The organism is Pseudomonas lundensis (genome assembly GCF_015377145.2).
Taxonomy (GTDB): domain Bacteria; phylum Pseudomonadota; class Gammaproteobacteria; order Pseudomonadales; family Pseudomonadaceae; genus Aquipseudomonas; species Aquipseudomonas lundensis.
Genome location: NZ_CP062158.2, coordinates 738404 through 969089, shown reverse-complemented (window position 1 = coordinate 969089; position 230686 = coordinate 738404). Strand labels below are relative to the sequence as shown.

The following is a 230686-nucleotide window of genomic DNA, read 5'->3' as shown; positions in this document are numbered from 1 at the left end:
AACGCATCCACGCCGGCGCTTTGCAGCGCATTCAAGACCGCATTGCCAGACTTGAGCGACACTTCACGCTCAGCGCTTTTACCGCCGAACAGCACCGCTACGCGGCCGAAGTCTGCGGGGGCAATGGTCGAAAACAGGTTGGCGTAGGCTGCAGTCATTTCAACTTCCCTTCGCTGGCTGCCACGGTAGCACCGGCAAACAACGGACTTTTAATGAGTTGCGGCGCCAGACGACCGATATCACCAGCCCCCTGACACAGCAGGATGTCGCCCGCGCGCAACAGCGGCTTGACGATCGGCGCCAGCTCAACGCCGCGCTCAATGTAGATCGGGTCCAACTGGCCGCGTTGGCGGATGCTGTGGCACAACTGGCGGCTGTCAGCACCCGGGATCGGTTCTTCGCCCGCCGGGTAGACTTCCATCAGCAACAGCACGTTGGCATCGGCCAGCACCTGCACAAAGTCGTCATACAGATCGCGGGTGCGACTGAAACGGTGCGGCTGGTAGACCATCACCAGACGACGCTCAGGCCAGCCACCCCGTACGGCTTTGATCACGGCGGCGACTTCCGTCGGGTGGTGGCCATAGTCGTCGACCAGCATCACGCTGCCGCCGTCGACTGGCAGCTCGCCATACACTTGAAAGCGACGGCCCACACCCTGGAAGCCCGACAGCCCCTGAACGATGGCGTCATCGCTGATGCCTTCATCGCTGGCAATGCAGATGGTCGCCAACGCATTGAGCACGTTGTGGTTGCCCGGCATGTTGACCGACACATCCAGCGGCTCACGGTCAGGGCGCAGCACGGTGAAGAATGTTTGCATGCCTTGCTGGCGTACATTGATTGCACGCACGTCAGCGTTTTCGCTGAAGCCATAGGTCACGGTCGGGCGCTTGACCAGCGGCAGGATTTCACGCACCACCGGATCGTCCAGGCACAGCACGGCCAGGCCATAGAACGGCAAGTTGTGCAGGAATTCGACGAAGGTTTTCTTCAGTTTGTTGAAGTCGCCTTCATAGGTCGCCATGTGGTCAGCGTCGATGTTAGTGACCACAGCTACCAGCGGCTGCAGATGCAGGAAGCTGGCATCGCTCTCGTCGGCTTCGGCAATCAGGTAACGGCTGGTGCCCAGTTGTGCATTGGTGCCTGCTGCATTCAGCCGACCACCAATCACAAATGTCGGGTCCAATCCACCGGCGGCAAACACAGAGGCCAACAGGCTGGTGGTGGTGGTTTTGCCGTGCGTACCGGCCACGGCAATCCCGTGACGATAGCGCATCAGTTCAGCCAGCATCTCGGCACGCGGCACGACCGGAATGCGACGCTCAAGCGCGCTGGCCACTTCCGGGTTCGAGGTATTGACGGCACTCGACACCACCAACACATCGGCGTTGGCGGCGTTTTCGGCGCGGTGGCCGATATAAATGTGCGCACCGAACGACTCAAGGCGTTCGGTCACAGGCGATGCATTCAGGTCAGAGCCCGACACCTGATAACCCAGGTTCAGCAACACTTCAGCGATACCGCACATGCCCACGCCGCCGATACCGACAAAGTGGATGCGACGGATACGGCGCATTTCCGGTTGTGGCATGGCTTTTTGATTCTCAACCATTGGCCACCTCCAGGCAGATATCGACAACGTTGCGGGTCGCATCAGGTTTTGCCAGGCGGCGAGCATTGGTCGCCATGCTGTTCAGTCGTTCCGGTTGCATCAAAACCTCTGTCAGGCGTGCAGCCAGATCGGCTGCGCCAGTCGTCGCTTGTGGCATCAGGAAAGCCGCGCCTTCCCGGGCCAAAAAGTCGGCATTACGGCTCTGATGGTCGTCAATCGCGTGGGGCAACGGCACCAACAGCGAAGGCAGACCGGCCGCAGCCAGTTCACTGACGGTCAGCGCGCCTGCGCGACAAACCACCAGGTCGGCCCAGCCATAAGCGTGGGCCATGTCTTTAATGAAAGGCTGTACTTGAGCCTCCACACCAACCGCTGTGTAGCGCTCGGCGGTAATCTGGTCGTGTTGCTTGCCGGCCTGATGAAACACTTCAGGACGCACCTCGGCCGGCACGTGGGCCAGCGCTTCAGGCAGCAACTTGTTCAGCGGCTCGGCCCCAAGGCTGCCGCCCAACACCAGCAAACGTGCCTTGCGACCGTGCAAAGGCGTGCGTGGCGCCAGGGAAAACAGTTCGGCGCGCACCGGGTTGCCGGTGGTGCGGCGTTTGTCTGAGGGCTCAAAGGTCTCCGGGAAAGCTTCGAGCACGCGCTGCGTCATCGGCAATAGCAGGCGGTTAGCGGTGCCGGCCACGGCGTTTTGCTCATGGATGATCACCGGAACGCCACAGGTTTTGGCGGCTAAACCGCCGGGGCCAGTCACGTACCCGCCAAAACCCAGCACGCACACGGGCTTGAGCTGACGAATGATTGCACGCGCCTGCATCAACGCCTTGAGCAATACGAAGGGCGCCTTGAGCAACGACAGTTTGCTCTTGCCCCGCAGGCCGGTGACGTTGATCCGGTGCAAGGTGAAACCGGCAGGTTCAACCAGTTCGTTTTCGATACCGCGCGGTGTACCGAGCCAGTGCACGGTGTAACCACGGGCTTCAAATTCGCGCGCACAGGCCAAAGCCGGGAACACGTGTCCGCCGGTGCCGCCTGCCATGATCAGCACATTAGCGCCCATGGTTCGGCTCCTCTGCGAAGTCGCTTTCTTTAAACTCGGTGTCTTCACTGCCCAAGTGGGTACGACTCTCCCATTCAATGCGCAGCAACAACCCCATGCACACACAGCAAATCACCAACGAACTGCCGCCATAACTGAGGAACGGTAGAGTCAGCCCTTTGGTAGGCAGCAAGCCCACGTTCACCCCGATGTTGATCAGGAATTGGCCGATCCACAGGAAGGACAAGCCGTACGCCATGTAGGCCGCGAAATATTGCTTGGCGCGCTCGGCCCACATTCCGATGTACATCCCGCGCACACAGACAAACACGAACAGGGCCACGGTGAGGAGCGAACCCACCACGCCCAGCTCTTCGGCCAGCACGGAGAACACGAAGTCGGTATGGGCTTCGGGCAGGTAGAACTGCTTCTGTACGCTGTTGCCCAGACCGACGCCGAACCACTCGCCACGACCAAACGCGATCAGCGCCTGAGTCAACTGATAGCCCGAACCAAACTGGTCAGACCATGGGTCGGTAAAGGTGATCAAACGTGCCATCCGGTAGGGTTGCGCCTGAACCAGCACGAACACCGCACCTACCGCGAGCGCCACCATCAGGGCAAAGCGGAAAAGCCCAACCCCGCCCAGAAACAGCATGGCAGCCGCCGCCCCCATCATCACGACAGTGGCGCCGAAGTCGGGCTCCATCAGCAACAGGCCCGCCATGGGCAGCAACACGATGAACGGTTTGAAAAAGCCCATCCAGCTTTCGCGGACTTCTTTCTGGCGGCGCACCAGGTAACCAGCCAGGTAAATCACCACGAAGACCTTGGCAATTTCAGACGGCTGAACGTTGAAAAAACTGAACCCGATCCAGCGCATCGAGCCGTTGACCTCACGCCCAATGCCGGGCAACAGCACCATGACCAACAGGCCAAATGCTCCGACCAACAACATCCAGCCCCAACGCTGCCAAGTCGCAATCGGGACCATCATCGTCAGGATGCAGGCACCGAGACCGAGCACGATGTAAAACAGGTGGCGAATCATGTGATACAGCGTGTTGCCCGATTGCAACGCCGCCACTTCGGACGATGCCGAGGTGATCATCACCAGACCCAGGCCCAGCAAGGCCAGGCAACCGGCGAGCAGCGGGAAGTCGAGGTCAATGCCACGGCCCGTGATCAGCGGTGAAGGATAGGGTTTGAGGACGCCGAAGATCATGCCAGGGCCCCCACTGCACGGGCGAACAACTGGCCGCGCTCTTCATAGTTTTTGAACATGTCGAAACTGGCGCAGGCGGGCGATAGCAAGACAGCATCACCGGGCTGGGCCAGCGCGCGGCATTGGGCAATGGCCTCATCCAGCGAAGCAGCGCGTACTTGAGGCACAGCATCGCCCAGTGCGTCGGCAATCAGGTCGGCATCCCGGCCGATCAGTACCACGGCACGGCAGTAACGAGTCACGGAATCACGCAGACCGCTAAAATCGGCGCCTTTGCCGTCCCCCCCGGCGATCAGGACGAGCTTGCCGTCCATGTCCATGCCCAGACCGTCGATGGCGGCCAATGCCGCGCCTACGTTGGTCGCTTTGGAATCGTTGTAGTAACTCACGCCGTCCAGCTCGCGAACCCACTGGCAGCGATGCTCAAGGCCGGTGAAAGTGCGCAAGCTCGACAGCATCGCGTCGAACGGCAACCCCACCGCATGGCCCAGCGCCAGAGCAGCCAGGGCGTTGGCCTGATTGTGGGCACCGCGCACTTTCAGCTCACGCACGGGCATGAGGTTTTGAAATTCAAAGGCGAGGTATTTTTCGCCGTTTTCTTCACGCAAGCCGAACGCTTTGAAATCCGGTGCGCCAAGACCGAATGTCCAGCACGGCAGGCCGTCACTCATCAGCGGGCGGGTCAGCGCGTCCTGACGGTTGACCACCACTTGGCGAGCCCCCCGGAAGATCCGGTGCTTGGCCAAGTGATACGCGGGCAAGCCACTGTAACGGTCCATGTGGTCTTCGCTGACGTTGAGCACGGTGGCCACTTCAGCGCCCAACTGATGGGTGGTTTCAAGCTGGAAGCTCGACAGTTCCATCACGTACAACTCAACGTCGTCGCTGAGCAGGTCGAGTGCGGGCATGCCGAGGTTGCCCCCGACCGCCACACGCTTGCCTGCCGCCACTGCCATCTCGCCAACCAGTGTCGTTACGGTGCTCTTGGCGTTGGAACCGCTGATTGCAACGATGGGCGCTTTCGCGTTACGCGCGAACAGGTCAATGTCACCCGACAGCTTCACGCCGCGGGCAGCCGCTGCTTGCAAAGCCGGGGTAGCCAGCGCCAGGCCCGGGCTCACATACAGCTCGTCGGCACGGCACAGAAACTCGACATCCAGCTCGCCACAACGCACTTCCACTTGCGGGTAGTCACGGCGCAGCGTGGCCAGCTCCGGTGGGTTTTCCCGCGTGTCGGCGACGGCAAACGACACGCCCTGACGCGCCAGAAAGCGCACCAGGGACATGCCGCTCTTGCCGAGGCCGACAACGATGCGGAAGTGGTCAGAAGCGATCAGAGACACAGGTTCTACCTCAGCTTCAATGTGGCAAGGCCGATCAACACAAGAATCACGGTGATGATCCAGAAACGGACGATCACACGCGGCTCGGGCCAGCCCTTGAGTTCAAAGTGGTGGTGAATGGGCGCCATACGGAACACACGCTTGCCGGTCAGCTTGAAAGACGCGACCTGGATCACCACGGAAAGGGTCTCCATCACGAACACGCCCCCCATGATGAACAGCACGATTTCCTGACGCACGATGACCGCGATGGTGCCCAACGCGGCGCCCAGCGCCAGCGCGCCGACGTCGCCCATGAAGACTTGGGCCGGGTATGTGTTGAACCACAGAAACCCAAGACCGGCGCCGATCAACGCGCCGCAGAAGACGATCAATTCGCCGGCACCCGGCACGTAAGGGATCAGCAGGTAGTCGGCAAACTTCACGTTGCCCGACAGGTAGCAGAAGATGCCCAGCGCCCCACCCACCATCACGGTCGGCATGATTGCCAGGCCATCGAGGCCGTCAGTCAGGTTGACTGCGTTGCTTGAGCCCACAATCACGAAGTAGGTCAGCACCACGAAGCCAATGCCCAACGGAATGCTGGCATCTTTGAGGATCGGCAGGATCAGGGTGGTTTCGACCGCGCTCGGTGCTGTCATGTACAGGAAGATCGCGGCGCCCAGGCCGAACACCGATTGCCAGAAATACTTCCAGCGGCTCGGAAGGCCGCGGGAGTTTTTCTCGATCACTTTGCGGTAGTCATCGACCCAGCCGATGGCACCGAACAGCAGGGTGACCAGCATCACCACCCACACATAACGGTTGCTCAGGTCTGCCCACAGCAGGGTGCTGATGGTAATGGCGGACAGAATCAACGCGCCGCCCATGGTGGGGGTGCCGGATTTTGACAAGTGCGATTGCGGACCGTCGTTACGTACAGATTGGCCGATTTGACGGTTTTGCAGGGTGCGGATCATCCACGGCCCGAGGCACAGTGACAAAGACAGCGCGGTCAGTACCCCGAGAATTCCCCGCAGGGACAAGTACTGGAAGACCGCGAAGCCCTTGTAGAACTGTTGCAGATACTCCGCTAGCAGCAGCAGCATTAATGTTTCTCCCCGCTGGAACCGCACAGCGCCGCAACGACGTTTTCCATCGCAGCGCTACGCGAGCCCTTGATCAAAATAGTGGTGTTTGTTTCGTGCTCAGCGCGAAGCGCCTTGATCAGGTCAGCCTGATTGGCGAAGTGACGAGCCTGGTGTCCAAATGCAGCGACGGCATGAGCCATCATCGGCCCCACCGCATAGAGCGCTGAAACCTTGTCGGCGGCATAAGCGCCTACTTCACGATGTCCTTGCTCCGCCCACTCACCCAGCTCGCCAATATCTCCGAGCACCAGGACGGTGCGGCCGGAAAAGGCGGCGAGTATATCAACGGCAGCGCACATTGAGGTGGGGTTTGCGTTGTAAGTGTCATCAATAATTCGTAGTCCGGACGGGGTCAGTTGAGCCACAGCCCGCCCCTTGACCGGTTGCACCGCGTTCAAGCCAGAAACGATGCCAAACAGCGAGACGCCCAGCGCATGAGCTGCCGCCGCTGCGGCCAGAGCATTGGCCACGTTATGACTGCCCAACAGGTTGAGCTGAACGTGTTCCACGCCCGCCGGGCTGTGCAACATAAACGCCGGGCAACCCCGTGCATCACGGGTCAATTGGCTGGCATGAAAATCCGCTTGAACATTGCTCAGGGCGAATGTCAGGACCTTGCGCTCACCGGCACGGGCCTTCCAGATACCAAATGCCTTGTCATCCAGATTGAGCACAGCAACGCCGTCAGCCGCCAGCCCTTCGATGATTTCCCCTTTGGCTTCGACGATTTTTTCCGGGCCGCCAAATTCACCGACATGCGCAGTGCCTGCGTTGTTCAGCACCGCCACGTGCGGGCGCGTGAGACCGACGGTGTACGCGATTTCACCCAGACGCGACGCGCCCAGCTCAATCACGGCGGCTGTATGCTCGGGCGCCAGCTCCATGAGGGTCAATGGCACGCCGAGGTCGTTATTCAAATTACCCTTGGTTGCCAACACGGGACCGCGCGTGCGCAGGATGCATGCGAGCATTTCCTTGACCGTGGTTTTGCCACTGGAACCTGTAATCGCAGCCACCGGCTTGTCATAGCTAGCACGATTCAGCGCCCCCAGTTGGCCCAACGCAACGCGGGTGTCTTTGACGATCAATTGGGGCAAGGCCGACTCAGGCACTTCCCGCTCGACCAGCGCGGCAACAGCGCCCTTGGCCGCCACTTCGTTCAAGTAGTCATGCCCGTCAAAACGCGGGCCTGTCAGGGCAATGAACAATTGCCCCTTGGTAATCGCACGGCTGTCGATGCTGACACCCTTAAAGGTTGCATCCGCGTTAAGCAGATGCCCCGCGAGGGCTGTGCTGACTTCGCTCAACAACAAAGGCTTAAGCATGGTCGGCCTCCCAGGCGAGCAAGGCATTTTCGGCTTCGACCAGATCGGAGAAAGCATGGCGTTCGCCGTTGATTTCCTGATAGTCCTCGTGCCCTTTACCCGCCAGCACGATTACGTCATCTGCATTGGCGCGGGCAATGATCTGCGCAATGGCTTTGCCACGCCCGGCAACGAAGGTGACGTTGGAGTCGTCGGCAAAACCGGTGCGGATATCAGCGAAAATCTGCGCAGGGTCTTCCGTACGCGGGTTGTCGTCGGTGACCAGAACGGTGTCAGCCAAACGCTCTACCACCTCAGCCATCAGCGGGCGCTTACCGCGATCGCGATCACCGCCGCAGCCAAACAGGCACTGCAATTGGCCTTTGGCATGAGGACGCAGGGCCAGCAGAACTTTTTCCAGCGCGTCAGGGGTATGCGCGTAATCAACCACTACCAACGGCTTGGAACCGCCGCCCAAACGCTGCATGCGACCGACCGGACCTTCTAGCTTTGGCAGCACGTTTAAAATTTCATCCAGCGGGTAATCCAGCCCCATCAAGGCACCAATGGCGGCCAATACGTTGCTCAAGTTAAAACGACCGAGCAAGGCACTGCGCAGCAGGTGCTCACCTTGAGCCGTTCTCACGGTGGCACGCACACCGTCATCGTCAAACGTTGCGTCGAAACAATACAAAGAGGCGCTGCTGTCTTCGAGGCTATAGCTGATCAGGCGGGAGTCGGGCTGTTCAGCGGCAAGCTCGCGACCAAACGCATCATCCAGATTCAGTACCCGGCAGCGCAGGGTCGGCCATGCAAACAGCCGGGCCTTGGCCTGCGCATACGCCTGCATCGTGCCGTGGTAGTCCAGATGATCGCGCGACAGGTTAGTGAGGACTGCCACATCAAATGCCAATGCACTGACCCGCCCCTGATCCAGACCATGGGAGGAGACTTCCATTGCCACCGCTTTCGCGCCGGCTTTTTTCAGGTCCGCCAGCATGGCCTGCACGGCAATCGGATCGGGCGTGGTGTGGCGTCCGCTCTGCAGCGCGCCATAAAAGCCGGTGCCTAACGTACCGACGATGCCGCAGTGCTGGCCTAACAAATCAAGCGCTTGCGCCACCAGTTGTGTAACGCTGGTTTTACCATTGGTGCCAGTGACACCCACCAGATTGAGGTGATGGCTCGGCTCGCCATAAAAGCGCCCGGCGATGTCCGACAACTGCGCAGCAAGGCCTTTGACCGGAATTAAAGGCACGGAGGTGATGGGCAGTACGGAAGCGCCATCCACTTCATAAGCAACAGCGGCCGCGCCTCGGGTCAAGGCATCAGCGATGTGTTCGCGACCATCGAGCTTGCCGCCCGGCACGGCAAGGAACAGGTCGCCCGCACGCACGTTACGGCTATCAAGGGTCAACTCGCGGATCAACAAATCGTGACCGGCGTGAGGAAATATTTTGTTCAGGCTCAAGGACATTAGCCGCGCCCTCCTTTGGCTGCCGCAGCGGCCGCCGCTGCTTGTTGCTCTGCCGCAGTCGGCAGGTTATCGGGCGTGACGTTCATCAGGCGCAGGGTGCCGGACATTACCTTGCTGAATACCGGCGCCGATACCAGACCACCGAAGTAACCGGCTTTGCTCGGCTCGTCGATCACCACCACGATGGCGTAACGCGGGTCATTCATTGGGCCGAAGCCTGCAAACAACGAGCGATAGGAGTTCACGGCGTAGCCTTTGACGCCGCCAGACGAAGTCTTGCGCGCCGTCCCTGATTTGCCGCCCACATGGTAAGCCGGCACTTTGGCACGCCACACACCACGGGGGTTTTCGATCACTTCCTGCAGCATGCCCTGCACTGTTTTTGCAACTTGTTCAGGCATCACTTGGGTGGACTGAACCGGTTTGTCGGTTTTAAGCAGTGTCAGGGGCGCCAGTTTGCCGTTGTTGGCCAGTGCCGAGAACGCATGCACCAGCTGAATCGCTGTCACCGACACACCGTAGCCATAAGACAGCGTGGCGGTTTCGGCTTTGCGCCATTCGCGGTAGTTCGGCAGGTTGCCTACACGCTCGCCGGGAAAGCCGAGCCCGGTGTCTTGCCCCAGGCCCATTTTCGCCATCTGACGGAAAATCGCCTCACCGCCGATATCGAACGCAACTTTACTCATGCCCACGTTACTGGAGTTGATCAGGATGCCCGTCAGGTCGAGAATCGGCCCTTCGGTACGCGATACGTCACGAATGGTGTATTTGCCGAGCTGCAACGTACCGGGATAAACCTCAACCTTGTCGGTCGGTTTCCAGCGACCGGTTTCCAGCGCAGCACTCATGGAAATCGGCTTCACCGTCGAACCCGGCTCGAACACGTCGATCATGGCGCGGTTACGCATCATTGCCGGTTGCAGGTTGCGGCGATTGTTCGGGTTGTACGTAGGCTGATTGACCATGGCCAGAATCTCGCCGGTTTTTACGTCCATGATCACAAGGCTGCCTGCCTTGGCACCGTTTTCGACCAGCGCGTTGCGCAGCTCCCGGTTAGCCAGGTATTGGAGGCGCAGGTCAATCGACAACGCCAAGGTCTTCCCTGCCTTGGCGTTTTTGGTCACTTGCACGTCTTTGATCAGTCGCCCGCGTCGGTCCTTGATGACCTGACGCTTGCCCGCCACGCCCGCCAGCCACTCGTCGTAAGCCAGTTCAACGCCTTCCCGGCCTTTATCGTCGATATCTGTAAAGCCGACCATGTGGGCTGTCACTTCACCCGCCGGGTAGAAGCGACGGAACTCTTCAATGCCATAAACACCTGGCACCTTCAGATCGAGAACGGCCTGGCCCTGCTCCGGGGTCAAGCCGCGCACCAGGTAGATAAATTCTTTGTTGGCTTGCTGCTCAAGACGCGCCGTCAGGACCTTTGGGTCCTGGCCCAACGCATGGGCCAGAGCCGGCCAGCGATCTTTGGCAACCTGCATTTCCTTGGCGTTGGCCCACAAGGTGGTTACAGGTGTACTGACCGCCAACGGCTCGCCATTGCGGTCGGTAATCAGGCCACGGTGAGCAGGAATCGGAATATGGCGAACGCTGCGCGCATCGCCCTGACCTTTAAGGAAGTCATGGTCGATCACTTGCAGATAGACGATCTGGCAAGCGATCGCGCCTACCAGCAGTGCCAGCAAAGCCAGCACCAAGCGAAAACGCCACGGGAAGAGTGCGCCTTCGAGTTTGATCATGGCGCCACCATCCGAACTTCTGCTGCGCCAGGAATGCGCATCTTCAGCTGTTCGCTGGCCAGGGTTTCAATACGGCTGTGGGCCGTCCACGTGCTTTGCTCAAGGATCAGACGACCCCATTCGGCCTGCGCTTTATCACGCACACTCAATTCGCCGTACAGGGTGTTGAGCAGTTGACGGTTCCAGTGCGCACTGTATGAAACGCCGACAGCCGAAACCAGCACGCCAATAAACAACAGCAGCATGAAGAAGCTTCCGCCGGGAAGTGGCTTGGCAAAGAGCTTGTTCAACGAAGCTTCTCCGCAACGCGCATGACAGCACTGCGTGAGCGCGGGTTGGCTTTTAGCTCTGCATCGGAGGCCGTCAGGGCCTTGCCATGAATTTTGATTTTAGGAATAAAAGCAACGTGCTGAATGGGCAGGTCGCGAGGCAGGTTGTCTGACTCGCCCTTGACCAGCTTGCGCATGAACTGCTTGACGATGCGGTCTTCCAGGGAGTGGAAACTGATGACGACCAGACGGCCGCCGATTTCCAGTGATTCCAGAGCGGCCTCAAGGCCCGCTTCCAGATCACCCAGTTCGTTATTGACGTGAATGCGCAAGCCCTGGAACGTGCGGGTTGCCGGGTTCTTGCCCTTTTCCCACGCGGGGTTAGCCACTTTCAGGACTTCAGCAAGATCAGCCGTGCGCTCGAACGGCTTGCTTTCACGCCGATCGACCACTGCACCCGCCATACGCCAGGCGTGACGCTCTTCGCCATATTCTTTGAAAACGCGGGCTATTTCTTCACGGGTCGCCGTGTTCACGAATTCGGCAGCGCTTACACCTTGCGAAGGGTCCATACGCATATCCAGCGGACCGTCGTTCATGAAGCTGAAACCGCGCTGCGGGTCATCGAGTTGAGGCGAGGACACACCCAAATCCAGCAAAACGCCGCTGACTTTGCCAGCCAGCCCACGCTCAGCCACCTCAGCGCCCATCTCGGCAAAGCTGCGCTGCACAATGACAAAGCGGCCGTCTTCGGCCGCCAGCGCTTGCCCTGTGGCAATCGCTTGTGGATCTTTATCAAACCCGAGCAGGCGCCCCTGCGGACCGAGCTTCTGGAGTATCAAACGGCTATGTCCGCCGCGACCGAAGGTGCCATCCAGATAGCATCCATCAGGACGTACGGCGAGAGCCTCTACGGCTTCGTCGAGCAGTACGGTGATGTGGTTGAAGCCGCTATCTATAGTCACAGAATTAAATCACGCAGTTCGTCAGGCATCGCGCCCGGTTGTTGAATAGCTGCAAGGTCAGCGGCAGAAACAGCTTCCCAGGCATCCTCGTCCCACAGTTGAAACTTGTTCAGCTGGCCCACCAACATCGCGCGCTTTTCCAACTTGGCATATTCACGCAAGCGCGGCGGCACCAGAAAACGACCACTGCCATCGAGCTCAAGGTCGACGGCATTACCAATCAGCAAGCGTTGCAGTCGGCGGTTCTCTTCACGCAACGAAGGCAATGCCCGCAGCTTGGTTTCAATCAATTCCCACTCATCGAGCGGGTACACACATAAGCAGGGATCTACCGCATCAATGGTCACAATCAGTTGCCCGGAGCTACGCGAAATCAACTCGTCACGGTACCGGCTCGGCATTGCGAGACGGCCCTTTGCATCGAGACTGATTGCATTGGCTCCACGAAACACGGCTGCGTTTCTCCAAATATTAGCGTTTTACGTCTAGAAAACCCACTTTATGCCACTTTTCGCCACTTGCGCACACTATAGGAATGCGCCCACCACACCGTCAAGGCGCGACCCGAAGGAAAACCCTTACAGAACTGAGATTTAGGTGGGTAAATAGACGTACAGCAGCAAGGCGAAGGAATATTTGACGAGTGATAGCCAATGAACTCAAAGCTCTGGACTTCAAACTTAAAGTAGTTTGTTAAGACTAAGAACTTTTTGTCATTACTTCGTGAAATTTTCGTGTGTTTGAAGCGAGGGGGTTAGAGCGGGTCTTCAATATTGCCAACTGCTCGCAGTGCAAGCAGGAAAAAAAGGTGGAGAGTCGATCTGTAAGCCGGGTTCTGTCGTGAACAGTCATTCGTCTACGATGGCCATCACTGGACATCTTTAGCAACCTACCCGGTTCCAGCGCGGGCCACGCCTTGGAACCCTATTTGGTCTTGCTCCAAGTGGGGTTTACCTAGCCACGAACTGTTGCCAGACGTGCGGTGCGCTCTTACCGCACCTTTTCACCCTTACCGGCGCCGAAGCGCTTAGGCGGTTATTTTCTGTGGCACTTTCCGTAGGCTCACGCCTCCCAGGCATTACCTGGCACTTCGCCCTATGGAGCCCGGACTTTCCTCCCCCCCCTAATTTTCATAGAAGGCAGCGACTGTCCAATCGACTCTCCGCCGCGAAGATTAACGGCACAAAGCGTATAGGACAAGCTTTAAAAGCCGTAAAAGGCGCACAACCACCGATCAGAAAACGGCCCGCGCGCCGGCAAAACATCAAAAACACGCTATGGCCGACCTAACACACCGGGCTTTCAATTCACTTTTTGTTTCTCAAGTGCCACTTGATACAGCACGTTCTTGCGCTCACCGGTAATTTCAGCGGCCAACGCTGCCGCACGTTTGAGGGGCATTTCCTTGAGTAAGAGATCAAGAATACGCATGGCTTCGCTGCTGATTGCCTCTTCGCTTTCAGGGGCGGTCCAACCAGCCACCAACACGACACACTCTCCGCGCTGTTGATTGCTGTCACTTTCGACGAACTCACGCAGCTCAGCCAATGGCAAACCCTTGAGCGTCTCGAAGGTCTTGGTCAGTTCCCGGGCCAACAACGCCGGACGATCCGGACCAAACACCAGTTCCATATCTTGCAGACACTCAAGAATGCGATGTGGCGCTTCATAAAAGATCAAGGTCCGCGGTTCTTCTTTAAGCCGTTCAAGTCGCGTCCGACGGCCAACCGCCTTGGCTGGCAGGAAGCCTTCGAAGATGAAGCGATCAGAAGGCAGCCCGGCAGCCGATAAAGCCGCAATCAGGGCGCAGGCTCCTGGCACGGGGACGACAGGAATGCCTGCAGCACGCGCCTGGCGAACGAGGTGATAGCCCGGATCAGAAATCAACGGCGTTCCGGCATCCGAGATCAGCGCGACGTCTTCGCCTGCCAGCAACCGCTGAATGAAGCGACTGCCTTCATCGCGCTCGTTGTGTTCGTGACACGCACCCAGCGGCGTCGAAATACCGAAATGCTGCATCAGCCGTAGCGAATGGCGCGTGTCTTCCGCTGCAATTAGCGAGACATCACGCAATACTTTGAGCGCCCGCGCACTGATATCGTCCAGGTTACCGATGGGCGTGGCCACCACATAAAGTGAGCCAACAACGGAATTCACAACACCTGGAGCAGTCAAAACGCACACCTCAAAAGAGTTAAAGGCGCCATTGTAGCGCGTAGAGCCGTGCCCGCAGCACCTTTGAGGCGTGACAGAAAAGACATATACGGAAAAGATTGTCCGCCACAGACGCCTGAAGTCATCTAAATTTAGGCTTTATGGTCTGTAACATCGCACCCCGGCCAGCGCTTGGGTACACTTCGCCCCCTTATTTGATCGAGTATCAGGAACACTACATGATCGCTTGCCTGCGGCTGTTCACTGCCCTCTGCCTCGCTGCCTTGTTGGCGGCTTGTTCCAGCTCGCCCTCCTCTAGCCTTGGCGAACTTCCCCGTACGCCTGATGCCAGCCTTGAGCAGTTGCTCCAGCAGGCAGCAGAGAGCCAAAACCCGGAACAGGCTGCGTTGCTGAGACTGTCTGCCGCCGACCTGGCTTATAAACAGCATAATTTTGATCGAGCCCAGCAGATCCTGGCGCAGGTTACGCTGGAGCAACTCAAACCTGCCCAGCAAGTATTTGCCAGCACACTGTCTGCCGAGCTGGCCATGAGCCGCAATCAAACCAAAGAAGCGCTGGTCGCCCTGAGCCATCCAAGCGTCGCGCGACTCAATGAAATGCCTGCCGATTTGCAGGTACGCAGCCACACCGTCCACGCCCGCGCACTGGAAGCGGACGGCCAGACACTGGCAGCAGCTCGCGAACGCGCGGCAATGAGCCAACTGCTGACCGGTGATGCCGCCAACAGCAACAACGATGCAATTTGGTCACTGGTGGCAGCACTGCCGGTCGATCAACTGCAAACCCAAAGCAACGACGTGCTGGGTGGCTGGATGTCACTTGCCCGCGCCGTTAAAAGCGCAGGCACACTGGCAGACCAGCAAAACGCAATCGATCAATGGCGCGCTCAAAACCCGGCGCACCCTGCAGCCATCCAACTTCCGACCCCGCTGGTCAAGCTCAAAGAACTGGCCAACCAACCCTTGAGCAAAATCGCCCTGCTGCTGCCTCAGGAAGGGCAACTGGCTTCGGTAAGCAAGGCATTGCGCGACGGTTTCGTGGCGGCCCACTACCAGGCCCAGCAAGCCGGTCAGAACCCGCCCGAGATTCTGTTCTATGACAGCTCGCGCATTGGCTCACTCGACAGTTTCTACAGCAAAGCCCAGGCTGACGGCGTTCAACTGGTCGTCGGCCCGCTGGAGAAGCCACTGGTCAAACAACTGAGTGCGCGTTCACAACTTCCTATTACCACCCTCGCACTCAATTACAGCGAGGCGTCGCAAACACCACCGCAACTCTTCCAATTTGGCCTGGCCGCTGAAGATGAGGCCCGTGAGGTTGCACGTCGCGCCCGGGCAGACGGCCTGACACGCGCAGGCGCCATGGTGCCGCAAGGTGAGTGGGGCAACCGCGTACTCAAAGCTTTCCGTCAAGAATGGGAAGCCAATGGCGGCACCATCGTTGGAGTCGAGCACATCGACAAGCCTGTCGCACTGGCCCAGCAAGTGGCTGACCTGGTGCAACTGCGCAAAAGTGGCAACTCAAGCGATCCTTCCCGCCGTCAGGACATGGAATTCATTTTCCTGGCCGCCACCCCGCAACAGGCACAGCAGATCAAACCTACGCTCAACTACCAATATGCAGGCGACCTGCCTGTGTACGCCACGTCTCACGTCTTCAGCGCCAGTGGCGATCAGAACCAATACAACGACATGAATGGCATCCGCTTTTGCGAAACACCCTGGCTGCTGAACCCGTCCAACCCTTTGCGTCAGCAAGTAGCTGCCCAATGGCCGCAAGCAGGCGGCAGTTTGGGCCGGCTGTATGCAATGGGCGTTGACGCCTATCGCCTGACACCCAGCCTGGGTCAGTTGAAAGCATTACCAGACAGCCGCATTGACGGCCTGTCAGGCAGTCTGAGCATGAGCCAGAGCCAACGAATCGAGCGCCAACTGCCTTGGGCTGAATTCGTCAATGGCCAGGTTCAAAATCTGCCAGACACTCAACACTGATGCCCCAGCGCTCACGCCAACAAACAGGCAAAGATGCCGAGCGCCTGGCGCAACGGCATCTTGAGCAGCACGGATTACGCTTGCTGGCCCACAATTGGCTATGCAAGCGCGGGGAGCTGGATCTGGTCATGCTCGACGGCGATACAGTAGTATTCGTCGAAGTTCGTTACCGGCAACATGCGCAGTGGGGCGGAGCCTTGGCCAGCATCGATGCGCGCAAGCGACAAAAGTTGATACTGGCCGCTCAAACCTTTTTGCAGCAAGAATCCCGGTGGGCCAATAACCCTTGCAGGTTTGACGTTATTGCCATCGACAGCTCGACACCCGACATGAACTGGCTACGCAACGCCTTCGACAGCTGAAGGGCTGGCGGGCCGATTCAAAAACCCTTTATTCAACGATTTTGCTTTGCTTGGCAGGCTGTACATTTTTTGTACCGGGAAGTCACTCAGGAATACCTGGATTACGCCCGAACTGCCGCCCTACTTAAGGTCACATAGATGGACATGCAATCCCGGATTCGCCTGCTTTTTCAGGCCAGTATCGATACCAAGCAGCAGGCAATGGAAGTGCTTGCACCGCACATCGAACAAGCCAGCCAGGTGATGGTTAATGCCCTGCTAAACGAAGGCAAAATGCTGTCATGCGGCAATGGTGGTTCGGCGGGCGATGCTCAGCACTTCTCATCCGAACTGCTCAACCGTTTCGAGCGCGAACGTCCGAGCCTGCCCGCTATCGCATTGACAACTGACAGCTCGACCCTCACCTCAATCGCCAATGACTACAGCTTCAACGAGATTTTCTCCAAGCAGATACGCGCCTTGGGCCAACCGGGCGACGTACTGCTGGCAATCTCCACAAGCGGCAACTCGGCCAACATCATTCAGGCCATTCAGGCCGCGCACGACCGTGAAATGACGGTCGTGGCCCTGACCGGTCGTGATGGCGGCGGCATGGCCTCGCTGTTGCTGCCCGAAGACGTTGAGATCCGCGTGCCCTCTCTGGTCACCGCACGCATCCAAGAAGTCCACCTGCTGGCGATCCACTGCTTGTGCGATCTGATCGACAGCCAACTGTTCGGGAGTGAAGAATGACTTTTAATCGCCTTGGCTTAGTAGCCCTGACCTTATGCCTGGGTTTGACTGCCAGCTGCAGCTCGGTGCTGACGGCGACCCGCGACAAACCTATTGAAGATGATCGCGGCACGCGCACCTTCGGCAGCAAGATCGACGATTCATTGATCGAAACCAAAGTGGCGGTGAATATCGCGAAAGCCAATCCTGACCTGGATAACGGCTCACACATCGTTGTCACCAGCTACAACGGCATCGTTCTGCTGGCCGGGCAAACCCCACGCGCCGATCTCAAGGCGCAAGCCGAACAGGCAGCCGCCGCTGTTCAGCGCGTTAAAAAGGTCAACAACGAACTGCAGGTCATGGCCCCCTCTTCGATCCTGGCCCGCAATAACGACGCCTGGCTAACGACCAAGATCAAATCGCAAATGCTGACTGATGGCGCGATCCCCGGCTCCAGAATCAAAGTCGTCACCGAAAATGGCATTGTTTATCTGCTGGGCCTGGTAACCAAACAGGAGGCCACCCGCGCCACAAACCTGGTTCAAGGCGTATCCGGCGTGCAAAAAATCGTCAAACTGTTTGAATACATCGACTGATCCAACCCGAACGCTGGTGCCGAGCCACAAAGCAGATGACGGATCGGCACACGTTCGACAGGCAAGACCCTGAAAATCAACACGCACAAAAAAGGCGACCTCGTGAGGTCGCCTTTTTTATTACTTCACCACTTTCAGACTTGGCCGACCGCTAGGACGCGGAGGCTCGCTGCCCGGAGGCGGCAAATCGTCATCCGGTTCGATCTCGTCATCAGCCTCAAGAGCTTCTTCCAGATCAAACACCATGCCTTGGCCATTCTCACGGGCGTAGATCCCCAGAATGGCTGAAATTGGCACGTACAGCGTGTGAGGCACACCCCCGAACCGCGCTTCGAAACTGACCGCTTCGTTATCCATGTGCAGATTACGCACAGCGGCAGGCGCAACGTTCAACACGATTTGCCCTTCACTGGCAAAACCCTGAGGGACTTGCACCTTCGGGTATTCGGAATTTACCAACATGTGCGGCGTGCAGTCGTTATCAACAATCCACTCATAGAGCGCACGCACCAGATAAGGTCGACTTGAATTCATCAAGGGCTCCTAAAGCCTTAGCGCATGTCGCGTTCGACACCAGACAAGCTTGCCTGGAAAGCCTCACGCGCAAACTGGCGCTCCATATAATCAAGCAGCGGCTTGGCAGGCCGCGGCAGTTCAATACCCAAAACAGGCAAACGCCAGAGTATCGGCAATAGACAGCAGTCGACCAGACTTTGCTCGTCACTGAGGAAAAAAGGTTTGTCAGCAAATAACGCAGACACGCCCGTCAAGCTCTCGCGCAGCTCTTTACGCGCCTGTACACGCGCAGGCTCTTTGGTGCGCGAATCCAGAATCAGGTCCACCAAGGCGCACCAGTCACGCTGGATACGATGGATCAGCAGACGGCTGTTGGCACGTGCGACCGGATAGACCGGCAGCAAAGGCGGATGCGGATAACGCTCATCCAGGTATTCCATCACTACAGTCGATTCCCACAACGCAAGGTCACGATCGACCAAGGTTGGCAAACTGCCGTATGGGTTCACTTCGATCAGTTTTGGCGGTTGACGACCCGCCTCCACACTAATGATCTCGGCGCTGACACCTTTCTCGGCGAGCACAATGCGCACTCGATGGGAATAGTGGTCGGCGGGGTCGGAGTAACAGGCCAACCGATTGGTCACGCCCATGGCGGTCCTCCTCGCTTGTTGAAATGATCAGAAGCAGAAAAACGAAAGCGCCCGAGGTGCGTCTCCAGTAACTGCATGATGATGGCACACACGATCAAACGACCTTGTGTACCACAACCAGCCCAGCTACCTGTTCAGAGACACCCTCGGGCGCACACGTTAAACAGCAATGCGTGTAACGATATCAGTGCACGTCTTTCCAGTACTCACGCTTGAGCAAATAAGCGAATACAAAGAAGAACGCCAGATAGAGCAGAACGTACGTGCCGATGCGCTGATGCTCCAGCTTCACCGGGTTGGCCGAATAGGCCAGGAAGGTCACGAGGTTCTTGATCTTCTCGTCGAACTGCTCTTCAGTCAGCGTGCCGGTTTTTGGCAGTACTGTCAGCTGGTCGCACGCTTCGTGTGTCAAAGGCGTGCCGGTGAGCGGATCATACTGCTTCTTGCCGTCTTCGACGATCTGAACTTGCTTGCAGCCAATCACCTGACGCCCTTGAAGCGGCGCCAGAACGTTTGGCATGCCCACGTTCGGGAAGACCTTGTTGTTCACACCCCAAGGGCGCGACGGGTCTTCATAGAACGAGCGCAAGTAGCTGTAGAGCCAGTCAGTACCACGTACACGCGCCACCAGGGTCAGATCGGGTGGTGCCGCGCCGAACCAGGCCTTGGCATCTTCAGGCTTCATGCCGATGTCCATGTGATCACCGATCTTGGCACCGGTCATCACCAGGTTTTCGAGCATGACGTCGTGAGGAATGCCCAGGTCGTCAGCAACCCGCTCATAGCGCTGGAACTTGGCACTGTGACAGCCCATGCAGTAGTTGGCGAACGTACGTGCGCCGTCCTGCATGGCAGCCTTGTCAGACACATCAATGTCGACTTTGTCGAGCTGAACACCCTGCTCCGCAGCGAAAGACAGTGCAGGCATAACAGCAAGCATCAATACAGCAAATAGCTTTTTCATCAGCCAGTCACCCTTTCCGGAACCGGTTTGGTCTTCTCAAGCCTGGTGTAGAACGGCATCAAAATGAAGTAGGCGAAGTACAGGAAGGTACACACCTGCGACAGCAACGTGCGGCCCGGGGTCGGCGCCAATACGCCCAACACACCCAGAATCACGAAAGAGATGCAGAATACCCACAGCCAAATTTTGCTCATCCAGCCTTTGTAGCGCATGGATTTGACAGGGCTACGGTCCAGCCATGGCAACACGAACAGCACCGCGATCGCTGCACCCATGGCAATAACGCCCATGAGCTTGTCAGGGATGGCACGCAAAATCGCGTAGAACGGAGTGAAGTACCAGACAGGTGCAATATGTTCCGGTGTTTTAAAGGCGTTCGCTTGTTCGAAGTTCGGCTTTTCGAGGAAATAACCACCCATTTCCGGGAAGAAGAACACGATCGAGCAGAAGACAAACAGGAACACCACTACACCGACAATGTCTTTGACCGTGTAGTACGGATGGAAAGGAATGCCGTCCAGCGGGATGCCGTTTTCATCTTTGTGCTTCTTGATATCCACGCCATCCGGGTTGTTTGACCCGACTTCGTGCAAGGCAAGAATGTGCAGCACCACCAGCCCCAGAATCACGATAGGCAGAGCCACTACGTGCAAGGCAAAGAAACGGTTCAGGGTAATACCGGAGATCAGGTAGTCACCACGAATCCACTGAGTCAGGTCGTTACCGATGACCGGAATTGCACCAAACAGCGAGATGATCACCTGGGCGCCCCAGTAGGACATTTGTCCCCAAGGCAGCAGGTAACCCATGAAGGCTTCAGCCATCAGGGCCAGATAGATCATCATGCCGAACAGCCAGACCAGCTCACGCGGCTTCTGGTACGAACCGTAGAGCAGGCCACGGAACATGTGCAGATACACCACGATAAAGAACGCAGATGCCCCCGTAGAGTGCAGCAGGCGCAAGATCGAGCCATATTCAACGTCACGCATGATGTATTCGACAGAAGCGAATGCTTCTTCTGCCGACGGCGTGTAGCTCATGGTCAACCACACACCGGTTACGATCTGGTTAACCAGAACCAGTAACGCGAGCGAGCCGAAAAAGTAGAAGAAGTTGAAGTTCTTCGGTGCGTAATACTTGCTGAGATGGTCTTCCCACATCTTAGTGGCCGGGAAGCGTGCATCTACCCAATCCATGAACTTGCTCATTACGCGTTCTCCCCTTCGAGACCAACGACAATGATGTTGTCACTGCCCTCTACGTAGTAGTAAGGCGGCACTGGCAGGTTCAGTGGAGCAGGCTGTGCCTTGTAGACGCGACCGGCCAGGTCATAGTGCGAACCATGGCAAGGACAGAAATAACCACCCACCCAATCTTTACCCAGGTCGACAGGTGCGACTTCAGGACGGAACGTCGGCGAGCAACCCAAGTGCGTGCAAATACCGATCAACACCAGAATTTCCGGCTTGATGGAACGGTATTCATTTGTTGAGTTTGCAGGTTGGTCGGATTGTTTGGATTCCGGGTCAGCAAGCTGGCCGTCAATCTTTTTGAGATTCGCCAGAATCTCTTCAGTGCGGCGGACAATGAATACCGGCTGACCACGCCACTCAGCAATCATCTGCTGACCTGGCTCAACCTTAGCAATATTGACCTTCACCGGTGCGCCAGCGGCTTTCGCCTTGGCACTAGGGAACCACGACCCCACAAACGGGACTGCCGCCCCCACCGCTCCTGCAGCACCCACCACGGATGTGGCTGCTACGAGGAAGCGACGCCGGCCGACATTTACGCCGTCATTGCTCATTCAGTCCTCTCCCATCAGCTTTGTGGCCTGTTAAATCAGGCATCTACTAAGTAAAAATCTGAACTTATAAAAATTTTGCAGAATGGTAATGAAAAGCCCCTACTCTGACAAGGTAATTACCGATCTAGGTCGGCTACAAGCCTTGTAGTATAGGCATTTGCTGGATGTGGCAAGTTGTCACACGCATAAATCATCACCCATAAAAAACGCCCAGCTCCGAAGGAGACTGGGCGCTTTTGAACGAAGCTGCGAATTAACGCTTCGAGTACTGCGGACGCTTACGCGCTTTACGCAGACCGACTTTCTTACGTTCAACTTCACGAGCATCGCGAGTTACGAAGCCTGCTTTGCGCAGAGCGCCACGCAGAGTTTCGTCGTATTGCATCAGTGCGCGAGTGATACCGTGGCGGATTGCGCCAGCTTGACCACTTACACCACCGCCGATCACGGTAACGAAGATGTCGAATTTCTCAACAGTCTCAGTCAATTCCAGCGGCTGACGAACTACCATGCGGGCAGTTTCGCGACCGAAGAAATTATCCAGGGAGCGGTTGTTGATGGAGATGTTACCAGTACCCGGACGCAGGAAAACGCGTGCGGTTGCAGTCTTACGACGGCCAGTGCCGTAGTTTTGAGTCGCCGACATAATGAACTATTCCGTTAAAACTTCAGTTCTTGGGGCTGCTGAGCAGTATGAGGGTGAGCAGCGCCCGCATAGACTTTCAGCTTACGGTACATGTCGCGACCCAGCGGGTTTTTAGGCAGCATGCCTTTAACCGCGGTCTCGATCACGCGCTCAGGAGCTTTGGCGATCAGCTTTTCGAAGTTGATCGACTTAATCCCGCCCGGGAAACCGGAGTGAGAGTAGTACATTTTGTCAGAGGTTTTGGCACCAGTGACACGGATCTGCTCAGCATTGATAACAACGATGTAGTCACCGGTGTCAACGTGCGGAGTGTATTCCGGCTTGTGCTTGCCACGCAGACGGCTCGCGATCTCGGTGGCCAGACGACCCAGGGTCTGACCAGCAGCGTCGACGACAAACCAGTCGCGCTTTACTGTTTCTGGTTTAGCAGTAAAAGTTTTCATTCTTTATAGCCTCAGGGGCCGCCCTGTAAATTAGACGGCGGATCTTACTGAATAGTGCGTACTTTGACAAGTCAAAGGCAGCCGGGTACAGACGCTATCGGGGGCTCGGGTCAGCGCGTCCGTTCAACGGCAAGATTCTTCGGCAGGCGGCGCATCACTTCCACTGCAGAAAGAGGTCGGCAATTATCCAGATTGCGGAAAAAATTACAACCTGCTTTTATGATTCTTTCCCCCAAGGAGCTCCCTATGGACTACCGCCAGCTAGGCCGAACCGACCTGAATGTCAGCGCAATTGCCCTCGGAACCATGACCTGGGGCGAGCAGAACACCCAGGATGAAGCCTTCGCGCAGATTGAGTACGCAAAAAACGCAGGGATCAACTTCATCGACACCGCCGAAATGTACCCGGTGCCACCCAAGGCCGAGACCTACGCCACCACCGAGCGTTACATAGGCAACTGGTTCAAGGCCCGCGGCGATCGTGCCGACTGGATACTGGCCAGTAAAATCGCCGGCCCCGGCAATGGCATCGACTACATCCGCGATGGCCAGCTCAAACACAACCGCACCCATATCGTCCAGGCGCTGGATGCGAGCCTCAAACGCTTGCAAACCGACTGGATCGACCTCTACCAGCTGCATTGGCCCGAGCGCAGTACCAATTTCTTTGGCCAACTGGGCTATACGCACCATGCTGACGAGCAGTTCACTCCGCTTGAAGACACCCTCGAAGCCCTCGACGAGCAAGTAAAAGCGGGCAAAATCCGACACATCGGCCTGTCCAACGAAACCCCGTGGGCCACGATGAAATTCCTGCAACTGGCCGAAAGCCGGGGCTGGCCGCGAGCCGTTTCAATCCAGAACCCTTACAACCTGCTCAATCGCAGCTTTGAAGTCGGCCTGGCTGAAATCGCCATTCGCGAACAGTGCGGCCTGCTCGCCTACTCCCCGCTGGCGTTCGGGATGCTCTCCGGCAAGTACAACGCAGGCGCCCGCCCTCCAAAGGGGCGCCTGAGCCTCTACAGCCGCTTCTCGCGCTATTCCAACCCGCAAGCCGTGGCTGCCAGCGAGCGCTATGTGGCGCTGGCTCGTCAACACGGCCTGGATCCGGCGCAAATGGCCCTGGCTTATGTGACGCAACAGCCGTTCGTCACCAGCAATATCATTGGCGCAACCACGATGGCGCAACTTGAGAGCAATATCGACAGCATCAAAATAAAACTCTCGGACGAAGTACTGGCAGGTATCGAGGCCATTCACAAAGCGCAGCCAAACCCCGCGCCTTGACACCCGCCCCGTAGCGGCGGCTGGCGATGGCTTGCGCCGCCACCGGCAGCTGCTGCGTCGCTGGCCAGGTGACACGCGACTTGAACGGACGAAAGTCCACGTGGCGCAGGGCGGCTGCCATGAAACGGGAACAGACCCTAGACACACAGGATAAAAAATAAGACGATCCAGCCGTAAGTTGACCAATTTCACCTATAAGAATAATCAAATCATGTCTACTCATCTCACCGCGCCCTTGCGGCGCGTCAGCATATTGGCCATCGATCGGGTTTTTGCCTCGACACTGATGCAAGCCAAGGATTTCTTTCACCTCGCCAGCCTGCGTCACGGCAAACAGCTTGGCCAAGGCCTCAACGCCACCTTCGAAACACGGCTCGTCAGCCCGGACGGCCTGCCTGTCAGCAGTTTCAGTAATGTGATGCTTCCAGTGGACGGCAGCCTCGAAGACACAGACATCATCATCCTCCCCGCCTTTTGGGACGATTTCGACACACTGTGTGAGCGCTATCCGCAAATTTTGCCCTGGTTACGCGCACAACACGCACGCGGCGCCGTGCTCTGCGCAGAAGCCACCGGCGTGTTCTGGCTGGCAGAAGCCGGTTTGCTGGAGGGCAAGGAAGCGACAACCTACTGGCGATTTTTCAACAGCTTCGCCGAGCGCTTCCCGGGCGTTCATCTGAATCAAGACAAACACCTGACAGATGCTGACAATTTGTATTGCGCGGGAGGGCCGACCTCAGCCTGCGACCTTTACATTTACCTGATCGAACGCTTCTGTGGCGCCAATATTGCCCAGGCCGTCGCACGCGACATTCTGTATGAAGTGCAACGCAACTACGCCCCCGGCCGCATTGGGTTTGGCGGGCAGAAGCTGCATCAGGACGTGATCATTCTGCAAATCCAGCACTGGCTCGAAGAACACTTTGCCGACAAGTTCCGCTTCGAGGACGTGGCTCGCGAGCATGGCATGAGCATTCGCAATTTTATGCGGCGCTTCCAGCTGGCGACAGGCGACAAACCCTTGCATTACCTGCAACGCCTGCGCATAGAGACTGCCAAAGGGCTGCTTTCGGCCACCCGCAAAAGCATCAAGACCATCAGCTACGACGTGGGGTACGACGACGCCAGCTTCTTTGCGCGCTTGTTCCGGCAACACACCGAGCTGTCACCCAACCAATACCGCCAGCAATTTCAACAAGCCGCGTAGCCGGCCGCAACGCACATCGCCAAACAAAAAAAAGGCCTGCATCAGCAGGCCTTTCTCATGAAGTGCTCGACTAAGGCTTGTGCGCCCGCGTCAGGTATTCGTGGGATTGCATCTCCAGCAGACGACTCAGGGTGCGCTGGAATTCAAAATTCAGACGCCCGCCCTTGTACAAGTCCTTGAGCTCGACTTCAGCCGAAATGATCAGCTTGACGTTGCGGTCGTAAAACTCGTCGACCATGTTGATGAAACGGCGCGCAATGTCATCCGTTTTCACGTCCATCTGCTCAACGCCGCTGAGGATCACCGCATTGAAGATCTTGCCCAGTTCAATGTAATCGTTCTGGCTACGAGGGCCATCACACAGCTCGCGGAACTCAAACCAGGCCACGTCATCGCACGTACGCAAGGCGCGAATGGTGCGGTTCTCGATGATCAAGTCATCGTTTTCCACAGCACGGGTCGAGTTATGTGTGAGCGCTTTAAAGCTCTCGCGCAGAGACTTTTCCGACGCTTCATTGAGCGGAAAGTGAAACAGCTCAGCTTGTTCCAGATGGCGCAGGCGGTAGTCCACACCACTGTCAATGTTGACGATCTCGGTGTTCTGCTTGATCAGTGCAATGGCAGGCAAGAAGCGCGCGCGCTGCAAGCCGTCTTTGTACAACCCATCAGGCACGATGTTAGAAGTCGCAACCAGAGTGACACCGTTTTTGAACAGCTCTTCCATCAGCGTCCCGAGAATCATGGCGTCGGTAATGTCCGACACAAAGAACTCATCGAAACAAATCACCCGCGCCTCGTCGGCAAAACGCTTGGCAATGATGGTCAGCGGGTTTTTTTCGCCATTCAGGGTGCGCATTTCTTCATGCACACGCTTCATGAACCGGTGGAAGTGCGTACGAACCTTCTGCTTAAACGGCAGGGCATCAAAGAACGTATCAACCAGATAAGTCTTGCCCCGCCCTACGCCACCCCAGAAGTACAGGCCTTTGACCGGCGTCTGGTCCTTTTTGCCGAACAGCTTGCCGAACAGGCCCGGCTTGCTCTGCGAAGAGGCAACCAGATCGTCGTACAGACGCTGCAAATGGCGTACAGCGTTTTCCTGCGCGGCATCGTGGAAGAAGTCCGGGCGTTTCAGATCAGCTTGATATCGTTCTAGAGGCGTCATAATTCGTTAGCAAGGCAACAAAAACGGGCCGTCACTGTAGCGACGGCCCTGGGGAATGGCAATCGGACCTGAGGCGAATCGCCGCACTTTCTTAATCCTGTGCAGGCACCAGCGCCGCACGCAGGGTCTCGATGGCGGCATCACGGGCGACGCTGTCGGCGAATTCCGGGCTGTCCGCCACGCATTCTCCTGCCAGCCACACACTGAAACTCGAGTCCTGGGTGCGCACGTCCAGCGGCTCGCCGGATTGCAGTTGCTTGGTCACTTGCCCTGCCGCTTTACCATCGGCAAAGCGGCGCGACAGCAACAATTGCTCACCGTCGGTGGCCAGCAAGCGGAAGCGGAAGCTGCCGTCTTCGTCACGGAAGCTGACAAAGCGCGGGCCTTTGCTGGCTTTCTTCTTGGTCGCTGTCGTGGCCTGCGCCGCACTGACAAACGAACGCAGGCCGACGGCTTCGCGTAACTGCGCCAGGAAAGGCGTTGCAATGGAACGAGCCTTGCGAGCTCCGGCCAGCAGGATGTCTTCCATGTCGGATGGGCGCGACATCAATTCGTGATACCGCTCGCGAGCCTCGCCCAATTCGGCGTCCAACAGTTTGAACAGGCGCTCTTTGGCTTCACCCCAACCCAACCCCTGCAACAGCTCGCTGCGGAACTCTGCCGTCTGCGCGGGTGTGGAGAACGCCTGATACAGCGTGAACAAATGCGAGTTGTCCGGATCCTTGGCTTCGCCCGGCGCACGGGAGTCGGTCACGATGCGCGAGATGGCGTTTTTCATGTCTTTGGCGCTGGTGAACAACGGGATCGTGTTGTCGTAGCTTTTTGACATCTTGCGCCCATCAAGGCCGGGCAAGGTGGCAACGCTTTCTTCAATCAGCGCTTCAGGCATGGCGAAAAAATCGTTGCCGTTGCCAAACAGGTGATTGAAACGCTGGCCGATGTCACGGGCCATTTCAACGTGCTGGATCTGGTCGCGACCGACCGGCACCTTGTTGGCATTGAACATCAAAATATCGGCAGCCATCAGCACCGGATAGCTGTACAAGCCCATGCTGATACCGGCGTCCGGGTCTTCGCCGTTTTCCAGGTTTTTATCCACCGACGCCTTGTAGGCGTGGGCGCGGTTGAGCAGGCCTTTAGCCGCTACGCAGGTCAGCAGCCAGGTCAGCTCAGGAATCTCGGGGATGTCTGATTGACGGTAAAACGTCACGCGCTCGACATCCAGACCGGACGCCAGCCAGGTCGCCGCGATTTCCTGACGCGAGCGCTGGATGCGCTGCGGGTCATCGCATTTGATCAGCGCGTGATAGTCCGCCAAGAAGTAAAACGAGTCGGCGTTGCTGTCACGGCTGGCCACGATGGCCGGGCGAATTGCACCGGCATAGTTGCCCAGGTGCGGCGTACCGGTGGTGGTAATACCGGTGAGGATTCGAGTACGAGTGGTCATAGGTAATCGCTTATCAGACTGCAATCAATTCGAAAGGCGTGGCAGCACCAACTCTTTGAGTTCAGGCAGCTTGCCGTGAAAAAAGTGTCCGCATTCTGCCACTTTCAGCAGCTCATGGGGGCGCGAGAGGTCTTCGGACCAGTCGTAAACCAGTTGCGGATCGATCACTTCATCGGTTTGTGGCTGGATCACGGTCAATGCGCATTCGTGGGGCAACGCATCTTCGTCACGCAGACGCATCACCGCCGGTGCAATCATGAACACGTGTTCAAGGGCTTCGCCTTCGGCTTCAAGCCGGCCGCCCAAACTTGCAGCCACAAATCCGCCAAACGAAAAACCCAGCAACGTGATCGGCAGATCCGGGTGTTTGGCACGCAGCCAATGAGCCGCCGCCAACGCATCATCGACTTCGCCGGTGCCCATGTCATGGCAGCCTTCACTGGCGCCGGTGCCACGATAATTAAACCGCAAGGTAGTCAGACCAGCATCGCGGGCCGTGCGTTGAAGGGTTGAAACCACTTTATTCATCATCGTCCCACCCTGTACTGGGTTGGGATGGCACAGCAGCGCAAGGCCTTTTGCTTGGGGCTGATCGAGGTATAACGCTTCCAGATGGCCCACCGGGCCATCAATCAAAAGGGGGGTTTCGCGGGTAAGCAAGAAGGAACTCCGTGACCTCAAATTGGGTCGACTCGTCTAGCTGATAGATTCTGTCTGACATATTTGCGAGTGCATCGCGGTATACAGCGCAGGTCCGAGCCGTTAACGTAAAGCAAAGCCGTTTATAGAGGAAGGACTCGTGGAACACTCGCTCTTGATTTGGTTGTTGCCGACTCTAGCCTTGGTTGCAGGTGTCGCCATTGGTTTTCTGGTCGCTCGTCTGCTGCCCAATGCCGCGCCTAACCGCACGCAGCGCCAGCTAGATGACATCCAGGAACGTTTTGACAGTTATCAGAATGAAGTGGTCACCCACTTCAACAGCACCGCCAATCTGGTGAAGAAACTCACTCAGAGCTATCAGGATGTGCAAGACCATCTCGCCGAGGGCGCCAACCGTTTGGCTCTCGACGAGCAGACTCGCCAACGCCTGCTGGCCGCACTGCATTCCGAAGCGCCTCAGCCGCACCGCGAGCGCCTTACCCCGCCGCACAGCTCAGAGCCGCCATTGGACTACGCGCCGAAAACCCCGAACGCCCCCGGCATGCTCGACGAGCATTACGGCCTGAAGAAGTAATTCATCCGGTAAAGCGTTCACCAAAAAGCCCCGCGACCTGATAAAGATCGCGGGGCTTTTTGTTGTGCATCGGGCTGTGACTGCTGAAGGCTTGCATGGCAAACCGTCTCACAAAACCTGCACGCCCTCCGTCAAAAACGGCTAAAAGCGAGGCTTACGGGTATTGCTGAACCTGACCTTGTTGCTGGTAGTTCATGCCTGGAATCGGCGCCAAGGTGATCTGAACACGTCGGTTTTGAGCCCGGCCATCAGGGGTCGCATTGCTGGCAATCGGGTCCGCAGGACCTTTACCTGTGACAGACAAGTACTGGCCACTGACACCCTGAGACGTCAGATAAGTGGCAACGCTCTGCGCACGCTGCTGAGACAGCTGCATGTTGTAGTTGTAGTTACCGGTGCTGTCGGTGTAACCGACAATTTGAATCTGTTGCTGGTTATTGAGTTGCTTCAGCGAGTTGGCCAGGCTATTGAGCGGCTGGTAGAAGCTGGGCGAAATGTTCGCTGAGCTGGTCGCGAACGTAATATTGCCCGGCATGACCAAAGTGATGTTGTCACCCTGACGCTGAACTTCTACACCGGTGTTGGCCATACTGGCGCGCAGTGCAGCTTCTTGCTTGTCAGCGTAGTAGCCATAACCCGCGGCCCCCAGACCCGCAACGGCAGCGCCGATCAGTGCGCCCTTGCCACGGTTGTTGTGGTCAATGGCAGCCCCCGCCACTGCACCGGCCAACGCGCCCAGCCCGCCATACTTGGCCGTCTTGCTCATGCCCGTCGATGCCTGACCCTGATTGTCATACGGGTTGGGCGAGGCACAGCCCGCCAGCAAAGCAATGGCACTGGCGGCCACGATCAAACGACTTGAAATAAACATGGTGAAGCTCCTACTCAATACTTTCTGGGGGCAAAGGTCGTTGGCAATGGACCTCTGTGGGCGTTGGAACACAGCCAACGTTAAAAATTCCATGGGCTGATCAAGCACGTACAAACGGGTTTTCGCGCATCTCATCGCCCAGACGGGTGTCAGGGCCGTGACCCGTAATCACGGTGGCATCTTCATCCAGCGTATACAGACGCTGCTTGATGGAACGTACGATAGTTGCCTGATCGCCACCCCACAAATCCGTACGGCCAACACCACGACGGAACAGCGTGTCCCCGGCAATCAACAGTTTTGCATCAGCAAACCAGAAGCTCATGGAGCCAGGCGTATGCCCCGGCGTGTGAATCGCCACGCCACACCCGCACGCCAGTTCTTCATCGTCGTCAAGCCAGCGATCCGGTGACGGCACCGGTGTATAGGGGACACGAAACAACGTGCACTGCATTTCAAGGTTGTCCCACAGGAACTGATCCTCTTTGTGCAGATGCAAGGTCGCCCCGGTTTTCTCCTTGAGCTGACCCGATGCCAGGAAATGGTCCAGGTGCGCATGGGTGTGGATGATGCTCACTACCTTCAAACCATGCTTCTCGAGGCGCGCCAGAATCAATTCATGATCGCCACCCGGGTCGACCACAATGGCCTTTTTCGTCACCGGATCGCCGATGATCGTGCAGTTGCACTGCAACGGGCCGAGGGGGAAGGTTTCCCGGATAAGCAAGGTCTTTGCGGCTTCCATGGGTGTTCCTGTAAAGTTAATGGCACATTTTTGGCACAGTACGAAAAACGATGGCGACGTTTAGGAAGAAAGGCCCCCACCAATGGCATGCTCAAATCAGACGTAAAGGGTGGCCCCAACAGACACGCACATTCAATACCCAGCTGGAAGCAAAAACCTGGGCGACCATGATAGAGCGGGAAATGGATGCTGGCGTATTCGTCAGCCGCAGCGAAGCGGAGGCGACTTCCTTCGCCAGCGCCCTGGAGTTGTACGCCAAAGAGGTGACCAGCAAAAAACGCAGCAGCGCCTCCGAATTGTCACGTATCCAGGCCATGCAACGTCATCCACTGGCCCTTCGCTCGCTTGCCAGCATTCGCGGTTCGGATATGGCGACCTACCGCGACGTACGGCTAAAAGAAGGCCTAGCTCCCTCCACAGTACGCCGCGAGCTAGCTCTGATATCTCACGTTTTTACTATCGCCCGCAAAGAGTGGCGAATGGAGTCTCTGACCAACCCAGTTGAACTGATACGCCAGCCAAGTGTGGACGATGCTCGCGAGCGACGAATCCTGAGTGCAGATGTATGGAAGTTGGAAAATGGGAAGCTGGTCTGCGAACACCTAGACGAGCTGGCGATGATCAACCAATACTCACGCTCGGTCGAACTGCCAAAGATTGTGACCTTCGCAGTAGAAACGGCGATGCGCCGCAGCGAGATAACCGGACTGCAGCGTACCAATGTTGACCTAAACAAAAGAGTTGCCCTGCTACCCCTGACCAAAAATGGCTCTGCCCGTGGCATCCCCTTATCCAGCACCGCTGTGGAAGTACTTAAATCCTTGGCGGATCAAGAGAGTGGCCGATGTTTCAAAAGTCGGCCCGATACGATCACAAAGGCATTCGCGGACGCCGTTTCGGGCGCTCGTCTTGCCTACTTGGAAGGGCTTCGCCTCCACTTAAAGCAGAAAGAACTCTCACAAGAGAAGATTGATTTGCGCATCCATAAAGATTTGTTTCTGTTCGATCTACGCTTTCATGACCTACGCCACGAGGCCACCTCACGCCTGGCAGAAATTTTCCCATTACATGAGTTAACCAAGATCACCGGACATCAAGACACTCGAATGCTTATGCGGTACTACCACCCACGGACGGAAGACTTAGCCAAAAAGTTGACCTGATTTTCGCGCATCTACAGGAGTAACGCCTTGGAAAAGTTAACGATAGTAGCAACCGCTGCACGCCTATTCTCCGCAGTATTTCGCCGCAGAAAAGAACCTTACAAATACTTGGAAGTTTCCGTACTCGGCCGAGGCATAGTTGCAGAAATCCCCGAATGCTTACCTTTCAAATTAGTAGACCTTCAGGGACAGCCCATTACTGATGGTGTTTACATCGCAGTAATTCGACTATGGAACCGAGGAACACTTCCTATACTGCCGTCTGACATCCCTGCATCTGCGCCTCTACTCGTGACTTTGGGAGATGAAGGATACTTACTAGGAGCCAACGGATTCTCAACAGTCGACGGGCTCAGCATAGAGCTTCAGCAAAATAAAAATGGAACGCTAGAAATCACCATAGAAGGCTTAAATCCAGGAGACGACATTCATATCCCTATGTACTACACAAGCAAGAATCCTTACCTACCAATTACTGCTTCCGGCCGCATACTCGGGCAGCAGCTACCAATCGACTTAACTGGACGGGAAGGCCTAGCAAGTACAACAGAACGACTCGCGGCGGGAACTATAATATTGCTTACTGCGGGAACTTTTCCCGCAGTAATCCTGCCTAGCTACTTAATATGGAAAGAGCATGGATTGAACGGCTTTTTTGAAATACAAGAAATTTCCCACTGGCTAACTGCGCCCCTCAGCCTTGGACTCACAATGCTGAGCATATTTCTCGCGGGTTGGATCGCAACGAAATTAGAGCGCCGAAAACATCCTGAAAGTTTTCCTCTTCGCTCCGACTTAGAGCCTACATTAAGAGAGTCACTGAAGGGACTTTGGCTGATGCTAATAACCGGTCGTCGCTATCGGGTATCATCTTCGATCTTTACGCTAGGGGAGCCAGTAATAATGGCCGGACGCAAGATTAAAAAGCGTTCAATTTCGGACTGGGTCCAGTAACCCTCCCTTTAAGAATAAACTTTAACGCAAAATACGGGAGAGCTAAAATCCACTCAAACGCCGAAAATGCACGTTGCTCTCCACCGGTGGCACGACAGCTCCCAGCACCAAGCATACCCCCGACTCAAACGAAGATAGGGATTATGAGTTAGCTTGTGACGCTGCAAGCCTAACGGGATCGTACAGAGGTTAGCGAAGGTATAACAAGCTGAAAGTAGCGTGGTTATGGGGTTAAGCGTAGTTTAGCGTAAGGGGTCAAAGCTGAGCACTGTACCGCTGATGTACTTTTCTAAATGGTGGTTCGGTTCTATGTGGTTTATATTTGTATGGCTGCTGATTTGTGTTATTTGCCATAAGCTTTATGTGAGATGTAGGAGGGGGTGGGGAATTTGGATTCAGATGAGTCGCAGCCTGCTCACGTGCTAGGTAAGCAGGACTGTAGGGCCTTACCTAGTAGCTTCCCCGCTGTCTTCAAAGCCCTTGACTGCTACCTTACTCTCCACGTCTATATAGGAGTCCAGATACTCATGAGAAATTAACGAAGCATCCTTCCCTACGATGCGTACTGCCTGGCCGGAGCTGTCTTTACGTCGATGACTGAATGCGAATAAAGTGGTGTAGCGTGTAGGAGATACACCTTGAAAATTCTCAAATAATACTTTTCCGCTGGATGCCTGATCTATTGAAATTGCATCTGAGTGCAGTTTCATAGCCAGACTCTTCTCGTATGGTTCGATATAAACTACACGTGAAATCCCTGCGGCAATAATGTGTCTGGCGCAATTGTGGCACGGATAGGTAGTGGTATACATCACTGCTCCGAGCGTTGAACTTTTCCCACTTCGCGCAATGTTCAAGATGGCTTCCATTTCAGCATGGATAGCACGAGAATATTCAATAATAGAACCCAGTGCAGTGATTTCCAGAATTTGGCGAGCTAACTGGGATGCATCTGCAGAGGTCAATAGAGGTTTGTTTTCACTAGCCTCATCCAACCCAATAACTTTTGCTGATATTACTGTAGTAGAAGCCTCATCTTTATCAGGCTCGCTGCGTTTTACGCTGGTGTCGCTATTTTTGACTTTTGAAAGAATAGATACAATATCTTTTGCCAAGCGTTGTTTAGTATCATCGTTATAGCATTTCTTGCCATGGACGACACAGCGCTGGTCATTTTCGGAGTCTTCACTATACAGACCGCCACCGCCAGAGGGCACATCATTCCAGCCGACAGAGATTACATCACCGGAATCGTTGGCAATTGCAGCACCTACTTGACGACTGAGGCATGCAGATTTCAATGAAGCCGCGTAGGCAGCGTACATACCTGCTTCGTCACGAGTAGGAGTAATACCGTTCTCGCCATGAACCAGTCCTACAAACCTCTTACAGGGCTTGGTGATGTTGCCAGAACTTTTCAAACTATGCTTGACGAAAAAGTCAGCCCTATGGACTGTCTTCTCTAGTTGTTGTCCGTGAGTAACGTTCTCTTTTCGATCACGCTCGACTAAGTTTTGTGCATCGACAGGGCTTAGCCCTTCCGTTTGCAAATACTCAAGGCGAGCACTCTGTGGGCTCATCACACCTACGAGGAAAAAAGCATTTCTATAAGTCAATCTGAACAGCTCTACCTCTTTGGGATGTTTGAGCTGGTCGACAATGTAAACAGTGCGCGGTGGAGTTGCATCGCCACTGGCATTCATTTTTACTTGGCGGTTGGTGGATATGTACTTTATAGCCTGAATAGCTAATGCGTCATCGGTAAATTTATCTCGGATGGCATTGCCAAGATCTTGAAGTGCAGTGTATCGCGCAAAAAAATCTAGTGTTTCGATTGTTTCAAGTTCAGTAGTTGCTAAATCGCTATGTTTTGCTGCAAGCTCTTTGATAAGGCTGCTGACTTTGACTATGTTTACTTCGTAAGAAAATGCACCAAATTGATCTTTAAGCTCAGAAACAACATCTTGCAGGTTGCAACCAACGGCACCACATACACCAATAACAAGTTCATTGGTGCGTCGAGACTTGATCTTTTCCTGTAAATCCTGACCGGGTTCAGTACGAACACTCTCCGCTGTTCCTTTTTGAGGAAAGCTCTTAACAGTCCCTGTTGCCATTTTTAAAAACTACCATTCGAGTTTTTTGGCGCGTTCAGCAATTTGCGAAACCGCGTGTTGGTATTCTTTTTGTTTTCTGCGTTCAGCGAATGCATCCGAAAAGATCACGGAGCCGCGAGGCTCATCACCGCGGACGACCTTAGCCACCGACGTTTCAACGTGTTCTTCAGTTCTCATCTGCTTGTTATCCTTTGTAAAAAATGCCTACCTGCTAGCTACTGGGGCGACGTTAACGCAAGGTTAGACCATATAGAAGGAATCTGAGGCTAATTTTGTGTTACAGCTTGGCATATCCCAGTACCCTGACGCCCTATGGGCGTCAGGGTACTGGGATATGCCAAGCTCTGCCAGCTGCTGCAGTGGGCGCGAACGGTATCACATCTGGCTTACTGGCTTCATCAGGCTGACGGATGGTCATTTCTGTTTGGGGGTGCGAGCCGTGAATCACTTTGGCTTATCAGGTACGTAAAGTACCAATTTGAGCTCCTACTGAAGGGTGACTGGTGAGAGAAGCTAGGTGGCGCTCCCTCGGCGGTCGATTTCTGCTCGATAATCATGGCTCTTGTCTAGTCGAGGACTCTAGGATCCCCAGCAAGGTGCGCCTTAAAAATTGCAGAATCTGGCGGCGTGTCTGGATTTATTTTTGGGCTATTGCGACATTCGACTGTCTGGATGTTAGTCATGGGCTATCGCTTCCAGGGAGACCCTGTTGGTTAAGGGCAAGCGAATAAAACAGAATTTGCTCACAAAACGTATTAAATTTTTGCCCCGTAGATGGGTTGCCTAAGCAGTGAGCTTTGGATGATGATGGCATTACGACACTACTGGTCGGCCTCACTTCAAGGAAAGATCTGTATGAGATTACATAAGCTGGGAATCGCTGGCTTCAAACGAATACACTCTGCAACTGTTGAATTCGGCGAGGCAACTTTTTTAATAGGAGCAAATAACGCAGGGAAAAGTTCGGTGCTGAAAGCGATAGAATCGCTACTTTCAGCTAAAGTCAGAATGGAGCCTTCTTTTTACTGTTCAGAAATTGATGCTGATACAGGAGAGAATAAAATATCCTGTAAAACTATAATATTAGAAGCAGAATTTCGCAATGTGCCGAATAAATCTTCTGATTGGAGAGGCTTTAAGGGACGTATTTTTAATTATGATCCCTTGGATTCAGGGGAGACAGGGAAAAGTATTTTTTATCGTAAAACCTACGTTTTAGGTGAGGATGTAGTTGTTGAGCTGAAATCTTTTGCGCGTACTTTAAAGCCAGAGTACGCTAAAATTTCAAAGGCTTCAGAATTGCTAGAGATAGGTATTGATGAAGCTGTGGTAACAGAGCTCTTCAAAGATTTGGATAAGAAAATAGGAGTGGCTGATCGCGCAAAGCTTGAGCTTATTGATGAGATTTGGGACGTTTCTGAAGATGAAGTTTGGGATAGAAATCCTGGTGGGATCAGCGGTGTCGTATTATCAAAGCTACCTAATTTCCTGCTTATTCCTGCTGAAGCTGCAGCACATGAATTTGATAAAGCTGGTGTCTTGCATAAAACGCTAAATGAACTATTTAAAGATGTTAGAGAGAACTCGCAACATTTTAAAGTAGCTCAAGATAGTTTGAATTTACTGGCCAAAGAGCTCGATCCTTCGGATTCAAACTCAGAGTTTGGAAAGATGATGATTGAGTTGAATCAGGTTCTGTGCGGAGTATTTCCAGAGTCTAGGATTTTCGCATCTGCAGATCTATCGGGTCCAGAAGCGTTGAATCCAATTTTCGCCATAGAAATGTCAAGTAATATCCGCACTAGTATTGCCAATCAGGGTACTGGAATGGTGCGTGCAGCAGTATTTGGACTTCTTCGCTTTCGTCAGCAGTGGATAAAAAAGAGAGTGGGAAATGATGATCGCGGATTGATAATAGGATTTGAAGAGCCTGAAATATTTCTTCATCCTAGCGCAGCAAATCAGATGCGTGATCTGATTTATGAGCTTTCCGGTGGGACCTCACAAATAGTAGCAACTACTCACTCACCATACTTAATTGATTTGGCGCGAAAGCCTAGACAGGTTCTGAACAGATTTCATTATGAGTACGGCCACTCTACGATACACCCCTTCTCAGTCTCCGAAAAATTCCGTGAGCTACAAGAAAGCGATAAAGATCAAGTGAAAATGCTTATTAAACTTGATGATCATGTGTCTCGTATTTTTTTTACGAGGAAAGTTGTTGTGGTGGAAGGGGATACAGAAGAAGTATTGATAAAAGAGGCTATTCGCCGTATGAGTCCAGAGGCACGAGCTAAAGTTCTATCGGGCAGCGAAATAGTAAAGGCTCGAGGTAAAGCTTCGATTATTGGTTTGGTTAAGTATTTAAAAGCTTTGGATGTTAATTTCTTTGTTATTCATGATAGAGATCAAGGAACAGTTGGTGCTGAAGTTTTCAATCAGCCAATAGCAGATGCTGTAGGAGAGCCAGATCAGGTTATCATGCTCCATGAATGTGTAGAGGATTTGCTAGGTTACGCTGCTCCAAACTCCGAAAAACCATTCAAAGCCTACAAGAAAACGTTAGAGTGGGCTGAAAGTTGGGAGGGTGTTCCTTTAGCTTTAAGGGAGGTAATGACGCGGGCCTTTAGCCCTCTGATTTAAGAAGTTGGTTATTCCTGGGGCTTGGTATATTTGGCAGGGTTTACGCTCTGCCAAATTACCTAGAAAACGCTACGGCTTTCTAGGTTGTGTGTGTGAATTTATGAGTTTAAGTCATGAGCTGGGTCGAGTTATACAGAGCGTGGTGGCTTTTATTTTTCTCTGTAGAATGCTTTGCCATAATATCTATGGGCACTGTTATTAGCCTGTTTAGTCTCACTCGTGGGATCGCGGTGAGATTTATGCAAGTGGATGATCATCATGCAGCGAGTGGCTGCTTAGAAGAGGCTTTAATATTATGGTCCCTTCAATTACTTCTACGCTCAACACGTCTCCAATCCCCCAACCAACTCTCGCAAGCAGTTCTGGTGGCAAGTCAACGATGCCCCCCCCACTCTCATCTGTAGTGTTCACGCATTTGACGATCCAAACTCCACTGTCGCCCATGATCTAAGTTCTCGACGTGTTTAATACAGCCAATTAACATGCTTCTGTTTTGGCTCTAACCGTTGCTTTGCTCTTTAGGTTTGGCGCGGTATCAACCTGCTCGAGCATTTCTAGAGAAAGTCCTACAGAGCGAAGCGTGTAACGGGTAACCATGAGTGGCAGCTCTGCCAGAATGTCATGATTGTCATGATTGTCATCGAGAAAAATCGGTGTATCCGGGCTGTCATCAATATTCATTTCTAAGGTTTCCTTAGCAGCTTAAAATCGTGCTACGGCCCTATTGGGCCCGACCCGCGCCCGTAATATCCGGATGTTTAATCTTGAGGAGGCTTCTTGTTCACGAAGGCCTGTACCTCGTCATCATTACCGACTCCGACGCTATCACCATCAAACATAGGTAAATGGCTTGGATGTTCAGCTTTTGCTACCGAGCTGAGCTGAGTATGCGCACCATCCGGGGCGTTGGTAAATCCGCCTCCGGTTCCCATAGCCTCTGAGAAGCTTGAGGAACCACCTCCAGCGGTATTTTTTGATTCTTGAGCTGCTCCAAAGTCGAACCCTCCGCTATTAGTCTCCGTGTAAGCCATGCCCATCTGTGCGGATTTGAACGCCGCTGATAGCGCAGACATGCCTCCAATCGCCTGTGTGGCACCAGCCAAGGCTGAGGCCCCTGCAGAGGCGGCAGCGGATGCTGCCATCGTTGCAGCACCTATGGCCGCCCCAGCCCCAAAGCTGCCGATGCCGGAAGATTGCACTCCTGAGCCCACTATCCCAGCAAGCATAGGTGGCAACTTGTTAACCAAGGTGAGTAGAACAACAGATGCTACGAGCAGAACGCACAAACTGTTCAGGTCGGGCGTTCCGGCCTTAAACGCTTTGTAGTACTGGTCTATGAAAGATTTCCCGATGCCTATTAGCAGGATCATTGTGAAAAGCTGAATACCAATACCGAGTACTGCTTTGTAAAAGCTGATCGCAATATCTGATGTCCAACGGCTTCCCCCGAATCCTAATAAAAAAACACCGGCATATGCCAGAAGCCATGCAGATACGAGCAGCAGCAACATATTGACTGCAATGAGGGCTAGGACTACTAACACCACGATTGCAGCCACGAGCATAACCGCAGAAACAACCGGAGACAGTAGAGATGCTGATTCACTGACTTTCGACAAGATGCTGAAACCGATGTCGACGATCCCAGATGGGGAAAGGCCATTTCCGAGACCTGAAGCTTCGGCACTAATGGTGCGCATGGTGTTGACTATGGATAAAGATATGGCCGGACCATTTATCAGTAGCCACCAGAAAAAACCAAGTGTTCCGAAAAACTTTATGGTTTCGGCGAAAAACTCCTGAATATCCGCTCGTCGCAGAGCCATGAACCCATACGTCCAAACCATGCTCACGAGCGCCAAACTCCAGAATAGCCAAGTGGCCGCACTAAGGATTTTGGATTGCCAGGTAATGGCCACTGCAGAGAAGCTATCTAGTATTTGGTTCAGCATATTCCCACTGTCCAAGTCTGCAGCATGAGCAGCTTGTGCGCTGATGAGTGCTGCGAGCAGTAGGTGAGTCGAAATGAGCTTTTTCATGCGTTCACCATTGTCTGTCGTTGCTTAGGGTGTTTTTGTGGCTCAGCGCGCAAGCATCCCTAACCGTTTGCTGATCTGTTTTCGTAAGCCCTGTGGGGTCGTCGTTACACTTCAGCCTCTTCGAGCTGTACTGCTCGTTGCAGCCGCTTAGGAGGGTAATCAGAAGGACAATGCAGGTTAAGATTCGACAGTGCATATGTGCTCCTTACCAAGACCTTTCAGCGCTATGGCTGTTATTGCCCGAGAGAGCATGTTGGTCGGCAGCCTGTTGCTGGGATTCTCGATCACCTGCTATCTGAGCTTCAGTAGCTACGGAGCTTTGCTGAGCGACGAGCAAGCTTCGGATTTGTATAAGCTGATTGGCTTGGGCACTAGCCAGTTGGTTAGCCGATTGGATTGCTTGCATTTGCCCCTCAGCGTTGACGGCCTGGCGCTGCATGTTTGCCAAGTTATTGGCATCCCGTTGTAGAGTGTTTTGTTGGCGATCAACGCTCATCAGAAGGGCGTCGGTGCTTAGTTTTCGGGCAGTGCTGGCCTCTGCACGGGCAGTGACGATGGCCCGTTTATCCTGATCTAAGCAAGTCTGAGAGCCAAAACAAGGAGACGCTGAGTAGTGCGAGATGTCCTGAAACTTGGATAAGTAGTTTTCGAGGCTGCCTGCTTGGTTCCTGTAGTAACTGAGGGTGTTCTGAGCTTCCAGCAGCTTCGTTATCGTTTGGTCAGCCTGATCCCAAATATAGGATGAAGGCGCAGCAGTGTTCTGCAGCATATTTTCGTACTGCATTAGCTGAGTTCGGTACTGCTCAATCTGCTTTACGACAGCGGCGACACTCTGCATAGCACTGATTGTGGTTTGCCCCAAATTCAATCCGTCGGCAACGGGTATGCCTGCAAGTGCTGGTTGGAGGTGTGTTGTTGCGATTGCCAGTAAACACCCACCGATAAAACCTTTGGTCTTGTTCATGGGAACTCCAAGGAAGAACACGGAATAATTGCGTGTTTTTTAGCGGCTAAAATTTTAAGGACTGCACCAAGTGCAACATTTCGATCTGGTTATCCTCGATTCGCTTTAACAGCGCCCTCACTACGCCGGGTGTCCAAGCACCGCCCGTGATGGCTAGTTTGGTGTCATTGGTCAGCCAGAGTTTTAAAAGCCCCCCTAAGCGTCCTTGGTCAGCATTAACCTTTGCGAGCTGATGCACGCACTGCGAGTCGATTGTTCCTTTAATTACGTACCCAAGGCTAAGGCGGCGGAGATACTCGGCCACTGTTAGGCTTGCTCGGGCTGCATTTTCTTTAATCACTATTTCTTCGCTGGCCAAGACGGGAACTCTCAAGTGTTTGCCATATTTCCTTGAGTCCGCACGGGATCTATTCGATGGCATTTGATACTTCTCCTGTCGTCACGACGATGTTCATCTCGCGGTAGCGAGACGCCTCGCAGAGCAAGAAAGCGTTGAGCGCCGCCAGGCGCGAATAAGTGATAGTGAAATTAGCTAGCCGGCTTGCCGGTTGGCTAACTTCACCTATCTTGCCCTACACTTCGATATTCCTTTAGCGTTCAATCGTGTGTTCCTCTAGTGAGCAGTGCGGTGTTTTATCGCGGACAATTAATATTGTTCGCGATAAAAACGCACCTGAACGGGGTTTAACCGCGCTAAGAACGGTTGACCGGCTTAAGAACGGTAGAGGAACGGTAGAGGAACGCTTCATTAGCCATTGCGACACTCACTCATCTGTTTCGGAGCAAAGCTGGTGGGCGTAACGCCGAAATGCCTGATAGCCAAAATTGATTGAATTATCATCTCGTAGTACCTCCCATATTTTAAAAATCGAGCATTTGTCATCAATAGCGCTTTGGATCTCGGTTCTCAGCATGATGAATGTGGCGCGATTCTTATCCCCTATTGACGCGTCTGTCGAAGCTGCTACACGCTCTGCTATTCTCAGTGACAATGATTTCATGATCGCTCCTAGGGAACTAGATTCTTAATCTGCATCTTGTCTAATTTTTTATGGTCACTGGTAGGCGCTGACGTTCTATACAGCCAATTCCCTTTAACTGTTCTTTCCAGGCAAATCGAATTAATCATGAACAAGCTTCTTGGTGACCGAAGTCGCCGTTAAGCAATGCGGCTACAGCATCCGTAGGGAAGTAAATACGCCGACCGATACGCCGCTTGACCCGATTCAATTCAAACATCCAGGGCTCCGTTGGCTTCTGCAGTACGCCACGAAGCCCAGATGGCTTTCGGCTTAGGGCGTGCGCCAACTGCTCAACGGTCATAAGTGAGCCGTATTTATCCTGCAGATAATCAATTATGGATTTCATAAAATTCCGGTATATCGAACGGATAAATTTCGACATATCGGCAGCAACCTCCAGACAATATAGAAAGCGAATCAGAGAGATGCAGATTGCTTCAGATTGGTATAGAGTTGCAGGTATAAATTTTTCTGGATATTCACCTTGATGGCCGCTAAAACATCATCTTCCGAGAAAGATACACGACTTTTCAGAAATCGCCTTAGAACAAAGGTTCTCTTACATGAGCTATCGTTGCGCGTAGCTTTGCCGTTCGCTGACACTTTTGCACAGTGGTTTGACCAAGAGATGATCACAAAAGGACTATACAACCGAGCTAATACAGCCGAAAGCAACAGATGGACCGGTAGCTTTAAAGGACGTACAGCACTACAGAATGAGCAGCTTGACCTATTACACGAACTATTCAGTGACGCACAAGACCTCTATCACAAAGGCCCATCAAATCTTTGGGATGCACTTTGGGGAGAACCCGACCAGCTTTGGAAATTTTGTAAGACAAGGATAAGTACTAACGCCCATTTCATGGACGACAAACTATGGAGGGAAGTACTTTCCAAACAAAACAACAAATACGACATTTGCGAAGCATTAAGAATATTTGAAGGCGAAATAATGCTCGCAACGGAAACAAACTTTCACGAACTCCCATTCGGATACTTGATAGAAGCCATAGCCCTTTACAGATTACACACCCATGCAATCAGATTATTTAGAATAAACTCCGATGGAATAGGAGCTTATAGAAGCTTATTTCAATGCGTATCCAACGCGGACATTAAAATCACATTAAGCATGCTTGGAATACTTGACGACATAAAAGACGAACTAATACGCTTAGAAACCATAAAACTGCAATCGTATCCCGATTACTGTGAGAAGGCTGGATTGAGGTATCCACCATCTAACGACGCTGCCAGAAAATATGCTAGCGACCCTTTAGCAATGCATGCCAACTCCGAACGATGGGATGACCTGAAGTTCGACTGGGTCAGTGAAGATGCGTGATGGGTCGCAAAAATAACTCATGTCTCAGCATCCCGGCCGTTCTGATGACAAAGCACACGGTCGACTCAGTTGCAGACAGCGACATCAAGGCTTCTTTGATTAAATAAGGATTAAAAAGGGATTAGGGCATACTTTTCATTCTGCGCCATCCCTTTCTGCGCAAGCCTTCAAGCCGTTTTAACCCTGTGGATAGCGTGCGCCGTATCCCATATTTCCCTGCATCGTATCCCACAACTCGATGCACCGTATCCCATGTCGAGTGCATCGCATCCCATAGCCCAGTGCATCGTATCCCACGTCAGAAAATGCATTTATCCACAGGCTCACATACCCAGTTTTTTGTAAGCGTCTGCCCAACACACCTTGAATAGATCAATGGACGGGCACTTAGATGACTTTGCCGGACGGATGTAGCGTTGGTCATCGATTGAAAGATGCTTTGAAACCTCATACCAACCGACGCCAAATCGCTCAACAAGTATCTTCATCACGAGCCACTCTGCAAGCGCTACGCGCTTTTTGATGGCAAAGAAAAAGGGCTACTGGCGACAGTAGCCCTCGAATTTGAAGCTTGATATTCATATACACACCCTCAAGCAGGAGCGTGGAGGTCTCACCCTACGCCGATGCTCAGCCATCGCCGGGGTTCCTACGCCAGTCATTGCCGCTGAAGGCCACTGGTTTCGCGCTCGATTGCATCGTATACAAGGTGAAACTTGTGTCAACCAAATTGATCGCATCGTTAGCCCTGGCGCGGCGGTTGGCGAACAGATGTACAGTGTGGCTTCACCGCTCCGAACACCGCAACTACCCTTGCCAGCGCCGCCTCAGTGCCTACATGCATGTCCATCGACTCCGCATAGATAGATTTACGCGGACACAATCGTTCTTATTGGCTGGGGTCGGTAGGTATGTTTACAGACCCCCCTTACGTTTTTTCTTAATCAAATGACGTTGCTGGCTTGGTGTTGGTATGCGAATCACACACACCCGGTGACTACTCAACCTCCATGAGACGAGAGCTCCAATCAAAACAAGTTCATCAAGCGCTTTACTCAGCTGACGTTTAAAACTGCCGGGATGCGAGTTCACGCTCCCACTCAGCCGTTGAATCGTTTCTATGCAGAGAGGGAAAGGTTCGGCATGGCTACAAAACCAACCATGGAGCCACAGAGCAAGTGGTTTGCGTCTCAGGAGTACGCGCTCACCCCATTCGATTTGAGTCCAGCCTGCCATGTATAACGCCTCAAGCCGTGACTCAAGCTCTATCACGTACACGCCGGTCATCTCATCTCCAGCCCCTTTGAGCAATGCTCCAAAAAACGTGAGATTGCCATATTTCATTTCAATTGTTGCCCCTGCGAGACGGACCAGTGCTGATCTCAACCACAATCGATCGCTCGTTCCTGTAGAGCGCTTCAATGTCTTTAACACTTGAACTTCGCTGAACTGAACTCGGTTGCCGATCCTATGATGGCGTGCCAAATGAATGACCGTCTCCCAGACGTCTAAATCTGATTGGTCAAGCTGCCACCCAGAAAAGCGAATCTCGACTCCATCGACAGTAGCAAGCAGTTCGCGCTTCAAGGCCTGTCGCCCCTTGCCTTGAATACCTGCAAACAATGCGCACCGCAGCCAAACATTCGGAACTCCTCGCGTAGAATCCGGCCAAGGCGGGAGCTGCTCCGAGGATCTTTCCCTTGGCGGCCGTCTGGCCTGAGCCTTTTGCAAACGCGCTTCGTTAGCGTTTTGAGGCGTCGGGAAGCTATGACTCATGATCAGACACCAACAAATGCGGTGCTGCTCTGGCTTCCTGACGAAGACGAACGAATCTTCTGCTTTTGGATTTGTTGCGCCTTTGTAGGCCGACCCGGCTTGGCTTTAACAGCCTCATAGGTGGCTGTCCCTGTCGTCAGAGCAAAACCTGATACGTGATTTGCCAACCAGCGCTCTACGTCTTCTGTACGCCATAGAAGCCTCTTGGTGCCAGGTAGCCGACAGATCGGCGGCAAGGACAGCGGGTTGCGTGTTACGTCGCTGCGAATGCTGGTGACCGATTTATGAATGCAATCAGAGAGATCATCAACGGTAAGTAGCGCTTTCATCCTCAAGACTCCTAGCCGGGCCATTCGGCCTCGACACGCATTGGTTGGTTCGAATGCGCACAGGTTCTCGGGTTACCGACTTCGCTCGTAGGTGAATACTTGGAAAGACTTTTACCTTGATTACCGCATCGCACAGACACACACCGCAGGGCATTGCTACAGAGTGCTAGAAGGTGCCCGAGTAGGGTCACCCTGCCAGTGACTGGTTTTGAGGGTTCACATCAGAAGGGTTTTTGAAGAGGATTCAGAGAGGCCTAGGGCTCTGACACAACATTTATGCGGGCACAATTTTGGCACACTGCGAGAGCAAAACACTGCAAAAGTACGCTTAGAAACGCACATCACTGCAAGAACACAAGCATTTGAAATAAAAGATGTTTTTATACAAACACCTTATAAATCAACGTGATCGTCAGTCACGTGACATTGCAGTTGCACTGCAAAGGGCCGACGGGGAATGTTTCACGGATCAGCGCAGGCGGGTTATTCATGGTTCCGGGTTCCAAAGCGGATAAAACGGTTTAAAACTTGACCCCGACGCTTAACGCCATGAAGTCGCGATCACTCAAGGTGTTGTAGCGGCCGCCAAAAAAATTGGTATACGACACGCTGCTGGTGTAGGTGTTCTGGTATTCGGCATCCAGGCCGATACTGACCGCTTTACGGCCTTCTTCGAACGTGGCCGCGGGGCCGGGTGCGTAACCGCTGACGTCGTGGGACCACGCCACAGCGGGCTTGAGATTGATGCCCGGCAGCACGCTGTTGTATTCCCACACGGCCCGCGCCCGATAGCCCCACGAATTGGCCGTGGTAAAGCCATCGTTACCCTCCTGACCGAACACCGGGTCGCGGCCATAGCGCTTATCGGATCGGCTTTCCAACCCGGCAACGTGAGTAATGCCAACTTCCCCGGTCAGAATCAGCCGATTGGCGCCCATGGCGTTGTCCAGAATGTGCGTCAGCGAGGTCTGAAACTGAGTGATCTCTTTACGCCGATAGCCTGCGGCATCGGCCCCCGGCGTCACGCTCAACGGGGACGCATCCGCCAACCCCGGCAGCAAGGTGACAGTGGCGTACAGCAAATCATCGGTATTGAGTTGCACCGGCGCATTTGGACGATAGCTCAACTCCCCTTTCCACGCCGTGCCTGTGGATAACGTGGTTGCGAAACTCATGCCGTACAAACGAATGTCTTCGGGGTATTCGACGTAGTAACTGGCATTGCCCGCGATCTGCATCGACCCCAGGCTGCCAGCGGCAGACGCCGCGTTGTACACCGCCTGCGAAGCCGCACGGCCGCTGATGATCGGATCACGGCTGTGGTAGTTCATGAAGAACGCGCCGAACTCGGTGTCCAGCGGGTCGAAGCGATAGTGCATGGCCAGTCCGAACTGCCCGCTGTTGCGCGCGTTACGATCCGCATCCCGACGCACCAATACACCTTCGTTGTTGATGTCGACCCCGGCCGAGGTCAGCGCCGCCAGGTCGGCCACCGCCAGGGCTGAACGCGCGCTCATCACCCGGTAGTTGCCGCTACAGCCGTCCGCAATCACATCCGATTGCGAGAAAAATGTCCCGCAGTTGTCGGCCTCGGACTGCTCCCAGTCCAACTGATAAAAACCTTCCACCGATAACCGGTCAGTGAGATTTTGCGACAGGTAGAACAGGTTGACCGGCACCAGGCCGTCCTTGTACTCGGTGCCAGGACGGCGATAAGCCGACGCATCAGTCGGATTGATGGCATTGATCCCGCCGCCGATGAAAGCACTTTCCCCCCAACTGACCACTTGCTTGCCCAAACGTACGGCGCCGGGTTGATCGGCAATCACATAGTTGTGGTACACGAACGCATCCAGCCACTGCGCGCCAGCGGATTGCGCCGAGGCACGACGGCCTTTGTCGCTGATGTCCTTGAACGGGCGGCTGTCATCTTGCAGTTCGAAGTCGTACCAATACTTGCCACGCACATAGAGGCCGCTGTCGCCATACTTCAGCTCCAGCCCGTGAACCCCCATGAATAATTTGGAAAATGTTTCGCCGCGCTTGAAGTTCAATCGGCCATCGTCAGAAATTTGCGAGTGGCCAGTGCCACCGTTATTGGCACCGATCAATGACTGATCGGCCTTGGCGGTCGACCAACTGGCGCCAATCGATAACTCGGAATCGAGCTGAGCTTCGACGTCCCCGACGTTAAAGCTCAGCCCCCAGGCGGGCCCGGCGAGCGTCGCGGCAAAGCTGACTGCCAGCGGCAGTTGGGCGCGACGCCAGAACCGGTTGACTGAGGGCATTGATACTTCTCCGAGGGCACGTCGCAATAGGCCCGCAAGGATGAAGGAAAACCAGATTTTGACAAGATCCTCGACGCATATGCCCCTCACCCGCGGTCGTTGCATGCTTCAGCGGCTACAGGGTTTGTGAAACCTGATGGCGAATCCTTTTTTTATCGAGCTTGCCGACACTGGTCTTGGGGATTTCAGTCACCAGCACGACCTGAGCGGGCACTGCCCAAGGGCGCAGAGAACCCGCATCGACAAAAGGCTGAAGGTGGTCTTTGAGCGCCTCAGCATCCAGACGGGCATCTTCTGCCAGCACCAGCATTGCCACTGGCCTCTCGCCCCACTGCGCATCGGGCACACCCACCACGGCCACCTCCCGCACCTGCGCGTGACGACCGATCAAGTCCTCCAGTTCCAGCGACGACACCCACTCGCCACCGCTCTTGATGACGTCCTTGATCCGGTCACGAATGTCGATCGCCCCGCGACGGTCTAGGGTTGCCACGTCGCCGGTGTGCAGCCAGCCGCCCGCCCACAACTCGGCGCCCTTTTCGGGCTCATGTAAATAACTGCCGGTCAGCCACGGCGCACGCAATACCAGCTCCCCTTGGGTTTCGCCGTCATGGGCGAGGAACTGCCCTTGCTCATCCACAAGGGCCACTTCCACCAGCGGCCCCGGCACCCCTGCGCGAATTCTGTGACTGATGCGCTCGTCCTCCGACCCCGCCCATGCATGGTCGTCCAGGTGCGCGCAAGCCACCAGCGGACCGGTTTCAGACATGCCGTAAGCCCCCATCAACTCAATGCCGCGGGCCTTGGCAGCGGCGAATAGCGTACGGCTCAATGCGCTGCCGCCGACAATGATTTTCCACCCCTTGAAATCAGTGCCCTGGGCGTTTGATGCGTTAAGCAGCATTTGCAAAATGGTCGGCACGCAATGAGAAAACGTCACCTGTTCGCGTTCCCAGAGCGCGACTAACCGTTCCGGCTCATATCGCCCCGGATACACCTGCTTAAGCCCCAGCAGGGTGGCCAGATACGGCATGCCCCACGCATGCACGTGAAACATCGGTGTGATCGGCATGTACACGTCGCTGCCGCCGAGCAACCGTTCAGCCGGCACGCTGCCGAGAATGGTCGAGATCCCGAGGGTGTGCAGCACCAGTTGCCGGTGGGTGAAGTACACCCCTTTGGGATTACCGGTGGTGCCTGTGGTGTAAAACGTGGTGGCCACCGAGTTCTCATCGAACTCTTCAAACCTGTAGTCAGGGCTCGCGGCCGCCAGCAGTTGCTCGTACTCCCCGACGCAATTGGGCAACTGCCCTGCGGGCTCAAACGTGTCCGTCAGCAACAGGGTTTTCTCGACCGTGGTCAATTGCGCGGCGATGCTTTGATACAGCGGCACGAAATCACTATTGACCAATACAAACCGGTCTTGCGCGTGGTTCATCGTGTAAAGGATTTGTTCGGCAGATAAACGCACGTTGAGGGTGTGCACCACCGCACCGAGCATCGGAATGGCGAACATGCATTCCAGGTAACGATGGCTGTCCCAATCCATCACCGCCACGGTGTCACCTGCTTTAACACCGGCAGTTGTCAGCACATTGGCCAACCGGGCAATCCGCTCGTTGAGGGTGTCGTAGGAATAACGCCGCAGGTCGCGATAGACGATTTCCCGCGACGCTTCATAGCGCCGCCCGGACAACAGCAATTGCTTGATCAGCAGCGGGGCTGCATGCGCCGCTTGGGTGGGCGCAATAATGCGAGTCTGCAACATGAGAAACCCCCCAATGAGAAAACGATCAACGTCGCCTTGGGGGTAACTCTAGTCGGCAGTGACAAAAACCCATTAATTCACAGCGGTTATCGGGGCTTAAAGCCTCAGTTCATTTCGGTAAAGGCCAGTTTCACACCCAGCGCGACCAAAACAGCGCCCATGGTGCGATCAAACCAGTGGCCCATGCGCGCAAACCCTGTGCGTACACGTTGATGACTGAACAGCATGGCCACCATGCAGAACCACAGCCCGGTCGCAACAGCCAGGTACACGCCATACCCGGCCTGAATCGACAGCGGCGTATGCGGGTTAATCACCACCGTAAACAGCGACAGGAAAAACAGCGTGGCCTTCGGGTTCAAGCCATTGGTCACAAACCCCGACGTGAACGCGCCGCGCGCCGTGCGTTCACCCACCGGCAGCGAAGTGGCCACGGCGGCAGGATCAGCGGGTTTGGCACGCAGCGCCTTGATCCCGATGTACAGCAAGTAAGCTGCCGCCAGCCATTTGAGTGCGTTAAACAACACAATCGATTGCGACACGATGATGCCGATGCCAAGCAGCGAATAACCGACATGAACAAAAATCGCCGTGCCAACCCCGAACGCCGTGAACATGCCTGCGCGGCGACCGTGGGTCACGCTTTCACGCACCACCACGGCAAAATCCGGCCCCGGGCTGGCCACCGCCAACAGATGAATCAGGGCGACGGTCAAGAATTCTGTCCAATACATGCACGGCTCCATTACAAATTGTTTCTTCTGATAGGCTCGCCACATTACGCCTTCATTTCACCGCACAAAAGGTACAGTTGATGACTAACACTCGCCGCGCCGTGTTCCTGGATCACACCTCACTGGATCTGGGCGATCTGAACCTCAGCCCGTTGCGTGAATGCCTGGGCGATCTACACCTGTACGCCGACACCACCCCTGAAAACGTCATCGAACGCTTGCAAGGCACCACCGTGGCCATCAGCAATAAAATCCTGCTGGACGCTGACACCCTCGCGGCGTGCCCGCAGTTAAAACTGATCCTGGTCGCCGCCACAGGCACCAATAACATTGACCTGGAAGCCGCACGCACCCACGGCATCGTTGTGGCAAATTGCCAGGGTTACGGCACGCCCTCGGTGGCGCAACACACCTTGATGTTGCTGCTCGCACTGGCCACACGCCTGCCCGACTATCAAAAAGCGGTGTCTGCCGGGCAATGGCAAACGGCCAAACAATTCTGCCTGCTGGACTTCCCGATTGTGGAGCTGGAAGGAAAAACCCTTGGCCTGCTGGGTCATGGCGAGCTGGGCAGCGCCGTCGCAAAACTGGCCGAAGCCTTTGGCATGCGCGTGCTGCTCGGGCAAATCCCCGGGCGACCGGCACGCGCTGATCGCCTGCCACTGGATGAACTCTTGCCGCAGGTCGATGCGTTGACGTTTCACTGCCCGCTCAACGAACACACGCGGAATTTGATCGGCGCCCGAGAGTTGGCACTGCTCAAGCCCGGCGCGTTCGTGGTCAACACTGCTCGCGGCGGCATGATCGACGAACAGGCCCTGGTAGACGCCCTGCGTAGCGGCCATTTGGGTGGAGCCGCCACCGACGTGCTGAGCGTAGAACCGCCCCGCGACGGCAACCCGCTGCTGGCGGCAGACATCCCGCGCCTGATCATTACGCCCCACAGCGCCTGGGGCAGCCGTGAGGCGCGGCAGCGAATCGTGGGCCAATTGACTGAAAACGCTCACGCGTTCTTCAACGGTACAGCGCTGCGGGTCGTCAGTTGATAAACTGCGCCCCTTTTTGAGGAGCAGATTATGGATCCGCGCAGTGAAGTACTGCTTCGTCAGCCTGATTACTTTCAGGGCGAGGTGCTCTTGGTGGGCCTGCCACCTGACGACGTACTCGGCCGCTTACCGAACGCCCACGGCTGGTGCTGGCACGCTGGCGATCAGGCCGCGCTAGAGGCTCGCTTTGCCGGGCGCGTGCATTTTGGGGTCGATGTTCCGGCGCGCGCGTTCGACACTGCCGTGGTGTATTTGCCCAAGTCCAAAGAGCTGAGCGACTACGTACTCAAGGCCGTGGCCGCACGCCTGCCCAATGCCGATGTGTTTCTGGTGGGCGAGAAGAAAGGCGGCATCGAAGGCGCCTCCAAACAACTGATCCCGTTCGGCAAGCCGCGCAAGCTCGACAGCGCCCGGCATTGCCAGTTGTGGCAAGTCACCGTGGTCAATGCGCCGCAAGCACCGGTCCTGGCAGACCTTGCGCAGCATTACGAGCTGGCACTGGAAGAAGGCCCGCTGAACGTGGTCAGCCTGCCCGGCGTGTTCAGCCACGGCCGTCTGGATCGCGGCAGCGCCCTGCTGCTGGAGCACCTCGACAAACTGCCCAGCGGTCACGTACTGGATTTTGGCTGTGGCGCAGGGGTATTGGGTGCAGCGGTCAAGCGTCGCTACCCGCACAACAGCGTCACCCTGCTCGATGTGGACGCGTTTGCTACCGCCAGCAGCCGCCTGACGCTGGCGGCCAACGGCCTGGACGCTGAGGTGATTTGCGCAGACGGTATCGATGCCGCGCCGATGGAACTCAACACCATTTTGAGTAACCCACCGTTTCATGTGGGCGTCCATACCGATTACCACGCCACTGAAAACTTGCTGCAAAAATCGGTCAAACATCTGAAAAAAGGTGGCGAACTTCGGATTGTGGCCAATAGCTTCCTGCGCTATCAGCCACTCATTGAAGAGCAATTCGGGGCCTGCACCGTCAAGGCTGAAGGCCAGGGATTTCGGATTTACAGCGCCAAGCGTCGATAAAACAAATTAATAAACAAGGCTTGCCGGATCGGATTTGCATAGGCAGAATCCGCTCCGTCCTAGGGGAGTAGTCTCCCACGAGCGCCATGCTCGTCCGGCATACGTCAACATACTTGGTCAACAGACCATGGCGTATGCGACCCAGGAGTCCGCACAGACGGACCGGGGTTTGACAAGACCTATGACACGAACACCTTACCCGGGGCGGGAAGGCTGTACGTGTCATAGCCGTGTCGACCCGCCCCTGGAAACCACCTGATGATGCTCGACTCCTTACTCGTTCCGACTGCAATCGTTGCCTTGGCCGAAATCGGCGACAAGACGCAGCTGCTCGCCCTCATTCTCGCCGCCCGCTTTCGCAAGCCTTGGCCAATCATTGCCGGCATCGTGGCCGCGACCCTGGCCAACCACGCCGCCGCAGGTGCGGTAGGTGCCTGGTTCGGCAGTTTCTTCTCGGATGTGACCTTGCACTGGATCCTCGCAGCCAGCTTTGCGGCCACCGCACTGTGGACGCTGGTGCCAGACAAAATGGACGATGACGAAGCGAGCACGGCCCGCAAATTTGGCCCGTTCCTGACCACACTGATTGCGTTTTTCATCGCTGAAATCGGCGATAAGACCCAAGTGGCGACCGTAATGCTGGCCGCTCAATACCCGGATCTGTGGCTGGTGATTATCGGCACAACCCTGGGCATGTTGATTGCCAACGTGCCGGTGGTGCTGGCAGGTAACTTTGCGGCCGACAAGTTGCCGCTGACCCTGATTCGCCGGTTGGCGGCGACCGCCTTCTTCGTACTGGCCGCGGTGGCAGTGTACAAGGCGATGGCGATCAGCGGCTGGGTGTAGCCCCCATCACCGGCCCTCTTCTTCGGGAAAGGGCCGGCAACGTCAAGGGTTACTGGGTTTTTGGCGCTTGCTGATACAGCGGCAACACCTTGGGAATCGCCGCTTCTAACGCGGCAATCCGGCTACTCGACGCCGGGTGGGTGCTCATGAATTCAGGCGGCGCACTTTGCGACGCTTGCGCCATTTTCTGCCACAAGGTGATGGCGGCATTCGGGTTGTAACCCGCACGCGCCGCCAGCTCCAGACCAATCAGGTCTGCTTCGTTTTCGTTACTGCGGCTGTTAGGCAGCGTCAGGCTGTAATTGACCACGGTATCGGCCAGTTGCAGGCTGTCCTGCCCCAGCCCCAGCAATGCACCCGCACCCTGCTTGGCCATTTCGATGCCGTACGCTTTGGACATCGACTCGCGGCCATGTTCGCGCAATGCATGGGCAATCTCATGGCCCATGACCGCAGCGATTTCATCGTCGTTGAGTTTGAGCTGATCAATGATCCCGTTATAGAAAATGATCTTGCCGCCCGGCCCGCAGCTGGCATTGAGCTCATCACTTTTGATCAGGTTCACCTCCCAATTCCATTGCGCCGCATCCGGGCGAAAGGCCGGGACCTGGGCAATCAGCCGGTTGGCGATCGCTTGCAAGCGCTTGGCATTGGTACTGGTTTTGTCCAGAACACCTTTGGTGTTGGCTTCGCTGACGGTTTGTTGGTACGACTGGGCGTACATTTGATCCACTTGCTGACTCGACAGCATGCTGAACATGTACTGCTTGCGCTCAATGCCGACCGCACCGGCATTGGTGGTATTGACCGACTGACAACCGCCGAGCAACAGCCCTGCGCCAACCACGCACACTACCGCTAATTTACCCATCACGACTCTCCATAAAGATGGCGCGCATCGTAGCAGACACGCGCCTCAACCCGGCGTCAGACACTCGGGGGCATTAAGCTTGGGATCATTTACCAGATTGGCCAGCGGGCGCTCCCGCAACGGTGATTGCTGGCTGGCGAGCAGCGCCTGTAACACATGCAAAGGGGTTTGAGGATCCAGCCAGGCTTGCTGACCCGCCTCATCCAGAATCAACGGGCGACGCTGACTGGCCGCTGCCTGAGTAATAACAGCCGTGCTCAACCATTCGTGCCCTTGCACCGGATAGGCCTCCCAAATCGCCGCAAAAAACAGTGATGCACCTTCACCGGGCGTCAGCCAGTACGGCCGTTTGCGCGTGGTGCCGCGCCACTCATAAAACCCATTGGCCGGCAGCAGGCAGCGACGCAAGCGAAAGGCGTCACGGAACATGGGTTGTTCCGCAACGGTTTCAGCTCGGGCATGGGCCGGTGTGCGAGACAGGTCCGTCAGCCAGGCCGGGGTCAGGCCCCAACGCGCCCGGGCCAGGGTTCGCTGGCCCGGCGCTTCGCCTGCGCGCAAGATCAACACCGCATCATTGGGCGAGATATTCCATTGCGCCTGCTGATCCGCCGGAAAACCGGGCAAGGCTGCAAATGCAGGGTTCCAGCGAAACAGGGCAAAACGTCCACACATGGGGCTGTACAACTCTTTTCTATATAGCAGTGAACAAAAGGCCGTTAACACTCCAGCACATCGGGGTAGCTATCAGGCTCGTCGCCCTCAAAGGGCGAGGCGGCATTGTACGCATCGATCAGCTCGCGCGCGTAACGGGCGTGATCATCGGCCACGGCCAGTCCCAACAAACCCAGTGCCGGTAATTCGCCCGTGCCGCCGATCAGGTCACGCCCCTGAAGGGTCGCCGTAACCCCTTCGCTGGCGAGCATGCCCAGCAACAGCTCGGCTTCCATCAGGTTTTCAGGCTCGTAGATGCGCTGCATGACGGCTACTCGTTTTCGCTACGGACATCGAGCATCCACTCATGACCGTCGGTCTGGAGAGTGAAGACAATCGGCCGGCAGCACACCGGGCAGTCTTCAATGTAGGTCTGGTCACCGCCCGAAAGATCCAGCACCGCTTCTGCCAGCTCACCACAATAAGGGCAATCGTACTGTTCGGTTTCAAGCATCGCGGTCTCCAGAGTGACTTGTGCGTATAATCGCCGGTCTATTTGCAGGGCTATTATTTTTGGCCTGCCTTGTTTACTTACCCTAGCCGTTTCCAACAAGAGAGCATGATGGGCGAATTCGATACCATCCGACCTTACGACGACGCCGAAGTCCCAGCCGTGCTGGCCCGGCTGCTCAGCGACAAGGCGTTTCTAGATATCCTGACCCACTTTCGCTTCCCGCGCCTGGCTGGCGCTTTCGGCTGGCTGTTAAAACCTCTTATAGCGCATCGCCTGCGTAAAGAGTTCGCTGGCGTGACCTCTGTCGCCACCTTGCAAGACAAAGTCGAAGTGTACGTCGACCGCACCATTGAACACGCGACCGATGGGGTGACCTACTCCGGCGTCGAGAATTTGAAGTCCGGCACTGCCTACCTGTTCCTGGCCAACCACCGCGACATCGTGATGGACCCGGCCTTCGTCAATTACGCGGTTTACCACGCAGGCCTGCCGACGCCACGTATTGCCATCGGCGACAACTTGCTGCAAAAGCCGTTTGTCAGCGACCTGATGCGCCTCAACAAAAGTTTCATCGTGCACCGTTCGATCACCGGACGCCGGGAAAAGCTCGCGGCCTATCAATTGCTGTCGGCGTACATCAATCACTCGATCCGCAACGATGGCGTCTCGATCTGGATTGCGCAGGCTGAAGGCCGCGCCAAAGATGGCGACGACCGCACGGATTCGGCCATCCTGAAAATGTTCCACATGAGCCGCAAGAACGAGCCGTTTGGCGAGGTGGTTCAGTCACTGAACATGACCCCCGTGTCGATCAGCTACGAATACGACCCGTGCGATCAGGCCAAGGCACGCGAGCTGTATATCCGAGCCACCACCGGCGCTTACACCAAGGCGCCCGGCGAAGACGACACCAGCATCGCCAACGGCATCACCGGTTACAAAGGCCGCGTGCACGTGAACTTTGCTGCCCCCGTGACTGAGTTTTTCGAAGACAGCAAGCTGTTGGCCGCCGAAATGGATCGCCAGATCCTCGGCGGCTATCGCCTGTTCCCGGCGCACTACCTGGCGTATGCGCAGTGGGAGGACGCAGACCCGCAACTGCAGGTGCCTGACGCCGCACAGGTGTTCCCGGCAGATGAATTGGCCAAGGCCCGACAAGAGTGGCAGCGCCGTCTGGACGCTTGCCCGGCCGAGCACCGTCCTTACCTGGTGCTGCAATATGCAATGCCGGTGCGCAACCAGTACCGCATCAAGGCAGGCCTGCCCTTGTAAAGCCCGCGTCTGTGGTCGCTGCCTCGTGTTGTACGGCGGCGACTACAGACCCAACGCCTAAATTCTGCTGTCACCGTATCGTCATGTTAAGCGGTCACTCTGTGGCCCCTCGACACCGACACGGAGCTTGTCATGCTGCACGCAGAAAACCAGGACCGCCTCTATCTGATCGCCCCCAGCGACGAACAGCAGGCGTTGATCGAAGGGTTAGCCTTTAACGTTCAGGATCAGCATTGGCTGGTTTATTGCGCCCTCAGCGGTCACACCCATGTCGACTTGCCCGAACTGGACTTGCTCACGGGCGTCAGCCGTCTGGAGCTGTACGCCGAAGCAGCTTGAACCCTTCGCGCACAAAAAAGCCCGAACTCACCGAGTTCGGGCTTTTTGCTTTCTACCGTTACTCGCCCAGCAAACGACCCACTGAAGGGTCTTTGAATACGCGGGTCAAGGCATCGCTCAACACGTCGCTGACCAGCTTGGTGTTGGTTTCCTGATTCGGCGCCATGCCGAAACGCTGATCCAGCGACGCACCGTACCGACCGCTGTAAGTACGGCCGCCGTTCTTCACATCAGAACGGAACGTGGCGCCAATGGTCGCTTCAGTCACGTACATGGAGTCTTTGGGGGACTGGTACTTCAGTTCCGCCAGGGTCACCGTCAATTGCGGGGCATTCATCGCATTGGTGGTGGGGGTGTAACCCAGCAGGCGGACGGCGGCTTCAGCCTGGGCTTGCAGTTTGGGGATCAGGTCCGCACTGCTGACACTGATCGCGCTGGTTTCCGGGTACATGCCACCGCGGGTGCCCAGCGTCGGCGACGGACGGCCATCGACCACGCGGACAACCACTGGCTGGCCGCGGCCGACTGGCGCGAGCTGAGTGGTCAGCTTGGGTTGCGGGCTAAGTTGTTGCGGGCTGTGGGCGCAGCCGACCAGCGTCAAACTGGTCACAGTGATCAAACCGAACAACAGGCGTTGCAACATGCTCATCTCTCCAGGGCAAGGTCAAACTGGTCGCCAGTATAGCGGGGCCACCGGCCTGCAAACCAGCCGCTTGCTGTCACCCGGCTGTCATGCGCAGTACATCAGTGCGTCACGTCAACGTGGCAACCTGGGGGCACTACTGAAAGAGGGGTTTGCCATGAACTGGTTAAAGTCGTTGTTGAGCACCACCCGCCCCCACCGCCACTTTGCACGCCTGGACAGCAGTGGCCGCTGCCGCGCGTTCAAGCACTGCACGCAACCGCCGGTCGGCGATGGCTGGGTCGAAATCTCAGAAGTTCGGCTGAACTGGTTGCACCAGGTTTTACCGCCTGACGCCCGTGTGACCTCGCCTGCAACGCGTTCAAGGGTGCAACCGATGTGGGGTGTTTGACTCAATCACCAATAAAAGTCATTTAACAGGATCAATTGCCGACGTTTCTTCGCTACAATCTCCCCCCGATTATAAGGACGTCTCCTGATCGGGCCCCGCAACAACGTTGATACGCAGGTATCAGCACCCCAAAATCGCCCACAGAGAGCCGCCCACACAGACTGTGTAGCGCTGGCGCTTGCTTTTTTTCATGCAAACCACCACCTGTTAACAGTCTGCAGAGCTGCCATGTTGCTCGGCCACTGCGTTGTTCGCCCGCTATGCCACACCTGCCTTGCAGGTCGTACACGGGTTTGGTGCCAGGCATGCGGCAGCCCTTTTTTGAGGTTCACGTCTTCAAAAGAGCGTGAAAAAAAACGGGTTTTCACAACTTCACAAGAGTGTGGCGAGCAAATGAAAAGTTTTGCGTCTGAACATGCACCATTAGCGTCTGTTACAGCCCCATCCAGCAGGTCTGAAGTCAGCTTTACCGCACACGACTAAAGCCTGTCCGCTTACGGATTTGGTTGCCCAAACGGACGCTCTTGACCTTAAGTCGAATTGCCTCCCGCCCTGTGAAGTGCGTTCATATGAACCTTCAAGGCCCGGTTGGTGGCGTCCGCTGAAGCAGCAAGCAATTGCGATGAATCGGACATGGCGATCCTGGCCACGCGTGACCCGAGGCTCCACCTGATCCACGCCTCGGACCACCTGGCAGCTATGCCGTCAATTTGGTGCCGTAGATTTTGGAGACGCGTTAATGGCGCATAACGAAGCAGTCGACGTAGTACTGGTTGGAGCGGGCATCATGAGTGCCACCCTCGCCGTACTGCTCAAAGAGCTCGACCCCGGCATTTCGCTGGAAGTAGTAGAGCAAATGGACTCAGGTGCTGCGGAGAGTTCCAACCCGTGGAACAACGCAGGCACCGGCCATGCCGGGCTGTGTGAGTTGAACTACACGCCCCAGGCGGCCGACGGTTCGATCGACATCAAAAAAGCTGTGCACATCAATGCGCAGTTCGAAGTCTCGAAACAGTTTTGGGCCCACCTGGCGCAACAGGGGACCTTCGGTTCCTGCAAGTCCTTCATTAGCCCGGTGCCTCACCTGAGCTTTGTGCAAGGCGAAAAAGGCGTGTCCTTCCTGAAAAAACGTTTTGACGTGCTGAGCCAGCACCATGCGTTTGCAGACATGGAATACACCGAAGACAAAGCCAAAATGGCCGAGTGGATGCCGCTGATGATGCCGGGCCGCCCGGCAGATGAAGTCATTTCGGCAACCCGTGTGATGCACGGTACAGACGTCAACTTCGGCGCCTTGACCAAGCAGTTGCTCAAGCATCTGGCCAGCGCTGCGGACACGCAAATCAAGTACAGCCAAAAAGTCACTGGCCTCAAACGCAATGGCAGCGGCTGGACGGTGAGCGTCAAGGACATCAATAGCGGCAACACGCGCCATATCGATGCCAAGTTCGTGTTCCTGGGCGCAGGCGGTGCCGCCTTGCCATTGCTGCAAGCCTCGGGCATCGAAGAAAGCAAAGGGTACGGCGGCTTCCCGGTGAGCGGCCAATGGCTGCGTTGCGACAACCCGGAAGTGGTCAAGCACCACCAGGCCAAGGTGTATAGCCAGGCCGCAGTGGGCTCGCCGCCGATGTCGGTTCCACACCTGGACACCCGTGTCGTGGACGGCAAAAAATCCCTGCTGTTCGGGCCTTATGCCGGCTTCACCACCAAGTTCCTCAAGCATGGCTCGTTCCTCGACCTGCCGATGTCGATTCGCCTGGGCAACATCGGGCCAATGCTCGCCGTTGCGCGCGACAACATGGACCTGACCAAGTACCTGGTCAGCGAAGTGCGGCAATCGATGGAACAGCGCCTGGAATCCCTGCGCCGTTTCTATCCACAGGCCAAAGCTGAAGACTGGCGCCTTGAGATTGCGGGCCAGCGGGTTCAGATCATCAAGAAAGACCCGAAAAAAGGCGGTGTGCTGCAATTCGGTACCGAACTGGTCGCGGCCAAAGACGGTTCCCTGGCGGCACTGCTGGGTGCGTCACCGGGGGCATCGGTGACGGTATCGATCATGCTGGACCTGATCGAACGTTGCTTCGCGCAAAAAGCCACGGGCGAATGGGCTGCCAAGCTCAAGGAAATTTTCCCGGCGCGGGAAAAGGTGCTGGAAACAGACGCCGAGCTGTACCGTGAAATCAGCACCCGTAACTCCGAGTTGCTGGAGCTGGTGGCGCCGAACACCAGTATCGCGTAACGCGACCTTCGGGTTTCAGCGTCACGCTTAAACCCTCACCCTTTTTTGGGGTGAGGGTTTTTTATTGTTCGCGCACCGGTGCCGGATCACGGCCCCATGGTGAACAGGACGTGCGTTCCGCCGTTCCTCACAAAGTCATCGTCGTCAGTCACGGGGATCAACTCCGCGCTACAGAGGCTCAATACCTGCCCCGCCGAACGGGCATTGACCTGGCGGCTGCCTCGCGGATGGTCCGGGGGGAGATGGCTAAAACTGAACACACACGCGCGCTCACCCTGGCGATAACTGAACGACTCATTGCCACGCGATTGCGGCAAATAGTAGGTCAACTCCTGACTGCCACCCGGCTCAATGACAAAGTCATGCCCAGCATTGGCCGGGCTTTCCAACCACGAAAAATCCTTTCCGGGTGCAATCGCCGCAGAGGTCGCATTATGAATCTCGACCTCAAGCACCTCATCCAGGGCCATTGCCGGCGAGGCCATCACCCCCAGGCCCAACCCCATCAACAGCCGAGTAATAAACCGTTTTATCGCTTTCAACGTTGAAATCCTTTCACTGTTTTTTGCACCGCCCATCCTCCTGATGAGCAGCGAACAGACTGCCTGTCGACTTGAGTATTGATCGCCCACAAAAAAACACCCGGCGATCAAGGCTGCCAGGGGTGTCAGACAAATCGGTAATAAGCGAAGAGTTTGGCGTCGCAGCCTTAAAGGCTGCGACAACCGGCATACGTCAGGCGCGGGCGTTAGCGATCAGTTCGATGTACTCGGCAGCGTTGCGCTGATCCTTGATCACATCCACGAAGGTCTGGCCGTGTTCGTCCTTGCCATCGAGGTCAAAACCGGCTTCTTTAAAGAACGTCAGAAAACGCTCGAAATCGTCGATGCGCAATCCGCGATAGGCCTTGATCAATTTGTGCAGCGAAGGGGACGTCGCGTCCACGGGCTCGAAGTCCAGGAACAACTTGATCTGCTCATCGCCGATCTCATCGCCAATCAACTGTTTCTTGTCTTTACGCATGTCCGACTCCAGCTTGCTGATACTTCACGGGGCCCGCAGTTTACCCAAGCCTCAACGAGCGCGCACGCTGCCGGTGTGCAAGTCAGCCCAGATATGGCCGTTGGCATAGGTCAAAAACTGGCAATACACCGTGTCATTGCGCAGCAGGTCCATCACCACGCGATACTGCGTCATAGGGTACGACAGCGTCAGGGTTCTGGTTGTGCTGTCAAACGCGGGTTTTTTCAGGCTTTTGCTTTCTCCGTCAAACGAGATCAACACCTCGCGCACCGTCGCGCCCTGGCTCATCGGTTTACCTTTCAAGCGGACAAACAATGGCGAGGTCACGGGAATCGGCTGTTGATTGGACTGGCGTTGACTGCCCACAACCACCGAATAGGACGTCACCAGCATCAACTGCTGCTGTTCAGGTTTTTCGGTGCGCAACTGCTGGTCATCAGTAGGCAAAAACTGCGAGTGCAAGAGTTGAGTTGTCGCAGGCGCAGCAGTCAAAGGCAGGCTGGCCATCAACACAATAGGTGCAACGTAACGCGATAAACGGCTCATGACGTGCTCCGCAAGTCGAAGCCAGCACTCTAGCACGCTGGCTGCCACTGTTTAGTGCGCAGAACCGCACGTCGCCACTGTCATTTCTGACAGGGTGACTGACCCAGGTGGATGTGGATTACTGAGAAGGCTTCATTTGCACATGATTTTTTTGCTGTTCATATCATTCACAAGGAAGATTTATGAAAAGTGAAAAGGGTACAAACGTTGGCAAAAAAGATTTGAAAGAAAAAGCCCATTACACGCCGCCCTCAACCACCACCCTACCCGCTCCCCAAGTACCGGAGTCAGACGCCAGTGTGCTGCACTACTCAGGGGGTGTAGGTTACTACGCCGTTCATATCGGCACTTCGGCACTCGTCGCAAATGCAACCCTGGAGCTGATCGTCCAGCTCTACAGACAACAGAACAACGGCGGCAACACGTGGTTTTACGAACACACGGTGACAGCAGAGGAAGCCAGTGCACAAAAAGCGGTGATTAATATCCACCGCGCCATCTTAAATCCGAACAATTACGAAACCGTCACCCTAAGTTATGAAGTGAGCGGTCAGACTTCCAGCGGCGTCACATTTACCTTGGCTGAATAATCGTCATAGGTCTGCAGGTTTCCCGTTTGCAGGAGCATTTGAGCTGCAAACGGGAACGCACGGCCTCTGTTCAAAAGCCGGCAGCCAGTCAGCGTCGTACTGGCCGCTTCTGCAATTTGCGCTGCAAGGTGCGGCGGTGCATGCCCAGGGCACGGGCGGTGGCCGAAATATTGCCTTCATGCTCGCCCAATACGCGCTGGATGTGCTCCCACTGCAGGCGGTCAACCGACATGGGGTTGTCCGGCACCAGAGCATCCAGATCAGCATGCTGGGTCAACAGGGCGGCCAGTACGTCGTCGGCATCCGCAGGTTTGCACAAGTAGTTGCACGCGCCCCGCTTGATCGCTTCAACGGCAGTGGCAATGCTCGAATACCCCGTCAGGATCACCACCCGCATTTCCGGGTCAAGCTCCAGCAACTTGGGCAGCAACACCAGCCCCGAATCACCGTCCATTTTCAAATCCAGCGCAGCAAAATCAGGCAGATCCTGCTTGGCCAGCTCTAACCCTTCCTCCGCAGAACCCGCCGTGCTGACGCGAAAACCGCGCCGGCTCATGGCGCGTGCCATCACACGGGTGAACGTTGCGTCATCATCCACCAACAACAGATGCGGCAGTTCTTCGCCTTCGACCTGGATTTCTTCACTCATTTTCGTTTCCTCGGGCGACACGAGGCAGGCGCAGCTCGGTGAGCGTACCGCCATCCTCATGACTGTAGAGTTTTACCGAGCCGCCGGCGCGTGTCACGCTGGCTTTGCTCAAAAATAGGCCAAGGCCGAAACCTTTGCCCTTGGTGGTAAAAAAGGGTTTGCCAATTTGCTCGGCGATAGCCAACGGTACACCTGCACCGTGGTCGCGGATACTGATGGTCAAGTCCACCGCATCCCAGTCCACCGTGACTTCAAGGCCTTCCGGACAGGCGTCTGCTGCATTGTTGAGCAGGTTAAGCAAGGCCTGAGTCAAATCCGGCGGTGGCGCCAGGCGCGGAACCGGGGCATGCCCCAGGCACTTGAAGCGATAGGTCGCTTCAGGGCGCATCAAATGCCAGCGGTTCAAGGCTTCGTCCAGCCACTGGGTAACGTCCTGAACTTCAACCGCCAAGCGACGATTTGCTTCTGCCGCGCGCACCAGCTGTTGCAGGGTTTCCTTGCACAATTTGACCTGATCTTGCAACACGCTCAGGTCGTCCTGTAACTCTGGGTCCGGGTGTTCGCGGCGCATTTCCTTGAGCAATACGCTCATGGTCGACAGCGGCGTACCCAGCTCGTGGGCCGCGCCTGCTGCCTGGGTCGCCACGGCCAACAATTGCTTGTCACGTAGCCCCTCCTCACGGCGCAGCGCCCGCAGCTCCTCCTGACGCCGCAGCTCTTCGGCCATACGCGCAGCGAAGAAGGTGATGACGGCTGCCGAGAGGGCAAAACTCAACCACATTCCGTAGATCTGCAATTTTTCGCGGAAGAAAGCGCCCGTATCCAGCGGATAAGACTGCACCAGCAGCAACGTGTAGAGCGCCAGCGCGATCCCGGACAATGCCACGGAAAACCGCCACGGCAGCGTCACGGCAGCAATGGTCAACGGCACCAGATAATAAGAGACGAACGGGTTGGTCGAGCCGCCCGAGAAATACAACAGTGCACTGTGGATAAACAGGTCACACGTCAGTTGCAGCGCGTATTCCAGCTCGGTGACAGGCCAGGTGGTGCGCAAGCGGATGGCGGTAAACGCGCACAACAGCATCGAGCACCCGAGGGTGATACATAGCTGAAACCAGGGCAGGGGCAACCAGTCAAACAGGTAGGCGATCCCCACCGAACCCGCTTGGGCAGCGAGGACCAAGGTGCGGATAATCGTAAGGCGCCAGAGGTTCTGACGGGCAGCAGACATTAACTGTACGGGGGCGAGCATGAGCTCTCCTGATGAGCGCTCCAGGCGGATCGCCGGGAGTATAACCAAGCTGATGGCCCCGCAGGCAAAAGTGCGGCAATGGGCCACAGTGTTTTTTCACAAATACGGGCTACTCACCCCGCGCTTGCACACGGTATGCCGTCTGAAACCCGACAGGTCGCATATGTATTGAAAATGTAAACAGGCGAACTGAATCCGGCGTTCTACAGTCTGATGCTTCAGATGCAGGCCAGCACGCCTACGCCTGCCGATCTCATTCAAGGAGCCTTCATGTCCACTTTCCCTCGCACTGCCGCCCTTCTGACCCTGAGCCTCGGCGCACTGGCCAGCCTGCCCGCACTGGCTGCCGATGATTTGCATTACAACCAGGTGTCTTTGCGCGCCGAAGCCAGTCAGGAGGTTGCGCGCGACTTGATGATCGTTACGCTCTATACCGAGGCGCAAAACGCCGACGCCGCCAAACTGGCCGCTGAAATCACCACGGCCATGAACAAGGCAATTGGCCAGGCCAAGCAGGTCAAGGACGTGACGCTGCGCCAGGGCAGTCGCAACAGTTACCCGGTCTACGACAACAAATCGCAAAAGATCACCGGTTGGCGTGAACGCGCCGAACTGCGTCTGGAAAGCTCCGATTTCGCAGCCCTGTCCAAACTCACTGGCGAGCTGATGCAAACCCTGAAAATGGGCAACATGCAGTTCGCCGTCGGTAATGCTGCGCGCAAAACCAGCGAAGATGCGCTGCTCAAAGAGGCGGTCAATGCATTCAAGGCTCGCGCCCAATTGGCCACAGACGCGTTGGGCGGCAAGGGCTACAAAATTGTCAGCCTGAACCTCAACAGCAACGGCTATCCGCAGCCGTTCATGCGCGGCCCGATGATGATGAAAGCGGCCGCCGCCGACATGGAATCCGCACCGACCCCGGACATCGAAGCGGGCACCAGTGAAGTCAGCATGAGTGCCGACGGTGTGATTGAGGTGCAAATGCAGTAACCGCTCGATTCACAACCTGTAAGCCCCTGAGACGGCCACGCCTCAGGGGCTTTTTTGCGTGCGCGAAAAACCCTACAGACCCTTCATGCGCAGAAACCAGTGAAGACTTACGCAACAAATCATCTCTGACTGACAGCTTTTTAACGAGAGAGTCTAGATAAGTAACAGCCACGCCCCAAAACCGTGCAACGACGGTTTCAGCGCTGCCTACAAACATTACAAAATGCGTCAAAAAGCCGGACGCAAACGATCAAATGCGTCATAAATTACATAAAGGCGACATTCTTGTACGATCGTTCCACGAATTACCGGTTCAAGGCAGAAGGCATCTTGCAATGGGTATGGGCCGTGCATAAGTATCGCCGGGTCGACTCACAAGGTCGCCCTCAAACCAAAAATGACAAAAATCATGAGGCCACCATGTTCAAACACGCGGTCATTCCGTTTTTAGTGGGCGCCAGCCTGCTGGCAAGCGCACCTTTCGCTCACGCGGCGTCCAATCTGGTGTTTTGCTCTGAAGGCAGTCCAGCCGGTTTTGACCCGGGCCAATACACCACCGGGACCGATTTCGATGCAGCGGCCGAGACCATTTACAACCGTCTGAGCCAGTTCGAACGCGGCGGCACCAAGGTTGAACCCGGCCTCGCCACGAGCTGGGACATTTCCCCCGACAACCTGACCTACACCTTCCATCTGCGTGACGGGGTCAAGTTCCACACCACCCCGTACTTCAAGCCCACCCGCGAGTTCAATGCCGACGACGTGGTTTTCACGTTCACCCGCATGCTCGACAAGAACATGCCGTTCCGTAAGGCATACCCAACCGAATTCCCTTACTTCACCGACATGGGCATGGATAAAAATATCGCCAAGGTGGAGAAAATCGACGACAAGACCGTCAAGTTCACGCTGAACGGTGTCGATGCCGCGTTCATTCAAAACCTGGCCATGAGCTTTGCCTCTGTGCAATCTGCCGAGTACGCCGAAAAACTGTTGAAAGAAGGCAAACCGTCGGACATCAACCAGAAACCGATAGGAACAGGCCCGTTCGTATTCAAGAGCTACCAAAAAGACTCGAACATCCGCTACACCGGCAACAAGGACTACTGGAAGCCAGAAGACGTCAAAATCGACAACCTGATTTTTGCCATTACCACTGACCCTTCGGTGCGTATCCAGAAGCTCAAAAAGAACGAATGCCAGGTCACCCTCTTCCCGCGTCCAGCCGACCTCAAGGCACTCAAAGAAGACCCGAACCTGAAAATGCCTGACCAGGCAGGCTTCAACCTTGGCTATGTCGCCTACAACGTGATGGACAAAATCAAGGGCAGTAACGAGCCTAACCCGATGGCTCAACTCAAGGTCCGCCAGGCGCTGGACATGTCGGTCAACAAACAGCAAATCATTGACTCGGTGTATCAGGGCGCAGGTCAGTTAGCCGTTAACGGCATGCCACCGACCCAGTGGTCGTACGACGACACCATCAAGGACGTCCCGTACAACCCCGAAAAAGCCAAAGAACTGCTCAAGGAAGCGGGCATCAAGGAAGGCACCGAAATCGTCCTGTGGGCCATGCCGGTGCAACGACCGTACAACCCCAATGCCAAGCTGATGGCTGAAATGCTGCAGTCCGACTGGGACAAAATTGGCATCAAGGCCAAGATCGTCAGTTATGAATGGGGCGAGTACATCAAGCGTTCCAAAGGCGGCGAAAACGGCGCCATGATCATCGGCTGGAGCGGCGACAACGGTGACCCGGACAACTGGCTTGGCGTACTGTTTGGCTGCGATTCACTGAGTGGCAATAACTTCTCCAAGTGGTGCAACCTTGATTACGACAAGCTGATCAAGGCGGCCAAAGGCACGACAGATGTTGAAGAGCGCACAAAACTGTACAAACAGGCGCAGCAACTGCTCAAGGCACAAGTGCCGATGACACCTATCGCGCACTCGACGGTGTATCAACCCATGCGCAGCAACGTGCAGGACTTCAAGATCAGCCCGTTTGGCTTGAACTCGTTCTACGGGGTCAGCGTTACCAAGTAAGCAAGGACCTGGCAGTGCGGTTCAGCACCGCACTGCTATCTCTGCCAGGACGGCGGAAATCCCCTTCATCCTGAAGCCACTCTGTACTACAGCAGAGGCTATAGGACGCCGAGACATTTCCTACGCTCCTGTCAGGCCCGACGCATTTACGCATGTCCATCGACCGCTTATGGTTTTTGAACACATGTTGTATTGCGCCGAGGTGAACGCCGTAGCTGATGATGTCGACGCCCTGAGAACAACGACCGTGCAAGGCGTTTGCTCAGGACTCAATAACAAGAAAAAGGATTGGGATCGCAATGCGTAACCATTTGGTTTTATCGGCTTTGCTCAGCGCAGGCGTCATAGCAGGCAGCCCTCTGGCACACGCTGCAAACAGCCTGGTGTTCTGCTCTGAAGGCAGCCCGGCCGGATTTGACACCGCGCAGTACACCACCGCCACGGACAACGATGCCTCCAACCCGATTTACAACCGCCTGGCCGAATTTGAAAAAGGCGGCACCGCCGCCGAGCCAGCGCTGGCGACCCGCTGGGACATTTCCGAAGATGGCCTGACGTACACCTTCCATCTGCGCCCGAACGTAAAGTTTCACACCACCAAATGGTTTACCCCGACGCGCGACTTTAACGCGGACGACGTGCTGTTCACGTTCAACCGCATGCTTGATCCCGAACACCCGTTTCGCAAGGCGTATCCCACCGAGTTCCCTTACTTCAGCAGCATGAGCCTGGACAAGAACATCGCCAGCGTTAAAAAGACCGACCCGATGACCGTCGTCATGACACTCAACTCGGTCGACGCAGCATTCATCCAGAACATCGCCATGAACTTTGCCGCGATTCTGTCTGCCGAATACGCCGATCAACTGCTCAAGAAGGGCAAGCCGAGCGAGATCAATCAAAAACCGGTCGGCACCGGCCCTTATGCGTTTCAGCGTTATCAGAAAGACTCGAACATTCGCTACGTCGCCAACAAGGACTATTGGGACCCGAGTCAGGTCAAGCTCGACAACCTGATTTTCTCAATCAACACCGACGCCTCGGCGCGCATGCAAAAGCTGCGTAAAAACGAATGCCAGGTCTCGCTCAATCCCCGCCCGGCCGACGTGGCCAGCCTCAAAAGCGACCCCACACTGCAGGTCATCGAAAAGCCCGGTTTCAACCTTGGCTACATCGCCTACAACGTGCAGCACAAACCGTTCGATCAACTTGAAGTACGTCAGGCGCTGGACATGGCCGTGAACAAGGACAGCATCCTGCAGGCCGTGTATCAAGGCGCTGGCCAGAAAGCCGTGAACGCCATGCCGCCGACGCAGTGGTCCTACGACGACACCATCAAGGACGCGCCTTATAACCCTGAAAAAGCCCGCGAAATGCTCCGCGCCGCCGGGGTCAAGGAAGGCACTGAAATCACCCTGTGGGCCATGCCGGTGCAACGCCCGTATAACCCCAATGCCAAGCTGATGGCTGAAATGCTGCAATCGGACTGGGGCAACGTCGGGCTCAAGGTCAAGATCGTCAGCTACGAATGGGGCGAGTACATCAAACGCACCAAAAATGGCGAGCACGACATCAGCCTGATTGGCTGGACCGGCGATAACGGTGACCCGGATAACTGGCTGGGCACCCTGTACAACTGCGACGCCATTGGTGGCAACAACTACTCCATGTGGTGCAACAAGGAGTACGACGCATTGGTCAAGAACGCCAAGATCATCACCGACCGCGATCAGCGCACAGTCTTGTACAAACAGGCCCAACAGTTACTTAAACAGCAAGTCCCGATTACCCCCATTGCCCACTCGACGGTTAATCAGCCGCTGAGCGCCAAAGTGCAAGGGTTCGCCGTGAGCCCGTTTGGCCGTAACGCTTTCTCCGGCGTGAGCATCGCCGACTAACCCCTACCCGACTCTTGTCAGTGTCTTCAGGCCGCTTGGGGCGGCCAGGAGAACACTGTAGCCAAGTGACCCTTGGCAAACGTTTGCAATGTGCTAACTCGTTCCACAACAGCCAGCTCAATTCATAAAGAGCGGCAATAAAAAAAGAAGCAGAGGAGCCTCAACCATGAGAGTCACAAGCAGCGCGTTACTGGCCTTATCCATCAGCAGCCTTGCGGCGATGGCGAATGCCGAAGAGGTAAGTCAGACATTTGTGCCCACGCAATTGAAAACCGGTGCCAGCAGCCAAAGCGAAGCCAACGGCTTTATCGAAGGGCAAAGCCTGAGCGGCACGACCCGCAACTGGTACGCCAATGAACTCAAGCGCAATAACGGCCGCTTCACCTACAACGATCACGGCGTCGAAAAAACCACACCGCGCCGTATCAACTGGGTGCAAGGCACCATTCTTGATTACAGCTCGGGGTTCACCCAGGGCACCGTTGGCTTCAGCACCGAGGTCGCGGCCTACAACGCAATCGCCCTTGACCGGGATGTGAATGACATCGCCGGCAAGAACAACCGCACCCTGACCCACAGTGACGGCGATGCCGTTGGCCAGTGGAGCAAGCTCGGGCTGGCGAACGTCAAGGCCCGTATCTCCAACACCACGCTGGTGGTGGGCCGACAGAACTTCAGCAGCCCGACCATCGATGTGATCGGCAACCGTGCCCTGCCGTCCAGCTTCCAGGGGGTAGCCCTGCATAGCGAAGAGTTCAACAACCTGTCCTTCGACGCGGGCTCTTTTGACCGCGTCTCGCCGCGTACCGAACAAGGCTTGAAGAAGTTTCGCAGCGAATACGGCGCTACCGGGGTCGAGACCGATCGCGCCAGCGTCGCCGGCCTCAACTATCAACCGTTCCAAAGCCTGAAGACCTCGCTGTACGCCACGCATGTTGAAGACTTCTGGAACCAGTACTACTTCGGTGCCGTGCATGACCTGGGCGACAACGCCGTGCTGGGGTTGAACACCAACTTCAACTACTACAAGACCCTGGACACGGGCAGCAAGGCCATGGGGGAGATCAACAATGACACCTTCAGCCTGGCATTCGGTCTGACCCATCAGGCGCATACCGTGACCCTGTCCTACCAGCAAGTGATCGGCGACGAGTACTTCGACTACCTGCATGAAACCAACGGCATCTACCTGGCCAACTCCCTGCTGTCGGACTTCAACGGCCCGAACGAGAAGTCGGTGCAACTGGCTTACAGCATCAACATGGCGCAGTACGGCATCCCGGGCCTGAAGTTCAACGCCTACCACGCGCGCGGCTTTGACATCGACGGCACCAAATACAAAGGCACCGCCTACGACGTCAAGAACATGAACGGCGAAGACCACTCCGAATACAGCATTGGCACGTCATATGCTATTCAAAGCGGACCACTGAAAGCCACGGCGATTCGTGCGACCTACACCACGCACCGCGCCAGCCGGTTCCAGGCCGATGGAAACATCAACGAGTTCCGTTTGGTTACCACCATTCCGTTCAACATTCTTTAACCATCTGGCGGCTGTGCCTGGCGCGACACGTCAGGCACAGCCGCTACGCTGGCCCAACCGATTGAAGAGGGTTGCCATGAAACGACTTCCACTACGCTCGGCCCTTGCCGTGGCAGTGTTCAGCACCGCGCTCAGCGTTTCAGCCAAACCGTTGGTGGTCTGCACTGAAGCCAGCCCCGAAGGTTTCGACATCGTTCAGTACACCACTGCCGTGACCGCCGATGCTTCGGCCGAAACCATCCTCAATCGTCTGGCAGACTTCAAACCCGGCACCACCGACGTAGAACCCGCCCTCGCGGAACGTTGGGAGATCAGCCCTGACGGGTTGGAGTACACCTTTTACCTACGCCCCGGTGTGAAATTTCACACCACCAGTTACTTCAAACCGACCCGCACCCTGAACGCCGATGATGTGGTCTGGAGCTTTCAGCGCCAGCTGGACCCGAATCACCCGTGGCACGACAAATCGCTGGTCGGCTACCCCTACTTTGAAAGCATGGGGTTTAAAAACCTGCTCAAGAGCGTCGAAAAAGTCGACGACATGACGGTCAAAATCACGCTCAACCATGCCGAATCGCCCTTCTTGCGCGACATCGCCATGCCGTTCAACTCGATCTATTCGGCCGAATACGCCGATCAACTGCTCAAAGCCGGCAAAACCAGCGAGCTGAACAGCAAACCCATCGGCACCGGCCCGTTTATTTTTGTGCGCTATAACAAGGACGCGCAGGTCCGCTTCAAAGCCAACCCTGAGTACTTTCGCGGCAAACCACCGAGTGATGTGCTGATTTTCGCTGTCACCACCGACAGCAACGTGCGCCAGCAAAAGCTCAAAGCCAACGAATGCCAGATCGCGCTGTACCCAAAGCCGGATGAAGTCGGCAACATCAAGAAAGATCCGAACCTGAAAGTCGACGAAATGGCAGCGCTGATGACCAGCTACATCGCCATGAATACCCGCCACAAATACCTGGACGATGTGCGCGTGCGCAAAGCCATCGACATGGCATTCGACAAAGAGACGTACCTGACTTCCGTTCACGGCAAAGGCAACGCGATACCGGCCATCAACCCCTACCCGCCCACAATGCTGGGGTTCAACACCGCCATTGAACACCCGCCCCGCGACCTGGACAAAGCCCGTGCCCTGCTCAAGGAAGCCGGGGTGCCTGAGGGGCAGGTCTTTACCCTCTTTACCCGCAACGGCGGCGGCCCGACCAACCCTAATCCGATGCTCGGGGCCCAGCTATTGCAGTCAGACCTTGCCAAGATCGGCATCAAACTGGACATTCGCGTCATGGAATGGGGCGAGATGCTCAAGCGCGCCAAAAATGGCGAACATGATCTGGTGTCCACCGGCTGGGGCGGCGACAACGGCGATCCGGACAACTTCCTGACCCCGCTGCTCAGCTGCGAAGCCGCCAAAAATGGCGAAAACTACGCCCGCTGGTGCAACAAGGACTTTGAAGCCCTGATCACCAAAGCCCGTAACATCACTGAACCCGCCGAACGGGCGGCACTCTATGAACAGGCCCAGGTGCTCTTTAATCAGGACCAGCCCTGGATCAACGTCGTACACCCCATGCTCTTTACCGCCCGACGCAACAACGTCGAGGGCTATGTACTTAGCCCACTGACGAACAACAACTTCGCCACCACCCGGGCGAAGTAGAACAATAAAACACCCGCCAGCGTTCATCCGGGCCCTGGCGGTCCTGCCTAACCGGCTGATGAGGTACACCACACGATGTTTAGTTTTATTGCCCGCCGAATAGGGCTCCTGATCCCTACGTTCTTCGGCATCACCCTGCTGACGTTCGCCCTGATTCGCATGATCCCCGGCGATCCGGTCGAAGTCATGATGGGGGAACGTCGGGTCGATCCAGAGATGCATGCTCAGGCCATGGAACGACTGGGCCTGAACAAACCGCTCTACGAACAGTATTTCGACTACGTGACCAAGCTCGCCCACGGCGATCTGGGCGAATCGTTGAGAACCCGCGAAAGCGTGTGGACCGAATTTACCGCGCTGTTCCCCGCCACCCTTGAACTGTCGATGGCCGCGCTGTTGTTCGCCGGTGTACTCGGGCTGCTGGCCGGGGTCATCGCAGCGCTCAAGCGAGGCTCGCTATTTGACCATGGGGTGATGGGCATCTCCCTCGCGGGGTATTCGATGCCGATCTTCTGGTGGGGCCTGATCCTCATCATGTTCTTCTCCGTGAGCCTGGGCTGGACCCCGGTGTCCGGGCGTATCGACCTGCTCTACGACATCGAGCCCAAAACCGGCTTCATGCTGATTGACACCTTGCTCAGCGATGAACCCGAAGCCTTCTGGGACGCGTTGCACCACATGATTCTGCCCGCCATCGTGCTGGGCACCATCCCGCTGGCCGTGATCGCGCGCATGACCCGTTCCTCCATGCTCGAGGTGCTGCGCGAAGATTACATCCGTACCGCCCGCGCTAAAGGCCTGTCACCCGCACGCGTGGTTTTCGTACACGGTTTGCGCAATGCGCTGATCCCGGTATTGACCGTGGTCGGCCTGCAAGTCGGCACCCTGCTGGCGGGCGCTGTACTGACTGAAACCATCTTCTCGTGGCCGGGCATCGGCAAATGGCTGATCGAAGCCATTGGCGCCCGGGACTATCCCGTGGTGCAAAACGGCATCCTGTTAATCGCCTGCCTGGTGATTCTGGTCAACTTCGTGGTGGACATCCTCTACGGCTTTGCCAACCCTCGCATCCGTCATCAGCGCTGAGATCATGACCATGAGCACACCTACCCCTGCTACCGCCGTGGATCAAAGCCTGCTTTATCCATCGCCTTACAAAGAATTCTGGCACGCGTTTTCCCGCAACAAGGGCGCCGTGGCCGGCCTGATCTTCATGAGCATCATCGTGTTCTGCGCGATTTTTGCGCCATGGGTCGCCCCGCATAACCCGAGCGAGCAATACCGCGATTTCCTGCTGACGCCACCGGCGTGGCTTGAAGGCGGGCAAATGCAATTTCTGCTGGGCACCGATGAACTGGGCCGTGACTTGCTGTCGCGACTGATCGAAGGCTCGCGCCTGTCCCTGCTGATCGGTCTGTCGTCAGTGGTCATCTCGTTGATTCCGGGTGTGATCCTCGGCCTGTTCGCCGGGTTTTTCCCGCGCTTTCTCGGCCCCGGCATCATGCGCTTGATGGACATCATGCTGGCCCTGCCTTCATTGCTGCTGGCGGTGGCGATTGTCGCCATCCTCGGCCCTGGCCTGATTAACACCGTGATCGCCATTGCCGTGGTGTCGTTGCCTTCTTACGTGCGCCTGACCCGCGCAGCGGTCATGGGTGAACTGAACCGCGACTACGTGACCGCCGCCCGTCTGGCGGGTGCCAGCCTGCCGCGCTTGATGTTCGTCACGGTACTGCCCAACTGCATGGCGCCGCTGATCGTTCAGGCCACCCTGAGTTTCTCTTCGGCCATCCTCGACGCAGCGGCACTGGGCTTTCTGGGCCTGGGCGTACAGCCGCCAACCCCCGAGTGGGGCACCATGCTGGCCTCGGCCCGCGATTACATCGAACGCGCTTGGTGGGTCGTCAGCCTGCCCGGCCTGACCATTTTGCTCAGCGTGCTGGCAATCAACCTGATGGGCGACGGCCTGCGCGATGCGCTGGACCCGAAACTCAAGAACGCCGCCTGAGGAGATTCCCATGTCACTGTTAGAAATCAAGAATCTCAACGTCCGTTTTGGCGACGCCAAGGCGGTGCCAGTGGTCGACGGGTTGAGCCTGTCTGTGGATAAAGGCGAAGTACTGGCCATCGTCGGCGAATCGGGTTCGGGCAAATCCGTGACCATGATGGCGCTGATGGGGTTGATCGAGCACCCTGGCATCGTCACCGCCGACGCACTGAACTTCGACGGCAAGAACATGCTGACCCTGAACCCACGTCAACGGCGGCAAATTGTCGGCAAGGACATGGCCATGGTCTTTCAAGACCCCATGACCGCACTCAACCCCAGCTACACCGTGGGCTTTCAAATCGAAGAAGTGCTGCGCCTGCACCTGAAAATGTCCGGCAGGGCCGCACGCAAACGCGCCATCGAGCTGCTGGAAAAGGTTGAAATCCCCGGCGCGGCCAGCCGCATGGACGCCTACCCGCACCAATTGTCCGGCGGCATGAGCCAGCGCGTGGCAATCGCCATGGCCATTGCGGGCGAACCCAAACTGTTGATTGCCGACGAGCCCACAACGGCACTCGACGTGACCATTCAGGCGCAAATCATGGACCTGCTGCTCAACCTGCAACGCGAGCAGAACATGGGCCTGGTGCTCATCACCCACGACTTGGCGGTCGTGGCTGAAACCGCCCAGCGCGTGTGCGTGATGTACGCCGGCCAAGCGGTGGAAATCGGTCAGGTGCCTGGGTTGTTTGACGTGCCCGCGCACCCTTATAGCGAGGCGTTGCTGGCCGCCATTCCGGAACACAGCATGGGCGCTTCACGTCTGTCTACCCTGCCCGGCATCGTGCCGGGCCGCTATGACCGCCCGCAAGGCTGCCTGCTGTCGCCGCGCTGCCCGTACGTTCAGGACACCTGCCGTCAACAGCGTCCGGCGCTGGAACCCAAAGCCAACAGCCAGGTGCGCTGCTTCTTCCCCTTGAATCAGGAGGTGGCGTAATGACTGTCGTTCTTACCGCCCGCGACCTAACCCGTCACTACGAAGTGTCCCGTGGCCTGTTCAAGGGCCATGCACTGGTGCGCGCCCTCAATGGCGTGTCGTTTGAACTGGAAGCAGGCAAAACCCTGGCCGTGGTGGGAGAGTCCGGATGCGGAAAGTCCACCCTTGCCCGCGCGCTGACGCTGATTGAAGAGCCGTCGTCCGGCTCGCTGAAAATCGCCGGGCACGAGGTCGCCGGGGCTAACAAGGCCGAGCGCAAACAGCTGCGTAAAGACGTGCAGATGGTGTTCCAAAGCCCCTATGCGTCACTTAACCCCCGTCAGAAAATCGGTGATCAACTGGCCGAACCCCTGCTGATCAATACCTCGCTGAGCGCTGCCGAACGGCGCGAAAAAGTGCAGGCAATGATGAAGCAAGTCGGCTTGCGGCCTGAGCATTATCAGCGCTATCCGCACATGTTCTCCGGCGGTCAACGCCAGCGAATCGCCTTGGCCCGCGCCATGATGCTGCAACCCAAAGTGCTGGTGGCCGACGAACCGACATCCGCCCTCGACGTATCGATCCAGGCACAAGTGCTCAACTTGTTCATGGACCTGCAGCAAGAGTTCAATACAGCCTATGTGTTCATCTCGCACAACCTGGCAGTGGTGCGGCACGTAGCCGATCAAGTGTTGGTGATGTACCTCGGCCGCCCAGTGGAAATGGGGCCCAAAGAGGAGATCTACACTCGGCCGCTACACCCCTATACCCAAGCGCTGCTGTCAGCCACCCCGACCATTCATCCCGATCCGCTGAAGCCGAAAATCAAGATCGTCGGGGAGCTGCCTAACCCGCTTAACCCGCCTTCAGGTTGCGCATTTCACAAGCGCTGCCCCTATGCGACAGCGCTGTGCAGCACGGATGAACCCGCATTGCGCTTGCTCGATAACCGCCAGGTGGCCTGCCACTACGCCGAGCAATTCCTCACTTAATACGGGCTAAAGAATACGAGCTAAAGAAAAACGCGCCTGTTCAGAGGCGCGTTTTTTATTCAGCTGTTGGAGGAACCTCAAGGACTAGTACTGACCATCGCTGGACTTGCCGTGATCAACACTGTCATCGTCCTTGCGATCGGTCTTGCCATCCTCGCTATGGGTGGTGCTGTCAACAGCGTCTTCATCGCCATCGACCTGATCATCATCCCCCGCGCTTCCTCCCTGCCCTTGATCACCCGGTTCGGATTCCGATTTGTAAATCGCATTGACCGTTGGCCCCGGCACACCGGTTGCAGAAAACCCGGCGGCCTGACCTTGCAGCGGATTGCTCGCCCACGCCGTTGAGGCGCTCACTGTCAGCAACATCATGACTTTTAACAACATGACAAAACGTTGATAAATCCTCATGTAGAACTCTCCCTGAATGCTCAACCGCACGCGTGAATAGCTGAGACGTCACCGCTGTTACGCCTCGTGGAGGTTTTAAAAATAGTCGCTGAAAGACGTCTTCGCCAACTTTCAAGGCGAGCATTCCAAAACGTGACCGTTAGATCAGCTCGTACTAGAGGTTATCGCTGATCTTTATATAGCCACGTTTATGCACGAAAACGGGCGCTGCTTTTAATCGATTTTATTTAACTTCAGGAAACCCCCAAGCACCGTCATCGCCTTTAACGCCTTGAGTCGTGCTGCCATCTTTGAACGTAAACAGACCGGTATTGTCATTAAAGCTATCGCCATTCTCATAGGTCGTAACGCCATCGGCTGTAGTGATACTTCCGTCACTATTTTTTTGCGCACCTTCAGGCAGTGTGTCTGAGCCTCCTGAACCCTTCTCATCACCTTGCGCGCCTTTCCCGTCCGGAAACGTCCACTCACCACTGCTATTTTTTACACCTTGCACGGACTCGCCCGTAGAAAAGGTGTAGATGCCCGTTTTGTTGTCCAATGTATCGCCCGTTTTCGAGACCCAAACACCATCCGCTCGGGTGGTACTGCCATCAGGATGCTTGACCGAACCATCAGGCATAACGGTAGTGCCGTCGGGATGAGTAACAGAACCGTCTGCATTTTGCTGACTGCCTTCGGGGTGTTTAACGGTTCGCTTGCCGGTAATCTGATCAACAACGATCTCAACAGCAGCAGGCGCAACGAAATTCGCCAGAATGAACTGCAGGGCCTCGCTGATCTGGCCTCGACCACCACCCGTGGTTGCCGGATTGGTTACGGGAGGCTTAACCGGGGGCTTAACGGGAGGCTTGACTGGAGGTTTTACAGGGGGTTTCACCGGTGGCTTTATCGGAGGTTTTGCCGGGGGGGAAACAGGAGGTTTAAACGGCGGCTTCGTGCCGGCTGGATGCCCCGTTAGCTTCGGAGGCTTCAAAGGTTTAAGACTTAACTTCAAGCTCGCCATCTTCGCGTCTGAAACGTCGCTTTCTTCTGTTTGCGCGTCATTGTGCGCCGAACCAACAGTCAAGCCATCCTGCTCATTGAGCAACTCACATTCCTCTTCATCGACACGTTTAGCCGTGTCGTTTTCCTTTATTTGAAAGCCTGGTTTATCGTCGAATCCATTCATGTCTTTATCGTCCTTAAAGCCATCATCTTGACAGCTACCTTCTTATTCAACTTACCTACATTGGCAGTTGAAGTTGTTATGCATCTATTAAGAAACACTAAAACGAAACTGCCTAAAAGCGAGTGCTCACACAACAAAGAGCATTAATACAAGACTCATCTCTGCTTGTACGACAACACCCCTCAGACTTTTCTGTAGGATTGCGCAAACAACATGCTCCTTTCGTGTGGCTACCCCACCCGTCCCACTCAACGCTGCTGTGTTGAGCGTTATCAAGCGTCCGTTTTTCGATAGGCCTAAAAAGCATTCAGAACCGAACTCAAAAAAACAGACCCAAAAAAAATGCCAGTCAGCAGAACTGACTGGCATTCAACGCAGACATCGCCTGCGTTATCGAGGGGTCACACCTTAGTGATGCTCACGTGTCGCACGGAACTTCACATCAGGCCAACGCTCTTCCATCAATGCGAGGTTAACGCGCGTCGGTGCGAGGTAGGTCAAGTGACCGCCGCCGTCGAGCGCAAGGTTTTCCACCGCTTTGACGCTGAATTCTTCCAGCTTCTTCTTATCGCTGCATTCGATCCAGCGCGCCGACCACACCGTGATCGGCTCGTAGGAGCATTCCACTTTGTATTCTTCCTTCAGACGGCTCGCTACCACGTCGAACTGCAGCACACCCACCGCACCCAGAATGATGTCGTTGCTGCGCTCGGGGAAGAACACCTGAGTGGCGCCCTCTTCGGCCAGTTGCTGCAAACCCTGGCGCAATTGCTTGGACTTGAGCGGGTCGCGTAGACGTACGCGACGGAACAGTTCCGGGGCAAAGTGCGGGATACCGGTAAAGCTCAGGCTCTCGCCTTCGCTGAACGTGTCGCCGATCTGGATGGTGCCGTGGTTATGCAGGCCGATGATGTCACCGGCGTAGGCTTCTTCGAGCTGTTCACGCTCGGAGGAGAAGAACGTCAAAGCGTCGCCGATGCGCACATCTTTGCCGGTGCGCACGTGGCGCATCTTCATGCCTTTTTCGTACTTGCCCGAGCAAATACGCATGAAGGCGATCCGGTCGCGGTGTTTTGGGTCCATGTTCGCCTGAATCTTGAACACGAAGCCGGTGAATTTATCTTCTTCCGGCTCAACCGTACGCTCGTTGGCCACACGGGCCAGAGGCATTGGCGCCCAGTCCACCACCGCATCCAGGACATGGTCGACACCGAAGTTGCCCAAGGCTGTACCGAAGAAGACAGGAGTCAGTTGACCGTCGAGGAATTCTTGCTGGTTGAATTCATGGCAGGCGCCCTGGACCAGTTCCAGTTGATCGACAAAACGGTCGTACTCGTCACCCAGGTGCGCACGCGCCTCGTCGGAGTCGAGCTTCTCGATGATTTTGACGTCGGTTCGTTCGTGGCCATGACCGGCGGTGTACACAATGATGTAGTCGCCCGCCAGGTGATAAACACCCTTGAAGTCGCGGTAGCAACCAATCGGCCAGGTGATCGGCGCCGCCTTGATTTTGAGTACGGCTTCGATTTCGTCCAGCAGCTCGATCGGGTCGCGGATGTCCCGGTCGAGTTTGTTGATGAAGCTGACGATCGGTGTATCACGCAGACGGCAAACGTCCATCAGGGCGATGGTGCGCGGTTCGACACCTTTACCGCCATCGAGCACCATCAAAGCAGAGTCGACGGCTGTCAGCGTACGGTAGGTGTCTTCCGAGAAGTCTTCGTGGCCCGGGGTGTCGAGCAGGTTGATCATGTGGTCGCGATACGGGAACTGCATGACCGACGTGGTAATCGAGATACCCCGTTGTTTCTCCATTTCCATCCAGTCGGAGGTGGCATGGCGGTCGGACTTTCGCGATTTCACCGTACCGGCAACGGCAATGGCCTTGCCCATCAGCAAGAGTTTCTCGGTGATGGTGGTTTTACCCGCATCGGGGTGGGAAATGATGGCGAAAGTGCGGCGTTTCGCGACTTCGGCGGCCTGATGGGTCATGGGAAATCGCCTGACGATTGATTCAAAAAAGGGCGCGGATTATAGCCCAAATCCGGCATCCGCAGCCACCGTTGGTGCCTTGGTCTGAATCACAAGGGTGGCAATGTGCCGTAAAAAATGTGAACCTTTTGAGCGGTGGAGGCGTCCACTCTCCTGATAAGACATACCGTCAGGGGCTGAAATATCAGCAAGTTAGCCTGACGAGGCTGCGCTAATGACAGGCGATGCCGGCGTTTACTCTGCCCCCGCCTGTTGCTCTTCGCGAACACATTGTCGGCAGCCAGGAATGGCGTTGCCACACGAGAATGTGTCCGCCGACTAAAAAAAAGGAGTCCGCCTGTGGCTAATCGCTATGGAAAAGGGCTTATAGGTTGCGTGGCAGTTGTCGCCCTCCTGGCCCTGTTGGTCCATTGGATCGGCATCAGCACTATCGAACACTATCAAGATGATCTGTTGTTCTACCTGCAAGCCCATCTGTACCTCGTACTCGTTTCAATGCTCGCCGCCCTCCTCGTAGGGATACCCGCCGGCATTTTCCTCAGCCGACCTTCAATGGCCGGACGTGCGGAACGCTTCATGCAAGTCTTCAACATCGGCAACACCGTCCCGCCGCTGGCTGTACTGGCCATTGCACTGGGCTTTCTGGGGATCGGTAGCGGCCCCGCCATCTTCGCCCTGTTTCTCGCCTCGTTGCTGCCCATTGTGCGCAACACCTACGAAGGCTTGAAGAACGTCCAGGGTTCACTCAAAGAAGCCGCCGTCGGCATTGGCATGACCCCGCGCCAAGTGCTTTGGCGCGTCGAGTTACCCAACGCCGTGCCCATCATCATGGGCGGTGTGCGGGTTGCACTGGCGATCAACGTCGGGACTGCGCCACTGGCGTTCCTGATCGGCGCCAACAGCCTGGGCAGCCTGATTTTCCCCGGCATCGCCCTCAACAATCAGCCGCAATTGATCCTCGGTGCCGCGTGTACTGCGCTGCTGGCATTGCTGCTCGACGGCTTGGTGATACTCATCAGCCGCCAATGGTTGGAACGCGGTCTGCGACCTGTTTAGGTCGGGCTGAGCATAGGAAAACCCATGAAAAAAATAAGCTTGTTTTTAGGCTGCATCCTGCTGTGCGCAGGAATTGTGCAGGCCGCTGAAAAACCTTTGATCCGCATCGGGGCACGGGTATTCACCGAGCAAACACTGCTCGCTGAAATCACCTCGCAATACCTCAACGCCAAGGGCTATAACGCGCAAGTCACGGGCGGGCTGGGCAGCAGCCTGGCACGGTCGGCCCAGGAATCGGGACAGCTGGACATGGTGTGGGAATACACCGGGGTCTCGCTGGTGGCGTACAACCACATCACTGACAAACTCGACAGCCAGCAATCCTACGACCGCGTTAAAGAAGTCGACGCCAAGCAAGGCTTGATCTGGCTGCACCCGTCCAAGTTCAGCAACACCTTTGCATTGGCGCTACCGCAAAAAGTGGCTGAGCAATACCCGCAGATCAACAGCATCAGCGACCTGAACAAAGCCCTGCGCGACCCCGAGCACGAAACGGCCTTGGTGGCGCTGGACACCGAATTTGCCAACCGTTCTGACGGACTGGGCGGGCTGGTCAAGCTCTACGACATGGACTTGACCCGTCGCAACATTCGCCAAATGGACGCCGGTCTCGTCTACACCGCGCTGAAAAACAGCCAAGTGTTTGCCGGTCTGGTCTACACAACCGACGGCCGTTTGAGTGCGTTCAACCTCAAGCTGCTGAACGATGACCTGCATTACTTCCCGGACTACACCGCCGCTCCCGTCGTGCGTAAAGCCTATCTGGATCAGCACCCGGATCTCGAAAGCCTGCTCAAGCCGCTGGCCGACCTGTTTGACGATGAAACCATGCGTCAGCTTAACGCCCGGGTCGACGTGGACCACGAAAGCCCGTCCAAAGTGGCCGCCGACTTCCTGCGCCAACACCCGCTCAACTGAGGAGAAGACATGGAATTTCTAAACGCCTTTTCCCACATGGACTGGACGCTTGTACTGCACCTCACATGGCAGCACATCACCCTGGTCGGCATCGCCGTCACCTTGGCCATTGTGGTCGGCGTGCCGTTGGGCGTGCTGATGACGCGCTTCCCGTCGTTAGCCGGGCCGATGCAGGCCAGCGCCACGGTGCTGCTGACCATCCCGTCCATCGCCCTGTTCGGCCTGCTCCTGCCGTTCTACTCCAAGTTCGGTCAGGGCCTGGGGCCGATGCCGGCCATCACGGCCGTGTTCCTTTATTCACTGCTGCCCATCATGCGCAATACCTTTCTTGCGCTCACCGGTGTTGAACCGGGCATTCGTGAAGCCGCCCGCGGTATCGGCATGACCTTCGGCCAGCGCCTGCGCATGGTCGAATTGCCCATCGCGGTGCCGGTGATTCTGGCCGGTGTACGCACCGCTGTCGTGATGAACATCGGGGTAATGACCATCGCCGCCACCATCGGCGCCGGCGGTCTGGGTGTACTTATTCTGGCTGCCATCAGCCGCAGCGATATGTCGATGCTGATCGTCGGCGCCGTGCTGGTCAGTGTACTGGCCATCATCGCTGACCTGCTTTTGCAATGGCTGCAACGCTCGCTGACTCCAAAAGGACTGCTCAAATGATCGAACTTCAAAACCTCAGCAAAACCTTCCAAAGCAACGGCAAAGATGTCAAAGCCGTCGACTCGGTAAACCTGACCGTCAACGAAGGCGAAATCTGCGTATTCCTCGGGCCATCGGGTTGCGGCAAAAGCACCACGTTGAAAATGATCAACCGCCTGATCAAGCCCACCTCCGGCAAGATTCTGATCAACGGCGAAGACACCACTGACCTCGACCCGGTGACCCTGCGTCGCAACATCGGTTACGTGATTCAGCAGATCGGTTTGTTTCCGAACATGACCATCGAAGAAAACATCACGGTCGTGCCCAGGCTGCTGGGCTGGGACAAACAGAAGTGCCATGAGCGGGCACGTGAATTGATGAGCATGATCAAGCTTGAACCCAAGCAGTATCTGCACCGCTACCCGCGCGAGCTGTCGGGCGGCCAGCAACAGCGCATCGGCGTGATTCGCGCCCTCGCCGCTGATGCCCCGCTGCTGTTGATGGATGAACCGTTCGGCGCCGTTGACCCAATCAACCGTGAAATGATCCAGAACGAATTCTTCGAGATGCAACGGGCGCTGAACAAGACCGTAATCATGGTCAGCCACGACATTGACGAAGCCATCAAACTGGGCGACAAGATTGCGATTTTCCGGGGCGGCAAGCTGTTGCAGATGGATCACCCCGACACCCTGCTCGCCCACCCTGCCGACGAGTTTGTCAGCAACTTTGTCGGTCAGGACAGCACCCTCAAGCGTCTGCTGCTGGTCAAGGCTGAAGACGCAGCCGACAACGCCCCTTCAGTCAGCCCTGAAACCCCGGTGGGTGAAGCGCTGGAACTGATGGACGAACTTGACCGTCGCTATGTGGTGGTCACCTGCGCCGACAACAAGGCGCTGGGTTATGTACGGCGTCGCGACCTGCATCGCCAGACCGGCACATGCGGGCAGTTCCTGCGCGAATTCACCGCCACGGCGGCGTCCGAGGAACACTTGCGCATCCTGTTGTCGCGCATGTACGAATTTAACCGTTCGTGGTTGCCGGTAATGGACACCGAGCGTGTGTTCCAGGGTGAAGTCACCCAGGAATCGATCGCGGCTTATTTAAGCTCCGGTCGTTCACGTGGCGCCAAGACCAGCATCGTGTCCCCAGCCGAGACCGCACTGGCTTAAATCGCATCCCGCAGGCGCAATCCGCTCCAGGCTCTGCCTCCCGTTTCATTGCAAACCGCTATGAAACGGGAGCAGAGCCTTGCGCCTGCGGCCTCTGGGCACCTCTAAAAACGCCTTATTGAACATCCCCTCCCTGCCACGGTCGGTTACTTAAACCGCCGGTAAACAGCCTGCGACGAACTCGTGCAAAAACGCGACATTTTTTGTTGATCAATGGGCAATCACCCCCTACAGTTCGCGCCGAACATCCATGCTGGAAACGATCCATCCGGCTCAAGTACTGACGACGAGACAGCAAGGTTCATTTACCTTTTTTGCTTTCGGCGGACATGCCTTGGGAAGTAGGCGAACCAAAGTGGGGATACGGAGGATGTTCAGTTGCGCCCATTTATTGATGACGTTTGCTACCAGGAGTCCCTCAGCATGTCGATTAAGGTCGAAGACTATTACGCGCGCGATACCTTTCAGAAAATGAAAGCGTTCGCTGACACCCAAGAAACCCCGTTCGTGGTAATCGACACCGCGATGATCAGCCAGGCCTACGATGACCTGCGCGCAGGTTTCGAATTTGCCAAGGTGTACTACGCCGTCAAGGCCAACCCGGCGGTTGAAATCATCAACTTGCTGCGCGACAAAGGCTCGAACTTCGACATCGCTTCGATCTATGAGCTGGATAAAGTGATGGCACAGGGCGTGAGCCCGGATCGTATCAGCTACGGCAATACCATCAAAAAATCCAAAGACATCCGCTACTTCTACGAGAAAGGCGTGCGCCTGTTCTCCACGGACTCCGAAGCCGACCTGCGCAACATCGCCAAAGCCGCGCCTGGCGCCAAGGTGTATGTGCGCATCCTCACCGAAGGCTCGACCACCGCTGACTGGCCGCTGTCACGCAAGTTTGGCTGCCAGACCGACATGGCCATGGACTTGCTGATTTTGGCCCGCGATCTTGGCCTGGTGCCTTACGGTATTTCGTTCCATGTCGGCTCCCAGCAACGCGACATCAGCGTCTGGGATGCCGCCATTGCCAAGGTCAAAGTGATTTTCGAACGCCTGAAAGAAGAAGACGGCATTCACCTGAAGCTGATCAACATGGGCGGTGGCTTCCCGGCCAACTACATCACTCGCACCAACAGCCTCGAAACCTACGCTGAAGAAATCATTCGTTTCCTGAAAGAAGATTTTGGCGACGACCTGCCGGAAATCATTCTGGAACCGGGCCGCTCCCTGATTGCCAACGCGGGGATTCTGGTCAGCGAAGTGGTGCTGGTGGCCCGTAAATCGCGCACCGCTGTGGAGCGCTGGGTGTACACCGATGTCGGCAAATTCTCGGGTTTGATTGAAACCATGGACGAAGCGATCAAGTTTCCGATCTGGACCGAAAAGAAAGGTGAAATGGAAGAGGTGGTCATCGCGGGGCCCACCTGCGACAGCGCCGATATCATGTATGAAAACTACAAGTATGGTCTGCCACTTAATCTGGCTATCGGCGACCGTCTGTACTGGTTGTCGACCGGTGCTTACACCACAAGCTACAGCGCCGTTGAATTCAATGGTTTCCCTCCGTTGAAGTCTTTTTACTTATAATCCCACACGCCCATGCAGCCATGCTGCATGGGCGTTTTGCTCTGACGCTTAAATCAAACACGCACCTGACGCAACACTGAAATAAACGTGGTCAGGTGAGTTTGCAATGAAACAATGTCGCACTCGTCAGCTGTTTGAAAAAGACGACACTCTCTTAGAAACACCACCAGACTTTCCACGACCAGCCCCACTTGTTCTACCCATTGCGTTCTTGCCGTCAAGACGGCGTCATAGGACTCAAGTTTTTCCTTGCGCGCCTGCAACGCCTTGATTTTCTCTTGAACCTCGTGGCGCTCAAGGTTGTTGGCGGATATATTTTTCGACAACCGCACGAGGGCTTCGCCCAAGGACACCAGCTTTGCCGCTGCACCAAACATATCCAGGTACTTCTCTAATCGCTGCAGTCCTAATTTGATAATTTCAACATCAAGCTTGGGAACCAGTGCCTGCGACACTAACATCTGCAGCTCTTCGGCAGTGGGGAGTGCTTTTTTAATATGCTCCTTCCAAAAATCAGTCTCGAGTAATTCTTTAGCAGCTTTGATGGCATCCCAATCTGCCTGCAGTTGTTCACCCGTGGCTTTCAATGCGGCTTCACGTGTCACCAGTGCCGTGAGGCGAGCCTCATCATAGTCAATCATATCGCCTGCGAAGTGATCCAGCGTCAATGCGCCTATTTCTGCCCGGTTGGCCTCAATCAAGCCTTGGGCGGCCTCGACTTTTTGCACAACGTGGCGCAATCGTTCCTGGCAGAACGCGTTCAAGTCTTCAAGGCCCTTGGCCTTCAATTTGGGGTCCAACGATGAAGCTTCAGCAATCCCTTTATATTGCTTGGCAATATCGCTGATACCTGCACTGGACAGTGACGCTTCGAGTGCGATGGCCTGATCGACTAAAGAGCGACTATGGCTATTAATCAGTAGTTGCGCCCGCATCACACGCTCCTGCAAACCAGGAAGTGTAGCAAAAGTATTACTTGCAACCGCACTGTTAAACACACTTACAGCCCCTTTGACGGCGACCATATTTAAAGCGGGATAGAGATTCAGGTTTGTGATTCCGTTCACGTTTATATTCCTTATAAATCAGGGTTGTAGCAGTTCATTGAACGCTGTGGAAATTTGCGCAGAGTAGCCCTTGATACTGGTCCAAGGATTAATAACCATAGAAAAATGCATTGCAAACTTATGGAGCTCCAACAGGGTATCTACTTTTTTCAAGGATTCGCTGGCGTCATCTAGGTAAGCAGCTATGTACGTCCATATTTGCGACAGCTGCTTGGCACCCACTTCAGCCCCTAACATTTGTCCTTGCAGATCAACAAAGTGCAGTTGAAGATCATCAAGCAACTCAGCTAACTTATCGGCAGATTTAAGCTTCTCTAACAACTTGCGTCTATCAGCAATAAGTTGATTTTTTTCCTTCCGGATTTTTTCAGCCTTACTGCCAAAAACTCCCCCCGTTACCACAAGCCCGAATGGCCCCAAAACCAAGCCTGAGAAAGAAGCCCCTACCGCGTTTTTGTAAGCACTGGCAAGCGCATCGATTTGCTCATTGAGCTGTAGAACTTCTTCAAGTAATGCCTGACGCTCATGCTCTTTGCCCGAGTTTTTATAGGCCATCATTTTGGCTTTGACCAAAGGGATCAAATCATCGGACAAACCTTTCTCAAAGCCCTTGGCCAATGCCCCAACCTGCTCGACAGACTTGATAAAACCGGTTGTACTCTTCTTGGCGTCTGCTAAATATCCCACCATCTTTTCAATGGCGAGCTTCTCTGTACGGTCTAGCCAGATAGTGTGAAACTTTTGTTGTTCTTCCTCGGTCAGATCTTTTAAAGTCCCTTCCAGCTGTCGCCCTAATTCAACAGTCCTTATAAGCGATACAACACTTTCGCCCGTGGTTATAAAATTAGCTGCGAATTTCTCCAGTTCTCTCGCGACTTCTTTACTGCCCGACTCTACGGCTGGCCACGTATTAGCATGCGCCACGGTGCGCTCATTCAGCTTTAAAATATCTTCTGGCGACAAGCCCTCAATTTCAATACGATCATAATTCAAACGCTTTCTTACCACGTCCAGCGAGAGCGGTAGCATTTTGGCAAAAGCGACATACTTACGCGTATTATGAATATCCTCTCGCCGTATTATAAAACCTATATCTTTTGGATCAACAGCAGACCGCGTTTCCCCCGCCACTAATTTGATGTATTCCCCCGGCAAACGAATGGCAGCCACATCAACACTTAAATCACTGATACTTTCCAAGTCAATATCCAACGCCAAACTATCCATTTTTTAGCACCTTTAAATTTATGAGCCTGCTCTTAACAGCCTAGAGCCAAACCCAACTTACTCAACACGACTAAAGCATCAAAGATTGTAGGAGGATGACACATCTGGATATGAGAAGTGGCGAAAGACAACAGGGTTACACTTGGAAATAAAAGCACCTTTGAAATAATTAAAATAGTAAGCACCCCCTCTAATTCAGCCCACTCCGCATGTGCAAGAGGCGTCGGCGCGCTAAGTTTTACTGTGCCCATGATATGAAAGGAATAGTCATACACTACCCCGCGGTCCAGTCATCGCGCTCCAATATGGTTGTAAATGAATTGTAGACTTGCTCAGTCAGTGATTTAACCCGCAACCAGGTTTTCATCAGCCTCACGAGATTTATTTTCAGTTGGGTGAGGTCTGACAGGTGTCTCACCTGCTTCAAATACTCATTCACGCCCAACACATACCACTTGAGGGGGTCCCACGCCTGCTCCATCTCGCGGCAGGTCACGGCGGCAGCCATAAAGCGTCCGCGTAGCTCAAAAAATCGTTGTTGGGACACGTATAGAAGCGTGCCCAAAGCGTCCTGCGGCAAATGGGCGAAGACTAAACGCCCGCGCTCGACAACCAACCGATGAATCTCCCCTCTCACTATTCCGGCCTGGCGGCTGAATACACCTGAACTGGCATCCAGACTGAACCGTGGCATCATGCCGGGTGCTGTTTCCGTAATCAGCCGTTCATAATCAGTGACCCGCGTATTTAGCTGCTCATCTATCGCGCGCAAATCAGTCTCAAAGGAGGCACTGACTGGCAGATTATTTACGTGCGAATAGGCCTCTAAAAGCGCAGCAACTTTTGGCATCAACACGTTCACCAGGGTGTTATTGAATGCACGGCATTGGGTGAAGATGGTGGTATTGAAGAAGCCTCGTATATCCGGCTGCTCGTGAACCCGATTTAAACGTATACCTTCAAGCGCAGAACGCTGTTGATCAGTCAACGCAACAAGTTGCAGATCCCCTTCGTTACGTTGAAGGTCTGCGGATTGCCCTTCCGCGATCCCATCGATATCTTCAACCAGTTGAAGAAAACGCTCCGGGATGTCTCCTGCCAATTGGTTCATGCTGTCGCATGCAACTTTGACGGCATGTTCAAGGTTGGTCCAGGCCTTGGTGTGCGTCAGTACCTGTTGATGAAAACTCACTATTTGTTCCGGCTCAAGTCCTTCCAAACCTACAGCCTGTGGGGGATACAGCCGCTTTACGCTCTCAAGAGTCGTGGGCAGGAGGCGTGCATGGTCAACATATAATCGAATATTTTCAATATCCGTGCGCCTAAATAAAAACCCTCTGTCGGCACGAGGAATTCCACTTATGCGTACACCCGCCAAATACTGCATAAAGCGCAACGGTACGACAATCGATTGCTCGAACACGCCCGATTGTTCATAAAATTCAGACCCGACAATAGATTCCAGCTCATCGACATAATGCTCAGACATCGTGCAACTCCTGTTCAATTAATATAGATGAACAAGACTAAGCCTAACCACGACGCCCGCAATACAGGCCAAGCGCTAAATCCTGTAAGAGAGTGCGCTGCGTGACAGCTCTATTGACCATTGCACTAACTATTACTATTGCGCCTGTAGTGCAATAACTATTTAACGCAGATCTTCTTTAAACTTGCGCCTGCCAGAACGGCATCTGATCACGCGAGTTGAAGTTGTGCCACGCGCTGTGCAAAGTCTGAGGCCATTGAACGAATGCGCGGATCCGTCGCCTCCATGAGGGATCGCTGAGCAACGCGCAAAAAATTCAGATTCCCGCCAGCGAGCGCCTTGCGCAACCATTCAAGGGCTTCGTCGACTTGCCCACGTTGAGCCAGGACAGCGGCATGGCTGAACTGCCCACGAAAATCTCCGCCCTCAGCCGAACGTTGGTACCACTGCCAGGCGGCTTTAAGATCCTGTGCACAGTACTGACCGTCCTCCAGATAACGGCCCAGCAAATTCATCGACTTGGCGTGCCCCAGCTCAGCCGCCTGCCGGTACAACGCCATGGCGGCAAACTGATCCTCTGCTACGCCGCGCCCCGTGGCCAGCAAGTTGGCGTAGTTGTACATGGCCCAGTCCAGTCCGGCTTCGGCTGCCTGACGGTATTCCAGACTGGCCAGAGTCAGATCCGAAGGCCCGCCCCAGCCATGCTCCCAACAGCGACCGAGCATGTTGCGCGCCATCAGGTGACCCGCGTTGGCTGCGATCTGGAACCAGCGCCTGGCCAACACCGGGTCACGTTCGATGCCTTGCCCGTCGAGCAAAATCTGCCCCAGCAACGCCTGGCCATCGACGATGCCTTGCTTGGCTGCCAGCAGGATCGCCTGAGCCGCCCGCGCAGGATTTTCAGCCAACATGGCGCTGAGCTGTTGGCCATCGAGCAATTCCTGGCGGCGTAGTTGAAAACTCATGGGTTATACCTCAACCCAGCGGCGCAGCAGGTTGTGGTAGGTGCCGGTGAGCTGAATGAGCGAAGGGTGATCAGGCACGTCACGGGTCAGTTGCTGGATCGCGCCGTCCATTTCGTACAACAGCGTGCGTTGGCTGTCTTCACGCACCAGGCTTTGGGTCCAGAAGAAGGAGGCGTACCGGGTGCCACGCGTGACGGCGTTGACCTTGTGCAGGCTGGTGCCGGGGTACAAGACCATGTCGCCAGCGGGCAATTTGACGTGCTGTACGCCATATGTGTCCTGAATCACCAGTTCGCCGCCGTCGTAATCATCGGGGTCGCTGAAGAACAGGGTCGACGACAAATCCGTGCGCACCCGCTCAGGATTGCCCTTGGGCTGACGCACCGCATTATCGATGTGGAAGTCGAAGCTGCCGCCTGCCGTGTAACAGTTGAGCAACGGCGGGAACACTTTATGCGGCAAGGCGGCTGACATGAACTGCGGGTTCTGCCACAGCCGATCAATCATGGCCGCGCCAATTTCTTTGGCGAGCGGATGGCCTTCCGGCAATTGCAGATTGTGCTTGGCCTTGGCGGACTGATAGCCGGCCGTGATTTTGCCGTCAGCCCAGTCCGCCTGCTCCAGTGCCTGGCGAATACGCAGGACTTCTTCACGGGTAAACAAGCCGGGAATATGCAGGAGCATGACGCAGTACCTGATAGCAAAGAGATGGCAATGGTATTGATTCTTATTGATCGTGTAAAACGCTGATCGAGGCAGGAGACGAACGAGTGTGAAAAAACCGTAAAGCAAAATTGTAAAGAATGTAAATTTCGCGCTAATAGTAATTGATCTCAATTGATAGGCAGAATTGTTTGCACTATATTTCTCTGCTCAAATTCTGGGGGAAGGGATCTAACGATGTTGCGCCAACCAATAAAAATACCTGTCAGCTCGCCGCGTTTGCTGGCTTCGGCCATCGGTGTAGCAATCACTGCAACCTCTGCCGCGCACATGGCTCAGGCGGCTGAAAGCACCGAAAGCAAGGCACAGGGCAACAGTATTTCCCTTGGCGCAACCACCGTGACGGGGGAGCAGCAGGAACAGTCGTATCAGACTGAAAAAGCGAGCTCTCAGAAATACACGGCTCCGCTGGTTGATACCCCACGCTCGGTTACTGTGATCCCCCAGCAAGTGTTGCAAGACACCGCTGCCACTTCGCTTCAAGACGCCTTGCGCACTGTTCCGGGCGTAACCTTTGGTGCAGGAGAAGGCGGCAACCCGCAAGGCGATCGACCTTTCATTCGTGGTTTTGATGCTCAAGGCGACATGTACCTGGATGGCGTACGTGACGCGGGCGGCCAGACGCGCGAAATTTTTGATGTCGAATCGATTGAAGTCAGTAAAGGTCCGAACTCATCTTTTGGGGGCCGCGGCTCAGCGGGCGGAAGCCTGAACATGGTCAGCAAGACGCCAAAAATGGGTGACTTCCTCAACGGTGGTTTCACGTACGGTTCCGATCAAACCCGTCGTTACACCGTCGATGTAAACCGTCAATTTCTGGATACCGCAGCCTTTCGCCTGAATCTGATGAGTCACGAGCAAAACGTGGCTGGCCGTGATTCCGTGAACTATGACCGTTGGGGCGTTGCGCCCTCCGTCACCTTTGGCCTGGGTACAGACAACCGCCTCAACCTCAGCTACTACCATCTGGAAAGCAACGACTTGCCGGACTCGGGCATTCCGTATGGTTACAGCAACAGCTCAAAAACCGCCGTGCACGGCCACGACAAGCCAGACGATGGCGGTAACAGCAATAATTTCTACGGGTTGAAAGACCGCGATTTCCGCAAGACCCGCGTCGATATCAGCACCATTTCGTTCGAACATGACTTCAACGATTCGATGACCCTGAAAAACACTTTCCGCCATGGCAATACCGGCCAGGACTACATCCTGACGCAGCCCGATGACAGCCAGCACAACGTTAATCAATACGGAACCGTTTGGCGTCGCGCCAATAGCCGTGTATCGACGACTGAAACCACGACTAACCAGACAGACCTGTTTGGTAACTTCCAGCTCATGGGCTTCAAGAACACCTATTCCACGGGGGTTGAATTCACCCGTGAAGAAACCCGTGCCAGCAGCTATACCGTTTCGCCAAATAAAAACCCCGATTGCACACCCAACAAGGTCGGCAATAGCGGTGGTGAATGCACCTCGCTGTCCAACCCAAATCCAAATGACGTTTGGACAGGTACTGAAGCCCGCAATTACTACGGCACAAATACCGTAGGCGTAACTAAAGCGGCGTATATCTTCGACACCATCGAACTTGATCCTAAATGGCTGTTGAATGCGGGGCTGCGTTATGACGCGTTCAGCACGACGGCTAACACCAATGCCGCAACAGGTAGAACGAAAGCCGAGAATGACAGCCACTTTTTCAACTGGCAGGCCGGTCTTGTCTGGAAACCAGTGGATAACGGTAGCGTGTACATTTCTTACGCCACATCTGCCACCCCCCCCGGCGGCATGGTCGGAGAGGGGGTTGATGGTAACCCGCCGGTAACACCGGGCAGCAACATCACCAGCGACTTGAAGCCAGAAGAAACCGTCAACTACGAACTGGGCACCAAGTGGGATGTTCTCCAGGATCGCCTGTCGCTGACGGCCGCTGTGTTCCGTACCGAAAAGAAAAATACACGTGTCCTGGCGGATTCGTTCACGTACGAGAACGCCGGTAAATCCCGCGTTGACGGCATAGAACTGTCGGCCAGCGGAAAAATCACTGACAAATGGCAAGTTTTTGCAGGTTATAGCTACCTGAAAAGCGAACTGGTTGATCCGGGCCTAAAAGCTAACCGTAACGGGACCATCAATACCGCAGCGCTCTCGGATAAAGGCAATGAAATGCCAAACACCCCGAAAAACAGTTTCAGCCTTTGGACTACGTATGACGTCACGCCCAAGCTGACGATTGGTGGCGGTGCATTCTATGTAGACGAAGTGTACGGCGACACGGCCAACACGGTGTATGTGCCCTCTTACACCCGCTACGACGCCATGGCGAGCTATAAGCTGACCAAAAATATTGACCTGCAATTGAACGTGCAGAACCTGACCGACAAAACGTATTACGACAAAGCCTACGCTGCGCACTTTGCCAGTCAGGCACCGGGCCGTACTGCCTTGTTGACCACCAGCTTCCACTTCTAAACAGATGTCACGTTAAACCAAGCCCCGTCCATCCCATGGCCGGGGCTTTTGTGTGCAAGCCGGATCACTTTCGGTCTCGACGTATAACAAGCATTCAATTGAGCAAGCAAGGCGGTCGTTGTGTTCAAGAAAACACTGTTTCAACTGCACTGGTTTTTCGGGATAACCGCCGGTCTGGTGCTGGCCCTGATGGGCATTACCGGTGCAGTGGTGTCGTTTCAGGACGAACTGCTGAACGCGCTCAACCCGTCTGTACTCAAGGTCGAAAAACTCGACAGCGGCGTGCTGCCACCTGCCGAGCTGGTGCGCAAGGTCGAGGCCACGGAGGGCAAGCAGGTCGCTATGTTGTGGGTCGGTATCGACAGTGACAGCGCCGCCCGCGTGTTCTTCACCCCGCCGCCGGGCGAGCGACGTGGGCAGATGCGCTATGTCGATCCCTACACCGGGACTTATCAGGGCGACGCCGTGGGTCAGGATTTCTTCGGCCTGATGCTGCAATTGCACCGTTTTTTGGCCATGGGCCAAACCGGGCGGCAAATCACCGGCGCTTGCACCTTGATGCTGATTTTCTTTTGCCTCTCCGGACTGTACCTGCGCTGGCCGCGTAAAGCGCTGAACTGGCGCGCATGGCTGACGCTCGATTGGGCGAAAAAAGGCCGTAGCTTCAACTGGGATTTGCACGCAGTGGCGGGCACCTGGTGCCTGGTCTTCTATCTGCTGGCTGCGTTGACCGGGTTGTCATGGTCCTACGAGTGGTACAACAAAGGCTTACAAACACTGTTTGGTGATTCGCATCAGGGCGAGCAACGCAAAGGCGGCCGTGGCCAGCGCGGCCCGGCCGGGCCGGCTCCCGTGGCCGATTACGAGGCAATCTGGGCAAGCATTCAAAAAGCCGCAGGCCCTGAGCTGAGCCTGTACAACGTGCGCATGCCACCGGCGGCCGGTCAGCCTGCGACCGTGTTCTACCTGAGAACCGACTCGCCCCATGAGCGTGCTTTCAACCAGATCGTGCTTGACCCGGCCACCGGCGCGATCAAAAAGCACGAGCGCTACGACGATAAAAGCTACAAGGCGCAACTGCTTACCAGCCTCTACGCGTTGCACGTCGGCAGTTACTGGGGCCTGACCGGGCGCATCCTGGTCACCGTCGCCAGCTTGACCATGCCGCTGTTTTTCATCACCGGCTGGTTGTTGTATCTGGATCGACGCCGCAAAAAGCGTCAGGTCAAAGAGGCCCGTAAAGGGTTGGCTGGCAACAGCAGCGATGCGTCTTCCTGGTTGATCGGCTTTGCCAGTCAAAGCGGATTTGCCGAACAACTGGCCTGGCAAACGGCAGGCCAGTTGCAGTCGGCAGGGCTACCGGTACGGGTGCAGCCGTTGGCGGCACTCAGTGAAAAAGACTTGCAGCACGCGGGCAACGCCCTGTTTGTGGTCAGTACCTTTGGCGACGGTGAAGCGCCGGACAGCGCCCGGGGCTTTGAACGCAACGTGCTGGGCCAACCTTTAAGCCTGCGCACGCTCAAGTATTCAGTGCTCGCCTTGGGTGATCGCCAATACCCGCACTTCTGCGGGTTTGCGACACGCATTCAGCAGTGGCTCAGCGAGCGCGGCGCGCAGGCATTGTTCAGCCCGGTGCAGGTCGACAGCGGCGACCCCGATGCGCTGCATCAGTGGCAACAACACCTCAGCCAACTGACGGGAGGCGCACCCAGTGTCCCGTGGCAAGCGCCCAGCTACAACAACTGGACCCTTGAACAGCGCGACCTGATCAACCCCGGCAGCCGCGGCTCCAGCGTGTATCTGCTGGGGTTGCGTGCGCCTGACGCCCATTACCGCTGGCAAGCCGGCGATCTGGTCGAGGTCATGCCGCGCCAGTGTGCGTGGGCAGTTGAACACTTCCTTGAAGGCCTTGGCCTGAGCGCCGACAGCCCGGTACAACTGGCAGGCCTGCAAGAAACACTGGCTCAAGCTCTTGCTAGCCGCCAACTGCCGGAAAACCGCGGGCATCTGGTGGGCATGCATGCACAAGCGTTGGTCGATGCCTTGATCCCGTTGAACATGCGCGAATACTCCATCGCCTCGATCCCGGAGGATGGCGTGCTGCAACTCATCGTGCGTCAGGAACGGCATGCCGATGGGAGTCTGGGGATTGGTTCAGGCTGGCTGACAGAACACGCGCCTGTGGGGTCGAGCATCAACCTGCGCGTGCGCCGCAACAGTGGTTTCCACCTGCCTGCCGAACCTTGCCCGCTGATATTGATCGGCAACGGCACTGGTCTGGCCGGTTTGCGCAGCCTGCTCAAGGCCCGGATCGCTGCGGGCGAACAGCGTAACTGGCTGTTCTTCGGAGAGCGCAATGCCGCCCATGACTTTTACTGCCGCGAAGAGCTGCATGGCTGGCTGGCCAACGGGGATCTGGAGCACCTGAGTCTGGCGTTCTCCCGGGATCAGGCGCAGAAAGTGTATGTGCAGGACCGCGTTCGCGAAGCGGCTGACGAGATCCGGCAGTGGCTCGCTGAAGGGGCTGCCCTTTACATCTGCGGCAGTTTGCAAGGCATGGCGGCGGGGGTTGATCAGGCATTGATCGACATCGTGGGAGCAGAAGCATTGGAACGCCTGATAGAACAGGGTCGTTATAAGAGAGACGTTTACTGATCAATACCCCTCAGCCTTTAACAGCGGCTGAGGGGCATTCAGAACATCGCGTCACGTCATGCCGTCTACTCTGTTTTCTTTATAGGCAATCGGGCTTCTTTTCGGGCATCCATAATAGAGTCCGTGTTCATGCAGTGTTTAAGTTCGCAATTATTGGTGTAGTTGCACGCGTCAACACAGGGAAAACTGCGCTGGCTATTATTGGCATCCAAAAGCGTGCACACATCGGCCGAGTTACCTTCAATCGTGCCATTCGCATTAATATCTTTGCCGAAAAACAAACAGGTCACGCTTCCCCCGCCAATGGGCAACATATCGCAGGGTACGCCACCCACCAACACCCATTTACCCTCACACAAAGCGGCGGCAGAAGCCGTCGCGCTGAACATCATGAACGTAGAAAACAAAACACCCAGCGATGCTGAAATAATACGTTTGAACAGTTTTTTAGAATTGTTATAGCTCTTCATAATTATCAACTCAGGTTGGGTTAATAAAATAAACCGTAAAGACCGGTTCATTTATAAAACTACACCCGCGTTAACCCACGCATCAAGCACCTCCTTTGCGCCCTCGAACAGGCACAATAAAAAGCCCCTGCTTATTAAATAAGGCAGGGGCTTTTTATGCTCAGCGTAATGATGAGTCAGGTAGAAGCCGTTTCCAACGCCATTTCCACTGGCTCCGGCCGTTTAATCACGGCATAGACCACCGCTGTCAGCACACTGCCCGCCACAATGGCCAGCAAGTACAGCAGCGCGTGGTTGATGGCATTGGGGATCAACATCACAAACAGCCCGCCATGCGGGGCCATCAACTTGCAGCCGAAGTACATCGACAACGCTCCGGTCAACGCGCCACCCAGCACGCTCGCCGGGATCACGCGCAACGGGTCTTTGGCCGCAAACGGGATCGCGCCTTCCGAGATGAAACACATCCCCAGTACCATCGCTGCCTTGCCGGCTTCACGCTCGGTCTGGGCAAATTTGCGACGCGCGATCAGGGTCGCGATACCCAGGCCTATCGGCGGCACCATGCCCGCCGCCATGGTGGCCGCCATCGGTGCATAACTTTGCGAAGCCAGCAACCCGACAGAAAACGCGTACGCCGCTTTGTTGATCGGGCCACCCAGGTCGACGCACATCATGCCGCCCAACAACACGCCCAGCAGGATCGCGTTGGTGGTGCCCATGCTGTCGAGGAAGTGGGTCAGCCCTTCGAGCATGCCCGCCACCGGTTTGCCCACCACGTAGATCATCACCAGCCCGGTAAACAGGCTGGCGAATAACGGGATGATGAGAATTGGCTTTAACGCTTCCAGACTTTGCGGCAGGCGCGCGTAGCGGTTGATCGCTTTGGCGCAATACCCGGCAATGAAACCGGCAATGATGCCGCCAATGAAACCTGCACCCAACGTGCTGGCCAGCAAGCCGCCAATCATCCCCGGCGCCAGACCCGGACGGTCGGCAATCGAGTAAGCGATGTAGCCCGCCAGCAGCGGCACCATCAATTTGAAGGCGGCATCGCCGCCAATCTGCATCAAGGCGGCGGCCAATGTGCCGGGCTCTTTATACGCGGTAATGCCGAAGACGAATGACAGGGCGATCAGCAAACCGCCCGCCACGACCATCGGCAACATGAACGACACACCCGTCAGCAGGTGCTTATAGACCCCGGTCTTCTCCGATTTGACAGGCGCCTCGGCGCCGGACGCCGCGCTCTCTACACGCCCCTCGCTCAAGGCTTTTTTCAGTGTGGCTTGCGATTGTTTAAGGGCAATGCCCGTCCCGCAGCGGTAGATTTTTTTGCCGGCGAAACGCTCGGTGGGCACTTCAATGTCAGCGGCCAGCAACACCACATCGGCTTCACGGATGGCTTGGGCGCTCAGCGGGTTTCTGGCACCCACCGATCCCTGGGTTTCGATCTGCACCTCATAGCCCAGTTGCTTGGCCGCTTGCTGCAAGGCTTCGGCGGCCATGAACGTGTGGGCCACGCCGGTCGGGCACGCCGTCACGGCGACGATTTTGGGGGCATGGGAATGGACAGGCGCTGCGTCTTGCCCAACGGGATCGACCGCCGTGTAGACCTGCGCTTCTTCAACGCCCCGACGCAGTATCCCTTCCACATCCTGCAAGGCTTGAGCCGGGGTGCTCTGGAATACCCGTTTGCCAATAAAGCGCTGCATGTCCAGCGGTGTGCTGCTGACCACCAGAATCCACTCAGCCTCGTCGATGGTGGCTGCCGACAATTGGCGTTCCGGGTGCTTGGGGTCATGCACTTCGACACTGGTGCTCCACCCCTGACGCTGCGCCGCGGCGTCCAGCAATCGGGCACACAACACGCTGGTCACCATGCCGTTGGGGCAACCCGTCACAATGGCTAATTTCATGAGCTTGCCTCTTGTTCTTCTGTCAGGGGATGCACGCGCACGCCACGTTCGAGTGTCGCCAGTTGCGCCCTATCGCTGATACCAAAACCGATCTGGGTAACCGCCATCGCGGCAATCGCCGTGGCAGTGCGCAGTGTCTGTTCAGGGGAGTGGCCGCTGAGCAGGCCGTGCAGCATGCCCGCGAGCAGTGAATCACCAGCACCCACGGTACTGGCGACACTCACTTTGGGCGGCAGTGCCTGCCAGGTCGGGCCATGGCTGAACCAGTTCACACCCTCGGCCCCTTGTGAAATCACCACATGCTCGACGCCCTGGGCGTGCAGGCGGGTTGCCGCTGCGACCTGTGACGCCAAACTGCTGATATCCGCGCCCAGCGCGTCGCTCAGTTCTTCGGTGTTGGGTTTGATCAGCCACGGTCCCGCGTTCAAACCGTGTTTCAAGGCTTCCCCGCTGGTGTCCAGAATCACTTTCAAGCCCATGGTCTTTAGCCGCAGCAGCAGTTCATACAGCCACTGCGGGCTGACCCCTCGCGGCAAACTGCCCGCGACCACGACAGCGTCATGGCTGGCGGCAATCAGGTCGAGCGTGTCGAGCAGGGCTTGCTGCGCGGCCTCGCTGACCTGCGGGCCCGGCCCGTTGATGTCGGTGACACGGCCATCGTCTTCGGCCAGTTTGATGTTGCTGCGGGTCTCACCGGGCACGCGGATAAACGCGTCGACAAAACCGCGATGGGCAAACAGCGCATTGAAGGCGTGTTGATTGTCTTCACCGAGAAAGCCGCTCACGGTGAGTGTGTGGCCCAGATCCGCCAGCACTTGCGCCACGTTGACGCCCTTGCCGGCCGCATGGGTCAGCATCGCCTGGCTGCGATTGACGTCGCCCGGCTGCAAGTGCGCCACGCGCACCGTCAGGTCCAGCGCCGGGTTGAGGGTGAGGGTCAGAATCTTGGCCATCAGAGCGCTTCCACCAATTGACGTACTTCGTCCGGGCTGCCCACGCCTAATGCGTCGGCGGCCAGGGTTTTGAGACGGTCCATGCTCAGCTCGCGTACCCGCGCCTTGACCTCGGGAATGCTGCGCGCCGACACACTCAGTTCATCGACCCCCAGCCCGACCAGCACGGGAACGGCCAGCGGATCAGCCGCCAGTTCGCCGCACACTCCCACCCACTTGCCATGGGCATGGGCGGCGCGCACGGTGATGTCGATCAGTTGCAAGACAGCCGGGTGCAAGCCGTCGGCCTGAGCCGACAAGGTCGGATGGCCACGGTCGATGGCCAGCGTGTACTGCGTCAGGTCGTTGGTGCCGACACTGAAGAAATCCACCTCTTTGGCCAGCACCGGCGCCAGCAAGGCGGCAGACGGCACTTCGATCATGATCCCCAGTTGCAGGTCAGCGACCGGGATTTCCTGACGCAAGCGCTCGGTCATGTCGCGGGCAGCGCGCCATTCGGCCACGCTGCCGACCATTGGGAACATGATGCGCAGCGGGCGGTTGTCGGCCGAACGCAACAAGGCGCGCAACTGGCTTTCCATGACCTGCGGGCGCTGCAACGTAAGACGAATGCCGCGCACGCCCAAAAACGGGTTTTCTTCCTTATCAATCGGCCAGTACGGCAGCGGCTTGTCGCCCCCCACGTCCAGCGTACGCACCACCAGCGGGCGGCCGTTGAGGCCATCCAGAACCCGGCGATATTCGGCTTCTTGAGTGGCTTCATCCGGGGCTTGGGAATGGGCCATGAAAATCAGCTCGGTGCGCAGCAGACCGATGCCTTCAGCTCCTTGCTCGACGGCACTGGCCACGCCTTTGCTTTCACCGATGTTGGCAAACACTTCCACCGCGTGCCCGTCTCTGGTCACGGCAGGCTCATGGCGCAATGCACTGGCGGCCTGCAAACGCTGTTCACGACTGTCACGCTCTAGCGTTGCGCGTTGCAGGGCCTCGGCGTCCGGCGCCACATGCAGGCGTCCGCGCTGACCGTCGATCAACAGGGGCGTGCCCGGTGCCAGCAACAATACGGCGTCGCCCGCACCGACCAGCGCCGGAATGCCCAGCGCACGGGCGACGATGGCACTGTGGGCCGTCGCACCACCGCGCGCAGTCAGAATGCCCGCCACCCGCGCCGGGTCGAGCCGCGCCACGTCTGAAGGTCCCACTTCATCCATCACCAGCACGTAAGGCTGATCGGGTTCGGGCGGGGTTTCGATGCCGCACAACTGCGCCAGCACGCGGCGGCCAATGTCGCGCAAATCGGCGGCACGCTCGGCCAACAGCGCATCCTGCAACGCCTCTTGCTGACGCGCCGCCGCTTCAATCACCGACATCCACGCCGCTTCAGCGCTTTCGCCTTGCTTGAGGCGGTTATCGACGTCATCGGTCAGCTCGGGATCATCGAGCATTTCCTGATGGGTGATGAAAATTTCGCGAATGGCCTTGGACTGGCTGCGCTGAATCAGCGTTTCGATGTCCTGACGTACTTCGGTCAACGCGTGTTGCAAACGCTCGCGCTCCACCACGGACGATTCACCGCGCACCGGGTAATCCAGCACTTGCAGCACGTGAACATGCGCCGGGCCAATCGCGATGCCCGGGGCGGCCGGGATGGCGTTGATCACACTGCCGGGCGCCGGGGCGGTCAGCACGTGAGCCACGTCCGCTACGGGGACGGGCGCTTCGCTGAGGGCTGGCAACGGCTCGACGTCTTCGCCCAATCCTTCTTCGATGGCCGCCAGCAGGGCGGGTAGCGCGTCGCTGGCAATGCCCGGCTCGGCCACAAACTCCAGCACCTGGCCGCGACGGGCCCCCAGACTCAGCAACTTGCTCAAACTTTTGGCCGACACGGGCGACTCATGGCCCCCCACGATGCTGACGCGAATCTCGCCCTCAAAACTTTTGGCCAACTGCGCGAGCACTTTAGCCGGGCGCGCATGCAGCCCGTGCGCGTTGGCGAGGGTAATACGCGCACTCGGCCAGTCGGCCGGCAATTCGCCCCCCAAGACTTCAAGCACGGCGCGGCGGCTGGTGGCATTGCCCAATTCGTGACCGCGGCCTTCGATCAATAAGGCACACAGCCGCTCCAGCAAGGCCTGGTGAGCCTCCCCCAGGCTGGCGAGGCAGAACAGACCGCTGAGCGGCTGGCCCAAGTAGCGGATCGGTTTGTCGGGCGTGACGAAAGCCAGCCCCGGCCGCCTGACCATTTGCTCGCTGTGCAGCCACCACAGGCCATCCCCCAGCGGCAGCGCTTCAACCTGCTGCAACACCGCAGCGAAGCCGTTATCGACGCATTCAGCCTGACGCAGCAAACGTGCCCCGCGCCAGACCAACTCTTCAAAGTCGTCTGCCGAGACGCCCAAGCCAATCATTTGCGCGTCGAGCGCCAGTTCCTGAGGCGCGCCTTGCAGCAGTTTGAGCAGGGCCTGGGCCGAACTCGCGCGTCGTAAGGCTTCGCCCAGATCGGTTTCGCCCAAGGCACGGGTCAACAGTTGCAACAAACGCAAGTGCTCGTCGGACTTGGCAGCAATGCCGATGGCCAGGTACACGATTTGCCCGTCGCCCCAGTCCACGCCTTCGGGGAACTGCAACAGGCGCACGCCGGTAGTGAACACCAGGTCGCGGGTTTCAGGGGTGCCATGGGGAATCGCGATCCCCTGCCCCAGAAAGGTCGAGCCCTGAGCTTCACGCGCTCGCAAACCGTCCAGATAGCCTTCGGCCACTAAGCCATCAGCGACCAGCTTCTCGGCGAGTAATTGCAACGCAGCAGACTTATCCACAGCCGTCTGGCCCATGGATATCTGCTCTATGGTGAGCTCGAGCATGCGTTCTCCTTTCCTGGCGCTCCGTGGCGCCCGGTATTGTTTTGAATTAAGTCAGCTTAGGCCGCTCGTCCCCAAGTGTGTCACCGGATGTGTGGCAAGCACATCAACCTGAGGCTTACGTCGATTAAACAGGCTTGCTGAAACGTTTAATCATGAATGTGCGGCACGTTACTGCATAATCGTCCGCGCTTGAAGCCCAACCTGTCGCATTGACTCGCGTCAGGTAGACGATGCAGTAAAAAAATACAGTAGCGATAAGGCAGACGTTGGTCGGCTGCCTTTATCGGGTAGGATTGGCCAGAATGTCGGCATGTACTACAAAAAATAAGGAATTATCGGCGTGAAGCTCAGCGATATCGCTCAACTGGCAGGTGTTTCCGTGACCACCGCCAGCTATGTCATCAATGGCAAGGCTGAACAGCAACGCATCAGCAGCACGACGGTGGAACGGGTGCGCGCTGTGGTTGAAGAACATGGTTTTACGCCCAACCCGCAAGCGGCGGGTTTGCGTAGCCGCCACAGCCGCACCCTGGGTTTCATCCTTCCCGACCTCGAAAACCCGAGTTACGCGCGCATTGCCAAGCAATTGGAACAAGGCGCCCGGGCCCGTGGCTATCAACTGCTGATCGCCAGTTCAGACGACGCGCCCGAGAGTGAGCGCCAATTGCTCAAACTGTTCCGTGCGCGCCGCTGCGATGCCCTGTTTGTGGCCAGTTGCTTGCCTGAAGAAGACGACAGCTACCGTCAATTGCAAGATCTGGGGATGCCGATCATCGCGATTGACCGCACGTTGCCAGCAGACCGCTTTTGCTCAGTCATCAGCGATGACCGCGAAGCCAGCATGGCCTTGACCCGCAGCCTTTTGCAGCCGATGCCGCGTCAAATTGCGTTGATCGGCGCACGCCCAGAGCTGAGCGTCAGCCAGGCCCGCGCGGCAGGGTTCAAACAAGCCCTGGAAGGTTTTGACGGTGAAGTGCTGATCGAGCACGGGACTGCGTTCAGCCGCGAATGCGGTCGACGCATCATTGATGAGTTACTGGCACGTCTGGGGCATTTCCCTGACGCGTTGGTCACGACGTCGTACGTGTTGCTGCAAGGCATGTTTGACGCCTTGCTCGATCACCCGGAACACAAAGCACCTACGCGCCTGGCGACCTTTGGTGACACGCAGTTGCTGGACTTCCTGCCGTTGCCGGTCAACGCCATGGGCCAACAGCACCCCTTGATCGCCCAAACAGCGCTCAACCTCGCCCTGGCTGCCATTGAAGAACACCACTACGCGCCCGGCATTCACGCCATTGCCCGTACCTTCAAGCAGCGTATTCATCAGGCCTGAGCATGCAACTGATCGACACCCACACCCACCTCGATTTCCCGGTGTTCGATGCCGACCGCGCGCCGCTGCTGGCACGCAGTCGGGCGTTGGGTGTCGAGCGCATGGTGGTGCTGGGCGTTTATCAGAGCAACTGGCAACGGGTGTGGGATTTGGTCCAAACCGACAGTCAGTTGTATGCCGCGTTTGGGTTGCACCCGGTGTATCTGGACACGCATCGCCCCGAGCATGTCATCGAACTCGGGCAATGGCTCAGTCGGCTGGCCGGGCAACGTCAAGTGTGCGCCGTGGGCGAAATCGGCCTCGATTACTTTCTGCCGGCGCTCGACCGCGAACGCCAGCAATCACTGTTTGAAGCCCAGTTGCAGCTGGCGGCTGACTTGCAGCTTCCGGCGCTGCTGCACGTGCGCCGGAGCCATGCGCAAGTCATTGCCACCCTCAAACGCTTCAAGCTGCAACGTGGCGGGATTATTCATGCCTTCGCGGGCAGCCGCGAGGAAGCTCGCGAATACATCAAGCTGGGGTTCAAGCTGGGCTTGGGCGGCGCCGCGACCTGGCCGCAGGCCCTGCGTTTGCGCAGGGTGCTGGCTGACTTGCCGCTGGACACGGTCGTGCTGGAAACCGACTCGCCCGACATGGCGCCGGTCATGTTCGCCAACCAGCGCAACAGCCCGGAGCACCTGCCCGCTATTTGCGAAGCCCTGGCTGAAGTGATGAACCTAAGCCCCGAGCGGCTGGCCGAGGCCAGTACGGCCAATGCCTGTGCTGTGTTTGGCTGGTAAACGCACACCCGTAGCCGTGTGTGTCGGGGCGGAGTCATTCAGAGCAACAGCGTCCACACGGCAAAACCGGCGTACCAGAGCAACGCAGAGCGCAGCAATAACTCCCACAACGCATCCAGGCTGGATACCCCTTCCGGCCCGGTCTGCGGGGGCGGGATTTCAGCCGCAGCGCACCCGGCCTTGTCGATCAGTTGGGCGGCGCTGATGTCCCAGCTCAGCAACTCATGCAGCATGACGCGGCTGACGGCGGCAAAGTTACCCACCAGTGCAAAGCTCGCCGCCAGCAGGCGCACCGGCAGCCAGTCAAAGGCATGGCGCAGTTGCTGGGCACGTTCAACCAGCTCCGGATTTTTGCCATGCTCGACCGCCAGCGCCAGCAAGCGATAGCTCAACGCAGCCACCGGGCCCAGCAGGAAGTACCAGAAGATCACGGCAAAAAAACTTTGATAGGCCTGCCACAGCAGGTGCCCCTGCACGTTCTCCAGCAATTGCTCGCCAGTGTCGGCGCACACGTCAATGTCGCGTTGGGCCACATGGGCGGCCGCTTGCAAATCACCCCGACGCCACGCGTCGCGAAATGGCCCCAGCCCTGCCAACACATCCCCGCGGCCCAGGCTGAACACCAGCACCAGCACATGCACCGGCAAGGCCAGCAAGCCATACGCCACGGGGTCCAGCACCACCAGCAGCAGGCCCAGCAGCATCACCGGCAACAGGACAAGAATGGCCAATACCCACCACGGCCTGTTTGCCAGACGGGTCGACGCCTCCAGCTTGTGCAGCTCTCGCACCCAGCCGCTGTCGCGCTGAAGACGTTGACGCAAGGCCGAAAATTTTTCGATCAGGATCGCCAGCAGTAACACCACAAAACTCATTGTTTCTCTCCTGTGTGCGGCAGCTCACGGCGAAAACGCGCCCAATCAAAGCAAGGGCCCGGATCCGTCTTGCGCCCCGGCGCCACGTCACTGTGGCCACATATTCGCTGGGGGGTAATTTGCGGATAGTGCTGTTGCAGTTGTCGGGTCAGGGCAATCAATGCCTGATATTGCGCGTCGGTGAACGGTTGGTCGTCCGTGCCTTCCAGTTCGATACCCAGCGAAAAGTCATTGCACGCCTCACGCCCTTCAAAGCTGGAAATACCCGCATGCCAGGCGCGGTCCAGGCACGACACAAACTGCGTGATCTGGCCGTCGCGTTCAATCAGAAAATGCGCGCTGACGCGTAGCGCCTTGATGCCTTCAAAGTACGGATGTTCGGTGACGTCCAGTCGGTTCTGGAAAAAAGCCTGGACCTTGCCCGTCGCAAACTGCCCGGGCGGCAAGCTGATGTTATGGATCACCAACAGGGAGATTTCGCCGTCAGGGCGCTCATTGAAGTTGGGCGACGGGCACCGGTGCACGCCTTCGCACCAACCGCTCGCGGGGTCCAGCTGCATAACCGCTCCTTGTTCGTTGAAAAACCAAAGGCGCAGTATGCCGCGATGCGCGCTTCAATTGGCAGCTATCTGTGGCGCCGATGTCGCAGGGTTTATTGCGCCTGGCGCTGGTGCAAGCTGCCAATGACCGATTCCAGCGCACGATCGAAGAGTAAACGGTCATCCAGCAGCAAGACCTTGCCGCTGCGCAACTGGGCAATCAAGTCGGTGCGGCTTTGTTCCAGTACTTTCAGGCCGGTGCGGTTGACGAAAATATGTTTGCCACCCGGCTCCAGAATGGCAATCAGCTTGCAGCGTAGTCGGAATTCTTCGTTTTCCTGCAATTCGATCCACGTCCCCAGCCGTAACTGGCTGACCAGCAGCAGGCCCAGATGGTCTTGCTCATCGAGGGCCTGTGAGGCAGCGAGCGCTTTTTCAGGCGCTTTCAGACGCGCATGCTCAGCCTCGCGCGTGCGCTGTTCCGACAGCTCGATTCGGCCACGTTCAGCCTGGGTGAAGACCAAGAACTCATGCAACAACGAATCCAGCAGCGCGGGGTTATCGCCCGAATAAGACGCGAGCTGTTGCACGACGCGCTCAATCTGGCGAAACAGGGGGTCGCTGCGCTCATCGGTGCGCACGTCCCAGCCGATGGCCGCGGCAGCGATCACATTCAATAAGCGCCGGGCCGCATGGGTGTCGCAGCTGAAAAAATTTTGATCCCGTTGCGCAATCTTGCGCAAGGGTTCCTGCAACAAAGCAATCTGGCTTTTCAGCGCCGGCGAGAGATTTCGATCCTGAGCAATGTACTCAAACAGAAGCCCAACCAGATTCTGCGCTTCTTGCACGTGGGCTGGCGGCGGCGCGGCCTGGGCCTTGGCCCCGCAACAGGCGTCGTTGTCAGCCAGTGAAGGCAGTACGCCCGTGGCAATCAGCAGCTGATTGGCGTCGGCATACAGCTGGCCGGTGTGGCTGAGCAGGTAGGTTTCGAACAGTTGCAGCATGATCAGCTTGACCTTGAGGTCCATGCCCTGCTCACGTTCGGCCTGCAAAAAGTACTCACACAACATGGCCGGCCCCAACGGATTGTTGTGCTCATCCAGCGGCAGGTTACAGAGGGTTGCAAGGCGCTGGGTCAGTTGGCAAAGCGCCATTTGGTCACGCGTCATGACCTGCGCCACCATCGCGTTAACGACTTGCGTGCGCTCCAGATCATTGGATAACAGAGAGAACGTGCCCTCGGCGGGCGCGGCGCCATGCAGGGTGCGCTCACTGACATCAGGCTGGGTCAGGCGGGTAAACGCGTCAAAAAAACGGTCCAGGAATCCGCGTTCGATGTGTTTGCGCTTGAGCCTGACATCGCGCATGGCCTCAAAAAACAGGCTTTGCTCGGCGTCGCTGCGGGCGTTGTCAGCCATGGCAAACAGGGTTTCGTCGGCGTTGTCGAACAGCACTTGCAGGCCGCTCTTGAGTTGCTGCGCGGCCTTGTCATGGACCTGCAACAAAATGACAGGCAGGCGTGCGAGCGGCGAATGCGTCGCCAGCTCCGCTATCGCCTTGTGGGCAGCTCCCACTTTCCCGTCATTGTGCATCCAAGCCTCCTGGAACGATGTGTCGCTTGCGGTGGGCGTGCACGGGACAAAGCCGCTTTTGACGCTCGCAAACAGAAACCGGCCAGCCCAAGATGCGCTCGCCGGAAGATCTGAAATTAGGACTTGATGGCATGTCAAAGCTATGACGCCAATTACAAGGCGCGGATTATCTTGCAAAAGACGCGCCTTGTGCTACCCGACTGGCTGAATCATTTGCCAATCGGTGAAAAAAACGTTTCTGAACCTTAAAAAACAGCACAGTTGCCGCCGTTTACCCACCGTGCAGCGCGCCACCTTGGGTTCGTTCGCGGCATGGCCCTATAATCGACGCACTTTGTTTGTGGAGTTCGTTATGCCGAATTTACATCTGGCCGATCTCACCGCCGAGATCGAAGCCAACGTACGCCGTGCGCTTGCCGAAGACATTGGGAGCGGCGACATCACTGCGCGGTTGATTCCGGCAGAACGCCTGGCCAAAGCCACGATCATCACCCGCGATGCCGCCGTGATCAGTGGCACCGCATGGGTGGACGCGGTGTTCCGCCAATTGGACCCTCGCGTTGCCGTGCATTGGCAGGTTGTCGATGGCGAACGCGTCAGCCCCAATCAAGTGCTGTTTCACCTCGAAGGCCCGGCCCGCTCCCTGCTCAGCGGCGAGCGCAGTGCGTTGAACTTCCTGCAAATGCTATCGGGCGTCGCGACCCACGCCCGCCAGTTGGCTGACCATGTGGCCGACACCCAGGTCAAATTGCTCGACACCCGCAAAACCCTGCCGGGTTTGCGTCTGGCGCAAAAGTACGCCGTGACCTGCGGTGGCTGTCATAACCATCGCATTGGCCTGTACGACGCGTTTCTGATCAAGGAAAACCACATCGCCGCCTGCGGCGGCATCGCTCAGGCCATCGACGCGGCGCATAAAATCGCGCCCGGCAAACCGGTGGAGATCGAGGTCGAGAGCCTGGATGAACTCAGAGAAGCGCTGGCCGCAGGGGCTGACATCATCATGCTCGACGAGTTGAGCCTGGACGACATGCGCGAAGCCGTGCGCCTGAACGCGGGCAAAGCCAAGCTGGAAGCCAGCGGCGGCATCAATGAAAGCACGTTGCTGCCCATTGCCCAAACGGGCGTGGACTACATTTCGATTGGCGCCATGACCAAGGATGTCAAAGCGGTCGACCTGTCGATGCGGTTGAGTTTGTAAGGCGCCAGCGGCTGCGGCGCATTACGTCAGATCGAAGGGCTGATGCGCCCGCTCATGCTCCAGCAGCCACTGCTTGGCCGCGAGCCCGCCGGCAAAGCCCGTCAGTTTGCCGTTGCTGCCGATCACCCGGTGGCACGGGATGATGATCGGAATCGGGTTGCGACCATTGGCTGCGCCCACCGCACGCGACGCGGTGGGCCGCTGGATCTGCTGCGATAACTGGCCGTAACTGGTGGTCACCGCGAAAGGAATAGTGGTCAGTGCTTGCCAGACCTGCTGTTGAAACGGCGTACCTTGTGGCTTGAGCGGCAAATCAAAGGTCAGGCGCTCGCCTGCAAAATACGCGTCCAGCTGTCGGCGCACGTGCGCCAGTTTGTGCGGCGCATGCAGCCAGCCTTCCTCCGGTGCATGCGCCCGGCGTTCACATTCGAAGCGCACTTCTCTCAAGCCCTCATCGTCAGCCACTAAAAACAGCGGGCCAATGGGCGACGGCATTTGCGCGTAGTAGATCTGCGTCATGGTTAAACCCTCCGTGCCGCAGCCGCATCGGTGGCTGCGCGCCATAAGTACATCACTGAATAGGCCCGCCATGGCCGCCAGCTTTCGGCCAGTTCGAGCAGGGTTTTGGTGCTCAACGGGGGGCCGTCAGGGTTGGCCTCGCGGCGCAAAACCAGATCGGCCGCCGGGAACGCGTCGGGGTGTTTGAGCACGCGCATGGCAATATAATGCGCGGTCCACTCACCTATGCCCGGCAGTTGCACCCAGCGACGGATGAAGGTTTCGAGCGGCTGTTCAACCGCAAAATCGACCTGTCCATTGATCAGGGCGCGGGCAATGCCCCGGATCGTATTGATGCGCGCCTGAGTGATACCGAGTTGATCCAGATGGGCGTCGGCCAATTGCTGCGCCGCAGGAAACAGGCGATTGAGCCCTGGGATACCGGGCATTTCAACCGGTGTTCCAACCCGTTGCACGATGCGGCTGGCCAACGTGCGCGCGGCAGCCACGCTCACTTGCTGGCCCAACACCGCCCGTACGGCCACCTCAAAGCCATCCCAGCCGCCCGGCAAACGCAAGCCCGGGTAGCGTTCGACCAGCGGGGCGAGTGACGGGCTGGTACTGAGGGTTTGCGCAATGGCCTGAGGGTCGGCATCCAGATCGAACATGCGGCGAATGCGGGTAACCACATTAAGGAGTTGGGCCGGCGCGACGTTGTACAACTCCAGGCGCAAGGCATGCTGCCCCGCCGGCGCGGCGCTGACTCGCAGCCAGCCGGGCGATTGCGGCGGGCCGAACACCCGCTGATAACTCTGGGCGTCAACAGACTCGATACCCGGCAATGCACGATTGAACAGGAAACCCAGCACGGCCTTGAAGTCGTAGGGCGGGCGATAGCCAAGGCGCAGCACCATGGCCGCATCGGCCCGAATGGCTGGGCTGCGCCTGAACGCCCGAGGCTCGGCATGGTTGGCTTCGGCAAACGCCGAATTGAAACGCCGTACACTGCCGAACCCCGAGGCCAGGGCGACGTCAGTGATCGACAATGCGGTTTCGGTCAGCAGTTGCTTGGCAAACAACAACCGTTGGGTGGCATGCACCGCGATGGGCGGCGCGCCCAGGTATTTCACGAACAAGCGGCGTAACTGCCGAGCCCCTACATTCAAACGTTCGGCCAACGCATCCAGCGGGTGATCGGCTAAAAAACCTTCGTTGATCAGCTTCAGGGCACGCGTCACCAAGTGCTCGTTGTGCGACCACAACAGATTGCCCGGCGCCAGCTCGGGGCGGCAGCGCAAACAGGGACGAAACCCCTGGGCCTGAGCCGCCGCCGCACTGGCGTAATACACCACGTTCTCAGCCTTGGGCGCACGGGCCGGGCAGACGGGACGGCAGTAAATACGCGTGGTAAGCACGGCCGTGAAAAACACCCCGTCAAACCGCGCATCGCGGCTCAAGCGGGCGATTTCGCAGGCGGCGGTAGACGGTTTCAGCGCGGTGTGGGGCGAGTCGTGTGTGTTCATGGCCCGCACAATAGCACCGGACTTTTGGTGAATCTCGCCATTTTCGGACGTTAATGTTGACCGCCGATCAGGTCACCCTGGCGCCTTGAACCGGCCAAACGCGCCCCATAAAAAACGCCCTGCTGAAGACAGGGCGTTTTATTGACTGGTGCCGGAGACAGGAATCGAACCTGCGACCTTCGCGTTACGAGTGCGCTGCTCTACCGACTGAGCTACACCGGCGGTGGCAGCAAAACTATCACTGCCAATGAAATCGGGCAATTCGTGGCTATTTGCAGGCACCGCTGGTCAGGCACGTGCCGCTTTGGGTCCAGACCAGCGCATTACCAGCGCCACTCAAGGCCGGGACCATGACGCTGGTCCAGCCGCCAGCCGCTTGAGTACCGGTCATGGTGATCACACCATCAATCACGGTCATGCCGGCAGCGAGGTTGTCGGTGGCATCTGCGGGGCCGGGTATGCCGTGGGTGCCCGCATCGCATTGGGCCAGATCATTGGTTTCGCTAAAGCACAGTGCAACCGCCGTTTTGTAGCTGTTGCCGAGCGTGTTCACCTCAGCAAACCGCGCTTTCATGGTGTGGTCGTTGTAAGCAGGCAATGCAAAAGACGCGATCAGACCGATGATCGCTACCACGATCATCAGCTCAATCAAGGTAATGCCCTGTTGTTGTTTCATGTACGGCCTCCGAAAAATAAGTCGCCGCCAGGCGACCCGATACAAGGTCAACGCTGAGCCGCTAAAAAAGTGCGCACAGGCTACCAAGGTTCGTTGTCAGAAGCTTCTGAACAACAGCGTTTGACACCTTTGGAATTGCACTGGCACAGGTGACGACTGTGGCGCTGTCTAGTCTTTGACACGCACGGCGCAACTGAACGCGCCACTGTTCAAGGACGACAGCATGGCCGACACGTATTTGTATCGCTGGGAAGGCAAGGATGCCCACGGCGTCACTCACACCGGGGAACTCAGCGCCAGCGGGCACGCCCAGCTTCGCGCCCAATTGCGGCGCAAAGGGATCACGGTGCGCAGCATTCGGCGTCAACGCACCTCACGCCGTCGCGCTGGCAGGTCTGTCAACGCGTCAGACATCACCCTGTTCAGTCGCCAACTGGCGACGCTGATCCAGTCGGGCGTGCCTCTTTTGCAAGCGCTGGAGGTAATTGGCAAAGGGTTCGAGCAGTGCGCCATGCGCCAACTGATGATCGAACTGACGCGGGACATCGCCGCCGGAACCAGCCTCACCGCCGCCCTGCGTAAAAAACCGGAGCATTTCGACACGCTGTTCTGCAATCTGGTGGAAGCCGGGGAACAAGCAGGCGCGCTGGAGGTGATGCTGCAACGTATCGCGACCTACAAGGAAAAATCCGACGCGCTGAAGAAGAAGATCAAAAAAGCCATGACGTATCCCATCGCCGTGTTGCTGGTGGCATTAGTGGTCAGCGGCATCCTGTTGATAAAAGTCGTGCCGCAATTTCAGGGGGTGTTTGCTTCGTTCAATGCGCAACTCCCCGTCTTTACCTTGTGGGTGATTGGCATGTCAGAGGCATTGCAACGCCACGGCCTTTGGCTTTTACTGGGCACCGCTGGCGCTGCCGTGATCGTCCGTCATCGTTACAAGGCCTCAGCCACCCTGCGCCATCGACTGGACGCCCTGTTGCTGAAAATCCCTGTCACCGGGCAGTTATTACACCTGTCTGCGATTGCCCGATTTGCCCGCACCCTTTCCACCACCCTGGCCGCCGGCGTGCCTTTGCTCGACGCGCTGGACTCAGTCGCAGGCGCGACGGGCAATAGTGTGCTGAAAGAGGCCGTGCTGCGGCTCAAGCAACACGTTGCCACGGGTACGCAGATTCATGTGGCCATGAGCAGCAGTGGCGCATTCCCGGACATGGCGATTCAGATGACAGCCATTGGCGAAGAGTCCGGCACACTGGACAGCATGCTCAATCACGTAGCCACCTATTATGAGAGCGAGGTCGACACCCTCGTCGATAACCTGACAACGCTGATGGAGCCCGCAATCATGGTGGTACTGGGGATTGTGGTGGGCGGTCTGGTCATTGCCATGTATTTACCGATTTTCAAACTGGGCCAAGTGATTTGAGCATGATCGATTTTTTAAGCGTCCACCCCGCTGCGTTTATCGCGGGTGCCTTGTTGCTGGGCCTGTTGGTCGGCAGTTTCCTGAATGTACTGGTCTGGCGATTGCCGAAAATGCTTGAGCAGGACTGGCAGTCTCAGGCCCGGGAAGTGCTTGGGCTTGCCCCTGCGGACGATAAAACGACCTACAACCTGTGCCTGCCGGCGTCTCACTGCCCTGAGTGCCAGCACCGCTTACGCCCCTGGGAGAACATCCCGCTGCTCAGTTATGCGCTCTTGCGCGGCAAGTGCTCGCAGTGCAAAACCCTCATCAGCCCCCTCTACCCCCTGACCGAGCTGGCGTGCGGCCTCGTGTCTGGCTTTATTGCCTGGCATTTTGGCTTGACCCTTCAGGCTGGCTGGATGCTGTTGCTGACTTGGGGCCTGATCGCCATTTGCCTGATCGACGCCCGGCATCAAATCGTGCCCGATGTACTGGTACTGCCGTTGCTATGGCTCGGACTGCTGCTCAACAGCTTCGAACTTTTCACCACGCTGTCCCAGGCCGTTTGGGGGGCAGCGCTGGGTTACCTGAGCTTGTGGTCGATTTTTTGGTTGTTCAAATTGATGACCGGTAAAGACGGCATGGGCCATGGGGATTTCAAGTTGCTGGCCCTGTTTGGCGCGTGGGGGGGCGTATCGGTCTTGCCGTTAACGATCCTGTTGTCATCGCTGGTCGGGGCGCTGGTGGGCGTCAGTTTGTTGCTGTTGCGCCGCGCTCATCGCGCGACGGCCATCCCCTTTGCCCCCTATCTGGCCATTGCCGGGTGGATTGCATTGCTCTGGGGTGGTCAAATGACCGCTTTCTATTGGCAACTTGCGACGTGAAATGAATACCGCATCTTCCAAACCCTGGATTCTGGGCCTGACCGGCGGGATCGGCAGCGGCAAAAGCGCAGCGGCCGAGCACTTTGCCGCGCTGGGCGTTCATGTTGTGGATGCCGACCACGCGGCACGCTGGGTGGTCGAACCGGGTCGTGCGGCGCTGAAAAAAATCGCTGAGCACTTCGGTGCCGATGTTTTGCAGGCCGACGGGCAACTGGATCGCGGCGCCCTGCGCACACTGATTTTTGCCGACCCGCAGCAACGCCTTTGGCTGGAGGCTTTGCTACACCCGTTGATCCGCGATGAGATTGCTCAGAACCTGGCTCAGGCGACATCGCCCTATGCGATCCTGGTATCGCCGTTGTTGGTCGAATCCGGGCAACACGCGACGACCCAGCGGGTGCTGGTCATTGATGCTCCCCAAGCCCTGCAAATTCAACGAACCCTGTTGCGCGACAACACCAGCGAAGATCAAGTCCGGGCCATTCTCAAGGCACAGGCCAGTCGTGAAGAACGACTGCGCCATGCCGATGATGTGCTGGTCAACGACAACGATTTGAAGGCGCTACAGACGGAAGTCGAGCGCTTGCATCACTACTATTTAACTTTGCGTGGAGGCCAATCATGACCAAACCAATGACCGTAGACTGCCCGACGTGCGGCACTGCCGTGGAGTGGACCCCTGCCAGTGCATTCCGGCCTTTCTGCTCGGACCGTTGCAAACTCATCGACCTGGGCGCATGGGCCAGTGAAGAACACAAAATCCCGGTCAGCCCGGATGCAGAAGAGGACATGTTTTCAGAAGAGTTGACGCCGCGTATTCATTGATTCGCGCTGCCGCTGCCCAAGGCTGCGAGCCATTCAACCGTCCCGCTCGCAGCCTCTTGGAAGCAGGTTATTTGTTGGGCCCGTCATCCTTCCACGGCGCCGCGAGGTAGCGCGTGCGATTGAAGGTTTCAAGCCATTCTGGGCAAAACACCACCAGCGCTGTGACCAGCATCCCGTTGATAAACGCCTCGGGAAAGATGATCAACCAGAGATAACCGATAAAGTCCTCCAACCATTCCGGCATGACAAACAGGCCATCCAGCCACAGCACGCCCAAGCCCGCCAACAAACACAGCAAGGCCGCCAGCGCCGCTGCAAAAAAACCTGAGCAAAAAATGTACACAAAAGGGTTGCGTGGTTGCGCGCGCTCGACCAGGTGCGCGCAGGCCTCCGTGACGGCGATAGGCAACAGAATCAACAGCACACCATTGATGCCCATTGCAGCCAGATCCTGCCGCCCCAACAGGACCAGTCCTATTTGCGCCATCAACGCGCCGACGATGGCCAGCGGCCAGTCCAGCAGCAAAGTGACGACTGTCAGGCCGATAAAGTGATAGGAGACGCCGGTGTCAAAGTCGCGACGCACCAGCCACAGCAAGAACAGCGCGAACACCGTGCCAAACAGCAAATGCTGACGCCGCGTGTCGGCAAACAGTTCGACCCACGGCGCCCGCAGGATGGCCCACAGCACTACAGGCACGTACAGCAACCAGCCGATCACCATCGTTGGCGCAGATAACACCTGGCTGGTAATCATGCACGCACCTCCCACTCAACCGTGTTCACGTACACCGCTCTACCCTCCCTGTCAGATGACCCTGTATGTCATGCGGCTCAGTCTACACCCGCACTTCCAGTCACACCTGTTTCGAGGCTAAGCTGCGTCCCATGGACGACTCTGATTATTTACGCCTGTTAACCATTCAGGCCGAGCAAGCCAATGCCTTTTTGTCTAATGCCCGCAAATGGGAGCGTGAGCGTTGGGTCTGCCAGCGCCTGCTGCAAGGCTTGAACATTAGCTACCACACGCAAGATTTCACACAGCCCGATCAGGAACCGCCTGACGTACTGTTTCGTGATGCACGCTTTGAAGTGTTTTTTGTGCTCGACGAAGGGCGACGTCTCAGTGATGAATGGCGTGACGAGCTGCAACGTCGCCGCAATGCCTACTCACTGAGTCAGCTTGTGCGCCGCGAGGCTCGGCCCAAACGTATTCCGGCCAGCAAGTTGCTGCAACGGCTGGGGCCGACGCTGCACAAAAAAGCCACCAATTACCGTGAACGCGACCTTGATCTCGGGCAGTTGGACATCATTGCGTTTTCCAGCCTCAAGCGCGAAGTGCTCGATCTCAACAGCCACTTCCCGCCACCGACCGAGTACCTGCGCATGGGCTGGCGCTCACTGTCACTGGTTGGACCGACGTTCGCCCGGGTGCTGTTTGCACAACCCGACGCCCCTGACTTTTTGCGCGGCAATTTGGGGCGCAGCATTATTTTCGATGTCGGGATCAGCCTGTGAGCCCTTTGCAAGCACTGATGGCTGAAGTGCCGCAAACCGGTCGCGTACGCTGGATTGGGGTCCGCCCGCAATCAAGCGCCGACCTGGTGATACTGGACGCTGTGGAGGCGCGTCGCGAAGCCGGACTGACGGGCGATCATGCCCGGCCCGGTGCGCGCAATGCACGACAAGTCACGTTGATTCAGTGGGAACACTTGGCGGTGATCAACGCCTTGCTGGGGCGTCCCACCGAAAACCCGGTATTACCTCAGGATTTGCGGCGCAACATCGTGGTCAGCGGGATCAATTTGTTCAGCCTCAAAGGCCGACGCTTTCGCATCGGGTGCGCAATATTCGAGACCACCGGCTGGTGCCAACCGTGCGCCCGACTGGAGCTACGACTCGGCGCGGGCACATTCCAGGCGGTACGTGGTCACGGAGGCATTACGGCAAGGGTTATAGAAAGCGGGATCATTCGTCTAGACGACGAACTGCGGGTCGAGCCTTTGGGTCCCAACGGCTATGCTTCCTTTCATCCCGGTTAATCCTTTGCTGTAGCTTTTACACATTCCGCAACGTCTATCTGACGAGGCAAACTCTATGTCCAGTCGCCTGAAACCAGATGACCAACAGCGTGTCGAAGAGTACCTGCAACTGCCACAACACCAAGTTGAGCGCCGGCCCTTCAGGCCGTGGATGCTCCTTGGCGTGGTGCTGATTGTGGTGATCGGTCTGGGCTTTTTGAGCCGCCTCCTGAGTTACCTGGCGCTATGAGCTGCAGTGCGCTCGCCCACGGGACTCAGCCACAGAATTTTTTTTCAAGCCTTGTGAGTGATACCTATGTCCCATCGTATTGTGATTGTCGGCGGCGGCGCCGGCGGCCTGGAGTTGGCGACCCGCCTGGGCAAAACCCTGGGTAAGCGCGGCAAAGCCAGCGTGACGCTGGTCGATGCCAACCTGACCCATATCTGGAAACCGCTGCTGCATGAAGTGGCCGCCGGTTCGTTGAACTCCTCCGAAGACGAACTCAACTACGTCGCCCAAGCCAAATGGAATCACTTTGAGTTCCAGTTGGGCCGCATGAGTGGTCTTGATCGCGAGCTGAAAAAGATCTCATTGTCTGCAACCCTCGACGAAAAAGGCGAAGAGCTGGTACCTGCCCGTGAACTGGACTACGACACGCTGGTGATCGCAGTGGGCAGTACCACCAACGATTTCGGCACCCAAGGCGCGGCCGAGCATTGCCTGTTTTTGGACACGCGCAAACAAGCCGAAAAATTCCACCAGCAATTGTTGAACCACTACTTGCGCGCGCATGCGGGGCAAACCGATGCGATTGAAAAAATCAGCGTGGCCATCGTGGGTGCGGGCGCAACGGGTGTCGAGCTGGCAGCCGAACTGCACAACGCGGCCCATGAACTGGCGGCTTATGGCCTGGATCGTATCAAGCCGGAAAACATGCACATTACTGTGATCGAAGCAGGGCCCCGTGTACTGCCGGCGCTGCCCGAGCGCATCGGTGGGCCGGTGCATAAGACGCTAGAGAAACTGGGCGTTACCGTCCTGACCAATTCGGCCGTGAGCGAGGTGACGGCTGACAGCCTGATCACTAAAGAAGGCCAGGTGATTCCCGCGAGCTTGAAGGTATGGGCCGCCGGTATTCGTGCGCCCGGTTTCTTGCAAGATATTGCCGGGCTGGAAACCAACCGCATTAACCAGTTGGTCGTGCGCCCTACCCTGCAAACCACCCGCGATGACAATATTTTTGCGTTCGGCGATTGCGCGGCTTGCCCGCAACCGGGCACTGACCGGATGGTGCCGCCTCGCGCACAAGCCGCTCACCAGCAAGCGTCACTGTTGGCCAAATCGTTGAAGATGCGCCTTGAAGGCAAATCAGACCTGCCCGATTACCACTACCGCGATTACGGCTCGCTGATCTCACTGTCGAGTTTTTCAGCTGTGGGTAACTTGATGGGCAGCCTGATGGGCACGGTCATGCTCGAAGGCTGGCTGGCGCGGATGTTTTACATCTCGCTGTACCGCATGCACCAAATGGCGCTTTACGGCACATTCCGCACATTGATGCTGATGCTGGGCAGCCGCATCGGACGCGGCACGGAGCCACGCCTGAAACTGCATTGACCCCACCCGTCGCCGCGGCGGCCATGCGTCAAAGCTGCGAGGCATGAAAGCTCGCAGCTTTGATAGCAACGCACCCGGTCATCAGCGTCCTGCGTGATTACCCGCCTCGGCTTCACGGCCTTTGAACCCGTGGGGCTGATGCTCATCAAAAAACTTGATGTCCCGCTCAAAGTCCGCCAACAACAGTTTGGCCATGTCGATCGACAGCCCCTGACGTACCAGAATCCGTTGCACTACGACGTTTTCAACATTGGCCGGCAGGCTATAGGCCGGGACTAGCCAGCCCCTTACCCGCAATCGATCTGCCAGATCGTAAAGCGAGAAGTTGGTTTTCACGCCGGGCTTTAAACGCCAGGTCAGCGCCGGGATGCCCAGTTGTGGATCGCCGTTGTACAGCATTTCAAATGGCCCGATCTTCACCAGTTCACGGGCCAGAAATTGCGCCGTTTCGTAACACGCCGAATGAATGCGCTCATACCCCTCTCGACCCAGCCGCAAAAAGTTGTAGTACTGCGCGATGATCTGCCCGGCCGGGCGTGAAAAATTGAGGGCAAACGTCGGCATATCGCCCCCCAAATAGTTGACGTGGAATATCAGACCTTCCGGCAGATCCTGCACGTCTCGCCACACTACCCAGCCCGCCCCCAAAGGCGCCAGGCCGAATTTATGCCCGGAAGTGCTGATGGATTTGACTCGCGACAAACGGAAATCCCACTCAATATCCGGGGCACAAAATGGAGCCAGCATAGCGCCGCTGGCGCCGTCGACATGAATCGCCACATTCAGGCCATTGCGTTTTTCCAGATCATCCAGTGCATCGGAGAGCGGCTTCACGGTTTCATACAGGCCGGTAAACGTCTGACCAAACGTCGGCACCACCACGATGGTGTTTTCATCAATGCGCTCAAGCATGTCCTCGGGGGTCATGAACCATTGCCCGTCTGACATGGGCACTTCACGGATTTCAATGTCCCAATAACGCGCAAATTTGTGCCAACAGACTTGTACCGGGCCGCACACCATGTTCGGGGTGGTGGTCTGTTTGCCCGCTGCTTTGCGGGCCGCTCGCCAACGCCACAATGCAGCCAGACCGCCCAGCATGCAGGCTTCACTGGAGCCGACTGTGGAGGTGCCGATGGTGGTCGCTGCGCTGGGTGAATGCCAAAGATCCGCCAGCATATGAATGCAGCGATTTTCGAGTTCAGCCGATTGTGGGTATTCGTCCTTGTCGATCATGTTCTTGTCGATGGACAGGTCCATGAGCTTGTGAACTTCATCCTCCTCCCAGGTCTGGCAGAAAGTCGCAAGGTTCTGGCGGGCGTTGCCGTCCAGATACAGCTCATCATGGACCAGCTGGTAAACCTCGCGCGCAGACTGCTCGGCTTCGGGGAACAGTTTGGTTGCCGCGGCATGCGCCAATGCCGACGAACCAAAAACGGGATCCGTGTCGCTATGACGTTTGGTGCGGTGCAGCGCCATGGGAACTCTCCTTGAGTGATGGACCGTGGCTGGCCGACCTCCTCTTCACTGGCTCAGCGTAGGGCTAAGAGCATAGACAAGCATTTTGACTTTGCCCTGCCTGCGGGCATGCCCGGATATTCCGTCCTATAGTTGCCGGCGACCCAACGTACGCACGGAGCGAGCGCAATGAAAACACAACCCGTAACGGTTGACGGTTCAGTGACCCACGCACTGCATGAAGCCCATCAACGTTTTGCCAATAACCATCACGGAAAAAACGCCAGTTACATCCCGTATCTGGCCTCGGTCCCGGCCAACCTGTTCGGCATCAGCATCATGTTTTGTGATGGCACTCATGCCGAGGTTGGCGACACCGATTACGCCTTTGCCATTGAGTCGATTTCAAAGGTGTTCACGCTCGCCCATGTGCTGGATGACATCGGCCCGCAGTCTTTGCGCAGCAAGATTGGCTGCGACCCGACTGGCGAACCGTTCAACTCGGTGGTAGCCCTTGAGCTGCATAAAGGAAGGCCGCTGAACCCTTTCGTCAACGCCGGAGCCATGGCCACTGTCAGCTTGCTCAAGGCCGAAAATGCGACCCGGCGCTGGGCGCAGATTGAGTCTACGTACCAGGCTTTTGCCGGACGCGATCTGACCGTCAACGAAGAGGTGTACGCCTCTGAAGCCTCGACCAATCAGCACAATCGCGGCATTGCCTGGCTGCTTCAAAGCTACGGTTATCTGTATGCCGACCCAATGGAGGTGTGCGATGTGTATACCCGCCAATGCTCGGTTGCGATCACCTGCCAAGACTTGGTCACGATGGGGGCAACACTGGCCAATGGCGGGGTTAACCCGGTTACCAACACGCGCGTTGTCACGGCCAAAACCATTGCTCCCATCCTCGCGGAAATGACCCTGAACGGCCTGTATGACACCACGGGCGACTGGTATTACAAGGTCGGATTGCCGGGCAAAAGCGGAGTGGGCGGCGGGATTCTGGCAGTGGTGCCGGGAGTCTGTGCGATCGCCGCTTTTGCTCCACCGCTGGATGTTGCGGGCAACAGCGTGCGTGGCCAACTGGCTGCCGAACACCTTAGCCGCACGCTCAATTTGAGCTTGCTGCACTGACGCAAAATGTGAAGGGAGGCGATATGGCTACCACCAGTAAAGCTAAAACTTACATGTCATGGCTGACCATCTGTTTCATGATGGTTGCCGCTGTTGCCAGTATTCGTTCATTGCCCAGCATGGCTGTTTACGGCCTGGGTTCGATTTTTCTCTATGTCATCCCGGCGTTACTGTTTTTTATCCCGGTGTCATTGGTTGCGTCTGAACTGGGCACCGGCTGGAACGGCGGGATTTATGGCTGGGTCCGACAAGCCTATGGTGACCGACCCGGGTTTTTCATCATGTGGTTCATGTGGATTCAGGTGGTGGTGTGGTACCCGATAGTGCTCGGGTTCGGAGCCAGCACGATGGCGTACCTGATTAACCCGGAACTGGCCAAGAGCGGGGTGTTCACGGCTGCGGTGATTATTGTGCTGTATTGGCTGTCGACGTTCGTTGCCCTCAACGGCCTGACAACTCTGTCGAAGCTGACGTCGTGGTTCATGCTTTTGGGAACGGCGCTGCCAGCCGCGCTGCTGGTACTGTTGGGCGTGGCCTGGCTGGTACTGGGACACAAATCCGCTGCGCCCTTAACCTGGGACGCGTTGATTCCAGCGATTTTCGACACGCACTCCACCGTAAAAACAGGTTCACACAACCTGCATCCGGATTTGTGGCGTGAGTTCACAGGCGCCATCACGGGTCTGGTGTTGATTGTCAGCAACTTCCTGGCGTTTGCCGGTATCGAAATGAACGCCATTCACGCTCGGGAACTGCGCAATCCGCAAAAGGAAATGCCCCGCGCAATTCTGCTGGCCTTCTTTATGATTCTGTTGGTGTTTATCCCCCCGACGGTCGCGATTTCACTGGTGGTACCGGCGGACTCCACGAGCCTGACGGCGGGCGTTATTCAGGCTTACGCGGCTTTCTTCGAAGGCTTCAACATGCCCTGGGCCACACCAATCATGGCCATTTTGCTGATCATCGGTGCATTGGGCGGGGTACTGGCGTGGACGGCCGGACCTTCCACCGGTCTGTTGTTTGTGGGCAAGGCGGGAATGCTTCCACCGGTGATGCAAAAAGTGAACAGCAAAGGCGTGCAGAAGAACATTTTGTATTTACAAGCGCTCATCGTGACGCTGCTCTCGACGATTTACATCTTCATCGACAACGTATCCGATGCGTTCTGGATGATCAGCGCCATGGCTGCACTGATGTACCTGATCATTTACGTGTTCATGTTTATGTCCGCCATGAAGCTGCGTAAAACCCAGCCAGACGTTAAACGCGGTTACGTGCTCAAAGGGCTGCATGGCTGGTGCTACCTGGGGTTGTTTTCAACCTGTGTGGCCTTGATTTTCGGGTTTATTCCACCGAACAACTTCAGCAGCATGCCGTTCTTTGAATATGCAGGAATCTTATTGCTGGGCTTGATCGTGGCAGGTACACCCCCGTTTATCTTCTACGCCCTGCGTAAGCCATCATGGCAGATGGTGCCCAAGTCTGAGGCCGATCAATATTCGGCAGCGTTGCAGGACTTGCAGGATGCAGACGAAAAGGGAGTTAACCGCTAGCACAGAACGCTCCCGCGGCCGTTGCCTATGGGAGCGTCGCCTGCAAACCCTGCCCCCCAGGGTCTGCAGGCGTGCATTGGCGACTGCAGCGCTCTGGAACGTAGCTTCGGGGGCTACGGTTCGCCATGACCAGGAGCCAGTACCCAGCACAATGATTTTTTGAAGCAAAAAAAAAGCGTCCCTAAGGACGCTTTTTTCATGGCGCTGATGCGATTGGCATCAGCGCCTTATTTTCTACACCCATTACTGCCGGGCAGAAAATGGTCGGGGTAGGGGGATTCGAACTCCCGACATCCTGCTCCCAAAGCAGGCGCGCTACCGGACTGCGCTATACCCCGGTAAAAAAAAGGCACCTTCAAAGAGGCGCCTTCTGCGATCAGCGCTTTTGGCCTCTGATCTTAAGATCTAACCCCAGCGAACTGGAGCCAAAAATGGTGGGTCGTGTGGGATTCGAACCTACGACCAATTGGTTAAAAGCCAACTGCTCTACCAACTGAGCTAACGACCCAAAAATGGTCGGGGTAAGGGGATTCGAACTCCTGACATCCTGCTCCCAAAGCAGGCGCGCTACCGGACTGCGCTATACCCCGGCTTGAAAATGGCTCCACGACCTGGACTCGAACCAGGGACCCAATGATTAACAGTCATTTGCTCTACCAACTGAGCTATCGCGGAACTACATATTTCAATCTACAACGGTGCTGCTTTACTACTTTGTAACTCTTTGCAATTCTCGTTGACTTCATCGCATCGCTGCGTTGTCGTCTCTGAGGCGGGCCATTCTACAACCTTTCAAACCCTTGTCAACCATTTTTTTTCGTTAGAAGACAATGATTTAGCGCTTCTAACTGACACCTTGGTTTGGGCCAAGTTGCCGTTGCTGGTGACTGACTGCGGGGCGCACTTTACTCGCGTTTCCCTTACAGATCAACACCCTATGTAAAAAAATTCAAAAAAAGGGCCTCGCACTGCGAGGCCCCCTTTAAAGCACCACTTGCCCGCCTTACGCGAAGACGATTTCGTCGTCTTTCACACTGGCCACTACCGTGGTTCCCGGCAGGAACTGACCCGAGAGAATCAGTTGTGCCAGCGGGTTTTCGATCCAGCGCTGGATTGCACGTTTCAGAGGACGTGCGCCATACACAGGGTCGTAACCGACCGCGATCAGCTTATCCAGAGCCTCCTGGCTCAGCTCCAGGCTCAGGTCGCGTTCAGCCAGACGGCTGCGCAGGCGACCCAACTGGATCTCGGCGATGCCGGCGATCTGATCACGGGCCAGAGGCTCGAAGATCACCACTTCGTCGATCCGGTTCACAAACTCCGGACGGAAGTGAGTACTCACCGCATCCATCACCGCAGCACGCTGTGCCTCGCGGTCCCCTACCAACTCCTGGATCTGTGCCGACCCCAGGTTGGAGGTCATCACGATCACGGTATTGCGGAAGTCGACCGTGCGACCGTGGCTGTCAGTCAACCGACCGTCTTCAAGCACTTGCAGCAGTACGTTGAACACGTCCGGGTGGGCCTTCTCGACCTCATCCAGCAGGATGACCGAATATGGCTTACGCCGTACGGCTTCGGTCAGATAGCCACCTTCCTCGTAACCCACATAGCCTGGTGGAGCACCGATCAGTCGAGCCACGGAATGTTTCTCCATGAACTCGGACATGTCGATCCGCACCATCGCCTCTTCGGTATCAAAGAGGAATTCGGCCAGCGCCTTGCACAACTCGGTTTTACCGACACCGGTTGGGCCAAGGAACATGAACGAGCCGCTCGGACGGTTCGGGTCACTCAGGCCAGCGCGGGAACGGCGCACGGCGTTGGACACGGCCACAACCGCTTCGTCCTGACCAATCACGCGCTCGTGCAGCAAGCTTTCCATCTTCATCAGCTTGTCACGCTCGCCTTCAAGCATCTTGGACACAGGAATCCCAGTCCATTTCGACACCACTTCAGCGATCTCTTCTTCAGTCACTTTGCTGCGCAGCAACTGGTTCTCGGTCTTGCTGTGCTCGTCGACCATTTGCAGGCTGCGTTCCAGATCCGGGATGATCCCGTACTGCAATTCGGCCATGCGATTCAGGTTGCCGCTGCGGCGTGCCACTTCCAGTTCCTGGCGAGCTTGCTCGATCTTTTGCTGGATCTGGGCAGAGCCTTGCACTTCGGCTTTTTCCGAGGTCCAGATTTCTTCCAGGTCGGAATATTCACGCTCGTGGCGCTCAATTTCTTCCTGCAATTTCTCAAGACGTTTTTTCGCCGCCTCGTCTTCTTCTTTCTTGAGCGCTTGCGCTTCAACTTTCAGTTGAATCAGACGGCGCTCCAGACGGTCCAGCACTTCAGGCTTGGAATCGATCTCCATGCGAATACGGCTGGCGGCTTCGTCGATCAGGTCAATCGCCTTGTCTGGCAACTGCCGATCCGTGATGTACCGATGACTCAGCTTGGCCGCCGCAATGATGGCACCGTCGGTAATCGCGACTTTGTGGTGCACTTCATAGCGCTCTTTCAAACCACGCAGGATCGCGATGGTGTCTTCTTCGCTCGGCTCGTCGACCAGTACTTTCTGGAAGCGACGCTCAAGCGCAGCATCCTTTTCAATGTACTGGCGGTACTCGTTAAGCGTGGTTGCACCGACACAGTGCAACTCGCCACGCGCCAGCGCAGGCTTGAGCATGTTGCCCGCGTCCATGGCGCCCTCGCCTTTACCGGCACCGACCATGACGTGCAGCTCGTCAATGAACAGGATGATTTGACCTTCCTGCTTGGACAGTTCGTTGAGCAGCGCTTTGAGACGCTCTTCGAATTCACCCCGGAATTTGGCGCCCGCGATCAACGCACCGATGTCCAGCGACAGCAGGCGTTTGCCTTTAAGGCCGTCAGGCACTTCGCCGTTGATGATCCGCTGAGCCAGGCCTTCGGCAATCGCGGTTTTACCCACACCGGGTTCACCGATCAGGACCGGGTTGTTTTTGGTCCGGCGCTGCAACACTTGAATGGTGCGTCGGATTTCATCGTCACGGCCGATTACCGGGTCAAGCTTGCCTTCTTCAGCACGCTTGGTCAGGTCAATGGTGTATTTGTCCAGCGCCTGACGGGACTCTTCAGCATTGGGGTCATTGACCGCTTCACCGCCGCGCAGGTTGTTGATGGCGTTTTCAAGGGCTTTTTTGCTCACGCCCTGGCCCAGCAACAACTTGCCCAACTTGCTGTTTTCGTCCATTGCCGCCAGCAATACCACTTCGCTGGTGATGTACTGGTCGCCTTTTTGTTGCGCCAGACGGTCCGCCTGATTCAACAGACGCGCCAAGTCCTGCGACATATTCACGTCGCCGGTGGGGTTCTGTATTTTGGGTAGCTGGTCGAGCTCTTTGGTCAGCTCTTTACGCAGGCTGTTTACATCGAAACCGACTTGCATCAGCAGAGGCTTGATCGAACCGCCCTGCTGCTCCAGTAATGCCTGCATCAAGTGCGCTGGTTCAATTGCCGGATGATCAAGGCCGACGGCCAATGACTGAGCATCGGACAACGCCAATTGCAACTTGCTGGTTAATCTATCTATACGCATTCGTCACCTTCCTTATGAGCAGGCCGGAGGGATGGAAACTCCTGAATGAAGAAACCTGCCAGATACCTTAGTAGATGCGGGCAATTCTGGGAGTTTCAAGCGTACGGTGAATGACGCAGATCAGCTGGACGGCGTTTCGATCCAGACCAGCGAAGCAAAGCGGCCAGTACGGGAACTGCGCCGGTAGGAATAGAAGCGCGGGTCGTTGACGGTGCAAAAGCCTGCGCCGTAGACAGCTTCAATACCGCAGAGAGCCAGACGCAGACGCGCCAGCTCATAGATGTCGGCCATATAACGCCCGGCATTGACACTTGGCACGAAGGCCGAGGCGGCCTGGGGCATGTCTTTAATAAAGACATCACGCACCTCGCCCCCGACTTCAAACGCCGCGGGACCGATGGCGGGTCCAAGCCACACAAGTATCTCCTGGGGCTCAACATGGAGGCTGCGCGCGGCGGCTTCAAGCACACCGGCTGCCAATCCGCGCCAGCCCGCATGCGCCGCAGCGACGCGTGTACCGGCACGGTTGCAGAACAGTGCAGGCAAGCAGTCAGCGGTCATGACCGTACACGCCACGCCGGGCGTGGACGTCCAGCTGGCATCGGCTTCAACAATGCTGGACGGATCGGCAGGCGCAACGACAACCCCGTGAACCTGGCTAAGCCAAGCGGGCTGTACGTTAAAAACGTGGGTCAGGTGTTGGCGATTTTGAGCAACGGCGCAAGGATCGTCGTCGACATGGTCACCCAGGTTGAAGCTGTCGAACGGCGCCTGGCTGACGCCGCCCGCACGGGTGGTCACGCAGGCCCTGATGCCTGCCGGCGCAGGCCAGTCAGGAATCAGGAACGCGCTCATCCGATGAACGCCTCACGGTCTTGCTTGAGCAGCGTCAACAACCAGACAAAATCGTCAGGAAGTGGGGATTCCCAGCTCATGCGTTTACCGGTCGTCGGATGGTCCAGCTCCAGGAAGCGCGCATGCAAGGCCTGACGCGGGAAGTTCTTCAGGGATTCGACCATGGTCACACTGGCTGCCGGCGGGATACGGAAACGACCGCCGTAGGCAGGGTCTCCGACCAACGGGAAGTTGATGTGAGACATATGCACACGGATCTGGTGCGTACGCCCGGTTTCCAGCTTGACCCGCACGTGGGTGTGGGAACGGAAACGCTCAAGCACGCGGTAATGACTCACCGCCTGTTTGCCGCCTTCCATAACCGCCATGCGCTGGCGTTGCTGGCCGTGACGGCCGATGGGCGCGTCGATCTTGCCCCCGGCGGTGACGACACCGATGACAATGCACTCATATATCCGGCTGACACTGCGGCTCTGCAATTGGGCAACCAGCTGCGTCTGCGCCTGGATGGTCTTGGCGACCACCATCAATCCGGTGGTGTCTTTGTCCAGGCGATGCACGATCCCCGCACGCGGCACATTAATAATGTCCGGTACGTGGTGCAGCAACGCATTGAGCAAAGTGCCATCAGCATGCCCCGCAGCCGGGTGCACCACCAAACCCGCGGGTTTGTTGATGACCAGGATGTCATCGTCTTCGTAAACGATGTCGAGGGGAATGTCCTGGGCGATCCACTCACCCTGGGCTTCCTGCTCTGCAGTCAGCTCCAGGATGGCGCCACCATGCACGATGTCACGGGGACGTATGACGTCTCCGTCCACAGTGAGGCGGCCGTCTTTGATCCAGGCGGAAAGGCGCGAGCGCGAGTGCTCAGCGAATAATTGTGCGGCGACTTGATCGAGGCGTTGGCCGCCCAATTCGGACGGCACCTCTGCGCGAAGTAGTATTTTCTCGGACATGCTCATCAGGACGGCGCCAAGCCTTTGGTTTCGGCTGCGCGCTTGTGGTTAAATACGGCGTCTTTTGCCCCGAGGCTTTTCACGGGGCGCTCATCATAACAGGACGGCCTCGCCCAAGACAGCGGCCGTCATAGGGACGCAAGCCGCCATGCAAGTGAGACACCTGCTGCTGATCGCCATCCTCGCACTGACCGCCGCTTGCTCGTCGACAAAGGAAGTCGTTGACGAAAACCTCAGCGAAGTCGAGCTGTACCAGCAGGCACAGGCCGATCTGGACAACCACAGCTACACCAGTGCAACCGCCAAACTGAAGGCACTTGAGTCACGCTACCCGTTCGGCCGTTATGCCGATCAGGCTCAGCTTGAACTGATCTATGCCTACTATAAAAACTCCGAGCCGGAAGCTGCCAAGTCTGCCGCAGAGCGGTTCATCCGCCTGCACCCGCAGCACCCGAACGTTGATTACGCCTACTACCTCAAAGGCTTGACCTCGTTTGACCAGGACGTTGGCCTGCTGGCGCGCTTCCTGCCGCTGGACATGACCAAGCGTGACCCCGGCGCGGCCCGTGACTCGTATAACGAGTTCGCCCAGCTGACCAGCCGCTTCCCCAACAGCCGCTACGCACCTGATGCCAAGCAGCGCATGATTTACCTGCGCAACTTGTTGGCGGCTTATGAAATTCACGTGGCCCACTATTACCTGACCCGTCAGGCCTATGTGGCTTCGGCCAACCGTGGCCGGTACGTGGTTGAGAACTTCCAGGAAACCCCTTCGGTCGCTGACGGCCTGGCGGTGATGGTTGAGTCTTATCAGCGCCTGCACCTCGACAAACTGGCTGACACCAGTCTTGAAGTGCTCAAAGACAACTACCCTAACCATCCGAGCCTAGTTGACGGTCAGTTTGTGCCTCAAGTGTCCGAGTCTGACAACCGCTCTTGGTTGAGCAAGGCTACGTTGGGCCTGATCGAATCCAGCACGCCTCTGCCACCGGGTGAAACCCGCGCCAACCAGGACGTGCAGAAGCAATTCCAGGATGCGAAAGACGCTATTCCTGCCGAGCTGAAGCCTAAAGATTCAGACGGCAATGTCATCGAAGAACCAGAAGCGGAAGACACCAGCCGTTCATGGTTCAGCTACATGACGTTCGGTCTTTTCGACTGATCGTCACACTCAAGAAAAGAGCCTTTCGGGGCTCTTTTTTTTGCGTCGCATTTGGTGCTGGGCGCCTACACGGTCCTTGGCTAAACTGGCGCATCTTTTCTCAAATAGCGATTAGCCATGTTTCGTTTACTGATCTGGGTGGCCTTGATTGCTGCCGGCGTGTGGTTGTGGCGCAAATACAAAGCGGGCCTTACCCCCACCAAAAAACCGGTCGACCCCAACGCCCAACCGATGGTGCGCTGCGCCCATTGCGGCGTCCACTTGCCACGAGACCGCGCACTGAGCCAACAACAAGAGTGGTATTGCACCCAAAACCATCTTGAGCAAGGCCCGGGCAAACGCTGAGCAACGGGGTAGCAGCCTGCCAACGCAAGGCTGCGAGACAGCCGCCGTTATCGGTCAGAGTCGCCCTGCAGGGGCGTACGGCGCCGGATCAATGATAGGCGTGCGCTCCAGCAACAAATCTGCAAACAACTGGCAAGACGCGGGCGCCAACACCAACCCGTTGCGGTAATGCCCGCAGTTCAGCCAGAGCCCTTCAAAACCGGCGACCGGCCCGATATACGGTATGCCTTGCGGCGAACCCGGACGCAATCCTGCCCAATGCGCCACGGGCTCGGCATCCGCCAACGCAGGAATCAACGCCACAGCCGACGCTCTCAAACTCTCCAGGGCCGTCTGGGTCGGGGTTTTGTCGAAGCCTTCATGCTCCAGCGTGCTACCAATCAAGATATGGCCATCACGGCGAGGTATGGCGTAGCGGCCGTTGGCCAGAACCATGCACGACAAGAAATCCGAAGCACATTTGTACAAAATCATTTGGCCTTTGACCGGCTCAACGGGCAGTTCTATGTCCAGATGCTTGAGCAGTTCACCGCTCCAGGCCCCGGCAGCCAATACCACGGCATCCCCCAATACGGAGCCATTAACCGTATTGACGCCCGTAATCCGCTCCCCCTCCCTGACAAAGCCCAGCACCTCGGATTGTTCGTGAACCGTGACATTGGGCATCGCTTGCAGTGCCGCTTTTAGTGACTTAACCAGCCGCGGATTGCGTACATTCGCCACGTCCTTCATATAAACAGCACGGGAAAAACCGCCGCCCAATACCGGAACATGGCTTTCGACCGCCGCGATATCCACCGCACTCAAAGGTCGGCCAGCTTGCCGGGCCCAAGCCAGCGCTTGAGCCTCATCGTCCAGATCAAGCCAGTAAAGACCCGTGGTATGCACTTCCGGATCCAGCCCGGAAGTCGCCAGCAGACGCTGCGCCAAATGCGGGTAAAAATCCTGGGACCAGTGAGCCAGCGCTGTGACGGCCGGGGTGTAACGCCACGGATACAGCGGGGACACGATTCCACCGCCCGCCCAGGAAGACTCCTGCCCCACGCCACCGCGCTCCAGCAAAATCACTTGCTCGACGTCTGCGGCCAGATTAAACGCAGTCAGCAGCCCGATCACTCCACCGCCGACAATCACTACCCGTTGATGCCTAGCCATCTATCAGTCCAGCCCTTATTCAAAAGTAATGGGTCAGCGCCCCCAACATTGCTGCGCGGTGATGCCCGGGGCCGCCTGGGTTATAGCGCTCAGACCTGTATGCGCCAACGTGAAGTTGCCACAAGGATCATCTGCCATGGGCGAGCCGTCTTTTCGTGTGGCCATCAATAAAAAGGCATGATCCGAAAGGTCTGACGTAATGCTGTAGTTCTCATTGCCAGAACTGATATCCGGCAGACCGCTATATAACCCGTTTTTCGTGTAGAACCGCTCTAGACTTTGGGCTTGCTCAGAGAGCAACACGACAATTTGAGACCGGTGCACCCGCTTCACATGATCGCTGTAAAGCGGATAAACAAAGGCCCCAAGGATACCGATGATCGCCACGGTGATCATCATTTCGATCAGCGTAAAACCTGTAATAGGCCTAACCATGTGTTCATTCCCTATTGAATTTGTCGCCACATAACCCGACGAAAAAGCTGCCGGACAGGCCCGGCCTCCCCGTCCTGCACCGCCTGATGGCGCGCATAAACACTTTCGAGCACAGTGCGAGACAGCCCTCGAAGGCCAATACCGGTTATTCGATAGAGATAGACAGAGCCGTCCTTTTCAGACTGAGAAAGCGGGATGCTGAGCCCCAGAAACTGAATGCCATACAACCCATCCTGCGTTTGTACCCAGTTAATGCCTGACTGAGGATCGAGCCCTGGTGAACGCTGGCTTCTCGCCGCAACAGGGGGCGCGCAGCGGCTCGGCGAAGTACACTCCGCCATACCGGACCAATGAGCTTGCAACCACGTCTCACCGACGTGCATCGCCGCTTCGGCCCCTTGAAATGATTGATTGGCAGCCCGTATGGCACCCGCCATTTTCTCTTGCTGGCCCGCGCTTTCCATCGCAGAAAGCCCCAGAAAACCGAGCAACATCAAAAAAACCAGACTGGCCAGCAGCACCATGCCTTTTTGCGAACGTAATACGGGCGGCATAACTGTTCCTACCTCTGCCGGTTACGAACGGCGACCAGCACATGGTAGGTCTGGTCTTTTACCCGGGCCCCGGGATCTCTCAAGGTCAAGGCCAGGCGCACGCTGCGAATGCTCGTGGCATCGGCGGGTCTGGACTCATAGCGCACAACCGCATGCTCGTTGGCTGAGCTGGAGACACCGAAGGTCACCTCAAACGCGGCAACATTGTCCAGTAGCACGGTGTTACTGAGCCCGCTCTTGAGTTGGCCTTGCTCAAAACGATAAGTAACCCGACGTACCGCAAAGCCTGTTTCTCCAGGCCCCCACTCAGCCTGTGCGCCAGCAAAAACCTGCGCGTGGTGTTTGCAGTCCGTCACCACCGTCCAGTCAGGCTTGCCGGACTGAGGTCCGACGTCGGCGCTGATCATGTGCAGCGCTCCAGAACTTGAAGTGCCTTGCCATGAAACGGGTGTCGCAAACGCAGCAGGCGCATCGATGATGTGGTTCACCGGCAAGCAGCCAAACATGCCAGCCATGCGAATTTCCTGCGCGATTTTGCTCAGTACGTAACGGGCATCCTCTTGCAGTTGCGCGGAAGCTGACTGAGCCAAAGAGGTCTGCCGGGCACTCAAGAACACCTGCGTCATCCCCAGCACCAGCAGCAAACCCAAAACCATCGCAATCATCAGCTCAATCAGGCCAAATCCCGAGTGGCGCTTTCTCATGACGGGCTCGCAGGCGGTATGCCGGGCAGCTGGCTGTTGAGTGTGAATGACTGCAAGGCGCCCTCGTTTTTCTCTGCACGCGAGTCGTCCCAGCGAATGTGGATACTCACTTGCCGGTCATTCAACGAAATCTCGCCTCGGGCGCTCTCCCCGCCGAAAGCCTGTATGTTGCGTTTGAATTCGCTCAGATCCTGAGTGACGACCCCCGTAACGCTGGAGGTTAGGGCCACGCCATAACGCCCGGAAAAGCGATAGTCCCCTGCAGAATTGGCGCGCATCCGATCCAGCATGTCGTACGCGATGAAACTGGCCTGAGTGCTCATGCGCGCGCTGTCGGTGTATTTCAGTGCACTGATTTGCGCGCCTGCGGCCCCCAAGAGGCCCAGGCCTAAAATAAGAGCGGCTACCAGCACTTCAATCAGGGTCATGCCGGCTTGTCGTTTTTTACTGCCACGCCGCTTCTGGCTCATCCCTGACCACCTGTTTTTTACGGCACGTCCTGCGCCGCATTAAGCACAGCCTAGACCCGCGCTCAGCGCTCATGGATCAGAAAATGGTGAGCTCGACTGAAGGATTCTTCGCTTGATTGCGTACGCTTCAAGCAATCGCAAGGCATAAACATCGGGCAATGATTGGACGACCGCGTTTTAGGTGGCTGCCCTGTCGCAACCGCTATACCTAAGGGTGTTCACCACAAACAAGTCCAGGGAGGACGCTGTGTATCAACGAGGGATGAGTTTGATTCAACTGGTGATTACCTTGTCGATCGTCGCCACCACTGCACAATTTGCCAGCCCGGCCTACCACATGCTCACGGAACAACAACGACGCCAAACCATAGCGGAGCAATTGGCCGGCAGTTTGCGCAAGGCACGCAGCGAAGCGTTGATACGCCATCAGTACGTGGTGGTTCACGCGCTGGAGGGTGACTGGAGCAAAGGATGGAGAATGGTGCTTGATGTAAGCGGTCAGGGCCACGCCGACAAGAACAATCCGGTACTGGCTGAAACACAAAACAGTCTCCTGATCCCCATAACGGGGAACTCGCCGGTCAAACACTACGTGCGATTCAACCCGCTGGGCGAGCCATTATTGAATGCGGGGAGTTTTCAGGCAGGCACCCTGCATGTGTGCCAGACAAAAGAAGAGCTGAGTCACTATCAGGTTGTGCTCGCAAAAAGCGGGAGGATCAGCCTGCGCAACCAAAAAGCTGCGCAGGCATTGTGTGCAATGGCTTAGGTGATGGCGCGAACCCGCAACTCTTTGGGCATGGAGAATGTGATGTTCTCTTCACGGCCAGCCAATTCGTCGGCCCCGGTGGCGCCCCAGGCGTGCAATTGCTGAATCACACCGCGCACCAGCACTTCCGGCGCCGAGGCACCCGCGGTGATGCCAATGCGTTCAACGCCATCGAACCAGCTTTTTTGCAGGTCTTCAGCACCATCGATCAGGTAGGCCGGGGTGGCCATGCGCTCTGCCAGCTCCCGGAGGCGATTGGAGTTGGAGCTATTGGGACTGCCCACCACCAACACCACGTCGCACTCGTCAGCCAGTTGCTTCACAGCATCCTGCCGGTTTTGTGTGGCGTAGCAGATGTCATCTTTACGTGGACCACCAATGGCCGGGAATCGCGTACGCAGGGCATCGATCACCCGGCTGGTGTCGTCCATCGACAGCGTGGTCTGGGTCACGAAAGCCAGTTTTTCGGGGTTGTGCACTTGAAGGTTGGCGACGTCTTTTTCGTCTTCAACCAGGTAGATAGCGCCGCCATTGCTGGCGTCGTACTGCCCCATGGTGCCTTCAACTTCCGGGTGACCGGCGTGGCCAATCAGGATGCATTCGCGCCCATCACGGCTGTAACGCGCCACTTCGATATGAACCTTGGTGACCAAGGGGCACGTGGCGTCGAACACTTTCAGGCCGCGCCCGGCAGCTTCACTGCGCACAGCCTGAGAAACGCCGTGGGCACTGAAGATCACAATGACGTCATCCGGCACCTGATCCAGCTCTTCAACGAAGATCGCTCCGCGCGAGCGCAGGTCTTCGACGACAAATTTGTTGTGCACCACTTCGTGGCGAACGTAGATAGGCGGGCCGAATACTTCAAGAGCGCGATTGACGATCTCAATCGCTCGGTCCACCCCGGCGCAAAAACCACGGGGGTTGGCGAGTTTGATGTGCATGCTAGGCCTCGTGGGACGCGCAGAAAGATAATGCCAAACAGGCCCGGCCATTTAGCCGGGCACTGGATTTACAGCGCTTTGACGTCTTTGATTTCGACTTCGAAGGTCAGGGTTTTACCTGCCAGCGGATGGTTGAAATCGATGGTGACCTGGTCGTCGTCAAACCCTTTGACCACGCCGGGCAACTCGGTGTTTGCGGCGTCATTGAAGATCACCAGCAACCCTTCCGACAGTTCCATGTCCTTGAACTGCGAGCGCGCAATAATCTGCACATTTTGCGGATTGGGCTGACCGAATGCATTCTCCGGCAGGATGTGGAGTGTCCGCTTGTCGCCTGCCTTGAAGCCAAAAATAGCCGCTTCAAAACCCGGCAACAGATTGCCATCACCGACTTTGAACGTTGCCGGGTCTTTGTCGAACGTACTGTCGACCGTGTCGCCATTCTCCAGGCGCAAAGCGAAATGCAGGGTGACTTCCGTGTTCTGGCCAATACGAGGCTCAGTCATGAACGGGTTCTCCGGACTTTTTACTTTTGAACATATCCAGTGCCAGCATTACCGCACCCACACAGATTGCACTGTCGGCAAAGTTGAATGCAGGGAAGTACCAGCGGTTTTGCCAGTGCACGAGAATGAAGTCGATGACATGGCCGTAGGCAATGCGGTCATACAAGTTGCCCAATGCACCGCCGAGGATCAACGCCAGCGCAATGGCCAGCCACTTGGCATCACGCCCCAGGCGCTTGAGCCAGACCACCAGTACGGCACTGACCACCACGGCAATCAGGGCAAACAGCCAGCGCTGCCAGCCGGCACTGTCAGCCAGGAAGCTGAAGGCTGCGCCCGTGTTGTAGGCCAGCGTCCAACTGAAGTAATCCGGAATGATGACGACCTGTTGATACATCTGTAATGCGCTGTCGAAATAAACCTTGCTGGCCTGGTCAATGACCAGGACCAGCAGGGTCAACCACAACCAACTCAGGCGCCCGAAGCGCCCGGCAGTGCGGGTATCAGGCATAGTGACGTACCTCGCCGGCGCCGCTGATGTTGTCCACACAGCGGCCGCAGATTTCCGGATGCTCCGGGTTCACGCCAACGTCTTCACGGCAATGCCAGCAACGGGCGCACTTGGCGTGGGCAGATTTGACCACTTTGAGCTTCAGGCCTGGCACCTCAGTCACCACCGCATCCGCCGGGGCCGATGCAAACGGCGCAACGCTGGCTGTGGAGGTGATCAGCACGAAGCGCAGCTCATTGCTCAGCTTGGTGAGGTCGGCTGCCAGTTCATCTTCGGCGAACAAGGTGACTTCAGCCTGCAAGTTGCCACCAATGGCCTTGGCCGCGCGCAGGTTTTCCATTTCCTTGTTGACCGCGACCTTGACCGCCATGATCCGCTCCCAATAAGCGCGGTCCAGTTCAGTCCCTTCAGGCAGCTCGGTCAGGCCCTGATACCAGGTATTGAGCATCACCGATTCGTTGCGCTCGCCCGGCAGGTATTGCCACAACTCGTCGGCAGTGAACGCCAGGATCGGAGCGATCCAGCGCACCAGCGCTTCGGAGATATGGAACAACGCGGTCTGGCATGAGCGACGGGCCTTGCTGTTGGCGCCCGTGGTGTACTGACGGTCTTTGATGATGTCGAGGTAGAAACCGCCCAGCTCTTGCACGCAGAAATTGTGCACTTTGGAGTACACGTTCCAGAAGCGGTATTCACCGTAGTGAAGTTCCAGCTCGCGTTGCAGCAGCAGTGCGCGGTCCACCGCCCAACGGTCCAGTGCCAGCATTTCTTCGGCAGGCAGGATGTCGGTGGCCGGATTGAAACCGGTCAGGTTCGACAGCAAGAAGCGTGCAGTGTTGCGGATACGTCGGTAGGCATCGGCGCTACGTTGCAGGATCTGGTCGGAGACCGCGATCTCGCCCGAGTAGTCCGTCGACGCGACCCACAGGCGCATGATGTCGGCGCCCAGCGTGTCGTTGACTTTCTGTGGCGCAATCACGTTACCCAAGGATTTGGACATCTTGCGACCGGCCTCGTCCACGGTGAAACCGTGGGTCAGCAGTTCGCGATAAGGCGCGTGATTGTCGATGGCGCAACCGGTCAGCAACGAAGAGTGGAACCAGCCGCGGTGCTGGTCGGAACCTTCGAGGTACAAGTCGGCGCGCGGGCCGGTTTCATGGCCCATCGGGTGTGAACCGCGCAGCACGTGCCAGTGCGTGGTGCCCGAGTCGAACCAGACGTCCAGGGTGTCGGAGATCTTGTCGTACAGCGGCGCTTCATCGCCCAGCAACTCGGCGGCGTCCATCTTGAACCAGGCTTCAATCCCTTCACGCTCAACGCGCTTGGCGACTTCTTCCATCATTTCGACGGTACGCGGGTGCAGTTCGCCGCTTTCCTTGTTCAGGAAGAACGGGATCGGCACGCCCCAGTTGCGTTGACGCGAGATGCACCAGTCCGGACGGTTGGCAATCATCGAGTGCAGGCGCGCCTGACCCCAGGCCGGAACGAACTGGGTGTCTTCAATGGCCTGCAACGCGCGGGTGCGTAAGGTATCGCCAGCTACCGGCTCTTTGTCCATGCCGATGAACCACTGCGCAGTGGCGCGGTAGATCAGCGGGGTTTTGTGACGCCAGCAGTGCATGTAGCTGTGGCTGATGGTTTCGGTGTGCATCAGCGCACCGACTTCAGTCAGTTTTTCAACAATGGCCGGATTGGCTTTCCAGATGAACTGGCCGCCAAAAAACTCTAGCGACGGCACGTAAACACCGTTGCTTTGAACCGGATTGATGATGTCATCGTTGACCATGCCGTAGGCTTTGCAGGTCACGAAGTCGTCTACGCCGTAGGCCGGAGCGGAGTGAACCACGCCAGTGCCCGCGCCCAGTTCGACATACTCGGCCAGATAAACAGGCGACAGACGATCATAGAACGGGTGACGGAAGTTGATCAGTTCGAGCGCGGCACCGGTGGTGGTGGCAATGACCGACCCTTCCAGGTTGTAGCGTGCCAGGCACGCTTCGACCAGTTCTTCAGCCAGCACCAGCAGCTTGTCACCGACGTCGACCAGCGCGTAGTTGAACTCCGGGTGCACGTTGAGCGCCTGGTTGGCCGGGATGGTCCACGGGGTGGTGGTCCAGATCACGATCGAAGCCGGTTTGCTCAAGGCCGCCAGACCAAAAGCCTCAGCCAGCTTGGCTTCGTCGGCAATCGGGAACGCAACGTCGATGGTCGCGGATTTTTTGTCCTGATATTCAACTTCAGCTTCAGCCAATGCCGAGCCGCAGTCGAAACACCAGTTCACAGGCTTAAGGCCCTTGAACACGAAGCCCGCCTTGACGATTTCAGCCAAGGCGCGGATTTCACCGGCTTCGTTCTTGAAATCCATGGTTTTGTACGGGTTGGCGAAGTCACCCAGCACACCCAGACGGATGAACTCGGATTTCTGGCCTTCGATCTGCTCGGTGGCGTAGGCACGGCACAGCTCGCGGGTTTTATCCGCAGGCAGGTTTTTGCCGTGGGTCACTTCAACCTTGTGCTCAATCGGCAAACCGTGGCAATCCCAGCCCGGCACGTACGGCGCATCGAAACCGGCAAGGGTTTTCGAGCGAATGATCATGTCCTTGAGGATCTTGTTCAGCGCGTGACCGATGTGGATCGTGCCGTTGGCGTACGGAGGACCGTCATGAAGAACGAACTTCGGACGATCCTTGCCAATCTCGCGCAACTTCCCGTACAGGCCAATGCTGTCCCAGCGCTGCAAAATTTGCGGTTCGCGCTGTGGCAGGCCGGCCTTCATTGGGAAGGCTGTGTCCGGAAGGTTTAGCGTGGCTTTGTAGTCGGTCATTTCAGGCTCTTTTTAAGCGGTTGACCCTGCCAATAGGCTCGGGCGGCGGCGACGTCCGCATTGATCGCCGTCTTGAGCGCCTCCAGGGAGGCGAAACGCTGCTCATCACGCAGCTTGTGGTGGAATGCCACGGTCAGGCGCCGGTCATACAGATCACCGGTGTAATCCAATAGATGTACTTCAAGATGGGCACTGCCATCTCCTGAAACGGTGGGCCGCACGCCAATATTGGCGACGCCGGGCCAGGTTTTGCCGTCGATATCGACACTGGCCAGGTAAACCCCGGTCAGCGGCACGCGACGACGCTTTAATTGCACGTTGGCCGTTGGCGTGCCGAGTTGACGCGCCAGTTTCTGCCCGTGCAACACGCGTCCGGCGATCTGGAACGGACGCCCGAGCAAACGCTCGGCGAGGGCGAAATCAGCATCGGCCAGTGCATCACGCACTTTGGTGCTGCTGACGCGCATACCGTCAAGCTCAACGGTTTGCGCCGCCTCGACGGTGAAACCTTGCGTGAGGCCCGCCTGTTGCAAGAAGTCAAAATCCCCAACCCGGTCACACCCGAAACGGAAGTCGTCCCCGACCTCAAGGTGCTGCACGCCCAGACCATTGACCAGAATCGTGTCAACGAACTCGGCAGCGCTGAGTTTGCTTAAACGCTGATTGAAGGCCAGGCACAGTACCCGATCCACGCCGGCATCTGCCAATAGCTGCAGTTTGTCACGCAAACGTGCCAGACGTGCCGGCGCGGTTTGCGGGGCAAAGAATTCGCGCGGCTGGGGTTCAAAAATCACCACGCAGCTGGGCACACCCAACTCCAGCGCACGTTCACGCAGCCGACCCAGAATTGCCTGGTGACCACGGTGTACACCGTCAAAGTTGCCAATAGTGGCGACACAGCCCCGATGTTGGGGCCGCAGATTGTGAAGGCCTCGAACCAGCTGCATAACGCGCTTCTTGCTCATAAAGTGGCCGATTATAACCACACCCAGCCTGCTACAACAGGCAACAGCGCAAGGCATTTAGGCCAAACCCCTAAAACAGACGCCTGACCGGTAATAACCTTACATAAGGGACTTGCGGGCGAAATCCTTCAAACGCAAGCCCAGGACCAGCAACATACCGAAATAAGCCAGCACGCCAGCGACGACCAAAGCCCCCAACCGCAAAAAGCGCTCCAGCATATGACCGTGGTCCCATGCGGGCATCAGTTGCATCAAGCCCAGCAAAACGCCCGACATGACGGCGACTGCCAGTACCAGCTTGAACAGGTACTTAGCCCACCCCGGCTGCGCTACAAACAGTTTTTGACTGCGCAATTGCCAAAACAGCAGGCCAGCGTTAATACAGGCCCCTACACTGATGGCCAACGCCAGGCCCGCATGCTGCAACGGCACAATGAATACCAGGTTCAACAGCTGGGTCACAATCAAAGTGAAGACCGCAATTTTGACCGGCGTACGGATATTTTGTTGGGCATAGAAGCCCGGAGCCAGCACCTTGATCAAAATAATACCGAGCAAACCGACCGAGTAAGCAATCAGCGCCTGCTGGGTCATGACCGCGTCACGGGCACTGAACTCACCGTACTGGAACAATGAAACCGTCAGCGGCTCGGACAAAATGGCCAGCGCGAGTGCGCACGGCAACACCAATACAAAACACAGGCGCAGCCCCCAGTCGAGAATCCGCGAATACTCATGCCGGTCTTTATTGGCGTAGGTCTTGGACAACGTAGGCAAAAGGATCGTCCCCAGCGCCACGCCCAGTACACCCGACGGCAACTCCATCAAACGGTCCGCGTAGTACATCCACGACACCGAACCTGCGACCAAAAAGGACGCAAAGATGGTGTTGATGATCAGGGATATCTGACTGACCGAAACCCCCAGAATGGCTGGCAACATTTGCTTCATGACCCGCCACACGCCGGTATCGCGCAAATTGAGGCGAGGCAGCACGAGCATGCCGATCTTTTTAAGGTGCGGCAGTTGAAACAATAACTGCGCCAGACCACCGGCCAGCACGGCCCAGCCAAGGGCCATCACGGGCGGATCAAAATAAGGTGTCAGGAACAGCGCAAAAATAATCATGCTGACATTGAGCAGAGTCGGCACAAACGCCGGAACCGAGAAACGGTTCCAGGTGTTCAGGATCGCACCCGCCAGCGACGACAGCGAAATCAGCAATATATAAGGGAAGGTCACCCGCAGCATGTCACTGGTGAGCTGGAATTTTTCCGGCGTGGTGGCAAATCCCGGCGCCGTCGCCCAGATCACCCAGGGCGCGGCCAGCATCCCCAGGATCGTTACAATCGCTAACACCAGCGTCAGCAAACCGGCCACATACGCCACGAAAGTGCGGGTCGCCTCCTCGCCCTGCTGATTTTTGTATTCCGCAAGAATGGGCACGAACGCTTGAGAAAAGGCCCCTTCAGCGAAGATCCGGCGCAACAGATTGGGCAGTTTGAATGCGATGAAGAACGCATCCGTAGCCATACCGGCGCCAAAGGTGCGGGCAATGATGGTGTCTCGGATAAAGCCCAAAACCCTTGAAATCATGGTGATGGAACTGACGGCAGCCAACGACTTGAGCAAATTCATTGAAAGAGTTTTTGCCTATAGAGAAAAAGAGCAGGCGAACAAAGCGTCCACTTATGCGATACTGCGCGCCGCAACAGCACAGAGCCAAGCTCGCGAGTTTACAGGTCAAGCGCCGGAAATAAATCTCCCGTCTCCCTCGATCAACCACTCAGCGGATCGTATCAAACGCTCTTGACAAGCCTTCACGTCATCGGCATGATTCGCGGCCTATTTTGTTTGCTATTTTCTAAAGTCTTTCGAGGAGCTCGACGGTGGCCAACACACCTTCCGCCAAAAAACGTGCAAAACAGGCTGAGAAGCGTCGCAGCCACAACGCCAGCCTGCGTTCCATGGTTCGCACCTACATCAAGAATGTAGTTAAAGCCATCGACGCAAAAGACGCCGCTAAAGCACAAGCTGCTTATGTTCTGGCTGTTCCTGTTATCGACCGTATGGCCGATAAAGGCATCATCCACAAGAACAAAGCTGCTCGTCATAAGAGCCGTCTGAATGGCCACGTCAAGGCGTTGAACCTTGCGACCGCCGCTTAAGCGTTAAGCTTTTTAAAAAACCGACCTCAGGGTCGGTTTTTTATTGCCTGCGATTTAAACCACACACCACCACCCTGGCCGCCACCACAAAACACAGGCAAAAAAAAGCTGCGATTAACGCAGCCTTTTTATAAAAGTTACTGATGCGGCCACGGCAGAATCGGGATCGCCGTTACTGCATTCTGCGGACTGCCTTCAATCAGGCGATCGCTGTACACCAGGTACACCAGCGTATTGCGTTTCTTGTCGAGGAAGCGCACCACCTGCATGGTTTTGAACACCAGCGAGGTACGCTCCTTGAAGACCTCATCACCGTCTTTGAGATCCCCCTTGAAGCTGATCGGGCCAGTCTGGCGACAGGCCAGCGAAGCCTCTGCACGATCCTCCGCCAACCCTAGACCACCTTTCATGCCACCCGTTTTAGCGCGGGACAGATAGCAGGTTACGCCTTCGACCTTGGGATCATCGAACGCCTCGACCACAATGCGATCGTTAGGGCCAACCAGCTTAAACACGGTCGATACCGTGCCAATCTCTTCCGCCGATGCCAGTAACGGCATGGCCAACATCAAACCCAGCAACCCTTTAATCAAGCGCATTCAAACCTCACATTCAAACCAGAATCAGGTTATCGCGATGAACCAACTCCGGTTCCGCCATATACCCCAACAAGCTGACAATCGCATCCGACGACTGCCCGATAATTTTTTGCGCTTCCGCAGCGCTGTAGTTGGCCAGCCCGCGGGCAACTTCCCGGCCGTCCGGCGCTACGCACACCACCATTTCTCCGCGACGAAAACCACCCTGAACCGCCTTGACGCCCACCGGCAACAGGCTTTTATGACCCTGCGAAAGGGCCGCGACAGCCCCTTCGTCCAGCACCAGCGTGCCGCGCGTTTGCAGATGCCCTGCCAGCCACTGCTTTCGCGCTGCCAACATGCCGCGTTCCGGCGACAACAAAGTGCCAATGCGCTCACCCGCTTTAAGACGATCCAGCACCCGCTCCAGACGCCCACCCACAATAATGGTGTGCGCCCCGGAACGCGCCGCCAGACGGGCCGCACGCAACTTGGTCTGCATGCCCCCGCGCCCCAGCGCACCACCCGTGCCGCCCGCCACCGCATCCAGCGCCGGGTCATCCGCGCGCGCTTCATAAATCATTTGCGCGTCAGGGTTCGTGCGCGGATCCGCATCAAACATGCCGTCGCGGTCGGTCAGGATCACCAACAGATCGGCTTCGACCAGGTTGGCCACCAGCGCCGCCAGGGTGTCGTTGTCCCCGAAACGAATTTCATCGGTCACCACCGTGTCGTTTTCGTTGATGACCGGGATCACGCCCAACTCCACCAGGGCACGCAAGGTACTGCGAGCATTCAGGTAACGCTTGCGATCAGACAAATCGTCATGGGTCAGCAGAATTTGCGCGGTGTGGCGCGAGTGCTCGGCAAAGCTCGATTCCCAAGCCTGCACCAACCCCATCTGGCCAATGGCTGCCGCTGCTTGCAGCTCATGCATGGCACTCGGTCGCACCGTCCACCCCAAGCGGCTCATCCCGGCCGCCACCGCGCCCGAAGACACCAACACCAACTCAACGCCAGCTTCGTGCAGGGCCACCATTTGCTCGACCCACACACCCATTGCCGCGCGATCCAGACCTTTGCCATCTGCCGTCAGCAGTGCGCTGCCGATCTTGACGACCCAACGCCGCGCACCTGTCACCTTGCTCCGCATCATGTTCCAACCTATGCCTGAGAGCAGCGCGACCGAGCGCTACCCGTGGAATTTTTGTGATTACCGTTTCGTAGATGCTAAAACGCCGCTCAATTGAGCGGCGCTGTAGTTTACTGCAACGAATCAGTCGCGGACGTAAATGATTTCTGGACCATCGTCGTCTTCAACATCTTCTTCATCCCAGTCATCGTCACCGATGTCGTGGACGCTCTTCACGCCACTGCGACGCAGGGCACGCTTGTCATCCAGCGCCTGCAACTGCGCACGCGCCTCGTCTTCAATGCGCTGATCCAGCTCGGCCAGCTCTTCCTTATAGGCAGGATCATTGGCCAGGCGGTCTGCGCGATCTTCGAGGTAGCGCATGATGTCGTGGCACAGCTTGTCAGTGCCGATTTTGGCAATGGCCGAAATCACATACACAGGACCGGTCCACTCAAGGCGATCAACCACCTCTTTCACCACCGCGTCGTGCTCTTCCTGAGGCAGCGAATCGCACTTGTTCAAGACCAGCCAGCGATCACGATCAGCCAGGGCCGGGCTGAACTTGGTCAGCTCGTTAACGATGACTTCAGCGGTATCGGCAGCGCTTTCCGAGCCTTCAACCGGAGCCATGTCCACGAGGTGCAGAAGCAAGCGGGTACGCGCCAAATGCTTGAGGAAACGAATCCCCAGGCCCGCACCATCAGAGGCACCTTCGATCAACCCCGGGATGTCAGCAATGACAAAGCTTTTCCAGCGATCGACGCTGACCACACCCAGGTTGGGCACCAGCGTGGTGAACGGATAATCCGCCACCTTTGGCTTGGCCGCAGACACCGAACGGATAAAGGTACTTTTACCGGCATTCGGCAAGCCCAGCAGACCGACGTCAGCCAGTACTTTCAACTCAAGCTTCAAGTCACGCTGCTCACCCGGCTTGCCCGGCGTGGTTTGGCGCGGCGCGCGGTTGGTACTGGATTTGAAGCGCGTGTTGCCCAGACCGTGCCAGCCGCCCTGAACCACCATCAGCTTCTGACCCGCCTTGGTCAGGTCGCCAATCACTTCTTGCGTGCCAGCATCAATGACGGTCGTACCGACCGGCACGCGCAGGATCAGATCGTCACCCTTGCGCCCCGTGCAATCGGTACTACCGCCGTTCGAGCCACGCTGGGCATCGAAGTGACGGGTGTAACGGTAGTCAACCAAGGTGTTGAGGTTTTCGTCGGCGACCATATAGATCGAGCCGCCATCACCACCATCACCCCCGTTAGGGCCACCGTTTTCGATGAATTTCTCACGACGGAAACTCATGCAACCGTTACCACCGTCGCCCGCTTTTACCTTGATCGATACTTCATCAACAAACTTCATAACAAAACGCCTCTCGTCATCAGGACGAGCCGATAAACATAAGACATAAGACTCTTGCAAAAATGAGCGCAGCGACCTCAATCAACGACCGTTAAATCCAGCGCCAGCAGCCCATACAAACAGTTTTGCAAGAGACTCATCCCACAAACGAAAAAGCCCCGTCGCAAGACAGGGCTCTTCCAGCTACCAAGCTATTACGCTGCGACGACTTCAGTCTTCGGAACGATGCTTACATAGCGACGACCGAAGGCGCCTTTAACCTGGAACTTGATCACGCCTTCCACTTTCGCGAACAGGGTGTGATCTTTGCCCATACCAACGCCGTAGCCAGCGTGGAATTGGGTACCGCGCTGACGCACGATGATGTTGCCTGGAACGATAGCCTGGCCGCCATACATCTTCACGCCAAGGCGTTTGGCTTCTGAGTCGCGACCGTTACGGGTACTACCACCAGCTTTTTTGTGTGCCATGAGTCAATTCTCCTAGTGAGGAATTAGGCTGAAATTAAGCCTGAATACCGGTGATTTTGATCTCGGTGTACCACTGGCGGTGGCCCATACGCTTCATGTGGTGCTTACGACGACGGAACTTGATGATGCGGACTTTATCGTGACGACCTTGGGAGATCACTTCAGCCACAACAGTGGCGCCAGGAACAACTGGAGCGCCGATGTTCACGTCGTCGCCATTGGCGACCAACAGAACGCGATCAAAAGTTACGGATTCGCCGGTAGCGATTTCCAGTTTTTCGATCTTCAGGTATTCACCTGGAGCTACTTTGTACTGCTTGCCACCAGTAACGATTACTGCATACGACATGGTATTTCTCCGATAATCCTGCTCACCCAGCGCTTTATAGGTAAAGGTATTGGCTGGCATGGCTGCATGGGGCTGGAACGGCCCAAGTGCAATTGCGTAAGGCAGGTGCTGCCCAGGAAGTTCAGGGTGCGCGATTGTACGCAAGGCAAGAGGACGTTGCAAGGGGCCGCCCATCGCGCCTTGACAGGCCATCCCCCCCGACCTAGCATGCCGCGCAACCCTTCTGGAGCACCTGTCGCTGATGCAACCCCAAGCTTTCTACCGCGCGGTGGCGGACGATTTTAGCGCCGTCGACGGCATCATCAAGAAGCAGCTGACTTCACGCGTACCGCTGGTCTCAAAAATCGGCGACTACATTACTTCGGCCGGCGGTAAACGCCTGCGTCCTTTATTAGTGTTGCTCTGTGGCAAAGCGCTGGGCCGCGAAGGCGATGACTTGCGCCTGCTGGCGGCAACCATCGAGTTCCTGCACACCGCCACCCTGCTGCACGACGACGTGGTGGACATGTCCGGCATGCGCCGTGGCCGCAAGACCGCCAATGCGACGTGGGGCAACGCGCCGAGCGTACTGGTGGGCGACTTCCTGTACTCGCGCTCCTTCGAAATGATGGTTGAGCTGGGCTCGATGCCGGTGATGAAGATCCTGTCGCAAGCGACCCGCATCATTGCCGAAGGCGAAGTGCTGCAACTGTCAAAAGTGCGCGACGCCAGCACCACGGAAGAAACCTACATGGAAGTCATCCGCGGCAAAACCGCGATGCTCTTCGAGGCCTCGACCCACAGTGCCGCGGCTCTGGCCGGTGCAACACCCGAACAAAGCGAAGCATTGCGCATGTTCGGCGATCACTTGGGCGTGGCATTTCAGTTGGTGGACGACCTGCTCGACTACCGCGGCGACGCCGAAACCTTGGGCAAGAACGTGGGTGACGACCTGGCTGAAGGCAAGCCGACGCTGCCCTTGATCTACACCATGCGCGAGGGCACGCCGGAACAAGCGGCACTGGTTCGTCAAGCCATTCAGAAAGGTGGCATTGAAGACCTGGAAAGCATCCGCGACGCGGTTGAAGCCTCCGGCTCGCTGGAATACACCGCACAACTGGCCCGCGACTTCGTTGCCCGCGCCATTGTTTGCCTTGAAGCCCTGCCGCCGAGCGAATACCGCGACGCGCTGGTCGAACTGAGCGAATTCGCGGTCGCCCGCACACACTGATCCACACCCCGCGTCAGCCGCTCCCGCTCCCAAGGCCTTCACACGAGGGTCTTGGGCAGTGACGCCAAGCGCATCCCCCGCACTTTCCCCGCCCGCCGACAAAACCCTATACAATGCGTGCCTTTTAGCCATCCTGACTTTTAAGGAGCGCAAGTGAGCACTTTGCCACCCTGCCCGAAATGCAATTCCGAATACACCTACGAAGACGGCGTACAGCTGGTCTGCCCGGAATGCGCCCATGAGTGGTCTGCCAACGCTGAAGCGGAAGTCGACAGCGACGTAAAAGTCTACAAAGACTCCGCTGGCACTGTCCTGAACGATGGCGACACCATCACCGTGATCAAGGACCTGAAAATCAAAGGCACCTCGCTGGTGGTCAAAGTCGGCACCAAGGTCAAGAACATCCGCTTGTGCGATGGCGATCACGACATCGACTGCAAAATCGACGGCATCGGCCCGATGAAGCTCAAGTCCGAGTTCGTACGTAAAGTCTGATTTCTGCGCCTTTCCTTCCTGCGCCTGGCGCAGGAAGGTGTTGTTTCCCCGCTCTGCTCCCTATCCCGCTTCCTCCCCTGCCACTGCCTGGTTCAAGACGCGATATCAAAGCGCCAGCCACTTTGACCGGTAGCAACCTCTTCGCAGAAAAACCGGAAATCCGCCAATAGGCACTTGCTATTAATTGAATAAGAATTATTCTCATTGATATCCATCAAGGAGATGACACCCATGACTTATTTAATAGACGCTTGGCTGGACCGACCACACCCGTACCTGCGAATCCTGCATCGGGAAACCGGGGAAGTGTGTGCCGTACTGGAAGAAGACGCGCTGACTGAATTGCAGGATCAGGGCGACCTGGACTTTTCAGGACTTAACTCAAGCGAGCCGGGAGTGCTTAAAGAGTTGGTGCGAAACTTGTTTCTATTCTGTTACGCCCGGGCGTTGCGCCCTGTCGGCTCGGCTGACACCCATGAGCACCAGGCCAAACTAGAACTATGAAGCCAAACGCGTAATGACGGGCTGGCCAACAACCCGTCATTACCGCTAAACCGTGGCGTTCTTACAGAACGTCCAGCAGCTCAACGTCGAATACCAGCACGCTGTGCGGTGCGATGCTGCCAACGCCTTGGGCGCCGTAAGCCAGTTCGCTCGGCACGTAGATGCGCCATTTGCTGCCGGCGTTCATCAATTGCAGGGCTTCAGTCCAACCAGCGATCACGCCACCAACCGGGAACTCGGCAGGCTGGCCACGCTCGTAAGAGCTATCGAACACAGTGCCGTCAATCAGAGTGCCGTGGTAGTGAACACGCACGGTGTCTTCACGGGATGGCTTGGCGCCTTCACCTGCTGTCACCACTTCGAATTGCAGGCCGGACGCCAGGGTGGTGATGCCGTCTTTCTTCGCGTTTTCAGCCAGGAAAGCCTTGCCTTCGCCCGCTGCGGCTTCTGCCTTGGCAGCCGCTTCAGCTTGCATGATCTCGCGGATCACTTTGAAGCTGGCGGACATTTCTTCCTGGCCAACACGGCTTTCTTTACCGGCGAACGCGTCGGTCAGGCCTGCCAGAATGGCATCCAGGCTAACGCCCGGCGGCGGGTTGTCGCGCAGTTGGTCGCCCAACTGACGGCCAATGCCGTAGCTGACGCGGGTTTCGTCGGTCGACAGATTTACTTCGGACATAACACTGCTCCGCTGTGGGGCGCTGCAGGCCAGTCAACTGAACGACTGACCCGAACGCCCTGAACCAAAAAAGGGCGAGCAGACTAACACAGCCCCCAAAGCCTTCGCAGCCCGCGTTGTGCAGGCGCTACCGGCGCCCGGCCTCAATGCTTGGTGATCTTGTCCAGATACCCCATGGCAAATGCCGAGATCACAAATGTCATGTGGATAATCACGTACCACATCAGGTACTGAGGCTCGATATTGCGCGCATCCATGAACACCCGCAGCAGGTGAATCGAAGAGATCGCCACAATCGAGGCCGCGACTTTCATTTTCAGCGACGTGGAATCCATCGTGCCCAACCAGCTGAGCTTCTCTTTGTGCTCGTCGATGTCCAGTTGCGAAACGAAGTTCTCGTAACCCGAAATCATGACCATGACCAGCAGGCCACCCACCAGTGCCATGTCGATCAGCGACAGAATGACCAGGATCAAGTCCGACTCAGATAGCGCAAACACGTTCGGAATTACGTGAAACACTTCCTGGAAGAACTTCAACGCCAGCGCCAGCAGGCCCAGCGACAAACCAAAATAGATCGGCGCCAGAATCCAGCGCGACGCGTACATTGCATTTTCGATAAAGCGTTCCATTGAAACTCACAGGAAGTGAAAAAATGGGCGCGAGTATATCAGCGGGAATTCACTAGAGATAAAGCCCCGGACACAGTCTGTAAAAACTTTTTCTGCTAGTGTCCACCTACTCGGCATCGTTTACGGACAGGAAACCTGAAGAATGGATCTGCGATTCCCCTTGGCTGGTCTCGGACTCTCATTGGCGCTGCTCGCCACGGGAGGCTGCTCACCGGATGACCAACACCCGCTCGCCAGCCTGGAAGAAAGAACCGCCCAATTCGAACAGAACCTGGACACCATCAAAGACCAGCCACTCAAAGATGCCGTCGCCGACCTTGGCGGGTCGCTGCTGTTGCTGGAGCGGGCGCGGCTCAAGCTGCAAGACAAGCCGATTGAAACCGAATACACCACAGACGATCTGGCACTGCTCAACCACTACCCCAGCATTCAGGCGCTGACGGACACCTACATCAATGGCCTGTTTGTCCTGCGTAAAAATGCCAGTTCCGACTACCTGACCGATCTGGAGCCGGTGTTCCCCTTCCCGATCAACAGCGCCTCCGAATTCCCGTTCCCCCACGCTCTGGAATGGCAATCCGTCACCTTGAGCAATAAACAAGAGGTGCCGTTCCAGCCCGAGTGGTCCGAAACCGATCCCGGCATTCAGCTAAGCCCTTCGAGCGCCAACTTGAGCAACCCGGACGACCTGACCGTCACCTACCCTTACATCGACGGCGTTGAGACCCAAAACAGCCAGCAGCCGCAACCGGTGATGCTGCATGGCAAGGTAGAAGTCATTGCGCCGGGCAACGTCGTGCATTTCAAGCTCAACGACAAAGACGTGGGCCAGACACGGACCGATGGCACCATCAGCGTGACCCTGTTAGCGCTGGGCAAAAATTTCGCTGAAGTCGAGATCCACAACAGCGCCGCGCCCGCCGAGGCTGTGGGGGACACCGAACTGAACCCCTTGATCATTCAGGCCCGCGATCAATCAGGCCAATTCCTCTCGCGCGCAGGCTCGATCAACGAAAATGCCGAGCAATTGGCGTTTTACCAGCAACAGCTGGCCGAGATGCTCAAGCAAACCGCCTGGAGCGAAGCCTTCGAACGACAGTTGGCAGACGAAGAAAAAGCCTTCGAGCAAAAACACCCCAACCACTACAGCAAGGTGTACTTCAACGGCACTGTCGACACGCTGGACATCAGCGTCATGGACTTCTCCAGCGCCACAGTGACCCGCAAAGCCCTCGACCTGCCGGTACGTCGGCTCGATAAAACCGTGATCAGCAAAGAGGTTCAGCCTCTGCCGCTATCGGTCGTGGTGTACGACGACCAAGCGCCTGCGTACCTGAAAAACGCCAACCTCGACCCTGAGCGCTTCAAAAAGACCGTAACCATCAACCAGTCCATTGACGACGCCAGCGCCGCGACGCTGGAGTTCAGCCACCCCGCTACGTTTAATGACGAGTTGGTCGGCCTGCTGCCCGACGCCTCCGAAGCCCCGGTCACGTTCTTTGCCGAAGATGAAAGTGGCAAACGCAGCGAGCCGCTGGAGCTGCCGGAAGAAGCCTTCGATGTCGACCCGCACACTGGCGTCATCACCTACGACCTGAACTTGTTCCCGGAAACCCCGGCCTACGCCATTGGTTCGATGCCGATGTACATCGCCGCAGTCGACAAGCAGGTGCTGAACATAGAGCACCTGCCCACAGGGCTGGAGCTCAAGGGCAACGCACTGATAGTCGATCAAAAGGCGTTCCCGTCGGATGCTTGGCGCTTCTACGCCAAGGACGCCACCGGCAACTACCTGAAGGAAGTGCTAGCCGTGAGCCACAGCGCAGAGGCAGAAGGCCCTGCGCTGTTTGACGTGCATTACTTCTATGGCCAGCCGACCCAATTGGAAAGCTATGCCCGCACCGACCTTACCCCCGTGGAATACGGCTTTGAGGTCAAGCTCGACAAGGTGCCGGAGGTCAATCCGCCCCACTGAAGCCTGCGATCAGCGAGACGCGTGACAGCGCGCGCCGTTGATTTGCCGTAGCTGGGCCTGCACATGCAGGCACCAGATCTGCGGATCATCCGCCAGCTCATAGCCGTGCAGGGTCAGGCTTTCGACAATGGATTCAAGGATGGTTTCGGCCGCGCTCGGGCCGGGGAACGGGCCCTGGGACTTGATCGTGGTGGGCTGCTCGCCCGCCAGTCCGGCAGCGAACAGCAACGTCCACATACCGGTGCCGCCTGCCAAGGGGCGTACGCTGCACTCGATACGCGTGACCAGCCCCAGGCAGCGGCGGGTAAGACAAAGGTTGCGCGACATGGCGGCGACCCTCGGTGGTTCCTGTATTCAGCCGCACACAACGGGCTGCATCGTTCCAGTGACGACAGTGGAGGTCCATGTGCTGAGAATAGAAGAAAAACGGCGCCCGCCAAGGCGCCGTGACCAACGGAAGGTAAAACGCGTCACCACCGCAAAGGGCGTTACACGGTTTTTTTAGCCGCCAGGGTTTCAGCGATCAGTTCTTTTTCCGCCTCTTTGAGATCTTCATCGCTGATCATCTCTGCAATCACCCGCAGGCGTTCGACCACCCGCGCATTGACGCTGCCCTCCGGGAACTGACCTTCAGCGTCCGGCTCGCCTGCAGGCTCGCCCACCAGCAAGCTCAGGGCTTCATCCGCTTGACGCACCGCGTACACGTGGAACTTGCCTTCGCGCACGGCCTGCAACACTTTCTCATCCAGCATCAAGGTGGCAACGTTGGCTTGAGGGATGATCGCACCCTGCTCGCCGGTCAGCCCGCGGGCCTCGCACAGACGGAAGAACCCTTCGATCTTCTCGTTGACCCCGCCCACCGCCTGCACTTCACCGAATTGGTTGATGGAGCCGGTGATTGCAAAACACTGCTTGAGCGGCGTTTTGGACAGCGCGGAAATCAACGTGCAAGCCTCGCCCAGCGAAGCACTGTCGCCGTCCACGTAGCCGTAGGACTGCTCCAGGGCGATGCTGGCCGAAATCGCCAGCGGGAATTCCTGGGCATAACGACTGCCCAGGTAGCCGGTCAAGATCATCACGCCCTTGGAGTGAATCGGCTGCCCGAGGTTGACTTCGCGTTCGATGTCGACAATTCCGCTGCCGCCCGGGTACACCGTGGCCGAAATCCGCGCCGGCACGCCGAACGCTGAATCCCCCACTTCCAGCACGGTCAGGCCATTGCATTTGCCGACAGCGGCGCCATCGGTGTCGATCAGGATGATGCCTGCCAGCATGTCATCGAGAATCCGCGCCGACACACGCCCGGTGCGGGTGGCCTTGGCCTTGAGCGCACGTTCGATGTGCCCGGCGTCGGTCATTTCATCGTTGGCCAGATGACGGATGAAATCCGCCTCGCTGACCAACTGGAACAGATCACCGATACGAGCCGACAACCGCCCCTGATGCTCCGCCAGCCGCGCGCTGTAGGTGGCCAGTCGCGCAACCGCATCGGCCGTCAGTGGCGCCATGCCTTCTTCAGACGTGCGCGTGGTCAACAGCTGTGCAAACTGCTCAAGGCTTTCGTCGACCATCGGGATGTCTTCGTCGAAGTCCACCAGCACGCGGAACATCTCCTGGAAGTCCGGGTCGAGGTCTTGCAGCGTGTAATACAGCTGACGGGCACCAATGATGATGACCTTGACCTGCAACGGGATCACTTGCGGGGTCAGCGTCACGGTCGCCAGGCGGCCCATTTCACCCAGCGGCGACTCCATTTTCAGCTTGCGCGATTGCAGCGCGCGCTTGAGCGCATCCCACACGAACGGCTCACTGAGCATCTTCTCCGCTTCAAGAATCAAAAAACCGCCATTGGCACGGTGCAACGCACCCGGCCGCAACTGGCGGTAGGTGGTGTAGAGCGCGCCCTGATCGGTGCTGTATTCAATACGACCAAACAGGTTGTCGTAGGTCGGGTGCGGCTCAAACACCACCGGGGCGCCGCCGCTCATCGGCTGACCGACCACCAGGCTTGGCAGGTATTGCTCTTCGAGCAGCTTGCGCGCCTGCGCATCGGTCTTGCTGTCGTCGACCAACTGCTCGACCACGGTTTTGAGCAGATACACCTGCATGGCCTGCAAATAACCGCATACCGCACCGTTCTCGGCGTACTTCTGCGACAGCGGCGCCAGCAACGGTTGCAGCGCCAGGGTGATGGTTTCTTCGTTCAGGTGACGCAACTGGTTGTTGGACTCGCGCTTCCATTGCGGCAGGCTCGCCAGCTCTTCGTTAAGACGCTCTTCGAGCTGCGAAATGTCTTCGTGAAAACGCTCGCGTTCTTCTTCGGGCAACTGCGAAAACTCGGCTTCATCCAGCGCCTTGCCATCGCTCATCGGCGTGAAGGCGACGTTGCTGCTGTCGCGGTACAGCGCCACGCCTTTCTCCAGCGCCAGGCGCTCGATCACGTCCAGCGCCCGGTCATACCGCTGGTTGAAACCCCGGTCGATGGCGCTTTTGCGCTGTTGGTACGTCGGGTGTTCGAACACCGCCGGGAAGGTCGCCAGCAAGTTATCGATCAATCCATTGATGTCCGCGATGAACGCACCGGCACCACTGGCCGGCAACTCCAGCGCCCGCGGTTCACGCGGGTCATCGAAATTATTGACGTACACCCAGTCGCTGGGCGACTTCAGGCGCTTGCCTTCAGCCTTGAGGTAACGCTTGACGAACGAAAAACGCCCGGTGCCGGGCTCGCCCATGACAAACACGTTGTATCCCGGACGCGGCATGGCCACGCCAAACTGCAAGGCTTCGACCGCACGCTCCTGGCCGAGAATGCCGCGAAAAGGCTCCAGATCATTGGTGGTAGAGAAGCTGAACTGTTCAGCGGAAAACGGACGGGTCAGCGCGTCAGGCGCTAGACGCAAGCTGGCAGCAACAGAATCAGGCATCGGGCTTCCTTACATCGGGCGGGGCAGATGGCAGCATTCTGGCGCTGGCCGTACGCCACTGGCAAGGCGCACGATGCGCGAATTCCCGAGGCCCTGTATTTGCGGGATTAAACTGCGCTCGATCAATGATTGTTTTGCAAAAAATAACGGAACCTGCAGAACGTGCCTAGACTCCAAGGTGTTACGCGGCCGGAAGTCATAACTGGCCCGTACTGGCGCTTCAGGGCCAGACACCCTTGTCCATTGGTTGCACACACATAGAGAACAAAGCTATGAAACGGATTCTTCTCGGTACTCTCTTCACTGTTGTTTCCCTCAATGCCATGGCTCAAGCACCAGGCGGCCCAAACTGCGGTTGGGGCAACATGCTGTTTGAAGGCCAGCGCGGCACACCGGCCCACTTCCTGGCCTCTACCACCAACGGCACCTCCGGCAACGCCACTTTCGGCATGACGTCCGGTACCAACGGTTGCACCACCAAAGACGCGCTGACCTACGGCGGTAAATCGTGGATTGCCATGAATGGCATGATGAACGAGCTGTCCGAAGACATGGCTAAAGGCAACGGCGAAGCACTGACCACCTACGCGGTGGTACTGGGTGTCGCCCCTGAAGACCGCGAGCATTTTGCTGCTGTCACCCACGAACACTTCCAGCAAATCTTCAGCAAAGCTGACGTGACGGCCGATGACGTTCACAACAACACCCTGGCTGTCCTGAAAAGTGACGCACGCCTGTCCAAATACGCCACTGCTGCGTAAATGAGACCTGCCCGCTCCTTTCGGAGCGGGTATTCTTGCGCTTCATTTCTCTTTGCCTGACAACAGTTGCCCACCATGCTCAAACGCCTTGCCTATCTGGCGCTCTGTGCCTGCGCCCCGTTATATGCCGCGCCCCAAATCGACAATCAACGTGTGCAGCAGTTGGCCAACGACCCTTTCTGGATTTCCCTCGGGCATTACGAAGCCCGCACACTCGGAGGCTGGCGCAGTTACGTCAGCGACGACAAATTCTTCATCGCCCCCGACGGCGCCCAACACCCGGACGCTGAACTGCGTGCCACCGTCGAGGCGCTGTATTCGCCGTTGAGCCTTGGGGATAAACACCCGCAGTGCGTGTACCCAGCCCGCACCCGCTGGCTCAAGGCCCAATTGAACCTGACCGACCTGCCGCCAGCCCCCTGCGCGGAGTTCACGCAATGGTTCAAAGACGTGGCCCCGCACAGCACGGTCATGATTTTCCCGGCGGCCTACCTCAACAGCCCCTCATCGATGTTCGGTCACACCTTGCTGCGCATCGATCAGGCGGACGTGCAAAGCAACAAGACCGCGTTGCTGAGCTATGCAATCAACTTTGGCGCCTACATTGAAGGCTCCGACAACAGCATCCTGTATGCCTGGAAAGGGCTGGCCGGTGGCTATCCGGGCCTGTTCGCGCTGGTGCCGTATCAGGAAAAACTGTCGGAATACCGCAGCCTTGAAAACCGCGACCTGTGGGAATACCGGCTCAACCTGACCCCCGAAGAAACGCAGCGCATGGTCGAGCACGTGTGGGAGCTGAAACAAATCCAGTTCGACTACTTCTTCTTCGATGAAAACTGCTCATATCGCTTGCTGGAGCTGCTGCAAGTGGCGCGCCCCGGCCTGCAACTGACCACCCAATTCCCGCTGACCGCCATCCCCACCGACACCGTCAAGGCCGTCAAGGAAGCAGGCCTGGTCGAAAGTATCGAATACCGGCCGTCCCGCGAGCGCGAGCTGCTGGACCGGGCCAAAGCCCTCGACCCTGAAGAACAGCAATGGGTGCTGCAGGTCAGCGCGGATCAGAAACAATTGCAAAACCCGGATTTCAAGGCACTGCCCGGCGCGCGTCAGGCGTTGATTATCGATGCGGCGTATCGCCTTGAACGCTACCGCGCCAACGGCCTGGAGCGAGACACCGACCGTTCGCAGCGCAGCTTTGAACTGCTGCGCGCGATCAACCAGAATCCGGCCCCGCAGCTGCATGTCGAAAAACCCGAGCTGCCAGAAAACGGCCACCAATCGCGTACCTGGCAAGTGGGCGTCGGCAGCCGTGATGACAAGGCTTTTGGCGAGTACGGCCTGCGCATGGCCTACCACGACCTCAACGACAACGCGCCGGGCTTCCCGTTGGGCGCGCAAATCGAAATCCTGCAACTCAAACTGCGCCAGTACGAAGGCAACCACTGGCAAATCCAGCAGTTGGACCTGGCCAACATCCGCTCCCTGACCCCGCGCAATGACTTGCTCAAACCGTGGTCCTGGCAAGTGGGTGGCGGGCTGGAGCGCGTGCTCGGCAAACATGGCGATGAAACCCTCGTCAGCCACGTTAACGGCGGCGCAGGTGGCACCTGGCAACTGGCTGACGAGGTGCTGGGCTTTGCTCTCGGCACCGTGCGCGTGGAGCACAACAACGACTTCGCGGCGTTCGTGTCACCTGCGGCGGGCTTTAACACCGGCGTGCTGTGGCGCAACCCGATCGGCAACCTGAGCCTGGAAGCCAAGGGCGATTACTTCACCAACGGTGAAATACGCCGCACCTTAAGCCTGAATCAACAATGGGAACTGTCGCGCAACCTCGGTTTACGCCTGACAGCCCAGCGTGAATTCAGCCACCTGACCTCGCCAGTGAACGAAGTGATGCTGGAAGTGAAGTGGTATCACTACTGATGGGAGCTTCACCACATGACAGTCACGTGCCACAGCCTTGAAGAAGTGCGCTCACACATCGACGAACTGGACCGCCAGATCGTCGGCCTGATCGCACAGCGCGGGGCGTATGTTTCGCAGGCTGCGCGGTTTAAAAAGGACAGCAACGCGGTCAAAGCCCCGCAACGCGTGGAGCAGGTTTTCCTCAAAGTCAGGGCATTGGCCGACGAACTCGGTGCCAACCCGCAGGTCACCGAACAGGTGTACCGCGCCATGATCGCGGCCTTTATCCAGCAGGAACTGGCTGAACAGTCAGCTCTCGGGGCTCAACCTGATCACTGACATCGCATTGACATCGGCTTGACGCCCCACTCACAGATCCCGGCCTACACTCACCGCATCAGCCGTTCAACGGTGCACTGAGGTGGGTTATGTGGCGCAGGTGTGTGGGGATGGGGATGCTGATTGTGCTGTTGGCTGGGTGTGAGACCACCCATCAGGACCTGCTGGCCAAAGGGTATCCTCCCGCCTTTGCAGACGGTTTCGATGATGGGTGCAGCAGTGGCCGGCAAGCGGCCGGGGTGATAACGGGGGAATTCAAGAAAAACGTCCCGCGCTACCTGAAGGATTCGACCTACGCTCAAGGGTGGGATGATGGCTTTCGCCAATGCCAGGCCATGCGCGAAAACCAGGACCGGGAGCAATACCAGGATCGTCATTGGGATGAGCGCGAACGCGATTGGCAACACGAGAAGGATGTCGACGCTGCTCGTGCTTATCGCTCGCACTCATCTGAACCTTGATCGGCCCGCGGGCTCTCAACCTTATCGCCATAAGGGACAGTTGCCATGAGCCGCGCATTTGTAAACGAAGACAGCGCTGCTGACCACGCCAATGCCCCCATTGAGCGTCAGGTCAGCAGCCAGCCCAATTACGTCACCGCCCAAGGTCATGCTTTATTGCAAGCCAAAGTCAGTGAGCTACAGGCTGAGCATGCTCACGAGGCGGCGAAAGGGGATGAGGCCGACAAGCAGCGTTTGGCTGATCTTGATCGCGACCTGCGCTATTTCAATCAGCGCTTGCTCAGCGCACAGGTGGTCGCGCCCGCGACTTCGACGCAGAAGGTGCAGATAGGCAGTTGGGTGACGTTCGTCGATGAACACGACAATGAGCAACGGGTGCAACTGGTCGGCGAAGACGAGGCCGATGCCACGAAGGGGTTAATCAACTGGGGCTCGCCACTGGGCCGTGCGCTGTTGGGCGCAGGCCCCGGCGATGAAGTGCTGTGGCTTCGACCTGCCGGGGATTTGCAGGTCGAGATCGTTCGCGTGGACCCGGCTTAAACCACGCCCTGCGCGAGCATGGCATCGGCCACTTTGACGAAACCGGCGATGTTGGCGCCTTTGACGTAGTTGATGCGGCCGTTTTCTTCACCGTAGTGAACGCAGGCGTGGTGGATCGATTGCATGATGTTGTGCAACTTGCTGTCCACCTCACCCGCCGTCCACAGCAAGCGCATGGCGTTCTGCGACATTTCCAGACCGCTCACGGCCACACCGCCCGCATTGGAGGCTTTGCCCGGTGCGAACAAAATGCCCGCCTCGATAAACAGGTCCACCGCTTCCAGCGTGGTCGGCATGTTGGCGCCTTCGGCCACGCACCCACAGCCATTGCTCAGCAATGTGCGAGCGGCTTCGGCGTCCAGTTCGTTCTGTGTTGCGCAAGGCAGCGCAATGTCACAGGGCAGATGCCACGGATGCTGGCCCGCCAGAAACTCCAGACCAAATTGCGCCGCCAGTTCGCTGATACGTCCGCGCTTGACGTTTTTCAGCTCCATCAGCGCTTCCCACTGCGCGTCGTCCAGACCGGCTTCGCAATACAGGGTGCCTTCGGAGTCCGAGAGGGAAATGACTTTGCCGCCCAGGTCCATGACTTTGCGCGCGGCATACTGCGCCACGTTACCCGAGCCGGAAATCGCAACCCGCTTGCCATCAATCCGCTGGCCGCTGCGCTTGAGCATTTCCTGCGCAAAATACACGCAGCCAAACCCGGTGGCTTCCGGGCGAATCAGGCTACCGCCGTAGCTCATGCCTTTGCCGGTCAATACGGAGGTGAACTGGTTGCTCAGGCGTTTGTATTGGCCAAAGAGGAAGCCAATCTCACGGGCGCCGACGCCGATGTCGCCAGCGGGCACGTCCACGTCCGAACCGATATGGCGGTACAGCTCGCTCATGAAGGCCTGGCAGAAACGCATGACTTCCGCGTCGCTCTTGCCCTTGGGGTTGAAATCCGAGCCACCCTTGCCGCCGCCCATGGGCAGCGAGGTCAGGGAGTTTTTGAAGGTTTGTTCAAACGCCAGGAACTTCAACACCCCCAAATTCACCGACGGGTGGAAGCGCAAGCCACCTTTGTAAGGGCCAATGGCGCTGTTCATCTGAATGCGGAAGCCACGGTTAACCCGCACTTTGCCTTCGTCATCCACCCATGACACACGAAACACAATTGCCCGCTCAGGTTCGCAAATACGTTCGAGAATCCCGGAAGTCAGGTAGTGCGGATTGGCTTCGAGAAAAGGCCACAGGCTGCGCAGGACTTCTTCCACCGCCTGGTGGAATTCTGGCTGGTCTGGGTCGCGTTTTTTGAGGCGGGCAAGGAAGTGCTCGACGGATTCGATCATGGGTAAGTCTCGGCAAATTTATTGTCGTTAAACGGAGATTGGCCGGAACTTTATCAATTCATGTCGCACCGCGACAGCGCAAAATGTCGCAGTTCTGAATTTAAATGGTGCTTTTCTATAAATAGCGATGACTTTTAGAGGTTTTGCGCACCAAAAATGTGAATTCTGTACCCACTTTTGCACCCCTTTTAAGCGTTAAACCGGTGAAATCCTGAAACGTGGCAAGCCGGGCCCTGACGGCGGAAATAGCACACGCCAAAAAAAACGGAGCCCCATGGGGCTCCGCTTTTGTAAAAACCGGCCTTACTGAGCCAGTTTTTTGTGTCGCACGCGGTGCGGCTGGGTGGCCGCCTCACCGAGGCGCTTTTTACGGTCAGCTTCGTACTCGGTGTAGTTACCTTCAAAGAAGACCGCTTGCGAGTCGTCTTCGTAGGCCAGGATGTGCGTCGCCACACGGTCAAGGAACCACCGGTCGTGAGAGATCACAATGGCGGCGCCAGGGAAGTCCAGCAGTGCTTCTTCAAGCGAACGCAAGGTCTCAACGTCAAGGTCGTTAGACGGTTCGTCGAGCAGCAGCACGTTGGCGCCCTCTTTCAGGGTCAGGGCCAGGTGCAAGCGACCTCGCTCACCACCGGACAGGTCCTTGACGAACTTCTGTTGATCGCCCCCTTTGAAGTTGAAACGCCCGACATAGGTACGCGAAGGGATTTCATAGTTGCCGATGCGGATGACATCCGAACCGTCAGAAATGGCCTGGAACACCGTCTTGCTGCCGTCCAGGTCATCGCGGCTCTGATCAACGCACGCCAACTGAACGGTTTCACCGATTTCGATGCTGCCCGAATCCGGCTGCTCTTTGCCCATCAGCATGCGGAACAGGGTGGATTTACCCGCACCGTTACCGCCGATCACGCCAACGATGGCGCCTTTAGGCATGGCGAACGACAGGTTGTCGATCAGCACGCGATCGCCGTAACCCTTGGAGACGTTCTTGAACTCGATCACCTTGTCACCCAGGCGCGGACCGGCCGGGATGTAGATTTCATTGGTCTCGCTGCGCTTCTGGAATTCCTGCGATTGCAGTTCTTCAAAGCGTTGCAGACGGGCCTTGGATTTGGACTGACGCGCCTTGGCGCCTTTACGCACCCATTCCAGCTCGTCTTTCATGGCCTTTTCGTGGGCCGACTGTTGCTTGGATTCCTGGGCCAGACGATCGGACTTGGCTTCAAGCCAGCCCGAATAGTTGCCCTCGTAAGGAATACCGGCGCCGCGGTCGAGTTCCAGAATCCAGCCGGCTACGTTGTCCAGGAAGTAACGGTCGTGCGTAATCGCAACCACGGTGCCCGGGAAATCGTGCAGGAAGTGCTCCAGCCAAGCGACGGAGTCGGCGTCCAGGTGGTTGGTCGGTTCGTCGAGCAGCAACATGTCCGGGGCCGAGAGCAGCAGGCGGCACAAGGCCACACGACGCTTCTCACCACCCGACAGGTGTTCAACCTTCGCGTCCCATGCGGGCAGGCGCAGCGCGTCGGCGGCGACTTCCAGCTGGCGCTCCAGGTTGTGGCCGTCGCCCGCTTGCAAGATGGCTTCAAGCTTGGCCTGTTCGGCGGCCAGCTTGTCGAAGTCGGCATCCGGGTCAGCGTATTCGGCGTAAACCTGGTCCAGACGCGCTTGGGCGTCCTTGATCACGCTCACGGCCTCTTCAACCACTTCGCGCACGGTTTTGCTCGGGTCCAGTTGCGGCTCTTGCGGCAGGTAGCCGATGTTCAAGTCCGGCATTGGACGGGCTTCGCCGTCGAACTCGGTGTCGACGCCAGCCATGATTTTCAACAGGGTGGATTTACCCGAACCGTTCAGACCGAGTACGCCGATCTTGGCGCCCGGGAAAAACGACAGGGAGATGTTTTTCAGGATTTCCCGCTTCGGCGGAACAACTTTGCTCAGCCGATGCATGGTGAAAACGTATTGAGCCATGGTGAACCTAGCGTCAGTGACAGGTGATTAAGGCGCGAGCAATGCACGGCTCAGGCCATAGCAGAAGGACAGGGATTGATCTGGGTCAATGCCTGTTCATGTAAAAAGCCTGAGTGTAGGAGCCCTTGTGCCCCCGCGTAACCGGCAAAGCTACCTGAATGCGCAGTGCAGGGCAAACCAGCGCCCACCAAGGGGCTGGCACTTTGCCACAGTCCAAGGCATGCTAGCCGCCCTTTGGGCGTCCCGCTTATAGTGCGTATCGCACCATTGCAGCCAATCGCAGGATCACAGCTTGCCCAACGTCACACCGTCTAACCCCGCGCGTGCTCCAGGCCCATGGCTCGGCACCCCCGTGCGCGGCACGTTAAAAGGCGCGCTGGCCACGTTGGTCTTGCTTTTACTGGGCATGTTGTTCTGGCTGCTGATCGAGCAATTTCAGTCCACCGTCGAGCATCAGCGCCAATACAGCGCCACGTACAGCACCGACCTGGCAGATCACGTCAACCTGAGCATGGGCCTGCGGGCGAAGATGGCACTCAAACTGCTGCCTGCCCGGCCATCCCCGGTCACCCTGCAACAGTTGCGCGCGCAGGCCAGCCAGATGGTGCAGTCGCTGCCCTCGTTGCAAAGCCTGGCCCTGCTCAGCCCTGAGGGCGAGGTGCTGCTCGACAGCGGCGGCATCAGCCCGGACGCCGCCTATCTGCGGGACTGGATCAAACATAATCAATCGCGCAAAAGCACCGACGGCTATTACTTCAGCAACAACAGCGACGCCAGCACCCTTTATTTACTGCTGGATAAACCCGACCGCCCGACGCGCGGCTACTGGCTGCTGCGCCTGAACCCGGACCTGCTGAACAAACTGACCCAGCAAACCATTCACGGCGACCGGCCGCAGTGGCTGATCGAAAATGCGCTGACCCATAAAGTGCTGCGCCACAGCGCAGTGCCGGTTACACCGGCTTCCACCCTCACCGCACAGGATCAGGCCGATACAGTCGTGTTGATGCCGTTGAGCCACAGCGACTGGCAACTGCGCGGGCTGTTCAATAAAGAGCAGGTGGTCGAGCAACTGCTGCCCGGACTCATCGGTAAATGCCTGCTTGGCCTGCTGTTTTCGCTGCTACCGTTGATCGCACTGATCAACCTGCGCCGCCGCCAGCGTCAGGCCCATGAAGGGCGTCGCCGTTATCACGACATATTTGAAGGCACCGGCGTCGCCCTGTGCGTGCTTGACCTCTCGAGCCTGCCGGGCTTTCTCGAACGCGAGCAACTGTATGACAGCGCTGCGCTCAAACACTGGCTGAACAACAACCCCGTGCAGCGCCAGCATTTGTGCGAACAGTTACGCATCACTGAAGTCAATCAGGTGGCATTGCACTTGCTGGACGTGGATTCGTGCGAAGGCGCCTGGGAAAAGCTGATCAACGGTTGCCCGAACACCACCTCGGCCATCAGTTATCAAGTCATCGAGGCCGTGCTCAACCACCAACAGCAACTTGAGCTGGAAATCACCCTCGTCGACGCCAAGGGGCAGGACCAGCATTTATGGCTGGTGCTGCGTTTGCCGCAAGACCGCAGCGATTATCAGGCCGTGATCTTGAGCATCAGCGACATCACCAGCCGCAAGCTGATCGAGCTGTCGCTGCAAGAGCGCGAGAGCTTCTGGTCGGATGTGGTGCGCACCGTGCCGGACCACTTGTACGTGCAGGACGTCATCAGCCAGCGGATGATTTTCAGCAACCACCATCTGGGCCACACCCTGGGCTACAACGCCACCGAATTGCAGCAAATGGGCGCTTACTTCTGGGAACTGCTGCTGCACCCCGAAGATGCCGAGCATTACCACCTGATGCGCAAGCAACAGCGCCACAGCGGCTACGCGCACCTGCTGCAATGCCAGTTGCGTTTTCGTCATAGCAACGGCGTGTGGCGGCGCTTCGACATCCGTGAACAGGCGCTGGCGCGAGACGCCTACGATCAAGTCACGCGTATCGTCGGGGTGGCCAAAGACATCACCGATCAGATCGAAGCCAGCGAATCGTTGCGTGACAGCGAGCAACGCTACCGGATGCTGGCCGAAAGCATCAGTGATGTGATTTTTTCAACCAACAATGCGTTGAAGCTCAACTATGTCAGCCCGTCCGTCCAAACCGTACTGGGCTTTGACGCCGAATGGGTGTTCACCCACGGTTGGCAATCAACCATTGCCAACCCGCAACAACTGGCCGGTGTGTACAGCCTGATCGAACAAGTCAGTCGCGCGCTGGACAAGCCCGAACAACTGGCCGCCCTGCGCACCCAACTCGACACTCAACTGTTCCTGTTCGATTGCCTGCGGGCCGACGGGCGCAAGATCCCCATCGAATTGCGTCTGGTACTGGTGTGGGATGAGAACGATGCGTTCGAAGGCATCCTCGGGGTCGGACGTGATATCAGTCAGCAACGCCGCGCCGAAAAAGACCTGCGCATGGCCGCCACGGTATTTGAGCACTCGACCTCGGCCATCCTCATTACCGACCCCGCGGGTTATATCGTGCAGGCCAACGAGGCCTTCAGCCGAGTCAGCGGCTACGCCGTGTCGCAAGTGCTCGACCAGTTGCCGAGCATGCTCACCGTCGATGAGCAGCAACAGGCGCATTTGCACTACGTGCTCAAGCAACTGCACCAGCACAACACGTGGGAAGGCGAAATCTGGCTCAAGCGCCTGAACGGTGAACACTACCCGGCGTGGGTCGGCATCACGGCCGTGTTCGATGACGAAGGCGATCTGGCCAGCTATGTGTGCTTCTTCAGCGACATCAGCGAACGCAAGGCCAGTGAACAGCGCATTCATCGCCTGGCCTATTACGACGCCCTGACCCACCTGCCAAACCGCACGTTGTTCCAGGACCGTCTGCACACCGCGCTGCAACAGGCTGAACGCAATAAATCGTGGGTGGTGCTGATGTTCCTCGACCTTGACCGGTTCAAGCCGATCAATGACTCGCTGGGCCACGCCGCGGGCGATCGCATGCTCAAAGACATGGCCATTCGCCTGCTTGCTTGCGTGGACAACGACGACACCGTGGCGCGCATGGGCGGCGATGAATTCACCCTGTTGCTGCAACCCCGTGCGACCCGCGAGATGGCACTCAACCGCGCCATCAGCGTCGCTGAACAGATCCTCGCCAGCCTGGTGAAGCCGTTTGTGCTGGAGAGCCGCGAGTTCTTTGTCACGGCCAGTATCGGCATCGCCCTGAGCCCGCAGGATGGCAACGAGCTCAGCCAGTTGATGAAAAACGCCGACACGGCGATGTACCACGCCAAGGAGCGTGGCAAAAACAACTTCCAGTTTTACCAAGCGGACATGAACGCCAGCGCCCTGGAGCGGCTGGAGCTGGAAAGCGACCTGCGCCATGCCTTGGAGCAGCAAGAGTTCATCCTCTATTACCAACCGCAGTTCAGCGGCGACGGCAAACGCCTGACCGGCGTCGAAGCGTTGCTGCGCTGGAACCACCCGCGTCGTGGCCTGGTGCCACCGGGCGACTTTATCCCGGTACTTGAAGAACTGGGGCTGGTGGTGGATGTGGGCGACTGGGTGCTGGCCGAGTCGTGCCGTCAGCTCAAGCAATGGCACCAAGCCAAAGTGCGCGTGCCGAAAGTCTCGGTCAACATCTCGGCGCGGCAATTTTCCGACGGCCAGTTGGGCACGCGCATCGCCACTATTCTCAAGGACACCGGCCTGCCCCCGGCCTGTCTGGAGCTGGAACTGACCGAGAGCATCCTGATGCGCGAAGTGAGCGAGGCGCTGCAAATCCTTGCCAGCCTGAAAATCCTCGGCCTGAGCATTGCCGTGGACGACTTCGGCACGGGGTATTCGTCGCTCAACTACCTCAAGCAGTTCCCTATCGACGTGCTGAAAATCGACCGTACCTTTGTCGACGGCCTGCCCGAAGGTGAACAGGACGCGCAGATCGCCCGTGCCATCATCGCCATGGCCCACAGCCTGAACCTGGCCGTGATCGCCGAAGGTGTCGAAACCCACGAGCAACTGAATTTCCTGCGTGAACACGGCTGCGATGAAGTGCAGGGCTATCTGTTCGGGCGCCCCATGCCTGCGCGGCAGTTTGAAGCCCATTTCAGCCAGGAAGCCCTGCCGATGTTCGAGTAAGGCTTCAAAACCCGCTAAAAACCCGTACCTGAAAGCCACTTGTCTGCCACATGATTGCCTTTCATATGCCAGATAAAACCCGTTGGGTTAGAATGCCCTCCTTTTTCCGCCCCCGATCCTTGAGGACCGCCATGTTCAGCCGTGATTTGACACTTGCCAAGTTCGACGCCGACCTTTTTGCCGCCATGGAGCAAGAAGCTCAGCGCCAGGAAGAACACATTGAGCTGATCGCTTCGGAAAACTACACCAGCCCAGCGGTGATGGAAGCTCAAGGCTCGGTACTCACCAACAAATACGCCGAAGGTTATCCGGGCAAGCGTTACTACGGCGGCTGCGAATACGTCGACGTGGTTGAACAACTGGCCATCGACCGCGCCAAGGAACTGTTCGGGGCCGATTACGCCAACGTTCAGCCCCACGCCGGTTCCCAGGCCAACAGCGCGGTGTACCTGGCGCTGCTGTCGGCCGGCGACACCATTCTGGGCATGAGCCTGGCCCATGGCGGTCACTTGACCCACGGCGCAACCGTTTCGTCCTCGGGCAAGCTGTACAACGCGGTGCAGTACGGCATCGACGCCAACGGCCTGATCGACTACGACGAAGTCGAGCGTCTGGCCGTTGAGCACAAGCCAAAAATGATCGTGGCCGGTTTCTCCGCTTACTCGCAGATCCTGGACTTCCCGCGCTTCCGTGCCATCGCTGACAAAGTCGGCGCTTACCTGTTCGTGGACATGGCCCACGTGGCCGGCCTGGTTGCAGCGGGCGTTTACCCGAACCCGGTTCCGTTCGCGGACGTGGTCACCACCACCACCCACAAAACCCTGCGCGGCCCACGCGGCGGCCTGATCCTGGCCAAAGCCAACGCCGACATCGAGAAGAAGCTGAACTCCGCTGTCTTCCCGGGTTCGCAAGGCGGCCCGCTGGAACACGTGATCGCCGGTAAAGCCGTGTGCTTCAAAGAAGCCCTGCAACCTGAGTTCAAGGTTTACCAGCAACAAGTGGTGAAGAACGCCCAGGCCATGGCTTCGGTGTTCATCGAGCGCGGTTATGACGTGGTTTCGGGCGGTACTGAAAACCACCTGTTCCTGCTGTCGCTGATCAAGCAAGACATCTCGGGTAAAGACGCTGACGCCGCACTGGGCAAGGCCTTCATCACCGTGAACAAAAACTCCGTGCCGAACGACCCACGCTCCCCGTTCGTGACCTCGGGCCTGCGTTTCGGTACACCGGCTGTGACCACCCGTGGCTTCAAAGTTGAAGAATGCCGCGAGTTGGCTACCTGGATCTGCGACATCCTGGACGACATCACCAACGAAGCCGTGATCGACGCCGTTCGCGAGAAAGTCAAAACCATCTGCAAGAAGCTGCCGGTTTACGGCAACTGAGTGTCACTGGCTAACTAAAAAGCCCGGCGCGTGAGCCGGGCTTTTTTATGAGTGCTGCAAAGAAATGAGGCGGGCGCCCTCTCACTCGCTCCCGAGGCGCGCAAACCCCTCGCGAATCTTCTCTTCGGGCAGGTCGTCGGCAATAAACACCATCACACTGTCACGTACCTCTCCCTCAGCCCACTCCGTGTCCCAGTCAAAGCCATACAACTTCAGCACCCCTTGAAACACCAGGCGCCGGGCCTCGCCCGCGATATTGAGCACGCCTTTGTAACGCAGCAGTTGCGTGCCATGGTCTTCAAGCAGTTCATTCATGAATTCGCTCAGGCGATCGATGTCCAGCGGCTTGTCAGTGCGCAGCACCAGGCTGGAGATACGGTCAACAGACGCTGCCGGCTGCACCGGACGTAAACTCACCCCGCCGCCCAAGTCGGCATTAAGGTTAAAACCGCGCACGTCCAGCAACTCCGCCAGATCGATTTTGCCGTGCTCGACCACGCGGATCGGTGCGCGACGGTTGATGCGGGTCAACCGCTCACTCAGGGCATCGAAGGTCGCGTCGTCCACCAGGTCGCGCTTACTCACGAGCAAGCGATCCGCAAAGCCAATCTGGGCCTGGGCGATGGTCTGCGTCAGGTGAACCTGCGCATGGGCCGCATCCACCAGGGTGATAATGCCGTCCAGCAGGTAGCGCTCGCGCAGTTCTTCATCGATGAAAAAGGTCTGCGCCACCGGCGCCGGGTCGGCCAGGCCAGTGCACTCGATCACCAACCGGTCAAAGGCAATCTCGCCGCTGTCCAGCCGCTCAAGCAGCAGGTAAAGGGCTTTGGTCAAGTCAGTATGGATGGTGCAGCACACGCAGCCATTGGCCAGCGTCATGACCTGCACCGGTTCGTCGCCCAACAGTTGGGTGTCGATCCCGGCATCGCTGAATTCGTTTTCGATCACGGCAATTTTGAGGCCGTGTTCGGCCTTGAGCAGGTAACGCAACAACGTGGTTTTGCCAGCCCCCAAGAAGCCGCTGAGGATGGTGACGGGGATGGGAGAGGACATGCAGTCTCCTTGAAAATGGGTGTGCAGATACGAAAACAGGAGCGGGCCTGTTCGCCAAGACACGGGGCATTCAACAGGATCGTTGACTGGCACCACACCTTCACGAACACGCCCGCTCCTGCACAAGGGCTAGCGGGTTAGCAGCACTTGGGGCCACCCTTGCCGCCGTACCGGGCCTCCTGGCGTTCGCGGAAGAACGCCTCATAACTCATGACCGGCTTGTCCGGGTGTTTAGTGCGCATATGCTCGACGTAATTGTCGTAGTCAGGCATGCCGACCATCAGGCGTGCAGCCTGACCGAGGTATTTACCGAGGCGACTCAGGTCGTTGAACATGTTTGCAGCCCTCTGTCACTCTTGCGGCATGGCCTGGAATGGCGCTTCTTTATCGGTACGTTCTTTGGTGCCCCAAGCGGCAATGCCGACTTTGAGCGCATAGAACAGGATGCTGAAGACCACGAACAGGAACAGCACGGTCAAGCCCGCGTTGGTGTACGCGTTGATAATCACGTGCTGCATCTGGTCGATGTTTTTGGCCGGGGCAATCACTTGGCCCGCGTCCAGCGCCGTGCTGTATTTGTTGGCCAGCGCCAGGAAGCCCACCGCCGGGTTGGCATCGAACAGCTTGATGAAGCCTGCCGTGGTGGTGCAGATCAGCAGCCAGACCGCAGGCAGCATGGTCACCCAGATATAACGCTGGCGCTTCATTTTGATCAGCACAACCGTGGCCAGCATCAGCGCGATACCTGCCAGCATCTGGTTGGAGATACCAAACAGCGGCCACAAGGTGTTGATGCCGCCCAGCGGATCGATCACGCCCTGATACAGCAGATAGCCCCACATCGCCACACAGCCGGCCGTGGCAATCAGGTTGGCGGGCCATGATTCGGTGCGCTTGAGGGCAGGCACGAAGCTGCCGAGCAAGTCTTGCAGCATGAAACGACCGGCACGCGTACCGGCATCGACGGCCGTCAGGATGAACAAGGCCTCGAACAAAATAGCGAAGTGATACCAGAACGCCATGGTGTTCTCGCCCGGCAACACGTGGTGCAGGATTTGCGCGATACCGACTGCGAGGGTCGGTGCGCCGCCCGCACGTGCCAGAACGGTGGTTTCACCAATGTCCTGAGCCAGCGCCGTCAGTGCATCCGGCGTGATTGCAAACCCCCAACTGGTGACTGTTTGCGCCACGCTGACCACGTCCGAGCCGACGATCGCCGCCGGACTGTTCATGGCGAAGTACACGCCTGGCTCGATCACCGAAGCGGCAACCATTGCCATGATGGCGACGAACGACTCCATCAACATGCCGCCATAGCCGATGTAACGGGCGTTGGTTTCGTTATCCAGCAACTTGGGCGTGGTGCCCGAGGAAATCAGTGCGTGGAAACCCGAGACCGCACCGCAGGCAATGGTGATGAACAGGAAGGGGAACAGGCCGCCTTTCCAGACCGGGCCATTGCCATCGATGAATTGGGTAACGGCTGGCATTTTCAGCTCGGGCATGGTGATCAGAATGCCGATCGCCAAGGCCACGATGGTGCCGATTTTAAGGAAGGTGGACAGGTAATCGCGCGGAGCCAGCACCAGCCACACAGGCAGCACTGCCGCGACAAAACCGTAACCGATCAGCATCCAGGTGATTTGCACGCCCGTGAAGGTGAACACGTGCGCCCACTCAGGGTCGGCGGCGATCTGGCCCCCCAGCCAGATAGAGCCCAGCAGCAACAACACACCCACGATGGAGATTTCACCAATGCGGCCCGGGCGGATGTAGCGCATGTAAATGCCCATGAACATCGCAATCGGGATGGTGGCCATCACCGTGAACATGCCCCACGGGCTTTCAGCCAGGGCTTTGACCACGATCAGCGCCAACACCGCGAGGATGATGATCATGATCAGGAAGCAGCCAAACAGCGCAATGGTGCCCGGCACCTTGCCCATTTCTTCACGCACCATGTCGCCCAGCGAGCGGCCATTGCGGCGTGTGGACATGAACAGCACCATGAAGTCCTGCACCGCACCGGCCAGCACGACGCCAGCAATCAGCCAGAGCGTACCGGGCAAGTACCCCATTTGCGCAGCCAGCACCGGCCCGACCAACGGTCCGGCGCCTGCGATGGCGGCAAAGTGGTGTCCGAAAAGAATGTGTTTGTTGGTCGGCACGTAGTCCAGACCGTCGTTGTTGACGACCGCAGGCGTGGCCCGACTCGGGTCCAGCTGCATCACCCGGGTGGCAATGAACAGACTGTAATAACGGTAAGCGACCAGATAGATGGCAACGGCGGCCACCACGATCCACAAGGCGTTGATCGCCTCACCCCGACGCAATGCCACTACGCCAAGGGCGCAGGCTCCTACAATTGCCAGCACCAGCCACGGAATGTGGCGAAGCAGGCTATTTTTATTATTCATTTTTATATTCCGGCCAGTTGGACAAGAAGGACTGCCCCCGGAGTTTAGCGCTCCCAGCACTAAAGACCACCCCCTGACGTTGGTCTAGAGCCTTCTTAGCGCGGTTTTTTTCATCACTGGCAATCGCCGGATCGGGACTATAGTTCAGGCACGCCCGGAGGATTTGACCATGCACACGCAGCCTGATGAACGTCGGCACTTTACCCGTATTGCATTCGATGCCCAGACCCGCATTAGCCAGGGGCCGCTGCACTGGTCGGTCAAACTGCTGGATGTATCGCTCAAGGGGCTGCTGATTGAAAAGCCGCTGGACTGGCGCCCTGGCCCAGATTCTGTGTTTAGCGCCGACATCCACCTCAACGATGAGACGCACATCATCATGGACGTGCGCCTGGCCCACGCCGAAGCCCACAAACTGGGCTTTGAATGCACCCGCATCGACCAGCAGTCGATCAGCCACCTGCGTCGAGTGGTCGAACTCAACCTGGGCGATGAAGCGCTGCTTCAGCGCGAGTTGAAAGCCTTGATCAGCGAGCAGTGAACGCTATTCAAACAGGGCATCGAGCGCCTGCTCCAGCCGCGTCACCCCGATGATCTGCAAACCGGGCGGTGACTCTTTCGGGGCATTACCCTTGGGGACGATGGCGCGTTTGAAGCCATGCTTGGCCGCTTCCTTGAGACGCTCTTGCCCGCTCGGCACCGGACGCACTTCGCCCGACAGGCCGACTTCCCCGAATACCAGCAAATCGTGGGGCAACGGGCGATTGCGCAAGCTCGACATCACCGCCGCCATCAAGGCCAGGTCAGACGCCGTTTCGAGCACTTTCACCCCGCCCACCACGTTGAGGAATACGTCCTGATCGTGGGTCGGGATGCCACCATGGCGATGCAACACGGCCAGCAACATGGCCAACCGGTTCTGATCCAGCCCCAATGTCACGCGCCGCGGGTTGGACATGTGGCTGTCGTCCACCAGCGCCTGCACTTCGACCAGCATCGGACGCGTGCCTTCCCAGGTCGCCATGACCACACTGCCCGGTACTTCTTCCTGCGCGCGCGTCAGGAAAATCGCTGACGGGTTGGACACTTCTTTCAGGCCTTTGTCGGTCATGCCGAACACGCCCAGTTCGTTGACGGCACCAAAACGGTTTTTCACCGCACGCAGCAGGCGCAAGCGTCCATCGGACTCGCCTTCGAAATACAGCACGGTATCGACCATGTGCTCCAGCACGCGAGGCCCGGCCAGCGCGCCTTCTTTGGTCACGTGACCGACGAGGAAAATCGCCGTGCCACTGGATTTGGCATAACGCACCAGCAACGCCGCGCTTTCACGCACTTGCGAAACGCCACCCGGGGCCGATTGCAGTTGTTCGGTAAAAATGGTCTGGATCGAGTCGATCACCATGACCTTGGGTTTTTCGAGCTTGGCCGTGGCGATGATGCTTTCGATGCAGGTCTCGGTCATCACCTTGAGGCGGTCCTGCGGCAGCCCCAGGCGGCGGGCGCGCATGGCCACTTGCTGCTGGGACTCTTCGCCCGTCACGTACAACGCTGGCATGCGCGTGGCCATGTGACAGAGGGTTTGCAGCAGGATGGTGGATTTACCGATACCCGGATCGCCACCAATCAGCACCACAGAGCCGTCGACCAGTCCGCCACCCAGCACGCGATCCAGCTCGCCGGATGCTGTGGAAAAACGCGGAATCTCTTCGATGCTGACTTCCGCCAGGGTTTTGAGCTGGGCTTGCTGCCCGGTCCAACCGGTGCGACCGCTGGGCGGTGCCGCAGAACCGCTTTCCACGACGGTTTCGACCAGCGTGTTCCAGACACCGCACTCGCCGCACTGCCCGGCCCACTTGGGAAACGTTGCACCGCACTCAGTGCAGCCGTAAATGCGCTTGGGCTTGGCCATCTGAACTCCACGGAAAAAAACGCGATGATAGCCCACTCGGCCTCAATCAGCGCGCCACCGGCATGCGGATTTCACCCTTGGCCAGCCGAGCGGCACTGTTACCCAACGGATCTTCGGCATTCAGGTCCGCGCCGTGGCGAGTCAGTTCGTTAAGCAACTCAACACGCTTAAACAGCCCCGCGTACATGGCGGCAGTCTGGCCTGCCTGGTTACGCTGGTCCGGGTTGCACTCGGTGGCCAGCAACCGGCGGGCAATCTTGAGCTCACCTTTGAAAATAGCGCCCATCAAGGCGGTGTTACCGCGTTTGTCCTGCACGCAGGCATTAGCCCCGGCGGCCAGTAAACGCTCGACCGCGTCGGACTGGCCGTGATACGCCGCCAGAATCAACGCGCTGTAGCCTTTGCTGTCCTGAGTGTCGAGGGCGTACCCCGACTCAATGAAGGTTTCGAGCATGGCCACATCGCCTCGGCGGGCAGCGTCGAAGTAATAATCCTGAAGTTGCACGCGCATGTCCGGCTCATCGGCCTGAGCGCAGACACTGATAAACAGCACGGCGAACGGTATAAAAAAACGCATGGTGCGACCTCCCGGAGGTAAACCCTGCAACCACTGCCCAGCAGCGATTACAGGGAGTGCGTATTAGTCGACCAACTTGGCAGCCAGTGCCTTGACGCGGCTCAGGTCACCTTTTGCGACGTGGGTTACACCGGTTCCGTACTCAGGGTCCGCTTTATAGAGGAAGGACAGGATGATGTGTTTGCTTTCATCGTCCGTTGTCGCCAGCGAGCCGCCGAAACTGTCAATCAGGTCCTGACGGTCTTTCTTGCTGAATGACCGGTACAGATCGCCCGCCTGTTTGAAGTTCTGCTCACGCGCGATCTTCGCTTGCTGAGTCGTCCCCGACAGGGCCATCTCGCTGTAACGCGCGGTTTGCGGCTCTTGACGCGGTTCCAGACGGCTCGGCTGGTAGTTCACACCCGTGGTGGTGTGACCGAGGTTCATCGCGCCATCCTGGTTGCCATTGTTGACGGCTACACGGGGAGCGTTGATGGGTAATTGCAGGGCGTTGGCCCCCAAACGGTACATTTGCGTGTCGGCGTAGGAGAAGACGCGGCCTTGCAGCAGACGGTCCTCCGACGGCTCGATACCCGGCACCAGGTTGGCAGGCGCCATGGCAACCTGTTCGGTTTCCTGGAACACGTTGGCCGGATTACGGTTCAGGACCATCTGACCCACTTTGCGCTCCGGCACATTCGGCCAGATCTTGGTGGCGTCCAGCGGGTCGAACTCGAAGGATTTCAGGTCTTCAGGCTTGAGCACCTGCACGTACAAGTCCCACTTGGGGAAGTCGCCGTTTTTGATGTGGGTGACCAGATCATTGCTCATGTGGCTGTAGTCTTTGCCCTGAACCTCAGTCACCTGTTTCGGATCAAGGTTTTTCTGCCCTTGCAGGCTTTTCCAGTGGAACTTCACATACCGCACGTCGCCCTTGGCATTCACCAGTTTGTAAGCGTGCACACCGTTACCGTCCATTTCACGGTAGCTGGCCGGCGTGCCTGAGTTGGAGTACAGCTCAGTCAGGGTGCGGGTCGCTTCCGGTACATGGGAGAAGAAATCGAAACGACGGGAATCATCATCCAGATTGGTCCGCGGGTCAGGCTTGAAGGCATGCACCATGTCCGGGAACTTGATCGCGTCACGGATAAAGAACGTCGGGAAGTTGTTGCCGACCAAGTCCCAGTTACCGTCGGCGGTATAGAACTTGGTCGCAAAACCGCGTGGGTCGCGCAAGGTTTCGGGCGAGTGATTGCCATGCACCACCGCCGAGAAACGCACAAACACCGGCGTGACTTCACCGCCGGCAAACACTTTGGCTTTGGTCAGATCGCTGAGGTCGTTGGTCACGGTGAACGTACCGTGAGCACCCGCACCACGGGCGTGTACGACCCGCTCAGGGATGCGCTCACGATCAAAACGCTGCAGCTTTTGCAGCAGTTGGACATCTTGCAACAGCACCGGGCCGTTGGCCCCGGCGGTTTGCGAATTCTGGTTATCGCCTACGGCAGCGCCGTTATCGCGGGTCAAGGTGGCGGCATGGACAGAAGCCGACAGTAGGCTGGCGCTCAACACACACAGCACGCGTCGCTGTGAAAACAGTCCGAAGCCAAGGGAGGTGGTCATGCGTAGATCCTCTAATCATTGGGGGCGCATCAACGTGCACGGTGCAAAGGCTAGAGGTCGGCGGGGCAAAGTCTAAATAGAAAGGTCTCAAGCAACCCATTAAGAAAAAAGTCTGGAGTTGAACCTCTGAGTCGCGTATTTGGCGGGCGCTGCCGAGTATTTGAAAACTTATGACGTACTGGCCGGTCGATAACAAACGCGTAGCGGCAAACAGCCAATCGGGCAAGATCCCCAAGGCTGATTTACACTGCGTTAACCAACCTCATCTGTAACAAGGAATAACCTATGGGCGTGATAAGTGAGTTCAAGGCCTTCGCGGTCAAAGGGAACGTGGTCGATATGGCCGTCGGTATTATCATCGGCGCGGCATTTGGCAAAATCGTTTCATCCTTCGTCGGCGATGTGATCATGCCTCCTTTGGGTTTGTTGATCGGTGGCGTGGATTTCAGTGACCTGGCCATTACGCTCAAAGCCGCCGTGGGCGATGCCCCGGCCGTTGTGCTTGCCTACGGTAAATTCATCCAGAGCGTGATCGATTTCATCATTGTGGCATTTGCCATCTTCATGGGCGTCAAGGCGATCAATCGCCTCAAGCGTGAAGAGGCTGTCGCGCCAAGCGCACCGCCGGTGCCAACCAAAGAAGAGGAGTTGCTGGGCGAAATTCGCGACTTGCTCAAGGTACAAAACAATCGGCCTTAAACCGGCTGTTAAAAAAACGGCGCCATCAGGCGCCGTTTTTATATGAGCGTCACTGAGGGAGCAGCCTTACCAATAGTTCTCGACCGCTATCTGCCCCGGCTTGCGCGTCAAACTTAGCCGCATGGCTTTGTGTTTTAAAAGCGCGCGAACATCCTCAATCATTTGAGGATTACCGCATATCATCACCCGTGAATGCTCAGCCGTTAACGCTACACCTGCAGCACGCTCTAACTCGCCACTTTCAATAAGCGATGTCATTCGCTGATTCAATGCACCCGCGACTTTTTCACGTGTCACAACAGGCACATAGATAAACTTGTGCGCATATTCAGCCAAATACTCTCGCTGCATTAGTTGATGAATCAACGGCTGATAAGCCAGTTCTTTTTCTTCACGCGCACTGTAAACAAGAATGACGCGCTCGAACTTCTCCCACACTTCAAAGTCCTGAAGAATCGATAAAAATGGCGCCACCCCTGTGCCGGTTGCCAATAGCCATAAGTCGCGGCCATCCACAAACCGATTCAAGGTCAAGTACCCAAACGCCTGCCGATCAACCAGCAACGTATCACCCACTTGCAGACGGCTCAGCTCGCTGGTGAATTCGCCCCCCGGTACGACAATGGAGAAAAACTCGAGGAAGTCATCATGGGGCGACGACACCATCGAGTACGCGCGCCAGACCGTACTGCCGTCGGCTTTGGTCACGCCCAGCCGGGCAAACTGGCCTGCCGTGAAACGAAAACCCTTGTCCCGCGTGGTACGCAGGGTGAAAAGGCTCGGAGTCATAGGACGAACATCAAGCAGGGTCTGACGGGTGAATTTTTCTGCGCTGGCAGTCATGGTGCACTCCATTGGCTAGTGCCCTAGTGTCGCGCAAACGCCCCATAAGAAACACCGACGATTTGTGATGGCATTGTTTTGCCATCATCTAAAACGCGTTTTAAATAAACATTTTAAACATGGCGTGAATCACACAAGTGTCATGTTCTTGGTGCAAAACCGCCTGCCTATACAAGTAAGTTTTAATGGCGTCAAAAAACAGGCACTCACATAGAGCGCCTAATAACATAGACGCATCCACGCTATATCGAATACCGATACTCGTGCATTTACACTAATTCTGCTAGTTCAAGTAATTGAAAAAAACACGACCAACTGCTTTGAATTTTCCTACAGATCTCAACTACTATGACAACGTTGTTCAAATTGGATCACATAACAAGGGGCAAAGGATCTCCTCATGAAGACCTATCAAATAGCCTATGAAAATCAGTGCATTAGCCATAAAACTGAAAGTCAGCTGATCGATTACACACTCAAAAAGATACATATGTATGGTTTTGAATACTTTCTGTTTCGGTTAATCCCCCGTTATGGAAATATCGTTACGCATAGTAAAACGCTGACTAACTATCCAAAAGAATTTATTGAACAGTACGAAAGCAATCATTATGTACAAAGAAACCCTATTGTCATCCATTGCCAGTTATCCATCTCGCCCATCATCTGGGACGAAGAGGTGTTTCACGACGTTCCCGAGTTATGGGAGAGCACTCAAGCGTACGGTTTGAATCATGGCTGGTCACAATCGGTGCACGACTCCAGCGGCGTTGTCAGCATTCTGAGCCTGGCCCGCTCAAACACGCCGCTCACGGAGCTCGAGTTCACCGAGAAGGCCGCTGATGTGCTGTGGCTGTGCAACCAACTGCACACAGCCATGACGGCGCGATATTTGCCCCGGCACGAGCCGCCCCCTCAAGCCACTCGCCTTTCGGCGCGTGAGTCCGAAGTCTTGAAGTGGACGGCGGAAGGCAAAACCGCTTTTGACATTGGCATGATCCTGAGCCTGACCACGCGGACGGTGAATTTCCATATCAGCAGTGCCATCCGCAAAATGGGCGCGAACAATAAAACGTCAGCCGTGGTCATCGCGACCAAGTCGGGCTTGTTATAGCCAAACGCCTGAGTGGCTCACATCCATCCCTTCACCTGATAAACGCGTCAGGTAATCCCCTGCAAAAAAAAGTAAAATCGCGCACACCTGTAAACCCCACGGACGCCAGTGTTGATTCTTGCCCTCAAGGCACAGACGCCACTGTCGATTCCCCAGAGTTTGTTCAAATGCCTGTGCTCGACACCCCGTTCGCCCAACTCCACTTGATCCGCCAGCCTGAACAACAGAATGAGCCGCTTCAGGCCTTCGATGCTGCGGACGAGTATTTACTCAATCACCTGGCCGAACAGAATCTGCCCAAAGGCAGCCGTGTCCTGGTGCTCAATGACAGTTTTGGTGCGCTGGCTATCAGCCTGGTCGGCTCGATGCATGTCACCAGCAGCAGCGACTCGTTTCTGGCTATCAAGGCCCTGGAAAAAAACCTCACCCGTCATCAGTGTGCATTCGATGCCGTGACCGTCATTGCTGCGAGCCAGCCTCTGATCGGGCCGTTTGATTGCGTTTTAGTCAAAGTGCCGAAAACCCTGGCGCTGCTCGAAGAACAACTGATCCGTTTGCAAGGCCAACTGGCGCCGGGCGCCCAGGTGATTGCGGGCGCCATGATCAAACACTTGCCCCGCGCCGCCGGCGATCTGTTGGAACGCTTTATCGGGCCGGTACAGGCCTCATTGGCCGTGAAAAAAGCACGATTGCTGAGCGCGACAGTGGAAGACAAAGAGCCTTTCACCTCACCTTATCCGACCCGCTACCGGCTCGATGAGCCCGCCATCGAGTTAATCAACCACGCCAACGTCTTCTGCCGCGAGGGCCTGGACATCGGCACGCGGGCGTTTCTGCCGCATCTGCCCAAAAATCTGGGGGCTGCGCGGGTGGCGGATCTTGGGTGTGGCAATGGCGTTCTGGCGATTGCCAGTGCGCTGAGTAACCCGGATGCGCATTACACCTTGGTCGATGAATCGTTTATGGCGGTGCAGTCGGCACGTGAAAACTGGCAGGCGGCACTGGGTGATCGCGAGGTTGTCGTGCGGGCGGATGACGGCCTGGCTGGCCAGGCGCCGCAATCACTGGACGTGGTGCTGTGTAATCCGCCATTCCATCAACAGCAGGTCGTGGGCGACTTTCTGGCCTGGCGCATGTTCAATCAGGCCCGCGATGCACTGGTGGTGGGGGGTGCGCTGTACATCGTCGGCAATCGCCATTTGGGCTACCACAGCAAGTTGGCGAAACTGTTTCGGGGTGTCGAACAAGTGGCCGCGACGCCCAAGTTCGTCATTCTCAAAGCGCGCAAGTAAAGCGTCCTGCGATCACGGACTGCGGGTATAGCAAGGCGTGTGCATAGATAAAAAAACCCGCCGAGGCGGGTTTTTTTATCTGTACTGCAAGGCAACGGGATGGGAATTCAGTGGCTTTTCATCCCGGCCGCCGACATAAACAGGCGTACCAGCATGGCAAACACCGCCAGGCTCGCCACACTGGCGGTCCAGATCACCAGCAACCAGCCAATGCGTTGCCACAGCGGCTTCTTCTCGCACTCTTGCACGTCGTTCAGATAATCTTTTCCAGCCATGTTCAGCACTCCTCTGCAGGCAATGGCTGCGACCCTCAGGCCGCAGCGGCCCATGCGACTAGTGGTAACCGTCTTCGTGGGTCACCTTGCCGCGGAACACGTAGTAGCTCCAGTAGGTGTAACCCAGAATAAACGGAATGATGAACAGGGTTCCGACCAGCATAAAACCCTGACTTTGCGGCGGCGCCGCTGCATCCCAGATCGAAATCGCAGGCGGGACGATGTTTGGCCACAGGCTGATACCCAGCCCGCTGTAACCCAGGAAAATCAGCACCAGGGTCAACAGGAACGGGATGTAGTGGGCATTACGGGCGATCGCTTTGAGCAATGCGTACATGGTCACCAGTACCAGAATCGGTACGGGCAGGAACCAGAACAGATTAGGCAACGTGAACCAGCGCGCCGCGATGTCGGAATGCGCCAGCGGTGTCCACAGGCTCACCACGCCCATCAGGACCAATACCGCCAATGCCAGAGGGCGACCCAGCTTGTGCATGCGCTCTTGCAGGTGGCCTTCGGTTTTCATGATCAGCCAGGTGCAACCGAGCAAGGCATACGCCACGATCAGCGCAATCCCGCAGAACACGGTGAACGGCGAGAGCCAGTCCAGTCCGCCGCCAGCGTACTGACGATTGACCACCGGGATGCCATCAATGAACGCCCCCAGCGCGACACCCTGGAAGAACGTCGCCGCAATCGAGCCTCCGATGAACGCCTTGTCCCAAATGTGGCGCTTCTCGGCGCGGGCCTTAAAGCGGAACTCAAAGGCCACGCCGCGAAAGATCAGGCCGATGAGCATGAATATGAGAGGCAGGTACAGCGCCGATAACACCACCGAGTACGCCAGCGGGAAGGCGCCATACAACGCGGCCCCGCCCAGTACCAGCCAGGTTTCGTTACCGTCCCATACGGGCGCAACCGTGTTCATCATCACATCGCGGTCTTTCTCGCCCTTGATGAACGGGAAGAGGATGCCGATCCCGAGGTCGAAGCCATCCATGACCACATACATCATGATCCCGAAGATGATGATGATTGCCCAGATAAGTGGCAGATCAATACCCATGACTCAATTCCCCTTGTTCAGGCTGTCGCTGTGACCTTCTTCTGTGCCTTCATGGGCAGCAGACAAAGGACGGGCAGGCGTGCGTTGCTGACCTGGACCACCGGACGGGTGTTCGTCGCCTTCGTGAGTCACCGGGCCCTTGCGCACCAGACGCATCATGTAACCCAGCCCTACCCCGAACAGTGAGAAGTAGACCAGCACGAACATGATCAGGGTGATGCTCATCTGCGTGACACTGTGATTGGACGACGCATCGGCGGTGCGCATCAGCCCGTAAACCACCCACGGCTGACGCCCCACTTCCGTGGTGAACCAGCCTGCCAGGATCGCGATCAGACCGGACGGCCCCATCCACAACACCAGACGCAGGAACAAGCGGTTTTCGTAAAGGGTGCCGCGCTTGCGTAACCAGACACTCCACAGACCGATGAAGATCATGATCATCCCCAACGCAACCATGATGCGGAAGGTGAAGAACACAATGGTCGAGTTCGGACGGTCAGCGGCCGGGTAATCCTTCATGGCCGGGATCTGTTTATCCAGGCTGTGCGTGAGGATCAGGCTGCCCAGGTACGGCACTTCGATCTTGTAGTCGGTGGTTTCGGTTTTCATGTTCGGGATGCCGAACAGAATCAGCGGAGTTGGCTCACCGGGTTTGTTTTCCCAGTGACCTTCAATCGCCGCGATCTTCACGGGTTGATACTCCAGGGTATTCAAGCCATGGGCATCGCCGATCAGGGCTTGAACCGGTGCAACCACCAGCGCCATCCACATGGCCATGGAGAACATCCGGCGAATGGCCGGTGTATTACGGCCGCGCAACAGGTGCCAGGCCGCTGAGGCCCCGACAAAGAACGCTGTCGCCACAAAGGCTGCGGTGGCCATGTGTGCCAGACGGTACGGGAACGACGGGTTGAAAATGACCGCCAGCCAGTCAACCGGGATCACGCGGCCGTCGATGATTTCGTAACCCTGCGGCGTTTGCATCCAGCTGTTGGAGGCCAGAATCCAGAAGGTCGAAACCAGTGTCCCGAGGGCCACCATCGCGGTTGAGAAGAAGTGCATGCCGCGACCCACGCGGTTCCAGCCAAACAGCATGACGCCCAAAAAGCCCGCTTCAAGGAAGAAGGCCGTGAGCACTTCGTACGTCAGCAGCGGCCCGGTGACAGACCCCGCAAAGTCGGAAAACTGCGACCAGTTCGTGCCGAACTGATACGCCATGACCAGACCGGAAACCACGCCCATACCAAAGTTGACAGCGAAAATCTTCGACCAAAAGTGATACAGATCGCGGTACGTGTCGTCACGGGTTTTCAGCCACATGCCTTCGAGCACCATCAGATAACTGGCGAGACCGATGGTAATGGCGGGGAAAATAATGTGAAACGATACGGTAAACGCAAACTGAATTCGGGCGAGATCTAAAGCCTCCAAACCGAACATAAGCTTTCCTCTATCAGGTATCAGGTCGTTCAGAACACAGGCACGGCGCCCGTATCCAACTGTCCCGCAGGCCTGGGCCAGTGCGAATCGGTGTTCGCTCTTTCAACCAAGGCACGAAGGGGATCTGGCCGGCTGGCCATTCCAGATAAAACGCGAGGTGTTTTGATCTGGATCAAGCATTGCTGAAAGAGTAGTCCATTCTGGTCGAGCGGCTAATGTGGTTTGTTGTCGCGTGACATGATGTCCCAGGCCCCGGAATAGACCGTTGCAAGAAGTGCAGGTAATCACTGCAACACGGTTTATGAGCGCCCGTTGGTCAGCTTTTCCGCGCACTACTTCGCGTCATCACTTGTTACAGATTAATGATAATCTCGCGCTCTTCCCTGCCCGCCCCAACGGCTCTCTTATTGATGACTACCCCGCCTTTATTGCTGCGCCATCACCGACCGTTTGTCGCCTTTTGGTTTGCCCGCATCTTTACCGCCAGTGCGTTTCAAATGCTGACCGTGGCCATCGGCTGGAACCTCTATCAATTGACGGGCAACGTCATGGACCTGGGCTGGGTCGGGCTTATCGAGTTTGCCCCGCGCGTGATGTTCATGCTGCACACCGGGCACGTGGCCGATCGCTATGACCGCCGCAAAGTGGCGGCGCTGTGCCAAACCGTACAGGGCATGATTGCGCTGACACTGGCCATCAGCAGCGCAAGCGATCACGTGACGCGGGAGATGATCTTCCTGCTGGCGTTTCTATTGGGCAGCGCGCGCTCTTTCGAAATGCCCAGCACGCAAGCCCTGTTGCCTTCGATCGTACCGGTCAGTCTGTTCCCCCGCGCCGTGGCCGCTGCCCAGGCGGCGCAGCAATCGGCCACCATTATTGCCCCGGCATTTGGCGGTTTGCTCTACGCCTTTGGCAGTGTCTGGGTGTATGGCCCCTCCGTTGCGCTGTACCTGATTGCCGCGCTGTTGATGAGCAACCTGCCTGCACGGCAAGCAGCACTGAACAAAGGCAAGGCCACGCTGGACTCGCTATTGGGCGGCATTCGCTTCATCCGCCGTCACCCGGACGTGCTGGGCGCGATCTCACTGGATTTATTTGCCGTGCTACTGGGCGGCGCAACGGCGCTCTTGCCGGTATTTGCCAAAGACATCCTGCTCACCGGCCCGTGGGGCCTGGGCATGTTGCGCTCGGCACCGGCAGTGGGTGCGCTGCTGATGTCATTGTGGCTGGCCCGGTTCCCGGTAGAACGCAAGGTCGGCCGCATCATGTTTACGGCCGTGGGCGTGTTCGGTGTCGCCACCATTGCGTTCGGGCTGTCGACATCCTTCTGGTTCTCAATGGCAGTCCTGGTCGTGCTCGGCGCGGCGGACATGATCAGCATGGTGATTCGCGCGTCGTTCGTGCAACTGCAAACCCCGGATGAAATGCGCGGCCGCGTCAGCGCCGTCAATGGCCTGTTCATCGGTGCATCTAACCAGTTGGGTGAGTTCGAATCGGGCGCGACAGCTCATTGGCTGGGCACCGTGCCCGCAGTGGTAATGGGCGGGGTCGGAACGCTGGTCGTCACCGGGCTGTGGATAAAATTGTTCCCGGGTCTGGCCAGACGCGACCGCATGCTGGAAGAAAAAGCCCCGTAGTCGCGGCGTTTGGGGCACACCTACTTTATATAGAGGCGAGCACTGAGCCGGTTATGCGGCGGCACCAGCGAGGTGTTAGCAAACTCGAACCAGCCGCCATCGGTGTTACTCAAGGTGAACGTATACAGGTAGCCCACCGTGGTCCCTGCACCGTTGCAGGTCACGAGCCCCTCGCCCTGGTTACACACCGGAGTGCGTGTGCCATCGACCTCATGGCCATTGAACGTTACCCACGGCTGATGACCGCCATAGCCCCGCTCCAGCACATGCACGCGGATGTTGGCGCCATGGTGCGTGCGATGGGTGGTGTCCGTGCCGCGCACTTCCTCTGTAGCGCCCGATTTAGAGACCACCTGCAAAATCTCGACCCCGCTCAAGGGCAGCGCTGGCGCCGCCTGCAGACCTGCACTGAGGAACAGGCTCAAACAAGCCAAAACAGCGTTGATGGTGCGCGTCATAAGTCCCCCGAAAAACTGGCACACAGTATGCCTGTCCCCCAGTCGTTACAAAACATCGCCGCTCAACCAAACCAAAGCAGCCATCCGCTGAAGCTGCTGGTATGATGCGCGGCTTTTTCCGACAGACAGAAAATCTTCAGGCGCTACAAGTCTGTGCTTTGCTGTTGAAAACGATTTAATAACGGCGCCTGGGGGCGCCACGGGGACTGGCATGCTGGAAAGGCTGTTTCAACTCAAGGCACACAACACCAACGTGCGGACCGAGATTCTTGCGGGTATCACCACGTTTCTGGCCATGGCCTACATCCTGTTCGTAAACCCGAGCATCCTCGGTGAGACCGGCATGGATAAAGGCGCCGTGTTTGTCGCGACCTGTCTGGCGGCAGCCATCGGTTCGGCCATCATGGGCCTCATCGCCAACTACCCGATCGCATTGGCGCCGGGCATGGGGCTGAACGCCTTCTTCACCTACACCGTGGTCCTGCACATGGGGCACACCTGGCAGGTCGCACTGGGTGCCGTCTTCATTTCTGCCGTGCTGTTCTTCCTGTTGTCGATCTTTCGCATCCGCGAATGGATCATCAACAGCATTCCGCTGCCCCTGCGCTCGGCGATTGCTGCCGGCATCGGCCTGTTTCTGGCACTGATCGCACTGGGTAACGCGGGCATCGTAGTGGCCAACCAGGCCACGCTGGTCGGCATGGGCGATCTGACGCAACCCAAAGTCGTCCTGGCCTCCCTGGGCTTTGCCGTGATCGTGGCACTCGAAGCCCTGAAGGTCCGTGGCGCCGTGCTGATCGGGATTCTGGGCGTGACCGTCGCGTCCATCCTGATGGGCGTGACCGAGTTCGGTGGCGTGATGTCGATGCCGCCTTCGCTGGCCCCGACCTTCCTGCAACTGGACATCAAAGGCGCACTGGACATCGGGCTGATCAGCGTGATTTTTGCCTTCCTGTTCGTCGACCTCTTTGACAACTCGGGCACCCTGATCGGCGTTGCCAAACGCGCCGGCCTGATGGGCAAAGACGGCCACATGCCAAAAATGGGCCGTGCCCTGATTGCTGACAGCACCGCGGCCATGGCCGGTTCGTTGCTCGGTACTTCGACCACCACCAGCTACATCGAATCGGCAGCAGGCGTGAGCGCCGGTGGCCGTACCGGCCTGACCGCCATCGTGGTCGGCATCATGTTCCTGCTGGCGCTGTTCTTCTCGCCCCTGGCGGCCAGCGTACCGGCCTTCGCCACCGCGCCAGCCCTGATGTTCGTGGCGGTACTGATGATGAGTGGCCTGGCCGAAATCGAATGGGACGACGTGACCGTTGCCGCACCGGTGGTCATCACCGCGCTGGCGATGCCGTTCACGTACTCCATCGCCAACGGCATTGCCTTCGGCTTCATTTCCTGGACCGTGATCAAGTTGCTGTCGGGCCGCGCACGCGAACTGAATGCACCGTTGATCATTCTGTCGGTCCTGTTCGTGGTCAAGTTGGGTTGGTTTTACGCATGAGTGCCTTGCCGTTTGATTCTGCAACCTATGCCGTCGAACTGGAGGCCAAGGCCAATCGTCTGCGTGAGTTACTCGCACCGTTCGACGCGCCACAGCCTCAGGTCTTCGACTCGCCGATGGAACACTTCCGCCTGCGCGCCGAATTCCGCCTGTGGCGCGAAGCGGGCGAGCGTCACTACGCGATGTTTTCCCCGCAAGACAAGCGCACGCCGATCCTGATCGACACCTTCCCGATTGCCAGCCTGCGCATCAATCAATTGATGCCGCAGCTCAAGGCCGCCTGGAAAGCCAGCGCCGCGTTGAGCCACAAACTGTTTCAAGTCGAGTTCCAGACCACGTTAGCGGGCGATGCGATGGTTACCTTGTGCTACCACCGTCCGCTGGACGAGCACTGGCAGAACGCCGCCGAACAGTTGGCCAAAGACCTCGACATCAGCGTGATTGGCCGCTCCAAAGGCAAACGTGTGGTGATCGGTCGCGATCATGTGGTGGAGAAACTCGACGTGGCAGGCCGCACGTTCAGTTATCAACAGCCCGAAGGCGCGTTCACCCAGCCCAACGGCACCGTCAACCAGAAGATGCTCAACTGGGCTTACGAAGCGCTGGGCGAGCGTTCGGACGACTTGCTGGAGCTGTATTGCGGCAATGGCAACTTCACCCTGCCGTTGGCGACCCGCGTGCGCAAAGTGCTGGCCACTGAAATCAGCAAGACCTCGGTGTATGCCGCGCTCAACAACCTGCGCGACAACGCTGTGGATAACGTCACGCTGGTCAGGTTGTCGGCTGAAGAATTGACCGAGGCGCTGAACGAAGTGCGTCCGTTCCGCCGCTTGCAGGGCATTGACCTGAAAAGCTACGACTTCGGCAGCGTATTCGTTGACCCGCCGCGTGCCGGCATGGACCCGGACACCTGCGAACTCACCCGCCGCTTCGATAACATTCTGTACATCTCGTGCAACCCGCTGACCCTGGCCGAGAACATCGCCCAACTGCACGACACCCACCGCATCGAGCGTTGCGCGGTGTTTGACCAGTTCCCGTGGACCCACCACATGGAATCGGGTGTGCTGCTGGTTCGCCGGTAACCCCCAAAAACCACAGCCCTGCGCGCCTCGTCGGTGACTACTTTGCAACCTGTAGTCACCGACGAGGCGCGAGGCAGCGTCAAGGGTTGGCGTTTTCAGGGTTGAAAATACCCGGCCATCTGCTGCAAATCCCCTTCGTTCAATAGTCCGGCGTAATACTTGAGCTGCACCCGCGCCAGCAAATAAGCGTAACGCGCCTGCGCCAAATCCCGCTTCGCACTGAACAACTGCTGCTCTGCGTCCAATACGTCCAGATTGACCCGCTCCCCGCCCCGTACGCTTTTTTGCGTCGCTTGCACCAGGGCACTGGCGGAGTCCACTGCCATTTCATATGCCTGCACCTTGGCCGCCGCGCTGTTGTTAAGGTTGAACTGTTTGCGCAGGTCAACCAGCGTGGCCGCGGTCTGTGCGTCCAGTTCGTACTGCGCCTGAGACAATTGCCGCGCCGCCTGACGCGTGGAAGCCGACACCGAGCCCCCTGCAAACAACGGCACACGTAGCTGAATGCCTACGCTGTTGGTGTCGTATTTCTGGTTATAGGTACTTTCTGAATCGGAGCTGGACTGCCGGCTGCTGGCATACAGGCTGAGTGTGGGCAGATGACCGGCCCGCTTGCGCTCCACTTCGTACTCGGCCGATGTCAGTGCATGATGTTGCGACGCCAGTTCAGGGTTATTGGCCAATGCCAGTTCGCGCCAGTTTTCAAAACGTTGGGGCTCCAGTGGCGGGACAGTGAAAGGCGCCACCAGCGGGTCGAGGTCTTCAACCTGCAACGGGTTACCCAACATCGCTTCCAATTCACGCAACGCAGCGTCCTGATCGTCCTGCGCTTCGATTTCTTGCGCCACGGCCATGCTCAGGCGCGCGCGGGTTTCCAGCACATCGGTGCGCGTTCCTTCGCCGCCTTTGAGCAAACGCTGGTTCAGTTGCAGGCGCTCGGCATAGGCGCGCTTTTGCGCACGGCTCAACTCAATATGCTCGCGGGCCAACAGCGCCTGGCTGTAGGCACTTAGCACGCGAACCAACAGGTATTGGCTTTTGCTGCGAAAGCGCTCATCCGCGAACAACGCTTGCGCCGCACCTTGTCGGAACCGGGCATAGGCTTCGTAGTCCAGCAACGGCTGCTGCAAGGTCAGGGTCGACGCATAACTGCGGTAGTCACGGTCAGTGCGCGTGTCGGCTTGGGTGACCTGCGAAGCATTACGCGAGTTGTTGTAGTTCCACGACAACGTCGGCAATAACGCGGAGCGACCCAGGGCGCGGTTTTCCTCCCCCGCTGCCCGTTCTTCAATGGCCGCCTGAAACGTCGGATCGTTACGTACGGCCAAGTCATACGCCTGGAGCAACCCCAACGCGTGCGCCGAGGGCATCGAACAGCCGAAGGCCATGACCACCGCGTAAAAAAGTCGGCGCACGCTCATTCCTCCACCAGCGCCATGTGGGTGCGGTCGAGCAAGGGCTTGAACACGTAGTTGAGCAGCGAACGCTCGCCCGTGCGCACGAACGCTTCCACCGGCATGCCCGGACGGATCTGCAAACCGGCCAGTTGCTTGAGCCCGGCTTCGCTGACTTGGGCACGAAGCGTGTAATACGGCTCGTCAGTACGTTGATCCACCTGGCGATCCGCCGACACCAGCGTCACCTCACCCGCCACCCGGGGCGTGGTGCTCTGGCTGAAAGCCGAGAACATCAGTTCAACCGGCAACCCGGCATGCACCTTGTCAGCCAGTTCAACGGGCACTCGCGCCTCCACCAGTAAGGGCTCGCCTTGCGGGACGATTTCCATCAACGCCTGACCGGGCTTGATAACGCCACCTTCGGTGAACACGTCCAGCCCCACCACAATGCCCGACGCGGGCGCACGCAGCTGACTGTTGGCCAGTTCGAACTCTGCCGAGGCCAGCCGGTGACGCAGGTCTTCTGAACGCACCCGGGTCTCGGCCAATTGTGTGCGGACTTCCTTTTGATACTCCTCGGCCAACTGACGCACTTTCAGACGCATCTCTTGCACGTGTCGCTGTAACTGCCCGCTGCGCCCGTAGTCTTCGCTGATCGACCCCAGCACTTGGGCATACACGCGCTCACTGTCCAGCAGCCGGTTGCGTGGGATGTAACCGTCGCGGGCCAGTTCACGCAGGCCTTCCAGCTGTTCAGTCAGGGCCGTGCGTTGCAGGATTTTATTGGCCTGGGAATCACGCACCCCACGCAGTTGCGCCTCGGCGCCTGCGATGCTTTCACCGATGCCCTGCTGATCCAGCAGCAATGCCTGACGTCGGCTATGGAATAACTGCGCTTGCAACGCCAGATTGGGCGCCACCTCGGGCTCATCCTGGTGGGCCAGCAGTTCGGGCGGGAAGCTCACGTGTGTGGCGCCATCGGCCTCGGCATTGAGCCGTGCTTCGCTGGCCAGCGACGCATAAAACTGGCTACGCAACGACTGCGCCTGCCCCCGCAGAGGCGTCTCCTTGAGGCGAATCAGCACCTGCCCGGCCGTCACGCTGTCACCTTCGCGCACGTCAATGCGCGCCACAATTCCGCCGCTGGGATGTTGCACCACTTTGCGGTGCCCCGAGACCATGACGTTGCCTGAGACGGCTACGCCTTTATCGAGAGGCGCCAGCGCGGCCCAACCGAGAAAACCGAGAAAACCGCCGAGCATCAACAGCCACCCCAACCGCGCGTAGCGGCGGTCATCCAGTTGCAGGACGTTACGGTCGTCCAGCGCTTTAACGTTCGTAAAACTCATGCCTTGCCCGCCTCTACCACACCGAGGCGGTAGCTCACGTTCATGGCCGGTTTCGCAGGGCGCGCTTGCCCCGAAGCCGGTGCCGCCAGCACGCTGGCGGTCGGTCCGAACGCTTGCAGTTGCCCCTCACGCAAGATCAGCAGTTGATCGGTGAGGGTCAGCACATTGGGCTTGTGGGTAATCAAGATCAGCGTTCGCTTCAGGGTTTTCAGCCGGGTAATCGCCTGCAACAACGCCTGCTCTCCCGCGTCGTCCAGATTGGAATTGGGCTCGTCGAGGACGATCACAGCGGGCAAGCCGTACACGGCACGCGCCAGCCCGATGCGTTGCTTTTGCCCACCGGACAACCCCGCGCCGCTGTCGCCCAGCACGGTGTCGTACCCCTGTGGCAATTGCAGGATCAGTTCATGGACGCCCGCCATTTGCGCAGCGGCCAGCACCTTGTCGGCATTGACCTCTGCAAAGCGTGCGATGTTGTGCGCGATGGTCCCTGCAAAGAGTTGAATGTCCTGAGGCAAATAGCCCAGATGCGGGCCGAGTTGGTGTTTGTCCCACTGCGACAAGTCCGCGCCGTCCAGCCGTACCTTGCCCGTGACGGGCTGCCAGACCCCCACCAGCAATCGCGCCAGGGTGGACTTGCCGCAGCCTGAAGGGCCGATGACGCCCAGCACTTGACCGGCGGACAACGCGAAACTCAGGTTGGCCAACGTGGCGCGCCGGGTGCCCGGTGCGCAGGCGCCCAGTTGTTCGACGGACAATTCACCTGTGGGCGCTGGCAATGCCATCCGACGCGGGCGCGGCGGATAGGCCTGCAACAACGCCTCCAGACGTTGATAGGCCAAACGGGCGGACGACCACTGCTTCCAGACGCCAATCAACTGATCAATCGGGCTGAGCACGCGCCCCATCAGGATCGACCCTGCGATCATCATCCCCGCCGTGATCTGCCCCTGCACGGCCAACCATGCCCCGAGCCCCAGCACCAGCGATTGCAGGGCCAGGCGCACACCTTTGGACCAGGCACTGACGGTGGCGGTTTTTTCACTGGCCAGGTTTTGTTGCGTCAAAAACGCGGTGTGCTGTGCCAGCCAACGCTCGCGCAGGGTGTCGAGCATGCCCATGGCCTCGATCGCTTCGCTGTTGCGCAGGTGAGCGCTGGCCTGCTGCGTGGCCTCCACCGACCATTCGCTTGCGGCTTTTAGAGGGCCGTGCGAAACCCGCTGGTTGATCCATGCCAATAGCATCAGCACCACGGCCCCGCCCAAGGCCAAGAGCCCCAGCCACGGGCTGAACATGAAGATGACAAACAGATACACGGGGAACCACGGCGCATCGAAAAACGCGAACAGCGCATTGCCGGTCGCAAACTGACGCAAGCGGGTGAGGTCACTCAGCGCCTGCCCGGCGGCGGGGCTGGCGGTGCGTAATTGCGCTTCAAATGCCGCGTCATACACCCGCTGATTCAGGCGCATGTCCATTTGCGTGCCGAGGCGGATGACCACCTGGCTGCGCACCCACTCCAACGCGCCCATCAGGGCGAACAGCCCGAGGATCATCAGCGTCAGCATTAACAGGGTCATGAGATTGCCCGATGCCAGCACCCGGTCGTACACCTGCAACATATACAGCGCGGGGGCCAGCATCAGTAAATTGATGACGGCCGAGAACAGGCCGATGTTGAAAAAAGCACGCTTGTAGGCCGTCAAGGCAGCCAGCATCTCGTTGGCGACGTGGGCATTGTGCCGGGTCATGAAGCGATTCCGTGAGCGATGAACCAACAAAACCGCGCACGCTGGGGGGAGCATGCGCGGCACAACGGCGTCCTGTCAGCCGTCAACCGTCAACCGTCAACCGTGGCGACAGGACAAGACGGGGTTTACGCCGCCAATGCCCAGTCCTGAGCCACCTCTTGCACACCCACCAGATCGATATCGGCGGCCAGCGGTGCGTCGGTGTGTGCCAGACCGGCGGCGGCCAGGTCGTCGAAGGTGGAATCGGTGGACAAGCCGAACCCGCTCAGCAGGTTGTTGAGTGCCCCTTCCAGGCCCGAGACGTCGCCTTTCATCAGGCCATAGATCACGTCCTGAACAGCGTTGCCTGCCCGGCCGGCGTCACTGGCCGCGGAGAGGTCGAGGCCGTTGAAGGAAGCGGTGTAGTCGTTCAAACCGAAATCAGTGCCGTTTCCACCCTGCAGCCCCGTGCCCAAGGTAACGGTATCCAATTCGCCCCACAGGTAATGGTTCATGTTATCGCCCGGGGAGACTTTGGGATCGAACACATAGTTGAGCCCCTTATCGGTGTCGCTTGCGGCAATAAATGCATATTCCGAACCCTGTGCACCGTGCGTTGCATATTGCTCACCCGTCATTGCACGCCCACCGGTATTAAAGCCGCCCGTATTACCGGTGCCATGGCCAGCAGTCGTAAACCCGGTCGACCACGCGCTCAATGCATCCTGAACCGAGAAAGCCCCAAATGCAGAGTTGTAAGTAATCGAAATAGTCATACTTGATCCTTTTCAATGGACAGTTAATAACGCTGCGCACACACGCGCACTTTCACTCGAAATGAGCAAACCTTTAAAAACTCAGGGCATCACTTAGAACTTATATTCGAGCATTCCGCTGAGCGTGCGCCCGCGCGCGAGGCTCACATTATTGGCGTCGCCCATGGCCACGAAATAGGCTTCGTCAGTGGCGTTTTCCAATACCAGTGTCAGGTTCAACGCATCGGTTGCCCAATAACTGGCATACAGGTCATACACGCTGTACTTGGGCCACGTCGCTTGTTCCAGGCTCTGATAGTTATGGGTATTGATATCTGAACCGTTGCCGGGGCTATAACGCAAACGGACACCGGTATCCAGACGACGCTCAAGAAACCGTGCGCCGACCGTTAAAGAGCCGCGGTCAGCTGGCATGTAAGCCGCCGCGCCCATGACCCCGCCGCAACTGACTTTATTATTACGCTCGTCATTATCCAGCCATTCCGTTTCGTGCACGGCACGTAAGCTCCAGCGCCCGTTAGGCAATTGAAACCGTTCATAGCCACTTTTTAATTTTTTACCGGTTTTTTTGGCGCCACCCATAAAGTAATCTTTCGAACAAAAATCGTTACTACCGATCATGTGCGTATAACTGAAGTTGGTATACATGCGCCCCATGTCGTAGTTGAGTTGATATTCAACGCCTCGGAAACGTGTATCGCTCAAACTGTTAACGTAGGCCAAATCACCAAAATTACCCGTGGCCGTTTCTTCCGGCAACATGATGCCGTACTGCATGAATGAAAAGTTCTTGATGCGGTTATCAAAGTACGAAACTTTCATACCGAGACGGTCATTATTAAAAAACAATGATTCTTTAAAAATGTTGAATCCGACTTCCCAATCCCGAGATTCTTCAGGCTTCAGGAACGGGTTAGGAAATACCCGTTCAGGTGCATTGCCGCCGTGAGGTCGTCCGGTCATGAAGACTTCTGTCACGGCGGGCGGGCGCCAGCCTTTACCCCAGTGGGTGTAGAGCTGCAACCAGTCCACCCCCGGTTTGACCGCGAGACCGAAGGTGGGTGAAAACTTGCCGTCCGTACGATCAATGTCATAAAGGTCTTCTGTCCGAACGGCCGGACCGCTGCCGATCACATCGACCCCGTTTTCGTGACGGATGACTTTTTTGCGATACAAGGTCATGCCGGTTTCGCCTTCTAGCCGGTAGCGGTCATAACGCAGCCCCCCACTGACTGTCAGCCAGCCGTCATAGTCGTATTGCAGATGACTGAAAAGGCTGGCCATGCTGCGCTTGCCCGCAGGGTCCGCACCTTCGATGTAAGGCAACGTTGACTCGTTTTTGGCAGAGACTTTGTGGGTCTTGGGTTTGAACGTGTCCTGATACATCTCCAGGCCATACGTCCAATTCAACTGACCCCACGTGTCGAAATTAAACAGCGAGGTATTTTGTGCTTGCAGCCCCCATGTGTCGGTACGGAAACGATCCTTGTACGCATCGAATGCGTTGTCGGCGGTCGCCATATGCCGTGCATTCGCACGTTCCAGCTCTGTGCTGACGAAATACAGCTTGCTCTTGAAATCAATCAGCTCGTTATCCGGGTTGTAGCTGTAGTCAACGGCGTAGTTGGCAGTGCCCAGATTGTTTTTACTGTGGCGCACATAGTCGTAACTCTTCTGACCCGGGGTGGCGTAGGTCCACGAATCATTACTGTCGCTGTCGGTGTTCAAGTAGCTCAGTTGTACCCGCTGATCATTGGGCAGATTGAGCCCGAACTTGACCATTTGTGAGCGTGTCACACTACCCGCATCGCCCACTTCGCTGTTCAACCAGTCGTTCCAGGCTTCACGCCTGTATTTTTTGACCCGGATTGAATCCCCCAGGTTGTCCGCATTCTGTCTTCCGCTGCGGTAATTGCCAAAATGGCGCTCGCTATACGCAAACAACGCATCGCCAATGTCATTACCGAATGCGAACACGCCGCCGCCATTGAAATAGGTGCCATTACCCATTTCGCCCAGGCCACTGCCCGCACGAACACGGCCGCCAAATGATTTGCCGTCCTTGAGAAATTCGCTGGCTTCCAGCGTTTTGAAGGTGGCAATCCCGCCGAGTACCGCCGCACCGCCCATACCCGATTGCGAGCCTTTTTCAATCTCGATGCTGGAGATCATTTCCGGATCGATCAACATCACTCCATTGCGATGTTGATGACCATTAACGTTGAAGTTCTGACGCATACCGTCAACGTTCATGTTGACGCGGCCGTAGTCCTGCAGGCCGCGGATGTTCACTGATAACCCCGGATCGCGTTGATCCACTGCCGTGTACACACCGGGCGTTTCTTCCAGCATGTCAGCGGCGTGACGTGGCGCACGTTTACTGATTTGCTCGCCGGTGATGACGGAAACCGCTTCAGGCGTCTGATACACCCAGTCAGCGCTATTGCCTTCTGCCTCACTGGCAGAAATAGAGGTGGTGCCCAGGGCCAGCGCGCCGGTGGGGTTGCCGTCCACCCGGGTCAGGGTGACTTGGCGCTCGCCCGTGAAGCGGTATTCAATCGGGTTGCTGCCTACCAGTCGCGCCAGGCCTTCCTGTACCCCGAAGTCGCCTTTGAGTGCCGGGGCATGCAGACCTTGCAGCAGGTGGCTGTCGAACAGCACTTGCAGACCGGCCTGCTCGGCAAATTGCAGTACTGCTTTGTCCAGCGGCTGGGCCGGAATATGAAACGCAATGAACGTTTGCTGCACTGCGCTCTCGGTTTTTGAAGCCGCCTGAGCAGGCACCTGCGCTGCCAACAACGCGAACACACCGACATGAACTGCAAAGGCTAACCGGCTGGCGGCCCCTACCCCTTTGCGCTGATTGAACACCATTCTTGTTATCCCCAAACGTGCACGATTTGCATTGCGAATGAATCTCAATAGCAAGACGTGCGAGCAGGGAAAACTCAGTAAGGCTTTTTGCGATTAATGTTCAAAAAGGTAAAACGGGGCTGCGATTCGCTGATGGCTCGCAGCCCCGTGTTGCCGGTCAATGGCAGCATCACCGGTCAATAAATCAGGGTGACCCCGGCCAGTTCGACGCGTTTGATGTGCAGTTCGCGGGTGAGGGTGTGCAGCGCGCCATCGAGCATTTCAAGGCGGAAAACACCGCTGACCTGCCGACTGGCCAATGCCGGGTTGGCCAGTACGACCTGGCCGGGGCGATAGCGGTTGAGCTGCTCAAGCACTTGGTCCAGCGGCTGGCGGTCAAATACCAGCACGCCCCGGCGCCAAGCGGTGGCTGAACTCAGGTCAAAGCCCGGCAACAGCTGCACGCCGCGCTGTGGGGTATAGCGCGCACTTTGGCCTTCTTTGAGCACCTGTTGCGCGGCGCCCCCGTTGGGTGGCGATTGCACGCTGACCGCCACGCTGTGTTGCAAAACGCCGACCCAGGCCTGATCCGCGCCTTGGCGCCCGACAACAAACTGGGTGCCCAGGGCCTGGGTCTGCCCCCCCGCACTTTGCACCACGAACGGTCGGGTTTCGGCCTCGCCCATGGGCGCAACGTCAAACACGGCGGAACCGGCCAGCAAGCTGATGCGCCGCTCGTGGGTGTCGTAGTCAATGCGAATGGCACTCGACGCATCCAGTTCCACCGAGCTGCCGTCATCCAGCTGCACAGTGCGCAACTCGCCCGTGCCGGTTCGATAGTCAGCCTGCATCTGCACCAGCAGGTTCGGCCCGCCGACCCACGCCACTGCCAGCACCATGCAAACTGCCGCCGCGCGCCCTACCCAGCGCAACGGCCGACGGCGTCGAGTGACGGGCGCAGGCCGGGCACACGGCGACTCGGGCCTTAAACGGTGAGCCTCGGGCTTGAGTGCGTGCGGTTCCAGCGCCAATTCTCCCAGCGCCGCCCATGTCTGCTGCGCAAACTGCAGCGCAGGCCCATGACGCTCATCACACGCCAGCCACTGCGCCAAGTGCGCCTGCGCCTCGTCACTCAACGGGCCCGCGTGCAGACGCACCGCCCACTCGGCGGCCGCCTGCGTAATGATCTGCTGCTCGGGGCCTTGGCTATTCACGTATGAATCTCAAATTCTCGTTAGGTATAGGCAGTGACGTCTTGCGTGAAGATTTTCAGTAAGCCATTCGTCGATAGGTAGGAATATTACTGCTCCGGCGTCTGCAGACGCTGCATGACATAAGCCAAGGCTTTGGACAGATGCTTTTGCACTGAGCTATCAGAGATTTCAAGGTGACGCGCCACTTCAGCGTGGGTCATGCCTTCGATCCGGTTGAGTCGAAATATTTCCTGAGTTCGCTCGGGCAGTTCGCAAAGCGCCTGCTTCAAGGCTTTGCGCTGTTGCTCGGCCATTGCCTGGGCCTCCAGCCCTGCCATTTCATCCTCAATTTCAGCCAAGGCTTCATGGCTTACCGAGTCTGTTTTTCGACGGGTTTCCTGACGGATGTGGTCCACCAGCAGGTTGCGCGCCGTGCGGTAAAGGTAACCGGGAGAGTTGTCGATTTTCGCTTTTCGTCCATGCTCAACCATACGCAGGAAGCTTTCCTGCACCAGATCGGCAGCGAGCTGTGGGTCACGTACCTTGCGCGCCAAGTACCCGCGCAGGGTGCTGGCATGCTTGAGGAACAAGCCCTTGAGATCCATATCCGACAAACCGACTCCCTGGAGCATGAAGGAAAGGGGGCGTCATCTTACTTTTTGTCGAGAATGATTTTCAATTGATATTCAGTTGCACTGCCGTCGCCCTGAACTTATCACGGCGACGTCATCGCACTAAGTGCCACACTTCGCGGTCACTGCAAGGGCGTCTGACGACCGGGCTGGCGCAGCACCCCGTCAGCAACAACACTTATGAACAAGATTGATAGAGGACACCTCCATGCTGTGGAAAAAAGGCCGGCGTAGCGACAACGTTGAAGACGTGCGCGATCAAAGCACCGGAAGCGGCGGGATGCGTATTGGGGGCGGTAAAGGCTTGAGCCTGATGGCCGTGGTGGTCATCGTCGGTTTCGGCCTGCTGACCGGGCAGGACCCGATGCAAATTCTTGGGCAATTGAGCGGCCAGTTAACCGAGCAATCATCGCCGCAGGTCTCGCAACAAACCGGTCATGCGCCACCGGCCAACGATCAACAAGCCGAGTTCGTGCGTGCCGTGCTGGGCGATACCGAAGACACCTGGCGTCAGGTCTTTCAGCAGTCCGGTCGCACTTATAAAGACCCGACATTGGTGCTGTTCAGTGGCCAGATCAACTCGGCGTGTGGCTTCGCCTCTTCTGCCAGCGGCCCTTTTTACTGCCCGGCCGACCAGAAAGTGTACCTGGACATGAGCTTTTTCCAGGAGATGGCTCAGCGCTTTCAGGCCGCAGGTGATTTTGCCCAGGCGTATGTGATTGCCCATGAAGTCGGTCATCACGTGCAAACGTTGTTGGGGGTGTCGTCAAAAATGCAAATGGCCCGCCAGCAAGGCAAACCCATGAAAGGCGATGGCGGTTTGCTGGTCCGTCAGGAGTTACAAGCGGACTGTCTGGCAGGCGTGTGGGCCAGCGTTGCGCAAAAACGCTTGAACTGGCTGGAGCCGGGAGACATTGAGGAAGCGCTCAACGCGGCAAACGCCATTGGTGATGACCGCTTGCAGCAACAAGGCCAGGGTCGCGTGGTGCCGGACTCCTTTACCCACGGCACTTCGGCGCAACGGGTGAAGTGGTTCAAGACCGGCTTTGCACAGGGCGATATCAATCAGTGCGACACCTTCTCCGCTGCCCGCCTGTAACTGCCGGGCCGCGGGATGCCAGGGCTGATCGCCCTGGCATCAGGTCGCCCGCTAATCAGGCCACGAGGCGCCGCAATTCAAAACAATCCCTGGCATGCCAGTCGGCCAGACCGGGCCACGGGTTTTCAGGGACATTGACCAGCACCGTCTTGCTGCCCGCAGCACGCCCGCATTCAAGGTCAAAACGGAAATCCCCCACCATCACCATTTGCGTAGGTTCAACGCCCCACGCCTTGGCCAGTTTCAGCAGGCCATCCGGGTCGGGCTTGTGGGCCGCGTTGTCACGTCCCAACACATCGTCGGGAGCAAAACAATGATCCAGACCAATGGCCTTCAGGGTGATTTGCGCCAGCTCCTGAGCGTTTCGGGTCAAAATCCCCAAGCGCACGCCCCGCTCGGCCAGGTCAAGAATCAACTCGACCGCCCCGGGCGCCGGGGTGGAAGCCAGCGCCAGCTCGCGCTCATGCTCCAGCAGCCAGGCATGCTTGGCGGCCGACTCGGCGGCCGGTAAACCGGCGAGGTGGGTGAGGATGTCTTCATCGTCCGGGATGGACAGTTCACGATGAATCAGCTTGAAGTCATGCACCGCTACAGTCAGCGTGCCGTCCATGTCGAACACCCAATGCTTTACGTCTTTTAGCGTCATGCCCAGTCCTTGCGATGGCGAATTAAACCTTCCTGAGTGACCGACGCCACCAACTGCCCGGCGCGGTTATACACACTGCCACGGGAGAACCCGCGAGAATTGCCAGCCCACGGGCTGTCCATGGCGTACAGCAACCAGTCGTCAGCGCGCAGATCGGCGTGGAACCACAGGGCGTGGTCGAGACTGGCCACTTGCATATCTTTTTGCCAGACGCCTTTGCCGTGAGGCAGCAGCGAAGTCGTGAGCAAGCCGAAGTCCGAAGCGTAGGCCAGCAGGTACTTGTGCAGCGCGGGCGTGTCGGCCAGCGCGCCGTCTGCGCGAAACCAGACGTATTTGATCGGGTCGCTGACCTTGGGGTTGAACGGGTCTTCCCCCACCACCGGCCGAAATTCGATGGGCTTGGCACACAGCAGTTTTTCGCGCATGGCCTCGGGAATCAGGTGCGCGCGCTGACGAATAAGGTCCAGCTCGGAAGGCAGATTTTCCGGGCCGACCACATCGGGCATCGGGATCTGGTGCTCAAACCCGCCTTCGTCATATTGAAACGATGCGCTACAGGTAAAAATCGGTTGGCCCTTCTGGATCGCGGTCACCCGACGGGTGCTGAAACTGCCGCCATCACGCACGCGGTCGACTTGATACACCACGGCCAGCCCGGCATCGCCGGGCCGCAGAAAGTAACCATGCATCGAATGCACATGCCGGGCGTCTTCAACCGTCTGGCTCATGGCGGACAGCGATTGACCGAGCACCTGACCGCCGAACAACTGGCGAAAGCCCAAGTCCTGACTGCGGCCGCGAAAGAGGTTCTCTTCGATCGGTTCCAGGGTCAGCAAATTGACCAGATCATCCAACACTTGGCTCATTCAGTTTTTCCTCACACAGAGCAATACCGGCGCAATCTTCGCTGCGACGGCCACACAAAATTCGGCACTCGCCGCTTAACCTACAACTTGAACGTCATTTGCCTGCTTATCCGTGCAGCGTTTCCAACCATTGCGCCCGACTGATCCGATACAGCACGTGGGGGCGCAAGGGATGGCCCTCGGGGATCTTCGGGTGTTCAAAATCACCCGCCAGATCACGCTGCATGCCGATGGCCTGCATCACTTTCTGCGAGGGCAGATTGGCCTCGGTGGTAAAGGACACCACTTGATCCAGCGCCAGCCGGTCAAAGGCACAGCGCAACACCGCCCACGCAGCTTCACTGGCGTAACCCAACCCCCAATGCTCGGGCGCCAGGCGCCAGCCAATCTCGACAGCAGGGGTGAACGGTGCGTCGAATCCGACATTCAATAAACCGGTAAAACCAATAAACGCACCGCTGTCCTTACGCTCCAGAGCCCACAGTCCGTAGCCATATTCAGCGAAGTGGCCGCGAACACGGCCGATCAGCGCGGCGCTTTCGAGGCGGCTCAACAGTCCCGGAAAATAGCGCATGACCCGCGGGTCGGCGCACATGGCGGCAAACGCTGCCAAATCCGTGTCTCGCCACGGGCGCAGGCGAAGACGGGCACTTTCGAGTTCCTGAATTTGCTCCATCAAACCCCTCCGATTTATTACCGGGCTTTTCATGTGTCGGGCAGTGTACCGCGCTGTTAAGATCCGGCGCTCGTTCCGACGTGAAATCCCCATGCCTTTACCGCTGATTTATCACGATGACTACAGCCCGGCGTTCCCGCCCGAGCATCGTTTCCCGATGGATAAATTCCGCTTGTTGCGCGACCACCTGGTGGAAACCGGGCTAACCCGGGACGCCGACCTGCTTCGCCCCGCGCTGTGCCCTGTGGATATCCTCGCCCTTGCCCATGATCCGGCGTACATCGAGCGCTACATGGCGGGCGAACTGGCCCGTGAAGACCAGCGGCGTCTGGGCCTGCCCTGGAGCGAAGCCCTGGCGCGGCGCACCATTCGCGCCGTCGGCGGCTCTCTGCTCGCCGCCGAGCAGGCATTGAGCCACGGGCTGGCCTGCCACTTGGCCGGCGGCACCCATCACGCCCACTACGACCACCCGGCGGGCTTTTGCATCTTCAATGATCTGGCGGTCATCAGCCGTTACTTGCTCGAAAGCGGACGTGTCAGTCGCGTGCTGATTTTTGACTGCGACGTGCATCAGGGTGATGGCACGGCGCGCATTCTGGACACTACGCCGGAGGCGGTGACCGTTTCGCTGCACTGCGAAAAAAACTTTCCGGCGCGCAAGGCGCAAAGCGACTGGGACATCGGCCTGCCCATGGGTATGGGCGATGCCGCCTATTTGCAAGTGGTGGATGAAGCGCTGAATTACTTGCTGCCGCTGTACCAGCCGGATTTGGTGTTGTACGACGCCGGGGTCGATGTGCACCAGGACGACGCGCTGGGGTACTTGAAACTGACAGACGCAGGCGTGGCCGCACGTGATGAAGCCGTGATGCGGCATTGTCTGGGCCGGGACATACCGGTGGTCGGGGTGATCGGCGGGGGCTACAGCAAAGACCGCAAGGCGCTGGCGCGCCGTCATGGGATTCTGCACCACAGCGCGCACAAGGTCTGGTGCGCAATGGGCTGCGATTAATTACCCACAATGCCTGTGGAACCGCTTGTGGATAACCTGAGTGAAAGCCCTTGCAGGCCATACAGAACGTGGCCTGCAAGGCGCTGTGTGTTTTTCGTACAGATGCAGTCGTGATGCCCGTTTTGGGGGGGCGGGAAGCGCTAGACCAGAGGCTTGAACCGTGACGTCGCCGGACGTGAAGTGTGAGCGTTGAACGGGCGTACACCGCCCCCTTGCTCGGCAGCGACTACGGGTTGGCGCAGTCAGGTAGAATGCGCCGCTTATTTCGCCGATTTGCAGCTTGCCATGACTGACGCCCTCACTCCCCTTCCCCCTCATGTCGCCATCATTGGCGGAGGCCCAGCGGGCCTTATGGCCGCTGAAGTGCTGAGTCAGGCGGGTGTGCGAGTCGATCTGTATGACGCCATGCCGTCGGTCGGGCGCAAGTTTTTACTGGCTGGGGTCGGGGGCATGAACATCACGCACTCTGAAGCGTATCCCGCCTTCCTGTCGCGCTATGCCGAACGGGCGCCCCAGATTGCGCCCCTGTTGCGTGCCTTTGATGCCGATGCGCTGTGCCGCTGGATTCACGATCTGGGCATCGAGACCTTCGTTGGCAGCTCGGGCCGGGTGTTCCCCACCGACATGAAAGCCGCGCCGCTTTTACGCGCCTGGCTCAAGCGGTTGCGCGAGTCCGGCGTGGTTATCCACACCCGCCATCGCTGGTTGGGCTGGCGAGCCGATGGCGCATTGCGCATCGACAGCCCGGAAGGCGAAAAACACCTCACCCCCGACGCAACCGTCTTGGCGCTGGGGGGCGGCAGTTGGGCGCGGCTGGGGTCCGACGGGGCGTGGATGCCGCTGCTCGCTGAACGCGGGGTCTCGCTGGCAGCCCTGCAACCGAGCAACTGCGGGTTTGATGTCACAGGCTGGAGCGAGGTACTGCGCACCAAATTTGCCGGTGCACCGCTAAAAAATATCGCCATTGCACTGGAGCATCACAACCCGCGCTTGGGTGAATGCGTGATCACGGCCAGTGGCATCGAAGGCAGCCTGATTTACGCGTGGTCGGCGCCGATTCGAGAAGCGATCAACCGGCAAGGGGCTGCCACGATTCTGATCGACCTGTTGCCGGGCAAGGCTGTGGATAACGTGGCAAAGGCGCTCGCCAAACCCCGTGGCTCACGCTCGATGAGCAAACATCTGCACAGCCAGTTGGGCCTGGACGGCGTGAAAGCCGCGCTGCTGCGCGAATTGGCGCCCGCTGAATATTTCGCAGACCCGGCGCTGCTGGCCCGCGCCATCAAAGCGTTGCCGTTGCAGTTGATTAAGCCACGTCCGCTGGACGAGGCCATCAGCAGTGCGGGCGGTGTGACCTTTGAAGCGCTGGACGAACACTTGATGCTCAAACCGTTGCCGGGGGTGTTCTGCGCAGGCGAGATGCTGGACTGGGAAGCGCCAACAGGCGGCTATTTGCTCACCGGCTGTTTCGCCAGTGGCCGCGCCGCCGGGTTGGGGGTTTTAAGCTGGCTGCACCCTCAGGCCTGATTCAAAACCGCTACCCGCCAGCGCACGGTAGCGGTTAAAAACCTTACTTGCGTTTACGCGGGCCGGTGTTGAACACGGGCACTTTACGCACAGGCTTGACTGAGGGTTCAGCCGGGGCCACTTCGCCGCTGTCGACCCATTTGCCCAGGTTACGTTTACCGCCACCGCCGGACGTTTTGGGCTTTTTAGGCTTCTTCGGCTTTTTGATCACCTGACCCGAGGCGTCGGTTTCGGGCACGCGGTGCTCTGGCTCGAAGTCCTGTTCTTCATGGCGCGGCAGCGTTTGACGAGTCAGCATCTCAATGGCCGAAAGCATGTTCACCTCATCGGCGCACACCAGCGAAATCGCCTCGCCCTTCTGACCGGCGCGACCCGTACGGCCAATGCGGTGGATGTAGTCCTCGGCCACGATTGGCAGGTCGAAGTTGACCACCAGCGGCAAGTCTTCAATGTCCAGACCACGGGCCGCGACATCGGTGGCCACAAGAATCTGCACTTCACTGGCCTTGAAACGATCCAGCGCGCGTTGGCGCGTGGCCTGCGGTTTGTCGCCATGGATGCCGTCAGCGTTGATGCCCAGCGCTTGCAGCTTGCCCACCAGGTCATCCACGCCATTGCGGGTTTTGGCGAACACCAGCACCTGCTTCCAGCGCTGAGTGCGCAACAAATGCAGGAACAGCTCGGCCTTGCGCTTCTTGTCGACCGGGATAACCCACTGCTTGACGCTGCTGGCCGCGACGTTGCGCGGGCTGACTTCAATGCTCAGCGGGTTGTCGAGCATTTGCTCGCCCAGCGCGCGGATCGCATCCGAGAACGTGGCCGAGAACAGCAAGGTCTGACGCTTTTTCGGCAAGGCGCGGTAGATGTCGCGCAGTTCTTCGCTGAAACCCAGGTCGAGCATGCGATCGGCTTCGTCCAGGATCAGGGTTTGCAGCTGGTTGAACTTGATCGCTTTCTGGCGATACAGGTCAAGCAGGCGACCCGGCGTGGCTACCAGCACATCAACGCCTTTGCGCATTTTCATCATTTGCGGGTTGATGCTGACGCCGCCGTACACCGCGTAGGTGCTCAACGGCAGGTGTTCGGCGTACTGGCGAATGCTTTCGTGAACCTGCTCGGCCAGCTCACGGGTCGGCACCAGCACCAGCGCACGCACGGAGTTGCTGGCGACTTTCGGGCCTTCCATGGTCAGCGACTGCAACAGCGGCAGGGCAAAACCGCCGGTTTTACCGGTGCCGGTCTGGGCGGCGGCCATCAGGTCGCGGCCCGCCAGCACGGCGGGGATGGCTTGGGCCTGAACCGGGGTCGGGGTCTGGTAGCCGAGCGTCTCAAGGGCGCGCAGCAAGGGTTCGATCAGGCCAAGGGAGGCGAATGTCATGGGGATACCGTCGAAAAAGGTCAGCGCGTGGGTGCAGAGGTTGCAATGGCGCGCAGTTTACCCTAATTCAGACGGGTTTCTGCTTGCGCCACTGCGGTAACCCGATCAACACCACCGCACTGATGATGACCGCCATCGCCAGGCACTCTTCAAAACCGATGGTCTCGCCCGCAAAGGCAATGCCAAGCATCACCGCCACGGCCGGATTGACGTAGGCGTAGCTGGTGGCGGCTGCCGGGCGTACGTTTTTAAGCAAATACATGTAGGCACTGAACGCGATGATGGAGCCGAAAAACACCAGATACAGCAAGGCACCCCAACCGGCGGCTGTCGGCATTTGCGTCAAACGCTCGCCGCTCAACAGGCTGCCGATGAGCAACACAGCGCCCGCCGTGAGCATTTCCGCAGCGCTGGCCATTGGCCCGGCCGGCAGTGGCAAGTGACGGCTCCAGACGGAACCGAAGGCCCAGGCCGCCGCCGCAAACAGGATCATGGCCGCACCGAGCGGGCTGGCTTGCAGGTTGGAGCCGAGGTTGAGCATGGCAATACCGATCAGCCCGAGCACAATCCCCGCCCACTCCAGCCGCGTATTGCGCGCGCCCCAGAAATAGCCGAACAGCAACGTGAACAACGGCACAGTGGCCACGGCCAACGCCGCTACCCCCGACGCCACGCCCGAGTGCTCGGCCAGGGTCACGCCGCCATTGCCGCAGGCCAACAGCAGAAAGCCGATCATCGCCGCCGAACGCCACTGCACCCACGTGGGCGCAGGCGACCCGCGCCAGCGCATGAACGCATACATCAAGCTGCCCGCCACGAGGAAACGCACCCCGGCCATCATCAGCGGCGGCCAGGACTCAATGCCGATACGGATCACCAGATAAGTCGACCCCCAAATCACGTACAACGCGAAAAAAGCACCGATCAATTGCAACGGGAAACGACGTGCGGCAGGCATGGTTCAGCTCAAAGGCAAAGGCAGGGGATCTGGAAGTCTAGACATCGGAGCCGTGCAACAGAAGTAACAGATTGCATCAAAAGCGGCCGTACACTTTTTGCCGCCATGGGGGCGCTACATGAGCGTCAGAAACCCCGGTAACGCTTGAGGTGTTCGTTGATCTTGCCGGCCGGCACTTTTTGCAAGCTGCACAGCAGGTCATGGTTCAGCTCACGCAGACCATGCTGTTCGCGCAGTTGCCGGGCCAGGTGCGCGGTCAGGTTGGCGGCCATTTCGGCGTCGGCCATCGCCCGGTGCGCCTTGCCGGTGTGAGGCAGGTCAGCGAACGTGGTCAGCGTGCCGAGTTTGTGGTTGGGGGCGGCGGGCATCAAACGCCGCGCCAGCAGCAGCGAACAGGCAAAGTTCTGCAAGCGGGTACGCTTGATGCGGCCCATCTCGAAATCCCAGAACTTTTGGTCGAACGCGGCGTTATGCGCCAGCAACGGGGTGATGCCGACAAACTCGTTGACCTCGTTCATCACCTGCTCGGCCGAAGGCGCGGTGCGCAACATGGCGTTGCTGATACCCGTCAACTGCTCGATAAACCCCGGCACACGCACACCGGCGTTCATCAGGCTCTGGTAACGCTCGACAATGCGCCCCTGCTCCAGAATGACCACGGCAATTTCAGTGGCCCGGCAGGTGCTGCTCGGTGAAATGCCGGTGGTTTCAAAGTCGATGACGGCGATACGTTCCAAACGGGGTCAATCCTGTAAAAAGTGAGCGTTACTTAAGCAGCAAGTTGCCTTCGATCGGCACGTAGCGGGTGGCCGCGCGGATCAAGGAGTTGGCGGTCAGGCCCGGCACGCCGTATGCCACGGTTTCAACCCCGTGCTTGCTGGCAATGCGTTCTAGCAACAGGTCGAAGTCGCCATCGCCGGAGGCCAGCACCACTTCGTCCACATTGGCGGCGGCGTCCATGATGTCGATGGTGATGCCGACGTCCCAGTCGCCTTTGGCCGAGCCGTCACTGCGCTGGATATAAGGCTTGAGCTTCACCGTGAAACCGAGGTTGCGCAGGATTTGCTGAAACTGCTGCTGTTTGCTGTCACCGCGGTCGATGGCGTACGCATAGGCCTCAACAATCTCACCCCGCTGGCTGATATCGGCCCACAGCGCGGCGTAATTGAAATGGCAGCCATACGCCTGGCGAACCGTGTAATAGAGGTTCTGCACATCTGCAAAGACTGCAATTTTTTTCACCGGGACCACCTCAAGGCGTCCAGGCAAATGGGCGCACGACTGAAAACAAGTGCGGCAGTATGCCAGCCCGTGCAGGGTTTGCGTGGATTAACCGCCCGCCGCGCCCGATACGGCGTGCGTCTGACAGCAACTTAGGCACTTGCATTTGCTTGATGCCGGGCTTGATCGGTTAAAGTGGCGCACCGCTTTTGAATGCTGATACCGAACCATGAATCCGCTGACTGTTATTCGTGACGCCCTGTACTTCTTCCAACGCAATCTGGGCCAGATTGTGACGCTGTGCTTGCCGCTGGTGATTCTTGAGGCCGTGCTGCAACAACTGGTCGACCACGCCACGGGGCCGAATGCGTCGCCCGGCTACGGGTTGGTCGTCGGCTTGTTGGTGTACCCGATCTACACGGCGGCCCTGATCCTGTTTCTCGACGCGCGCAGCCGGGGCGAAAGCCCGCGCAACCGTGACCTGCTGGCCCGTGCGCTGCAACTGTGGCCAAAGTTCGCGCTGCTGGCAGCCATCAGCACCTTGCTCATCGTGCTGGGGCTGTCGATGTTTTTTGTCCCCGGCATCTACCTGACCGTCGTGTTTGCGTTCGCCGAATACCAACTGGTGCTGCGCGACGAGCCACCGCTGGCCGCCTTGAAGTCCAGCTTCGAGCTGAGCCGTGGCCACTTCTGGCGCATCTTCGTGTGCATTCTGGCAGTGCTGGGGCCTTTGATGCTGCTCAAGGAAACAGGTTTTTCGGTGTACCCGCCAGCCGAAAACCCGGTGCTGTCACTGGTGCTCGAAAGCATCAACAGCTTCTTGCAGCTGTTTCTATCTGTGGTCCTATTCCGTTTATTTATGCTAATTCGAGAATCTTCTGACAAGTAAAAGAAGGTTCACCTACAAGCCTGCCAGTGGGATGCCGAGCATGGGGCGCGTATGCTCGGCCTTCTGCGCAACCTTTATAAGCCGAGTCCATGTCACGTCTTTTACGTAATACCGTACTGGGTGTGTTGCTGACAGCAGCGCTGTTGGCGTGCCTGATCTACAGCCTGACGTGGCGCCCGCAGGCCAGGGAGGTGCTGCCCGTCAGTTGCCCTGCCTCGGCCCCGGTGCTGGTGCCCGGTCAGGCACTCAAAGTCATGACCTGGAACGTGCAATACCTGGCGGGCAAGCGTTACGTGTTCTGGTACAACCTGAGCGACGGCAGCGGGCCGGATACCCGCCCCAACCGCGAGGACATGGCCTACAGCCTGGATCAGGTGGTGCGCGTCATCCGCGACGAAAAGCCCGATCTGGTGTTGCTGCAAGAGGTCGATCAAAACGCCAAGGCCAGTGCCTATCAGGATCAGCTCAAACTGTTGCAGGAGCGCCTGATCGACCTGTACCCCTGCAGCGCGCAAGCATTCACCTGGAAAGCCGACCTCGTCCCCGACCGGCACATTTTTGGCAGTGTCGGTCGCACCCTGGTGACGCTGAGCCGCTTCCAGATCGAACACGCCGAGCGCCTGCAATTACCGGTGGCCGAGGCCAACATCGTCAGCCGTCAGTTTCAACCCAAACCCGCCCTGCTGGTCACCTACCTGCCCCTCAACGACGGCGGGCAACTGGTGGTCATCAATACCCAACTCGACCGCCCGACGCTGAACAACAGCAACCTGCGTCGACAAATGCAGGCGACCGCTGCGGTGGTGGACAAGTTTGAGGGTTACGGCACCCCCTGGCTGATCGGCGGGGACTTCAACTTGCTGCCTATCGGCCAGTTTCTGCGCCTGCCCGCCGAGTTGCGCGCAGGTTACTCGCCTGACAGCGAGCTGCACCTGCTGTGGGAAAAGTACCCAATGATTCCTAGCAACCCTGAAGCCACCGGCATCGACCGCGAACTGTGGCTCACGCATTTCCCGAACAATCCGCGTGTCGAAGAGCCCGATCGCACCCTCGATTACCTGTTTTACAGCCCGAAACTCAAACGCATCGAAGGCAACGTGCGTCAGGAAGACACGCTCACCATTTCTGACCACTTGCCTGTTGTCGGCCGCTTTTTACTGCCGCTGGACTGAACCGGCCCCGCCCGTCAGCGGTCAGGTTTTTCTGGGTTTGATGCGCGCCGTGGCTTCAGCCACGAGTGGATCGTCGGGCCAGTAATGACCCGTATCATAAGACGAGTACGAAGGTTGACACGCTGGAGACAATGATTTTAGTGGCCTGCATGGATTTAACAACTTTCTACATTGACAGTCACAGGTCCGGTGTCAGGTAGCCGACCTCCGCCCAGATATAACTGACATTATCTGAAATCAATTTAGCAATTACAGAGTCTTCCTACTCAAATGAGGCTGCTATAGGTGTTTGGCTGCCCATCGTCAGAGTTGCTCTGCTAGCTTTCTTAATCAGTGGTGATAATTTGGGGTGGTTACGGTCTTTCCTGGTGTTCGCTGAAGCAGTTTCATAAAACGGTGGTTTTATCGAACTGCCCAGACCGCGCAAGGGTTTGGGTTAAGTGCGATTTCTGTTCCATTGCACCCCAAAACCCGCTTACTGCTCTTCGGTTTTGAACTCAGACACGATATAGGCTCATGGATACCCCCATGGGGTGGCCAGTTGTAGCGTGATGAGGTAGCGCTCCTCTGTCGGGTTACGATCATCCTGGAAGCGACCAACCACCATCATCACTTTGTATTTGTTTCCTGCTTGCCAATAAGACTTACCCCCTTTGTTCACATTCCGTAAATTGGCACGCCATTCCGGTGTGTCTGCGAACGGAGGCCAGTAATTGACGTCGACGGGTATCCAACCACCTTTGCGCCATTGCTCTTGCAAATCCAACACGACCTTGAGGGTATCGTCGAGCAATAGCGGCTCGACTTGAGGGGAGATACGGATGTTGCTGACTCGTTCGTTGTCGAATGAAACAGTGAAGAAGCGAGCTGGTGGGGTTACGAATCCATATTGAGGGTCTATGAGGCGAAGACGAGCATCAGAGGTTATAAATCTTCCCCAATTTTTTCCAGGAATGGCTGGGCGGATCGCGGCACTGGAGCGCTGTCGCATATCTTCCCAGGGTTCGCCAGGTGTCAACGCGACTTCCGGCGTATCGGCAAAAAGACGCACTGTTGCAAAGACAAGAAGCGCAGCAACGATTAGCGAAAGCCCGCCCCGTTGCCAACCTATCAGCCCGAGACGGCTCATTGGACGCCTTTGCCTTTGGCTATATCATCAATGGCCTGTTCGATTCTGGGTCGTTCAGTGCTGTGCAACAGCTCGTCAAACTGCTCTGCTGCTTTAAGCACGAAGGTCATACGCTGGTCGATATCGGCCAAATTGGCGGTGGGGTTGCTGCTGAACTCAATGGTGCGGCCATCGCTGATTGGTCTGCACTGGCTTGCAAGGGTCAACTCAATGGCTTGAGCTACTCCGGATGGGATGCCGGTTACGTAGGACAGATGGTTGCCGCGCAAAAGCCTTACGAGTTTTTGGTCGGTATACATCGCTGGCTGAAGGATATTCTGTTGTTCGTGCCACGCCATGTGCACAACGCTTTGTGCGATATTTCCAGCATCAATTGCTTTGAAAGCTTGCAAGATTTCTTTGTAATCAATACCGAATCTCAGCCTCATCTCCCCAATTGGCCACAACACAGGCTGCTGACCATCGTCAGAAATTTTTTCCCGAAAACGCAGGCATGTTTCAAGCAGTTTTAGACCACGGTCTTTATAAAACGCATGCAAGGGGAATACATCCAAAAACAGCGTTGTATTACCCATTGCCATCATTTCGTACACATGCTGATAAAGCTGTTGCACGCTCGACAACGGCTCTCCCTCACTGCGTATATCAACGCTGGGCACCGGATTATTACGGTTAGCCTGTCCATACTCCCGTTGCCTTTTCTTGTACTCCAGAAGCTTTGCCTTTCTTTCACGCTCTTCAGCGCTGAACAGTCCCCACACGCCTGCTCTGGCGCTGTTTTTCAACTGTTCCGCTGCCTCATATTCCGCCTGAATCTTCTCGATGGATTCAGATGCATGCAACAAGCCACACCCTACCTGTTTGGATGCAAATGCGGCGAGGCCAGCCCACTGAAAACGGTTATCGGATTGCCATAGTTGAGCGTAGGCAGAGTTGATCATCTGGTTACGCACCTCGGGGTCGGCTATCAACTTTCCGCCGGGTGCAATGAAGTCTTCGGCTTGTTTTTGGTAAAAACGCCAGTTTTTATCACAGGCGGACTCGATTGTTTCTGTGAACCCGGAGGAAGGGATGGAAGTAGTGGTGGCGTTTGTAGGGCGCGTTGTGGCTGGCGCGTGTTGGGCTGTTTCAGAGGTGGTTCTGGTCGCTGTTCTTCTGGCTTGCGGTGCAGAAGGTTCGTTCTGGTAACTGGCTGTGAGCACCGAAGGAATCAGTCGGGCTCTACAGGGGCAACCGCTAAAGCTGTCCAGAGTGCCCGCCATGAGCCGACCATGACTCACCATGTGCGAAATGCCCCCGATGATCTGATAGGTTTTCCCGTCGATCCCACAAGAGACCCGATCACCTGCACAAGCATGAAGGACACCATATATGTCCACTCTGGGATCACCATCCAGCACTTTGCCGCCGCAGGTAGTGTTGTCACCCAAGCCAATGAAATAACCATCAGTCATTGATTCTTCTCCATTTCGTCTGGTCGGGTCCAAGCTGTTTTCGATCGTAAATTGACTGTCAGTTTCGACATCATTCGAACAGCGCAACACTGAACAACCATCAAGCCGTGCCACACCTCATGGCTCAGCACTCAGCACGCCTTCACGTGCCAGGAACAAGCAGGCGCCTTGGGCCGTATTGATAATCTCGTCGCCATGGCTGAGGTAGCTGCCAACCAAGGCAACATGGCTATTCCCTCCCCCCTAGGCCGTTATGATTTGGGCCTGACGGCCATCGTCATACACAACGTAATCGCCTTTCTGCGCTGCGCGTACCCGCTGGCCGTTGTCCAGTGTGAATACCCGCGGCGATGTCGCTTGTTGAATCACCCCGCCGTTACGAGTTTGGCTGCACTCGATGGCCACTCGGTAAATGGCGATCGGGGGATGGGCTTTAGCGCAGGCCTGATTTTCATTAACAATCGCCAAGGTTTGTTCATTGAAACCGGCAAGCTGCTGCTCCGTGGAGGGGATTTATCCAGAGTGCGAAGAAATTCAGGGGAGACTTTGTGGATATACAACAGGGGCAGCTGCATTCATTTGTATGATCCTGATCCATGGGGTTTGGGCTATTGCCCTCTTGTCACCTCAGCAAGAGCGATATGCCTAGTGCATCTCGGCCGGTGATAAAAAGTGGAGGATGTAACACATACAGCACCTTGGAGCGGTGGTTATAGGAAGTAAATAGGATTTTTCCCAAAGTCACTCATTCCCAAAGGATTTGGTTGACCAGCAGGGCATTATCAGTGCGCGGTTGTATCGCAATCCCCGGAATGCACATGCAGGAATGGCTTATGTTGGTTCTTGGCTCCATTGCTCCCCCTCCAAAACGAACGTTTGATGGGCTGTCAGTTGCAAACAATGTGAGCGCAAGGAGCCCGTGAGAAGGAATTAACCTGAACAGAAAAAGTGAATTAGTGACGGAGTTATACCCGATGGAGCTCGAAGAATGGTGGAACTCGAACTCAGCGAAAGATTGCTGGGCTCAGGGTTTTAGGAATGCCCCAACTCCATCTGATGATGACTTTAAGCATCTCATCCTCTCCACGACTTCGGCCTTTCCTGACCAACTTACCGCCGAATTACAGCTAAAAGAGATAACGGGCTACTTGCTGAACAGTTTCTGGCATGGGTCTACAAGGCTTATCGAGGTCAAGTTGACAGTAATGCAAACCATTCTGAGACGGCTGAAGCAACAGAGCTCGTCGAGGATACACCCTCGTCTCCGACCTCAGGCGGGGACGAAGAAAGCGAGTGGCAGCAGGTGATCGTCACTCAGTATGAAAGAAATCGCTTTGCCCAAATTGTCACGCTATGGTGCATAGTGCCGCCCCGCCTATCCCGATGATGGAGCTACGTGAGCAGCTAGTCCGTGATCGTTAGCTGCCTAGACTAAGCACCACGCTGAAGAGCAAGCGGAGCGCGCAAGCCAAGATGGCTGAAGGCGTGAGGATGGAAGCCCGCAGGGCCTAGACGCGAAGGCGGCTTGGTTACGACAGCCGTCCGGCAGGCACGCGCTACCCTCAAGACTTTCTAGGCTTGACTCTAGTAGTCGCTTCAGCCACGAGTGGATCGTCGGGCCAGTAGTGTTTGGGGTAACGCCCTTTCAGGTCTTTTTTGACCTCGGCATAGGTGCTGCGCCAAAAGTTGGCCAAGTCCTGCGTCACCTGCACCGGCCGCCGCGCTGGCGACAGCAGGTGCAATTTCACCACCTGCCGCCCGCCCGCAATACGCGGGGTATCCGCCAGCCCGAACAGCTCTTGCAGGCGCACAGCCAATATCGGCGGGTGTTCGCTGTAATCCAGCCGCACCGATGAGCCAGACGGCACTTTGATGTGATGGGGCGCCAGCTCCTCTAACCGTTGCGGTAATGGCCACGGCAGCCGGTTATGCACAATGCTGGACACATCGAGGCTGGCGAAATGGCTGAGCCGCGAGACACGTGTCAGGTACGGCGCCAGCCAGTCTTCCAGGCTGGCCAAGAGCGCCGCATCACTGACATCCGGCCAGTCACTCTGGCCCTGGGCCTCAAGGTCCAACTGACGCAACAGGCCTACACGGGCTTGCCATTGACGCAGCTCCGGCGTCCACGGCAATAGTTCCAGGCCTTTGCGTCTCACCAGATTGACCAATGCCTGTGTGCGCGCGGTTTCGTCGAGCCCCGTCAACGGTTCGCGACTCAACACCAGCTCACCCACTTTGCGTTGACGCTCAGCGCGCAACACGCCTTCGCGCTCGTCCCAATCCAGTTGGTCGATCACGCTGACCTGCTCTCTCAACACATCGTCCAGCAACGCGGGATCAAACTCTGCCGCCAGGTAGATACGCTCTTCGCGCTGCCCCTGGCGGCTGCCGAGGTCGGCGATAACCAGCCACGGCTGCTTCATCAGGGCATCGACCTCGCTGAACAACGCGGCCCGGCCATTGGCCAGACGGTATTCGGCGCCGCCGGGCTTGCGCTGCTGGGCGATGCGGTCGGGATAAGCCAAGGCCAGCAAGGCGCCGAGCCAGCGCGGGTGCTCGGGATCTGCCACCGGGCGGGCCGGTTTGCCGCGTAACTGCGCACGGTACTGGCGCGCCAGTTGTCTGGCACGCTGTACGCCGCCCTGCCCGCCCCGCGCTGCGCGGACCTCACCGTCCAACAAGGCCAGGCGGCTGTGCACATCGGCCCCCGCGCCGCGAAGAATATCCCGCTCACCCAACAGCGCGGCGACGTGACAGGCCATGTCTGCCAGGCCCCATTCCTGACCGCGCAATAACAAGTGCGCGATACGCGGGTGCGCCGGTAACTCGGCCATCGCCTCGCCATGCGCCGTGAGGGTGCCTCCTTGATTCGACGCAGGGTTCATGGCGCCCAAACGCTCCAGCAACTGTTGCGCCTGTGCATAACTTGCCGCGGGCGGGGCATCCAGCCAAACCAGCTCCTGCGCACTGACGCCCCAGCGCGCCACTTGCAGCGCCAGCCCCGCCAGATCGGCCTGCATCATCTCGGCAGTGCCATACGCCGCCAACTGCGCGTGCTGATCTTCTGACCACAGGCGATAACACACGCCGGGCTCCAGTCGCCCGGCGCGACCAGCCCGCTGCGTGGCGCTGGCGCGGGAAATACGCTGGGTGTCGAGGCGCGTCATGCCACTGCCGGGATCGAAACGCGGGACACGCGCCAGCCCCGCATCGATCACCACCCGCACGCCGTCGATGGTGAGGCTGGTTTCCGCAATATTGGTGGCCAGCACCACTTTGCGCAGGCCCGAAGGCGCCGGCTCGATAGCCGCCCGTTGCGCTGCCAGCTCCAGTTCGCCGTGCAGCGGGCACAGCAGAATGTTGCTCTGTGACTCCAGCGCTTGTGCTAATTGTTGATGAACCCGCCGGATCTCTGCCTGACCGGGCAGAAACACCAGCAGACTGCCCGTTTCATCATTGAGGGCGTCCAGTACGGTCTGTACCACCCTCGGCTCGATGAACTCACCGGGCACGAACGGACGGCCCCAGCGCATGGCGACCGGGTACATGCGCCCTTCGCTGCGTAAGATCGGGGCGTCGTCGAGGACGCTGGCAAGCCGCTCGCCCTCAAGCGTGGCCGACATCAGCAAGATTTTCAGCGGCTGTTCATCGCGAAACAGCTCGCGGCCGTTGAGGCTCAGGGCCAACGCCAGATCGGCATCCAGACTACGCTCATGGAACTCGTCGAAGATCAGCAGGCCGACGCCCTCCAGCGCCGGATCCTGCTGCAAACGCCGGGTGAGGATGCCTTCGGTGACCACTTCAATGCGCGTCGTGGGGCCCACTTTACTGTCGAGGCGGATGCGGTAACCGACGGTCTCGCCGACCTTTTCACCCAGTTCGCTGGCCAGCCGTTCGGCCGCAGCACGGGCAGCGAGGCGTCGGGGTTCGAGCATCACAATCTTCTGCCCCGCCAGCCACGGTTCGTTGAGCAAGGCCAAAGGTACACGGGTGGTTTTACCGGCGCCGGGCGGTGCTTCAAGCACGGCTTCGTGACGTTGAGTCAAGGCGTGGCGCAGCGCGGGTAAAACTTCATCAATCGGCAGAGAAATCATGGTGGCTCCAGAACAGTGCGGCGAGTATAACGGCGAACAGTTCGGCATTAAGCACCGTCTTGATGCCGGGATCGGCCCTTCAAACGTTTATGAGGTTTTGAGATGCGTATGTCTTCGCGCGTGATAGGTGGCGTTGTGATTGCCGCCCTGCTCACTCAACTGACTGCCTGCGGCAGTATTTTCTTCCCGGACCGTCGCGGGCAGATCGACGGCAAGGTCGACCCGATGATTGCGGTGCTCGATGCCGTGGGCTTGCTGTTTTATGTGATCCCGGGCCTGATCGCCTTTGGCGTCGACTTTGCCACGGGCGCGATTTACTTCCCGCCAGGCAAAACCGCGCACATCGCCCCACAAAAACTGCAAGACGCCATCGGTGCGGACGGCAAGGTGGATAACAGCAAGCTGCAAACGATCCTTGAGCGTGAACTGGGCGGCAGCTTCCCACTCGACGATCCACGCCTGATCCAGCACACGGGCAGCGTGCAGCAATTGGCCCTTTACGGCCTTGCCCCCGCCGCCTGATACAAGGAACGTTCATGACCAGCAGCCCGGAACACGCGCGCCTGTTACGCCTTGCTACCCGAGCCTCGGTGGCAGTGGCAAGCCTTTTGATCGTGACCAAGGCCATCGCCTGGTGGCTCAGCGGTTCGGTCAGCATGCTGGCCGGGTTGACCGACTCGTTGCTGGACGGCGTGACGTCGTTTCTCAACCTGTTGGCCGTGCATTACGCCTTGCGCCCTGCCGACGATGACCACCGCTACGGCCATGGCAAGGCCGAGTCCCTCGCCGGGATGGCGCAGGCGCTGTTTATTGCCGTAAGCGCCGTGCTGATTGCGATTCAGGCCATTGAGCGCCTGAAACACCCCGAGCCCATTGGCGCGCCATGGATCGGCATTGGCGTGATTGTGTTCTCGCTGGTGATGACCGTGGCGCTGCTGGTGTTACAGCATCGGGTGGTGAAGGCCACCGGGTCGAACGCGGTGCGCGCCGACTCGCTGCATTACCGCTCCGACCTGTTGCTCAATGGCAGCATTCTGGTGGCGCTGGTGCTGGCCAGCTTCGGTTGGCCGCAGCTGGACGCGTGGTTTGGCCTGGGGATTGCGGGATACATCCTGTGGAGCGCGATCCAGATCGCCCGCCAGAGTTTTTCCGTGTTGATGGATGAAGAGTTACCGGCTGACGTCAGCCAGAACATGCTGGAACTGGCCTGCAGCGTACCGGGCGTGTTGGGGGCACATGACCTGCGCACGCGCATTTCGGGGAATATCTGGTACGTGCAATTGCACCTTGAATTGCCCGGCGAGCTGACGCTCTCGGTAGCTCACGACCTCAGCGACCGCGCCGCCGAGGCGATTGAGCGCCGTTATCCACAGGCCGAAGTGCTGGTGCACGCCGACCCGCAGGAAGTGGTCAAACACCGGGCTCAGTAAGTGACCTGATAACCGCGGCTGCTCAGGCAGTTGCCCTGCGCCTGACGGTAGGTTTGCACCACCGCCGGTGAAGGCGCGTAGGTCACGCTGGCCGGGTTAAAGCCGCTCTGGTCGACGGCCCAGCGGTAACAGTCGTAGCGATCCTGATCCACTTGCGCAGGTGTCTGGCCATTGGCCGGATAGGCCACCACGTCGTAGCCGCTGCTCAGCGGTTGCGGCGCGGCCACGGGGATGGGCGCTGGCGGTTGCACCACGATGTAGTCCTGCGTCGCGGGTTGATAAGCGTAATACGCACCGGCGGCGAGAAATAACAGCGAGCTGCCGATCCACACTTCACGCGCGTAATCGGGCAGATAGCCTACACGGATCCCGTAGGGCGGCTGCACCACGACATAACGCGGGCCGTGGGGGCGATACCAGTAACCGCCGGAGTAGAAATAGTCCTGCCCACGGTAGGGCACTTGCCAATAGCGGTCGGGAAAGCGGTCAACCCTGTAGCCGGGACGATAGCGAGGGCCCGGCCCCCAGCCATTGCCATGCCCGTCCGGCCGCCCCTGCCAATGGCTGTCATCGGGACGCCCGTTATTGAAACCGGGGTTTGGGCCGTAGCCGGGCCGTGGGCGACCTTGCCACTGGGAATAGTCGCCGGGACGCCGGGGAATATCCTGATAGTGACCCTGGCGTGGTGGCTGAGTCTGCTGCACGGAGTCAGGTCGCGGCTGAATGCTTAACTGATTGCCGGGCGCTGACGGGCGATGTTGCGCCCCGTCGCCCTGAGGACGACTTTGCCATTGGCCACCTTGCGGCTGACCATGGCCGCCGGACTGCGGGTTGTAATCGGGGCGCGAGGGGGCGTTCGCGCCTTGACCGTGAGGGCGATGCTCGCCGCCGTCGGGCCGACCTTGCTGAGGATGGCCTTCACCCCGCTCATCAGCCACCACATGACCGCTGACACCGACACTGAGCAAACTGACGACAGCCAAACGCCAGAGACGCGATTTCATGATGTTCCTCACTGCAGGTAGGGGCGTAACGATAAGACTGGAAATCCGGGAACCGGTTCGGCGGCAGGTTAGCAGGTCCGGCACTTATTTTTGGCCATAAAAAAGGGCGACCCGTCGGCCGCCCTTTGAATTTTTTCGTCCTGGCTCAACACGTGTGGTGTTGGCTCACCTCGCTCCGTCTTCTGGACAGTGCGTAGCCCGGGGGCCGGGGCAACCCTGTGGGGTTGGCGGCCGCGGCTGGCCTGATTCGGCGGGCCGCAGTGGACTCTATGTCCGGGCAGTGATTCTGGTGTAAAGCATAGGCCTGTGCGAACGGCACACGATTGCGAAGATTGCTCAATAAAACATTACTTGCGCAATTTTTGACTTAAGGTGGATACTTTCACGCAATAGTTATGACAAAGGGTAACTTCGTGAGCAAACTCGACCGATACGACTTGAGTATTTTGGCGGAATTACAGCGTGATGCACGCATCTCCAATCAGGAACTGGCCGAACGCATTGGGCTCTCGCCTTCGCCGTGCTCAAGACGGGTCAAGCAACTGGAAGACGATGGCTACATCTCGCGCCAGGTCGCCTTGCTGGACCGTAAAAAGCTGGGGTTGAGCCTGACCGCCTACGTACTGATCGGCATGGACCGTCATACGCCAGAACGTTTCGAGAATTTCGAATCCGCCATCCGCAGCCTGCCCCAAGTGCTGGAATGCAGCCTGGTGACCGGGGTTGACGCAGACTATCAGTTGAAAATCGTGGTGCCGGACATGGACCACTATCAACAGCTGTTACTGGGCCATCTGACCCGGATCGAGGGCGTGACCAGCGTGCGTTCAAGCTTTGTGCTCAATCAGGTGCTCAACAGCACCGAGTTGCCGCTCACGCACTTGCGCACGTAAGCCGCCACCGGCTACGGGTCACTACCCGCCGCGGGCATTGGCGTATACTCGCCCGGCTTTTCACCCCCGATGACGCTGGAGAACACTGATGGATCCTGCCGTATTTGAAGAGTGGATGATGACGATTCTGGTCAGCATCCTGATCATGTTCATGGCTTTTATCGTCTGGGATCTGGCGAAGAAGTCCAAGGCCGGGCGTTTCGGCTCGTTTATCCTGTTTTTCGTGCTGGGGCTGGGTGTGGCCGCGTTCATCATCAAAAGCGTGGTGATCGGCTTGATTGAGTCTGGCGCGCTATAGCCGCGCCGGCACTTCCCTGTACTGCCCCTGCTCCAGGCCCTCGATGCTCCAGTCGCCAATGCGCACACGCACCAGCCGCAACGTCGGTAAACCGACAGCGGCGGTCATGCGCCTGACCTGACGGTTACGCCCTTCGCGAATCACCAGTTCCAGCCAGGCCGTCGGCACACTTTTGCGAAAGCGCACCGGCGGGTTACGCGGCCATAGCTGCGGCTCTTCAAGCGCCCGCGCCTCGGCGGGCAACGTCTTGCCGTCGTTGAGCAGCACCCCGTCGCGCAGCTGTTGCAATTGCTCCGGGGTGGGCTCGCCTTCTACTTGCACCCAATAGGTCTTGGGCAGTTTGTGTTTCGGGTCCGCGATCCGCGCTTGCAACTGGCCATCATTGGTCAGCAGCAGCAACCCTTCACTGTCCCGGTCCAACCGTCCGGCCGGGTAAATGCCGGGGATCGGGATAAAATCCTTGAGCGTCGCTCGCCCGCCTTCGTCGCTGAATTGAGTCAGTACATCAAACGGTTTGTTGAACAGGTACAGCTTGGGCTCAGCAGGTGGCGCCTTGGCCACGCGACGACCGGCGGTGTGAGGTTGAGGGCTTTTAGACGCCGGACGGCGTGGGGCGGGACGAGCAGGACGGGACATGGCACACCGGACATCTAGCGATCAGGGCGGGCAATGCTAGGGGCTGTTCCCGTTTCATTGCAAGCCGCGTCGCTGAATCCCATTTAGCCAGGCAAGGCGCAGCGCGAAGGGAATGGGGTTCCCTTCTCAAGCTCTGCAACGCAGCCTGGCTAAATGACCATCACCCATCAACGGAACGGCGGCTCGTCGAAGCTGCGCAATTTGCGCGAATGCAACGAGTGCAGCTGATTGCGCATCAAGTCCACGGCGGCAATGCCGATCTTCAAATGCTGGCTGACCGCGCGCTCATAAAACGCGTTGGCCGAACCGGGCAATTTGATTTCACTGTGCAGCGGTTTGTCCGAGACGCACAGCAGCGTGCCATACGGTACACGCAAGCGATAACCTTGCGCGGCGATGGTGCCGCTTTCCATGTCCACGGCCACGGCGCGAGACAGGTTAATCAGTGGACGTTCCTGCGCCCAGCGCAACTCCCAGTTACGGTCGTCGTAGGTCAGCACAGTGCCGGTGCGCAGACGCTTTTTCAGCTCATCGCCATGCTCGCCCGTGACCTGCGCTGCCGCTTCTTGAAGCGCCAACTGCACCTCGGCCAAGGCCGGGATCGGAATGTTCGGCGGCACCACACGATCAAGAATGCCGTCGCGGCGCATGTAGGCGTGGGCCAGCACGTAGTCGCCAATGGTTTGCGACTGACGCAGGCCGCCGCAGTGGCCGATCATCAACCAGCAGTGCGGACGCAGCACCGCCAAATGGTCGGTGATGTTTTTCGCATTCGACGGGCCAACCCCGATGTTCACCAGCGTCACGCCATGGCCATCGCTGGCTTGCAGGTGATACGCCGGCATTTGGTAGCGGTGCCACACCACCCCGGCCGCAATGGCTTGCGCTTCGCCGTAGTCCATGGATTTTTCGATCAGCACATTGCCCGGCAGCACCATGCGCACAAAGCGCGGGTTATCGCGCAGTTGTTCAAGACCGTGGAGGATGAACTGGTCGACATAACGGTGGTAGTTGGTCAGCAGGATCCACGGCTGCACATGGCGCCAGTCGCTGCCGGTGTAATGCACCAGCCGCCGCAGCGAGAAATCAACGCGGGCGGCATCAAACAGCGCCAGCGGCAGCGGGTCGGTGTTTTCCCAGTCGTACAGGCCATCCGCGATGCCATCGGTGGCAGCCGACAGGTCGGTGCTCGGGAATACCCGCGCCAGCGCAGCGGCCGTCACGCCGGAGCCCGCGAGTTCGTCGCCCTGCTCTACCACGTACGGATAAGGAATGTTTTGCTGGCTGACGCCGACCTCGACGTCAACGGTGAAGTCGCGCATCAGCGGCACCAGCTGTTCCAACAAATAATTACGGAACGCGGCGGGATGGGTGACGGTGACGCTGTACGTGCCGGGCAGTTGCACCTTGGCATAGGCGCGGGTGATAACGGGCACTTCGCCATGAAAGCGGTAGGTCAACCGCAGTTCCGGGTAGCGGAACAGGGCGCGCTCTTGCGCAGACGGCTCGATGCGGTCTTTGAGATAACGCTTGAGTGCCTGGCTTAACGCCGTGGTTGCGCGCTCATGCAAGGCTGCGAGGCGGTCGACAGCCTCTTCAGCGGTGGGGACGACAATAAAAGCTTCAGTCACGATGAGCATCCTGTCTTCTGAACGGGCAGGCCGTTATCTTGCCTGCATCGCTGAGCAAAACACAGCCCGTTACAAGTCGCGGTGGCCGACCAATCAGCCCACGGACGGCGTTGAGCGCGCCACGATGGCCGCGACGTTCAAGCCGCGCGGCAAAGCGCCATAGGTTCGCGCGCTGCCATGCAGGCGGCTGGCGATAAAGGCGTCACTCACGTCGCTGTTACCGGCTTGGAGCAGTAATGTCGCCTGTAACCCCAACGCGATGTCTTCGGTCAGTTGCCGGGCGCGGTATTGAATGTCGTCGGTGTCCTTGAGCGCGGTTTTGAGCTGCGCGATGTGCTGCGCCAGTCGCCGGTCGCCATGCCCGTCCCCCAGTTCCATGAACAACGCGTCCAGCACACCCGGCTCTTTGGACAAGGCGCGCAACACGTCCAGGCACTGCACGTTGCCCGAGCCCTCCCACGTTGAGTTGACCGGGGCTTCGCGGTACAGGCGCGGCAAGATGCTGTCTTCGACATACCCCGCACCACCCATGCACTCGGCGGCTTCATTAATCATCGCGGGCGCCCGTTTGCAGATCCAGTACTTGCCCACGGCAGTCACCAGGCGCGAGAACTTCGCCTGCTGCGGGTCGTGCGGATGATCCAGTGCCTGCCCCATGCGCAAACTCAAAGCCAGCGCCGCTTCGCTTTCCAGCGCCAGGTCCGCCAGCACGTTTTGCATCAACGGCTGCTCTGCCAGTACCCGGCCGCCCACGGTGCGGTGCGCACAATGATGGCTGGCCTGGGTCAATGCCTGACGCATCAAGGCGCTGGAACCCACCATGCAGTCAAACCGGGTCATGGCCACCATCTCGATGATGGTCGGGACGCCGCGCCCTTCTTCGCCCAGCATCCATGCCAGCGCCCCGCGAAATTCAACTTCGCTGGAGGCATTGGAGCTGTTGCCGAGCTTGTTTTTCAGACGCTGGATGTAAAACGCGTTGCGGGTGCCGTCCGGCCGGTGGCGCGGCAGCAAAAAGCAACTCAGGCCCTTGTCAGTTTGCGCCAGCGTCAGGAAGCCATCGCACATGGGTGCCGAGCAAAACCATTTATGGCCCAGCAGCTCATAGGCCTGGCCCGGCCCCGGCGCCCCGACCGGGTAAGCACGGGTCGTATTGGCGCGGACATCGGTGCCGCCCTGTTTCTCGGTCATGGCCATGCCCAGCGTCACACCGGCCTTCTGGCTGATGTCCACGTTGCGCGGGTCGTAGTGGGTCGCGAGTACTTTGGGCAGCCAGATCTGCGCCACATCCGGCTGCAAACGCAGCGCGGGGACGCTGGCAAAGGTCATGGTCAGCGGGCAACCACTGCCGGCTTCAGCCTGGGTATGCAGGTACGTCATGCACGCCCGGGCCACGTGGGCACCAGGGCGCGGGTCCGTCCAGGGCAACGACGGCAAGCCGTGTTCAATCGCCGTGCGCATCAGCTCGTGATACGCGGGGTGAAATTCCACCAGATCGATCCGATGACCAAAACGGTCATGGCTGACAAACACGGGTTTGTTTTCGTTGGCCAGAAAGCCCGCGGCCATCAACGGCCCACCGGCCAGTGCGCCGTATTCGTCGATGCGCGCCTGCGCCCAACCGGCGCCAAAGCGCTGACCCCACGCTTGCAGCGGCAGGTCGATGCGGTACAGGTTAACGCCGTCCAGGGAGGGCGGCTGGTTGGTGACTTCGTGGGTTTCTGCGTACTGATGCAAATTCATTGCGCGGGCTCCTGGGAATCATGCCAATGGAGCCAGTGAAGCACGCATTGCCACCTTCACAAGTGGCATAAGCGCCTAAAACTCGACGCTTTTGTCCTCATCGCCGGTTAACAGCCGTTGTGCCAATGCCTGTTGCAGGTCTTCGAAACGCAGCGGTTTGATCAGGAAATCGGTGATGCCCTCCACCTGCGTGCGTGCCGTTTGCGCAGCGGCCTGGGACTCAAACAACGCCAGCACCGGCAACCGGGCGCATGCGGCCAGCGTCAGCAGCTGGCTGCCCATGGATGAGCCGGACACGTGACTGAACGGGCACGCCAGCAACACCGCATCCACGCGCTCCCGGCGCAACGTGTCGACTGCGTCTTGACCGCTTTGCGCCGTCAACACCCGGTAACCCGATTTGAGCAGCATCGCGCGTAACACCGCCGAGTTGGCGGTGTTGTCTTCTACCAGCAAAACGACGTATTGCTCGGGAAAACGCATCGGCATTTGTACGACTTGCGCTGTTTCGAGCGGCGATTCCATTTCGATGGACAGCTGAAACTGCGACCCCTGACCCGGCTGCGAATGATGGGTCAGGTGACCGCCGAGCAGTTCAACCAAACGCCGGCAAATCGCCAGCCCAATGCCCAAGCCGCCATATTCCCGGGTCATGGACCCGTCGACCTGGAAGAAGTGCTGGTACAACTCGGCTTCTTCCTGATGGACAAAGCCGATGCCGCTGTCGATCACGTTAAAGGCCAGGTTCCAGCGACCCGGCCCGGCGGTTTTACCCGTGACGCGCAGGATGACCCCGCCCTGATGGGTGAACTTGATGGCGTTATCCAGCAAGCACTCCAGGCACTGCCGGATCTTCTGGGCATCGCCCAGCCAGGTGTCAGGAAGGGTGCGGGCCACTTCGTGGGTGAAGGAAAGCCCTTTGGCCCGGGCTTTTGGCCCGAACTGGTCGTGCAAACCCTGCAACAGCTCGCCCAGACTGAAACGGTCGCTACGGGCCGACAGGCGACCGGCTTGCAGCTCGGTCAACGTCAAAATGCCATTCACCATGCCCATCATTTCTTTGGCCGAGCCTTCAGCGGTCTGGGTGTACTGCTCAAGTTCGGGCGTCATGTCCAGCGTCTTGATCAACTCCAGAGAGCCAATCACACCGTTCATGGGCGTGCGCAGCTCATGGGTCACAGTGGCCAGGAACTCATCCTTGAGCTGGTTGGTGCGCTCCAGTTGCTGGTTCATGGCCGCCAGTTTTTGCCCGGACTCTTGCAGGGTCCGGGCTTGCAAGTCGCGCATGGCATTGATGCGGTCCGCCAGCGCCAGCGACAGCAGCCCGACTTCAATCGCCGAACCGATCTGGCTGGCATACATGGTGAGAAATACATTCGGCAGATAGCCCAACACCATCAACGTGTTGACCAGGCCGCCGAGCAAAAAGGCGGTCCAGGCGATGACGAAATAACGCGCCACCCGCAGGCCGCGGCACCACGCCACGATCCCGGCCACAAAGATGGTGAAGATAAAGGCCAGCGCCAGACCGGTGGCCAGTCGCAACGAAATCGCATAGCTGGTGGTCAGCGCCAGCACCATGACCAGCGCGCCGATCGCCATCAGCAGCATCAGCGCGCGGTCGAGCCAGCGACTGTGGCTGGCGGTATGCAGGAAGGTGCGGGCGAACTGACAGCCGAAAAAGGCTGCCGAACCGATCAGAAACGGCGTTGCCGCGTTCGCCCACCACGGGTTGTCAGGCCAGAAATACTGCACTGCGGCGCCATTGACCGACAGTTGATACAGGCCAAACGAGGCAATGTAGAAGATGTAATAGAGGTAACTGGTGTCACGCACACTGATGTAGATAAACAGGTTGTACACCAGCATGCCGAGCAGTACGCCGTAGATCAGGCCGAGGATGTAGATGCGCACGGGCTGGTCTTCGAGGTAGGCCTTGGCAGACCACAGCGTCAACGGCGCCTGAATGGAGCCTTCGCTGGCCAGACGCAAGTACACGGTCTGGGTGTGGCCCGGAGAGAAATTCAGCTCGAACAGGTAGTTGTTTTCTTTGACCGGGCGGCTGTCAAAAGGCAGGGCATCACCGGTGCTCTGCGTCAGTTCGAATGCGCCGTCGGCGTTTTGCTGATACAGGTCGATATGGTCCAGCGGCGGGTACGCCAGCTCCAGTAACCAGGACGTACTGGCTTGCGGATCACGCGGCTGATAGTTGAAATCGACTTTAAGCCAGAACACCGAATGCGAGTAACCCGCGTTCAGGGTGTCTTTTTTATGGGGTTGCAAACGTTCAGGATGGGCCACGATATCGGCGATGGTCGCTTGCCCGGCCACATCTTCATAGACGTGCATCTCACGGCCCAAGGGCAGGCGTTGAGTGGTTTCGTCAAAGGTGATTGCGCTGGCCAGCGCTGGCAGCCAGCCCATCAGGAAAATAAAAAAATAGCGCATACAGCCCCAAAATGGCCTGCCCGATTGCGTCTTTGGGCCTCCTTTCCCTTTGAGACGACGTAAACCAGCATTACCTGTTATTCGTTTGAGGGTCACTCTAGCACAGCAGCTAATGGCAAATACACATCACGTAAACATTCAATGCACAGCGTCTAGATCAAGCCTTACAGCGATACTGAGCCTGCAAAAATACAATCTGATACGGTAGTTTTTTCCGAAACTGACGTGAGAAAAATCGCCACACCCTGAGCCGCCCGCAAAAACGGTTTGGTGGTAAGCTCGCGCACCATGAATATCTACAGCTCTCGCCCTGTTGTCCTCTGTCTCTCCGGCCATGACCCCAGTGGTGGCGCCGGCTTGCAGGCAGATATCGAAGCCCTGCTGGCTCAAGGTTGTCACGCCGCTCCGGTGGTCACCGCCCTGACTGTGCAGAACACCGTTAACGTCAGCGATTTCCGCGTGCTGGATCGTGAGTGGGTGCAGGCGCAAGCCGCTGCCGTGCTCAGCGACTCCAACGTGGCCGCGTTCAAGCTCGGCATGCTCGGCTCTTTAGAGATGGTCGACACCGTCGTCGAGCTGCTCAAGGCCCACCCGCACGTGCCGATGGTCTGCGACCCGGTGCTGCGCGCAGGCGGCGGCGGGCGGCTGGGCAAGGACGAAGTGGGGTTCGCCATGCGCGAGCGCCTGCTGCCCCTGGCCACTATTGCGACCCCTAACTTGCCCGAAGCCCGCATTCTGGCCGAGCTGCCGGAGGGCAGCGCCGACGCGTGTGCCGAAAAACTCCTGCCGTACTGCAAGCACCTGCTGATTACCGGCGGGCACGGCGATGAACACGAAGTGCACAACCGCCTGTACAGCCGCGACGGCAGCCGTCACACCTTCACGTGCTATCGCCTGCCTGGCAGCTACCACGGTTCGGGCTGCACGCTGGCCAGCACCCTTGCCGGGCGCCTGGCCATTGGCGAGCAGTTGGTCAGCGCAGTTGAAACCGCGCTCAACTACACGTGGCGCACCTTGCGTGACGCCGAGCAATTGGGTCAGGGGCAATTTGTGCCGCGCCGCTTGCCGCTGGACTTTTGCTCGTAACACAAGGGGCTCGCACCATGAAACTGCGTGGACTTTACGCAATCACTGACAGCCAACTGCTGGCAGGCAAATGCCTGACGTACGTGGAGGCCGCCCTTGATGGCGGTCTGACATTGCTGCAATACCGCGACAAGAGTGCAGATGACGCCCGCCGCCTGCGCGAAGCCGAGGCATTGCGCGAGCTGTGCGCACGTTACGGCGCGCAGCTGATTATCAACGATGACGCCGAGCTGGCGGCGCGGCTGGGCGTTGGCGTCCACTTGGGTCAGACCGATGGCCCGCTGAACCCGGCCCGCGCCCTGCTGGGCCGCAACGCGATCATCGGCTCGACCTGCCACAGTCAGATCGAACTGGCTCAACAGGCCGCCCAGGAAGGCGCGAGTTACGTCGCGTTTGGCCGTTTTTTCAATTCAAGCACCAAGCCTGGGGCGCCGACCGCTACGCTGGAACTCCTGGATCACGCCCGTGCGCAGCTCACTGTGCCGATTTGCGTGATCGGCGGCATCACCCTGGAGAACGCCGCGCCACTGGTCGAACATGGCGCCGACCTGCTGGCCGTGGTGCACGGGCTGTTTGGCGCCGAGACGGCGCAGGCCGTTACCCGCCGCGCCCGTGCCTTCAACGATTTGTTGTCACTTTAACTACCGAATCCTGATTCAGAGAGAGCCCACCATGTCTCGTTCCGAAACCCTGTTTGCCAACGCTCAAAAACACATTCCCGGCGGCGTGAATTCGCCAGTGCGGGCCTTCAAGAGCGTCGGTGGCACCCCGCTGTTTTTCAAACACGCCGAAGGCGCCTACGTGACGGACGAAGACGACAAGCGCTACGTGGATTACGTGGGCTCGTGGGGGCCGATGATTCTGGGCCACAGCCACCCGGACGTTCTGGACGCCGTGCGTGCGCAACTGGAGCACGGCCTGTCGTACGGGGCGCCGACCGCCATGGAAACTGAAATGGCCGACCTGGTGTGCTCCATCGTGCCGTCGATGGACATGGTGCGCATGGTCAGCTCCGGCACCGAAGCCACCATGAGTGCCATCCGCCTGGCGCGTGGCTACACCGGCCGCGACAACATTCTCAAGTTTGAAGGCTGCTACCACGGTCATTCCGACAGCCTGCTGGTTAAAGCAGGCTCTGGCGCACTGACACAAGGCGTACCCAGCTCGGGCGGCGTACCGGCGGACTTCGCCAAACACACCCTGACCACCACGTTCAACGACATCAACGCCGTGGAAAAACTGCTGGCCGACGTCGGTGACACCGTCGCCTGCATCATCGTCGAGCCTGTGGCCGGCAACATGAACTGCGTGCCGCCAGCGCCGGGCTTTCTGCAAGGCCTGCGCAGCCTGTGCGACCAGCACGGCGTGGTGCTGATTTTTGATGAAGTGATGACGGGCTTCCGCGTCGCCCTCGGCGGTGCCCAGGCGCACTATGGCGTGACACCGGACTTGAGCACGTTTGGCAAAATCATCGGCGGCGGCATGCCGGTTGGCTGCTTCGGCGGCAAGCGCGAAATCATGGAATGCATCGCACCGCTGGGCCCGGTCTATCAGGCAGGCACCCTGTCCGGCAACCCGCTGGCCATGGCTGCTGGCCTGACCACGCTGCGCCTGATCAGCCGTACGGGCTTCCACGCCGAGTTGACCGACTACACCACGCGCCTGCTCGACGGCTTGCAGGAACGGGCGGATGCGGCGGGTATCCCATTCGTTACCACCCAGGCAGGCGGCATGTTCGGTCTGTACTTCAGTGGCGCAGACGACATCGTCACCTTCGACGACGTCATGGCCAGTGATGCCGACCTGTTCAAGCGCTTCTTCCACTTGATGCTTGAAGGCGGCGTTTACCTGGCGCCGAGTGCCTTCGAAGCGGGCTTCACGTCCATTGCCCACGGCGATGCCGAGTTGAAGTTGACCCTGGACGCCGCAGAACGCGCATTCGCCGCCCTGAAGTGATCCGCCAAAACGACAAGGGGTGTGGCCCTTGTCGTTTTTTTATGCCCGTAATGCACTGATCTTTTAACCCACTCGTCCAAAATCGTCTTAAATCAACCGATATCACGTTCGCGCAGCAGAAAAACGAGTAAAGACTTTGTAAGGTTGCCTCGGCTTATTTCATAATGCGCGCCTATACATCCCTTGGTCGGGCCCGCCCGTCTTTCAGAGGTACGTCGATTCCCATGAACCGCACCGGCCGCGCCCTTGCAATGGGCTGCCTGTTGCTCCTACAGCCGTTGCTTGCTCAGGCAGGCGGTAACTCGTTGTTGATCCCGGCGATGGGTCGCTGCACCCTCAATACTCAGCCAGAGAATCTGGAAGAGGCGCTCGCCGCGTGCGTGCAAGCGGCAAAAGGCGGGGATGCAGAAGCCGAATACGAGTTGGGCGAGTTCTACTACGACGTCAATAATCCCAAGCGCGACCTCAACCAGGCCCTGAGCTACTTCGAACAAGCGTCACTCCAAGGCCACGCCATGGCCCAGTTCAAGCTCGGCACCATGTTCTACAAAGGTGAAGGTGTACCGGCCAACAACATTCAGGCGTATATCGTGCTGAAAATGGCGGCCGTCAATGGTGCGGAAGACGCACTGGACACCGCAGATGAAGTGGCCGAACAAATGCCCCGCGACCAGCTCGAAACCGCGACCCAGGTGCTGGGACAAATCTTCCGCAAATACCTGATGGAACTGCAATCGACGGACGCCCGTTCGCCTTTTTCGCCATTGCCTTGAGTTCCGGCAGCCCAGAGCTGCCATCTGCATGACTTATCCAGACGCGAGCCTTACTTCTCCGGCATCGGAAACGGAAACGGCATGACATTGCTGACGCCCCGCGCCTCGCTGATTTTGGGCGTGCCCAGGCGTTCCACTTCGTCGATGCGCACAATCGAATGCATTGGCACAAAGCTGCGCACAACGCCTTCGAACTGGGCCTTGAGTTTTTCTTCGCTCGGGTCAACGACCATTTGCGTGCGCTCACCGAAGACGAATTCTTCTACTTCCAGGAAGCCCCACAGATCACTTTGATAGATCTGCTTGGCGTACATTTCGAACACCTGTCCCTGGTTGAGGAAAATCACCTTGTAGATTGGAGCTTCACGTTTGGTCATGGAGGGCGGGTAAACATCTGAAGGTATAAAAGAGGGCGCGAACTATAGCATAGCCTCCTGACGCACAGCGCTAGGAAGCAACGGCTATGACCCCTATAATGCGCGGTTCTTTGAACCACTTGATGAACACCCATGGCCAAGAAGCTTTACATCGAAACCCACGGTTGCCAGATGAATGAGTACGACAGCTCACGCATGGTCGATCTGCTGGGTGAACATCAGGCCCTGGAAGTCACGGCGCGCGCCGAAGACGCTGATGTGATCCTGCTTAACACCTGCTCCATCCGCGAACGCGCCCAAGACCGCGTTTATTCGCAACTGGGTCGCTGGCGCGAGCTGAAACTGGCCAACCCGGAGATGGTGATTGCGGTTGGCGGTTGTGTGGCAAGCCAGGAAGGCGCGGCGATCCGGGATCGCGCGCCTTACGTGGACGTGGTGTTCGGTCCGCAGACCCTGCATCGCCTGCCTGAGATGATCGACGCGGCGCGCATGACCAAGCTGCCACAGGTCGACGTTTCGTTCCCCGAGATTGAAAAGTTTGACCATTTGCCGGAACCGCGCATCGACGGCCCCAGCGCCTATGTCTCGGTAATGGAGGGGTGCAGCAAGTACTGCACGTTCTGCGTCGTGCCTTATACCCGCGGCGAAGAAGTCAGCCGTCCGTTCGATGACGTGGTAGGCGAAGTGATTCACCTGGCTGAAAACGGCGTGCGTGAAGTGACCCTGCTCGGGCAGAACGTGAACGGTTATCGCGGCCTGACCGACGACGGTCGCCTGGCCGACCTGGCGGAACTGATCCGCGTGGTGGCGGCGGTCGACGGGATCGAGCGTATCCGCTACACCACGTCGCACCCGCTGGAGTTTTCCGACAGCCTGATTCAGGCCCACGCCGAAGTCCCGGAACTGGTCAAACACCTGCATTTGCCTGTGCAATCGGGTTCGGATCGTATTCTGTCGGCGATGAAACGCAACCACACGGCGCTGGAATACAAGTCCAAGTTGCGTAAGCTGCGCGCCGCCGTACCGGGTATCTGCATCAGCTCCGACTTCATCGTCGGCTTCCCCGGCGAGACCGAAAAAGACTTCGAGCAGACCATGAAGCTGATCGAAGACGTGGGCTTCGATTTTTCTTACTCGTTCGTGTACAGCCAGCGCCCGGGCACGCCCGCCGCCGACCTTGCCGACGACACGCCCGAAGAGCGCAAGAAAGAACGCCTGAACGCCTTGCAACATCGCCTCAACCAGCAAGGTTTCGAGATCAGCCGACAAATGGTGGGGTCCGTCCAGCGGATTCTGGTGACCGATTACTCGAAAAAAGACCCCGGCGAACTGCAAGGGCGCACCGAGAACAACCGCATCGTCAACTTCCGCTGCGATAACCCGCAGTTGATCGGCCAGTTTGCGGACGTGCATATCGATGCCGCTCAACCCCACTCGCTGCGGGGCTCGCTGCTGAACTGAGCCAACGCGCAGTCGCTGACCCCTGATCGACAAGATCCTCGATGTTTAAAGGGCAGACACCTGCCTTGCGGACCATCGCAGCGGGCGTCAGCGACTACAGATTTTACGTGGTATCAGTAAGCCCTTTCGTCCATGACCTGCTAGCGTTATCCTTCAAACCATCTCAATTGCCTCAGGGCGGCTAAAAACGACTTTGAACGCACCCATCGAACCACATCGTTTTCTCCTCGAGCCTTTTGAGGCTCGCCGCTTCGCCAATCTGTGCGGGCTATTCGACGAGCATTTACGTTTGATCGAACAGCGCATGGCCATCGAAATCCGCAATCGCGGCAATCAGTTCGAATTGATCGGCGACCCTAAAACCACCTCCTCGGCAGAACACCTGCTGCGCCGCCTGTACCGCGAAACCAAAGCCACCGAGCTGTCGCCGGACATGGTGCACCTGTTCCTGCAAGAATCTGCCGTCGAAGACCTGGCCAGCAACCCCGTGGCCGACCCCAGCGTGTCGTTGCGCACCAAAAAGGGCATGATTCGCCCTCGCGGCATCAATCAGCAGCGCTACGTCAAAGAGATTCTGGGCAACGACATCAACTTCGGTATCGGGCCGGCAGGTACGGGTAAAACCTATCTGGCGGTGGCGTGTGCCGTGGATGCCCTGGAGCGCGAGCAAATTCGACGCATCCTGCTGGTACGTCCGGCGGTCGAAGCGGGTGAAAAACTCGGCTTCCTGCCCGGCGACCTGTCGCAGAAAATCGATCCGTACCTGCGTCCTTTATATGACGCCCTGTACGAGATGCTCGGCTTTGAATACGTGGCCAAGCTCATTGAGCGCCAGATCATCGAAGTCGCGCCGCTGGCTTATATGCGCGGCCGGACGCTCAACAACAGCTTCATCATCCTCGACGAGAGCCAGAACACCACCGTCGAGCAAATGAAGATGTTCCTGACTCGCATCGGCTTCGGCTCCACCGCCGTGATTACCGGTGACATTACCCAGATCGACCTGCCTAAAGGCACCAAATCCGGGCTCAACCATGTCATCGAAGTGCTCAAGGACGTACCGGGCATCAGCTTTACGCATTTCCAGTCCAAAGACGTCGTGCGCCATCCATTGGTGCAGCGCATCGTGGAGGCTTATGGCCGCTACGAGCAGGAAGCCGCCGACAAATTGGCCGCCCTGCCCGCTGCCAAGGATTACCGCCACGATGCTTGAGCTTGATCTGCAACTGGCGACCCAGGCCGTCACACCGAGCGAACGCCAGTTCCGCCAATGGTGCGAGCTGGCCTTGCGCCAGCGAACTGCTGACTCGGAAATGACCATCCGTCTGGTGGACGAAGCGGAAGCCCGTGAATTGAACCACACGTGGCGCAACAAAGATTACGCCACCAACGTGCTGTCCTTCCCGGCCGATGTCCCTGACGAATTCCTCGATATCCCGCTACTCGGCGACCTGGTGATCTGCGTCGCCGTGGTTGAGCGCGAAGCCGCTGAACAAGGCAAGGAACTTGAGGCCCACTGGGCCCATCTAGTGATTCACGGCTGCTTGCATCTTCTGGGTTACGACCATATAGACGATGACGAAGCCGAAGAAATGGAAGCACTGGAACGAACGTTGCTTGCAGAACTGGGTCACCCAGACCCGTACGCAGACGACGAAAACTGATCAACACCACTGAAACTACCAAGGGATACGAGTAAATCGCTATGAGCGAAGACCGATCGAGCAACGGGCAAAAGTCATGGTTGGGTAAGCTGACCCAGGCCTTTGCCCATGAGCCGAAAAACCGCCAGGAGCTGCTTGAGCTGCTGCGCGAAGCACACCAGAACAAACTTTTGGACAGCGAAGCGCTGGCCATCGTCGAAGGCGCCATTCAAGTGGCTGACCTGCAAGTGCGCGACATCATGGTGCCGCGCTCGCAGATGATCAGCATCAAGGCGACCCAGACACCCCGTGAATTTCTCCCGGCGATCATCGACGCGGCGCACTCGCGCTACCCGGTGGTCGGCGAAAGCCACGACGACGTACTCGGCGTGTTGCTGGCCAAAGACCTGCTGCCGCTGA

215 protein-coding genes, 5 tRNA genes, 1 other RNA gene and 1 riboswitch (2 of these 222 cut by a window edge) are annotated in these 230686 nt (G+C 57.6%); of the genes, 87 read left to right on the top strand and 134 right to left on the bottom strand.

What is annotated here, in order from left to right; all coding sequences use genetic code 11:
* The 14 genes from IF654_RS04910 to rsmI all read right to left on the bottom strand — a co-directional run.
* On the bottom strand, nucleotides 1-158 hold the 5' end (the start) of the coding sequence (locus IF654_RS04910) for a D-alanine--D-alanine ligase (RefSeq protein WP_047273788.1). Its footprint begins 799 nt before the window's first position; 158 of the gene's 957 nt are visible here — the first part of the coding sequence; the start codon lies at nucleotides 156-158; the stop codon falls past the left edge of the window.
* Entirely contained in the window at nucleotides 155-1615 is a 1461-nt protein-coding gene (murC, locus tag IF654_RS04905; protein ID WP_047273787.1) for a UDP-N-acetylmuramate--L-alanine ligase, read from the bottom strand. The genes IF654_RS04910 and murC overlap by 4 nt, the downstream gene beginning before the upstream one ends.
* The gene (gene murG, locus IF654_RS04900) at nucleotides 1608-2678 is read right to left on the bottom strand and encodes an undecaprenyldiphospho-muramoylpentapeptide beta-N-acetylglucosaminyltransferase (RefSeq protein ID WP_047273786.1); all 1071 of its coding nucleotides are present in this window, start codon (nucleotides 2676-2678) and stop codon (nucleotides 1608-1610) included. Before murG ends, murC begins: the two co-directional genes overlap by 8 nt.
* Nucleotides 2668-3879, bottom strand: coding sequence for a putative lipid II flippase FtsW (gene ftsW, locus IF654_RS04895; protein WP_169835820.1), 1212 nt, complete (start codon nucleotides 3877-3879; stop codon nucleotides 2668-2670). Before ftsW ends, murG begins: the two co-directional genes overlap by 11 nt.
* A complete protein-coding gene (gene murD / locus IF654_RS04890) occupies nucleotides 3879-5225 on the bottom strand; it encodes a UDP-N-acetylmuramoyl-L-alanine--D-glutamate ligase (RefSeq protein ID WP_047273784.1) in 1347 nt (448 codons plus the stop codon). The genes ftsW and murD overlap by 1 nt, the downstream gene beginning before the upstream one ends.
* Before the next feature lie 5 nt (nucleotides 5226-5230).
* Nucleotides 5231-6313, bottom strand: coding sequence for a phospho-N-acetylmuramoyl-pentapeptide-transferase (gene mraY, locus IF654_RS04885; protein WP_047273782.1), 1083 nt, complete (start codon nucleotides 6311-6313; stop codon nucleotides 5231-5233).
* Nucleotides 6313-7680, bottom strand: a complete 1368-nt coding sequence (locus IF654_RS04880; protein ID WP_169895664.1) for a UDP-N-acetylmuramoyl-tripeptide--D-alanyl-D-alanine ligase — start codon at nucleotides 7678-7680, stop codon at nucleotides 6313-6315. Before IF654_RS04880 ends, mraY begins: the two co-directional genes overlap by 1 nt.
* Nucleotides 7673-9136 carry a UDP-N-acetylmuramoyl-L-alanyl-D-glutamate--2,6-diaminopimelate ligase gene (locus tag IF654_RS04875; protein WP_047278900.1) on the bottom strand — a complete coding sequence of 488 codons (1464 nt, stop codon included), beginning with the start codon at nucleotides 9134-9136 and terminating at the stop codon, nucleotides 7673-7675. The genes IF654_RS04880 and IF654_RS04875 overlap by 8 nt, the downstream gene beginning before the upstream one ends.
* On the bottom strand, nucleotides 9136-10878 hold the full coding sequence (locus tag IF654_RS04870) for a peptidoglycan D,D-transpeptidase FtsI family protein (protein WP_047273778.1): 1743 nt from the start codon (nucleotides 10876-10878) through the stop codon (nucleotides 9136-9138). Before IF654_RS04870 ends, IF654_RS04875 begins: the two co-directional genes overlap by 1 nt.
* Complete coding sequence (gene ftsL, locus IF654_RS04865) at nucleotides 10875-11168, bottom strand: cell division protein FtsL (RefSeq protein ID WP_019823808.1); 294 nt, start codon at nucleotides 11166-11168, stop codon at nucleotides 10875-10877. Before ftsL ends, IF654_RS04870 begins: the two co-directional genes overlap by 4 nt.
* Nucleotides 11165-12112, bottom strand: a complete 948-nt coding sequence (gene rsmH / locus IF654_RS04860; protein WP_047273775.1) for a 16S rRNA (cytosine(1402)-N(4))-methyltransferase RsmH — start codon at nucleotides 12110-12112, stop codon at nucleotides 11165-11167. Before rsmH ends, ftsL begins: the two co-directional genes overlap by 4 nt.
* Nucleotides 12109-12564, bottom strand: a complete 456-nt coding sequence (gene mraZ / locus IF654_RS04855; RefSeq protein WP_047273774.1) for a division/cell wall cluster transcriptional repressor MraZ — start codon at nucleotides 12562-12564, stop codon at nucleotides 12109-12111. The genes rsmH and mraZ overlap by 4 nt, the downstream gene beginning before the upstream one ends.
* Before the next feature lie 356 nt (nucleotides 12565-12920).
* Nucleotides 12921-13274: RNase P RNA component class A (rnpB, locus tag IF654_RS04850), an RNA gene on the bottom strand.
* 140 nt (nucleotides 13275-13414) lie between these two features.
* Nucleotides 13415-14287, bottom strand: coding sequence for a 16S rRNA (cytidine(1402)-2'-O)-methyltransferase (rsmI, locus tag IF654_RS04845; RefSeq protein WP_047273773.1), 873 nt, complete (start codon nucleotides 14285-14287; stop codon nucleotides 13415-13417).
* A 218-nt stretch (nucleotides 14288-14505) separates the two neighbouring features.
* Here rsmI and IF654_RS04840 point away from each other — a divergent pair, with 218 nt between their 5' ends.
* The 4 genes from IF654_RS04840 (at nucleotide 14506) to IF654_RS04825 (ending at nucleotide 17950) form a co-directional block, all read left to right on the top strand.
* On the top strand, nucleotides 14506-16278 hold the full coding sequence (locus IF654_RS04840) for a penicillin-binding protein activator (protein ID WP_094987415.1): 1773 nt from the start codon (nucleotides 14506-14508) through the stop codon (nucleotides 16276-16278).
* Nucleotides 16278-16640: a YraN family protein gene (locus IF654_RS04835; RefSeq protein ID WP_047273771.1), complete on the top strand. Its 363-nt coding sequence runs from the start codon at nucleotides 16278-16280 to the stop codon at nucleotides 16638-16640. Before IF654_RS04840 ends, IF654_RS04835 begins: the two co-directional genes overlap by 1 nt.
* A gap of 138 nt (nucleotides 16641-16778) precedes the next feature.
* Nucleotides 16779-17372, top strand: coding sequence for a phosphoheptose isomerase (locus IF654_RS04830; RefSeq protein ID WP_047273770.1), 594 nt, complete (start codon nucleotides 16779-16781; stop codon nucleotides 17370-17372).
* Nucleotides 17369-17950 carry a BON domain-containing protein gene (locus IF654_RS04825; RefSeq protein ID WP_194862716.1) on the top strand — a complete coding sequence of 194 codons (582 nt, stop codon included), beginning with the start codon at nucleotides 17369-17371 and terminating at the stop codon, nucleotides 17948-17950. Before IF654_RS04830 ends, IF654_RS04825 begins: the two co-directional genes overlap by 4 nt.
* A gap of 120 nt (nucleotides 17951-18070) precedes the next feature.
* On the opposite strand, the gene IF654_RS04820 is transcribed toward IF654_RS04825, so the two are convergent.
* From IF654_RS04820 to rplM, 7 genes are all read right to left on the bottom strand, one after another.
* Nucleotides 18071-18484 (bottom strand): ClpXP protease specificity-enhancing factor, encoded by a 414-nt coding sequence (locus IF654_RS04820; RefSeq protein WP_047273768.1) that lies wholly within the window; start codon nucleotides 18482-18484, stop codon nucleotides 18071-18073.
* Nucleotides 18485-18501: 17 nt separating this feature from the next.
* A complete protein-coding gene (locus IF654_RS04815; RefSeq protein ID WP_016779514.1) occupies nucleotides 18502-19119 on the bottom strand; it encodes a glutathione S-transferase N-terminal domain-containing protein in 618 nt (205 codons plus the stop codon).
* Nucleotides 19120-19303: 184 nt separating this feature from the next.
* Nucleotides 19304-20083 carry a cytochrome c1 gene (locus tag IF654_RS04810; protein WP_047273767.1) on the bottom strand — a complete coding sequence of 260 codons (780 nt, stop codon included), beginning with the start codon at nucleotides 20081-20083 and terminating at the stop codon, nucleotides 19304-19306.
* Complete coding sequence (locus tag IF654_RS04805; protein ID WP_047273766.1) at nucleotides 20083-21294, bottom strand: cytochrome b; 1212 nt, start codon at nucleotides 21292-21294, stop codon at nucleotides 20083-20085. Before IF654_RS04805 ends, IF654_RS04810 begins: the two co-directional genes overlap by 1 nt.
* On the bottom strand, nucleotides 21294-21893 hold the full coding sequence (petA, locus tag IF654_RS04800; RefSeq protein WP_194862717.1) for a ubiquinol-cytochrome c reductase iron-sulfur subunit: 600 nt from the start codon (nucleotides 21891-21893) through the stop codon (nucleotides 21294-21296). The genes IF654_RS04805 and petA overlap by 1 nt, the downstream gene beginning before the upstream one ends.
* Before the next feature lie 253 nt (nucleotides 21894-22146).
* Entirely contained in the window at nucleotides 22147-22539 is a 393-nt protein-coding gene (gene rpsI / locus IF654_RS04795) for a 30S ribosomal protein S9 (protein WP_047273763.1), read from the bottom strand.
* Nucleotides 22540-22553: 14 nt separating this feature from the next.
* On the bottom strand, nucleotides 22554-22982 hold the full coding sequence (gene rplM, locus IF654_RS04790; RefSeq protein WP_047273761.1) for a 50S ribosomal protein L13: 429 nt from the start codon (nucleotides 22980-22982) through the stop codon (nucleotides 22554-22556).
* A gap of 246 nt (nucleotides 22983-23228) precedes the next feature.
* Here rplM and IF654_RS04785 point away from each other — a divergent pair, with 246 nt between their 5' ends.
* On the top strand, nucleotides 23229-24269 hold the full coding sequence (locus IF654_RS04785) for an NADP(H)-dependent aldo-keto reductase (protein WP_047273759.1): 1041 nt from the start codon (nucleotides 23229-23231) through the stop codon (nucleotides 24267-24269).
* Nucleotides 24270-24555: 286 nt separating this feature from the next.
* Nucleotides 24556-25476: a GlxA family transcriptional regulator gene (locus IF654_RS04780; RefSeq protein WP_169836400.1), complete on the top strand. Its 921-nt coding sequence runs from the start codon at nucleotides 24556-24558 to the stop codon at nucleotides 25474-25476.
* A 70-nt stretch (nucleotides 25477-25546) separates the two neighbouring features.
* Here IF654_RS04780 and zapE read toward each other — a convergent pair whose 3' ends face one another.
* The 3 genes from zapE to IF654_RS04765 form a co-directional block, all read right to left on the bottom strand.
* Nucleotides 25547-26641, bottom strand: a complete 1095-nt coding sequence (gene zapE, locus IF654_RS04775; protein ID WP_194862718.1) for a cell division protein ZapE — start codon at nucleotides 26639-26641, stop codon at nucleotides 25547-25549.
* A 91-nt stretch (nucleotides 26642-26732) separates the two neighbouring features.
* Nucleotides 26733-28088, bottom strand: a complete 1356-nt coding sequence (locus tag IF654_RS04770) for a tryptophan--tRNA ligase (RefSeq protein ID WP_047278916.1) — start codon at nucleotides 28086-28088, stop codon at nucleotides 26733-26735.
* Between the two features lie 24 nt (nucleotides 28089-28112).
* A complete protein-coding gene (locus tag IF654_RS04765; RefSeq protein ID WP_194862719.1) occupies nucleotides 28113-28748 on the bottom strand; it encodes an alpha/beta hydrolase in 636 nt (211 codons plus the stop codon).
* Nucleotides 28749-28887: 139 nt separating this feature from the next.
* Between IF654_RS04765 and IF654_RS04760 the strand changes: the two genes are divergently transcribed.
* A complete protein-coding gene (locus tag IF654_RS04760; protein WP_047273751.1) occupies nucleotides 28888-29322 on the top strand; it encodes a Z-ring associated ZapG family protein in 435 nt (144 codons plus the stop codon).
* A 154-nt stretch (nucleotides 29323-29476) separates the two neighbouring features.
* On the opposite strand, the gene IF654_RS04755 is transcribed toward IF654_RS04760, so the two are convergent.
* A complete protein-coding gene (locus IF654_RS04755) occupies nucleotides 29477-30193 on the bottom strand; it encodes a YiaD family glycine zipper/OmpA-like lipoprotein (RefSeq protein ID WP_047273749.1) in 717 nt (238 codons plus the stop codon).
* Between the two features lie 100 nt (nucleotides 30194-30293).
* Nucleotides 30294-30938 (bottom strand): MBL fold metallo-hydrolase, encoded by a 645-nt coding sequence (locus IF654_RS04750; RefSeq protein WP_194862720.1) that lies wholly within the window; start codon nucleotides 30936-30938, stop codon nucleotides 30294-30296.
* Between the two features lie 182 nt (nucleotides 30939-31120).
* Between IF654_RS04750 and IF654_RS04745 the strand changes: the two genes are divergently transcribed.
* Both IF654_RS04745 and IF654_RS04740 read left to right on the top strand, forming a co-directional pair.
* Entirely contained in the window at nucleotides 31121-32101 is a 981-nt protein-coding gene (locus IF654_RS04745) for a tyrosine-type recombinase/integrase (protein WP_230683757.1), read from the top strand.
* Nucleotides 32102-32128: 27 nt separating this feature from the next.
* The gene (locus IF654_RS04740) at nucleotides 32129-33055 is read left to right on the top strand and encodes a hypothetical protein (protein WP_194862722.1); all 927 of its coding nucleotides are present in this window, start codon (nucleotides 32129-32131) and stop codon (nucleotides 33053-33055) included.
* A gap of 446 nt (nucleotides 33056-33501) precedes the next feature.
* Here IF654_RS04740 and IF654_RS04735 read toward each other — a convergent pair whose 3' ends face one another.
* Entirely contained in the window at nucleotides 33502-35172 is a 1671-nt protein-coding gene (locus IF654_RS04735) for an anti-phage dCTP deaminase (protein ID WP_194862723.1), read from the bottom strand.
* 9 nt (nucleotides 35173-35181) lie between these two features.
* Nucleotides 35182-35349, bottom strand: a complete 168-nt coding sequence (locus IF654_RS04730; RefSeq protein WP_194862724.1) for a hypothetical protein — start codon at nucleotides 35347-35349, stop codon at nucleotides 35182-35184.
* Nucleotides 35350-36027: 678 nt separating this feature from the next.
* Here IF654_RS04730 and IF654_RS04725 point away from each other — a divergent pair.
* Nucleotides 36028-37818 carry an ATP-dependent nuclease gene (locus IF654_RS04725; RefSeq protein ID WP_194862725.1) on the top strand — a complete coding sequence of 597 codons (1791 nt, stop codon included), beginning with the start codon at nucleotides 36028-36030 and terminating at the stop codon, nucleotides 37816-37818.
* A 477-nt stretch (nucleotides 37819-38295) separates the two neighbouring features.
* Here IF654_RS04725 and IF654_RS04720 read toward each other — a convergent pair whose 3' ends face one another.
* The 6 genes from IF654_RS04720 to IF654_RS04695 all read right to left on the bottom strand — a co-directional run bounded on the left by IF654_RS04720 (nucleotide 38296) and on the right by IF654_RS04695 (nucleotide 42225).
* A complete protein-coding gene (locus IF654_RS04720) occupies nucleotides 38296-38499 on the bottom strand; it encodes a hypothetical protein (RefSeq protein ID WP_194862726.1) in 204 nt (67 codons plus the stop codon).
* A 77-nt stretch (nucleotides 38500-38576) separates the two neighbouring features.
* A complete protein-coding gene (gene trbL, locus IF654_RS04715) occupies nucleotides 38577-39857 on the bottom strand; it encodes a P-type conjugative transfer protein TrbL (RefSeq protein WP_194862727.1) in 1281 nt (426 codons plus the stop codon).
* Nucleotides 39858-40062: 205 nt separating this feature from the next.
* The gene (gene trbJ, locus IF654_RS04710) at nucleotides 40063-40821 is read right to left on the bottom strand and encodes a P-type conjugative transfer protein TrbJ (RefSeq protein ID WP_194862728.1); all 759 of its coding nucleotides are present in this window, start codon (nucleotides 40819-40821) and stop codon (nucleotides 40063-40065) included.
* A gap of 46 nt (nucleotides 40822-40867) precedes the next feature.
* A complete protein-coding gene (locus tag IF654_RS04705) occupies nucleotides 40868-41242 on the bottom strand; it encodes a plasmid mobilization protein (protein ID WP_194862729.1) in 375 nt (124 codons plus the stop codon).
* A gap of 343 nt (nucleotides 41243-41585) precedes the next feature.
* Nucleotides 41586-41822 (bottom strand): TraK family protein, encoded by a 237-nt coding sequence (locus tag IF654_RS23225; RefSeq protein ID WP_194862730.1) that lies wholly within the window; start codon nucleotides 41820-41822, stop codon nucleotides 41586-41588.
* A gap of 124 nt (nucleotides 41823-41946) precedes the next feature.
* The gene (locus IF654_RS04695; protein ID WP_230683755.1) at nucleotides 41947-42225 is read right to left on the bottom strand and encodes a hypothetical protein; all 279 of its coding nucleotides are present in this window, start codon (nucleotides 42223-42225) and stop codon (nucleotides 41947-41949) included.
* Nucleotides 42226-42330: 105 nt separating this feature from the next.
* Between IF654_RS04695 and IF654_RS04690 the strand changes: the two genes are divergently transcribed.
* Nucleotides 42331-43191, top strand: coding sequence for a hypothetical protein (locus IF654_RS04690; RefSeq protein ID WP_194862731.1), 861 nt, complete (start codon nucleotides 42331-42333; stop codon nucleotides 43189-43191).
* Between the two features lie 915 nt (nucleotides 43192-44106).
* On the opposite strand, the gene trfA is transcribed toward IF654_RS04690, so the two are convergent.
* From trfA to IF654_RS04665, 5 genes are all read right to left on the bottom strand, one after another.
* Entirely contained in the window at nucleotides 44107-44967 is an 861-nt protein-coding gene (trfA, locus tag IF654_RS04685) for a plasmid replication initiator TrfA (protein WP_194862732.1), read from the bottom strand.
* Between the two features lie 2 nt (nucleotides 44968-44969).
* Nucleotides 44970-45296 (bottom strand): DNA-binding protein, encoded by a 327-nt coding sequence (locus IF654_RS04680; protein ID WP_194862733.1) that lies wholly within the window; start codon nucleotides 45294-45296, stop codon nucleotides 44970-44972.
* Between the two features lie 521 nt (nucleotides 45297-45817).
* Nucleotides 45818-47584 (bottom strand): DUF1302 domain-containing protein, encoded by a 1767-nt coding sequence (locus IF654_RS04675; protein WP_094989878.1) that lies wholly within the window; start codon nucleotides 47582-47584, stop codon nucleotides 45818-45820.
* Between the two features lie 115 nt (nucleotides 47585-47699).
* Nucleotides 47700-49352, bottom strand: coding sequence for a fatty acid--CoA ligase (locus IF654_RS04670; RefSeq protein WP_194862734.1), 1653 nt, complete (start codon nucleotides 49350-49352; stop codon nucleotides 47700-47702).
* A gap of 104 nt (nucleotides 49353-49456) precedes the next feature.
* Entirely contained in the window at nucleotides 49457-50086 is a 630-nt protein-coding gene (locus tag IF654_RS04665) for a LysE family translocator (RefSeq protein WP_047273742.1), read from the bottom strand.
* Between the two features lie 80 nt (nucleotides 50087-50166).
* Here IF654_RS04665 and IF654_RS04660 point away from each other — a divergent pair, with 80 nt between their 5' ends.
* The 3 genes from IF654_RS04660 (at nucleotide 50167) to IF654_RS04650 (ending at nucleotide 53007) form a co-directional block, all read left to right on the top strand.
* A complete protein-coding gene (locus tag IF654_RS04660) occupies nucleotides 50167-51132 on the top strand; it encodes a 2-hydroxyacid dehydrogenase (RefSeq protein ID WP_094987419.1) in 966 nt (321 codons plus the stop codon).
* 30 nt (nucleotides 51133-51162) lie between these two features.
* Nucleotides 51163-52161 carry a class I SAM-dependent methyltransferase gene (locus IF654_RS04655; RefSeq protein ID WP_047273738.1) on the top strand — a complete coding sequence of 333 codons (999 nt, stop codon included), beginning with the start codon at nucleotides 51163-51165 and terminating at the stop codon, nucleotides 52159-52161.
* A gap of 49 nt (nucleotides 52162-52210) precedes the next feature.
* A riboswitch (yybP-ykoY riboswitch) is annotated at nucleotides 52211-52332 on the top strand.
* Nucleotides 52333-52422: 90 nt separating this feature from the next.
* Complete coding sequence (locus IF654_RS04650; protein ID WP_047274281.1) at nucleotides 52423-53007, top strand: TMEM165/GDT1 family protein; 585 nt, start codon at nucleotides 52423-52425, stop codon at nucleotides 53005-53007.
* 49 nt (nucleotides 53008-53056) lie between these two features.
* On the opposite strand, the gene IF654_RS04645 is transcribed toward IF654_RS04650, so the two are convergent.
* Genes IF654_RS04645 through IF654_RS04630 form a run of 4 tightly spaced genes read right to left on the bottom strand, consistent with a single transcriptional unit; the run spans nucleotide 53057 to nucleotide 55043 of the window.
* Nucleotides 53057-53878 (bottom strand): M48 family metallopeptidase, encoded by an 822-nt coding sequence (locus IF654_RS04645; protein WP_047273736.1) that lies wholly within the window; start codon nucleotides 53876-53878, stop codon nucleotides 53057-53059.
* Nucleotides 53879-53923: 45 nt separating this feature from the next.
* Nucleotides 53924-54550: an SOS response-associated peptidase gene (locus IF654_RS04640; RefSeq protein ID WP_047273734.1), complete on the bottom strand. Its 627-nt coding sequence runs from the start codon at nucleotides 54548-54550 to the stop codon at nucleotides 53924-53926.
* A gap of 44 nt (nucleotides 54551-54594) precedes the next feature.
* On the bottom strand, nucleotides 54595-54855 hold the full coding sequence (locus IF654_RS04635) for a putative signal transducing protein (RefSeq protein ID WP_047273733.1): 261 nt from the start codon (nucleotides 54853-54855) through the stop codon (nucleotides 54595-54597).
* A gap of 5 nt (nucleotides 54856-54860) precedes the next feature.
* The gene (locus IF654_RS04630; protein WP_047273731.1) at nucleotides 54861-55043 is read right to left on the bottom strand and encodes a CPXCG motif-containing cysteine-rich protein; all 183 of its coding nucleotides are present in this window, start codon (nucleotides 55041-55043) and stop codon (nucleotides 54861-54863) included.
* A 105-nt stretch (nucleotides 55044-55148) separates the two neighbouring features.
* Here IF654_RS04630 and IF654_RS04625 point away from each other — a divergent pair, with 105 nt between their 5' ends.
* On the top strand, nucleotides 55149-56315 hold the full coding sequence (locus IF654_RS04625) for a 1-acyl-sn-glycerol-3-phosphate acyltransferase (RefSeq protein ID WP_083334193.1): 1167 nt from the start codon (nucleotides 55149-55151) through the stop codon (nucleotides 56313-56315).
* Between the two features lie 132 nt (nucleotides 56316-56447).
* Entirely contained in the window at nucleotides 56448-56654 is a 207-nt protein-coding gene (locus tag IF654_RS04620) for a hypothetical protein (RefSeq protein ID WP_047273727.1), read from the top strand.
* 58 nt (nucleotides 56655-56712) lie between these two features.
* Here the strand turns inward: IF654_RS04620 and IF654_RS04615 are convergent, their stop codons facing one another.
* The gene (locus IF654_RS04615) at nucleotides 56713-57297 is read right to left on the bottom strand and encodes a YajG family lipoprotein (RefSeq protein ID WP_047273725.1); all 585 of its coding nucleotides are present in this window, start codon (nucleotides 57295-57297) and stop codon (nucleotides 56713-56715) included.
* A 157-nt stretch (nucleotides 57298-57454) separates the two neighbouring features.
* On the opposite strand from IF654_RS04615, the gene IF654_RS04610 reads away from it, so the two are divergent.
* Both IF654_RS04610 and mqo read left to right on the top strand, forming a co-directional pair.
* The gene (locus IF654_RS04610) at nucleotides 57455-57688 is read left to right on the top strand and encodes a hypothetical protein (protein ID WP_047274279.1); all 234 of its coding nucleotides are present in this window, start codon (nucleotides 57455-57457) and stop codon (nucleotides 57686-57688) included.
* 739 nt (nucleotides 57689-58427) lie between these two features.
* Nucleotides 58428-59927 carry a malate dehydrogenase (quinone) gene (mqo, locus tag IF654_RS04605; RefSeq protein ID WP_047273723.1) on the top strand — a complete coding sequence of 500 codons (1500 nt, stop codon included), beginning with the start codon at nucleotides 58428-58430 and terminating at the stop codon, nucleotides 59925-59927.
* 86 nt (nucleotides 59928-60013) lie between these two features.
* On the opposite strand, the gene IF654_RS04600 is transcribed toward mqo, so the two are convergent.
* The 3 genes from IF654_RS04600 to IF654_RS04590 form a co-directional block, all read right to left on the bottom strand.
* Complete coding sequence (locus IF654_RS04600; RefSeq protein ID WP_047282331.1) at nucleotides 60014-60469, bottom strand: hypothetical protein; 456 nt, start codon at nucleotides 60467-60469, stop codon at nucleotides 60014-60016.
* A gap of 193 nt (nucleotides 60470-60662) precedes the next feature.
* Complete coding sequence (locus tag IF654_RS04595; protein ID WP_047273721.1) at nucleotides 60663-60950, bottom strand: PA4642 family protein; 288 nt, start codon at nucleotides 60948-60950, stop codon at nucleotides 60663-60665.
* A 51-nt stretch (nucleotides 60951-61001) separates the two neighbouring features.
* Complete coding sequence (locus tag IF654_RS04590) at nucleotides 61002-61496, bottom strand: hypothetical protein (protein WP_047273719.1); 495 nt, start codon at nucleotides 61494-61496, stop codon at nucleotides 61002-61004.
* A gap of 182 nt (nucleotides 61497-61678) precedes the next feature.
* Here IF654_RS04590 and IF654_RS04585 point away from each other — a divergent pair, with 182 nt between their 5' ends.
* Complete coding sequence (locus tag IF654_RS04585) at nucleotides 61679-62086, top strand: hypothetical protein (protein WP_047282221.1); 408 nt, start codon at nucleotides 61679-61681, stop codon at nucleotides 62084-62086.
* 88 nt (nucleotides 62087-62174) lie between these two features.
* Here IF654_RS04585 and IF654_RS04580 read toward each other — a convergent pair whose 3' ends face one another.
* Complete coding sequence (locus IF654_RS04580; RefSeq protein ID WP_047273716.1) at nucleotides 62175-62735, bottom strand: response regulator transcription factor; 561 nt, start codon at nucleotides 62733-62735, stop codon at nucleotides 62175-62177.
* Complete coding sequence (locus IF654_RS04575) at nucleotides 62728-63990, bottom strand: ATP-binding protein (RefSeq protein WP_047273714.1); 1263 nt, start codon at nucleotides 63988-63990, stop codon at nucleotides 62728-62730. Before IF654_RS04575 ends, IF654_RS04580 begins: the two co-directional genes overlap by 8 nt.
* 270 nt (nucleotides 63991-64260) lie before the next feature.
* Between IF654_RS04575 and IF654_RS04570 the strand changes: the two genes are divergently transcribed.
* From IF654_RS04570 to IF654_RS04530, 9 genes are all read left to right on the top strand, one after another.
* On the top strand, nucleotides 64261-64980 hold the full coding sequence (locus IF654_RS04570) for an SIMPL domain-containing protein (protein ID WP_047273711.1): 720 nt from the start codon (nucleotides 64261-64263) through the stop codon (nucleotides 64978-64980).
* Nucleotides 64981-65400: 420 nt separating this feature from the next.
* Entirely contained in the window at nucleotides 65401-67026 is a 1626-nt protein-coding gene (locus IF654_RS04565) for an ABC transporter substrate-binding protein (protein ID WP_047282330.1), read from the top strand.
* A 299-nt stretch (nucleotides 67027-67325) separates the two neighbouring features.
* Complete coding sequence (locus IF654_RS04560) at nucleotides 67326-68924, top strand: ABC transporter substrate-binding protein (RefSeq protein ID WP_047273710.1); 1599 nt, start codon at nucleotides 67326-67328, stop codon at nucleotides 68922-68924.
* A 166-nt stretch (nucleotides 68925-69090) separates the two neighbouring features.
* Nucleotides 69091-70470 carry an OprD family porin gene (locus IF654_RS04555; RefSeq protein ID WP_047273708.1) on the top strand — a complete coding sequence of 460 codons (1380 nt, stop codon included), beginning with the start codon at nucleotides 69091-69093 and terminating at the stop codon, nucleotides 70468-70470.
* A 76-nt stretch (nucleotides 70471-70546) separates the two neighbouring features.
* Entirely contained in the window at nucleotides 70547-72142 is a 1596-nt protein-coding gene (locus IF654_RS04550; RefSeq protein ID WP_047273706.1) for an ABC transporter substrate-binding protein, read from the top strand.
* A 75-nt stretch (nucleotides 72143-72217) separates the two neighbouring features.
* Nucleotides 72218-73228: an ABC transporter permease subunit gene (locus tag IF654_RS04545; protein WP_047273705.1), complete on the top strand. Its 1011-nt coding sequence runs from the start codon at nucleotides 72218-72220 to the stop codon at nucleotides 73226-73228.
* A 10-nt stretch (nucleotides 73229-73238) separates the two neighbouring features.
* Nucleotides 73239-74150, top strand: a complete 912-nt coding sequence (locus tag IF654_RS04540; RefSeq protein WP_047273702.1) for an ABC transporter permease subunit — start codon at nucleotides 73239-73241, stop codon at nucleotides 74148-74150.
* A 10-nt stretch (nucleotides 74151-74160) separates the two neighbouring features.
* Complete coding sequence (locus IF654_RS04535; protein ID WP_047278946.1) at nucleotides 74161-75129, top strand: ABC transporter ATP-binding protein; 969 nt, start codon at nucleotides 74161-74163, stop codon at nucleotides 75127-75129.
* Nucleotides 75129-76100, top strand: coding sequence for a peptide ABC transporter ATP-binding protein (locus IF654_RS04530; RefSeq protein WP_047273698.1), 972 nt, complete (start codon nucleotides 75129-75131; stop codon nucleotides 76098-76100). Before IF654_RS04535 ends, IF654_RS04530 begins: the two co-directional genes overlap by 1 nt.
* A gap of 84 nt (nucleotides 76101-76184) precedes the next feature.
* Here IF654_RS04530 and IF654_RS04525 read toward each other — a convergent pair whose 3' ends face one another.
* The 3 genes from IF654_RS04525 to IF654_RS04515 all read right to left on the bottom strand — a co-directional run bounded on the left by IF654_RS04525 (nucleotide 76185) and on the right by IF654_RS04515 (nucleotide 79674).
* Nucleotides 76185-76511 carry a hypothetical protein gene (locus tag IF654_RS04525; RefSeq protein WP_047282219.1) on the bottom strand — a complete coding sequence of 109 codons (327 nt, stop codon included), beginning with the start codon at nucleotides 76509-76511 and terminating at the stop codon, nucleotides 76185-76187.
* Between the two features lie 223 nt (nucleotides 76512-76734).
* Nucleotides 76735-77682 (bottom strand): hypothetical protein, encoded by a 948-nt coding sequence (locus IF654_RS04520; RefSeq protein WP_052892210.1) that lies wholly within the window; start codon nucleotides 77680-77682, stop codon nucleotides 76735-76737.
* A 408-nt stretch (nucleotides 77683-78090) separates the two neighbouring features.
* The gene (locus IF654_RS04515; protein ID WP_047281304.1) at nucleotides 78091-79674 is read right to left on the bottom strand and encodes a peptide chain release factor 3; all 1584 of its coding nucleotides are present in this window, start codon (nucleotides 79672-79674) and stop codon (nucleotides 78091-78093) included.
* Nucleotides 79675-80013: 339 nt separating this feature from the next.
* Here IF654_RS04515 and IF654_RS04510 point away from each other — a divergent pair, with 339 nt between their 5' ends.
* From IF654_RS04510 to IF654_RS04490, 5 genes are all read left to right on the top strand, one after another.
* Nucleotides 80014-80730, top strand: coding sequence for an ABC transporter permease (locus IF654_RS04510; RefSeq protein WP_047273694.1), 717 nt, complete (start codon nucleotides 80014-80016; stop codon nucleotides 80728-80730).
* Between the two features lie 24 nt (nucleotides 80731-80754).
* The gene (locus IF654_RS04505; RefSeq protein ID WP_047273692.1) at nucleotides 80755-81648 is read left to right on the top strand and encodes a glycine betaine ABC transporter substrate-binding protein; all 894 of its coding nucleotides are present in this window, start codon (nucleotides 80755-80757) and stop codon (nucleotides 81646-81648) included.
* Nucleotides 81649-81657: 9 nt separating this feature from the next.
* Nucleotides 81658-82311 (top strand): ABC transporter permease, encoded by a 654-nt coding sequence (locus IF654_RS04500; RefSeq protein WP_047273691.1) that lies wholly within the window; start codon nucleotides 81658-81660, stop codon nucleotides 82309-82311.
* The gene (locus IF654_RS04495; protein WP_047273689.1) at nucleotides 82308-83465 is read left to right on the top strand and encodes an osmoprotectant ABC transporter ATP-binding protein OsmV; all 1158 of its coding nucleotides are present in this window, start codon (nucleotides 82308-82310) and stop codon (nucleotides 83463-83465) included. Before IF654_RS04500 ends, IF654_RS04495 begins: the two co-directional genes overlap by 4 nt.
* A gap of 423 nt (nucleotides 83466-83888) precedes the next feature.
* Nucleotides 83889-85052, top strand: a complete 1164-nt coding sequence (locus IF654_RS04490) for a type III PLP-dependent enzyme (protein WP_047273687.1) — start codon at nucleotides 83889-83891, stop codon at nucleotides 85050-85052.
* A gap of 53 nt (nucleotides 85053-85105) precedes the next feature.
* Here the strand turns inward: IF654_RS04490 and IF654_RS04485 are convergent, their stop codons facing one another.
* The 5 genes from IF654_RS04485 to IF654_RS04465 form a co-directional block, all read right to left on the bottom strand.
* Complete coding sequence (locus IF654_RS04485; protein WP_139047528.1) at nucleotides 85106-86119, bottom strand: alpha-xenorhabdolysin family binary toxin subunit B; 1014 nt, start codon at nucleotides 86117-86119, stop codon at nucleotides 85106-85108.
* An 18-nt stretch (nucleotides 86120-86137) separates the two neighbouring features.
* The gene (locus IF654_RS04480) at nucleotides 86138-87346 is read right to left on the bottom strand and encodes an alpha-xenorhabdolysin family binary toxin subunit A (RefSeq protein WP_047281305.1); all 1209 of its coding nucleotides are present in this window, start codon (nucleotides 87344-87346) and stop codon (nucleotides 86138-86140) included.
* A 274-nt stretch (nucleotides 87347-87620) separates the two neighbouring features.
* Nucleotides 87621-88835, bottom strand: a complete 1215-nt coding sequence (locus IF654_RS04475; protein ID WP_194862735.1) for a hypothetical protein — start codon at nucleotides 88833-88835, stop codon at nucleotides 87621-87623.
* A 209-nt stretch (nucleotides 88836-89044) separates the two neighbouring features.
* Nucleotides 89045-89800, bottom strand: a complete 756-nt coding sequence (locus IF654_RS04470; RefSeq protein WP_194862736.1) for a tetratricopeptide repeat protein — start codon at nucleotides 89798-89800, stop codon at nucleotides 89045-89047.
* Between the two features lie 3 nt (nucleotides 89801-89803).
* On the bottom strand, nucleotides 89804-90484 hold the full coding sequence (locus IF654_RS04465; RefSeq protein WP_048376774.1) for a Fe2+-dependent dioxygenase: 681 nt from the start codon (nucleotides 90482-90484) through the stop codon (nucleotides 89804-89806).
* Between the two features lie 216 nt (nucleotides 90485-90700).
* Here IF654_RS04465 and IF654_RS04460 point away from each other — a divergent pair, with 216 nt between their 5' ends.
* Nucleotides 90701-93001, top strand: a complete 2301-nt coding sequence (locus IF654_RS04460; protein WP_194862737.1) for a TonB-dependent receptor — start codon at nucleotides 90701-90703, stop codon at nucleotides 92999-93001.
* A 120-nt stretch (nucleotides 93002-93121) separates the two neighbouring features.
* On the top strand, nucleotides 93122-95656 hold the full coding sequence (locus tag IF654_RS04455; protein ID WP_194862738.1) for a PepSY domain-containing protein: 2535 nt from the start codon (nucleotides 93122-93124) through the stop codon (nucleotides 95654-95656).
* 65 nt (nucleotides 95657-95721) lie between these two features.
* Here the strand turns inward: IF654_RS04455 and IF654_RS04450 are convergent, their stop codons facing one another.
* The 4 genes from IF654_RS04450 to ptsP form a co-directional block, all read right to left on the bottom strand.
* On the bottom strand, nucleotides 95722-96126 hold the full coding sequence (locus tag IF654_RS04450; RefSeq protein ID WP_094987422.1) for a hypothetical protein: 405 nt from the start codon (nucleotides 96124-96126) through the stop codon (nucleotides 95722-95724).
* A gap of 176 nt (nucleotides 96127-96302) precedes the next feature.
* Complete coding sequence (locus IF654_RS04445; protein WP_047281312.1) at nucleotides 96303-98045, bottom strand: PTS fructose-like transporter subunit IIB; 1743 nt, start codon at nucleotides 98043-98045, stop codon at nucleotides 96303-96305.
* Nucleotides 98042-98998 (bottom strand): 1-phosphofructokinase, encoded by a 957-nt coding sequence (gene pfkB, locus IF654_RS04440; protein WP_194862739.1) that lies wholly within the window; start codon nucleotides 98996-98998, stop codon nucleotides 98042-98044. Before pfkB ends, IF654_RS04445 begins: the two co-directional genes overlap by 4 nt.
* Nucleotides 98998-101859: a phosphoenolpyruvate--protein phosphotransferase gene (gene ptsP / locus IF654_RS04435; protein WP_047281314.1), complete on the bottom strand. Its 2862-nt coding sequence runs from the start codon at nucleotides 101857-101859 to the stop codon at nucleotides 98998-99000. The genes pfkB and ptsP overlap by 1 nt, the downstream gene beginning before the upstream one ends.
* A 340-nt stretch (nucleotides 101860-102199) precedes the next feature.
* Here ptsP and cra point away from each other — a divergent pair, with 340 nt between their 5' ends.
* Together cra and IF654_RS04425 are read left to right on the top strand one after the other, a co-directional pair.
* Nucleotides 102200-103195 carry a catabolite repressor/activator gene (gene cra / locus IF654_RS04430; protein ID WP_047278980.1) on the top strand — a complete coding sequence of 332 codons (996 nt, stop codon included), beginning with the start codon at nucleotides 102200-102202 and terminating at the stop codon, nucleotides 103193-103195.
* Nucleotides 103196-103197: 2 nt separating this feature from the next.
* The gene (locus tag IF654_RS04425; RefSeq protein WP_094987423.1) at nucleotides 103198-103974 is read left to right on the top strand and encodes a TatD family hydrolase; all 777 of its coding nucleotides are present in this window, start codon (nucleotides 103198-103200) and stop codon (nucleotides 103972-103974) included.
* Nucleotides 103975-104012: 38 nt separating this feature from the next.
* Here the strand turns inward: IF654_RS04425 and ampE are convergent, their stop codons facing one another.
* From ampE to IF654_RS04410, 3 genes are all read right to left on the bottom strand, one after another.
* A complete protein-coding gene (gene ampE, locus IF654_RS04420; RefSeq protein ID WP_047281316.1) occupies nucleotides 104013-104849 on the bottom strand; it encodes a regulatory signaling modulator protein AmpE in 837 nt (278 codons plus the stop codon).
* Complete coding sequence (gene ampD, locus IF654_RS04415; protein ID WP_047273661.1) at nucleotides 104846-105409, bottom strand: 1,6-anhydro-N-acetylmuramyl-L-alanine amidase AmpD; 564 nt, start codon at nucleotides 105407-105409, stop codon at nucleotides 104846-104848. The genes ampE and ampD overlap by 4 nt, the downstream gene beginning before the upstream one ends.
* Before the next feature lie 92 nt (nucleotides 105410-105501).
* Nucleotides 105502-106980, bottom strand: coding sequence for a DUF1631 family protein (locus IF654_RS04410; protein WP_094987424.1), 1479 nt, complete (start codon nucleotides 106978-106980; stop codon nucleotides 105502-105504).
* A gap of 352 nt (nucleotides 106981-107332) precedes the next feature.
* Between IF654_RS04410 and nadC the strand changes: the two genes are divergently transcribed.
* Complete coding sequence (nadC, locus tag IF654_RS04405) at nucleotides 107333-108181, top strand: carboxylating nicotinate-nucleotide diphosphorylase (protein ID WP_047274271.1); 849 nt, start codon at nucleotides 107333-107335, stop codon at nucleotides 108179-108181.
* Between the two features lie 21 nt (nucleotides 108182-108202).
* Here the strand turns inward: nadC and IF654_RS04400 are convergent, their stop codons facing one another.
* The 4 genes from IF654_RS04400 to IF654_RS04385 all read right to left on the bottom strand — a co-directional run bounded on the left by IF654_RS04400 (nucleotide 108203) and on the right by IF654_RS04385 (nucleotide 110878).
* Entirely contained in the window at nucleotides 108203-108700 is a 498-nt protein-coding gene (locus tag IF654_RS04400; protein WP_047278992.1) for a methylated-DNA--[protein]-cysteine S-methyltransferase, read from the bottom strand.
* Nucleotides 108701-108702: 2 nt separating this feature from the next.
* Nucleotides 108703-110202: a DNA-3-methyladenine glycosylase 2 family protein gene (locus tag IF654_RS04395; protein WP_194862740.1), complete on the bottom strand. Its 1500-nt coding sequence runs from the start codon at nucleotides 110200-110202 to the stop codon at nucleotides 108703-108705.
* A gap of 146 nt (nucleotides 110203-110348) precedes the next feature.
* Nucleotides 110349-110424 (bottom strand) — tRNA-Thr (locus IF654_RS04390).
* Between the two features lie 46 nt (nucleotides 110425-110470).
* Complete coding sequence (locus IF654_RS04385; protein ID WP_047273654.1) at nucleotides 110471-110878, bottom strand: pilin; 408 nt, start codon at nucleotides 110876-110878, stop codon at nucleotides 110471-110473.
* 223 nt (nucleotides 110879-111101) lie between these two features.
* Between IF654_RS04385 and IF654_RS04380 the strand changes: the two genes are divergently transcribed.
* The 4 genes from IF654_RS04380 to yacG are packed head-to-tail and all read left to right on the top strand — an operon-like array spanning nucleotide 111102 to nucleotide 113995.
* A complete protein-coding gene (locus IF654_RS04380) occupies nucleotides 111102-112307 on the top strand; it encodes a type II secretion system F family protein (RefSeq protein ID WP_194862741.1) in 1206 nt (401 codons plus the stop codon).
* 2 nt (nucleotides 112308-112309) lie between these two features.
* A complete protein-coding gene (locus IF654_RS04375) occupies nucleotides 112310-113170 on the top strand; it encodes a prepilin peptidase (RefSeq protein WP_269468886.1) in 861 nt (286 codons plus the stop codon).
* A gap of 1 nt (nucleotide 113171) precedes the next feature.
* Nucleotides 113172-113795 (top strand): dephospho-CoA kinase, encoded by a 624-nt coding sequence (gene coaE / locus IF654_RS04370; RefSeq protein ID WP_047281317.1) that lies wholly within the window; start codon nucleotides 113172-113174, stop codon nucleotides 113793-113795.
* Nucleotides 113792-113995, top strand: coding sequence for a DNA gyrase inhibitor YacG (gene yacG, locus IF654_RS04365; protein ID WP_047279000.1), 204 nt, complete (start codon nucleotides 113792-113794; stop codon nucleotides 113993-113995). The genes coaE and yacG overlap by 4 nt, the downstream gene beginning before the upstream one ends.
* A gap of 67 nt (nucleotides 113996-114062) precedes the next feature.
* On the opposite strand, the gene IF654_RS04360 is transcribed toward yacG, so the two are convergent.
* A complete protein-coding gene (locus IF654_RS04360; protein WP_047283079.1) occupies nucleotides 114063-114752 on the bottom strand; it encodes an energy-coupling factor ABC transporter permease in 690 nt (229 codons plus the stop codon).
* Between the two features lie 131 nt (nucleotides 114753-114883).
* Between IF654_RS04360 and IF654_RS04355 the strand changes: the two genes are divergently transcribed.
* The 4 genes from IF654_RS04355 to IF654_RS04340 all read left to right on the top strand — a co-directional run bounded on the left by IF654_RS04355 (nucleotide 114884) and on the right by IF654_RS04340 (nucleotide 117634).
* A complete protein-coding gene (locus tag IF654_RS04355; RefSeq protein WP_047273644.1) occupies nucleotides 114884-115513 on the top strand; it encodes a DUF1780 domain-containing protein in 630 nt (209 codons plus the stop codon).
* Nucleotides 115510-116037 (top strand): MOSC domain-containing protein, encoded by a 528-nt coding sequence (locus tag IF654_RS04350; protein ID WP_094987426.1) that lies wholly within the window; start codon nucleotides 115510-115512, stop codon nucleotides 116035-116037. Before IF654_RS04355 ends, IF654_RS04350 begins: the two co-directional genes overlap by 4 nt.
* Nucleotides 116038-116092: 55 nt before the next feature.
* Nucleotides 116093-116266, top strand: coding sequence for a DUF3094 family protein (locus tag IF654_RS04345; RefSeq protein WP_047273641.1), 174 nt, complete (start codon nucleotides 116093-116095; stop codon nucleotides 116264-116266).
* A 66-nt stretch (nucleotides 116267-116332) separates the two neighbouring features.
* The gene (locus IF654_RS04340) at nucleotides 116333-117634 is read left to right on the top strand and encodes an NAD(P)/FAD-dependent oxidoreductase (RefSeq protein ID WP_094987427.1); all 1302 of its coding nucleotides are present in this window, start codon (nucleotides 116333-116335) and stop codon (nucleotides 117632-117634) included.
* Nucleotides 117635-117715: 81 nt separating this feature from the next.
* Here the strand turns inward: IF654_RS04340 and IF654_RS04335 are convergent, their stop codons facing one another.
* Nucleotides 117716-119113, bottom strand: coding sequence for a glutamate decarboxylase (locus IF654_RS04335; protein ID WP_047273638.1), 1398 nt, complete (start codon nucleotides 119111-119113; stop codon nucleotides 117716-117718).
* A 168-nt stretch (nucleotides 119114-119281) separates the two neighbouring features.
* Here IF654_RS04335 and glsA point away from each other — a divergent pair, with 168 nt between their 5' ends.
* Together glsA and IF654_RS04325 are read left to right on the top strand one after the other, a co-directional pair.
* A complete protein-coding gene (glsA, locus tag IF654_RS04330) occupies nucleotides 119282-120226 on the top strand; it encodes a glutaminase A (protein ID WP_094987428.1) in 945 nt (314 codons plus the stop codon).
* A gap of 23 nt (nucleotides 120227-120249) precedes the next feature.
* The gene (locus tag IF654_RS04325) at nucleotides 120250-121779 is read left to right on the top strand and encodes an amino acid permease (protein WP_047273634.1); all 1530 of its coding nucleotides are present in this window, start codon (nucleotides 120250-120252) and stop codon (nucleotides 121777-121779) included.
* 261 nt (nucleotides 121780-122040) lie between these two features.
* Here IF654_RS04325 and IF654_RS04320 read toward each other — a convergent pair.
* From IF654_RS04320 to rluD, 7 genes are all read right to left on the bottom strand, one after another.
* Nucleotides 122041-122117 (bottom strand) — tRNA-Pro (locus tag IF654_RS04320).
* Nucleotides 122118-122211: 94 nt separating this feature from the next.
* Nucleotides 122212-122287 (bottom strand) — tRNA-Lys (locus tag IF654_RS04315).
* Nucleotides 122288-122292: 5 nt separating this feature from the next.
* Nucleotides 122293-122369: transfer RNA gene (locus IF654_RS04310), tRNA-Pro, on the bottom strand.
* A 9-nt stretch (nucleotides 122370-122378) separates the two neighbouring features.
* Nucleotides 122379-122454: transfer RNA gene (locus tag IF654_RS04305), tRNA-Asn, on the bottom strand.
* Nucleotides 122455-122782: 328 nt separating this feature from the next.
* A complete protein-coding gene (clpB, locus tag IF654_RS04300; RefSeq protein WP_047273631.1) occupies nucleotides 122783-125347 on the bottom strand; it encodes an ATP-dependent chaperone ClpB in 2565 nt (854 codons plus the stop codon).
* A gap of 120 nt (nucleotides 125348-125467) precedes the next feature.
* Nucleotides 125468-126202 (bottom strand): peptidoglycan editing factor PgeF, encoded by a 735-nt coding sequence (gene pgeF, locus IF654_RS04295; RefSeq protein WP_070414408.1) that lies wholly within the window; start codon nucleotides 126200-126202, stop codon nucleotides 125468-125470.
* Complete coding sequence (gene rluD / locus IF654_RS04290) at nucleotides 126199-127161, bottom strand: 23S rRNA pseudouridine(1911/1915/1917) synthase RluD (protein ID WP_047279261.1); 963 nt, start codon at nucleotides 127159-127161, stop codon at nucleotides 126199-126201. The genes pgeF and rluD overlap by 4 nt, the downstream gene beginning before the upstream one ends.
* Before the next feature lie 148 nt (nucleotides 127162-127309).
* Between rluD and IF654_RS04285 the strand changes: the two genes are divergently transcribed.
* Together IF654_RS04285 and IF654_RS04280 are read left to right on the top strand one after the other, a co-directional pair.
* Nucleotides 127310-128323, top strand: coding sequence for an outer membrane protein assembly factor BamD (locus IF654_RS04285; RefSeq protein ID WP_047279013.1), 1014 nt, complete (start codon nucleotides 127310-127312; stop codon nucleotides 128321-128323).
* A 117-nt stretch (nucleotides 128324-128440) separates the two neighbouring features.
* A complete protein-coding gene (locus IF654_RS04280) occupies nucleotides 128441-128668 on the top strand; it encodes a PP0621 family protein (protein ID WP_047279014.1) in 228 nt (75 codons plus the stop codon).
* 54 nt (nucleotides 128669-128722) lie between these two features.
* On the opposite strand, the gene thiO is transcribed toward IF654_RS04280, so the two are convergent.
* From thiO to pilV, 5 genes are read right to left on the bottom strand one after another with little or no spacing between them, the layout of a single operon-like run.
* Complete coding sequence (thiO, locus tag IF654_RS04275; protein WP_047283081.1) at nucleotides 128723-129823, bottom strand: glycine oxidase ThiO; 1101 nt, start codon at nucleotides 129821-129823, stop codon at nucleotides 128723-128725.
* Nucleotides 129824-129856: 33 nt separating this feature from the next.
* Nucleotides 129857-130258, bottom strand: a complete 402-nt coding sequence (locus tag IF654_RS04270; protein WP_047283082.1) for a type IV pilin protein — start codon at nucleotides 130256-130258, stop codon at nucleotides 129857-129859.
* An 11-nt stretch (nucleotides 130259-130269) separates the two neighbouring features.
* Nucleotides 130270-130812 carry a pilus assembly PilX family protein gene (locus IF654_RS04265; protein WP_194862743.1) on the bottom strand — a complete coding sequence of 181 codons (543 nt, stop codon included), beginning with the start codon at nucleotides 130810-130812 and terminating at the stop codon, nucleotides 130270-130272.
* An 8-nt stretch (nucleotides 130813-130820) separates the two neighbouring features.
* Nucleotides 130821-131516 (bottom strand): PilW family protein, encoded by a 696-nt coding sequence (locus IF654_RS04260; protein ID WP_083334211.1) that lies wholly within the window; start codon nucleotides 131514-131516, stop codon nucleotides 130821-130823.
* The gene (pilV, locus tag IF654_RS04255; RefSeq protein ID WP_047281325.1) at nucleotides 131513-131986 is read right to left on the bottom strand and encodes a type IV pilus modification protein PilV; all 474 of its coding nucleotides are present in this window, start codon (nucleotides 131984-131986) and stop codon (nucleotides 131513-131515) included. The genes IF654_RS04260 and pilV overlap by 4 nt, the downstream gene beginning before the upstream one ends.
* Nucleotides 131987-132248: 262 nt before the next feature.
* On the opposite strand from pilV, the gene IF654_RS04250 reads away from it, so the two are divergent.
* Nucleotides 132249-132755 (top strand): GspH/FimT family pseudopilin, encoded by a 507-nt coding sequence (locus tag IF654_RS04250; RefSeq protein ID WP_083334212.1) that lies wholly within the window; start codon nucleotides 132249-132251, stop codon nucleotides 132753-132755.
* On the opposite strand, the gene ispH is transcribed toward IF654_RS04250, so the two are convergent.
* The 6 genes from ispH to murJ form a co-directional block, all read right to left on the bottom strand.
* A complete protein-coding gene (gene ispH / locus IF654_RS04245; RefSeq protein WP_047273610.1) occupies nucleotides 132752-133699 on the bottom strand; it encodes a 4-hydroxy-3-methylbut-2-enyl diphosphate reductase in 948 nt (315 codons plus the stop codon). The genes IF654_RS04250 and ispH overlap by 4 nt on opposite strands.
* Nucleotides 133700-133767: 68 nt before the next feature.
* A complete protein-coding gene (locus IF654_RS04240) occupies nucleotides 133768-134205 on the bottom strand; it encodes an FKBP-type peptidyl-prolyl cis-trans isomerase (protein WP_070414401.1) in 438 nt (145 codons plus the stop codon).
* Entirely contained in the window at nucleotides 134198-134716 is a 519-nt protein-coding gene (lspA, locus tag IF654_RS04235) for a signal peptidase II (RefSeq protein WP_194862744.1), read from the bottom strand. Before lspA ends, IF654_RS04240 begins: the two co-directional genes overlap by 8 nt.
* Nucleotides 134709-137540: an isoleucine--tRNA ligase gene (gene ileS / locus IF654_RS04230; RefSeq protein WP_047279028.1), complete on the bottom strand. Its 2832-nt coding sequence runs from the start codon at nucleotides 137538-137540 to the stop codon at nucleotides 134709-134711. Before ileS ends, lspA begins: the two co-directional genes overlap by 8 nt.
* Complete coding sequence (gene ribF / locus IF654_RS04225; protein ID WP_047273602.1) at nucleotides 137537-138487, bottom strand: bifunctional riboflavin kinase/FAD synthetase; 951 nt, start codon at nucleotides 138485-138487, stop codon at nucleotides 137537-137539. Before ribF ends, ileS begins: the two co-directional genes overlap by 4 nt.
* Nucleotides 138488-138604: 117 nt before the next feature.
* Entirely contained in the window at nucleotides 138605-140143 is a 1539-nt protein-coding gene (murJ, locus tag IF654_RS04220; protein WP_083334214.1) for a murein biosynthesis integral membrane protein MurJ, read from the bottom strand.
* A gap of 251 nt (nucleotides 140144-140394) precedes the next feature.
* Here murJ and rpsT point away from each other — a divergent pair, with 251 nt between their 5' ends.
* Nucleotides 140395-140673, top strand: coding sequence for a 30S ribosomal protein S20 (gene rpsT / locus IF654_RS04215; protein ID WP_003443902.1), 279 nt, complete (start codon nucleotides 140395-140397; stop codon nucleotides 140671-140673).
* A gap of 137 nt (nucleotides 140674-140810) precedes the next feature.
* Here rpsT and IF654_RS04210 read toward each other — a convergent pair whose 3' ends face one another.
* From IF654_RS04210 to rplU, 5 genes are all read right to left on the bottom strand, one after another.
* Nucleotides 140811-141272 (bottom strand): CreA family protein, encoded by a 462-nt coding sequence (locus tag IF654_RS04210; protein WP_047273598.1) that lies wholly within the window; start codon nucleotides 141270-141272, stop codon nucleotides 140811-140813.
* 13 nt (nucleotides 141273-141285) lie between these two features.
* Nucleotides 141286-142404 carry a glutamate 5-kinase gene (gene proB / locus IF654_RS04205; protein ID WP_047274265.1) on the bottom strand — a complete coding sequence of 373 codons (1119 nt, stop codon included), beginning with the start codon at nucleotides 142402-142404 and terminating at the stop codon, nucleotides 141286-141288.
* A 123-nt stretch (nucleotides 142405-142527) separates the two neighbouring features.
* On the bottom strand, nucleotides 142528-143754 hold the full coding sequence (gene cgtA, locus IF654_RS04200) for an Obg family GTPase CgtA (protein WP_047273596.1): 1227 nt from the start codon (nucleotides 143752-143754) through the stop codon (nucleotides 142528-142530).
* Between the two features lie 194 nt (nucleotides 143755-143948).
* A complete protein-coding gene (rpmA, locus tag IF654_RS04195) occupies nucleotides 143949-144224 on the bottom strand; it encodes a 50S ribosomal protein L27 (RefSeq protein ID WP_047273595.1) in 276 nt (91 codons plus the stop codon).
* Nucleotides 144225-144258: 34 nt separating this feature from the next.
* On the bottom strand, nucleotides 144259-144573 hold the full coding sequence (rplU, locus tag IF654_RS04190; RefSeq protein WP_007901869.1) for a 50S ribosomal protein L21: 315 nt from the start codon (nucleotides 144571-144573) through the stop codon (nucleotides 144259-144261).
* A 241-nt stretch (nucleotides 144574-144814) separates the two neighbouring features.
* On the opposite strand from rplU, the gene IF654_RS04185 reads away from it, so the two are divergent.
* The 3 genes from IF654_RS04185 (at nucleotide 144815) to IF654_RS04175 (ending at nucleotide 146782) form a co-directional block, all read left to right on the top strand.
* Nucleotides 144815-145783 carry a polyprenyl synthetase family protein gene (locus IF654_RS04185; RefSeq protein ID WP_047273592.1) on the top strand — a complete coding sequence of 323 codons (969 nt, stop codon included), beginning with the start codon at nucleotides 144815-144817 and terminating at the stop codon, nucleotides 145781-145783.
* A 153-nt stretch (nucleotides 145784-145936) separates the two neighbouring features.
* Nucleotides 145937-146278, top strand: coding sequence for a zinc ribbon domain-containing protein YjdM (locus IF654_RS04180; RefSeq protein ID WP_047273590.1), 342 nt, complete (start codon nucleotides 145937-145939; stop codon nucleotides 146276-146278).
* 231 nt (nucleotides 146279-146509) lie between these two features.
* Nucleotides 146510-146782, top strand: a complete 273-nt coding sequence (locus IF654_RS04175) for a PA4570 family protein (RefSeq protein ID WP_047273588.1) — start codon at nucleotides 146510-146512, stop codon at nucleotides 146780-146782.
* Between the two features lie 61 nt (nucleotides 146783-146843).
* On the opposite strand, the gene IF654_RS04170 is transcribed toward IF654_RS04175, so the two are convergent.
* Both IF654_RS04170 and IF654_RS04165 read right to left on the bottom strand, forming a co-directional pair.
* Entirely contained in the window at nucleotides 146844-147461 is a 618-nt protein-coding gene (locus IF654_RS04170) for an FKBP-type peptidyl-prolyl cis-trans isomerase (RefSeq protein WP_047273586.1), read from the bottom strand.
* Between the two features lie 143 nt (nucleotides 147462-147604).
* A complete protein-coding gene (locus IF654_RS04165) occupies nucleotides 147605-148093 on the bottom strand; it encodes a TIGR00645 family protein (RefSeq protein ID WP_047273583.1) in 489 nt (162 codons plus the stop codon).
* Between the two features lie 142 nt (nucleotides 148094-148235).
* Between IF654_RS04165 and IF654_RS04160 the strand changes: the two genes are divergently transcribed.
* On the top strand, nucleotides 148236-150068 hold the full coding sequence (locus IF654_RS04160; RefSeq protein ID WP_047281329.1) for a hypothetical protein: 1833 nt from the start codon (nucleotides 148236-148238) through the stop codon (nucleotides 150066-150068).
* Between the two features lie 9 nt (nucleotides 150069-150077).
* On the opposite strand, the gene IF654_RS04155 is transcribed toward IF654_RS04160, so the two are convergent.
* Nucleotides 150078-150395, bottom strand: coding sequence for a PA4575 family protein (locus IF654_RS04155; RefSeq protein WP_047273579.1), 318 nt, complete (start codon nucleotides 150393-150395; stop codon nucleotides 150078-150080).
* A gap of 161 nt (nucleotides 150396-150556) precedes the next feature.
* Entirely contained in the window at nucleotides 150557-152995 is a 2439-nt protein-coding gene (locus tag IF654_RS04150; protein WP_047279041.1) for a Lon protease family protein, read from the bottom strand.
* 272 nt (nucleotides 152996-153267) lie between these two features.
* Between IF654_RS04150 and IF654_RS04145 the strand changes: the two genes are divergently transcribed.
* From IF654_RS04145 to IF654_RS04125, 5 genes are all read left to right on the top strand, one after another.
* The gene (locus IF654_RS04145) at nucleotides 153268-153756 is read left to right on the top strand and encodes a DUF3015 domain-containing protein (RefSeq protein ID WP_019411892.1); all 489 of its coding nucleotides are present in this window, start codon (nucleotides 153268-153270) and stop codon (nucleotides 153754-153756) included.
* A 75-nt stretch (nucleotides 153757-153831) separates the two neighbouring features.
* The gene (locus tag IF654_RS04140; RefSeq protein WP_095007549.1) at nucleotides 153832-155685 is read left to right on the top strand and encodes an Lnb N-terminal periplasmic domain-containing protein; all 1854 of its coding nucleotides are present in this window, start codon (nucleotides 153832-153834) and stop codon (nucleotides 155683-155685) included.
* Nucleotides 155686-155700: 15 nt separating this feature from the next.
* Nucleotides 155701-156006, top strand: coding sequence for a chorismate mutase (locus IF654_RS04135; RefSeq protein ID WP_047273573.1), 306 nt, complete (start codon nucleotides 155701-155703; stop codon nucleotides 156004-156006).
* 89 nt (nucleotides 156007-156095) lie between these two features.
* Complete coding sequence (locus IF654_RS04130; protein WP_047279050.1) at nucleotides 156096-156467, top strand: hypothetical protein; 372 nt, start codon at nucleotides 156096-156098, stop codon at nucleotides 156465-156467.
* Between the two features lie 45 nt (nucleotides 156468-156512).
* On the top strand, nucleotides 156513-157007 hold the full coding sequence (locus IF654_RS04125; RefSeq protein WP_047281335.1) for a GreA/GreB family elongation factor: 495 nt from the start codon (nucleotides 156513-156515) through the stop codon (nucleotides 157005-157007).
* Here IF654_RS04125 and gdhA read toward each other — a convergent pair.
* A complete protein-coding gene (gene gdhA / locus IF654_RS04120; RefSeq protein WP_047273570.1) occupies nucleotides 157004-158341 on the bottom strand; it encodes an NADP-specific glutamate dehydrogenase in 1338 nt (445 codons plus the stop codon). The two genes, IF654_RS04125 and gdhA, sit on opposite strands and share 4 nt — an antisense overlap.
* Before the next feature lie 303 nt (nucleotides 158342-158644).
* Nucleotides 158645-160312: an energy-dependent translational throttle protein EttA gene (ettA, locus tag IF654_RS04115; RefSeq protein ID WP_047273569.1), complete on the bottom strand. Its 1668-nt coding sequence runs from the start codon at nucleotides 160310-160312 to the stop codon at nucleotides 158645-158647.
* Between the two features lie 292 nt (nucleotides 160313-160604).
* Between ettA and IF654_RS04110 the strand changes: the two genes are divergently transcribed.
* Together IF654_RS04110 and glyA are read left to right on the top strand one after the other, a co-directional pair.
* Nucleotides 160605-164465, top strand: a complete 3861-nt coding sequence (locus IF654_RS04110) for a sensor domain-containing protein (RefSeq protein WP_194862745.1) — start codon at nucleotides 160605-160607, stop codon at nucleotides 164463-164465.
* 131 nt (nucleotides 164466-164596) lie between these two features.
* Nucleotides 164597-165850, top strand: a complete 1254-nt coding sequence (gene glyA, locus IF654_RS04105) for a serine hydroxymethyltransferase (protein WP_094987443.1) — start codon at nucleotides 164597-164599, stop codon at nucleotides 165848-165850.
* Nucleotides 165851-165931: 81 nt separating this feature from the next.
* On the opposite strand, the gene yjiA is transcribed toward glyA, so the two are convergent.
* The 3 genes from yjiA to IF654_RS04090 all read right to left on the bottom strand — a co-directional run bounded on the left by yjiA (nucleotide 165932) and on the right by IF654_RS04090 (nucleotide 169320).
* A complete protein-coding gene (gene yjiA, locus IF654_RS04100; RefSeq protein WP_047281336.1) occupies nucleotides 165932-166903 on the bottom strand; it encodes a GTPase in 972 nt (323 codons plus the stop codon).
* Between the two features lie 137 nt (nucleotides 166904-167040).
* Nucleotides 167041-167238 carry a YbdD/YjiX family protein gene (locus IF654_RS04095; protein ID WP_047273565.1) on the bottom strand — a complete coding sequence of 66 codons (198 nt, stop codon included), beginning with the start codon at nucleotides 167236-167238 and terminating at the stop codon, nucleotides 167041-167043.
* Between the two features lie 15 nt (nucleotides 167239-167253).
* The gene (locus IF654_RS04090) at nucleotides 167254-169320 is read right to left on the bottom strand and encodes a carbon starvation CstA family protein (RefSeq protein WP_047273564.1); all 2067 of its coding nucleotides are present in this window, start codon (nucleotides 169318-169320) and stop codon (nucleotides 167254-167256) included.
* Nucleotides 169321-169489: 169 nt separating this feature from the next.
* Here IF654_RS04090 and IF654_RS04085 point away from each other — a divergent pair, with 169 nt between their 5' ends.
* Complete coding sequence (locus tag IF654_RS04085) at nucleotides 169490-169861, top strand: PilZ domain-containing protein (RefSeq protein ID WP_169837951.1); 372 nt, start codon at nucleotides 169490-169492, stop codon at nucleotides 169859-169861.
* A 3-nt stretch (nucleotides 169862-169864) separates the two neighbouring features.
* Here IF654_RS04085 and radA read toward each other — a convergent pair whose 3' ends face one another.
* The 3 genes from radA to katB all read right to left on the bottom strand — a co-directional run bounded on the left by radA (nucleotide 169865) and on the right by katB (nucleotide 173414).
* A complete protein-coding gene (gene radA / locus IF654_RS04080) occupies nucleotides 169865-171232 on the bottom strand; it encodes a DNA repair protein RadA (protein WP_047273562.1) in 1368 nt (455 codons plus the stop codon).
* A gap of 46 nt (nucleotides 171233-171278) precedes the next feature.
* Nucleotides 171279-171809 carry an ankyrin repeat domain-containing protein gene (locus IF654_RS04075; protein WP_047283089.1) on the bottom strand — a complete coding sequence of 177 codons (531 nt, stop codon included), beginning with the start codon at nucleotides 171807-171809 and terminating at the stop codon, nucleotides 171279-171281.
* A 63-nt stretch (nucleotides 171810-171872) separates the two neighbouring features.
* Nucleotides 171873-173414, bottom strand: a complete 1542-nt coding sequence (katB, locus tag IF654_RS04070) for a catalase KatB (protein ID WP_047273559.1) — start codon at nucleotides 173412-173414, stop codon at nucleotides 171873-171875.
* A 285-nt stretch (nucleotides 173415-173699) separates the two neighbouring features.
* Between katB and mscL the strand changes: the two genes are divergently transcribed.
* The gene (mscL, locus tag IF654_RS04065; RefSeq protein ID WP_047273558.1) at nucleotides 173700-174113 is read left to right on the top strand and encodes a large-conductance mechanosensitive channel protein MscL; all 414 of its coding nucleotides are present in this window, start codon (nucleotides 173700-173702) and stop codon (nucleotides 174111-174113) included.
* Nucleotides 174114-174179: 66 nt separating this feature from the next.
* On the opposite strand, the gene IF654_RS04060 is transcribed toward mscL, so the two are convergent.
* On the bottom strand, nucleotides 174180-174956 hold the full coding sequence (locus tag IF654_RS04060) for a ferredoxin--NADP reductase (protein ID WP_047279067.1): 777 nt from the start codon (nucleotides 174954-174956) through the stop codon (nucleotides 174180-174182).
* A gap of 400 nt (nucleotides 174957-175356) precedes the next feature.
* On the opposite strand from IF654_RS04060, the gene IF654_RS04055 reads away from it, so the two are divergent.
* Complete coding sequence (locus IF654_RS04055) at nucleotides 175357-176070, top strand: helix-turn-helix transcriptional regulator (RefSeq protein ID WP_047283092.1); 714 nt, start codon at nucleotides 175357-175359, stop codon at nucleotides 176068-176070.
* 167 nt (nucleotides 176071-176237) lie between these two features.
* A complete protein-coding gene (locus tag IF654_RS04050; protein WP_047273555.1) occupies nucleotides 176238-177362 on the top strand; it encodes a methyltransferase in 1125 nt (374 codons plus the stop codon).
* A 107-nt stretch (nucleotides 177363-177469) separates the two neighbouring features.
* Here IF654_RS04050 and IF654_RS04045 read toward each other — a convergent pair whose 3' ends face one another.
* From IF654_RS04045 to IF654_RS04035, 3 genes are read right to left on the bottom strand one after another with little or no spacing between them, the layout of a single operon-like run.
* Nucleotides 177470-177637, bottom strand: coding sequence for a DUF2474 domain-containing protein (locus IF654_RS04045; protein WP_047273554.1), 168 nt, complete (start codon nucleotides 177635-177637; stop codon nucleotides 177470-177472).
* A gap of 58 nt (nucleotides 177638-177695) precedes the next feature.
* The gene (gene cydB, locus IF654_RS04040) at nucleotides 177696-178703 is read right to left on the bottom strand and encodes a cytochrome d ubiquinol oxidase subunit II (protein WP_194862746.1); all 1008 of its coding nucleotides are present in this window, start codon (nucleotides 178701-178703) and stop codon (nucleotides 177696-177698) included.
* 3 nt (nucleotides 178704-178706) lie between these two features.
* Nucleotides 178707-180146 carry a cytochrome ubiquinol oxidase subunit I gene (locus tag IF654_RS04035; RefSeq protein ID WP_047273552.1) on the bottom strand — a complete coding sequence of 480 codons (1440 nt, stop codon included), beginning with the start codon at nucleotides 180144-180146 and terminating at the stop codon, nucleotides 178707-178709.
* 410 nt (nucleotides 180147-180556) lie between these two features.
* Here IF654_RS04035 and IF654_RS04030 point away from each other — a divergent pair, with 410 nt between their 5' ends.
* On the top strand, nucleotides 180557-181783 hold the full coding sequence (locus IF654_RS04030) for an MFS transporter (RefSeq protein WP_409354959.1): 1227 nt from the start codon (nucleotides 180557-180559) through the stop codon (nucleotides 181781-181783).
* 20 nt (nucleotides 181784-181803) lie between these two features.
* Here IF654_RS04030 and IF654_RS04025 read toward each other — a convergent pair whose 3' ends face one another.
* Nucleotides 181804-182241 (bottom strand): DUF4879 domain-containing protein, encoded by a 438-nt coding sequence (locus IF654_RS04025; protein WP_083334233.1) that lies wholly within the window; start codon nucleotides 182239-182241, stop codon nucleotides 181804-181806.
* Between the two features lie 211 nt (nucleotides 182242-182452).
* Here IF654_RS04025 and IF654_RS04020 point away from each other — a divergent pair, with 211 nt between their 5' ends.
* Nucleotides 182453-183748, top strand: a complete 1296-nt coding sequence (locus tag IF654_RS04020; RefSeq protein WP_047273549.1) for an NCS2 family permease — start codon at nucleotides 182453-182455, stop codon at nucleotides 183746-183748.
* Nucleotides 183745-184833: a tRNA (uridine(54)-C5)-methyltransferase TrmA gene (trmA, locus tag IF654_RS04015; protein WP_047273548.1), complete on the top strand. Its 1089-nt coding sequence runs from the start codon at nucleotides 183745-183747 to the stop codon at nucleotides 184831-184833. Before IF654_RS04020 ends, trmA begins: the two co-directional genes overlap by 4 nt.
* A gap of 95 nt (nucleotides 184834-184928) precedes the next feature.
* Here trmA and IF654_RS04010 read toward each other — a convergent pair whose 3' ends face one another.
* From IF654_RS04010 to IF654_RS03980, 7 genes are all read right to left on the bottom strand, one after another.
* A complete protein-coding gene (locus IF654_RS04010) occupies nucleotides 184929-186254 on the bottom strand; it encodes a TolC family outer membrane protein (RefSeq protein WP_418889549.1) in 1326 nt (441 codons plus the stop codon).
* The gene (locus IF654_RS04005) at nucleotides 186251-187579 is read right to left on the bottom strand and encodes an HlyD family type I secretion periplasmic adaptor subunit (protein ID WP_094987448.1); all 1329 of its coding nucleotides are present in this window, start codon (nucleotides 187577-187579) and stop codon (nucleotides 186251-186253) included. The genes IF654_RS04010 and IF654_RS04005 overlap by 4 nt, the downstream gene beginning before the upstream one ends.
* On the bottom strand, nucleotides 187576-189330 hold the full coding sequence (locus tag IF654_RS04000; protein WP_194862747.1) for a type I secretion system permease/ATPase: 1755 nt from the start codon (nucleotides 189328-189330) through the stop codon (nucleotides 187576-187578). The genes IF654_RS04005 and IF654_RS04000 overlap by 4 nt, the downstream gene beginning before the upstream one ends.
* 125 nt (nucleotides 189331-189455) lie before the next feature.
* Nucleotides 189456-190085: a heme acquisition protein HasA gene (locus IF654_RS03995; RefSeq protein ID WP_047273545.1), complete on the bottom strand. Its 630-nt coding sequence runs from the start codon at nucleotides 190083-190085 to the stop codon at nucleotides 189456-189458.
* Nucleotides 190086-190178: 93 nt separating this feature from the next.
* Nucleotides 190179-192959, bottom strand: coding sequence for a TonB-dependent receptor (locus tag IF654_RS03990; RefSeq protein ID WP_194862748.1), 2781 nt, complete (start codon nucleotides 192957-192959; stop codon nucleotides 190179-190181).
* Between the two features lie 176 nt (nucleotides 192960-193135).
* Entirely contained in the window at nucleotides 193136-194152 is a 1017-nt protein-coding gene (locus IF654_RS03985) for a FecR family protein (protein WP_047283098.1), read from the bottom strand.
* 86 nt (nucleotides 194153-194238) lie between these two features.
* Nucleotides 194239-194745, bottom strand: coding sequence for an RNA polymerase sigma factor (locus tag IF654_RS03980; RefSeq protein ID WP_047273542.1), 507 nt, complete (start codon nucleotides 194743-194745; stop codon nucleotides 194239-194241).
* A gap of 226 nt (nucleotides 194746-194971) precedes the next feature.
* Here IF654_RS03980 and ypfJ point away from each other — a divergent pair, with 226 nt between their 5' ends.
* A complete protein-coding gene (gene ypfJ / locus IF654_RS03975) occupies nucleotides 194972-195862 on the top strand; it encodes a KPN_02809 family neutral zinc metallopeptidase (RefSeq protein WP_047273541.1) in 891 nt (296 codons plus the stop codon).
* 55 nt (nucleotides 195863-195917) lie between these two features.
* On the opposite strand, the gene IF654_RS03970 is transcribed toward ypfJ, so the two are convergent.
* The 3 genes from IF654_RS03970 to IF654_RS03960 form a co-directional block, all read right to left on the bottom strand.
* Nucleotides 195918-196508: an HAD family hydrolase gene (locus IF654_RS03970; RefSeq protein WP_047283099.1), complete on the bottom strand. Its 591-nt coding sequence runs from the start codon at nucleotides 196506-196508 to the stop codon at nucleotides 195918-195920.
* Entirely contained in the window at nucleotides 196505-197374 is an 870-nt protein-coding gene (locus tag IF654_RS03965) for an acyl-CoA thioesterase (RefSeq protein WP_047273539.1), read from the bottom strand. Before IF654_RS03965 ends, IF654_RS03970 begins: the two co-directional genes overlap by 4 nt.
* Before the next feature lie 106 nt (nucleotides 197375-197480).
* Nucleotides 197481-198050: a GNAT family N-acetyltransferase gene (locus tag IF654_RS03960; RefSeq protein ID WP_047273538.1), complete on the bottom strand. Its 570-nt coding sequence runs from the start codon at nucleotides 198048-198050 to the stop codon at nucleotides 197481-197483.
* Nucleotides 198051-198141: 91 nt separating this feature from the next.
* On the opposite strand from IF654_RS03960, the gene IF654_RS03955 reads away from it, so the two are divergent.
* Both IF654_RS03955 and IF654_RS03950 read left to right on the top strand, forming a co-directional pair.
* Nucleotides 198142-199062, top strand: coding sequence for a histone deacetylase family protein (locus IF654_RS03955; protein WP_047273537.1), 921 nt, complete (start codon nucleotides 198142-198144; stop codon nucleotides 199060-199062).
* A 285-nt stretch (nucleotides 199063-199347) separates the two neighbouring features.
* A complete protein-coding gene (locus IF654_RS03950) occupies nucleotides 199348-200589 on the top strand; it encodes a TIGR03862 family flavoprotein (protein ID WP_094987452.1) in 1242 nt (413 codons plus the stop codon).
* A gap of 43 nt (nucleotides 200590-200632) precedes the next feature.
* On the opposite strand, the gene IF654_RS03945 is transcribed toward IF654_RS03950, so the two are convergent.
* The 4 genes from IF654_RS03945 to IF654_RS03930 form a co-directional block, all read right to left on the bottom strand.
* Nucleotides 200633-201967: a DEAD/DEAH box helicase gene (locus tag IF654_RS03945; protein ID WP_047273535.1), complete on the bottom strand. Its 1335-nt coding sequence runs from the start codon at nucleotides 201965-201967 to the stop codon at nucleotides 200633-200635.
* 67 nt (nucleotides 201968-202034) lie between these two features.
* Nucleotides 202035-202925, bottom strand: coding sequence for a drug/metabolite exporter YedA (gene yedA / locus IF654_RS03940; RefSeq protein ID WP_047279099.1), 891 nt, complete (start codon nucleotides 202923-202925; stop codon nucleotides 202035-202037).
* 125 nt (nucleotides 202926-203050) lie between these two features.
* Nucleotides 203051-203662, bottom strand: coding sequence for a 3'-5' exonuclease (locus IF654_RS03935; RefSeq protein ID WP_194862749.1), 612 nt, complete (start codon nucleotides 203660-203662; stop codon nucleotides 203051-203053).
* Between the two features lie 28 nt (nucleotides 203663-203690).
* On the bottom strand, nucleotides 203691-204167 hold the full coding sequence (locus tag IF654_RS03930; protein WP_047279101.1) for an NYN domain-containing protein: 477 nt from the start codon (nucleotides 204165-204167) through the stop codon (nucleotides 203691-203693).
* Between the two features lie 208 nt (nucleotides 204168-204375).
* Here IF654_RS03930 and IF654_RS03925 point away from each other — a divergent pair, with 208 nt between their 5' ends.
* Both IF654_RS03925 and IF654_RS03920 read left to right on the top strand, forming a co-directional pair.
* A complete protein-coding gene (locus tag IF654_RS03925) occupies nucleotides 204376-205035 on the top strand; it encodes a YciC family protein (protein ID WP_070414386.1) in 660 nt (219 codons plus the stop codon).
* 89 nt (nucleotides 205036-205124) lie between these two features.
* On the top strand, nucleotides 205125-206207 hold the full coding sequence (locus IF654_RS03920) for an endonuclease/exonuclease/phosphatase family protein (protein ID WP_194862750.1): 1083 nt from the start codon (nucleotides 205125-205127) through the stop codon (nucleotides 206205-206207).
* Between the two features lie 514 nt (nucleotides 206208-206721).
* Here IF654_RS03920 and IF654_RS03915 read toward each other — a convergent pair.
* The 4 genes from IF654_RS03915 to hrpB form a co-directional block, all read right to left on the bottom strand.
* Nucleotides 206722-207336, bottom strand: coding sequence for a hypothetical protein (locus IF654_RS03915; RefSeq protein ID WP_194862751.1), 615 nt, complete (start codon nucleotides 207334-207336; stop codon nucleotides 206722-206724).
* The gene (locus IF654_RS03910; RefSeq protein ID WP_194862752.1) at nucleotides 207333-208790 is read right to left on the bottom strand and encodes a PAAR domain-containing protein; all 1458 of its coding nucleotides are present in this window, start codon (nucleotides 208788-208790) and stop codon (nucleotides 207333-207335) included. The genes IF654_RS03915 and IF654_RS03910 overlap by 4 nt, the downstream gene beginning before the upstream one ends.
* A 243-nt stretch (nucleotides 208791-209033) precedes the next feature.
* A complete protein-coding gene (locus IF654_RS22830; protein ID WP_230683754.1) occupies nucleotides 209034-209258 on the bottom strand; it encodes a hypothetical protein in 225 nt (74 codons plus the stop codon).
* A gap of 1094 nt (nucleotides 209259-210352) precedes the next feature.
* Complete coding sequence (gene hrpB / locus IF654_RS03900) at nucleotides 210353-212887, bottom strand: ATP-dependent helicase HrpB (protein WP_194862753.1); 2535 nt, start codon at nucleotides 212885-212887, stop codon at nucleotides 210353-210355.
* Between the two features lie 102 nt (nucleotides 212888-212989).
* On the opposite strand from hrpB, the gene IF654_RS03895 reads away from it, so the two are divergent.
* The gene (locus IF654_RS03895; protein WP_047281354.1) at nucleotides 212990-213409 is read left to right on the top strand and encodes a hypothetical protein; all 420 of its coding nucleotides are present in this window, start codon (nucleotides 212990-212992) and stop codon (nucleotides 213407-213409) included.
* A 14-nt stretch (nucleotides 213410-213423) separates the two neighbouring features.
* A complete protein-coding gene (locus IF654_RS03890; RefSeq protein ID WP_047273527.1) occupies nucleotides 213424-214317 on the top strand; it encodes a cation diffusion facilitator family transporter in 894 nt (297 codons plus the stop codon).
* Here IF654_RS03890 and IF654_RS03885 read toward each other — a convergent pair.
* The gene (locus IF654_RS03885) at nucleotides 214311-215321 is read right to left on the bottom strand and encodes a DUF6515 family protein (RefSeq protein WP_194862754.1); all 1011 of its coding nucleotides are present in this window, start codon (nucleotides 215319-215321) and stop codon (nucleotides 214311-214313) included. The genes IF654_RS03890 and IF654_RS03885 overlap by 7 nt on opposite strands.
* Nucleotides 215322-215734: 413 nt before the next feature.
* Between IF654_RS03885 and IF654_RS03880 the strand changes: the two genes are divergently transcribed.
* Together IF654_RS03880 and IF654_RS03875 are read left to right on the top strand one after the other, a co-directional pair.
* Nucleotides 215735-216214, top strand: a complete 480-nt coding sequence (locus IF654_RS03880; RefSeq protein WP_047274261.1) for an Lrp/AsnC family transcriptional regulator — start codon at nucleotides 215735-215737, stop codon at nucleotides 216212-216214.
* Nucleotides 216215-216302: 88 nt separating this feature from the next.
* Nucleotides 216303-216512 (top strand): DUF2788 domain-containing protein, encoded by a 210-nt coding sequence (locus IF654_RS03875; protein ID WP_047273525.1) that lies wholly within the window; start codon nucleotides 216303-216305, stop codon nucleotides 216510-216512.
* On the opposite strand, the gene IF654_RS03870 is transcribed toward IF654_RS03875, so the two are convergent.
* The 4 genes from IF654_RS03870 to IF654_RS03855 all read right to left on the bottom strand — a co-directional run bounded on the left by IF654_RS03870 (nucleotide 216507) and on the right by IF654_RS03855 (nucleotide 222970).
* A complete protein-coding gene (locus tag IF654_RS03870; protein WP_162493716.1) occupies nucleotides 216507-217073 on the bottom strand; it encodes a pseudouridine synthase in 567 nt (188 codons plus the stop codon). The two genes, IF654_RS03875 and IF654_RS03870, sit on opposite strands and share 6 nt — an antisense overlap.
* Nucleotides 217074-217315: 242 nt before the next feature.
* A complete protein-coding gene (gene amn / locus IF654_RS03865; protein WP_162199724.1) occupies nucleotides 217316-218788 on the bottom strand; it encodes an AMP nucleosidase in 1473 nt (490 codons plus the stop codon).
* An 84-nt stretch (nucleotides 218789-218872) separates the two neighbouring features.
* A complete protein-coding gene (locus IF654_RS03860) occupies nucleotides 218873-220522 on the bottom strand; it encodes an acyl-CoA dehydrogenase family protein (RefSeq protein WP_194862755.1) in 1650 nt (549 codons plus the stop codon).
* A gap of 75 nt (nucleotides 220523-220597) precedes the next feature.
* Complete coding sequence (locus IF654_RS03855) at nucleotides 220598-222970, bottom strand: hybrid sensor histidine kinase/response regulator (RefSeq protein WP_194862756.1); 2373 nt, start codon at nucleotides 222968-222970, stop codon at nucleotides 220598-220600.
* 288 nt (nucleotides 222971-223258) lie between these two features.
* Between IF654_RS03855 and IF654_RS03850 the strand changes: the two genes are divergently transcribed.
* From IF654_RS03850 to IF654_RS03835, 4 genes are all read left to right on the top strand, one after another.
* Entirely contained in the window at nucleotides 223259-224056 is a 798-nt protein-coding gene (locus IF654_RS03850; RefSeq protein ID WP_047273521.1) for a hydroxymethylpyrimidine/phosphomethylpyrimidine kinase, read from the top strand.
* Between the two features lie 17 nt (nucleotides 224057-224073).
* Nucleotides 224074-224697, top strand: a complete 624-nt coding sequence (gene thiE / locus IF654_RS03845; protein ID WP_047273520.1) for a thiamine phosphate synthase — start codon at nucleotides 224074-224076, stop codon at nucleotides 224695-224697.
* A 31-nt stretch (nucleotides 224698-224728) separates the two neighbouring features.
* The gene (gene hemL / locus IF654_RS03840) at nucleotides 224729-226012 is read left to right on the top strand and encodes a glutamate-1-semialdehyde 2,1-aminomutase (protein ID WP_070414380.1); all 1284 of its coding nucleotides are present in this window, start codon (nucleotides 224729-224731) and stop codon (nucleotides 226010-226012) included.
* 224 nt (nucleotides 226013-226236) lie between these two features.
* Nucleotides 226237-226785: a tetratricopeptide repeat protein gene (locus IF654_RS03835; protein ID WP_047273518.1), complete on the top strand. Its 549-nt coding sequence runs from the start codon at nucleotides 226237-226239 to the stop codon at nucleotides 226783-226785.
* Nucleotides 226786-226835: 50 nt separating this feature from the next.
* Here the strand turns inward: IF654_RS03835 and IF654_RS03830 are convergent, their stop codons facing one another.
* Nucleotides 226836-227162, bottom strand: coding sequence for a DUF1820 family protein (locus IF654_RS03830; protein ID WP_019411970.1), 327 nt, complete (start codon nucleotides 227160-227162; stop codon nucleotides 226836-226838).
* 132 nt (nucleotides 227163-227294) lie between these two features.
* On the opposite strand from IF654_RS03830, the gene miaB reads away from it, so the two are divergent.
* From miaB to IF654_RS03810, 4 genes are all read left to right on the top strand, one after another.
* Complete coding sequence (miaB, locus tag IF654_RS03825) at nucleotides 227295-228623, top strand: tRNA (N6-isopentenyl adenosine(37)-C2)-methylthiotransferase MiaB (protein ID WP_047273517.1); 1329 nt, start codon at nucleotides 227295-227297, stop codon at nucleotides 228621-228623.
* 193 nt (nucleotides 228624-228816) lie between these two features.
* Entirely contained in the window at nucleotides 228817-229836 is a 1020-nt protein-coding gene (locus IF654_RS03820) for a PhoH family protein (RefSeq protein ID WP_047281359.1), read from the top strand.
* Nucleotides 229829-230287, top strand: a complete 459-nt coding sequence (gene ybeY / locus IF654_RS03815) for an rRNA maturation RNase YbeY (protein ID WP_047281360.1) — start codon at nucleotides 229829-229831, stop codon at nucleotides 230285-230287. Before IF654_RS03820 ends, ybeY begins: the two co-directional genes overlap by 8 nt.
* A 41-nt stretch (nucleotides 230288-230328) precedes the next feature.
* Nucleotides 230329-230686 carry the start of an HlyC/CorC family transporter gene (locus IF654_RS03810; RefSeq protein WP_047273514.1) on the top strand. 482 nt of this gene lie beyond the right edge of the window, so the window shows 358 of its 840 coding nt (coding positions 1-358); its start codon is at nucleotides 230329-230331; the stop codon falls past the right edge of the window.

Coding starts and splice junctions, on each gene's coding strand:
- yjiA (WP_047281336.1), bottom strand. CDS start 166,903: ATGTCCTCTCCCATCCCCGTCACCATCCTCAGCGGCTTCTTGGGGGCT.
- IF654_RS04745 (WP_230683757.1), top strand. CDS start 31,121: ATGGATGCTGGCGTATTCGTCAGCCGCAGCGAAGCGGAGGCGACTTCC.
- IF654_RS04280 (WP_047279014.1), top strand. CDS start 128,441: ATGTTTCGTTTACTGATCTGGGTGGCCTTGATTGCTGCCGGCGTGTGG.
- lspA (WP_194862744.1), bottom strand. CDS start 134,716: ATGCCTGATACCCGCACTGCCGGGCGCTTCGGGCGCCTGAGTTGGTTG.
- IF654_RS03885 (WP_194862754.1), bottom strand. CDS start 215,321: ATGAAATCGCGTCTCTGGCGTTTGGCTGTCGTCAGTTTGCTCAGTGTC.
- IF654_RS04555 (WP_047273708.1), top strand. CDS start 69,091: ATGAGAGTCACAAGCAGCGCGTTACTGGCCTTATCCATCAGCAGCCTT.
- nadC (WP_047274271.1), top strand. CDS start 107,333: ATGCCGAATTTACATCTGGCCGATCTCACCGCCGAGATCGAAGCCAAC.
- IF654_RS03950 (WP_094987452.1), top strand. CDS start 199,348: ATGACTGACGCCCTCACTCCCCTTCCCCCTCATGTCGCCATCATTGGC.
- IF654_RS04725 (WP_194862725.1), top strand. CDS start 36,028: ATGAGATTACATAAGCTGGGAATCGCTGGCTTCAAACGAATACACTCT.
- IF654_RS04090 (WP_047273564.1), bottom strand. CDS start 169,320: ATGAATAATAAAAATAGCCTGCTTCGCCACATTCCGTGGCTGGTGCTG.
- IF654_RS23225 (WP_194862730.1), bottom strand. CDS start 41,822: ATGAAATCATTGTCACTGAGAATAGCAGAGCGTGTAGCAGCTTCGACA.
- IF654_RS04165 (WP_047273583.1), bottom strand. CDS start 148,093: ATGGAACGCTTTATCGAAAATGCAATGTACGCGTCGCGCTGGATTCTG.
- mscL (WP_047273558.1), top strand. CDS start 173,700: ATGGGCGTGATAAGTGAGTTCAAGGCCTTCGCGGTCAAAGGGAACGTG.
- IF654_RS04025 (WP_083334233.1), bottom strand. CDS start 182,241: ATGACGCGCACCATCAACGCTGTTTTGGCTTGTTTGAGCCTGTTCCTC.
- pfkB (WP_194862739.1), bottom strand. CDS start 98,998: ATGGCCAAGATTCTGACCCTCACCCTCAACCCGGCGCTGGACCTGACG.
- IF654_RS04355 (WP_047273644.1), top strand. CDS start 114,884: ATGGACGACTCTGATTATTTACGCCTGTTAACCATTCAGGCCGAGCAA.
- hrpB (WP_194862753.1), bottom strand. CDS start 212,887: ATGATTTCTCTGCCGATTGATGAAGTTTTACCCGCGCTGCGCCACGCC.
- ileS (WP_047279028.1), bottom strand. CDS start 137,540: ATGACCGACTACAAAGCCACGCTAAACCTTCCGGACACAGCCTTCCCA.
- cydB (WP_194862746.1), bottom strand. CDS start 178,703: ATGGGTATTGATCTGCCACTTATCTGGGCAATCATCATCATCTTCGGG.
- IF654_RS04570 (WP_047273711.1), top strand. CDS start 64,261: ATGTCCACTTTCCCTCGCACTGCCGCCCTTCTGACCCTGAGCCTCGGC.
- IF654_RS04820 (WP_047273768.1), bottom strand. CDS start 18,484: ATGAATTCAAGTCGACCTTATCTGGTGCGTGCGCTCTATGAGTGGATT.
- IF654_RS04375 (WP_269468886.1), top strand. CDS start 112,310: ATGATCGATTTTTTAAGCGTCCACCCCGCTGCGTTTATCGCGGGTGCC.
- IF654_RS04750 (WP_194862720.1), bottom strand. CDS start 30,938: ATGGAAGCCGCAAAGACCTTGCTTATCCGGGAAACCTTCCCCCTCGGC.
- IF654_RS04625 (WP_083334193.1), top strand. CDS start 55,149: ATGATGGGCGAATTCGATACCATCCGACCTTACGACGACGCCGAAGTC.
- IF654_RS04425 (WP_094987423.1), top strand. CDS start 103,198: ATGCAACTGATCGACACCCACACCCACCTCGATTTCCCGGTGTTCGAT.
- IF654_RS03835 (WP_047273518.1), top strand. CDS start 226,237: ATGAACCGCACCGGCCGCGCCCTTGCAATGGGCTGCCTGTTGCTCCTA.
- IF654_RS04610 (WP_047274279.1), top strand. CDS start 57,455: ATGAACTGGTTAAAGTCGTTGTTGAGCACCACCCGCCCCCACCGCCAC.
- IF654_RS03850 (WP_047273521.1), top strand. CDS start 223,259: ATGAATATCTACAGCTCTCGCCCTGTTGTCCTCTGTCTCTCCGGCCAT.
- IF654_RS04265 (WP_194862743.1), bottom strand. CDS start 130,812: ATGCCGCCCGTATTACGTTCGCAAAAAGGCATGGTGCTGCTGGCCAGT.
- IF654_RS03875 (WP_047273525.1), top strand. CDS start 216,303: ATGGATCCTGCCGTATTTGAAGAGTGGATGATGACGATTCTGGTCAGC.
- IF654_RS03890 (WP_047273527.1), top strand. CDS start 213,424: ATGACCAGCAGCCCGGAACACGCGCGCCTGTTACGCCTTGCTACCCGA.
- IF654_RS04155 (WP_047273579.1), bottom strand. CDS start 150,395: ATGTCGCGCAACCTTTGTCTTACCCGCCGCTGCCTGGGGCTGGTCACG.
- IF654_RS03945 (WP_047273535.1), bottom strand. CDS start 201,967: ATGACATTCGCCTCCCTTGGCCTGATCGAACCCTTGCTGCGCGCCCTT.
- IF654_RS04870 (WP_047273778.1), bottom strand. CDS start 10,878: ATGATCAAACTCGAAGGCGCACTCTTCCCGTGGCGTTTTCGCTTGGTG.
- murG (WP_047273786.1), bottom strand. CDS start 2,678: ATGGGCGCTAATGTGCTGATCATGGCAGGCGGCACCGGCGGACACGTG.
- IF654_RS04465 (WP_048376774.1), bottom strand. CDS start 90,484: ATGCTCCTGCATATTCCCGGCTTGTTTACCCGTGAAGAAGTCCTGCGT.
- IF654_RS03925 (WP_070414386.1), top strand. CDS start 204,376: ATGAATCCGCTGACTGTTATTCGTGACGCCCTGTACTTCTTCCAACGC.
- IF654_RS04705 (WP_194862729.1), bottom strand. CDS start 41,242: ATGCCATCGAATAGATCCCGTGCGGACTCAAGGAAATATGGCAAACAC.
- cgtA (WP_047273596.1), bottom strand. CDS start 143,754: ATGAAGTTTGTTGATGAAGTATCGATCAAGGTAAAAGCGGGCGACGGT.
- IF654_RS04050 (WP_047273555.1), top strand. CDS start 176,238: ATGCCTGTGCTCGACACCCCGTTCGCCCAACTCCACTTGATCCGCCAG.
- IF654_RS04755 (WP_047273749.1), bottom strand. CDS start 30,193: ATGTTTATTTCAAGTCGTTTGATCGTGGCCGCCAGTGCCATTGCTTTG.
- proB (WP_047274265.1), bottom strand. CDS start 142,404: ATGCGGAGCAAGGTGACAGGTGCGCGGCGTTGGGTCGTCAAGATCGGC.
- IF654_RS04410 (WP_094987424.1), bottom strand. CDS start 106,980: ATGCACAATGACGGGAAAGTGGGAGCTGCCCACAAGGCGATAGCGGAG.
- IF654_RS04005 (WP_094987448.1), bottom strand. CDS start 187,579: ATGAGTTTTACGAACGTTAAAGCGCTGGACGACCGTAACGTCCTGCAA.
- IF654_RS04125 (WP_047281335.1), top strand. CDS start 156,513: ATGAGCCGCGCATTTGTAAACGAAGACAGCGCTGCTGACCACGCCAAT.
- IF654_RS04540 (WP_047273702.1), top strand. CDS start 73,239: ATGAGCACACCTACCCCTGCTACCGCCGTGGATCAAAGCCTGCTTTAT.
- IF654_RS04250 (WP_083334212.1), top strand. CDS start 132,249: ATGAGTTTGATTCAACTGGTGATTACCTTGTCGATCGTCGCCACCACT.
- IF654_RS03955 (WP_047273537.1), top strand. CDS start 198,142: ATGCCTTTACCGCTGATTTATCACGATGACTACAGCCCGGCGTTCCCG.
- IF654_RS04160 (WP_047281329.1), top strand. CDS start 148,236: ATGGATCTGCGATTCCCCTTGGCTGGTCTCGGACTCTCATTGGCGCTG.
- thiE (WP_047273520.1), top strand. CDS start 224,074: ATGAAACTGCGTGGACTTTACGCAATCACTGACAGCCAACTGCTGGCA.
- IF654_RS04655 (WP_047273738.1), top strand. CDS start 51,163: ATGGATCCGCGCAGTGAAGTACTGCTTCGTCAGCCTGATTACTTTCAG.
- IF654_RS04690 (WP_194862731.1), top strand. CDS start 42,331: ATGGCCGCTAAAACATCATCTTCCGAGAAAGATACACGACTTTTCAGA.
- ampE (WP_047281316.1), bottom strand. CDS start 104,849: ATGAGTTTTGTGGTGTTACTGCTGGCGATCCTGATCGAAAAATTTTCG.
- IF654_RS04880 (WP_169895664.1), bottom strand. CDS start 7,680: ATGCTTAAGCCTTTGTTGTTGAGCGAAGTCAGCACAGCCCTCGCGGGG.
- IF654_RS04135 (WP_047273573.1), top strand. CDS start 155,701: ATGACAGTCACGTGCCACAGCCTTGAAGAAGTGCGCTCACACATCGAC.
- IF654_RS04395 (WP_194862740.1), bottom strand. CDS start 110,202: ATGAACACACACGACTCGCCCCACACCGCGCTGAAACCGTCTACCGCC.
- IF654_RS04640 (WP_047273734.1), bottom strand. CDS start 54,550: ATGTGTGGACGTTTTGCCCTGTTTCGCTGGAACCCTGCATTTGCAGCC.
- IF654_RS04635 (WP_047273733.1), bottom strand. CDS start 54,855: ATGCAGCGCATCTACGAGCCTGAAAACCTGATGGAAGCCGAGCTGTTG.
- IF654_RS04670 (WP_194862734.1), bottom strand. CDS start 49,352: ATGTTGCAGACTCGCATTATTGCGCCCACCCAAGCGGCGCATGCAGCC.
- ybeY (WP_047281360.1), top strand. CDS start 229,829: ATGCTTGAGCTTGATCTGCAACTGGCGACCCAGGCCGTCACACCGAGC.
- IF654_RS04620 (WP_047273727.1), top strand. CDS start 56,448: ATGCTGCACGCAGAAAACCAGGACCGCCTCTATCTGATCGCCCCCAGC.
- IF654_RS04260 (WP_083334211.1), bottom strand. CDS start 131,516: ATGAGAAAGCGCCACTCGGGATTTGGCCTGATTGAGCTGATGATTGCG.
- IF654_RS04490 (WP_047273687.1), top strand. CDS start 83,889: ATGTCGATTAAGGTCGAAGACTATTACGCGCGCGATACCTTTCAGAAA.
- IF654_RS04660 (WP_094987419.1), top strand. CDS start 50,167: ATGACTAACACTCGCCGCGCCGTGTTCCTGGATCACACCTCACTGGAT.
- IF654_RS04045 (WP_047273554.1), bottom strand. CDS start 177,637: ATGGCTGGAAAAGATTATCTGAACGACGTGCAAGAGTGCGAGAAGAAG.
- IF654_RS04085 (WP_169837951.1), top strand. CDS start 169,490: ATGCACACGCAGCCTGATGAACGTCGGCACTTTACCCGTATTGCATTC.
- IF654_RS04535 (WP_047278946.1), top strand. CDS start 74,161: ATGTCACTGTTAGAAATCAAGAATCTCAACGTCCGTTTTGGCGACGCC.
- IF654_RS03970 (WP_047283099.1), bottom strand. CDS start 196,508: ATGACGCTAAAAGACGTAAAGCATTGGGTGTTCGACATGGACGGCACG.
- ispH (WP_047273610.1), bottom strand. CDS start 133,699: ATGCACATCAAACTCGCCAACCCCCGTGGTTTTTGCGCCGGGGTGGAC.
- IF654_RS03910 (WP_194862752.1), bottom strand. CDS start 208,790: ATGACTGATGGTTATTTCATTGGCTTGGGTGACAACACTACCTGCGGC.
- IF654_RS04170 (WP_047273586.1), bottom strand. CDS start 147,461: ATGTCCGAAGTAAATCTGTCGACCGACGAAACCCGCGTCAGCTACGGC.
- IF654_RS04515 (WP_047281304.1), bottom strand. CDS start 79,674: ATGACCCATCAGGCCGCCGAAGTCGCGAAACGCCGCACTTTCGCCATC.
- IF654_RS04505 (WP_047273692.1), top strand. CDS start 80,755: ATGAAAAAAATAAGCTTGTTTTTAGGCTGCATCCTGCTGTGCGCAGGA.
- IF654_RS04445 (WP_047281312.1), bottom strand. CDS start 98,045: ATGAAATTAGCCATTGTGACGGGTTGCCCCAACGGCATGGTGACCAGC.
- IF654_RS04240 (WP_070414401.1), bottom strand. CDS start 134,205: ATGACTGAGCCTCGTATTGGCCAGAACACGGAAGTCACCCTGCATTTC.
- IF654_RS04590 (WP_047273719.1), bottom strand. CDS start 61,496: ATGAGCCGTTTATCGCGTTACGTTGCACCTATTGTGTTGATGGCCAGC.
- IF654_RS04055 (WP_047283092.1), top strand. CDS start 175,357: ATGAAGACCTATCAAATAGCCTATGAAAATCAGTGCATTAGCCATAAA.
- IF654_RS04460 (WP_194862737.1), top strand. CDS start 90,701: ATGTTGCGCCAACCAATAAAAATACCTGTCAGCTCGCCGCGTTTGCTG.
- IF654_RS04695 (WP_230683755.1), bottom strand. CDS start 42,225: ATGTCGAAATTTATCCGTTCGATATACCGGAATTTTATGAAATCCATA.
- IF654_RS04270 (WP_047283082.1), bottom strand. CDS start 130,258: ATGGTTAGGCCTATTACAGGTTTTACGCTGATCGAAATGATGATCACC.
- pilV (WP_047281325.1), bottom strand. CDS start 131,986: ATGAGCCAGAAGCGGCGTGGCAGTAAAAAACGACAAGCCGGCATGACC.
- IF654_RS04545 (WP_047273705.1), top strand. CDS start 72,218: ATGTTTAGTTTTATTGCCCGCCGAATAGGGCTCCTGATCCCTACGTTC.
- IF654_RS04450 (WP_094987422.1), bottom strand. CDS start 96,126: ATGAAGAGCTATAACAATTCTAAAAAACTGTTCAAACGTATTATTTCA.
- murJ (WP_083334214.1), bottom strand. CDS start 140,143: ATGAATTTGCTCAAGTCGTTGGCTGCCGTCAGTTCCATCACCATGATT.
- IF654_RS04140 (WP_095007549.1), top strand. CDS start 153,832: ATGCTCAAACGCCTTGCCTATCTGGCGCTCTGTGCCTGCGCCCCGTTA.
- IF654_RS04075 (WP_047283089.1), bottom strand. CDS start 171,809: ATGCGTTTTTTTATACCGTTCGCCGTGCTGTTTATCAGTGTCTGCGCT.
- IF654_RS04615 (WP_047273725.1), bottom strand. CDS start 57,297: ATGTTGCAACGCCTGTTGTTCGGTTTGATCACTGTGACCAGTTTGACG.
- IF654_RS04565 (WP_047282330.1), top strand. CDS start 65,401: ATGTTCAAACACGCGGTCATTCCGTTTTTAGTGGGCGCCAGCCTGCTG.
- rluD (WP_047279261.1), bottom strand. CDS start 127,161: ATGTCCGAGAAAATACTACTTCGCGCAGAGGTGCCGTCCGAATTGGGC.
- IF654_RS04150 (WP_047279041.1), bottom strand. CDS start 152,995: ATGCCTGATTCTGTTGCTGCCAGCTTGCGTCTAGCGCCTGACGCGCTG.
- IF654_RS04525 (WP_047282219.1), bottom strand. CDS start 76,511: ATGAGGATTTATCAACGTTTTGTCATGTTGTTAAAAGTCATGATGTTG.
- IF654_RS04035 (WP_047273552.1), bottom strand. CDS start 180,146: ATGTTCGGTTTGGAGGCTTTAGATCTCGCCCGAATTCAGTTTGCGTTT.
- IF654_RS03995 (WP_047273545.1), bottom strand. CDS start 190,085: ATGACTATTTCGATTACTTACAACTCTGCATTTGGGGCTTTCTCGGTT.
- IF654_RS04340 (WP_094987427.1), top strand. CDS start 116,333: ATGTCCCATCGTATTGTGATTGTCGGCGGCGGCGCCGGCGGCCTGGAG.
- IF654_RS04480 (WP_047281305.1), bottom strand. CDS start 87,346: ATGGATAGTTTGGCGTTGGATATTGACTTGGAAAGTATCAGTGATTTA.
- IF654_RS04500 (WP_047273691.1), top strand. CDS start 81,658: ATGGAATTTCTAAACGCCTTTTCCCACATGGACTGGACGCTTGTACTG.
- glyA (WP_094987443.1), top strand. CDS start 164,597: ATGTTCAGCCGTGATTTGACACTTGCCAAGTTCGACGCCGACCTTTTT.
- IF654_RS04780 (WP_169836400.1), top strand. CDS start 24,556: ATGCAAGCCAAGGATTTCTTTCACCTCGCCAGCCTGCGTCACGGCAAA.
- IF654_RS04720 (WP_194862726.1), bottom strand. CDS start 38,499: ATGAATATTGATGACAGCCCGGATACACCGATTTTTCTCGATGACAAT.
- IF654_RS04095 (WP_047273565.1), bottom strand. CDS start 167,238: ATGTTCAACGACCTGAGTCGCCTCGGTAAATACCTCGGTCAGGCTGCA.
- IF654_RS04345 (WP_047273641.1), top strand. CDS start 116,093: ATGTCCAGTCGCCTGAAACCAGATGACCAACAGCGTGTCGAAGAGTAC.
- IF654_RS04550 (WP_047273706.1), top strand. CDS start 70,547: ATGAAACGACTTCCACTACGCTCGGCCCTTGCCGTGGCAGTGTTCAGC.
- IF654_RS04785 (WP_047273759.1), top strand. CDS start 23,229: ATGGACTACCGCCAGCTAGGCCGAACCGACCTGAATGTCAGCGCAATT.
- miaB (WP_047273517.1), top strand. CDS start 227,295: ATGGCCAAGAAGCTTTACATCGAAACCCACGGTTGCCAGATGAATGAG.
- IF654_RS04675 (WP_094989878.1), bottom strand. CDS start 47,584: ATGCCCTCAGTCAACCGGTTCTGGCGTCGCGCCCAACTGCCGCTGGCA.
- IF654_RS04825 (WP_194862716.1), top strand. CDS start 17,369: ATGACTTTTAATCGCCTTGGCTTAGTAGCCCTGACCTTATGCCTGGGT.
- ettA (WP_047273569.1), bottom strand. CDS start 160,312: ATGGCTCAATACGTTTTCACCATGCATCGGCTGAGCAAAGTTGTTCCG.
- IF654_RS04805 (WP_047273766.1), bottom strand. CDS start 21,294: ATGAGCAAGTTCATGGATTGGGTAGATGCACGCTTCCCGGCCACTAAG.
- IF654_RS04875 (WP_047278900.1), bottom strand. CDS start 9,136: ATGTCCTTGAGCCTGAACAAAATATTTCCTCACGCCGGTCACGATTTG.
- IF654_RS04400 (WP_047278992.1), bottom strand. CDS start 108,700: ATGACGCAGATCTACTACGCGCAAATGCCGTCGCCCATTGGCCCGCTG.
- IF654_RS04495 (WP_047273689.1), top strand. CDS start 82,308: ATGATCGAACTTCAAAACCTCAGCAAAACCTTCCAAAGCAACGGCAAA.
- IF654_RS04020 (WP_047273549.1), top strand. CDS start 182,453: ATGCTGGAAAGGCTGTTTCAACTCAAGGCACACAACACCAACGTGCGG.
- IF654_RS04680 (WP_194862733.1), bottom strand. CDS start 45,296: ATGAAAGCGCTACTTACCGTTGATGATCTCTCTGATTGCATTCATAAA.
- IF654_RS04470 (WP_194862736.1), bottom strand. CDS start 89,800: ATGAGTTTTCAACTACGCCGCCAGGAATTGCTCGATGGCCAACAGCTC.
- IF654_RS04830 (WP_047273770.1), top strand. CDS start 16,779: ATGGACATGCAATCCCGGATTCGCCTGCTTTTTCAGGCCAGTATCGAT.
- IF654_RS04580 (WP_047273716.1), bottom strand. CDS start 62,735: ATGAGTGAAGAAATCCAGGTCGAAGGCGAAGAACTGCCGCATCTGTTG.
- petA (WP_194862717.1), bottom strand. CDS start 21,893: ATGAGCAATGACGGCGTAAATGTCGGCCGGCGTCGCTTCCTCGTAGCA.
- gdhA (WP_047273570.1), bottom strand. CDS start 158,341: ATGATCGAATCCGTCGAGCACTTCCTTGCCCGCCTCAAAAAACGCGAC.
- murC (WP_047273787.1), bottom strand. CDS start 1,615: ATGGTTGAGAATCAAAAAGCCATGCCACAACCGGAAATGCGCCGTATC.
- clpB (WP_047273631.1), bottom strand. CDS start 125,347: ATGCGTATAGATAGATTAACCAGCAAGTTGCAATTGGCGTTGTCCGAT.
- IF654_RS04770 (WP_047278916.1), bottom strand. CDS start 28,088: ATGACCACTCGTACTCGAATCCTCACCGGTATTACCACCACCGGTACG.
- IF654_RS04560 (WP_047273710.1), top strand. CDS start 67,326: ATGCGTAACCATTTGGTTTTATCGGCTTTGCTCAGCGCAGGCGTCATA.
- rpmA (WP_047273595.1), bottom strand. CDS start 144,224: ATGGCACACAAAAAAGCTGGTGGTAGTACCCGTAACGGTCGCGACTCA.
- IF654_RS03920 (WP_194862750.1), top strand. CDS start 205,125: ATGTCACGTCTTTTACGTAATACCGTACTGGGTGTGTTGCTGACAGCA.
- ptsP (WP_047281314.1), bottom strand. CDS start 101,859: ATGCTCGAGCTCACCATAGAGCAGATATCCATGGGCCAGACGGCTGTG.
- ypfJ (WP_047273541.1), top strand. CDS start 194,972: ATGCTGTGGAAAAAAGGCCGGCGTAGCGACAACGTTGAAGACGTGCGC.
- mraY (WP_047273782.1), bottom strand. CDS start 6,313: ATGCTGCTGCTGCTAGCGGAGTATCTGCAACAGTTCTACAAGGGCTTC.
- yedA (WP_047279099.1), bottom strand. CDS start 202,925: ATGCCTGCCGCACGTCGTTTCCCGTTGCAATTGATCGGTGCTTTTTTC.
- yacG (WP_047279000.1), top strand. CDS start 113,792: ATGACCAAACCAATGACCGTAGACTGCCCGACGTGCGGCACTGCCGTG.
- IF654_RS04335 (WP_047273638.1), bottom strand. CDS start 119,113: ATGGCGCTGCACCGCACCAAACGTCATAGCGACACGGATCCCGTTTTT.
- trfA (WP_194862732.1), bottom strand. CDS start 44,967: ATGAGTCATAGCTTCCCGACGCCTCAAAACGCTAACGAAGCGCGTTTG.
- trmA (WP_047273548.1), top strand. CDS start 183,745: ATGAGTGCCTTGCCGTTTGATTCTGCAACCTATGCCGTCGAACTGGAG.
- IF654_RS04030 (WP_409354959.1), top strand. CDS start 180,557: ATGACTACCCCGCCTTTATTGCTGCGCCATCACCGACCGTTTGTCGCC.
- IF654_RS03990 (WP_194862748.1), bottom strand. CDS start 192,959: ATGGTGTTCAATCAGCGCAAAGGGGTAGGGGCCGCCAGCCGGTTAGCC.
- IF654_RS04060 (WP_047279067.1), bottom strand. CDS start 174,956: ATGACTGCCAGCGCAGAAAAATTCACCCGTCAGACCCTGCTTGATGTT.
- IF654_RS04585 (WP_047282221.1), top strand. CDS start 61,679: ATGAAAAGTGAAAAGGGTACAAACGTTGGCAAAAAAGATTTGAAAGAA.
- hemL (WP_070414380.1), top strand. CDS start 224,729: ATGTCTCGTTCCGAAACCCTGTTTGCCAACGCTCAAAAACACATTCCC.
- rplM (WP_047273761.1), bottom strand. CDS start 22,982: ATGAAAACTTTTACTGCTAAACCAGAAACAGTAAAGCGCGACTGGTTT.
- IF654_RS04130 (WP_047279050.1), top strand. CDS start 156,096: ATGTGGCGCAGGTGTGTGGGGATGGGGATGCTGATTGTGCTGTTGGCT.
- zapE (WP_194862718.1), bottom strand. CDS start 26,641: ATGACGCCTCTAGAACGATATCAAGCTGATCTGAAACGCCCGGACTTC.
- IF654_RS04665 (WP_047273742.1), bottom strand. CDS start 50,086: ATGTATTGGACAGAATTCTTGACCGTCGCCCTGATTCATCTGTTGGCG.
- thiO (WP_047283081.1), bottom strand. CDS start 129,823: ATGGCTAGGCATCAACGGGTAGTGATTGTCGGCGGTGGAGTGATCGGG.
- IF654_RS04520 (WP_052892210.1), bottom strand. CDS start 77,682: ATGAATGGATTCGACGATAAACCAGGCTTTCAAATAAAGGAAAACGAC.
- coaE (WP_047281317.1), top strand. CDS start 113,172: ATGAATACCGCATCTTCCAAACCCTGGATTCTGGGCCTGACCGGCGGG.
- trbJ (WP_194862728.1), bottom strand. CDS start 40,821: ATGAACAAGACCAAAGGTTTTATCGGTGGGTGTTTACTGGCAATCGCA.
- IF654_RS03915 (WP_194862751.1), bottom strand. CDS start 207,336: ATGAGCCGTCTCGGGCTGATAGGTTGGCAACGGGGCGGGCTTTCGCTA.
- IF654_RS04185 (WP_047273592.1), top strand. CDS start 144,815: ATGCAACCCCAAGCTTTCTACCGCGCGGTGGCGGACGATTTTAGCGCC.
- IF654_RS04645 (WP_047273736.1), bottom strand. CDS start 53,878: ATGGGTAAATTAGCGGTAGTGTGCGTGGTTGGCGCAGGGCTGTTGCTC.
- IF654_RS04210 (WP_047273598.1), bottom strand. CDS start 141,272: ATGCGCTTGATTAAAGGGTTGCTGGGTTTGATGTTGGCCATGCCGTTA.
- ampD (WP_047273661.1), bottom strand. CDS start 105,409: ATGCAGCTGGACCCCGCGAGCGGTTGGTGCGAAGGCGTGCACCGGTGC.
- IF654_RS04730 (WP_194862724.1), bottom strand. CDS start 35,349: ATGAGAACTGAAGAACACGTTGAAACGTCGGTGGCTAAGGTCGTCCGC.
- IF654_RS04575 (WP_047273714.1), bottom strand. CDS start 63,990: ATGCTCGCCCCCGTACAGTTAATGTCTGCTGCCCGTCAGAACCTCTGG.
- IF654_RS04815 (WP_016779514.1), bottom strand. CDS start 19,119: ATGGGCGTGACCAATCGGTTGGCCTGTTACTCCGACCCCGCCGACCAC.
- IF654_RS04630 (WP_047273731.1), bottom strand. CDS start 55,043: ATGCTTGAAACCGAACAGTACGATTGCCCTTATTGTGGTGAGCTGGCA.
- IF654_RS04650 (WP_047274281.1), top strand. CDS start 52,423: ATGCTCGACTCCTTACTCGTTCCGACTGCAATCGTTGCCTTGGCCGAA.
- rpsI (WP_047273763.1), bottom strand. CDS start 22,539: ATGTCGGCGACTCAAAACTACGGCACTGGCCGTCGTAAGACTGCAACC.
- IF654_RS04475 (WP_194862735.1), bottom strand. CDS start 88,835: ATGTCTGAGCATTATGTCGATGAGCTGGAATCTATTGTCGGGTCTGAA.
- IF654_RS04000 (WP_194862747.1), bottom strand. CDS start 189,330: ATGACCCGGCACAATGCCCACGTCGCCAACGAGATGCTGGCTGCCTTG.
- IF654_RS04385 (WP_047273654.1), bottom strand. CDS start 110,878: ATGAAACAACAACAGGGCATTACCTTGATTGAGCTGATGATCGTGGTA.
- IF654_RS04145 (WP_019411892.1), top strand. CDS start 153,268: ATGAAACGGATTCTTCTCGGTACTCTCTTCACTGTTGTTTCCCTCAAT.
- IF654_RS04530 (WP_047273698.1), top strand. CDS start 75,129: ATGACTGTCGTTCTTACCGCCCGCGACCTAACCCGTCACTACGAAGTG.
- ribF (WP_047273602.1), bottom strand. CDS start 138,487: ATGCAGCTGGTTCGAGGCCTTCACAATCTGCGGCCCCAACATCGGGGC.
- IF654_RS04380 (WP_194862741.1), top strand. CDS start 111,102: ATGGCCGACACGTATTTGTATCGCTGGGAAGGCAAGGATGCCCACGGC.
- IF654_RS04360 (WP_047283079.1), bottom strand. CDS start 114,752: ATGATTACCAGCCAGGTGTTATCTGCGCCAACGATGGTGATCGGCTGG.
- amn (WP_162199724.1), bottom strand. CDS start 218,788: ATGCTCATCGTGACTGAAGCTTTTATTGTCGTCCCCACCGCTGAAGAG.
- IF654_RS04285 (WP_047279013.1), top strand. CDS start 127,310: ATGCAAGTGAGACACCTGCTGCTGATCGCCATCCTCGCACTGACCGCC.
- IF654_RS04175 (WP_047273588.1), top strand. CDS start 146,510: ATGACTTATTTAATAGACGCTTGGCTGGACCGACCACACCCGTACCTG.
- IF654_RS04810 (WP_047273767.1), bottom strand. CDS start 20,083: ATGAAAAAGCTATTTGCTGTATTGATGCTTGCTGTTATGCCTGCACTG.
- IF654_RS04840 (WP_094987415.1), top strand. CDS start 14,506: ATGATCGCTTGCCTGCGGCTGTTCACTGCCCTCTGCCTCGCTGCCTTG.
- IF654_RS03960 (WP_047273538.1), bottom strand. CDS start 198,050: ATGGAGCAAATTCAGGAACTCGAAAGTGCCCGTCTTCGCCTGCGCCCG.
- IF654_RS03895 (WP_047281354.1), top strand. CDS start 212,990: ATGCGTATGTCTTCGCGCGTGATAGGTGGCGTTGTGATTGCCGCCCTG.
- IF654_RS03855 (WP_194862756.1), bottom strand. CDS start 222,970: ATGCGCTATTTTTTTATTTTCCTGATGGGCTGGCTGCCAGCGCTGGCC.
- IF654_RS03965 (WP_047273539.1), bottom strand. CDS start 197,374: ATGAGCCAAGTGTTGGATGATCTGGTCAATTTGCTGACCCTGGAACCG.
- IF654_RS03830 (WP_019411970.1), bottom strand. CDS start 227,162: ATGACCAAACGTGAAGCTCCAATCTACAAGGTGATTTTCCTCAACCAG.
- IF654_RS03860 (WP_194862755.1), bottom strand. CDS start 220,522: ATGAATTTGCATCAGTACGCAGAAACCCACGAAGTCACCAACCAGCCG.
- pgeF (WP_070414408.1), bottom strand. CDS start 126,202: ATGAGCGCGTTCCTGATTCCTGACTGGCCTGCGCCGGCAGGCATCAGG.
- IF654_RS04010 (WP_418889549.1), bottom strand. CDS start 186,254: ATGAGCGTGCGCCGACTTTTTTACGCGGTGGTCATGGCCTTCGGCTGT.
- IF654_RS04835 (WP_047273771.1), top strand. CDS start 16,278: ATGCCCCAGCGCTCACGCCAACAAACAGGCAAAGATGCCGAGCGCCTG.
- rplU (WP_007901869.1), bottom strand. CDS start 144,573: ATGTCGTATGCAGTAATCGTTACTGGTGGCAAGCAGTACAAAGTAGCT.
- IF654_RS04325 (WP_047273634.1), top strand. CDS start 120,250: ATGGCTACCACCAGTAAAGCTAAAACTTACATGTCATGGCTGACCATC.
- IF654_RS04595 (WP_047273721.1), bottom strand. CDS start 60,950: ATGCGTAAAGACAAGAAACAGTTGATTGGCGATGAGATCGGCGATGAG.
- mqo (WP_047273723.1), top strand. CDS start 58,428: ATGGCGCATAACGAAGCAGTCGACGTAGTACTGGTTGGAGCGGGCATC.
- IF654_RS04735 (WP_194862723.1), bottom strand. CDS start 35,172: ATGGCAACAGGGACTGTTAAGAGCTTTCCTCAAAAAGGAACAGCGGAG.
- trbL (WP_194862727.1), bottom strand. CDS start 39,857: ATGAAAAAGCTCATTTCGACTCACCTACTGCTCGCAGCACTCATCAGC.
- katB (WP_047273559.1), bottom strand. CDS start 173,414: ATGACCACCTCCCTTGGCTTCGGACTGTTTTCACAGCGACGCGTGCTG.
- glsA (WP_094987428.1), top strand. CDS start 119,282: ATGAAAACACAACCCGTAACGGTTGACGGTTCAGTGACCCACGCACTG.
- radA (WP_047273562.1), bottom strand. CDS start 171,232: ATGGCCAAGCCCAAGCGCATTTACGGCTGCACTGAGTGCGGTGCAACG.